The organism is Micromonospora sp. NPDC048905, from assembly GCF_040649655.1.
Taxonomy (GTDB): domain Bacteria; phylum Actinomycetota; class Actinomycetes; order Mycobacteriales; family Micromonosporaceae; genus Micromonospora.
Genome location: NZ_JBEZFV010000008.1, coordinates 70574 through 297287 on the forward strand (window position 1 = coordinate 70574; position 226714 = coordinate 297287).

Below are 226714 nucleotides of genomic sequence, written 5' to 3' on the forward strand. Positions count from 1 at the left end.
GGGCGAGGTGGGTGCTCAGGGTGCGACGGGTGCTCAGGGCGTGCAGGGCGAGGCCGGTGTCCAGGGCATCCAGGGCGCTCAGGGTGCGACTGGTGCGCAGGGCGCGGCCGGCACTCAGGGTGCTCAAGGTTTTCAGGGCGACGTAGGTGCTCAAGGCGAGGCCGGGGTTCAGGGCGCGGCGGGTGCTCAGGGCGCGCAGGGTGACGCTGGCGCTCAAGGCGAGGCGGGGGTTCAGGGCGCGACGGGCGCTCAGGGCGTCCAGGGCGAAGCCGGTGTTCAGGGTGCCCAAGGTTTTCAGGGTGCGCAGGGCGAGGTGGGTGCTCAGGGTGCGACGGGTGCTCAGGGCGTGCAGGGCGAGGCCGGTGTCCAGGGCATCCAGGGCGCTCAGGGTGCGACTGGTGCTCAGGGTGCGCAGGGCGCGGCCGGCACTCAGGGTGCTCAAGGTTTTCAGGGCGACATAGGCGCTCAAGGCGAGGCCGGGGTTCAAGGCGCTCAGGGCGCGACGGGCGCGACGGGCGCGACGGGCGCTCAGGGCGCGACGGGCGAAGCCGGTGTTCAGGGTGCTCAAGGTTTTCAGGGTGTGACGGGTGCTCAGGGCGCGCAGGGTGACGCTGGTGCTCAAGGCGAGGCGGGGGCTCAAGGCGCTCAAGGCCCTCAAGGCGTGACGGGCGCCCAGGGCGTTCAGGGCGCGGCCGGCACACAGGGTGCTCAAGGTTTCCAGGGCGACGTAGGCGCTCAAGGCGAGGCCGGTGTTCAGGGCGCTCAGGGCGCGCAGGGTGATGCGGGGGTTCAGGGCGCCCAGGGTGAGGCCGGTGTTCAGGGTGCTCAAGGTTTTCAGGGTGCGCAGGGCGAGGTCGGTGCTCAGGGTGCCCCGGGTGCTCAGGGCGCACAGGGTGACGCTGGCGCTCAAGGCGAGGCGGGGGTTCAAGGCGCTCAAGGTGCGACTGGTGCTCAGGGCGTTCAGGGCGACGTCGGCGTTCAGGGTGTTCAAGGTTTTCAGGGCGCGCAGGGCGTTGCGGGGGTTCAGGGCTCCCAAGGCGTTCAGGGCACGCAGGGTGTTCAGGGTGAGGCGGGGGTTCAGGGCGCGCAGGGCGACGCTGGCGTCCAGGGTGCTCAGGGTGCACAAGGCGATGGCGGGGCGCAGGGCGCTCAAGGCGCGCAGGGCGAGACCGGCGTCCAGGGTGCGCAAGGCGCGCAGGGTGGTCAAGGCTTCCAGGGGGTTCAAGGCTTTCAGGGCGCTCAGGGTGCGACTGGTGCGCAGGGCGCGCAGGGCGACGCCGGCGTTCAGGGTGCCCAAGGTTTCCAGGGCGCTCAGGGCGATGCCGGTGCTCAGGGTGCTCAGGGCGACGCCGGCCCTCAGGGCATTCCAGGTGAGCAGGGCGTGCCGGGCGTACAAGGACCTCAGGGAGACATCGGCGCCCAGGGATTTCAGGGCGCCCAGGGCTTTCAGGGTGCTCAGGGCGAGGCGGGCGCACAGGGCGCGGCCGGTGCTCAGGGTGCGCAGGGCGAGACCGGCACTCAGGGTGCCCAAGGTTTCCAGGGTGCCCAGGGCGACGTGGGCGCTCAGGGTACCCAGGGCGTACCAGGACCGCAGGGCGCCACTGGCGCCCAGGGCGTGCAGGGATTGGCGGGCAACGGAATCGAGGCTGCCTACATTCAGGGTCCGCTGACCGTGATTGCGGATACTCCTGTGAATTTCGGCTGCCAGGCCGGAGACATCGCCGTCGGAACCGGATACCAGCTCTCGGGTGCGGGCGTGAACCCGGTGCTGATCCAGCCACTCTCCACAAGTGGCTATCAGTTCACCTTCACCGGTGGGGGTGCGGATATCTGGGTGTCCTGCATTTCGCTCGGCACCCCTGTGGCGTTCGCGCCTGCCGGCACTACATCGGGCCGTACGTCGGCCAACAGCGGCAATTCCAACCGGCCGAACAGCGAGTCGGGCCGCCCCGCAACCGTCACGGAGGAGCAATGAACACGCGTCAGATATTCGGGTCACTTGCCTGTGGTGCGGTCCTGCTGACCGGAGTCGCGGGATGCAGTGACGAACCTGCTGAGAAGCCGCAGACGAGCAGCTCCGGCGACAGCGACAAGGCGAACGGCGACACCAACGCCGGGACCGCTCCGGCGGACCTGCTGAAGCTCGGAGTCGAGCAGGGGCAAGCCGGGAACCTCGACGCGGCGAAGACCACCTTCGAGAAGGTGCTGGCGGCAGAGGCCGACAACAAGTTCGCGTGGTTCAACTTGGGCTTCATCGCTCAGTCGCGCAACCAGCCCGACGAGGCGGTTACCAACTACGACAAGGCGTTGGCTGCCGACGGCAACTACAAGCCCGCCCTGTTCAACAAGGCGATTGCACTGGAAGGTAAGGCCCCGACGACGTCGATTGACATCTACCGCAAGGTGGTGTCGATCGACAACAAGTCGTCAACCGCCTACCTCCGGCTGGGCATACTGCTGTCCCAAACCGGCGACGACTCGAAGGCACGGGACGCCTTCAAGGCCGCGATCCGGCTGGACAAGGGGCTCACCTCTGCCGTTCCGGCGAAGTACCGCCCGACTCCGACCCCGACCACTCGATCCTCGGCTCCGGCGGGTAGGTGAGTGGTTCAATGCACGCCCCGCGGGTGACAGTCTTTACCGGAAGCAACCGCACTCGTTTCATCGACGAATGTTTCCGTTCGCTGGTCGCGCAAACTTTCACCGACTGGGAATGGGTGGTCATTCTCAATCAAGGGTCTCGTTGGCGGCCGGAGAGGCACGACGATCGGATCCGGCTCATTGTCGAGGACAACCTGGACGGCGTTGGTGCCGTGAAGGGGCGCGCCTGCGCCGAGGCCGTCGGGGAGATACTTGTCGAACTCGACGACGACGACCTGCTCAGCACCGACTGTCTGCAACAGATCGTGGACGCCTTCGACGGCAATCCGGAGGTGGGATTCGTCTACAGCGACACCGCGCAGATCCAGGAGGACGGCGGCCGCTGTGAAGACCGTTTCGCGACGTCGTTCGGCTGGCGGCACTACGACGAGAAAGTGGACGGCCGTGAGGTGTTGGTCTGCCGGGCGTTGCCCCCGACACCGCACAACGTGAGCTACATCTGGTATGCACCGAACCACGTGCGGGCCTTCCGCCGGGACATCTACGAGAAGGTCGGCGGATACGACGAGTCTCTCGACGTCGCGGACGACGCCGACCTCATGGCTCGGATGTACCAGGTGAGCGAGTTCCAGCACATTCAGAAATGCCTGTACCTGCAGCGCATGCATGCCAAGAACACGCAGCGCATTCCGGATGTCAACGCCCGCATCCAGCAGCGTACGGTGGAGATCTACGATCGAAACATTCAGCAGAACGCGTTGGCCTGGGCACGGCGGCAGGGCCTCCTGGCGCTGGATCTCGGTGCTGCACACAACAAGCCGGAAGGCTATCTCGGCCTGGATTACCACGATGGGTCGGGCGTCGACATGGTCTGCGACATAACCAAGGGAGTCGACCTCCCGGACAGTAGTGTCGGAGTCATTCGAGCCGCCGACTTCCTGGAGCACATCCCGGACAAGATCAAACTGTTCAACGAGCTTTACCGACTGCTCGCGCCGAACGGGATGCTGTTGTCGCTGACGCCCAGCACCGACGGTCGAGGTGCCTACCAGGATCCGACGCACGTTGCGTTCTACAACGAGAACTCGTTCTGGTATTTCACGGACGCCAACTATTCTCGGTTCGTGCCTGAAATAAAATGCCGTTTCCAGACGTCGCGTCTGGTCACGTATTTCCCGAGTGAGTGGCACCAGGCGCACAACATCCCGTACGTGTCCGCGAACCTCATCGCGATCAAGGATGACGTCCTGCGTAACGGCGGTCCGCTGAACATATGACTCTCGGACGGGCCGCGTCGCCTGTGGAAGCTGCGGAAGTGGATCCACATGCCGTTTCCCGTGCTGTCGAGGCGATCATCACTACCTCGGCGGGATGACGGCGTCGCCTACGCGTAAGACGTGGCGGTGCGGGAGCGTCCGTACCAGATGATCCTCGACGTCGGCTGGACCGACCAGCTTGGCCGACCGTCGACAGCGGGGCCGCTTCCGAAAGGAGCGGCCCCGTTGCCGTCTCGAGCAAGTCGTGCGGTGGCGGACAGGCCGCGCGCGTAGCAGATCAACTGTCTCGGCGGGCGTTGTCCACACCCCCCGAGGTTGTCCACAGGTGGGCGCGGTCGGGCGGCCTGCCGTGCGGTTTCCGAGCAGGGTCGGCGACATACCAGAGCCCGACCGCTGGAGGCCGCGATGCCATCCCGTACCTCGGTTCCGCCGATCCGCCCGCTCCCGCTGGTGGTCACCGGCGACGACGATCTGCTCGATGATCTGCTCCGGCTCGCCGCCGCTGGCGGGACCGAGGTGGAGTTGGCCCGCGACCCGGCCGCCGCCCGTACTCGTTGGCAGCCCGCTCCGTTGGTGTTGCTCGGCGCCGATCAGGCGCAGTCGTGTCTGCGTGCCCGGTTGCCGCAGCGGTCCCGGCTGGTGCTGGTCGGCCGGGTCGGTCAGCTCGACCCCGGCTGGCAGACCGCCGAGCTGATCGGGGCCGAGCACGTCGCCATGCTGCCCACCGCCGAGCCGTGGCTGGTGGATCGGTTCGCCGAACAGGGTCCGGACCGTCCGAACGGTGTCGACGCCCGGATCGTCGCGGTGTTCGGCGGCCGGGGCGGCGCCGGGGCGAGCGTGCTCGCTGGTGGCCTCGCCGTGACTGCCGCTCGGGCCCGGTTGCGCACGCTGCTTGTCGACGCGGACCCGCTCGGGGGTGGCCTCGACCTCGTGCTGGGCTGGGAGCAGTTGGAGGGGCTGCGCTGGCCGTCGCTCACCAGCGCCGACGGGCGCGTGGACGCCCCGGCGTTGGTGCGGGCCCTGCCCAACCGGGGTGACCTGGTGGTGCTCTCCTGGGACCGCGGCGAGATGCTGGCGCTGCCGGCGGCGGCGATGGCCGCGACCGTCGACGCCGCCCGGCGAGGTCGGGACTTCGTGGTGGCGGATGTGCCCCGACAGTTGGACGACGCCGCGGTGGTGGCGTTGCAGGCGGCGGACCAAGCGTTCGTCGTCGTCCCCGCCGAGTTGCGTGCCACCGCCGCGGCCGCTCGGGTGGTGGCCATCGCTGCCCCGCACTGCGCCGCGCTCTCGGTGGTGGTGCGCGGCCCCGCTCCGGGCCGACTACGTGCCACCGAGGTGGCACGGGCTCTGGGCCTGCCGTTGGCTGGCGCGCTGCGCCCCGAGCCAGGGCTGTGCCGCGGACTGGAACGAGGCGAGGCGCCGGCCGCTGCGGGGAAGGGCCCGCTGGCCGCACTCTGCCAGCGGATCGTCACCGACCTCACCGGTGTCCCGGCGACGGGTGCGGCATGACCGGCCGGTCGCAGGACGGCACCCTAGCCGCCCGGGTGCGGCAACGGATCGCTGCCGCCACCACCCCGGTCACAGCGGCGGCGATCGTCTCCGCCGTACGGGCCGAGCCAACCGCTGCGGTGCTCGGCGACAACGCCGTGCTGCGGATAGCCGACCGGGTGCACGACGATCTCGTGGGTGCCGGGCCGTTGGCTCCACTGCTCGCCGACCCGGAGGTCACCGACGTCCTCGTCAACGGGACCCGGGTCTGGGTCGATCGTGGTTCGGGGTTGCAGCAGGTCGCGGTCCCGTTCGGCTCGATCGAGGACGTCCGCCGGTTGGCGCAGCGCCTGATCGCGAGCGCCGGCCGTCGGCTCGATGACGGCTCCCCGTACGCGGACGCCCGGCTCCCCGACGGCACCCGGCTGCACGCCGTGCTGCCGCCGGTGGCGACCGAGGGCCCCTACCTGTCCCTGCGGACCTTCCGGCACCGGCCGTTCAGTCTCGACGAACTGGTCCGCCACGGGACCGTCCCACGACCGGTGGCGCCGCTGCTCGCCGCCGTCGTGGCTGCCCGCCTGGCGTACCTGGTCAGCGGTGGAACCGGGTCGGGCAAGACGACCCTGCTCAACACGCTGTTGGGGATGGTGCCAGCCACCGAGCGGATCGTGCTTGTGGAAGACGCCGCCGAGCTGCGTCCAGGGCACCCGCACGTGATCGGGCTCCAGGCGCGCACGGCCAATGTGGAGGGCTCGGGCACGGTCAGCCTCGGGGACCTGGTCCGGCAGGCGTTGCGGATGCGTCCAGACCGCCTGGTGGTCGGGGAGTGCCGGGGCGGTGAGGTGGTCGACCTGCTGGCGGCGCTCAACACCGGCCACGACGGGGGAGCTGGCACCTTGCACGCCAACTCCCCGTCCGACGTACCCGCCCGGCTGGAGGCGCTGGGCATGCTGGGTGGGCTGCCGCGCGCCGCGCTGCACGCCCAGGTGGCCGCCGCGTTGCAGGTGCTGTTCCAGGTGCGGCGCGGTGATCAGGGACGCGTTCTGGAGTCGATCTGCCTGCTCCTGCCCGACGGACCGGAACGGTTGGTGACCGTGGTGCCTGCCTGGGTACGCGGCAGTGGTCTCGGGTTGGCTGCCCGCGCGCTGGGGGCGCTGCTCCGCGAGCGCGGGGTGGCGGTGCCGCCGATCCTCAGCGAGCCGTGGCCTGGTTCGGCAGGCCCGGCATGACCGGCATGACCGGCGCGACGATGCTGGCGGCGACGTTGCTGCTGGTCGCCGCGGTCCTGGTGGCATGGCCCGTGCACAGCATCCGGGCCCGCCGACGTCGGGTGTTGGCGACGGGACGGCGAGGCGGCGGCACCGATCCCAACGACGCGCTCGTGGAGTGGATCCGGGAACTCGGCCGCACGCCGGACGGCCCGGTCGACGGGCCGGGCGACCCGCTGACCCCGGGTGGCCCGGTCAGCGTTCCGTGCCGGCCACGGACCAGTGCGAATCGGAGCGGGAGGCCTACCGCGCTCGGCTGGCCCAGCCTGGACGTCACCGGCAGCGCGGTCCGGCCCGGGGCGACGGGCGGGTCGTTGGGGAGCGCCCGTCCCGTAGGCCCGACACGTCCCCCAACCCGTCGGGACCCCCGACGTCCGGCCGGCGCCGCTGGGCACGAGGCCAGGATTCCGGACGCCGAAGGGCGGGGTGGCACATCCGTGGCCGAGATGACGATCGGCGGCGGCGATGTGGGGGCGCACCGGACGGACGGCGCTTCGGCCGCGGTGACGACCGCTGGGTGCGGCGACATGGCGGACGTCCCGCCCGGCGGGTCCAGCCCGGCGACGGCCGAGGGACGCGGGGGTGTCGTCCGCCGGGCCGACCGGTTCGTCGGGTCGGCCGATGTCCCGACCGTGGCGGCGCGGGGACGGGTTCGGCGGTCGTCCAGGCGGATGCTTCCGCTGGTCGGGCTGCTGGCTGGTGGTGTCGGTGCGGTGGTCGGCGGCCCGGTCGCAGCGGTCGCGTTGGGTGGATACGCCGCGCTGACCGGGCGGGCGATGCTGCGCTGGCGAGTGAACCGGGGCGCCGAGCGACGGCGGAGACGTGGGCTGGACCAACTGTGTGGCCTCGCGGCGGACCTCCGGGCCGGTCTGCCCGTGCAGCAGGCGATCGAGGCCGCCACCGATGGGTGGGACGGGTCCGACCGGCTGCGTCAGTTGACGGCGGCTGCGGTGCGGCTGGCCGATCGGACCGGCGCGCCGCTGGCGGACCTCGTCGAGCGGATCGAGGCCGACGCTCGGGCGACCGACCGAGGGCTGGCTGCCGCGGCGGCCCAGGCGGCCGGTGCCCGGGCCACGGCCTGGTTGTTGGCCGCGTTGCCGGTGGGTGGGATTCTGCTCGGGTACGGGATCGGCGTCGACCCGGTGGCGGTGCTGCTGCACAGCAGTGTCGGCGGGGTCTGTGCGGTCGTCGCGGTCGCCCTGCAGGTCGTGGGCCTCCTCTGGACGGAACGGCTGGGTGCGACGCCGGGGCGGGCCGGATGATGTCGCGAAGTCTGACAAGCCGTCGCAGTCGAAGCGGTGGGCTGCGGCCGGACGCGATCCGCCTCGCCGCGGCGCTGGGTGGGCTGGCCGTCGCCGTGGTCGCCGAGGGCTGGCTGGGACTGCTCGGTGCGGTCCCGACCGCGTGGCTGTTGGATTTTCTGCTGCGGCGGATCGAGTCACCGGGTGTGCGCACGCGGCGGCTTCAGGAGGCCGCTGACCTACCGCTCGCGGTGGACCTGCTGGCAGCCGCGATGCGGGCGGGCGCTCCGGTGGATCGCTCGGTGCTGGCCGTCGCCGAGGCTCTGGACGGACCGCTCGCGGCGCGCCTGGCCCGGGCCGGCCGCACGTTGCTGCTCGGTGGTGGCCCGGCGGAGGCGTGGTCCGCGCTGAACGGAGTGCCCGGCGCGGAGCGGTTGACCGCAGCGGCGTTGCGCTCGGCCAACAGCGGCGCGGCCCTGGCCGGCGCACTGACCCGACTCGCCGACGACCTTCGTGCCGACCGGGCGAGCGCCGCCGAGGCGTCAGCCCGTCGGGCGGGCGTGCTCATCGTCCTGCCGCTGGGGCTCTGCTTCCTGCCGGCGTTCATTCTCGCCGGCCTGGTGCCGGTGATCGTCGCCGTTCTCGGCGACGTGCTCTGACCCATCGAGAAGGGAAACAGCAATGCGCAAACTCATCGCCCGGCTGCGCGGCGACGCCGGAATGAACACGGCCGAGTACGCCGTCGGCACGCTCGCCGCGGTCGCCTTCGCCGGGATCCTGTTGAAGGTGCTGACGTCCGGCAACGTCCAGTCGGCGCTGACCGCCGTCATCGACCGGGCGCTGAAGTGATCGGGCGCCGGCAGGCTGGCCGCGATCGGAGGCCGGGCAATCCCGAGCGGGCGCTCGACCGGCGGAGAGTCCGCGCTGTCGAGCGGGCCGCCGACGGGGATCGAGGGTCGTTCACCGCCGAACTGGCGGCTGGCCTGCCGGCGCTGCTCCTGTTCCTGCTGGTCGGCCTCGCCGCCGTCAATGCCGTAAGCGCCCAGGCCGGCTGCCTGCACGCGGCCCGGGAAGCGGCGCTGGCCGCCGCCCGCGGCGCGGACGGCAGCGCCGAAGGTGAGCGTGCCGCACCGCCAGGGGCGGAGGTGTCGGTGTCCGTCGACGGCGACCGGGTGTGGGCGACGGTACGCGCGCCCGTCCGGGCGCTGGGCGGCCGGCTCCCTCGGATCACCGTGGTCGCCACCGCTGTCGCAGCCGTGGAGCCCGGCGCTGCCGAGAGGAGTTGATGGTGCGACGGACCCACGGCCCGGACTCCGAGCGACTCGAGCACGGTCCACCGGACGCGCAGCGCGGTGGTGCGACCGTCCTGGTGTTGGCGATCGGACTGGTCTTCCTGTTGGTCGGCACCTTCGGTGCCGCCGTCGCCGCGGCTCAGCTGGCGGGTCAGCGGGCGGCGGTGGCAGCCGATCTCGGCGCGCTGGCGGGAGCCGCCCGCCCACTCGACGGCGAGGCGATGGCCTGCCAGTTCGCGGGCGACACCGCCGGCCGCAACGCGGGTCGGATGGTCGGCTGTCGCCTTGACGGGCTCGACGTGCTGGTGACCGTCGAGGTGGCGTTCACGCCACTCCCCGGACTGAGCCGGGTCGCCACGTCAACGGCCCGCGCCGGCCCGGTGCGCGGTTGATCGACAGCGGCCTGCTGGCCGGGACCAGGGCGCAGAGCCGTGTCCCGGTCAGCGGCCGAGCAGCGGGTGGGGTCGAGGGTGTCAGCGAGCCTGGAGCGCGTCGAGGGCGACGGCCATGGCGATGACCAGGCGGCGGTCGATCTGCGGGTGCTGCACCTCGACGACGTACTTGTCGCGCAGGCCCCACTTCTTGACCACGGTGAAGACCGGCTGGCCGCCGGCGGTGAAGTCGAAGTGGTACGGCAGCCACGACAGGGAGTCGACGAACCGGCGCAGCAGTGCCACGGGCAGGCTGCGCTCCTGGCCCGTCACCTGCGGCAGGCCGGCCTGCTCGACGTGCCACGTCGACCTGAGCAGCGACTGGGCGAAGTCCTTGCGGAACAGGCCGATCGCGGTCCCGGCGGCGTCGGTCACGTCGTACGTGGCGCCGAGGTCGATGCGCTGGCGAGCCTTGAAACCGAGCAGGGGCTGCTGCTTCGAGTCGTCCGTGTAGATCGTCACCTGCTCCTTGAAGGCGAGCCGCTTCTGCTGCGCGAACGCGATCAGCTCACCCTCGGTGCCGTCCGGGGAGACCGAACGGACCTCGTACTGGTTGACCATCATGCGCAGCCGCTGACGGACATGGAACTGGTGCTGGCCCTGCAAATTGTCGTACTGCATCTGAGCTCCTCAGGGGGTTGGTCCGCCGGAGTCTCGCACAGCCCGACAACTGTCGCGCTCCTTGCCATCGACGATCGCAGAATGCTGGGTAGCCGTCGTGGGTCGTCGAACGACTACCCCAGCATCCCGGTGCCCGTGCGGTGAAAGGGGTGGGTCAGCGCCCGTCGGTGGTGGTCGCGGCGCGCACCGCCCAGGTGTTGAGGACCTGGTGGATGACGCGCAGGCGTTCGTTGATCTGGTCCAGGCGTTCGGCCTGAGCCAGGTTGGCCAGCGCGGACCCGAGCGCGATCTGCTGGTCGAGGGTGAGTTGATCCTGGTCGATGGTATAGAGCAGGTCGACGGTCTCGGCGATGGTGTCGGCCACGGCTTCTCCTCGGGCACGGGGGGCGATCAGCAACAGAGAGATCGATGGAAGCGCTCCCACACATTGTGCCCAGCGTCAGGCCGATTCATGCAAGTCGCTCATTCGGGCAGGTTCGCCAACACCACGTCGAGCACCCGGATCGCGTCCGGCTTGGAGAGCGGATTGTTGCCGTTGCCGCACTTCGGCGACTGCACGCAGGACGGGCACCCGGTCTCGCAACCGCACTCGGCGATCGCGTCCCGGGTGGCCCGCAGCCACGCCGACGCCGTGCCGTACGCCCGCTCGGCGAACCCCGCGCCACCCGGGTGCCCGTCGTAGACGAAGACGGTCGGCGCCTCGGTGTCCGGGTGCACGGCGGTGGAGAGCCCGCCGATGTCCCACCTGTCGCAGGTGGCCATCAGCGGCAGCAGGCCGATCGCGGCGTGTTCGGCGGCGTGCAGCGCACCTGGCACGTCGGCCGGCTGGACCCCGGCGAGGGTCAGCGACTGCGGCGACAGGGTGAACCAGACCGCCACCGTGCGCAGCTCCCGGGTGGGCAGGTCGAGTGGTCGGGTGTCGATCACCTCGCCGGTGGCGATCCGCCGGCGCTGGTACGACACGACCTGACTGGTCACGTCCACCTCGCCGAGGAACATGCCGACCGGCCCGGCGTCCACGTACGAGCGCACCGACACCACGGACACGTCGGTGACGTCGCGGGCGTGGGTGGACCAGTCCGGCTCCTCGGCGTGCACGAGCGCGCAACCGTCGGCGAGGTCGAGGTCGTCGACCACGTACGAGACGCCCTGGTGCAGATAGACCGCGCCGGAGTGCAGCAGGAAGTGCGAGGACCCACCGTCGACGGTCCCGAGCAGCCGGCCGGTCGACGACTCCACCACGCACACCGGGGCGCCGCCCTCACCGCGCAGATCCACCTCGGGCCGCTCCCGGTGCCGCCAGTACCAGCCGGTGGGCCGCTGCCGCAGCGCCCCGGCGGCCACCAGTTGGTCGACGGCCTCCTTCGCCCCGTCACCGAAGAGCACCAGGTCGGCGGGGGTGAGTGGCGCCTCGACCGCGGCGCAGGCGAGTTGCGGCGCCAGCACGTACGGGTTGGCCGGGTCGAGCACTGTCGCCTCCACCGGGGCGCCGAAGATCGCCTCGGGGTGGTGCACCAGGTAGGTGTCCAGTGGGTCGTCCCGGGCCACCAGCACGGCGAGGGCCTCCTGCCCGGAGCGCCCGGCGCGGCCCGCCTGCTGCCACAGCGACGCCCGGGTGCCGGGGTAGCCGCAGATCAGCACCGCGTCCAGCCCGACCAGGTCCACGCCCAGCTCCAACGCGTTTGTCGAGGCCAGGCCGAGCAGGTCGCCGTGCAGCAGGGCCCGTTCCAGCTCGCGCCGCTCCTCGCGCAGGTAGCCACCCCGGTAGGCGGCCACCCGGTCGCCGAGCCCCGGCACCGCGTCGTCCAGTGCTCGACGCGCGTTGGCCGCCACCACCTCGGCGCCCTTGCGGGAGCGGACGAACGCGAGGGTGCGTACCCCCTCGGCGACCGTGTCGGCGAGCAGGTCCGCGGTCTCGCGCAGCGCGGACCGGCGGACCTGGTGGAGGTCGTCGTGTTCACCTGTCGCCTGTGGTGGCACCGGAGAGGAGGAGCCGCTGTCGGGTGGCAGTAGCGGCGGCTCCCAGAGCGCGAAGGTCACGCCGCCGCGCGGCGACGCGTCCTCGGTGACCGCCGTCACCGGCAGTCCGGTCAGCCGCCCGGCGGCGGTCGCCGGGTCGCCGGAGGTCGCCGAGGCGAGGACGAAGACCGGGGTGGCCCCGAACCGGGCGCACTGCCGGCGCAGCCGACGCAGCACGTGCGCCACGTGCGAGCCGAACACCCCTCGGTAGGTGTGGCACTCGTCGATCACCACGTACGCGAGTCGGCGCAGGAAACCGGACCACTGGGCATGACCGGGCAGGATGCCGTGGTGCAGCATGTCGGGGTTGGTCAGCACGAACCGGGAGTGCCGGCGGATCCACTCCCGCTCGGCGCGCGGCGTGTCCCCGTCGTAGCAGGCGGGGCGTACCCCTTCCAGTTCCAGTGCGGCGACGGCCCGTAGCTGGTCGGCGGCGAGCGCCTTGGTCGGCGCGAGGTAGAGCACGGTGGCCCGAGGGTCGGCGAGCAGGGTGGCCAGCGCCGGGAGTTGGTACGCCAGTGACTTGCCGGACGCGGTGCCGGTGGCGACGATCACGTGCTGACCCTCGTACGCCAGGGTGGCTGCCTCGGCCTGGTGCTGCCACGGCGCGGTCACGCCGCGTCCGGCGAACGCCGCCCGCAGTTCCTCCGGTGCCCACGACGGCCAGGGCGCGGGCACCCCGGCGCGGGCCGGCACCCGCTCGACGTGGGTGACCGGGTCGCCGGCGCCCCGGGCGCGGAGCCGGCGCAGCAGGTCGACCGGCGCTGGCCCGGGGCCGGGACCAGCGGATACGGTGGCCGCGGACGACGACTCCAGGTCGCGGCGCGGCGTGCCGCGCGCGGAGCTGAAGTCGTCGGAGGTCACGCCCTGCACTCTCGCACTGGTGTTCGGAGATGAAAAGTCGGACACCGGGGTAAGGGGAAGCCTCCGCTGGTGTCCGCAGGCCGCCCCGGCGGTAGTGGTTAGATGCCCACGAGAGTTTACGGCTCTGGCGAGGAGGACCGATGGAGCTGTCGCTGGCGACCCGCACCGAGGGCGAGCACACGGTGCTCGAGGTCGGTGGTGAGGTGGACGTCTACACCGCGCCCCGGCTCCGTGAACGACTCCTCGAGTTGATCGATGGTGGCGCCCGGCACGTGGTGGTCGATCTCGACCGGGTGGACTTCCTCGACTCCACCGGCCTGGGTGTGCTGGTCGGCGCGCTCAAGCGGCTGCGGTCGGCCGGAGGTTCGTTCGCCCTGGTCTGTGACAAGGAGCCCCTGCTCAAGATCTTCCGGATCACCGCACTGGACCAGGTGTTCCCGTTGCACCCGACGGTCGACGCGGCGATCAGCGCCGACTCGGCGGGCGCCGGCGCGTGATGGCGACCGTCAAGCTCTCGTTCTCCCCCGCCCCGGTGCACGTGCGCACCGCCCGGCTGGTCGGCGTGGCCGTCGCGCGCCGCGCCGGGGTCCGGGAGGACCTGCTGGACGAGGTACGCCTGGCCATCGGTGAGGCGTGCACCCGCGCGGTGGCCCTGCACCGGCAGTACGGGCTGCCCGACCCGGTGCTCGTGGAGATGTCCGACGGCGGTTCGTACGCGGTGCGGGTGGTGGACCGGGCGCCGATCGAGGCGGGCATCGGCCTGACCGCGCTGCCGCCGGACGCGTTGGCCAACGAGTCGCTCACCGATGAGGCGCTGACCACCGGCGTCGGATTCGCGCTGCTCGCCGGTTTCGTCGAGGACCTGCAGGTGCGCCCGGTCGACGAGGGCATCGGCACCGAGGTGCGGATGGTGTGGCCGGTCGGCCGCTGACCCAGTTCCGCTGCGTAGGCCGTGTCCCCGGTTGGGGATGCGGCCTTCTTCGCATGGATCAAGCCCTATATCAGATTTCGTTTCATAACACAGCGATGAAGATCATCGCGACACGGTGGCACCTGCGTGTGACCTCCGACACTGCGGAGGGCTACAGTACCCGGGTTGTCAGCAAGTGATCCGTCCCGCAGCCAGCGGGTATGGGTGGTCATCGCTGGTCCGCTGGGGTTGACGCTCGCTTGCGAATTCCGCATCCAGGCGTCGGTCAGTGCGTCTCCACTCACCGGCGCGATTGTTCGGTAACAGGAGGACACAGATGTCCGAGACCTTGGCCGCCGACGGCGGGCTTTCCCTTACCGAAAGCAATGTCACCTACGTCGTCATCGCCGCGGTCGTCGCGCTGGTGGCACTCGGTTTCGCTGCCGCCCTGACGAAAACGGTGCTGGCCGCCGGTAAGGGCACCGAGAAAATGCAGGAGATCTCGGCGGCGGTCCAGGAGGGCGCCTCGGCCTACCTGCTCCGTCAATTCCGCACCCTGGCGATCTTCGTCGTCGTCGCCGTCGTGCTGCTCTTCCTGCTTCCGGTGCACGACACCGATGGCAGTGAGCTCGCGGTGAAGATCGGCCGCTCACTCTTCTTCGTGGTGGGCGCCCTGTTCAGCGCGTTCATCGGAGGCGCCGGCATGTGGTTGGCCACCCGCGCCAACCTGCGCGTGGCCGCCGCCGCGAGGGAGCGAGCAGGTGGCCGCGAAGCCGCCATGAAGATCGCCTTCCGGACCGGTGGCGTCGTCGGCTTCCTCACCGTCGGCCTCGGCCTCTTCGGCGCCGCGCTCGTCGTCCTCGTCTACCGGGGTGACGCGCCCACCGTGCTGGAGGGCTTCGGCTTCGGCGCCGCGCTGCTCGCGATGTTCATGCGGGTCGGCGGCGGCATCTTCACCAAGGCCGCCGACGTCGGCGCCGACCTGGTCGGCAAGGTCGAGCAGGGCATCCCCGAGGACGACCCGCGCAACGCCGCCACCATCGCCGACAACGTGGGCGACAACGTCGGTGACTGCGCCGGCATGGCCGCCGACCTGTTCGAGTCGTACGCGGTGACGCTCGTCGCCGCGCTGATCCTCGGCCGCGCCGCCTTCGGCGAGCAGGGTCTGGTCTTCCCGCTGATCATCTCCACCATCGGCGTGCTGATCGCGATCGTCGGCGTCTTCATCACCCGGCTGCGCGCGTCCGACCGCAACGCCCTGACCGCGATCAACCGGGCCTTCTACCTGTCGGCGGCGCTCTCCGCGGTGCTGGTGGCGATCGCCGCCTACGCGTACCTGCCGGCGACCTTCGGCGAGTTCGACAGCGGCCTCACCGACGCCCCGGGCAACCCGCGGCTGGTGGCCATCGGCGCGGTCGTGATCGGCATCGTGCTGGCCGGCGCGATCCAGGCGTTGACCGGCTACTTCACCGAGACCAACAGGCGGCCGGTGCAGGACATCGGCAAGAGCTCGCAGACCGGTGCGGCGACCGTGATCCTGGCCGGCATCAGCATCGGGCTGGAGTCGGCGGTCTACTCGGCGCTGCTGATCGGCGCCGGCGTCTTCGGCGCCTTCCTCCTCGGCGGCAGCTCCATCACGCTGTCGCTGTTCGCGGTGGCACTGGCCGGCACCGGCCTGCTCACCACGGTCGGCGTGATCGTCGCGATGGACACCTTCGGGCCGATCTCCGACAACGCCCAGGGCATCGCCGAGATGTCCGGCGACATCGACGAGCACGGCGCTCGCACGCTGACCGAGCTGGATGCGGTCGGCAACACCACCAAGGCGATCACCAAGGGCATCGCGATCGCCACGGCGGTGCTCGCCGCGACCGCGCTGTTCGGCTCGTACACCGACTCGCTCAGCAGCGCGTACGCGACGGCTGGCGTGGGCGACGTCGGCAACGAGATCCTCAACGCGCTGAACGTGGCGAACCCGCGCAACCTGGTCGGCCTGATCATCGGCGCGGCGGTGGTCTTCCTCTTCTCCGGGCTGGCCATCAACGCGGTGTCCCGCTCGGCCGGTGCCGTGGTGATGGAGGTCCGCCGGCAGTTCCGTGAGCTGCCCGGCATCATGGACGGCACCCAGCGCCCGGAGTACGGCAAGGTCGTCGACATCTGCACCCGGGACGCGCAGCGCGAGCTGATGACCCCCGGCCTGCTCGCCATCCTGGCGCCGATCGCGGTCGGCTTCGGCCTCGGGCCCGGTGCGCTCGCGGCGTACCTGGCCGGTGCGATCGGTGCCGGCACCCTGATGGCGGTGTTCCTGTCCAACTCCGGTGGGGCCTGGGACAACGCCAAGAAGCTGGTCGAGGACGGCGCCTACGGCGGCAAGGGCTCCGAGGCGCACGCCGCCACGGTCATCGGCGACACCGTCGGCGACCCGTTCAAGGACACCGCCGGCCCGGCGATCAACCCGCTGATCAAGGTGATGAACCTGGTCTCGCTGCTGATCGCGCCCGCCGTGGTGGCCTGGAGCGTCGGCGACGAGCGCAACGTCGGCCTGCGGGTCGGCATCGCGCTGGTCGCGACGCTGATCATCGTGGCGTCGGTGGTGTTCAGCAAGCGCAAGGGCATCGCGATGTCCGATTCGGACGCCGATGGCAACACCGGCGCGGGCAGCAGCGATCACCGCCCGGAGACGGTCAACGCCTGACCCAGGACCGGTCCGGGGTCTCCGGTCGACGTAGCCCGTCGACCGGGGACCCCGGCCGTCCGGCCCGATGCCACACCTGGCCAAAGGCCGTACGCTGCAACGCATGCGTACGTGCCGGGCGTCTGCCGCCGGAAAGTTCACGGTGGTCCTGGCCACGATCGTCGTCCTGGCCGGCTGCGGCGGGGGCCCCAGCCCACGGGCCTGGGCGGCCTCGGTCTGCGGCGCGCTCACCCCGTGGCGCTCCGAGATCAACAAGCTGACCAGCAGCACCGACGAGCAGATGACCGCGCAGACCACGCCGGCGCAGGCCAAGGAGAACCTGGTGCGGCTCTTCGACGGGGCGGAGCGGGCCAGCGAGGCCGCCCGCCGCAAGGTGGAGAAGGCGGGCGTACCGGAGGCCGAGAACGGCGAGGCCATCTCCGCCGGTTTCCGCAGCTCACTGGGGATGATGCGGGACGCGTACGGCCGCGCCCGGGACACCATCGACGGGTTGGGCACCGGCGAGCCGACCGCCTTCTACGACGGCGTGCGGGCCGCCGTGGCGACCCTCAACACGGAGTACGACGCCAGCGCGCTGGACACCAGCAAGCTCAACTCCGAGGAGCTGAAAAAAGCCTTCGACGAGGTGCCGGAGTGTCACTGAGCGGGCTCGACGACACCGCGGCGGAACCACCGGCGCTGTTCCCCGCCCCCGAGTCCGACGCGCCCGCACCCGCGCGACGGCGGCGTGGGCCGCCCCACAACGGCCCCACCGCAGGTGACGACGTGGATCGGCAACTTGTCTTCTTCGGCGCGGAGGCGGCCGAGCCGACGATCGCCGACCTGGCCGGGCTGCTCGCCGGGCCGGGCGAGGTGGTCCGCATGGGCGGCACCGCCCGGCTCTCGGTGCAGGTGGACGCCGCGTGGCGGGTGCACGTGCTCGTCGCCGAGTTGGCGTCGCGGGGGCTGGCGGCGAGCTGGGAGCCGACCGAGGGCGAGCGACACGCCGTGCGGACGTCGTACACCCGGGTCCTGAAGCCGCTCGCCGCGGCCTGGCTGCACGGTACGGCGAAACGCCCGCCGGCCACCTTCCACCTGACCGGCCGGCGGCTGCGGTTGTGGCTCGCCGCGGCCGGGACGCCGGAGCCGCCCGATGGCTTCCTGTTGCGGCTCGGCGTGGACGACCGGGAGTGCTGGGAACCGATCGGTGTCGTGCTCGCCGCGGCCGGGCTCGCTGGCACGCTGCTCAGCCCGGTTGCGGGCGGCCCGGCCTACCTGATCAGCGGCCGGCGACGGTTGGACCGCCTCGCCGAACTGGTCGGTGGCCCGCCCCCGACGGCACCCGCCAGCGCCTGGCCGACCCGACCCTGAACCCCACCCGGCCCTGAACCCCGCCCGGCCCGGGTCGATCATGCAGTTGCGGTGGTGGACGAACTGCTTGTTCGGGCCTATAACGCCCACCACAAGTCCATGATCGACGGGATTCGGCGGCGAGGCGGGGTGTCCGGTGCCGGACAGCCGACAGGCCCTATCCAGGCGGAAAACGGGCGGGTCGACCCTCGGTCGTAGGCCCGCCATCGTCACAGTGACCCTCTTCGAGCCCTACCCACGGTGTACGGTGGCGCCGTCCGGCAGTGCCGAGCGCGGCGGGGCGAGAGTTGACCGTCGCGCGGTGGCGGTTTGCCGCCCGCGAAACCCGAAACGCGGGCGGCGCGTTACGTTGGACATCCGGACCGCCGGTGCGACGGCGGGGTCGAAGGCGGTCGCTGTCCGGGCGCTGGCAGGCCACGAGCAGGAGTGAGGTCGGGGAGAGACGTGCCGAGCAAAGCTGGAACCACCCGTCTGGTCATCGTCGAGTCACCGGCGAAGGCCAAGACGATCTCGGGCTACCTCGGCCCGGGGTACGTCGTGGAGGCCAGCTTCGGTCACGTCCGCGACCTGCCGCGCAACGCCGCCGATGTGCCGGCCAAATACAAGAAGGAGCCCTGGGCCCGGCTCGGGGTGGACGTGGACAACGGCTTCCAGGCGCTCTACGTCGTCTCCGCCGACCGCAAGCAGCAGATCAGCAAGCTGGTGAAGCTGGCCAAGGAGGTCGACGAGATCTTCCTGGCTACGGATGAGGACCGCGAGGGCGAAGCCATCGCCTGGCACCTGGTCGAGACGCTCAAGCCCAAGGTCCCGGTCAAGCGGATGGTCTTCCACGAGATCACCAAGCCGGCGATCCAGGCGGCGGTGGCCAACCCCCGGGAGATCGACCGCGATCTGGTCGACGCCCAGGAGGCGCGCCGGATCCTCGACCGGCTGTACGGCTACGAGGTCTCCCCGGTGCTGTGGAAGAAGGTCATGCCGAGGCTCTCGGCCGGCCGGGTGCAGTCCGTGGCGACCCGCATCGTGGTTGAGCGGGAACGGCAGCGGATGGCCTTCCGCACCGCCGAGTACTGGGACATCCTGGCCACCCTCGCCGTGTCCAACGCCGGCGAGGGCCCGCGCGCGTTCAACGCCACCCTGATCGCCCTGAACGGCGACCGGATCGCCACCGGCAAGGACTTCGAGCCCACCACCGGCCGGGTGAAGCCCGGTGCCGGGGTCGTCCACCTGGACGAGAGTGGCGCCCGGGGTCTCGCGGCCCGCCTCGACGGGCGGCCGTTCACCGTCACCCGGGTCGAGGAGAAGCCCTACCGTCGCCGCCCCTACGCGCCGTTCATCACCTCGACCCTCCAGCAGGAGGCGGCCCGCAAGCTGCGCCTGTCCTCGCAGCAGACGATGCGCACCGCGCAGCGGCTCTACGAGAACGGCTACATCACCTATATGCGTACCGACTCGGTCAACCTGTCGGAGACCGCCATCTCGGCGGCTCGTCGGCAGATCGTCGAGCTGTACGGCGAGCGCAGCGTGCCGCCGGAGCCGCGTCGCTACACCGGCAAGGTGAAGAACGCGCAGGAGGCGCACGAGGCGATCCGCCCGGCGGGGGACAACTTCCGTACCCCGGGCGAGGTGGCCAAGGAGCTGTCCGCCGAGGAGTTCAAGCTCTACGAGCTGATCTGGCGGCGCACCATCGCCTCGCAGATGACCGATGCGGTCGGCTCCAGCGTGTCGGTGCGCATCCGGGCGGTCTCCACCTCGCAGGAGGAGGCCGACTTCGGCGCGACCGGCAAGACCATCACCGACCCGGGCTTCCTGCGGGCGTACGTGGAGTCCAGCGACGACGAGAACGCCGAGGCGGAGGACGCCGAGCGCCGGCTGCCCACCCTGGTCAAGGACCAGCCGCTGACCGCCGACGAGCTGGCCGCGCAGGGCCACCACACCCAGCCGCCGTCGCGCTACACCGAGGCGTCGCTGGTGAAGGCCCTGGAAGAGTTGGGCATCGGCCGCCCGTCCACCTACGCGTCGATCATGCAGACGATCCAGGACCGGGGGTACGTCACCAAGCGCGGGCAGGCGATGATCCCGACCTTCCTGGCGTTCGCGGTGATCGGGCTGCTGGAGCGGCACTACCCGCGCCTGATCGACTACGACTTCACCGCCACGATGGAAAACGAGCTGGACGAGATCGCCGGCGGTGACCACGCCGCTGTCGACTTCCTCACCGCGTTCTACTTCGGCAGCTCCAACGGTGCCGGTGACCAGGACATCGCCCGTTCCGGTGGGCTGAAGAAGCTGGTCACCGAAAACCTGAGCGACATCGACGCCCGCAGCGTCAACTCCATCCCGCTCTTCACCGACGACGAGGGCCGCGAGGTCGTCGTCCGGGTCGGCCGGTACGGGCCGTACCTGCAACGGGAGTTGCCCGGCGGCGAGCAGCCGGCACCGGCAGCCCCGGCTGAGGGCGAGGAGGGCGGCACCCAGGGCGGTGACCGTGCGCCGATCCCCGAGGGCCTGGCCCCGGACGAGCTGACCCCGGAGAAGGTGCACGAGCTGTTCCTCGGCGGCAGCGGCGAGCGCAAGCTCGGCGACGACCCCGGCACCGGCGAGCCGATCGTGCTCAAGTCCGGCCGGTTCGGCCCGTACGTGTCCAGCGGTGAGCGCAAGTCGTCGCTGCTGCGGACGCAGACCCCGGACTCGCTCACCCTGGAAGAGGCGCTCAAGCTGCTCAGCCTGCCCCGGCTGATCGGTGTCGCACCGGACGGCGTCGAGGTCTTCGCCAACAACGGCCGCTACGGCCCGTACGTGAAGCGGGGCGAGGAGTTCCGCTCGCTGGAGTCCGAAGACCAGATGTTCACGGTGGGCCTGGACGAGGCGCTGGCGCTGCTGGCCGCCCCGAAGGCCCGTGGACGGCGGGCAGCGGCGCCGCCCCTGCGGGAGATGGGCGTCGACCCGGCGACCGAGAAGCCAATGGTGATCAAGGACGGTCGGTTCGGCCCGTACGTCACCGACGGTGAGTTCAACGCGTCGCTGCGGCGCGGGCAGACTCCGGAGGCGCTGACCATCGAGGAAGCGTCCGAGATGCTGGCCGAGAAGCGTGCCAAGGGTCCGGCGCCGCGGAAGAAGGCGGCGGCGAAGAAGGCTCCCGCCAAGAAGGCCACGGCCACGAAGAAGGCCACGGCCACCAAGAAGACGGCTGCCGCCAGCAAGTCCACGGCCGCGAAGAAGACGACGACGGCCAAGGCCACCACCGCGGCGAAGAAGGCCCCGGCGAAGAAGGCCGCCCCGCGCAAGGCCGCGTCCAGCACGGAGTAGCCCCGCACGACAGGAGATCTTGGAAGGAAAGTGCCCCGGGAGGGGCGGTTTCCCTCCAAGATCTCGTCGTTGTCCACAGGGACTGCCGTTCGGGTCGGCCATCGGGAGACTTGACGGTCATGAGTCTCCGGAGGGCGTCGTCGCCGGCTGCCTGGGCTCGCCGGCTGCCGAGCGATGACGCGGACGAGCTGAGCTGGCTGCTCTTTCATCAGAAGGACGTGTTGAGCCTCGCCCAGGCGAGGCGGCACCTGTCGCCCAAGGCCATCCGGCACCGGCTGGCGACCAGCAGGTGGCGACAGGTCCATCGCGCCGTGCTGGTCGCGCACAACGGACCGGTCAACGCCGGCCAACTCCGCTGGGTGGCCGTCCTCGCCGCGGGACCACAGGCGATCCTCGGGGGTCTGACCGCTGCACAGGCCGGAGGAGTACGAGGGTTCCCCGGCCGCCCGATCCACATCCTGCTCCCCGCCTCCTGCCGGCGTGGGTCGCTGCCCGCCGGTGTGGTGGCGCACCGGACCACGACACTGACGGACCAGGATGTGCTGGCGGTAGGCCAACCTCGACGGACCATGCCGGCTCGCTCAATCGTCGACGCCGCGCAGTGGGCGGGCGATGACCAGCAGGCACGCGCGATTGTCGCCGCCGCATTCCAACAACGACTCGTGGCCGCCGACGACCTGCACCTGGTCGTCGAACGGCTGCCCCGGGTCCGCCGTCGCCAGCTGATCCTGGCCACGGCAGCGGACGCGGCGGGTGGGTCACACTCGTTGCCGGAGTTGGACTTCCTGTGCCTGATCCGTCGTGCGGGGCTACCCGAACCGACGCGCCAGAAGATCCGCTATGACGAGACCGGGCGACGCCGTTACCTGGACGCCTACTTCGAGCAGTGGCGGGTGCACATCGAGGTCGACGGCGGGCAGCACCTCGATCCGCGCGCCTGGTGGGCGGACATGCGCCGGCAGAACGATCTGTGGATCGAAGGCGACCGCGTGCTGCGCTTCCCGGCCTGGGCCATCCGTGCCAAACCGGACGAGGTCGTCACCCAACTCCGTGCCGCCCTGGGCGCCGCAGGCTGGCCGGGCTGACATTCACAGACCTTGGAAGCAAACCGCCCCTCCCCGGGCACTTTCCTTCCAAGATCTCCGGGCGGGGCGGCGGGGCCGGCGGGGCGGGGCCGGCGGGGGCCGTCAGGCGCCGAGGACGTGGGTCAGGTGGGGGCTGGTGAAGACGCGGTCGGGGTCGAGGCGGTCGCGGACGGCCTGGAAGTCGGCGAAGCGGGGGTACGCCGTGGCCAGCGAGGCGGCGTCGCGGTAGTGCAGCTTGCCCCAGTGCGGGCGGCCACCCAGCCCGGCGGTGACCTTCTCGAAGGCCCGGAAGTACGGCTCGTACGGCATGCCGACGTACTGGTGCACGGCGATGTAGGCGTTGTCCCGCCCGTAGCCGTGCGAGAGCCAGATGTCGTCGGCGGCGGTGAATCGCACCTCCACCGGAAAGAGCACCTTGAACGGCAGCCCGTCCACGATCCGCTGGAGCGCGGCGAGCGCCTCGGGTAACGCCTCGCGGGGCAGGCCGTACTCCATCTCCACGAAGCGGACCCGGCGCGGGGTGCAGAAGACCCGGTCGGAGCGGCCGGTGTACCGACGTTCGGTGAGGGCGCGGGCGGAGACCGCGCTGATGCCCGGGGCCAGCGCGGGCACGGCCCGGCCGAGTCGGCAGGCGCCGGCGAAGACCCGGTTGGCGAGGAAGTCGTCGTCCAGCCAGCCGCGCCAGCGGGGCAGTGGCCGGTCGTTGGCCGGTACCCGGTCGTTGGTCTTGACCTGCACTCGCGAGGTGTAGGGGAACCAGTAGAACTCGACGTGGTCGTGCGAGCCGATCAACGTGGGCAGGTCGCCGAGGACGTCGGCCAGTTCGGCGGGACGTTCGTGGGCGTGCAGTACGAAGGCGTCCACGCAGCGCAGGGTTACCTCGACCAGGACGCCGAGCGCGCCGAGTGACACCCGGGCGGCGGCGAACACGTCGGGATGCTCGTCGGCGGTGCAGCGCAGCACCTCACCGGTGCCGGTGACCAGGGTGATCGCCTCGACGAAGGTGGACAGGCACCCGTAGCCGGCTCCGGTGCCGTGGGTGCCCGTGGAGATCGCCCCGGCCACCGTCTGCGCGTCGATGTCGCCGAGGTTGGGCAGTGCGAGGCCGTGCCGGGCGAGCAGGCCGTTGAGTGCGTGCAGGGTCATTCCCGCCGGTACGGTGACCAGTCGGTGCGCGACGTCGACGCTGACGACCGTGTCCAGCTCGGACAGTTCCATCCGGCGGTCGTCGGCGAGCGCGACGGCGGTGAACGAGTGGCCGCTGCCGGTCACGCGGATCCGGGCACCGTCGGCCGCGGCCGATCGGACGGCTTCGGCGACAGCTGTCGGCGAGCCGGGGCGCAGGATCGCGGTGGCGCTGCCACGCTGGTTGCCGGCCCAGTTGGACCATTCAGCGGCGAGCGGTGCGGTGACGACCATGCGCACTCCTCATTCATGAATATGAAGTGACTTCATATCAGGAACGTTGTGCCTGGTAAATACCGCAATTGCGATCCGCTCGTTGTACCGGTAGTCACGGACTCGTGACGTGGAGATATGTTCATCCGTCGAAGGGGGGTGGCGCCGAGTGTCCACACCAGCCGCCACGACCGGGCCGCTGCGCCGCGTTCCGGTGCAGGGTCGAAGTGTCGCGCGGGTCCAGCGCATGTTGGATGCCTGCGCCGAGCTCGTCGACGAGGTGGGGTACGAGGGGCTGACCACGACCCTGCTCGCCGAGCGTGCCGAAGTGGCGATCGGGTCGGTCTACCAGTTCTTCCCGGACAAACGGGCGATCGTGCAGGCGCTGACCCTGCGGACGATGGAGTCCTATCTCCAACGCCTCGACGAGCGGTTCGCCTCCGACAAGATGACCCACTGGTGGGATGGCGTCGACGCGGGGATCGACGAGTACATCACGATGCACCGCACCGTCCCCGGCTTCCGTACCCTGCACTTCGGCGACGTGGTCGACCTGCACCTGCTCGACGAGCAGCGGGACAACAACGGCGTGATCGCCGACCAGTTGGCGCAGGTGCTCACCGAGCGGTTCGGGCTCACCGACGTACCGAAGCTCCGTTTCGTCCTGGAGATCGCGGTCGAGGCGGCGGACGCGCTGATCAAGCTCGCGTTCCGACGCAAGTCCGACGGCGACGAGCGGGTGCTGCTGGAGGCGAAGGCGCTGATCCGGGAATACCTGCACCGCCAGGTCGACGGCCCGGACAGCGACCGGTCCACCGTTGGGCAGACCGAGGTGGCCCAACCGGCGTGAGCCGGCGCGGGCCTCAGAGGAAGGCCTGCCCCTCACCCCGGTAGGTGGGGATGGTCGCCGCGACCACGTCCCCCTCGACCAGGTGCAGCTCGTTGACCCGTTCGCACAGCTCACCAGCCTTGGCGTGCCGGAACCACACCCGGTCGCCCACCCGCAGGGTGGCCGCCGCCGCGCCGGACAGCGGAGTCTGCACCTCACCGGCACCCTCGGTGCCGACCAGCTTGAGCCCGGCCGGCAGCCACGGCCGGGGCAGTCGGCTGTCGGCCGCCGGGCCGGAGGCGATCCAACCGCCGCCGAGCACGGTGGCCAGCTCCGGCGTCGGCCGGCGGACCACCGCACAGGCGAAGAAGGCCGCCGGGGTGGGTCGCCAGGCGCGGTACGCGTCGAACAGCGTCGGCCCGTACAGGCCCGATCCCGCGGTGACCTCGGTGACCGCGGGATCGGCGCTGGTCGCGGCCACGCTGCCGGTGCCGCCGCCGTTGACGAATTCCAGGTCGGCGTGCTCGCGTACCGCGGCCACCGCCGCGCCCCGGCGGGCCAGCAACTCGCGGTACGACCCGCGCTGGGCCAGCCTGATCGCGCCGGCCAGCAGCGTCTTCCCCGGCGGCGCGTCACCCAGGCCGGCGATCTGCGCCTCGTACGACATCAGCCCGACCAGCCGGAAGCCGGCCCGGTCGGCGACGGTGGCGGCGAGCGCGCCGGCCGCCCGGGCGCTGTGCACGGGCGAGCGGCGGACGCCGACGTGCACCCCGCGCAGCGGTCGCCAGGAGGCGTCCAGGTCCAGACAGAGCCGCAGCTCGGCGCGTTGCCCCGGGGCGCGGACGTCGTCGATGAGGTCGAGCTGCCCGGTGCCGTCGATCATCAGGGTGATCGCGGCGGCGAGCGTCGGGTCGGCGGCCAGCTCGGCGAGTGCGGCCCGGTCCACGCTCGGGTACGCGACTAGCACGTCGTCGCTCACTCCGGCCCGGACCAGCCAGATCGCCTCGGGCAGGGTGAACGCCATCACGCCCTGCCAACCCGGTCGGGCGAGGGCTCGGCTGATCAACTCGCGGGCACGGACCGACTTGCTCGCCAGTCGGACCGGTTTGCCGGCGGCGCGATCGGCCAGGGCGACCGAATTGGCGTCGAAGGCGGTGATGTCGACCACGGCGTAGGGCGGGTCGAGGTGGGCGGTCGCCCGATCCAGGCGCTCGCGAAGTTTGTCGCTTTCGATGGCCACGTGTGCACGCTAACTGTCCGGCGGTAAATGCGAAATACCCTCGCGTACGTCCGGGCTGCGGCCGGTGCCTCCGGCGGCCTAGGCTCAGCGAGCAGGAGAATGTCATCGGTGGGGCCGCCCCCACCCGGTCTAGAGTGTTCCACCGGAGGCGCCCAGCGATGGGCCGGCACGTGGAGGTACGGCCATCGAAAGCCAGAACGGCGGCGAGTCGCACGGCGTGTCGCGCTCGGGAGAGCAGTCGGAGAACGCCGCCAACCAGTCCAGCTCCGGCCAGGTGGATCCGTCCGGCTACGCCGCGATCCGCTCGGTCCTGCGGATCAGGCCGTTCCGGCGGCTCTGGATCGTGCTCGGCGCCGCCTCCTTCGGCGACTGGCTCGGCCTGCTGGCCACCGCCCTCTTCGCCGCCTCTCAGGTGCAGGGCAGCACCGCCCAGGGCGCCGCGTTCGGTGGGGTCACCGCGATCCGGCTGCTGCCCGCGCTGGTGCTCGGCCCGGTGGCCGGCGTCTTCGCCGACCGGTTCGACAGGCGCTGGACGATGGTCATCTGTGACCTGCTGCGCTTCGTGCTCTTCGCCTCCATCCCGCTCTACGCCCTCTCCGGCGCCGCGGGCGGTCTGGTGGTCGGCTGGGCGCTGATCGCCACCTTCCTGATCGAGTCGCTCACCCTGCTCTGGATCCCGGCCAAGGAGGCCGCGGTCCCCAACCTGATCCCGCGCGCCCGGCTGGAGGCGGCCAACCAGCTCACACTGATCACCACGTACGGCCTCACCCCGATCGCCGCCGCCGTCGGCCTGGCCGTGCTCGACAAGGGCGTCCGTGGAGCCGTCGGCGGCGACCTGCCGAACTGGGCCGAGCCCGCTCAGCTCGCGCTCTGGATCAACTCCCTGTCCCGGCTCGCCACCGCACTTGTGGTGGCGTTCGGGATCAAGGAGATCAGCGAGGCGCAACGCGGCGAGGTCGAACGTGCCGAGCAGAGCATGTTCCGGCAGTTTGCCGAGGGCTGGAAGTACATCGGCAAGACCCCGCTGGTGCGTGGTCTGGTGCTGGGCATCTTCGGCGCGTTCGCCGGTGGCGGCATCGTGGTCGGCACGGCCAAGTTCTTCGCCAACTCGCTCGGCGCTGGCGACGCCGCGTTCTCGCTGCTCTTCGGTGCCATGTTCGCCGGTCTGGCCCTCGGCATCGGGCTCGGTCCGATGGTCGTCAAGGACATGTCCCGGCGGCGGTGGTTCGGGATGAGCATCGTGCTGGCCAGCGCCGCGGTGATGACCCTCGCCTTCGCCATCCACCTGTCCATGGCGATCGTCGGCGCGGTCCTGGTCGGCGCGGGCGCCGGCATGGCGTTCCTGGCCGGCACCACGCTGCTGGGCGGCGAGGTGGCCGACGAGGTACGCGGCCGGGTGTTCGCGGTGGTGCAGATCGGCACCCGGTTGGTGCTGATCCTGGCCATCGGGCTGAGCAGCGTGTTGGTCGGCGTCGGCGGCTCCCGCGAGCTGACAATCGCCGACCTGGGCATCTCCATCTCGTCGACCCGGTTGCTGCTGCTCGCCGCCGGTGCCGCCGGCATCTTCGCCGGCATCAGCGCCTTCGGCCAGATGGACGACAAGAAGGGCGTGCCGGTCCTCGCCGACCTCTGGGGATCCATCCGGGGTCGTCCGCTGATGCCGGCCGAGCCGTTCGTCTCCGCCGGGCTCTTCGTGGTCTTCGAGGGCGGCGAGGGCGCGGGCAAGTCCACCCAGCTCACCGCGCTCGCCGAGCGGCTGCGCGGCCACGGACGTGAGGTCGTGGTCACCCGTGAGCCGGGGGCGACAGGTGTCGGTCGACGGATCCGGTCGCTCGTGCTGGACACCTCCGGCGACGACGCGCCGTCACCGCGCGCCGAGGCGCTGCTCTACGCCGCCGACCGGGCACACCACGTGGCCACCGTCGTCCGGCCCGCGCTGGTCCGCGGCGGCGTGGTGATCAGCGACAGGTACGTCGACTCGTCGCTGGCGTACCAGGGCGCCGGCCGGACACTCCCGGTCGACGAGGTGTCCTGGCTCTCCTCCTGGGCCACCGGCGGGCTCAAGCCCGACCTGGTGGTGCTGCTGGACGTCGAGCCGAAGACCGGTCTGTCCCGGGTGGTCTCCCGCAACACCGGCACCGACCGGCTGGAGGCCGAGTCGGTCGCCTTCCACGAGCGGGTCCGGTACGCCTTCCTCGACCTCGCCGCCGCCGACCCGAAGCGCTACCTGGTGCTCGACGCGTCCCGGTCGGTCGAGGAGATCAACCGGCAGGTGGTCCGCCGGGTCGAGGAGATGCTCGGCAAGCCGGGCGGCGTCGTGCACCCCCGGCCGGCGCAGGGCCCGGACACGTCGGTGCAGCCCGAGTTATCCGACGCGGAGTTGGTGACGATGGAGCACAAGACCTGATGCCGGACGTCTTCGCCGACCTGGTCGGTCAGGACGAGGCGGTCGTCGACCTGCGCCGGGCCGCCGCCGCCGCGGCTGCCGTTCTGCGCGCCGGCGCGGCCGACCGGGCACCCGCGCTGCTCACCGCCGGTGCCGCCGAGACGACCGGTGCCGCCGGCCCGGCCGGCGCTGCCGCCCCAGGCGGGATGGACCCGTCCGCCGGGATGACGCACGCCTGGATCTTCACCGGCCCGCCCGGCTCCGGTCGCTCGGTCGCCGCGCGGGCGTTCGCCGCCGCACTCCAGTGCGTGCACGGCACCGGCTGTGGCGAGTGCCCCGGCTGCCACACGACGATGGGCGGCACCCACGCCGACGTCCGGCTCGTGGTGCCGGAAGGGCTGTCCATCAGCGTCAACGAGATGCGGGCTCTGGTGCTCCGGGCGGCCAGCACCCCGTCCGGCGGGCGCTGGCAGGTGGTGGTCATCGAGGATGCCGACCGGCTCACCGAGGCCGCCGGCAACGCGCTGCTCAAGGCGATCGAGGAGCCTCCGCCGCGGACGGTCTTCCTGCTCTGCGCCCCGTCCACCCACCCGGACGACATCTCCGTGACCATCCGGTCCCGCTGTCGGGTCGTACCCCTGCGGCAGCCGCCGGCCGACGCGGTGGCCGAGGTGCTGGTCCGCCGGGACGGGATCGCGCCCGACGTGGCGCGGTGGGCGGCGGCGGCCGCGCAGGGGCACGTGGGTCGGGCCCGCAGGCTGGCCCGCGACCCGGAGGCCCGCAAGCGGCGCGAGGCGGTGCTCGCGGTGCCGCGCCGGTTGACAGGCGTCGGCGCGGCGTTCGACGCGGCGTCGGCGCTGATCGAGGCGGCCGAAGCGGAAGCCGGGGCGTCGGTCACCGAGGCCGACGCGACCGAGCGGGCGGCGCTGGAGACCGCGCTCGGCGCGGGCGGCACCGGTCGGGGTGCGGCCGGCGCGATCCGCGGCGCGGCCGGGCAGCTCAAGGAGCTGGAGAAACGGCAGAAGTCTCGCGCCACCCGCGCCCAGCGGGACGCACTGGACCGGGCGCTCGTCGACCTGGCCGGCTTCTACCGGGACGCGCTCACCATGGCGTTGCGCGCTCCCGTCGCCCCGGTGCACACCGACACCGCCGCACTGGCCGGCGCCGGCGCGCAGAAGTGGGACGCCGAGGGGTCGCTGCGCCGGCTGGAGGCCGTGCTCGCCTGCCGGGCGGCGATCGAGACGAACGTCAAGCCGCGGATCGCGGTCGAGGCGATGATGCTCGCCCTCTGGAAGGGCTGAACCGCAGCTTCCGGCGTTGTCCACAGGCATCGACAGGCCCGATTGTGGTGCGGTACGGTCCGGTGTGCCGAGGTGACGGCGGCGGCACGCTCAGTGATGGCTCATCCGGGAGGAGTCGGCCGATGCCACGGGGGGAGATCGACGAAGCCTGGATCGAGGAGGCGGTGCGGCGATACCGCCGGATCGAGCAGCTTCAGGCGGAGTTCGACCAGGCGGTGTCCACCGTCGAGGTGACCGTCCGGTCGCCTGACGGTCTGGTCGAGGTCGTCGTCACCGCCGGAGGGCGGATCACCCACGTCCGGTTCCTCGGCCCACTGCACACCCGCAACCCACGGGACGTCGCCGGCTCCGTGCAGGCGGCGGTCACCGCGGCCGCCGACGCCGCCGAGTGGGCGCGGGAGAAGCTGCACAACGAGACCTTCGCCGCCTACCGACCTCTCGCGGGGGCCTGAGATGGACACACTGGGCGCGCTCTCCGCCCGACTGGACGAGGCGAGCGCCACGCTCACCACGATCGCGCACACCGTCACCGCCAGCGACCCGGCTCAGGCCGCGTTCGGTGCCGACGCTCCGGGCCGCCCCGGCGAGATCGGTCGCGCGCTGCACCGGCAGTGGGTCACCGCCACCGACGACCGGGCCCGGGAGGCGCACACCGCCGCCGGTCGGCTGGCCGCCGCCGCCGCGGCGGTGCGGGAGGCCGCCGACCGCTACGCCGAGGTCGACCGGGCAGCCCGCCGCCGGCTCGCCGGGGAGCCCTGATGGACGCGCTGGACCGGCTCGCCGACCCCGGCCTCGACCTGCTGCGCCGGGTGGACCGGCTGATCGCCGCCGGCGTCCCGGAGGGGCACCGGGTCTGGCCGCTGCTGCGCCGGATGCAGGTGCTGCCCGGCGACGCGGTCCGCGGCTTCCTCGACCTGCACCCCGCGCCGCTCGCCGGCGCCGGGCACGCGGTGCGCCGGCTGGTCCGTGGGTACGACGACGTCTCCGCCGCGCTCACCGACTCGGTGCTCTGGTCCGGCCCGGCAGCCACCGCGTACGGGCAACAGCGGGCCGCGCTGCTGCGCCACCTCGACGAGGGGCCGGACAGCCTGGTCGGGCGGCTCGAATCCACAGCCGGTTACGCGGACGCGCTCGCCGACTGGGTGGAGGGCAGTCGTCTCGCGTTGGCCCGGACGTTGGCCGACGTGCTGCGCTCGGCCGAGGCGGTGGCCGTGGTCGCCGCCACCGCCCCGGGTCCGTCGACCCGCCCCGGGCCGGTCGGGCCGGGTGTGGCCGACGCGGCGGAGATCGCCGCGCGGGTGCTGGCGGTGCTCTGCGTCGCGTACGACGGTGCGGAGACACTGCTGCGTCAGTGGGCACCGAGCCTCGCCGAGACCGCGTGGCGTTCGCCGGTGGTCGGCCAGCCGCACTACGACCAGCCCACCCGCGTCGGCTGGTAGTCGCTCGCACGGGCCACGGCGTCGCTCGCGGGCGTCGGACCGGAGCCGGCGCCCACGGCGACGCCGTGGTCTTCCCCTGCACCCTCCGCAGGTCTGCCTTTCACTCAACGCCGCCGGGGGCGTGCTTGTCTGCTGTCCGGGTCCGGAATCAACCGTCCGGGCGAGGCGCAACGGCACGACGGGCCGCCCGGCAATCCGTCGAGTCGACGCTCATGGATGGCAGTTGGGGGATTGGCTGGTGCGTTCTTTGCGGTGATCCGTCGTAGGGTGGGGGGATGGGGATGCTCTGCGCGGTCAGCTTCAACAGGTACGGGCGCCTCTACTACCTCGATCCTGGCGAGTTGCGTCCGCAGGTGGGCGACAAGGTGCTGGTGCCCACCGACGACGGGCCCGAGGTGGCGGAGTGCGTGTGGGCTGCGCAGTGGGTCACCGAGGAGACCGACGGCTTTCCCCGGCTGGTGGGGGTCGCCGGCGACGACGACCTGCGCCGGGACGAGGAGTTACGGCGTCGTAAGGCCGAGGCGAAGGTGGCCGCGAAACGGCTGATCCGCTCGCACGGCCTGCCGATGAAGGTGGTGGCCGTCGACCACGTGCTCGGCTCCGCCGAGAGTGGCGGCGAGCGCAGCACCGTCTACTTCACCGCCCCGCACCGGGTGGACTTCCGTTCCCTGGTCCGTGATCTGGGCGCCACCCTGCACTGCCGGGTCGAGCTACGGCAGCTGTCCGCGCGCGACTCGGCGCGGGTGCAGGGCGGCATCGGCTCCTGCGGTCGCGACCTGTGCTGCGCGACGTTCCTCACCGACTTCGAGCCGGTGACCATCCGGATGGCCAAGGACCAGGACCTGCCCCTCAACCCGCTGCGCATCTCCGGCGCGTGTGGCCGGTTGATGTGCTGCCTCAAGTACGAGCACCCCCTGTACGCCAGGTTCCAGGAGACCGCCCCGGCGGTCGGCAGCCGGGTCTCCACGCCGGAGGGCGACGGCCGGGTCGTCGGCCACAGCGTCCCCCGGGACGCGGTGACGGTCCGTCTCGACGCGGACGGCTCCCGCTGCTCCTGCTCCCGCGCCTCCGTCTGCGCCCCCCGCCAAGCCCACGACCAGCACTACACCCCCTGACCCCGCCCCCTGCGCGGTGATCAAGAGGTTTGCGTCAGGGATCGTTCCCCGGATGACGCAAACCTCTTGATCAACCTGTGGGTGGTCACTCTCAGGGCAGGACTATCGGGGGTTCGGCCAGGTGGGCGGTCAGGCGTGACTTCGGGGTCAGCCAGCTCGCCGTGGGGGACTGGTCGGGGTTCACCTGCCAGTCGCGGGAAACCCGGTCCACCGCGACCGGGTAGATGGTCAGCGTGCCGTCCGGATCGATACGCAACCGCAGGAACGCCTTGGCGTCCTCGATGCCCTGCCCGGCGAACAGTTCGTTGACGTTCACCCCGCACGAGCCCGCCACCAGCAGGTACGCCGCCACCAACTGGCTGGCGACAAGGCCGATCACCGGTCCGTAGACCACGGTCGCGGCGACTGCCGGCAGCGGCCACGGCCATTCGTAGAACGGCAGCGCCAACCAGACCCAGGTGCCGCCAGCGGCCATCGCCACCTGAGCCACCCCGTGGCCGACGCCGAGAAGCCAGTGCCGGGCGTGCCGCTTACCGCTGGCGTTGGGCGGCTTCGCGAACAGCACCGCCGCCGCCACCGTCACGAGCACCATCAGCACCAGCGGGACGCTGAACAGTCGCTGATCGGTGCTGTCGGCCCAGTTCGCCGTCGCACCCGCCATGGCCAGCATCAGCAGGGTGTGCAGGATGCCGAGGAGGGTGGTGAAGCCAGGGTTACGGAACGGCAGCCGGGCGAAGATGCCCCAGCCGTAGCGACGGGAGCGGGCCGCGTCGGGATAGCGGGCCACCAGGTCGTACGGCTGTGTGCGGCTGGCCCGGCGGGCCAGCGTGTCGCGCGGCGGCACCTCGATGCGCTCCGGCAGCTTGTGGGTGGGGTACAGGTACGCCCCGCCGCCACCACAGGTGATCAACTGTCGGTCCGGGCTGGCGTAGCGGGCGTAGTGGTGCAGGTCGCCGGAGAGCAGCAGCCGCACCCGCGCCCCGGTCGGGTCGATGATCGTCCGGACGAAGTAGTCGATCGAGTCGTACGCCGCGGGGCTGTCGGCGGCCTTGACCCAGGTCGGCGACGGCGCGGCCAGGATCACCTTCGACTCCGGGCCGAGTCGTCGGGCCACCTCGTCGAAGTAGGCCAACTGCGGGTCGTCCAGGTACGAGCCGGACTGGTCGTCCAGACCGAGCAGCCACCAGCCGGCCGGCAACTCCACGGCGAAGTACGACCGCGACTGCCCGGTACGCCAGCCGGCGAAGTTGCGGTCCCGGGAGCGGACGAACAGCCGCAGGAAGGCGGTCAGTCCGTCGTACCAGTCGTGGTTGCCCGGCACCGCGAACAGCGTGGGGCGTTCGGGCGGGGTCAGCGGCAGCGCGGCCTGGTAGGGGCCCTTGCACCGGTTCTCGTACTCCTCGTAGGCCGCCGACGGGTACACCTGGTCGCCGCCCATCACCAGGGTCTGCGCCCGGGGCAGCCGGTGTCCGTCCACGGTCAGCTCCGGCTGCGCCAGCAGGTACGCGACCGAGTACGTGGCGTGGAAGCCGTCACCGAGGTCGGCCACGTAGTCGAGCCAGAGCCCGCCGTCCGGTCCCGCCTGGCGGAAGATGTCGTCGCCGAAGGCGTTCTGCAACTCGCGCTTGTCGAGGTAGGCGCCGAAGAGGATCGCCAGCAGCGTCCGGATGCCGGTGCTGATCAGCAGGAACGGCGCCAGCCACGGCACCGGCTTGCGCGGGGTGAAGCCCAGCTCCAGCGGATCGGTGGAGCGTGGCCGAGGCCGGACACGCTCGCCGTCGGGGTGATCGTCGGCCGCCGGAGCCCGGTCGTCGCGTTCGTCGCTCACCCGCCGCAGCGTAGTACCGGATCCGGCAAGGCGCTGTCCGGTAACGGCTCAGTTGGCAGTCGTTGTCCGGTTGCCGATGCTGGAAGCGCGGGGGTATCCCGTTCGGTGCGGGCCAACGGGGTGCCGTACACTTGCTGATCGTTGCCGCCTTAGCTCAGTCGGCTAGAGCGACGCACTCGTAATGCGTAGGTCGACGGTTCGATTCCGTCAGGCGGCTCAGTAGGAAAAGGGCCTCTGGCCTCGGGTGGAAGCCCGGGAGCCAGAGGCCCTTTTCTATGCCTTCAGGAGTCACAGCGGCGCGAGGATCATCAGGATCTCGTCTCGGTCATCGCCCTCGCCAAACCGCAGCGCCCCGGGCCACCGGCCGATCTCCTTCCAGCCGAGCCGACCGTAGAAGTCCTCCAGGCCGGCTCCACCTCGCGCGCACAGGCGCAGTTGTTCAAACCCCATCTCGTCACGGCCGATCTGCCGAACCCGATGCATCATCGCTGCGCCGATCCCGCGACCTCGGTGGTCGGGATGTGTTTGGACGCGGTTGACGGTGCCCCAGTGAGCCACGAGCGGATCCTCGTGACGGAACAGGTGCAGCCAACCTGCCAGTGTCCCGTCGACCACCGCCAGCAGGAGCCTGCTGCGCTGAGGATCAAGGCCGGCGATGAGGCGTTCGGCCACGGGAGCCACCTGTTCCGATCCGACGGGTGGGAACGCGAAGCCGACGGCACCGCCCAGGTTCGCTACCGCGATCCAGCATTCGACCAGCTCGCGTATCTGGCGGGCACTGATCTCGGACGGGTGACAGATCTGCTTGAACTCCACAAGGTCATGGCGGTTCATGACGGGAAGTATCGCGTATCGCGCCATCGGAAACATCAGCGCGCGAAAGTCACCGCGCTCTGGGCGCAGTCCCCCGCCACAGACCAGCACCCGGACCGGCGCCGACCCGCCGTGCGGACCACCGCGGCGGTGGCTTGATGCCAATATGGCCCACATGCAGCCTGCTCCGCGGGACGCCGCCACCACTGCGTCACCTGACGGCTCCACCATCCTGGCGTACGGCGAGCCACCCCGCGGCGGGCGAAGCACCCTGCTGATGGTCGGTGCTGCCGTCGCGGTCCTCCTGGGCTTCGATGCCGCGCCGTCGAATCGTTCGCCGGAGTCACGGCCGCCGCCCCAGCCAGCGGCCCCCACGGCTGCGGCGACGTCGGCTGGACCGGTGGCCTCCACCGCCGCGAGTCCAATCGCGACCCTGGAGCCGGCGAAGCGCTTCATCAAGAGCCGCGAGAAGCCATTCAACGGGGCATATCAGTCGGACATCAACGACAAGTTACTAGCTTCCACCTACCGCGGCGGTCGCTCCCTGAGTCTCTTCCGGGATCCCGCAATCACGACGCTGCCGGATCGCGTGGACGATGTCGCGCCGGAGTATCTGCGTGTCGACGGCGTTGAGGTTCGCGTCTACCGAACGGTCAGCGGCGAGGGAATTCAGCAGGCGGAGTGGATCCGCAACAGGATGTACTTCGTCCTGTTGTGGTGGCCTCCGCCAGATCCATACCAGATCTCCGAATCGGACATCCGGTGGATTGTCGGCGCCTCCATCAGCGGGCGTTTCTGAACACTTTCCGGCCTCGGCGCGACCGGCGCCGATCGCGCCCGGCTCGACGAATCATCGAGCCGGGCGCGTTGAACTAGTTATGCCACGAAGCGGGCACGGCGTCGGCGTCCGATCAGGTAGCCCGCGCCGCCGAGGAGCAGAAGCGCAGCGCCAATGCTGGCCACGATCATGGTGTTGGCACCGGTCACGGGCAGCCCGCCGCCGTCACCGCCGGCAGCGGCCTCGCTGGCGGAGGACGTCGGGGTCGGTGCAACGGTCGTCGTCGCGCTGGTCGTCGCGCTCGGCGTGGCGGTGGTCGTCGCGCTCGGCGTCGCGATCGGCGTGGCAGTCGACGTGGCGCTGGGCGTCGGCGTGGGCTGCGACGCGCAGTCAGCCGTACGTGCGGCGTACAGGTCGTTGTTCAGGTAAGCCAGGTAGGTGTCGACGGAGTCGGTTTTGAGCGTGTTCTGTGCGGCCTCCTTCACGTTGGTGCCAGCGCCCGTCATCGTCTGGTTCACCGCGATCCGCAGAGCCACTGACCAGGCCGTGTAAACGTCCGCCTTGAGGAAGGCCCGCAGCTCTGCCGAGGTGCCGTCCAGCGGCTTCTGGAGGGCGTCCTGCAGAGTGGGCAGCTTGTCCTTGCCTGCCGCTGCCAGGATCTGAGAGGCCAGCACCCGTACCTGGACAACGGTGGCGGTGTCCAGATCGATGGTGACAAGCTCGCGGATATCCTTGTACACCTTGCGCTCGACTGTCTGGCAGGCCGCGTTCAGCCCGGGCGATGGTGGTTGAGCCGCCGCCGGTGCGGCCGGAATCAGCAGCGCCAGCGCAATGAGGGCGCCGGCCGGGAACTTCAATTGCATGTTGGTTCTCTCCCCGTTATAGATCAAAACATGAAGATGTTACCGACGGCGAGCGAGAACGCAAGAAGCGGTGGCTGCTGTGGACCGTGCAATGAGGAAGGCCGCACCTATGGACCGCAAAAAGGCGGACCATGGTTACACTTCGCATTCATGCGCTGACCCAATGGGGCCAAGGGTTCGGTAGGAAAGGGCCAGAGGCTGATGTCCGTACCCTCGTGATCAACAGCGTTGGTTGGGGTGCGCTATGCCGGGAAGGTTTTGTCCGGGTCTTCGTGGCCGGTCAGCGGGACGCCCGTCTGATCCGTGGCCTCACGGGAACTGCGCAGCGTGCCGACGGCCGTCAACCCCGCCCCGGCGAGCGCGATCGCCGTCTCCACGGCCGACGACACCTCAAGGGAGTCTTCCCACGACGTGCTCACCACCATCCCCAAGACCAGGAAGACGCTCTGGTGAGGGTGGGCCATCTCCCACCACCCGGACCACACTCCGGCGAGATCCGAGTACGCGTTCGCCGTTGTGAGGGACAGCAGGAACAACCCCACCGGGAGCAGCCAACGGCGGTCGGCCCGCCATCCGGACAGCGCGAGTGCCCCGATGGACACGAGGGTGGCGAGCAGCGCCGGCCAGACCGTCCCGAGCAGGTCCGGCAGCGGATAGTCGACGAACTCCCGGGTCGAGTCCAGCCCGAACCAGGCGAGCAGCAGCAGCGCGACGGCCGCCGTCGCCACACCCCGCCGTCTGCCGCGGGACGGTAGTGCCACCACGGCGGCCGAGAGACAGACAACGCCGAGCGCCACGCCAAGCGCGGCGAGCCGTTGCCTGTCGATCGACTCGCGCCACGGCCCCAGGTTGGACGTCTCCGCTGCCGCTGGCCCGTAGGTCACCCAGCCCACGTCGACGACCTGCTCCTGATGCCAGAACAGTCTCTTGGCCGCCACCACGGCGAGGAGCACGACACCGGCGGCGACGGCCCACCGCACCCGGCGCGCGCCGCGATCCAGCAGGACGTAGCCGAGCAGTGCGAGCAGCATGACCAGGCCGAATTGCATCGATGCGGCTGGCATGGCGAGCAGCGCCGCCGCAGCCGAGAGCAGGCCGCCCGCGACGGATGCGACGAGCAGGCCGAACGGGAGACGCATGGCCGAGATCCTGACACGTGAGTCGGACGTGCGTGGCCCGGCGGCAGACCCACCCGTTTGACCGGGGCTACCTTCGGCGGGCCAGGTGTTGCAGCGTCGCTCGAATGACGGTCTTCTCCTCCGCCGAGACGTTGGGATCCATCAGGATGCGTGCGACCGCCCGCAGGTCGGGGTCGGTGCTCGGGTCGGGCGTGGGTGATGGCGGCGCGCCGTCCCAGCCCAGTATCTGCGAGGCCACCGAGCGCGGGATGCCGAGGCCGTCGCAGAACTGCTGGACCTGGGTGCGCTGCGGGTTGGCTATCTCGGCCCGGCGCCATCGGTAGATCGTCGAGCGGCCGATGCCGGTGCGCTGCTCGACGTCCTCGATGGACATGGCGCGTTCTCGGACGGCCTCGTCGAGGGCGCGTTTGATGAACCGCGCGAACGCGATGACCCGGGGATCTTGGCTGGCACTCGCTGACACAGGGTGATCGTAAGTGCCGCATGTGGGACTCCGTTGCCGGACCCGAGTGTAGTGCCAGATTCGGCTCCGGCTGCTGGCCAGCGAGGCGGCTTGAAGGGCCGCTTCCTGCTGCGATTACGGAGAGCAGCCCTGTCAACAAAGATCGACCACCATTAACCGAAAGTACGTGTCATTGCCACACTTGGCACTGAGTGGTGGACGCGGTACCGTCAGTGCCACGAATGGCATTACCAGTGCCAGGCCTGGTCCGTGGCGAGCGAGTCGCCGCGTGCGTACGGGGGAGAGTCGATGAAACTACGTCCTGTGTTGGTGAGTGCCGCCGCCCTTGTCCTCGTGGCGATCGGCCTGTCCATTCCGTCGGGGACACCCGTCGCCGCCCAGGCCGCGGCTGCCGCCGCCTGCCCGGAGCCGGCGCGACCCACGGTGAAGATTCTGACCGTGGGTGACTCGATCACCGCGGGCGCGACGATGACCGCATCGGAGACCGCCGGCTACCGCGAGGAGTTGGGGTGGCTGTTCGGTCAGTTCTGCCAACCGTACGAGTTTGTCGTCGCCGCCGCCGGAGGCACCACCTGCAACTACTGGTCGTCGCGGATGGCGGGTCTGGTCACCACGCACCGGCCCGACGTGATCCTGCTGAACTGCGGGACCAACAACAACCTGTCGAACGCCACCTCGGCGCAGATCACCGCCTTCGAGAGCACCTACCGCGCGCTCTTCGACACCGCGCTGGATCTGGACCCGGACGTGCTCATGTACCCGTCCTGGGTGCAGTACAGCTCCGGGCACGGCACCGACGGCTGCACGACCCCACCCGGTCCAAGTCCCGCCTGGCTCCCGGCGAGCGAAGCCAAGGTCAACGACGCGATCTACCGCAGCATCAAGGTGATCGACGAGTACGGCAGCCGCGTACCAAACTTCATCGACTACCAGCCCATCCCGGAAGGCTATCTGGACCAGTGCGGCGTGCACCCCACGCCGGGCGGTTACACCGTGATGGGCCGGCTGGCATTCAACACCATCGCACCCCGGCTGGGCCTCCCGACGGCACCGCTGCCGTGCGGGTTGGTGGGCCGGCGGCCGGGCTACCCGGTCGGCAACTGGGTTCCCTGCGCCAGGATGAACCTCAACTGAGGCGGGTCCGGTCACTGCGGTGACCCGACGCGCCACCGGGCAGCGACCACCTTCTGCCGGCTCTGCCCATCCTGGGTAGGGCCGGCTTCGTCGTTGGTCGATGAGCGCAACCAGCCCGCTGACCAAAGCGTGTGTCCGTGCAGTGGGCTCGCTTCGGCTGGACGGGTGCGAGATCATGTTTATCTGCCGAGCTTTCCTCCGGCCCAATCCCGGCAGGTCAGTGCGGCAGCTCCGTACCTCACGTGGATCGGGACGACGCCTACCGGGGGGAGGCTGCATGTGGCTCGAACAGGGTGGCAGCGCCCCTTCCGGTGTGGCATCGCCGCCGCGGCCTGGTGTGATCCCAGCCCTCGCGGTGCGCCGTCGTTCCAATGCCCGGGCGCCGGGGGTGGGCGGCACGGTGACCGCGCCGCGCACCCGCCGAGCATCCTGGTCGCTGCGTTCGTTCCGTCCCTCGCGCAGCGTCTCGGCCGACTGCTGCCCCGCTCCGACGTCCCGTAGGTGGCAGGACCGGACCTGGCCCCCGCCCGGCCTGATGTGGCTCACCCGCCGCGTGACGGGTGGCGTGACCGATGCCAGCCGCCCGGTGTGCGCCCGGCTGGAGGTGACCCGACCTCAGATCCCCTCGTACCGCCGCCCCAGCGCAGATCGGAGCCCCTCGTGGATACTCGCACTCAGTCAAAGGCCGCGAATGTCGTCATCGCCGTCGCCGGACTCTGCTGGCTGGCCACTGTGCTGGTCGCCGCGATCGACTGGGACGGCGCGGTGTCCGGCCGAGCCTTCGCCGTTGGGGCCATCGCCGCCGCCGCTTCGGTCGCCGCCGTCATCGTCAACAGCCGACAGTTGGCCGGAGGCATCAAGGTCGTGGTCATCTCGGTGGCCCGGGCACCCCAGCAGGCGTACTGGCGTGGTTATCAGGACCGGGGCACCGACACGCGGCCCGGTGGTGGTGACGACGACACTCCCGACCTGATGAGCATCGGCTACTGACCCGGGCGTACGACGCGCCGTCCTGACGCAGTCCCGGCGCTGGTCCAGCTCCTGGCCGACGTCCTATGGACAGCGGACGGACGGCGACCGGCGCTAGCATCCGACCATGATCACGGGGGTCGGTAGGCCAGGGGTGCACGTCGTCACCGCGTCCAGTGCGTTGTTGGGGCTGAGTGGGCTGGCCCGGCTCGCGCAGGTAGCCGCCGAGGCGGTGGATCAGAACACCTACCAGAGAGCGCACGAGCAGGCAGGCACGCCAAGCAGCTTCGCTGCCGTGGGGATGGTGTTCCAAGCGGGTGTCGGCCTGGTCGTGGCACTGACTGCCCTCGCCATCCTGGCGCTGGCGCTGGCCAACCTCGCCGGCCGGAACTGGACCCGGATCGTCACCTGGGTCCTGGGTGGCGTGACGGTGGCGTTTTCGGCCGCGTGGCTGATCCTGGGCCTCCTCCCGATTGACACCAGCGACGTCCCGGACAGCACCGACTGGGACCGGGTGGATGCAATCGCGGACCAACTGATGCCCGGGTGGGTCGAGCCGGTGAGCACCGTTTCGGGGCTCGTGGCGTCGCCCGCACTGCTGGTCGCCATCATCCTGCTCGCGCTCCCATCCGCCAACGCCTACTTTCGGTGGCGTCGTGCGGTGCCGGACCCGGCGTATCCGGAGCAGAGGCCGCCGCTGGTTCGTGCCGGTACGTAGTTCGGGCCAGCACCTGCGAACGACGCCAGAGCGACTCGTTCGTACGGAAGTGTCAGTCCTTGCCAATACGGTTCGACCGTGACCACCGATTCCCCGGGGACGCTGCCCACCCCCGCCGACGAGGCCCGGTTGTGGGCCCTCATCGAGGCGGCCTGGGCCGAGCTGGGCGCCGAACCCTTGGCGCTGCGGCAGGCCCTCATCGAGCGCGACCCCGCCGATGACGACGGCGACGACGGCACGTCCTACGCGATCGACGCCTGGCTGGACGCCTTCCTGGACCGCCTTCGGCAGTTGACGGTCGGGCTGACCGGGCAGGAGTTGACAGATCTCGACCGGGTGGTGGAGCGCAAGCTGTACGACATCGATCGGGAAGACATCCACGAGGTGACCGACGGGTCGGACGACGGCTTCCTCTACGCCCGAGGTTTCATCGTGGCCCTGGGGCAGGCGTATTACGAGGCGGTCCGCGCCAACCCGGCGATGGCGCTGCTGGATGCCGACTGCGAAGGCATGTGTTATCTCTTCGCGCATCTACACGACGATCGGTTCGGTTCGCGGCCGGAGACCGGCTCCGGCATCACCCGGGAGTCGTTCGGCAATCGGGCCGGCTGGTCGGCCTGACCGAAGCTCAGGCCTTCTCGAGCACGATCAGGCGATACTCCAGCCAACGCCGCGCCAATCCAGCCTGCAACGCGGACCCGCCAACCATGTTGGCCCACAGGGGAATCTCGACAAGACGGTCGCGAAGGCGGGGCACGACGGCTGTGGCGCCCACGGCCAGCTTGACCACGCGGTCGCGGGGCCGACCGAGGCGCAGATACGAGGTCAGATCCAGGTCCTCGACCACGCGCAACCCAGCGCGCTCAGACATGGCGTCCAGCTCGGCCACAGTGTGCAGACTCCCGATCCGCCAGCCGGCGCGGAACTGGTCGAGGCAGCGCTCGCGTGCGGCGAGCCCGCGATCCTTGTCGGTCAGCCAGTCGTCGCACAGGATCAGGCGGCCTCCGGGGCGCAGCCGATCCGCAAGGGACGGGAGGAGATCCTTCAGCGACGGCGAGTGGACCACCGCCTCCACGGCGACCATGGCGTCGTAGTGCGGTCCCGCGGGCAGTTCGGCGAAGTCGGCGCAGATCACCTGACAACGGTCGGTCAGTCCCTCGCGGGCGAACCGTTTCGCTGCGATCTCGGCCTGCACCCGGCTGATGGTCACGCCAGAGATCAAGCCATCCACCGCCCGGGCCAGGCGAACCATCGTCGCGCCGACGCCACAGCCAAGGTCGAGCACCCTCGCGTCTCCCGCAGGCACGTGGCCGCGCAAACGCTCGATCATCAGGCGGTTGACGGTGTCCATGGCATCTGCGGAGGTCACGGCATCCGGAGTCCACACGCCCCGGTGGATCGCGTCACTGCCTGGGCTCTCGGCAACCAGGAGGAACCGACGCGTGTTGTTGTCGTAGTAGTCAGCGACGCGGTCAACGTGGCCCGCCGCGCCTCGTTCAGTTGACGAGCTCATCGACGGAAGCTACCAGGCGAGCCTCATCACCGTGACCCTCGGTGAGCGTAGGTTGACGGGATCAGGTGTAGATGTTCTTGGCGTACTCCGGGCCGTAGTGCCGCTCCAAATCTTGCAGGCTCACCATGGGCGCCTCGACCTCCTTGATCAGGCGGGCGCGGGACGGCAGCAGGTCGGGCTGCCAGGTCTCCGGCTGCCACAGCGCGGACCGCAGGAACGCCTTCGCGCAGTGATAGAAGATCTGCTCGATCTCGACCACCACGGCGAGCACCGGCCGGTGCCCCTTGACCATCATGTCGTCGAACCAGGGAGCGTCGCTCACCAGGCGGGCGCGCCCGTTGATCCGCAGTGTGTCGGTGCGGCCCGGGATCAGGAAGAGCATCCCGACGTGCGGGTTGTCCAGGATGTTGCGGTAACCGTCGGCGCGCTTGTTGCCCGGCCGCTCGGGCACGGCGATCGTCGTGTCGTCCAGCACCAGGGCGAAGCCGGCCGGGTCGCCCTTGGGTGAGACGTCGCAGCTGCCGTCCGCGCCAGCGGTGGCCAGCAGGCAGAACGGCGAGGCGGCGAGCCACTCGCGGTCCCGCTCGTGCAGGCGACGGCGATCCTTGTTGGCGGCCCGTGCGCTCGGCACCCCGAGCAGGTCGCGAAGCTCCTCGTGCGAAGTGATCTCCACCGTCACGTGATCCTCCCTCAGGCGTTGACCCGTTGGCGGGCACCGCCGCTTGTCAGCCTAGGCCGCCGTGACCAGGGTGAGGTTTGTGCCCGGTCGCCGGGGGTAGGGCCTCACCCGACGCGCCCGCCGCACGAGAACCGTTCCGCAGGACGCCGACACGTGGAGGCCGGAGATGGAGAGCCGACTCAAGGTACTGGGTCACCCAGTCCATCCGATGCTCGTCATGTTCCCGGTCGCGCTGCTGGCCACGGCGGTGCTGTTCGACGTGGTCGACACCGTCGGTGGCCCCGACCTGCTCGGCGAGGTCGCGTACTGGAACATCACCGTCGGCCTGATCGGCGGTCTCCTCGCGGCGGCGGCCGGCTCGTTCGACCTGCTGGCCATCCCGACCGGCACCCGGGCCAAGCGGGTGGGTCTGCTGCACGCCGCCGCCAACGTCGCGGTGATCCTGCTCTTCGCCGCGGTGTGGGCCGTCCGGCTCAACGCCGACTCCCGGGCCGCGGGCGGTGCCCTCGTCGCCATCGAGGTGGTCGCGGTGGGGATCCTCGGCATCAGCGCCTGGCTGGGCGGCGAGTTGGTCGACCGGCTCGGTGTGGGCGTCGACCGGGACGCCGGCCTGGACGCGCCCAGCTCACTACGGCCGCCCACGGCCACGCAGCGGATCGGAGAGGTGTGATGAGTGAGCAGCAGAACAGCGGATTCGGTCGGGGCTGGCGGGGTGGTCGGCAGCAGGGCTGGGATCCGATGGGGGAACTGCAGTCACTGCGCGCCGAGCTGAGCCGCCTGGTCGGTGGCCGGGCCGGTGCGTCCGACGTCGAGCTGACCGAGACCGCCGACGGCTGGGAGGCCGTCGTCCGGCTGCCCGGGGTGGCGCCGGAGGAGGTGGCGGTGGAACTGGACGACCTCGAACTGTGCGTACGGGCCCGCTCCGAGGCGGAGGTCAACGCCGACCAGGGCATTCCCGGCGGCTTCGAGACGCGAGGCTTCGAATACCGCATCAACCTGCCGTCGCGGGTCGACCCGGAGGCCATCGACGCGGTCATGGACCATGGCCTGCTCCGGGTCCGGTTGCCCCGGGCGACCCGACCCGCGCCGCGCACCATCACCGTCGGTCGCACCGGGCCGCGCTCCGGCGACCTTTCCACTGGTACGCCGATGCCGGCCGACCCCGCCGCGGACCGGGAGCTGCACCGCCCGGACACCGCCGGCGAGGTCGACCGAACGTAGCTGCTGCGTGGTCACTCAGTCCCTGCTCGGCCCGACGGCCGGGCGCGTCGAAGACGTGCACCGCATCGCGGTGTTGCGCGCCAACGCCCTCGGCGACTTCATCTTCGCCCTGCCGGCGCTGGACGCGTTGCGTGCCGCGTACCCCGGGGCGGAGATCGTGTTGCTCGGAGCGCCGTGGCACGCGAAGCTCCTGCGCGACCGGCCGGGCCCGGTGGACCGGGTGCTCGTGGTGCCGCCCGCGCCCGGCATCCGTGCTGCCGAGCCCGGCGAGTCGGAGTCGTCGATCGACGACTTCCTGGCCGCCGCTACCGGGTTCGACCTGGCGGTGCAGATCCACGGCGGTGGCGCCAACTCGAACCCGCTGATCAGTCGCCTCGGTGCCCGGGTGACCGTCGGCCTGCGCGCCGACGACGCGCCGCCGCTGGACCGGTGGCTCCGCTACGTCTACTACCAGCACGAGGTGATCCGCTACCTGGAGGTGGTGGGGCTGGTGGGAGCGCCGGCCACCACCATCACCCCGACGCTCGCGGTGACCGACGCCGATCGGGCCGAGGCCGCCCGGGTGCTCGGCTCGGCGGACCGGCGCCGGGTGGCGCTGCACCCGGGCGCCACCGACAACCGCCGCCGCTGGCCCGCCGAGCACTTCGCCGAGGTGGCGCGTGCGCTGCACGAGGACGGCTACGAGGTGCTGGTCACCGGCACGCCCGCCGAGCAGGAGGTGGTGGACCGGGTCGTCGCCGCGGCTCGGGTGCCGGTGCGCCCACAGGTGGGTACGCTCAGCCTGGGTGGGCTGGTCGGTTGCTACGCCGACTGCGCGTTGGTCATCTCGAACGACACCGGCCCGCTGCACGTGGCCGCCGCGGTGGGCGCGCCCACGGTGGGCATCTTCTGGGTGGGTAACCTGATCAACGGGGCCAGCCCGCTGCGGGGCCGGCACCGGCCGATCAGCTCGTGGACGGTGCACTGCCCGGTCTGCGGGGTCGACTGCACACCGGGCATCTATCCGCACCGACCCGGCGACGGTGAGTGCCCGCATCGGGACTCCTTCGTCGCCGACGTTCCGGTGATCGAGGTGCTGGAAGCCGCCCGGGAGTTGCTCACCCGGTAGTTCAGGCCGGCTGCGGGCTGTCCTCGTCGGCGAGGACGACCTCCCACGCCTCCACGTCCCGGTCGGTGACGGTGGTGGGGGACTCCAGGTGGTACGCGCCGCTGGGCAGGATGCCCGCACCGCCGTAACGGGCCAGCACCGCGAGCTGCGCGGCCACGTCCTCACCCTGGTGCTTCTCCTGCACCCGACGCCAGAAGTCGAAGCCGCCGGCGTCGACGAGCTTGGCCCGGTCGTAGAGCACGCACCCGCCGATCCAGGAGACCTTGTACGCCCGCCACGCCCCCGGCGGCAGCGCCAGTCGATCGGTGATGTGCAGCAGGTTCGCCGCCGAGTGGATCCGCGCGCGGTTCCACTCCGGGGTGTCGGGTCGGATCCGCTCCGGCGTGGGCGGGCCGGCCCACTCCTCGTAGTGCCCGTGCGAGTCCGGCCGCACGTCATCGGCGTACGACAGCCCGTGCACTCCGTTGCCGACGAATCCGCAGCCCAGCTCCCCGATCGCCGTCACCAACCGGTGCAGCGTCCCCGGTTCCAGCCAGACATCGTCGTCGAGGCTGAGGACGTACCGGGCGGTCGAGGAAGCGAGCAGGTACGCCCGGTGTTCGGCCAACCCCCGGCGGGGCAACCGGCGGGTCAGCAGCACCGGGTGACCCCGGTGCCGCAGCGCCCGGACCATGGTGGCCGCGGCGGGATGCGCGTACGCCGGATCCCCGTCGGACTGGTCGCTGACCACCACCCCGAAGCCGGGTACCCCGTCCTGGGCGGCGAGTCCGCCCAGGGTGACCGCCAACTCGGCGGGTCGGTTCCGGGTCGGAATCAACACGTCGACCAGCCGGTCGGTGCGGAACTCCGCCGGGGTGCCGAGGTCGAGGGGGCGGTTCACGACGCCTGGGTACGGGAGCTGAGCGACGGGTCGGGCTCCCGCTCAGCGGTGGGCGGCGACGGGTCCTGGCTGTGTGACCGGATCCGCTCGATGATCGCCGAGGTGGACCGGTCCGGCACGTACCCCAGGGTGTGCACCTGGCCGCCCAGCCGGCGCACCAGCGGCGCCTCCGGCACCAGCTCCGGCGGGTAGTCCCCGCCCTTGACGTAGATGTCCGGCCGGACCGCCTCGATCAGCGCGGCGGGTGAGTCCTCCTCGAAGACCACCACATGGTCCACACAGGCGAGCGCGGCGAGCAGGGCACCCCGGTCCTCGACCGGGTTGACCGGCCGGTCCGGACCCTTCAGCCGGCGTACGCTGCCGTCCGAGTTGACCGCCACGATCAGCAGGTCACCCAGTGCGCGGGCCTGCTCCAGGTAGCGCACGTGCCCCCGGTGCAGCACGTCGAAGCAGCCGTTGGTGAAGACCACCGACCGTCCCGCCTCGCGGTACTCGGCGACGATCGCGTCCAACTCGTCGGTGCCGACCAGCGCGGGATGGCTCATCGTCTCGGTCGGCTGGCCGAGCGCGGTGAGCAGATCCTCCCGCCGGCACACGCAGGTGCCGGTGTCGGAGACGGTGATGGTGGCCGCCAACTGGGCGAGCTGGGCGGCGGTGGTCAGCGGCGCCTCGGCGGCCAGGGCCAACGTCATCGCCGCCAGGTACGCGTCGCCGGCGCCCACGGCGTGACTCGCCGGGACCGGCGTGCTGTGACTGCGCCGCGGCTCCCCGTCGGCGCCACCCACCACCGCCCCCTCGGTGTCCAGGGTCACCGCGACCACGTCGGCGCCGGTGTGCGCGCGCAACTCCGCGAGGCGCGACTCCGCCAGGACGGCCCGGTCGACGCCCTCCCCGGCCCGGGTGTTCACGGTGACGCCGGTGCCGGTGACGCTGAGCCCGTCGCCGGTGAGAGCCACCCGGTCCTCGCCCGGGGTGGGCTCACCGACCGGTCCCGGGTGGTTCTCGGTGACCTCGTCGGCGCGTACCCCGCCCGGGGCCGCGCCCACGCTCAGTTCGGACGGGCCGTCGGACGGGTCGCCGTGCGGGTGCTCCAGGTGCAGGTCGATGCCGGTGGTCGGTCGGGTCGTCGCGCCGGCTCGGGCCAGCAGCCGGGTCGCCTCGGCGAAGCTGGGCGTGACAACTGTCGGTGCGAGACCCCGCCAGTCGGCCAGGTCGTGGGCGTCCAACGCGACGGTGGCGTACCGCTCGCGTTGCTCGACCAGCCACGCGCGGACCGGCGCGGGCAGCGCACCCAGGCCGTAGTCGCAGACCACCAGGGTCGGCGCCTGCCCGCCGGCGGCGGCGCGCAGCTCCTCGGTGGCGCAGCTCAGGGCGGTGAGCAGTCGGGTCACGCCCTCCGGGTCGAGCGCGTCGTCCGGGTCTCCGGAGTCCTCGCGGAGCAGGATCTGGTTGCCGGCCAGCATCCGCCGCTTGACCGGGGTGGGCCGTCCGGGCTGGTTGACCGTGCGGTCCCAGACGCCCGCGCGGTCCAGACAGTCGTGCAACTCGTCACCGGCCACGTCGGCGCCGACCGGTGCCACCAGCACCGCCCGGCCGCCGAGGGCGGCGACGTTCACCGCGGTGTTCGCGGCCCCACCGGCGGCGGAGATCCGTCGGCGCAGGGTGAGGACCGGTGCGGGCGCCTCTCGGCAGAGCCGGTCGGAGTCGGCGAACCGCCACTCGTCCAACATGGCGTCACCGACGATCAGGACTGGGCGTTCGAGCCAGCTCTCCACGACGGTGGCGAGCCGGCGCTGTTCCGCTGCTGCTCCTGCCATGCCTCCCCGGGTCCCCAGCGCCCTCCTGGCCAAACCTGAGCCGCGCCTGACCTGCGGCTGTGTCCCCACCGTGCCCTTAGCGCCCGGCTGGGTCGTTTCGGACGTCCGGAGGCGGGAAGGGAATTGAGGTAACCCCGGAAAGGAGATGTACCGAGATGGCAGCGCAACTACAGGGCAAGCGGATCGCCTTCCTGGCCGCCGACGGCGTCGAGGAGGTCGAGTACGTCCAGCCGCGTGAGGCGGTCGAGAACGCCGGCGCGACCGTCGAGTTGGTCTCGCTCAAGCCCGGGTCCATCCAGTCCTTCAACCACCTGGACCAGTCGAAGACGTACGACGTGGATGTGACCGCGGACAAGGCGGACGCCGACGGCTACGACGCGCTCGTGCTCCCCGGAGGTGTCGCGAACCCGGACTTCCTGCGGAGCGACCCGGACGCGGTGCAGTTCGTGAAGGCGTTCTTCGAGGCGGGCAAGCCGGTCGGGGTGATCTGCCACGGTCCGTGGACCCTGATCGAGGCGGACGTGGTGCGCGGCCGACGGATCACGTCGTGGCCCAGCCTGCGTACCGACCTGACGAACGCCGGCGCCACCTGGGTCGACGAGGAGTGCGTCACCGACCGCAACCTGACCAGCAGCCGCAACCCCGACGACCTCCCCGCCTTCTGCGAAGAAATCACCAAAACCTTCGCCGCCTAACCCCCTTTGCCTCGGTGATCAAGAGGTTTGCGTCAGTCTGGGCCGCGAAAATGACGCAAATCTCTTGATCACCGGTGTGGAGGGCAGGGGAGGGGGTCCGGTGAGGGCTGGTGGGGTGGTTTTTTGCGGGGTTGGGCGCATGTTCTGCGGCTCGCGGGATAGAAGGGCACATGACCACCGAAGCCTCCGCCGCGCCGGTGCTGAATCGTCAGCAGATCCGGCTGCTCATGTTCGGCCTGATGACCGGCATGCTGTTGGCCGCACTCGACCAGACCATCGTCGGTACGGCCCTGCCGACAATCGTCGGGGAACTGGGCGGGATCAACCACTACTCGTGGGTGGTCACCGCGTACCTGCTCGCCTCGACGGCGTCGACGCCGCTCTACGGCAAGATGGCCGACCTGTACGGGCGCCGCCCGGTCTTCCTCTTCTCGATCGGCACGTTCCTGGTCGGGTCGCTGCTGGCCGGGCTGTCGCAGAACATGACCCAGTTGATCATCACCCGGGGCATCCAGGGCCTCGGCGCCGGCGGTCTGCTGACGCTCGCGTTCACCATCATCTCGGACGTGGTGTCACCCCGTGAGCGTGGGCGCTACCAGGGCCTCTTCGGTGCGGTCTTCGGGATCTCGTCGGTGGCCGGGCCGCTGGTCGGCGGGTACTTCGCGGAGACCGACTGGCGGTGGATCTTCTACATCAACGTGCCGCTGGCGATCCTGGCCATCGTGGTCTGCTACCACGTGATGCGGCTGATTCCGTTCGAACGGCGGGACCACTCGATCGACTGGCTCGGTGCCGGGCTGCTGGTCGCCGGGGTGAGTTCGCTGCTGCTCGCGCTGAGCTGGGGTGGCAACGAGTACGCCTGGGGATCGGGTGTGATCATCACGCTGTTCGTCGTCGGTGCGGTGCTGGGGGTGCTCTTCGTCCTCCAGGAGGCCCGGGTGGCCGAGCCGATCCTGCCGCTGCGGCTGTTCCGCAGCGCCACCTTCGCCCTGGCCAACTCGGCGCTTCTGGTCATCGGTCTGGTGATGTTCGGTTCGATCATCTTCATCCCGCTGTACCTGCAGATCGTCAAGGGCGCCTCGCCGACCCGCAGTGGTCTGCTGATGCTGCCGATGATGGCCGGCATCATCATCACCTCGATCCTGACCGGTCGCGCGATGACCCGGATCGGCCGGTACAAGTGGTTCCCGGTGGCCGGGTCGGTGACGCTGCTGGTCGGCATGTTCCTGTTCACCCGGCTGGAGGTGAGCACCTCCCTCTGGGTGGCGTTCGGGTTCATGGTGGTGATCGGCATCGGCCTGGGTCTGTGTATGCAGTCGCTGATCCTGGCGGTGCAGAACGCGGTGTCCGTCCGCGACCTGGGCGCCGGCACGTCCTCGGCGACCTTCTTCCGGTCGCTCGGCGGTTCGTTCGGAGTGGCGATCCTCGGCACGGTGCTCTCGTCCCGGCTGGCCAGCGGGCTCGGTGACCGGCTGCCCGGCGCGATCGCGCAACTGCCGCCGCAGGAGCAGGCCGCCGTGGCGGCCAGTGGCGGCACCAACATCTCGATCAACGATCCGGCCACCATCCTGGCCCTGCCGGGGCCGGTACGCGCGGCCATCCAGGGCGCCTTCGTCGACGCGCTGGACATGGTCTTCCTGACCGCCGGCCTGATCGCCATCGTGGCGGTGGTGGTCACCCTGACGTTGCCGAACACGCAACTGCGGGGTGCCGGCCCGCAGGGTGCCACCGGCGGCGCCGACCCGCTCGGCGGTGAGGCCCCGGCCCCGGGCGGCAAGCCGCTGACCCGCGAGTCCAAGGAGGAGGCCGCCGCCGACATGGAGGCCAAGTCCCAGACGATGATCTGACCGGTGCCGGCCGGCCAGTTGTCCCGACCGCGGCCTGAGGCAACCGGCCGACCGTCGTGATCGACTCGGGGTCAGTGAAGTCGGGGTGTCCAGGTGGTAGGGACGCCCCGACTTCCGTGAGTCGGAGTTGACCTGGAGGGCGAAAGGGTCAGGCGGGGCGGCGGTAGACGCCGTACCACCAGGTCGCGGCCAACTCCCGGGCGGCCGCCGCGTCGGTCTCGGGGTCGGCCGAGGTCGTGCTGACGTGGTCGGCCAGGAAGCGGTCGCCGCCGACCACGATCAGCCGGCTGGCCGTCGTCACGTCCAGGTCGGCGGGGGTACGCCCGGCCTGCTGCTCGATCCGGAGCACGTCGACGGTACGGGTGACGAACTGCTCCAACCCCGCCGCCCAGTACTCCCGGACCACCTCGTCGTACGCGGCGACCTCGCTGATCGCCGCCAGCACCGGGGCGTACGTCCGGTATATCCGGATCACGTCGGCGAAGATCTCGGTGAGCACCGCGAGCGGATCGCCCGGATCGCCGGGGTTCCACTCGCCGGTGCGGCCGAACGAACTCTCCCGCATGGTGCCGGCGAGGCGCATGAGCAGCTCGCTCTTGTCGCGGAAGTGGGTGTAGAAGGTCGACCGCGCCACCCCCGCCTCGGCGGCGATCCGCTGCACGCCGAGGTCGGTGAAGCGAGCCCCCTGCTGAAGCAGTCGCTCGGTGGCCGCCAGCACCCGGGCCTCGACGGCGGCTCGCCCGTCGGGGTTGCTCGGGCGGCGGCGGGTGATCGAGGGCATAGCCGGAATCCTAGGTGGCCAGGTGCTCGATCGGCGACGTACGCTCGTTGCCGGACACAGTGTCCGACATAGTGACCAGGGAGCGCCCGACCGTGGCCTCCGAACCCCGCCTCACGAGGAGCGACACGTGAAGTACCGACTGCTGGGCACCACCGGGGTGTACGTCTCGGAGATCTCGCTCGGCGCGATGACCTTCGGCGGCAGCGGGCACCCGCTCTGGGGCACCCTCGGCGGCCTGGCGCTGCCCGAGGTGCAGCGGCTGGTGGACACCGCGCTGGACGCCGGGGTCAACTTCGTCGACACCGCCGACGGCTACAGCGACGGCGAGAGCGAGGAACTGCTCGGCAAGGCGCTCGGCAAGCGGCGTCGCGACGTGGTGCTGGCCACCAAGGTCCACTCCCGGACCGGCCCTGGCCCGAACGACGTCGGCACCTCCCGGCTGCACATCATGCAGAACCTGGAGGACAGCCTGCGGCGGCTCGGCACCGACCACATCGACCTGTACCAGATCCACAACTTCGACCAGGTCACTCCCATGGAGGAGATGCTGCGCGCGCTCGACGACGCGGTCCGGCAGGGCAAGGTCCGCTACATCGGCGCCGCCAACTTCGCCGCCTGGCAGCTGTCCAAGGCGCTGGGCATCTCCGCCCGGGAGAAGCTGGCCGGCTTCGTCTCGGTGCAGGAGTACTACTCCCTGCTGGGTCGCGACGTCGAGCGCGACGTGGTGCCGATGGCACTCGACGCGGGCATCGGGCTGACCGTGTGGAGCCCGCTCGCCGGCGGTTTCCTCTCCGGCAAGGTCAGCCGGGACGGCGCCGTCGCCGACAGTGGTGCCCGTAGCGCCCAGCCTGGCTACGCCAGCTTCACGCCGTTCGACCCCGAGACCGCCTTCGGCGTGGTCGACGTGCTCAAGGGCGTCGCGGAGCGGCACGAGGTCAGCCCGGCCCGGGTGGCGGTCGCCTGGCTGCTGTCCCGGCCGGCCGTGACCAGCGTGATCGTCGGTGCCCGCAAGCACGAGCAGCTGGTGGACAACATCGCCGCCGCGGACCTCACGCTCACCGCGCAGGACCTCACCGAGCTGGACGAGGTCACCAGGCTGCCGGTCGCGTACCCGAACTGGATCCAGGAGGGGTTCTTCGCCGGCCTCCGTCACCCGCAGTGAGGCACGGCCCCCGGGGTCGCCCTACTTGAGGATGAGCCGGTTGGTCTGTTCGAAGACGTCCAGGTCGGCAAGGGTTTCGGTGACCGAGGTGGAGAGCGGGGCGGGGAAGCGGTCGCGGGGAAAGAAGCCGGCGTCGGTGGTCTCGTCGGTGACCCGGGCGAGCTGCCCGTCCCACTCCTCCACCTTGAACGCCGTGGTGAAGACCTGGTAGGTGTGCCCGTACATGTTGGTGCTCGTCCGGTCCGGGCCGGTGTAGAGGGCGAACGCGCAGACTCGCAGCGCACGGAGCCCGGTCTCCTCGCGGACCTCGCGGACCGCGCAGTCGGCGATCGACTCGCCCAACTCCATCGCCCCGGCCGGCATGGCCCACTGGCCGTTGTCCGAGCGTTGGATCAGCAGGATGCGTCCCGCGTTGTCGCTGACCACGGCGCGGGCACCGACGAACATCAGCGTCCGATCCCCGGCGAGCGCGCGCAACTGCCCCACGTACGAGTCGGCCCAGGAAATGCTCACCTGCGACAACTTACGGGGGTTCCCAACGTGTGACCGCCGACACTAGCTTGTTACCCATGCGTAGCACGATGATGGACGCCCCTCTGCAGGTCTCCCGGATCCTCGATCACGGCGCAGGAGTGCACGGCTCTGCCGAGGTGGTCACCTGGACGGGCGCCGAGCCCCGCCGGATGACGTACGCCGAGGTGGGTCGCACCGCCGCCCGGCTGGCACACGCGCTGCGCGACGAGTGTGGGGTGACCGGCGACGAGCGGGTCGCCACCTTCATGTGGAACAACAACGAGCACCTGGTCGCCTACTTCGCGGTGCCGAGCATGGGTGCGGTGCTGCACACGCTCAACATCCGGCTCTTTCCCGACCAGGTCGTCTACATCGCCAACCACGCCGAGGACCGGGTGGTGCTCGTCGACAGCACGCTCATCCCGCTGCTCGCCCGGGTGATCGGTGAGCTGACCACGGTGCGGCACGTCGTGGTGGTCGGTGGCGGTGACCCGGCTCCGCTGGTGGCGGCGGCCGGTGACCGGATCACCGTGCACCACTGGGACGCGCTGCTCGCCGACCGGCCCGAGGTGTACGACTGGCCCGAGGTGGACGAGCACGACGCCGCGGCGCTCTGCTACACCTCCGGCACCACCGGCAACCCGAAGGGCGTGGCCTACTCGCACCGGTCGATCTACCTGCACTCGTTGCAGGTCTGCATGCCGGAGGGCTTCGGTCTCGGGCCGACCGACCGCGAGTTGGCCATCGTGCCGATGTTCCACGCCATGTCGTGGGGTCTGCCCTACGCGGCCTTCCTCTCCGGCGCGTCGCTGATCATGCCGGACCGGTTCCTCCAGGCCGCGCCGATCGCCGAGATGATCGCCGCCGAGCGGCCCACCCTGGCCGGCGCGGTCCCGACGATCTGGACGGATCTGCTGGCCTACCTGGACACCCACGACGTGGACACGTCCTCGCTCACCGAGGTGATCGTCGGCGGCTCGGCGTGCCCGCCGGCGCTGATGCACGCGTTCGACGAGCGGCACGGAATCGACGTCATCCACGCCTGGGGGATGACCGAGATGTCCCCGCTGGGGTCGGTCTCCCGCCCGCCGGCCGGTGCGACCGGCGAAGAGGCCTGGCGTTACCGCTACACCCAGGGGCGGGTGCCGGCGGGCGTGCAGGCGCGGATCGTCGGCCCGTCCGGCGACCCGATGCCCGCCGACGGCACCGCCGTGGGCGAGTTGGAGGTCCGTGGGCCGTGGGTGACCGCCCGGTACGTCGGTGACGACGCCCCGGACGAGGAGAAGTTCCGCGACGGCTGGTTGCGCACCGGCGACGTGGGCACGCTCTCGCCGGACGGGTACATCACCCTGACCGACCGCGCCAAGGACGTGATCAAGTCCGGCGGTGAGTGGATTTCCTCGGTCGAGCTGGAAAACGCGCTGATGGGTCACCCGGCGGTGCTGGAGGCGTGCGTGGTGGGCGTGCCGGACGAGCGGTGGGACGAACGTCCGCTGGCCACCGTGGTGGTCCGGGAGGGCGCCTCGGTGACCGCCGAGGAGTTGCGGGACTTCCTGGCCGGCTCGGTGGCGCGCTGGCAGCTGCCCGAGCGCTGGGCGTTCATCGACACGGTGCCGAAGACCAGCGTGGGCAAGTTCGACAAGAAGGTCGTCCGTTCGCGGTACGCCGACGGCGAGCTGAGTGTCCGGGAGCTGACAGCGCCGTAACGTTTCCTCCGGCACTGTCGCCGCGCGGCGGGAAGTGTCACGCGACATTCCTCCGCAGGGGCGGCCCCGGCGTTCGCACCGCGCCGGGGCCGCCCGTTCCACGCGGGGTGACCCGCATAGTCATTGTTGCGAAACTTGTTCGCCTCTGTCCTGATGACGGGGAAATCGGGTGGTCAGCGACCCGATCAGGCGTCGCTCGTGGCGATGAGCACCTTGCCCACCGTCGAGTCCTCCACCGCCTGGTGCGCCGCGGCCGTCTCGGCCAGGGAGTAGGTGTGCAGCGGCAGGCCGGCATCGGCGCCGACCCGCAGACCGCCCTGGTCGGCCGCCGCCGCCACGTCCTTGACGCCCTGCGCCTTGGCCGCCTTCGGCTCGGTGTAGACCAGCACGAACTGCCACCTGGCGTTCGGCACCATCATCGCCCGGATCGGGATGCTCACCTCGTCGCCGCCGTCGTCGGCGTACATGCAGACCGCGCCGCCGTGCCGCAGGACCTGTGCGTCGATCGCGGCGTTGCGGGCAGGGGAGACCTCCACGATCGTGTGCACCCCGTCGGGAGCGATCTTGCGGACCTCCTTGACCACGTCCTGCTCCCGGTAGTTCACCACGTAGGAGGCACCGGCAGCCGCCGCGAGCTGGGCCTTCTCGGCGCTGCTCACCGTGGCGACCACCGTGGCGTCGGCCCAGCGGGCGAGCTGGATCGCGGCGTTGCCCACCGCGCCCGCCCCGCCCTGCACCAGCACCGTGTGGTCGGCCAGCGCACCGGCGCGCAGCGTGTCCGGCATGAACTCGCCGGCGGTCAGGCAGCGGTGCGCGGTGAGGAACGGAATGCCCAGGGCCGCCCCCAGCTCGAACGGGGCGTCGCCGAGGCGTACCGCCTGTCGGACCGGCACCAGCGTGTATTCCGCCGCCGTGCCCCACGGCCGCTGCCAGGCGGCCTCCCAGATCCAGACGCGCTCACCGATCAGGTCCGGGTCGACCCCGTCGCCGACCGCCTCCACCACTCCCGCGCCGTCCTGCCCGGGAATCTGCCAACCCTTCGGCGCGGAGGAGCGCCGGGACTTCCAGTCGGTCGGGTTGACCCCCGACACCGCCATCCGGACCAGAACCTCGCCGGCCCCCGGCTCGGGCACCGGCCGATCGACCAGCTCCAGCACCGAAGGGTCGCCGGTCTGCTCGTACACGATCGCTTTCATTGGTGGTCTCTACCCCTCTCGGCCGGCGTCAACCCAGGCTCTCCACCAGCTCCGGGGTCAGCTCCCCGATCGCCCCGAGCGTCACCACGGCGAGCCGGGCGGCATCCGGGTCGAGTGGGTAGGACCCGTGCGGCACGGCCACCACCCGCATCCCCGCCGCGGCGGCCGACCGCACCCCGTTCGACGAGTCCTCCACCGCCACACAGCGAGCCGGGTCGACGCCGAGGCGCTCAGCGACGCTCAGGTAGACGTCCGGTGCCGGCTTGCCCCGCTCGGTCTGCTCGGTGGAAAGGGTCGCCCCGAACGCGTCGGTCAGACCGGTGGCGGCCAGCGCCGCCTCGATCAGGCGGGTCGGCGACGAACTGGCCAACCCCAGCGGCCACCGTGCGGCCAATCGGCGGACCACCTGGTCGGCGCCGGCGATGAGGGGTACGTGGTCCCGGTAGCGTCGGGTCATCTCCTCGACCACCTCGACGGCGACCTGCTCGGCGGTGCGGCCGACGCCCAGCTCACCGCTGAGATAGTGGGCCCACTCGCCGGTGCTCATCCCCATCAGTCGACGTTGCGTGTCCGGCTGCCACGTCCCGCCGTGCGTCGCCACGTACGCCCGGCGGACCTCCTCCCACACCGGCTCGGAATCCACGATCACGCCGTCCAGGTCGAAGACCACCGCATCAGTCACGCGCCCATCCTGCCCGATCGGCGGGTGCCCGGTCAGCCGGGCAGCGCGGGCAGGGCGAGTGGGCTGCTCTCGGGGAGCAGGGTGTGGGCGGACCTGGCAATTGGCTCCAGCAACTCCCGGAGGCGGTCCGTGCCGTCCGGGCCGAGCGCCTGCCACGGGTGGGCAGCCGCCCGGTCGGTGGCGTCCTCGATGGCCTGGAACCCGGCCCGGGCGTGGTCGGTGGCCGCGCCGTCCCCGGTCAGCCAACCCCCCTCGGTGAGCCGCTTCCGGGCGGCGTGCCACTGCTCCTCGGACCAGCCCCGGCCCAGCAGGTACTGCGGCTGCGAACCGTCCAGAGCGACCCGCCCGGTCAGCGTCTCCACCGGGTCCAGTCCGGCGGCCACCAGCGCCGCCACGTGCCCGTCCCCCCGATGCTCGCGCAGCGTGGTGGCGGCCTGCCAGAGCCGCGCCAGCGGATATTCCCCGACCGGAAGCGCCGCGTTCGCCGCGCCGAGCACCCGGCCGGCGGTCTGCGCCGCCGAGGCGGCCCGTTCCAGCAGGTCGGCGGCCTCCGCCAGGTGCGACTCCGGCAGCTCGTAGGTCAGCTCGGCCAGCGCCTGCACGGCACCGGTCAGGCGGGCGCGCAAAGCCTCCGGCGGGGTGGCCAACCGCCACACCGCCGGCAGCGCGCGGGACACCATCGGCGGCGCGAAGGTAAAGAAGGCGGCGATCACCGGGGCCGCCTCGGTGGCGCCCAGCGGCGCGGCCCGGCCGGCGAAGTAACCACGCCAGTAGCCGCGCAAGCCGACCGCCTCGTACGCGGCGCGGGCCCGAGGGTGCAGGTAGGTGACCGCGTGCACCGGCTCGAAGTAGGCCCACATCGACCGGGCGGTCCGCCCAGGCTCGTCCAGCGCCGTCATCTGCACCTCCGCGTCGGAGTCCCGGATCACCCCGGACGGCGAACCGCCCGGGGTGACGCCGAACCTACTGCCGCTGGGTGACGGGCCGGAAGCCCCATGTGAACAACTCCATCGCGCCCCGGCGACAACCGGGGCGATCCGGACGGCGTCACTGGGCGGCGAGCACGTCCACCACGAAGCGCAGCGGGCCGGTCGGGCGTCCGCCGGCCTTGGCGGCGTCGTTGCCGTACGCCAGCTCGCCCGGGATGTCGAGCTGCACCCGGCTGCCCACGGTCACGCCGACCAGGCCCTGGTCCCAGCCGGGGATGACCTGGCCCACGCCGATCGGGAAGGTGGCCGGCTGCCCGGACTGCCAGGAGGAGTCGAACTCCTTGCCGTCCTTGAAGAACACCCCCACGTAGTTGGTGGTGATGTTCTGGCCCTTCTGCACGGCCGGGCCGGTCCCCTTGATCAGCGGGGTGACCGTGAGCTTCTTGAGCTCGCCCGTGCCCGGCTTCACCGTCGGCTTGCTGCCCAGCGCCGGGTCGGCGCCGGCCGGCAACTGCGGAGCGGGGGGCGCGGCGGCGTCAGGGCCGTCGGGGGCCGGGGCGGACGCGGACGGGGTCGCGTCGGCCTGGTTCTTGGGCTTGTCGTCGTCGCCACCGCCGCCGATCGTCACGAACACGCCGATCAGCACGCCGGCAACGGCGACGGCGGCCAGACCGCTCGCCCACGCGTTGCGCCTGCGCTTCCGGTCGGCAGCCTTCTTCGCCGCCAACTGGGCGGCCAGCCGGCGCCCCGACTTGGTCGCCGGGCTCTGGTCCTGGTCCGCCGGCCGGTTCTGCTGCGTCCGCTCGCTCACGTCGTCGACTCCCTGCTGCGAAGTGTGGCCGGCACCCGGTGCCGGGGGGAAAGCCGACGCACACGGTACCCGCACCACGGCCCACCGTGCCGGCCACGGACACCTCGGATCGCCCAGCGCGGCAGTTCCGGGCCGTTCCCGGGCGGTTATCCCGGGATGACCATGAAGTCGGTCACGAACGACGTGACCCGGCCGTCGGCGGTACGCCCGATCCAGGTGCCGTAGCAGCCGTCGCCCCAACCGGTGGCCACGGTGACGACGTTGGCCCCGCTGGCCTCGTCCAGGACGGCATTGATCAGCCTCGGGACCGGGGACGAGGGCAGCTCGCCGGAGAGGAAGACCTGCTCGACCCGGTCGTAGTCCCAGCCTTCCAGGACACCGAGCGCGGTCGGGTCGGCGAGGGTGCCGACACCGGCGTCCACCCCGTACCCGAAGTAGTCGTCCGCGCCGAGCGTGGACACGTCCTGGTCGCCCGCGACGGCCGGCTCCCACCGGGTCGTCGGCTCGGCGGAGACGACCAACTCCAGTGCGGCCACCCGCCGGTCGACCTCGGCGTCCTCCCGGAGCACCACGGCCACCCAGGCGCGGGCCGCATACCGCCCCGGCGGCACGGTGACCGTGAACGGCTCGGCGTCCGGGCAGACCAGCGGGTCGCACCCGACCACCTGGCCGGTGGGCAGCACCACGTCGTCCACCGGGTGGACCTCGATCAGGTACGCGCCGTGCTGGTCGGTGAAGCGGGCGCCGGGCGTCAACAACCGGTCCAGGTCAGGGGTGTACGGCATGGGGGCTCCTCCGGTGGCCAGCGGCCGGCGGAGCGTACCCGGCCCGCCGGACATCGCCGTCGCTGCCGTACCGGTCAGGCGCTCTTGCGGGGTGCGGTCTTGCGGGCGGCCGTCTTCTTCGCCGGCTCCGCCTTCTTCGCGGCGGTCTTCTTGGCCGGCTCGGCCTTCTTCGCGGCGGTCTTCTTCGCGGCCGTCTTCTTCGCCGCGGTCTTCTTCGCGGGGGCCTTGGCGGCCTTCTTCTCCGCCGCCTTCTGCGCCGACCGGGCCGACGAGATCGGTGTCGGCTCGCCGCCACCGCCACCACGGGCGGGTTGCTCGCCGCGGGCCGCCTTGGCCCGCTCCACCGACGCCTTCAACGCGGCCATCAGGTCCACCGCCGCGGCCGGGGCCTCCTCGACCTCCTCCGGCTGGACGACCTCCCGACCCTCCACCTTGGCGTCGATGACCTCCTGCAACGCGGCCCGGTAGTCGTCGGTGAAGACATCCGGCTCGAACTCGCCGGTCATCGAGTCGATCAGGGAACTGGCCATCGCCAACTCTGGTGGGCGCACCTTGAGGTCCTCGTCGAGGAAACCGAAGTCCGGGGTACGGATCTCGTCCGGCCAGAGCATGGTGTTGAGCAGCAGGACTCCCTCGCGGACCCGCAGGGTGGCCAGCTGCTCCCGCTGACGCAGCGCCACCTTGACGATGGCCACCCGCTCCGAGTCGATGAGCGCGTCGCGCAGCAGCACGTACGGCTTGGTGGCCGTGCCCTCCGGCTCGAGAAAATACGCCTTGTTGTAGAGGATCGGGTCGACCTGCTCGGCCGGCACGAACTCCAACACGTCGATCGCGCGGGAGCTGGTCAGCGGCAGGTCGGCGAAGTCCTCGTCGGTGAGGATCACCATCTCGCCGCCGCCGATGTCGTAGCCCTTGGCGATGTCGTCGTAGGTGACCTCCTCGCCGCAGACCGAGCAGGTGCGCTTGTAGCGGATCCGGCCACCGTCCTCACGGTGTACCTGGTGGAACCGAATGTCCTTCTCCTCGGTGGCGGAGTAGAGCTTCACCCCGATCGAGACGAGCCCGAACGACACGGCTCCCTTCCAGATGGCACGCATCCTGCGCTCCCTTCCCCGGTATCGACCATGCTCGCATCCCGATGAACCGGACGCGAGGTGTTCGGCCTGCTACTACAGTCGGGTCGTGCCCGGCGCGCCGCTCAAGCCGATGCTCGCGATGACCGGGCCGCTCCCGGCGGGTGACGGCTGGGCGTACGAGTTCAAGTGGGACGGGGTCCGCGCGCTCGCCGACATCTCCGGCGGCGACCAGCACCTGTACGCCCGCTCCGGCGTGGAGATCACCGCCGCGTACCCCGAGCTGGCCACCCTCTACGAGCAGGTCGACGACGCGCTGCTCGACGGCGAGGTGGTGCTGCTCGGTCAGGGCGGGCAGCCGTCGTTCACCGCGCTGGCCGAGCGGATGCACGTCCGGGACCGGGCCAAGGCGGCCCGGTTGGCGGCGGTCATGCCGGTGACGTACATGATCTTCGACCTGCTGCGGCTGAACGGGGACGACCTGACCGGCTGGCCGTACGAGCGCCGCCGGGAGGCGCTGGAGGCGCTCGCGCTCGGTGGCCTCCGGTGGGCGGTGCCGCCGATGTTCGCCGACGGGCCGGCCACCTACGAGGCGGCCGGTGAGCACGGCCTGGAGGGCGTGATGGCCAAGCGGGTCGGTGCCGTCTACCGCCCGGGGGTGCGCTCGCCGGACTGGGTGAAGGTCAAGCTGGAGGTGACCGGCGACTTCGTCATCGGTGGCTGGCGACCGGGCGCGCGTCGGATCGGCGGGCTGCTGGTCGGGGTGCCCGGTCCGGACGGCCGGCTGATCTACCGGGGTCGGGTCGGCGGCGGGATCGGGGCGGCCATCGAGCGGCAGCTCCTCGCCGAGTTGGAGCCGCTGCGCTCCGGCGTGTCACCGTTCGCACCGGGTGTGCCGCGCGAGGATGCCCGGGGTGCCATCTGGGTAGAACCTCGGGTGGTGGTGGAGGTGAAGTACGGCCAGCGCACCCCGGACGGCCGGCTGCGCTTCCCCCGGGTGCTGCGGTTGCGCCCGGACAAGCCGCCGGAGGAGGTCGACGATGCCGGCTGAGCGGCTACGGGTGGACGTCGAGGGCCGCCCGCTGGAGCTTTCCAACCTGGACAAGGTGCTCTACCCGGCGGTCGGTTTCACCAAGGGTGAGGTGATCGACTACTACACGCGGATCTCGCCGGTGCTGCTGCCGCACCTGCGCGACCGGCCGGTGACCCGGATCCGCTTCCCCAACGGCGTCGACGACAAGTCGTTCTTCGAGAAGAACACGCCGGCCGCCACCCCGGACTGGGTGCGGGTGGAAAATCTGCCCGCGCCCGGGTCGACGAAGGGCCGGGAGACCATCGACTACGTGGTTGCCGACGACCTGCCCACCCTGGTGTGGCTGGCCAACCTGGCCGCGTTGGAGCTGCACACGCCGCAGTGGAAGGTCGGCGAACACCCGGACATGATGGTCGTCGACCTGGACCCGGGGCCGCCGGCCGGGCTCGCCGAGTGTTGTCCGGTGGCGGTGTTGATGCGCGACCGGCTCGCCGACGACGGCATCGAGTCGTACCCCAAGACGTCCGGCAAGAAGGGCATGCAGCTCTGCTGCCCGATCGCGGGCACCCAGCCCTCCGACGACGTCTCCGCCTACGCGCGGCGGATCGCCCAGGAGTTGGAGAAGGCCCACCCGAAGCTGATCGTGTCGAAGATGGCGAAGAACCTGCGCCCCGGCAAGGTCTTCATCGACTGGAGTCAGAACAACGCGGCGAAGACCACTGTCGCGCCGTACTCGTTGCGGGCACAGTCGGTGCCGTCGGTGTCGACGCCGCTGACCTGGGACGAGGTCGAGGCCGGCGCCCGCGGCCGGAAGCCGGCCGTCCGCCAGTTCACCGCCGCCGAGGTCCTGGCCCGGGTCGAGGAGTACGACGACCTGCTCGCCCCCCTGCTCGACGGCGGCCCGGAACTGCCGGCCATCAGCCGGTCGAGCTAGCGCGGACCAAGGCTCCGGGAGGACGGGTTTGCACGGCTCGTGACAGTTGTTCCTGTCCGGTACCGTCCGAGCCGCAACTCCTAACAACACGGGGGAACCCTTGACCAAGTCCTTCACTTCCCGCCGCGTGCTGGCCTGGACCGCGCCCGTGGCGCTGGCGCTGACCGCGCTCGCCCCGGCCCTGCCGGCCCAGGCCGAGGCGAAGCCCACGCCCACCGTCACCGCCGGTCCGGTCGACAAGGACCTCAACGATGACGGCGTCGCGGACCTGGTCGCTGTCGGCGGCCCAGGCACTCGCCTCGCCTCCGGCGTCTGGTCGGCGCTCGGCCTGAAGTCTCGCAAGACCGGCGTCGGCACCGGCAAGGTGCAGACTCCGGCCATCAACATCGGCCTACTCGGCACTGGTGTCGGCGGAGACGAGTCCGGAGCGGACTTCGACGGCGCCCAGGTCATCACCGGCCGCTTTACCGGCAGCGAACGCCAGGACTTCCTCTATTACTACCCGACCGGCAACTCCGCCGGTGCCGCCATCCTTCTCCGCGGTGCCGGAGACGGCACGATGCCCAGCCCCTACAACAACCAGTTCTCCATCCCGTACGAGTTTCTGGCCGACGCCAACGGCAACAGCCCTCTGCAACTCGCGAACGCGTTCCAGGCTGACGGCGTCGACACCAGCATCCCGGATCTGTTCGGCATCGCCGGCGACGCCACCAACGGCTACCGGCTCGGCTACCACCCCAACTTCCACGCGCCGGGCCTCTACTACGGTGTCACCGACCTGACCAACCCCACGCCGACCGGTGCGGCGGACTGGCAGAACTGGACCATCGCCAGCACCGAGACCGCGTCGGGGGTGGCTCTCTTCCTGCGTAACGCCGGCACCGGGCACCTGTACCTGTGGACCGGGGTCACCATGGTCGACAACGGTGACGGCACCGGCACGTTGACGCACACCCAGTACCGGGTGGCGACGAACTGGAACACCGGCGTCGCGATCAGCGCGCTGCAGGCCGCCGACATCAACGCCGACGGCACGCCGGACCTGTGGACGGTGCTGCCGAATGGCACCTACCGGGCGTACCTGATCTCCGGCTTGTCGAGCAGTGGCACCGCGACGGTCACCGCCACCCGCGCCCGGCGGCTTGCCTGACCTTCCGGCGTGAAGGCGCGTGACCGGCCGGAGGCGTACCGGCCGGGATCGCGATCGTGGCACTGGCAAAGAGGGAGGCCCGGCGTCCACGTGGGTGGACGCCGGGCCGAGGTGGCTTCTCCGAGCGCTGCCGATCAGCGGTGCCCGAAGACCTTCCGGCTGGAGCCGAGGCGCAGGAGCACCGTCTCGCCGGTGGCGTCCTGCACCCCGTCGTTGTCGGTGATCGCGTACACCTCGCCGTTGCCCGCGACGGTCAGGCCCTCCAGCTTCTCCTGGGTCCAACCGTTCGTGGCGCGCAGCGCGGGCAGCACGTCGACGGCGAGCGTCTTCGGCAGCACGGTCAGCGGGCCGGTCGCCGCCGCGCCCGGCAGCGGCACCGTGTAGATCCGCTTGACCGTGGCGGCCGGCCCGTTCAGCTTGTCCCGCTCGATGACCGCGAGCCGGTCGCCGACCACGGTGATCTCGGAGAGGCCCATCCAGTCACCGGGCACGCTGGTGGCGTCCAACTGGTAGCCGTACCAACTCCAGGTGCCCGCGGTGACGTCGTAGCGACCCAGCCGGACGATCCCGGCCGGGTCGGTGCTCAGCTCCCGCTGCACGGCCACCCAGACGATCTCCCGACCCTGCCGGTCGGTGGTCGCGGTGACGCCCTCCAGGCCCTGCTTGCCCAGGCCGGCGGCGACCTCGGCGGGCAGCGCGACGGTCTGCCGGGTCACCCCGGCGGCGTCGAGCCGGACCAGCTTGTTCTCCGCGCCCTTGGCACCCTCGACGGCCAGCCAGAAGCCGCCCTGCGGGCGGGCGAAGATCCCCTCCGCGTCGTACCCGACCGGGGTGCCGGCCGCGTCCCGCACCGGCAGGGCGCCGGTGATCAGGGCCGGCGACCGCTTCGCGTCGATGGTGAGGATGCGGGTCTGGCTGTACGCCGCGTCGGTGACGCTGTAGAGCTGGTCCCGCTTGCCCGGCACCGCGCTCAACGCGCCGAGCGCGCCCCAACCGATCGGGGTGCCGGTGCGGTCCGCGCCGGAGACGATGCTCGGGAACTCCGGGGTGCGCCTGCCGAGCTGGAAGAGCGACACCGAGGCGCGAACGTTCACCGAGGCGTCGTCCTCCTCACTGGAGACGGCGAGCAGCCCGCGGGACGGGATGGGCAGCAGTCCCTCCGGTCCGTTGGTGGTCGGCAGCACCTGCCGGAAGACGGGCTTCGTGGGGTCGCCCAGGTCGTAGACGGCGACGAAGTTGCTGCGCTCCGAGCCGACGAACGCGTACCGCACGCCGTCGTACTCGGCGACGGCCACGCCCTCCGGCTCGGTGCCCTTCTTGGCGGCCCGGTCCTCGTTGTGCAGCCCATAGGTGACGGCGAGCCGCTCGAAGGTGTTGCCGGCGTCCCAGGCGACCCGGCCACTGCGGCTGTCGAAGATCGACCAGCCCCGGGTGCCTCCGTGCCAGTCACCCTCGTTGGCCGTGGCCAGGTAACGGTCGTCGACCCAGGCCACCGCGTCCGGCTCGCGGGGGACGTCGGTGATGCTGCCGGTCAGGTCGATGACACCGTCCTTCCTGGTGTCGATCCCGTTGATCGTGGCGGTGCCAGCGCTGAACACCGTGGTGATCCGACCGGTGGGCAGGTCGATGAGGGCAACACCGTTGTTCTCCTGGAGCGTCACGGCCAACTGGTTGCGGCTGTTGATCGAGACGTACTCCGGCTCCGGGTCGGTCGGCGCGGCGAGACCGGCCTGGACCAGGGCGGGCAGCGCGCTCCCGTCGGCGCCGGTCAGCGCGACCGGGCGCAGCCGCCAACCGGCCGGGGACTTCCCGGTCAGGTCGACGATCTGCACGAAACCGGCGGGCGCCTGGGGCAGGTCGCCCTCCTCGCCGCCGGGCGGGGTGGCCTCCTCGTCGCGCTCGTTCTCGATGGCGATCGCGGCGTACCGCTTGTCCTTGCTGATCGCGATCGAGTCGGGCTGACCGCCGAGGTCGAAGCTGGCCACCCGCTTCCGGCTGGCCAGCTCGATCACGTCGAGCCGACCTGACGGCCCGGTGTAGCTGCCGCTGGTGTTCACCACCACCAGCACGTACCGACCGACCACGGCGACCGAGGTGGGCTCGTCCTCGGCGTTGCCGAGCTGTGCCAGGGAGAGCGTGCCGAGGCCGCGCGGCCGGTCGGCGCGGGAGATGTCCAGGAAGCCGATGCGTCGGGCCAGCGCGTCGGTGTGGATCAGGGTGCGGCCGTCCTCGCTGACCGCCGAGATCTCGGCGACCGTCGCGGTCGCCGGGTCCTCCCCGGCCGGGCGGTTCTGGAACACCGGGAACGTGGCGACCCGGTCGAAGGCGAGCGACGGGTGGTGGTGTCCGCCGGCCGACGCGGGGGTGGCCCCGGTCAGGCTGGCGGCGGCGACACCGGCTGCGGTGAGCGCGGCGAATGCATTTCTGAGAGTCAAGGACTTCCTCCGTTAGGTCGTACCCGGACGGAGGCTGACAGTTGTCGGGGAGCGTCAGCTTGCGCCGACATGAACAGTCGGCGAACCCCGGCGCAGCCGCCACCAGGCACCGCCGAACAGGACGACCGTGACGACGGTGACCGCGATGTCGCCGGCCAGGGCAGCCGCCGGAGAGGCCGGGGAGTACGGCGGCACCACGTACGCGAACGCGGCGGCCATGACCAGGCCCGCGCTACCGGCGACAAGCACGTGCCGCTGCCCCCAATTGCTGCGCGACGACCAGTAGACGATCAGCCCTCCGGCGGCCGCCGCGAGCGCCAGCGCGATCGCCATCCCCGGCCAGCCGGGCATCAGGTCGGCGCCGAGGCGGACGAGGACGATCGGCAGACCCACCCAGAGCGGATGCGGCGCCCGACGGGCCCGGCGCGGGTGGGGGCGGCGCCAGCGGGGCAGCAGCGCCGTTCCGACGAGCGCGAGGACCACCACGGCGGTGAAGGCCAGTTGGAGTGGGCTGGCCAGGAAGCCCTTGTCCCCGCTGATGTTGGAGAAGATGAACAGACTGCCGAGCAGATAGATCAGACCGACGACGAGGAGACCGGGTCGGCCCAGCCACGGCCGGAGCCGGCGGTCCCGCCCGAGGAACGACTCGATCAGCACGATCGGCGCGCAGATCGTCAGCACGATGTGGTTGCCCACGTAGTCGAACGCCTGCCGGAGGCTGAATTCGAGCCCCGGCACCAGCGTCGCCTCGGCGGCGGCCCGGGTGTCGGCGTACTGGGTGTCGTCGAGGAAGTCGGGATTGAACAGCGACTGGTCGACCAGCCCGGCCTGGAGTACGCCGAACGCGGCGGCGAGCAGCACGATCGTCGGCCAGCTCGCGCCGAGGTGCCGAGCGGTCTCCCGGATCAGGATCGCCGCGCCGCCGTACATCGGACCCAGGAAGATCAGCACCGGGAGGAAGTCGTCGATGGCGAAGCCGCCCCACGAGCACTCCGCCGCCCAGGGCGCGAGCAGCAGCAACGCGATCACCGGCAGGAGCCGCCGGCGCAACGGCAGCCGCGTGGTGGCGACCGGGTGGTCGGTGGCGGCCGGCTGGTCGGTGGCGACCGGGTGGTCGGCGGCGGCCGGGTGGTCGGCGGCGGCGGGGTCGGGTCCGGTCGGCATGGGCGCTCCTCGGCGGTGGCGTTTCGCCTGTCACCTCGTACCGTGCGGAGGCCAAGCGGTCGTCCGATACGGCCATCGGGCGGCGATCGGAGCGACCAAAGTCGTTGCGTAGGGTGGGGCCGACGTCAACCCGGGGAGCGTGGAGATGCAGCCAACCGTCACGGCCGAACTGGCGGCCCAACCCGCCGACGCCGAGCAGCCCCTGCTCAGTTACCGCGACGAGGCGACCGGCGAGCGCGTCGACCTGACCGCACAGCAGGTCGGCGTCTGGGCGGCGCGCAGCGCGAGCCTGCTGCGGGACGGTTGCGGGCTCGGCCCCGGCAGCCGCGTAGCGGTGTTGCTGCCGCCGCACTGGCGTACCGCCGCGGTGTTGTTGGGCGCGTGGGCCTCGGGCCTGGCGGTGTCGTTCCGACCGCGCGCCACCGCGGGCCTGCCCGTGCTCGAACCGGGCGGTGACCGGCCGTTCGACGCGGTCCTGGTGACCCCGCAGCGGCAGGACGACTGGCTGGAGGACGTGCCGGACGCGCCACACCGCTACCTCGTCGGCACCGGCCCGGGGCGGTTGGCCGACGTGCCGCTGGGTTGGTTGGACTGGTCCGCCGAGGTGCTTCGCCACGGCGAGGCGACGCCCGAGCACACCGCCATCCGCCCGTCGGACCCGGCCACCGCGGACGGCACCACCTACGGCCAGTGGGGCGCGATCGCCCAGGAGTACGCGAAGATGCTGGGCCTGCGCGCCGGCGATCGTCTGCTGGTCGACGCCGCCGAGCACGAGGAGCCATTGAAGTGGCTGCTCGCGCCGCTCTCGGCCGGCGCGTCCGTGGTGATCAGCGCCAACCTCGACCCAGCCCGGCGGGACGCCGTCGCCGCCGCCGAGCGGGCGACGCGCATCCTTTGAATGGGTGGAGCGGTGGTACTGCGGGTAGTACCATTGCTGGGTGCCCTCGATAGCCAAGCTCGTGGAAGCGATGCGACAGCATCAGCAGAACATCGCCTACAACGATCTCTATCGGGTGTGCGAGCACTACTTCGGGAAGCCGCGGCAGGCGGGGACCTCGCATGCCGTGTTCAGGATGCCGTGGGTCGGTGACCCACGCGTCAACATCCAGGACGACAAGGGCAAGGCCAAGGCGTATCAGGTCCGGCAGGTCCTCAAGGCGATCGACAAGAAGGAGGCGATGTGATGCAACCCGACGCCCGTCCCGAAATCACGCACTACACATACCGCGTCACCTGGTCGGTCGATGACCAGGAGTTCGTCGCCACCTGCGCCGAGTTTCCGTCGCTCTCCTGGCTGGCCCCCGCACAGGTTGAGGCGCTGCAAGGTCTTCAGGGTCTCGTGCAGGAGGTGATCGCGGATATGGAGGAGCAGGGCGAGCCGGTGCCGCAGCCGTTCGCGGAACGAAGCTATTCGGGCAAGTTCAACCTCCGTGTCGGGGAGAGCCTCCATCGCGAACTCGCCATCGAGGCTGCCGAGGATGGGATGAGCCTCAACCAGTACGTCTTACGGAAACTGCGCGCCGCCTGAGCAGTCGGGCAGCGCTTGCTCTGACCGATTCGGCTTTGGTGAAACCGGGGTATCAACGTGTCCCGGACGCCGCGACCTCTTGAAAACCGAGTCGATCAGGGCCGCGTCACCCTGTTCGCCCTCGGGGTGGTCGCGCCGGGTCCGGCGGCGGCGCCGCTGCCCCGCGCGGCCCAGGCCGACGGCCCCACCACCCCCGACCCGCGCGAGCCGCGCCCGCCGCTGCTCCCCGCCGACTTCCAGGGCACCGGTCGGTACGTCGTGCGGGACCTCGGCATCGACGTGCCGTTCTCGTGGCAGGGCCGCGACGGCAACAGCCAGATGACCGCCGGCGGCCCGGACCATCCGATCTGGTTCACCAACCTGATCTACGAGAACACCCTCTACACGCTGACCTACAAGTGGCCGAACATTCCGCTCTTCCCGCCCCGCGCGTGCAGCAAGGTGCCGGGGTTCTTCAACCGGCAGATCTTCAACGACAAGCTGAAGACCGCGCGGTATGTGGGGCCGGAGGTCCTGCACGGTGACCAGGACCGGCACGTCGACCACTGGCGGGTCGGTGTGGTCGGGGGCTCCACCGTGCCGGGGGAGTTCTTCCGGTTCCCGCTCGCGCTCGGCGACATCTACGTCGACCAGCACGACCCGACCCGGTGGTGGCAGGTGTTGCAGTTCGGCCTGCAGAACCTCTTCGACCCGGAGCTGGACGAGTGGTTCACCATGGACACCTTCGACCACCGCCCCGGCGAGGTCACCCTCCCCGACCGCTGCCCACCACCCACGCCGTAGCCCATCCACTCCGTTGATCAAGAGGTTTACGTCATCGATCGGCCTGATGATGACGCAAACCTCTTGATCAACGCGGGCGGGGTCAGGGCCGGGTCTGGATTGGGCTTGGTTACCGGGCGAACAGCAGGGCGGCGTCCAGGAGGACGACGACGGCGGTGGCGAAGTGGATGCCGAAGGCTACGGCCTTCGTCCCACCGTTGCGGAGCACGATGACGGTGTCGCCCAGCGGGACGAGCGCGACGACCAGCATGAACCACGCGACCGCGTCGGCGGTGGTGAAGGCGATCAGGGCGAGGCCGAGTAGGCCATAGCTGAGATCGCGTACGCCCTTGACGGATAGGTAGGCGGGATCTCCCTCCGGCCGGGCCGGTACGCCGTACCCGGCAGCCGACGCGGTCGGCGCCAGCAGGAACCGCGCACCGATGAAGACGATGAAGAGGTTGAGTAGGACGGCGAGCCCGTAGGCGAGGGGTGACAACATGGTCCGCTCCGATTGCTAGCGCTGCTAGATGTGAGAGCGACGCTAGCAGAGCGTTGGCAGGATATCTAGCGGTGCTAGAGTTCAAGTCATGTCGACTCAGACGCGCCGGGAGCGCGAGCGGGCGGAACGGGAACGGGCCATCGTCGAGGCGGCGCGCGACCTGGCTCTGGCGGAAGGCTGGGACGCGGTCACCACCCGCCGACTCGCCGCCGAGATCGAATACAGCCAGCCCGTCCTCTACAGCCACTTCAAGGGCAAGGACGCCATCATGGCGGCGGTCGCCGTCGAGGGCTTCGCCGAGCTGGCCACCGCGCTCGCCTCGGCCCGCGCCTCGGCCGCCGACCCCCGGCAGGCGGTCGCCGACGTCGCGGCGGCGTACACCACCTTCGCCGAACAGCGGCCCGCGCTCTACGACGCGATGTTCACCCTCGCCGTGGACCTGCCGTTCGCCAGCCAGGACGTCCCGACCGATCTGGCCCGGGGCTTCGCCGAGCTGGCGGAGACGGTGCGCCCGGTCGCCGGGGACGACGACCTGGAGACGGTCACCGAGACGTTCTGGAGCGGCCTGCACGGGCTGGTCACGCTGATGCGCAGTGGCCGGCTCCGCCGCGCCGGCCACCAGCAGCGGCTGGCCGTGCTCGTGCGCAGCTTCTCCCGCTGAGCGGTCCGGCTGTGCGTCAGGTGCCTGCGTCGAAGCGGATCAGGGGGTGGAGGCGTTGCGGGAGCAGGTCGTGCTGGTCGGCCGGCCGGGGCGCGCAGGCGGCGACGGTTTCCCGCTTCTGCATCAATCCGGCCGCTGCGCCCGTGCTGGCGCTGTCGCCCGCAGCCTTCCTCGGTGCCAACTTCGAGACACGCTGTGGCGAGATGCCAAGAAGTGCACCCGCGTCGCGGACCGTGTAGCCCTTCGCCAGGAGTGCCTGTGCGGCGGTGGCAGTCGCCTCCTCGGCGGACTTTTCGGCCTTGCGCAGCGCGCTCCGGGCTTTGCGAACGCGGGTCACCTCTTGCGGCAGGTCGGGCTCCACCTCGACGTCGAAGCTGTGTGGGTCGACGTCGAGCATCAGCGCAATGGCCGCCCGTGCCGTCGCCTCCACCTGATCGAGGCGACGTGCCTGGGAGGCAACACCCTTGACCTCCGGCACGGTGATGGCCCACCAGTGACCTGAACGTACGCACTGCGCGGTGTACTTCATCGGCGAGCGACCCCTAACTCAAGCCCAGGCTGCGGAGGGTACCCCGCCTCGTCAATTCGTCGATCTCCTTGGGACGAGGTCGCCGCCCGCACGGCGCGAGGTGGTCGACCGGCAGGGCACACCGCGCGCCGCCGGGCAGTGGCCGGTCACAGAACACCCAATGTCGTACGCCCTGCTGGTCCTCCGCCGAGACGGTCACCCCGCCGGGCTCGACCCGCGCGCTGAGCCGGACCAGCACCCGAGCTGCGGTACGCGCGAAGATCCGGGCGCGCAGCAGATCCGGCGCGGTGATCGGCAGGTGGATCACCCAACGCTCGCTCATCGGTGTCTGCCCTTCGTCGGATGGGATCGACGTGCAGGGGCGGCCTCCGCCGGTTGCGGTCGACGGAGGCCGCCCCGCCCTGCGGCCGCTCCGGAGGTACGGCAGCAGGCCGCGCCGGGGGAGCGCGGCGGGAGGGGTCTCGGCGGCGATGCGGGACCAGTACGAGGCGCCAACCGACCGCAGCAGCACCGCATCACCGAGAGCGACGCTATTGCCACTGAGTCACCTATGTCAAGCACGTCAGTGAGTTATCTACCCGCTTATGTCACTCGCGCTACATGCGTTGCCTGCGTCGAAGCGGCTGATCAATACTGGGCGGGCCAACCGACTGCAAGGGGCTCCGCGTGCCTATCCCGCCCACAATGGACGAGCTGCTCGACGACCTGGTGAAGAAGATCAAGGACGGTACCTACGCGCCTGGGTCGCAGCTCCCGTCCGGGCGGGTGCTGGCAGACGAATACGACGTCTCCCAGTCCACGATCAGCCGGGCGGTGGCGAAGTTGCGGGAGCAGGGCGTGCTGGTGGGTCGTCCAGGGCGTGGCGTCTTCGTCGCGGAGTCCCGTCGACGTTGACCAGCCTGCACGGCCAGAGCTCGCGGCGCGGCTGCCGCGACTCGGCTTCCGTGTAGTCGGGGCATCAACCTGCCCTGCACACCCCGACTTCCGGAAAACCGAGTCGATCAAAGTTGCAAAGGTTCAGTCGAAGGTCGGGAGGGACGGGCCGAGGACGTCGTCGGCGTCGATGATCGTGTACGCGTACCCCTGCTCGGCGAGGAAGCGCTGCCGGTGCGCCGCGTACTCCGTGTCGATCGTGTCCCGGGACACCACCGTGTAGAAGTGCGCCTGCCGCCCGTCGGCCTTCGGCCGGAGCACCCGCCCCAACCGCTGCGCCTCCTCCTGCCGCGACCCGAACGTGCCGGACACCTGGATCGCCACCGCCGCCTCGGGCAGGTCGATGGAGAAGTTGCCGACCTTGGAGATCACCAACGTGCGGATCTCACCGGTGCGGAACGCGTCGAACAGCCGTTCCCGCTCCTTGTTCGTGGTCGAGCCCTGGATGATCGGCGCGTCGAGATATTCGCCGAGCTGGTGCAGTTGGTCGATGTACGCCCCGATCACCAACACCTGGTCGTCCGGGTGCCGGTCGACGAGCGCCTTGACCACCGGCAGCTTCGTGCGGGCGGTCGCCGCCATCCGGTAGCGCTCCTCGGCCTCCGCCGTCGCGTACGACATCCGCTCCGCGTCGGTCAGGGTCACCCGGACCTCGGTGCACTCGGCCGGAGCGATCCAGCCCTGCGACTCGATGTCCTTCCACGGCGCGTCGTACCGCTTCGGGCCGATCAGGCTGAACACGTCACCCTCGCGGCCGTCCTCGCGTACCAGGGTCGCGGTGAGGCCCAGCCGGCGGCGGGCCTGAAGGTCCGCGGTGAACCGGAAGATCGGCGCGGGCAGCAGGTGTACCTCGTCGTAGACGACCAGGCCCCAGTCGCGGGCCCCGAACAGGTCCAGGTGGGTGAACGCGCCGCCGCGCCGCGAGGTGAGCACCTGGTACGTGGCGATGGTGACCGGGCGGATCTCCTTGCGCTCCCCGGAGTACTCGCCGATCTCCTCCTCGGTCAGCGAGGTGCGGGCGATCAGCTCCCGCTTCCACTGCCGGCCCGCGACCGTGTTGGTGACCAGGATCAGCGTGGTGGCCTTCGCCTCGGCCATCGCCGCCGCGCCGACCAGGGTCTTACCGGCGCCGCAGGGCAGCACCACCACACCGGACCCGCCGGCCCAGAACGCCTCGACGGCCTCCCGCTGGTACGACCGCAGCGTCCACGGCTTGCGCCCGTCCTTGCCGGCCTCCGCCAGCTCGATGGGGTGCGCCTCACCGTCGACGTAGCCGGCCAGGTCCTCCGCCGGCCAGCCCAGCTTGAGCAGCGCCTGCTTGAGCCGGCCCCGCTCGGACGGGTGCACCCGGATCGTGTCGTCGTCGATCTTGTCGCCGAGCATCCCGGCGAGCTTCTTGCTCTTGGCCACCTCGATCAGCACCAGCCGGTCCAGTGCGCGCAGCACCAACCCGTACGCCGGGTCGTTGGCGAGCTGGAGTCGGCCGTACCGGTCCATCGTGTCGGCCACGTCGACCAGCAGTGCGTGCGGCACGGGATAACGGGAGTACTTCAGCAGGGAGTCGACCACACCCTCCGCGTCGTGCCCCGCCGCCCGGGCGTTCCAGAGGCCCAGCGGGGTCAGCCGATAGGTGTGCACGTGCTCGGGGGAGCGCTCCAGCTCGGCGAACGGCGCGATCGCCATCCGGCAGGCCTGCGCGTCGGGGTGGTCGATCTCCAGCAGCAGCGTCTTGTCCGACTGCACGATCAGTGGTCCACCGCTCACGCCAGCGTCCTCTCCTCGGTTGGTCGCCCGGCTGGAACGGGTGCATACCCGCCGCTGGCCGACCATCCAGTGTTGCACGATGTGGGATCCCCGAAGAAAGATGCTCACCGGCCGCAACCGTGACGGCACTCACGAACGTCTAGTAAGGGGACGATGTCAGGGGAGGTTCCAATGCAACGAGTCCGGATCACCTCCCGGCTGGTCGCCCTGGCGGTGGTTGTGCTGGTCGGCGCCGGTGCGTGCGCGTTCGATCCGCAGTCCGGTGGGAGTGGTGGCGGGGGAGCCGCCCCAGCCGGTGCGGCGGAACAGGCAACGGGGGCGAGCGCCACGCCCGGCCCGGACCAGCGCGGCCGACCCACACCGGCCGCACCCAGCCCCACGCCGAAGGCAACCCGGTCTCCGGCGCCGAAACCCACAGGCAGCGCGACGCCGAAGCCGACCACCGGCACCGGTACGCCGACGGTGGCCGGCTGCCCCCAGGGGCAGCACCAGCGCGAGGTGGAGACCTACCTGGCCCGGCTGGGCGGATTCGGGGCCGTGACCGTGGACGGGCGGCAGTCCGTTGCCGACTGCGCCGCGATCAAGAAGTTCCAGAAGAGGTACGGCATTCGCCCGGTCGAGGGTCGCGCCGGGCCAACCACGTACGACGTGGCCCAGCGCCTCGCCACCACCGACCCGGCGCGGTGCAGGGCCGGCACGGGCACCACGTTCTGCGTGGACCTGACCCGGCAGACCGTCTGGGCGGTCCGGGGCGGCAAGGTGATCATGCCGCCGACGGTGACCCGCACCGGGATGTCCGGCTACCGCACCCCGGCCGGCACGTTCACCATCAACTTCCGCAACCCGAAGGAGTGGTCCGACCCGTACGAGGTGTGGCTGCCGTACTGGCAGCACTTCACCCAGGGCATGGGCTTCCACGAAACCACCACCTACCTGCACGACAAGTCGATCGGCTCGCACGGCTGTCTCAACCTGCTGCACGCCGACGCCGTCCGGATGTGGGAGTTGGGCAGGGTCGGCACCCGGGTGGTGCTGATCGGCCGCCGGCCCGGCACCTGACCGACGCGGAGCGAATCGCGGGGATAACCCCCTGTCCGACCGGTCCAACGAGTGTCACGCTGGGAGGCCAGGGCCGGACCGGGCGGGGAGGCTGGGCATGACGGTCGACCGTGAGGTGATCCCGGAGCACGAACAAGCTCCACCCGACGAGGTGTCCCGTGCGACAGTGCTCGCCTATGCCGTCGCCGCGACGCTTCTCGTCGGGTGGTTCCTCTTCGGCTGGCTGGTGCTGCGCCAGGGCTTCGTCGACTCGGTCGGGGAGTCCGCCGGCGCCGGCTTCGCGCTGCTGCTGGTCATCTCGGTGGTCGGCACCGTACGCCGCAGCCGCCGCTGACCGACCAGCCCAACGGCCTCGCCCCGCTCAGTCCGCCAGCACCGCCGCGGTGATCCGGTGCAACGCGAACGTGTGCAGCATCTCGGTCCGTTCGTCCTCGGCGCGGAGGTAGCCCGCACCGATCGACACCGGTTTGACCAGCCGGGACGCGGTCGCCCCGTGCGCGTCGACGTAACCGACCCAGACCAGCGCCTTGTCGCGGACCGCCTGCTGGAGCACCGCCAGCGCCTCGCTGTGCGTGTGCGCCGGCACCGGGCCGCCACCCAACCCCGCCGCCCCGCCCCGCACCACAGCCGGTGCCCGCCGGGCCGCCCGCGCCGCCGCGTCACCCCGCCGGATGTGCTCCACCACCCCGAGCAGCCGGGGCATGGGCAGCTTCGGGACGGCCAGCGGATCGAGTGTCCGGGTGGTCATCGACACCCGGGCCGGGGCCCGCCGGATCCGCGGCCGGGCCAGCACGGTGCTGCCGGTGCCGTCCTCCTGCACCGGGGCGAACCCGGCGTCGCGCAGCGCGCCCAACAACCGACCAACCTGGTACGGCGTACACAGCACCGTCGGCGCGAGCCGGCGCAGCGCCAACGACTCCAACCGGCGGTCGGCCAGCACCTCACTGATCAGCGTCTCGTCGTCGCTGCGCAGGTACGCACCGGCCAGCCCCACCCGCAGCCCACCGTGCTTACGGGCCACGTCGTCCACCAGGTAGGTGAGTCCCTGCGGCACCGGGGTACGCGACCGTCGCCGGAACACGTCGTGCAGGTCGTCGGCCGTGTAGCCGGAATCCAGTGCACGCCGCACGCTCGCCGTGGTGACCCGGTGCACGCTGGCCCCGCCGGCCGACTCGAGTTCGGTCATCGCCTCCAACTCGGCGGCGAGCGCCGGCTCGGGTGGGCCGGGCACCACCACGGTCAGGTCGGCCTGCACCAGGAAGTGGTCGACCGGGGCGGGCAGCAGCGCGTCCAGGGCTCGGGCGGCACTCGACGGGTCACCGCTCTCCACGTCGGCGTGCACGCCCAGCGGGTCGTCGCCCCGCTCGTCGGCCGACGTCAGGTCACCGAGCAGCAGCCGACCGTACGACGTGAGCGCCCCCAGCCCGGTCACGCCGAGCTGCGCCGCCTCGGCCAGCACCTCCCGGTGGGCGGCGTCCCGGCCCCGGCTGCGCCGCGGCGCCCGCCAGTCCAACAGGTCCTGCACCTCTTCCGCGGTGGGCGCGGTCGCCGGTTCCAGGTCGGCGAGCACACCGAGCACCGCCCGACGGGTGGCCGGCGCGCTGGCCCGTTCGGCCTCGGCGGAGAGCGCGGTGATGGGCCGGTCCCGGTCGTCGCGGCGGCCGACCAGCCCGACCTGCCGGCTCATGCTCAGCCAGGCTCGGGCGAGCTGCTCCCATCGTTGGGCCAGCGAGGCGGCCCGCCACACCTCGTACCCGCCGGTCGGCAGCACCTGCTGGTCCGCCCCGTACCGGCTGGTGGTCGCACCGGGCATCTCCAGCTCACCCGCGAGCCCCGCCGCGTACGCCACCTCGAGCAGCAGCGCGGTCGTCGACTCGTCCAACCCGGCGGTACGCGCCAGCCGTCGCAGGTCCCGTACGCCGATGCCACCCGAGCGCAGCACCGGCGCGGGCTCGTCGGCGAGTTGCTCCAGCAGCCCCTCGGTGTGCCGGACCACCTCCATCGTCTGCCCCGCGCCGGCCGAGTCGACCGCCTTCGGCTCACGCGGCGCGGCGGTCACCGGCGGTGGGCTGGTGCGCAGCGGCCCGAGTGGCCCGCTGTCGCGGCGGAGCAGCAGGCCGACCTCTCGGGGCAGCTCCACCGTGCCGCTGGACGTCGGCGAGCCGGTCGTCACGGGGACCAGGAGCCGGTTGTCGACGAGCCACCGCACCGGGGAACCGGTCGGGGCGCCACCGTTTGTCGGGTCGGCGAGCACCGGGTCCTCCGCACCGAGCGGCGGCGCCTGTAGAGCGCCCGCGGGCACGCTGCCCACGGGCGGGCCAGCCGCCAACCGGTCCAGGATCGCCCGGGCCGAGGGCGGGGCGGCGAGCAGCGTCCGTCGTAGCTTCGCCGGGTCCGCGCAGAGCGCGGCCGTGCGCGGGTCCAGCTCCGCCGCTGGCCGGCCGAGCCCGGCGGGGTACGGGGAGACCTCGTCGACGGCGGGCACCACGTGCAGCGCGTGCTCCGGGCCGTACAGCAGGAAGAGCGCGCGTAGTCGGCCCACGGCGGCTCGGACGGCCGTCGGCGCGGGCGGGTGCGGCCCGGTGGTCGCCATGGCGAGTACGGCGTCGGTGGCCGTGGTGCCGTCGTCCGGGTCCCGGGTGAGGCGGGCGGCGTCGAGGATCTGCTGGGTGAACTGGTCCAGCCCGTCCAGCGCGCGGGCCACCGACACCCGGGACTGTGCCCGGATGGACAGGGCGGAGATGTCGGCTGGCACGGGCACGACGAGGTCGGGCCGCAGCTGGAGGAGCGCGGCCAGTGACTCGTCGGGCAGCGACCGCAGGTGGTCGGCGAGTGAGGTGGTCATCGTGTTTCCACGCTAGCCCGGCAGTGGGCTTCCGCGCCCCTCGGACGTCCGGCCGACCGGGGGTCGCCGGGTAGGTTTCTCGACATGCCCGCACTGACCGTCGGATTCGACCTCGACATGACCCTGGTGGACTCCCGCCCCGGCATCGCCGCGGCCTATCGGGCGCTGACGGCGAGGACCGGTGTGCCGGTGGACGCCGACCTGGCGGTGTCGCGGCTCGGGCCGCCGCTGCGTACCGAGATCGCGCACTGGTTCCCGCCGGAGCAGGTCGAGTCGGCCGTGCGGGTGTACCGCGAGCTGTACCCGGCGTACGCGATCACTCCTTCTGTCCTGTTGCCGGGCGCGCGGGAGGCCATCGACGCGATCCGCGCCCGAGGCGGACGTGTGCTTGTCGTCACGTCCAAGATCGGCCGGCTGGCCCGCCTGCACCTGGACCACCTGGGCCTCGCGGTCGACGAGTTGGCCGGTGACCTCTTCGCCGAGCAGAAGGCGACGGCCCTACGGGAACACCAGGCCACCCACTACGTCGGCGATCACGTCGCGGACATGGTCGCGGCGGCGACCGCCGGGGTGCCCGGCATCGGTGTCGCGACCGGCCCGTGCTCCCACGATGAGCTGCGCGCGGCCGGGGCGAATGTGGTGCTGGACGATCTCACCGAATTCCCGGCGGCGCTCGACGGCATGATCCAGCTAGCCTTGGAGCAGTAGCGGCTCAAGTGAAGCAGGGGTTTTCAGGTGCCTACGGGTCGAGTGAAGTGGTACGACACGGCCAAGGGATATGGCTTCGTCACCAGTGACGAGGGCGGCGACGTGTTCCTGCCCAAGGGTGCGCTGCCGGCGGGTGTCACCGACCTCAAGGGTGGCCAGCGGGTCGACTTCAGTGTGGTGGACAGTCGCCGGGGCGCGCAGGCCATGGGAGTCAAGCTGCTGGACGCGCCGCCGTCGATGGCGGAGTTGCGCCGTCGGCCGGCCGAGGAGCTGCACGGCCTCGTCGAAGACATGATCAAGGTGCTGGAGGCAAAGGTCCAGCCGGACCTGCGCCGCGGTCGGTACCCGGACAAGAAGGCGGCGCAGAAGATCGCTCAGCTCGTCCACGCGGTCGCCCGCGAGCTGGAGGTCTGAGGCACCAGGCCGGCGGTGGCGGCTCGGTCGAGCAGTGCCGCCACCGCGGCGAAACCGGCCTCGCCCAGGTCCGCGGTGAACTCGTTGACGTAGAGGCCGATGTGCCGGTCCACCACGTCGAGTTCCATCTCCTGGGCGTGCGCCAGCACGTACTCCCGGCTGGCCGCCGGGTCCGCCCAGGCCTGGCGGACCGACTCGCGGACCCAGCCGGCCGCGGCCTCCGGGTCCACCGCGCCGCGGCGGGCCAGGATCGCGCCGAGGGGAATGGGCAGCCCGGTGTCGGCCTCCCACCACTCGCCGAGGTCGACCAGGGCGGTCAGGCCGTGCCGGTGGTAGGTGAACCGGGCCTCGTGGATGACCAGCCCCGCGTCGTAGCGGCCCGCCGCGACGCCCGGCATGATCTCGTGGAACGGGACCACCTCGATCCGGGCCGGCGGCCGTCCGGCCGACCAGAGCCGGAACAGCAGGTACGCGGTGGTCCGGTCGCCCGGCACCGCCACCGTGGCACCGGTCAGGTCGGTGCGGTCGCCCTTGGTGAGCACCAGCGGGCCGCAGCCGCGACCGAGTGCGCCGCCGCAGGGCAGCAGGTGGTAGTCGTCGAGCAGCCAGGGCAGCGCCGCGAAGCTCACCTTCACCAGGTCGAACGCGCCCCGCTCGGCCGCCGTGTTGGTGACGTCCACGTCGGCGTACGTCACCTCGACCGGCGGTGCGCCGGGCACCCGCCCGTGGACCAGGGCGTGGAAGACGAACGTGTCGTTGGGGCAGGGCGAGATCGCCAGAGAGAGCGCCACGACCCCACGTTAGCCCCGCCCCCGCGCGTTCGGTCGGCGCGGTCTGGCGCCTGTGATCTGTCGGGCACTCGCCGTTTGTCCGCAAGGTGCGGTGCCGTGGCCATACCCGTGCCCGTGCCGTATCTCCATCGAGACTGATGCCGGTGAGTCATCAAGATGACTCACCGGCATCAGCGTGGTCCGGCCGTTCGCCCGTGCCGTGCCGTGCTGGCGAGGTGCACCTTCTTGCCCCATTGGCGGAGCGGCTCTACAGGTGCTGACGAAGGGATGTACACAGCGCCAGGGCCACTGTCCACAGGGTTATCCACAGGTGGGCTCAGCGCAGCGCCGGGGCCGCCGCCGTGAGGGCGGTGAGGGCTTCGCGCAGGCGCCAGCCGTCGCGATCGCGGGGGCCGATCGGGTTGGAGATGGTGCGCAGCTCGGCGAAGGGCACGCCGGCCTGCGCTGCGGCGACCGCCACGCCGTACCCCTCCATGGCCTCGGCGACTGCCTCCGGATGCCGGCGGCGCAGCCCTTCGGTGCTGGCGGCGCTGCCGGTGACCGTGCTGACCGTGAGCACCGGGCCAGCCGTGGCCCCCGGAAGGGCGGCCCGCAGTGCGGCCAGCAGGACCGGGTCGGCCGGCACGACGCTGCCGGTACCGAGCAGCGCGAGTGGCATGCCCAACTCGTCGACGGGGATGAAACCGTCAGGTGACTCCGCGCCCAGGTCGGCCGCGACGCTTGCGGTGCCGAGCACCGTGGCGCCGACCTCGGCCCGACCGGTGAAGCCACCGGCCACGCCGGCGCTGACCACCGCGCGGTACGGCCGTCCGGCGGCCTCGGCCAGCACCAGCAGGCGTGCGGTGGCGGCAGCGGCGGCGGCCGGACCCACACCGACCGGGGCGACGGTCACGGTCGGGTCGGTCAGCCCGGCGCGGACCGCGTCCGCCTCGGCCGGTACCGCCGTCACCACCAGCAGACCGGTCACGAGAGCGAGCCGGGGGACTCGCGGCGGGTCTCCTCGTCGGCGCCGCCACCCGGGCCGCCGACGGCGGAGGACGGCCGGTAGATGTGGTAGCCCGGCGGGGCCAGGCTCGGATCCTCGTACGACGGGGAGCTGCTCTGCGCCGGTGCGGGCGAGGTGGGCGTGGAGTCCCCGGGCTCGTCGGCCGGCTCGTCCTCGGTCAGCTCGTCCTCGGTCAGCTCGTCGTCGCCGAGTGGTCGGCCGGCCAGCTTCTCGCCGCGCAGTCGGGCGGCGACCAGCACACCCCGGATCGCGGCCAGGACGCCCACGCCGGCGGCCACCGCGATACCCACCCGACCGTCGAACGGCACCAGGCCGAGCCCGCCGCCGGCGACGAAGGCGAGCATCAGCGCCGTCTCGGAGTGGGCGAAGGAACTCGCTCGCAGCCGCTCCGGGATGCGCTCCTGGATCGAGGCGTCCACGGCCAGCTTCGAGATCCCGCTGACCAACGCCGCGACCAGGCAGAGCAGGGCGACCATCACCAGCGAGAACTGGATGACGGTGAGCACCGCCACTCCTGCCACGATGATCATGCTGCTGGACTGGATGGCGGTCGGTCGGTGGATGCGCAGCCGGGTGCCGACGGCGGTGGCCAGGAAGGTACCGACCGCGAGCGCGCCGCCGACCAGCCCCAACGCCCATTCGGCACCCAGATCCCGGCCGAACGCCACGGTGGTCAGGTCGCCCTTCTTGATCGCGAAGGCGAGGAAGAGCAGCAGGAAGCCGTACACCGCGCGTAGCGTCGCGGAACCGATCAGGGTGGCGATCACCAGCCGGCCGGCGGGCCGCCCCCGACCCAGTGGCCGGTCGCCGCGGTGTCCACCCAGCCGGCGCAGCGGCCGGGGGACCCGCTCCGGCGGCTCCGAGTCGGCCTTCGGCGGCAACCGGAGCGAGATCACCATGCCGATCAGGAAGATCACCGACGCGACGCGCAGCGGCCACTGCGGGCCGAACCAGAACGCGGCCAACCCGATCGGCGCCACCAGCGCACCCGCGACCGTGCCGTAGACACTGGCCCGGGCACCCACCTGGGACAGGCCGAGCCCCTCCGGCAACAACCGGGGCACCGCCGCGGAGCGGGCCACCCCGTACGCCCGGGACAGGGCGAGCACCCCGAACGCGGCCGGATAGAGCCCGAAGCCGTGGATGTAGTCGGAGATCAACCAGGCCAGGAACGCGCGGCCGAGCATCGTGGCGGCCAGCGCGTAGCGCCGACCGTGCCGGAAGTGGTCCAACAGCGGGCCCACCACGGGAGCGAGCATGGCGAACGGCACCATGGTCACCAGCAGGTAGAGCGCGACCTTGCTGCGGGCCTCGCCCAGCGGGACGTTGAAGAAGATCGTCCCGGCCAGGCCGATGGCGATCAGCGTGTCACCGGCACAGGAGACCGCGTGCAGGTCGAACAGGCGAACCATGCCGACCTCGCCGCCAGCACCCCGGGTCCGGGCCCGACCGGCCCGCCTGGTCACCCAGCGGCCGCTGCCCACCGAACCACGCAGCAGCAGGCGAATGGCGCGAATGCCGGTGCCGACGGTTCGCCCGAGGACGGATCGCCCGGAGCGGGAGTACGACGGCATGTGCACCATCCTCGCCCATCTGATCCGGGTACGCCGCACCACCGCGGGGAAAGGTTCCCCGGGAGTCACTGTCACCCCTGCGGGGCGCATGGGGAACAATGGTCAGGTGACCAGGCCCGCCTCCACCCGTGCCGCCCGTCTCGACCAGGTCTGCGCCGCCGCCGTCGAGGTGGCCCGCGCTGGCATCACCGAGGTGGACGCCGACGACGTCGGCGACCACCTGCAGGTCGTGGCCGAAGGCGAACGCCTGGTCACCCACTACTTCGAGTGCCTCCTCGCCGGCTATCGCGGCTGGCGGTGGGCGGTCACCGTCACCCGGGTGTCGCGCAGCAAGACCGTGACCATCTGCGAGACGGTGCTGCTGCCCGGCCCGGACGCGCTGCTCGCGCCCGGTTGGCTGCCCTGGCAGGAGCGGCTCAAGCCGGGCGACCTGGGTCCGGGCGACCTGCTGCCCAGCGCGCCGGATGACGATCGACTGGTCCCCGGCTACCTGCTCTCCGACGACCCGGCGGTCGAGGAGACGGCGTGGGAGCTGGGCCTCGGGCGGGCGCGCGTGCTCTCCCGCGAGGGCCGCATCGAGGCGGCGCAGCGCTGGTATGACGGCGACCACGGCCCCGCCGCGCCCATCTCCACCGCCGCGCCGGCCGCTGCCCGTTGCGGCACCTGCGGGTTCTACCTGCCGCTGGCTGGCGCGATGCGGCAGGCGTTCGGGGCGTGTGGCAACTTCTACGCACCGGACGACGGCCGGGTGGTGAGCGCCGACCACGGTTGCGGCGCCCACTCCGAGACGCTCATCGAGGCGGCCGAGACCGCCGTCGAAGAGCTACCGACGGTGTACGACGACAGCGCGGTGGAGGCCATGTCGGTCAGTCGCGCCCCGGGCTCGGTGGAGGCGACCGAGCCGGCGGAGCCGTACGGGCACTCCTGAGCGTTCGCGCCCGGGTGACCCGGGCGTGGTGGCCAGGTCAGTTCGCGCGACGGCGGCGGCGGTTGGCGTCGTGCCGCAGCATCACGGCGAGGCCCGGGAAGCCCCACAGGAAACCGGCGAGGCAGGTCCAGAGCCAGTTCTGATGACCGTGGTCGGTCAACCAGCCCCGAAAGAAGATCAGCAGGACCAGCCCGGCCACCGCCCAGGCGACCAACCCGGCGAGAGCGAACGGCACCATCGGCGGGTCCAGTGGTGCCGGCCGCGGCGGCTGCTCGTTCGGCATTCGGCAAGCGTACGCGATCCACTTCCCCTGCCCGCTGGTGATCTGGGACGATGCGCGCGACAACCGGAAGATCACCTGCGAGGACCTGATGGCAGTAGCGCCGCCCGAGACCGGCACACCTCCCAACCCCGCTCATCCGCGTAACAGTTTCGACCGGTTCTTTGAGATCTCCGCCCGTGGCTCGACGCTGAGCCGTGAGGTACGCGGCGGCCTGGCGACCTTCTTCACGATGGCGTACATCGTGGTGCTCAACCCGCTGATTCTGGGTGGTGCCGTCGACGGTGACGGCAAGACCCTGCCGATTGCCGCGCTGGCTGCCGGGACCGCGTTGGTCGCCGGCCTGATGACGATCCTGATGGGTGTGGTCGGCCGATTCCCGCTGGCGCTCGCCGCCGGTCTGGGTGTCAACGCGCTCGTCGCGTACGAGATCGCTCCCGAGATGACCTGGGCCGATGCGATGGGCCTGGTGGTGATCGAAGGTGTGATCATCGCGGTGTTGGTGCTGACCGGTCTGCGGACCGCCGTGTTCCGTGCGGTGCCGACACAGATGAAGACCGCGATCGGGGTCGGTATCGGGCTCTTCCTGACCATCATCGGTCTGGTGGACGCCGGCTTTGTCCGGCGGCTCCCGGACGCCGCCAACACCACGGTCCCGGTTGGCCTGGGCATCGGCGGCAAGCTGGTGAGCTGGCCGCTGCTGGTCTTCGTGGTGGGTCTGCTGATCACCCTGGTGCTCCTGGTACGCCGGGTGAAGGGCGCGATCCTGATCGGCATCCTCGCCTCCACCGTGCTCGCGGTGATCGTGGAGGCGATCGGCAACATCGGCCCGTCGTTCGTGGACGGGAAGCCCAACCCCAAGGGCTGGGCGTTGAACGTGCCGGAGTTGCCGAAGACGGTGGTCGACCTGCCGGACCTGTCGCTGCTCGGCAAGTTCAACGTGCTCGACTCGTGGGGGCGGGCCGGCTGGGTCGTCGTGCTGATGTTCGTCTTCACGCTGCTGATCACCGACTTCTTCGACACCATGGGCACGATGGTGGCGGTGGGCCAGGAGGGCGGCCTGCTCGACGAGCAGGGCACCCCGCCCCGGGCCAAGGAGATCCTGCTCGTCGACTCGATCGCGGCGGCGGCCGGTGGTGCGGCCAGCACCTCCAGCAACACGTCGTACATCGAGAGTGCCGCCGGTGTCGGGGAGGGTGCCCGGACCGGCGTGGCCAGCCTGGTCACCGGCGTGCTCTTCCTGCTGGCGATGTTCCTCGCGCCGCTGGTGGTGATCGTGCCGTTCGAGGCGGCCTCGACGGCCCTGGTGGTGGTCGGTTTCCTGATGATGACCGCGGTCCGGACGATCGACTGGTCCGACTACGAGATCGCCATCCCGGCGTTCCTCACGATCGTGCTGATGCCGTTCACCTACTCCATCTCCAACGGGATCGGTGCCGGCCTGATCACCTTCGTGGTGCTCAAGCTGGTGCGGGGCAAGGCCCGGGAGGTCCACCCGCTGCTGTACGGGGTGGCCGCGCTGTTCGTGCTGTACTTCCTGCGTGGACCCATCGAATCGCTCGTGCTCTGACGTGTGTCCGGGCGGGGAGTCGAACGGGATTCCCCGCCCGGAACAGCACTGACCTCCTCGTGAGCCTGGTCATAACCGATGTCGTTAGCCATGCTCATTAGTTAAGCTAACTACTGTGACGGAGCGGACGGTGACGGCGAAACGCGTGCCACCGGCGCAGCTGGCCCCCCAGTTGCGTGATGCGATCACCCGACTCAACCGGCGGGTCCGCCAGGCCCGACCGGTCGGGGACCTCACGGTCACCCAGGTCTCCGCGCTCACCAGCCTGCGGCTGGCGGGTGCGATGACCCCCCGGGAACTGGCCGACGTCGAGCGGGTGCAGCCACCGACGATGACCAAGATCGTCGGGAAGTTGGAGGACCGCGGCCTCGTGCGGCGGACACCCCATCCGACCGACGGTCGGCAGGTCATCCTCGCGGCGACCGAGGGAGGGCACGCCGTGCTCGACCAGTTCGAGCGGGCCCGCGACGAATGGTTGGCCCACCGGCTGGCCGCGCTGGACGAGGACGAACGGGAGACCCTGCAGAGGGCCGCCGAGATTCTCCAGCAGCTCGCTCGCGCCTGAGCCGCACTCAGCCCCACCGGGCCGTGCCGTCACCTGTCGATGACGCGTACGTCCGAGGAGGCGCACCAAGAGTGCAGGCCAAGCTGAGCACGATGTTCCAGTCCCTACAGGTTCGCAACTACCGGCTCTTCGCATCCGGGCAGCTGATCAAGTTGATCGGCGTCTGGATGATGTTCATCGCCCAGGACTGGCTCGTCCTCGACCTCTCCAACAATTCGGCCACCGCGCTCGGCGTGGTGACCGCCTGCCAGTTCACCCCGGTGCTGCTGCTCACCCTGCTCTCCGGCCGGCTGGCCGACCGTTACGACAAGCGGGTGCTGCTCTTCGTCGCCAACGCCTTCTGGAGCCTGCTGGCGCTCGGCATGTCCCTGCTGGTCCTCACCGACCTGGTGCAGCTCTGGCACGTCTTCGCCTTCGCGGCGCTGCTCGGCACGGCCAACGCCGTGGAGACCCCGGTCCGCCAGGCGTTCGTCTCCGAACTCGTCGGCACACCCCTGCTGCCGAACGCGCTGTCGCTGAACGCCGCAGTGTTCAACTCGGCCCGGATCGTCGGACCGGCCGTCGCCGGCCTGGCCATCGCCGCGTTCGACGTCGGCCCGGTCTTCCTCTTCACCGCCGTCAGCTCCATCGCGCCCCTGGTCAACGTCGTCCGGATGCGGACGGCCGAGCTAGAGCGCGACGCCCTGCTGCCGCGCGACGAACGGGCGTCCGCACGGGTCATCGACGGGCTGCGGTACGTCTGGCGTCGACCCGACCTGTTGTTGCCGATGGCGGTCATGTCGGTGATCGGCATGTCGCTCTTCAACTTCCAGCTCACCCTGGCCGCCCTGGCGAAGACGGTCTTCCACACCGGTGCCGCCTCCTTCGGCCTGTTCAGCACGGCGCTTGCCGTCGGCGCGCTCGGCGGTGCGCTCAGTGGCACCGGCCGGCGCAGTCGCCCGTCGGTCTGGCTGGTGCTCGGCGCCGCGATCGCCTGCGCCAGCTTCGGCACCCTGGTCGGCCTCGCGTCGGCGTACTGGCTGGTCGTGGTGCTGCTGGTGCCGACCGGCTTCTTCATGGTCTTCTTCGCCCAGGCCGCCAACCAGCGGGTTCAGTTGGGTGTGGATGCGGCCTTCCGGGGTCGGGTGATGTCCCTGTGGGTGCTCGTCTTCCTGGGCACCAACCCGGTCGGCGCGCCGCTCATCGGCTGGGTCGCGGAGCACTTCGGTGCCGGCGCCAGCATCTGGATGGGTGCGTTGATCTCGTTGGCCGCCGCGCTGATCGCCCTCACCTGGCAGCTGCGTCGCTCCGGCGCCCGGCTTCGCTTCCGGGTACTCCCGATGCCCCGCTTCTACGTGACCTCCGCCGACTGCTGAGGTTTACCGCCACTCGGACCGCGTCGTGTTGATCGGATTGTGCGGATGCGGCCAAATCGCTGGCGACTCGGCACGGCGGGGCTTAGCGTCGATACGTGGGAGTCGGACGCGCGCTGGTGCTGGCCTTGGCGTTCCTTGCCGTCGCCAGCCTGCCGGCGGCATTCGCCCTGCTCTTCTGCTATGACGAGATCCTCGACCGGGTCGTCTGCGGCTGGTCCGAGTGGCGGGAGGGCCGACGGGAGAAGCGCACCATCGCCCGACTGGACCGGGCTGTCGAGGCCGACGCGCTGACCCGCGACATCGACCTCAGCGCGTTCGACCGGGTCGACCGTCGCCCCCTGGAGCAGCTCGCCGCCGACCTGCGCCGCCTCGGCGGTCAGCGGCTCGGCGGCAGCGGGCGGTCGATGGTCTGGCATGGCGCGCTCCTACAGGCGTACGACGACCGGCTCCGGCTGGCCTGCCGCGCCCTCGGCATCGACGAACACCTCGCCGACCTGGAGGGCGTCGACCAGGAGATCGAGCGGGTCCGGGTGGAGGGTGTGCTGCACGCCGCCGGGCTGGCCCTCCCGGCGGCCCGAGCCGGGCACCGGCAACGGCACCGCTGAGCGACGGTTGCGGCTCTTCGTCGCGGTCTACCCGCCCTCCGAGTTGGTCGACCACCTCGGCGCGCAGGTCGCGCGGCTACGGGTCGGCGCGGCGTCCGCCGCCGGCACCAACGTCCGGCTCGCCGATCCGGCTCAGCTACACGTCACAGTGGCCTTCCTCGGCGACGTCGAGGCGGCCCGGTTGGTCGAGGTGGAGAGTGCGCTGGGGCTGGCCGCCGAGTGGTTCCGCGACGGCCGGCACTCCCTGCCCCGGCTCAGCCTCGGCGGCGGTGGCCGGTTCGGTCAGGGCCGGTCGACGGTGCTATGGGTGGGCCTGCGCGGCGAGGTCGAGGCGCTGCACGTGCTGGCCGGGCTGGTCCGGTCCAGATTGCGGCAGGTCCGGCTGCCGTACGACGCCAGGCCGTTACGCCCACACCTGACCGTGGCCCGGCCCGGTGATCGGATGGACCCGGCCGACGTCGAGGCCGACCGGGCCGACCTGGACGACTACCGGGGACCGGAGTGGCAGGTGAGCGAGCTGCTGCTGATGCGCAGCCAGCTCGACTCCCGAGGCTCGCGCTACGACCCGCTCGCCGCCTGGCCGCTCTGATCCGGTGCCGTCGGCGGGACGACCCGCACGGGCTCCTGCCCCTGCTCCGAGATCGGTTGGGCGGCGGCAGGCTCGGGTCCGCTGTGGAGGACTTCGCGGGCCTGTTCGGCGGCGCGGACGATGCTCTCGCTCATGAAGTCGAGGAAGCGGGCGATGTTCTCCAGGCGAGCGGCGGCCGGGGTGTGCGCACCGAGGAGGGCGACGCCCTGCCGCGCGGTGGCGACGAGCTGGTCGTTGGCTCGGGCGCTGGCGATCGTGGCCTGGTAGAAGAGCTCGTTGTCGACGACGTAGCGGTCGCGGCGGCGTTCGTCGCGTACGCGGCGGACCAGGCTCTGGCCCTCCAAAAAAGTTATCGCCTTGGAGATGGACGCCGGGCTGACCTGGAGGCGCTGGGCGAGCTCGGACGCGGTGAGGGTGCCCGCGTCGGTGGTGAACAGGCAGGTCAACACACGGGCCCCCATCTTGTTCAGACCCGACGCCATGAGAACGGCGGTGAACGTCTCCTCGTATTCGGCCACGGCCTCGGCGTCGCGTCCGTGCTGCGGGAGGGCCGCTCCCGTCGGGCGGGAGGAGGCAGGCCTGCGACGGTGGGCGCGGCGTTCGGTGGCGCGGTGAGCCAGGTCGGCGCGGTAGCCCAGCGGGCCGCCATTGCGCATCACCTCGCGGGTGATCGTCGAGGTGGGTCGGTCGAGACGTCGGGCGATCTCTGCGTAGGGGAGGCTGTCGGCCAGCCCCAGGGCGATCTGCTGGCGTTCCTGCTGGGTGAGTCGGCCTCCCGGCATCTGACCTCCCTGGTGATCCTTCGTGGCGGCCTTGTGGCCCCTTCACCATAGCGTTCACTTTCAGTCCATTGCAACATGAGCGCATCGCCCGTTGCATTATCCAGCAGGGTCAGTGCAATGATAAACGGGCTCTGAACTGCTGTTTCTTATCAACAACGCAACGATCTGGTTGTCTGACTTTGGAAAGCAACGTAGCGTTTCCGGTATCAGAAACAACGCGCGAGCACCGGAGACCATGATGAAGACGTTCGACACCCCCGCCCCGATCTCCGCCATCCTGAACATCCCCGCCGGGCGCATCCAGCTCATCGCCGCGGACCGCGTCGACACCACCGTCGAGATCCTGCCCACCGACCCGGCCAAGAGCCGCGACACCAGGGCGGCCGAACAGGCCACCGTCACGTACGCCGACGGCGTTCTGCGGATCACGGCAGCGGCCCCCAGCAACTCGCTCATCGGCCCATCCGGATCTCTGGAGGTCACCGTCCAGCTGCCCGCCGGCTCCCACGTCGAAGCCAGGACCGCCAGTGCCGAGCTGCGCGGCGTCGGACGACTCGGCGACATCGCCTTCGAGGGGGCGTACCGGCAAATCAAGATCGACGAGGCGGCGAGCGTCCGCCTCACCGCGATCGACGGCGACGTCGAGGTCGGCCGGCTCAACGGCCCCGCAGAGATCAGCACCGCGAGGGGCGACATCCGGATCGCCGAGGCCGTGCGCGGCAGCGTCGTGCTGACGACCCAGTCCGGCGACATCTCGGTCGCCGCCGCCGCCGGCGTCTCGGCGGCCCTGGATGCCGGCACCGGCCATGGTCGGGTCAGCAACGCCCTCAAGAACAACGGCACCACCGCCCTCGACATCCGCGCCACCACCCTGCACGGCGACATCGCCGCCCGCAGCCTCTGAACAGGACGGAACACGATGACGAACAACAGCATGTCCGCGACCAGTTCGGCGTGGACCGGCCTGGTGCCGGTCGACGACACCGCCCTGGCCGTCACCGACACCGGCGGTCCCGGTGTCCCCCTGCTCTACCTCAACGGTCAGTTCGCCACCCAGGGGTACTGGCGTCGGGTCATCGCCGACCTGGGTACCGGTTGGCGGCACATCACCTACGACGAACGGGCTCGCGGCAGACAGTCGAAGCGCTCGACGGACTACTCCTTCGAGGCCGCCGTCCGCGACGTCGATGCCGTCCTCGCCGCCAGGAAGGTAGACCGCGCACTGGTGGTGGGCTGGTCCTACGGGGCGGTGGTCGGGGCGCACTGGGCCAACCGGAACCCGGAGCGGGCTCTCGGTGCGGTCCTGGTCGACGGCGCGTTCCCGCACGACTGGCTCGACGACGCCATGGAGCAGCGGATCCGGAAGATGTTCCGACGGATGAACCTGTTCATGCCGCTGCTGCGCCCGACCGGTCTGACCCCGCGGATGAATGCCGAACAGATGGCGGACAGCAACATCGAGCTGGGCAAACTATCGCGTGAGCGGGAGTTGGGCCCCGTGCTGGACGGCATAACCGTGCCGGTGCGCTACGTCGTCGCCTCCGGCACGTCCCTAGGCAGTCGCGGTGACGAGCAGGAGAAGATCCGCGCCAGCCTCGACGCGGTGACCGTCCGCAACCCGAGCATCCAGATCGCCGCGAAGGTCGCCAGCAACCACGGTGCGATCCTCAAGAAGGACTTCTCGGCCATCGCCCAGGCCGTACGCGAGGTCGCCGCCCTCGACCAGGCGGCGGGGAGCTCGCGAGATGGTCTGCTGTAGTGGGCGAGGCCAGCACTTCCTGGGCGGCAGCTAGGCCAGCTAACGCCTATCGCTGTTTGGCCAAGATGTGCGACGGATCAGGTGACCCGACACCGCCCTGCCTTGCGTCGACGGGGGCCGTTCACCACCCGTCGACGCGCAGGGTCAGGAAGACTCGCGTGCCGCCGGCCCGCTGCCGAAGAGCACGTCGTCCCAGCTCGGCAGGCGCTTACGCGGCTTGCCGTTGGCGTCGGTCGACTCGCCACCGGCGGCTGCCGCCGCGCCCGTGCGGCGGGGCCGCAGCACCGCCAGCGACGGCACGGCCGGCACCTCCTTGGGCGCGTCCGAGTCGTCGTCGAAGGCCGACCCCTGGCCGCCGCCGAGCAGCGCGGCGGCACCCCCGCCGACCGGCCGCTGGCGAGGCGCGTCCGAACCGGCAAGAGCAGCCGGGGTACGCGGCTCAAGGCCACGACCCGACGAGGCACCGAGCGGACGGTCCAGTGAGGCGAGCAGCGCGTCCCGCCCGGCCCGGATCGGGTCCCGGCCAGGGCGCGGATGCTCGGACGCCGCCGGCAACCCGTGCCCACCACGGCTCGGCTCGCCGCGCGAGGGACCGGGCAGGCCGTGCCCGCTCCGCTCCGGTGCCGGCTCCTGGCCGAGGATCGGCACGGGCCGCTCGGCGCACAGATATTGCGCCATGTCGTCGTGCGGGGCGACCGACTGCCGGGTCTTGTCGAGATCCCAGATGGCCTGTGCGGTGGCCTTGCCCGACGGCCAGGTGGCGATGATCCGCCAGGTGCCGTCGTCCCGCCGGTACGCGTCCCAGGAGATCTTCTCGGTGTCGATGCCGTGCTGGCTCAGCCGACCGTTGACCACCTCGGCGAGCGGGGTGGGCTTCTCCGCTCCCTTGAGGCGGGTGCGGCGGGCGTGCTGGGCGAGCATCGCCCGCTCCTGGAGCACCGGGCCGGCATAGCGCAGCACCCGGTCGACCGGCACGCCGGCGATCCGGGCGACATCCTCGGCGGACTCACCGGAGCGGATGCGAGCCTGGATGTCCCGAGGGGACAGGGACGGAATCGGGTCGGCGGCGGCCGGTGCCGCCGGCAGCGGCGGCGCGCCGGGCTCGGCGTGCAGCGCACCCGAGATCCGGTCGTCGATCGGCAGGGCGAGCAACCGCCCGACCTCGTCGGCGAGAACCAGGGCATGGCCGTCCTCGGAGAGGGCGACGAAGCGTACTGGGCGCATAGCGTTGCCTCCGTCCCGCTTCGCTGGCCGCACGCCACGAGTCGGCCACCCAGGCGTCTCGGACCACCGTACGCGCATCTGTCTCGGGGTGGGGGAAGCGACACCCCGCATGTCGCGACTGAGCTGCAACGATGATCACGGTCGGTGTCCGTGAAGGCCCCCACGAACACCGACCGTGACGAACGTCAGAGTCGCTCGACGACGTAGTCGATGGACGCGGTCAACGCCTCGACATCCGAAGGCTCGATTGCCGGGAACAGCGCCATCCGCAGTTGGTTGCGGCCGAGCTTGCGGTACGGCTCGGTGTCCACGATGCCGTTGGCGCGCAGCGCCTTCGCGATCGCGGTGGCGTCCACCCCGTCGGCGAAGTCGATCGTGGCGACCACGTTGGAACGCAGTGCCGGGTCGGTGACGAACGGGGTGGCCACGCTGGACCGTTCCGCCCAGCCGTACACCGTGGCGGCGCTCTCGGCGGTGCGCTTGGCCGCCCAGGCCAGGCCACCCTGCGCGTTCATCCAGTCGGTCTGCTCGGCGGCCAGGAAGATGGTGGCCAGCGCCGGGGTGTTGTAGGTCTGCTCCAGCCGCGAGTTGTCGATCGCGGTGGCCAGGTCGAGGAAGGCGGGGATGTAGCGCCCGGACGCCTTGATCTCGGCGGCACGGTCCAGCGCGGCCGGTGACATCAGAGCCAGCCAGAGACCACCGTCGGAGCCGAAGCACTTCTGCGGAGCGAAGTAGTAGACGTCGGTCTCGCCGACGTTGACGTCCAGGCCACCCGCGCCGGAGGTCGCGTCGACGAGCAACAATGCGCCGTCGTCCGCCCCGGCAACCCGGCTGATCGGGACGGCCACGCCTGTCGACGTCTCGTTCTGCGGAGTCGCGTAGGTGTCCACGCCGGACTCGGCCAGCAGGGTCGGTGCGCTGCCGGCCTCGGCCTTGCGAACGGTCGGCTCACCGAGGAACGGCGCGTCCTTCACCGACTTGGCGAACTTGGCGCCGAACTCGCCGAAGCTGGCGAACTGGGCCCGGTCGCGAACCAGGCCGAAGGTGGCGACCTCCCAGAACGCGGTGGTGCCGCCGTTGCCGATCACGACCTCGTAACCCTCGGGCAGCGAGAAGAACTCCGCGATGCCGGAGCGCAGCCGGGCCACCTGGTCGCGGACCGTCTTCTGCCGGTGCGAGGTGCCCAGGTAGCTGGTCGCGACCTCGGTAAGTGCGGATACCGCCGCGGGGCGGACCTTGGACGGGCCGCAGCCGAAACGTCCGTCGGCGGGCTTGAGGTCATCGGGAATCCGGATGGTCGGTGCGTCAGCCACGGTCTTGAAGATCCTTCCGCAAGGGCGAGGGCGGGCCCGGCGACACTGCCGGCCCTCATCCTCGCACTCGGACCCATCGGTGGAAGCCGGGCCCCCGAGGGCGGGGCTGAGTCCTTCGCCACACCTCGACGGCGCCCACCGGTAGACGCACGGAAGGGCCCCTCCGCCACGCCAGACGTGGTGGAGGGACCCTTCGCGACCGGTCAGACGCCGTGCGGAATGGCGGCCCAGCCTTCGACGCCGGACGGCTTGCGCGGCTCCGCGCCGACGTAGCGGGCGGACGGGCGGACCAGCCGCTGCAGGCGCTTCTGCTCCAGGACGTGCGCGCTCCAACCGCCCATCCGCGCGCAGGTGAACATCGAGGTGAACATGTGCGCGGGCACCTCGGCGAAGTCCAGCACGACGGCCGACCAGAACTCGACGTTGGTGGCCAGCACCCGGTCCGGGCGGCGGGCCTGCAACTCGGCGAGCGCGGCCTTCTCCAGCGCCTCGGCGATCTCGAAGCGCGGCGCTCCCAGATCCTTGGCCGTGCGGCGGAGCACGCGGGCGCGCGGGTCCTCGGCCCGGTAGACCCGGTGGCCGAAGCCCATCAGCCGTTCGCCGCGATCGAGCACGCCCTTGACGTAGCCCTCCGCGTCGCCGCTGCGCTCCACGGCCTCCAGCATGCTGAGCACCCGGGACGGCGCGCCACCGTGCAGCGGGCCGGAGAGGGCGCCGATGCCCGACGAGATGCAGGCCGCCGCGTCCGCTCCCGTGGAGGCGACGATGCGGGCGGTGAAGGTGGAGGCGTTCAGGCCGTGCTCGGCGGCCGAGATGAAGTACGCGTCGACGGCCTTGACGTGCCGCGGGTCGGGCTCGCCGCGCCACCGCTTCATGAACCGCTCGACGATGGTCTGCGCCTTGTCGATCTCCTTCTGCGGCACCGCCGGCAGGCCGAGGCCCCGAGCCGACTGGGCGACGAAGGAGAGCGCGGTCACCGAAACCCGGGCGAGGTCCTCGCGGGCCTGCTCGTCGGAGATGTCCAACAGCTGGTTGAGACCCCAGTACGGGGCCAGCATGGCGACCGCGGACTGCACGTCGACGCGGATGTCACCGGAGTGCACCGGCACCGGGAACGGCTCCGCCGGCGGCAGGCCCGGCCCGAACCGGCCGTCGACCAGCAGTGCCCACACGTTGCCGAACGACACCTGGCCGATCAGATCCTCGATGTCGACTCCGCGATAGCGCAGCGCACCGCCCTCACGGTCAGGTTCGGCGATCTCGGTCTCGAAGGCGACGACGCCCTCCAGCCCGGGTTTGAAATCGGCCATGTCGCTCTCCTGGATCTGGTCGGTGCGCCCGGTCGGTTCATCCGGCCCGGTCGGCCGAGCGCCCTCTAGGCGACCATCAGGTATGTGTTCGCAACATCTTGCCTGCTGAGTGACCGGATACGCGACCCACGGCGACTGTGCTGCACGCGACATCCCCGGACGCGCATTCTCCGCCGGACTCGGTGAGACTGGGCGGTGCGGGCTGGCCAGCGCGGGAGGGCGCCGCCGGACCTGCCGATAAGGAGTGGGGACGTGACGGGCGACACACCAGCCCCGGCCGCGATGCGTAACGAGTACGCCGCGGACCTGGGCCTGACCGAAGCTGACCTGGCCGCCGACTGGCACACGCAGTTCGGCACCTGGTTCGCCGACGCGGTGGCCTTCGGGCTGCCCGAGGTGAACGCGATGGTGCTGGGCACCGCGGACCCGGCCGGCCGGCCGAGCGGTCGGACGGTGCTGCTCAAGGGGTACGACCCGGACGGCTTCGTCTTCTTCACCAACCACCTGTCCCGCAAGGGCGTCGAGGCGACCGCCAACCCGTACGCCAGCCTGGTCTTTCCGTGGTTTCCCATGCAGCGGCAGGTGGTGGTCGCCGGGCAGGTCGAGCCGGTCGACCGCGCGACGAGCGCGGCGTACTTCGCCAGCCGACCGCGCGGCTCCCAACTGGGCGCCTGGGCCAGCCCGCAGTCCCACGTGGTGCCGGACCGGGCGGCGCTGGAGGAGAGCTACCGGGAGGTGGCCGAGCGGTTCGCCGACGAGGCGGAGATCCCGATCCCGCCGCACTGGGGTGGGTTGCGGGTCCGACCCGAGTCGGTGGAGTTCTGGCAGGGCCGGGCCGGTCGGTTGCACGACCGGCTCCGCTTCCGCCTCGACGAGGGTGGCTGGACCGTCGAGCGGTTGGCGCCGTGACGGGTGTGCGGGAGGCCCGGCCGCGCGGGGCGCGCCGCTGGGCGATCGACGTACGTCCGCTGCGGGTGCCCGCGTACCGGCGGCTCTGGCTCGGCAACACCGTGGCGATGTTCGGGTTCCAGTTCACCGCCGTCGCGGTGCCGGTGGAGATGTACGCCCTGACCCGGGACTCGTTCTGGGTGGGCCTGCTGGGCGTGGCCGCCTTCGTACCGTTGCTGATCTTCGGGCTCTGGGGTGGCGCGGTCGCCGACGCCCACGACCGCCGTGCCGTGCTGCTCGGCGGGTCGGTCCTGCTCTGGGCGTCCACCCTCGGGCTGCTGGTCCAGGCCCTGCTGAACGTGGGCAGCCCGGTGCTGCTGCTGGCGTTGATGGCGTTGCAGTCGGTGGCGTTCGCGATCACCTCGCCGGCCCGCAGCGCGATGCTGCCCCGCCTGGTGCCGGATGACCTGGTGCCGGCCGCCAGCACCCTGAACTACACGACCTTCACGGCGGCCTCGGTCGCCGGCCCGCTCGCCGCCGGCCTGATCCTCTCCGCCTCGGCCGACACCACGGTCGTGCTGCCCATCGCGTACGGGGTGGACGCGGTGTTGTTCACCGCGATGCTCTGGGCGGCGCTGCGCCTGCCCGCGCTGCCGCCCGAGCCGACCGCCGACGGGGAGCGCCGCCGCGCCGGCCTGGCCAGTGTGGTCGACGGATTCCGCTACCTGGCCACGACGCCGGTGCTGCTGCTGTCCTTCGGGGTGGACCTGATCGCGATGATCCTCGCCATGCCCCGCGCGCTCTTCCCGGAGATCGCCCACGAGAGGTTCGGCGGCGGTGGAGCTGTCGGCCTGCTCTACAGCGCCATCGCGATCGGTTCGATGATCGGTGGGTTGACCTCCGGCTGGATCGGCCGGCTCCGCCGGCAGGGCCTCGGCCTGGTGGTCGCGGTGGTCGCCTGGGGAGTCGCGATCGCCGCGGCCGGGCTCGCCCACCAGCTCTGGCTGATGGTCCTCCTGCTCGCCGTGGCCGGGGCCGCGGACCTGGTCAGCGCGGTGCTGCGCCAGTCGATGATGCTCGTCTACGCACCGGACCGGATGCGCGGCCGGCTCCAGGGCGTCAACACGGTAGTGGTGGCCGGTGGTCCTCGGCTGGGCGATCTGCGGGCCGGAACGATGGCCGCCGGGTTCGGCGGCGGGGTGGCCTGGGTGGCCGGCGGACTCGCCTCGGCGGTGCTCGTCGTGGTGCTCGCGGTCGCGTTCCCGGCGCTGCTGCGCTACCGGGCGGCGGGGTCGAGCGGCGACCGGACGTGACCGGTTAGGGTCGCCGACATGGAAAGCCCCGAGCAGCGCGCGTTCTCCGGCGCCCAGTGGACCATCTCCGCCGCCGGCCACGAGGCCGTCATCGTGGAGGTGGGTGGTGGGCTGCGGACGTACCGGCACGACGGTGTCGACCTGGTCGACGGTTACCAGACCGACGAGGTCTGCCCCGGCTGCGCCGGACAGGTGTTGGCGCCCTGGCCGAACCGGATCCGCGATGGCCGCTACCCGTTCGGCGAGCGGACGCACCAGCTCCCGCTGACCGAGCCGGAGCGGCACGTCGCGATCCACGGGCTGGTCAACTGGGTGCCGTGGCAGTTGCTGGAGCAGTCGGCGGACGCCGTGACCCTCGGCTACGACCTGCCGCCGCAGCCCGGCTACCCGTGGCCGTTGCGGCTGGTCAGCCGGTGGAGCGTCGGCGCGGACGGGCTGCGCGCCGAGCACGAGGTGACGAACATCGGTGGCGAGTCGGCGCCGTTCGGCTTCTCCGTGCACCCGTACCTGCAACTGCCGGGTGTCGCGGTCGACGACCTGGTCATGCGGCTGCCGGCCCGTACCCGGATGCTCGTCGACGGCCGGCTGCTGCCGATCGGCGCGACGCCGGTGGCCAGCACCGAGTACGACTGGACCAGCCCGCGCCGGATCGGTGCCGCCGAGCTCGACCTGTGCTTCGGCGAGGTGATCCGCGACGCCGACGGCGGCTCGTCGGTGAGCCTGTCCGCCCCGGACTCCTCGGCCGGGGTGAGCATCTGGGCCGATGCGGAGTTCGGCTGGTGGCAGGTGTTCACCGGGGACGCGCTCACCGGTGTGCGGCACCGCCGTTCGGTGGCGATCGAGCCGATGACCTGCCCTCCGGACGCGTTCCGGTCGGGAAGGGACCTGCTCACGCTCAAGCCCGGCACGACCTGGCGGGGTGCCTGGGGCATCCGGCCCGGGGCCTGATGGAGTTCGCCGAGGTCGTCCGGCGTCGGCGGATGGTGCGCAACTACGACCCGGACCGTCCGGTCCCGCCCGACGTGGTGGACCGGCTGCTCGACCACGCGATCCGTGCCCCGTCGGCCGGCTTCGCCCAGGGCTGGGGCTTCCTGGTGCTGGAGGAGCCGGCCGACCGGGAGCGGTTCTGGGCGGCCACCACCCCGGACGGCGGTGGACGGGAGCGCTGGCTGGCCGGGATGCGCCGGGCACCGCTGATCGTGGTGCCGCACGCGAACGAGTCGGCCTACCTGCGACGGTACGCCGAGCCGGACAAGGGTTGGACGGACCGGTCCACCGATCGTTGGCCGGTGCCGTACTGGCACGTGGACACCGGCTTCGCGGCGTTGCTGATGCTGCTCACCGCCGTGGACGAGGGGTTGGGGGCCTGTTTCTTCGGCATCGCGCCGCAGCGGCTGGCCAGCTACCGGGACGCGTTCGGGGTGCCGACCGAGTACCAACCCATCGGTGCCGTCACAATCGGTTACCGGGCACCCGACCATCGGTCACCATCGCTGCGCCGTGGGCGTCGTGGCGTGGACGAGGTTGTCCGCCGCGGCAGGTGGAGCTGAGGGGGAGTGTCCCGTTCGTCCGGTTGAGGATCGGACGACCGGTAGCGAAACTGACATCAGGGAGCAGAACGCTGCGAGCAATGGGCGGCTAGGCTGGCACGGTCATCATCGGTGCCGCGCCGCGCGGTGCCCGCCGCGGCCCGGCTCGGCGCTGTCGGTCGGCCCGGCCACGGGGAGGGGAGCGTGCCGTCGTGATCTTCAGAGCGGTCCGGGACGGGCGTCCCTACCCGGAGCACAACCTGACCCTGAAGCAGTGGGCGGAGATCCCGCCCCGTCCGCTGCGCCTGGATCAGATGATCACCACCAAGCGCGAGTTGGCGCTGGACAAGCTTCTCGCCGAGGATTCCACCTTCTACGGCGACCTCTTTCCGCACGTCGTGCAGTGGAACGGCGGGCTCTACCTGGAAGACGGGCTGCACCGCGCGTTGCGCGCCGCCCTCCAGCAGCGCAACCAGATCCACGCTCGGGTGCTGGTGCTCGCGGAACCGATCGAGTGACGAGCCCTTCTTCCGCGCGCTGAACCTTCGTTAAGGTGGCGTCCATGACCGCTCCGCTCGATCTGCTCGACCTGGACCAGTCGCTCAGCGAGGAGGAGCGGCAGATCCGCGACGTCGTCCGCCAACTCGTCGACGACCGGGTGCGTCCGCACATCGCCGACTGGTACGAGGACGGTCAGGTGCCCGCCCGGGACCTGGCCCGCGAGTTCGGCGAGCTCGGCCTGCTCGGCATGCACCTGAGCGGCTACGGCTGCGCCGGCGCGTCCGCGGTCGCCTACGGACTCGCCTGCCAGGAGCTGGAAGCCGGGGACTCCGGCCTCCGTTCCCTGGTCAGCGTGCAGGGCTCGCTCGCCATGTACGCCATCTGGCGCTACGGCAGCGAGGAGCAGAAGCAGCGCTGGCTGCCGTCGATGGCCACCGGCGAGGCGATCGGCTGCTTCGGCCTGACCGAACCGGACCACGGCTCCGACCCCGCCTCGATGACCACCCGGGCCCGCCGCGACGGCGACGACTGGCTGCTCACCGGCGGGAAAATGTGGATCACCAACGCGCCGATCGCCGACGTCGCGGTGATCTGGGCGCGCACCGACGAGGGCGTGCGCGGGTTCGCCGTACCCATGGACACGCCAGGTGTCACGGCCCGGGAGATCCGCCGCAAGATGTCGCTGCGCGCGTCCGTGACCGGCGAGATCGTGCTCGACGACGTCCGCCTCCCGGCGGACGCCCAACTACCCGAGGCGGTCGGGCTCAAGGCGCCGCTGAGCTGCCTCACCGAAGCCCGCTACGGCATCGTCTGGGGCGCGATCGGCGCCGCCCGGGACTGCCTGGAAACCACCCTGACGTACGCCACCACCCGCACCCAGTTCGGCCGCCCGCTGGCCGGCTTCCAGCTCACCCAGGCCAAGCTCGCCGACATGGCCGTCGAGCTGATGAAGGGGCAACTGCTCGCGCTGCACCTGGGCCGGCTCGCCGACACCCACCGGCTGCGGCCCGAGCAGGTGAGCGTCGGCAAGCTGAACAACGTCCGCGAGGCCCTGGCCATCGCCCGGCAGTGCCGGACCATCCTCGGCGCCAACGGCGTCTCCGGCGAATACCCGATCATGCGGCACGCCAACAACCTGGAGAGCGTGCTGACGTACGAGGGCACCTCCGAGATCCACCAGCTCGTCGTCGGGCAACGGCTCACCGGCCTCTCCGCGTTCGCCTGACCTGCCCGAATCCGCAGTCCCGGCGCTCAACGCGCGACTGTCGCAGTGGGGCCGTACCGTCATCGGCAGACGACGTGTCTGACGAGGACGGTGAGCGTGATGACCCGCGACGCTGGCAACAACGAGCCCACGAGGGAGTTCCCCGGTTACCCGACCGGCGACGATCTCCGGGAGCGGTCGACCGCTACACCCGAGCCGACCACCGATACACCGGGCGGCTTTGGAAGTGCTGGCGGCCCGGGTGGGCCCGGTGGCCCTCCGGCCGGTCCTCCCGGTGGCCCTCCGGCCGGTCCTCCCGGTGGCCCGACGGCCGGTGGCGACGGCGGTGGTGGTGGGGCCGCTCGCGGCCTGCTCCTGCTGCTCGGCGCCGCCGCGCTGGCCGTGGTGGTGCTGCTCGGCATCCAGGCGACCGGCTTCCTGCCGGAGTTCCGCAACCCGTTCGCCAAGGAGCAGACCGACCGCAGCCAGCCACCGCTGCTGAAGTCGATCCAGGACCTCAGCCGCTACGTGGCCGCGGAGGGCAACTTCCAGGTCGTCGTCGACACCCAGAACGACAGGCGCAACGTGCCGGACTTCCTGCTCAACGAGCGCACCCTGTTCGTCGGCGCCGGGAGCATTGAGGCGTACGTCGACTTCACCAAGATCAGTGACGGTGCCATCGTCCGGTCCGCCGACGGCAAGTCCGTCGAGATCAAGCTGCCCGCGCCGCAGCTCGGCGAGACCAATCTCGACATGGAGAAGAGCTACGTCTTCGCGGAGCAGCGTGGTCTGCTCAACCGGCTCGGTGACCTGGTCGGCAACGACCCCAACCGGCAGCAGCAGATCTACCAGCTCGCCGAGGAACGGATCACCGCCGCCGCCCGGGACAGCGGGCTCTCCGCCCGCGCCGAGGAGAACACCCGCAAGATGCTGGAAGGGCTGCTGCGATCCCTCGGCTATGAGCAGGTCACCGTTACCTACACGGCCCCCTGACCTGGCAATTCCGTAGTGCCGAGCGCCCGCCCCGACGTCCGTCGGAGCGGGCGTCGCGCTTTGTTCCGTCACCGCCCGCCCTCGCCATGATCCACTCGACATCAGCAGAAGCGGGGTGTCCCGATGCCACGGACACCCCGCCATCAGCAATGTCGAGTGGATCTACAGGTGGGCCGCGACGGCATCCGTCGGGGAATGCCCTGTGCGCCGGGGCCGGGCATGGGGGCGTGGGTCGGGCAGGGGCGTGGGCCGGCGGGCGTGGCCGTGGGGCCGGGTGGGCGTGGGTGTGCCCGTGGGCGGGCGTGCCTCGTCTCCGCCTGTTCCCGACCCCCCATGCTCAAGATCCGCGCAACTTCAGGGATGGTGCTACCTCCGCCGCTCGTGAGGCAGCAACTTCACCGAAGTTGCTGCCGAACGGCCTGGATGAGGCGGGTTGGGGTGGCGTTTGGAGGGCGTCGGTGGGTCGGCGCGGCGCCAACCTTGGAGACCGGCGGGCTTCGGCTTCGCGGAAGGCCACCACAACGTGGTTGTGGTGGCCTTCCGAACGCGATGTGGGGCCGATGGGGCGGTGTGCGGCGAGCGTCAGTGCTGGGTGGAGGCCAGGTAGCGGTCCTCGTTCGGCATGAGCACCCACAGGACCAGGTAGACGATCACCTGGGTGCCGGGCAGCAGCAGGGACAGCAGGAACAGCAGCCGGACCATCCCGGCGGACATGCCGAACCGTCGACCGAGGCCGGCGCAGACACCGGCGAGCATGCGCCCCTCGCGGGGCCGGACCAGTTTGCGACTCATCGTCGTACTCCCACTCTGCGGCGGTGCGCCGCGTCTGCAATCCACGGTAGAAGGGGGTGGCCACCTCGCCCTCCGTCCCGAGGATGAGCGGCGACCCGTGGACCCGTAGGTGCTTTACCCGGGCAGCCCCTCGCTGACGCCTCTCCGAGCCCGCCCGCCGGCGCCCGCCGCGTCCGTCCGCCCCGGTGTCCGTGCAAGATCGCGCTCGATCCTGGTTGTAGGGGCATCGAGGACGGAGGGAGACCACTAGAACCAGGATCGAGCACGATCTTGCGGGGCGGCGGCGCGGTGCGGCCCTGCTGGGTTGGCCGGGCGGCGGCCGTGCGAGGCGGGCGGGTGGCGGTGGGATGGCGGGCAGGTGCACACTCCCGGTGGTCGGGTGGGGCGTTGAGCTGGGCGGGTAGGCTGGCAGATCGGCCACCCACACCCCGGGCGGCCGGAACTCATACCCCGGTGATCACGAGCAGGGCTGCCAGACCGGCGGTCCTGGGGCGGCCGGGTCCCGTACGCCGGGACGACGGCGAGGAAGCGCAGCCATGATCAGTGTTTTCGACCTCTTCAGCGTCGGTATCGGGCCGTCCAGCTCGCACACGGTGGGGCCGATGCGGGCCGCGCGGACGTTTGTTGCCGGGCTCAAGGCCGACGGGCTGCTCACCGAGGTCGCGCGGGTGCAGGCTGAGCTGTTCGGCTCGTTGGGTGCCACCGGGCACGGCCACGGCAGTGGTCCGGCGGTGCTGCTCGGGTTGGCGGGCGAGGCGCCGGAGACGGTCGACACGGACAGCATCGGCCCTCGGGTCGAGCGGATCCGGGCCGAGCGGCGGATCAGCATCCTGGCCGCGCACGAGATCGACTTCGACCTGGATCGGGACCTGACGTTGCACCGCCGCCGTTCGCTGCCGTACCACCCGAACGGGATGACCTTCGCGGCGTACGACGACAAGGGCGCCGAGGTGCGCAGCCGCACCTACTACTCCGTCGGTGGTGGGTTCGTGGTGGACGAGGCCGCGGCGGGCGCGGACCGGATCAAGCCGGACAGCACGCGGGTGCGGTATCCCTTCCTGACCGGCGGGCAGCTCCTCGACGTCACCACATCCACCGGCTTGTCGATCAGCGAGGTGATGTTGGCCAACGAGCGTTCCTGGCGCAGCGAGGCGGACATCCGGGCGGGCCTGCTGGAGATCTGGCGGGTGATGCGGGAGTGCGTGGAGCGCGGCTGTGAGCGCGACGGCGTACTCCCTGGTGGGTTGAAGGTTCGGCGGCGGGCGGCGGAGCTGCGGCGTGGCCTGGAGGCGGACGCCGGGACGCCCGACCCGCTGCACGCGATGGACTGGGTGACGCTGTTCGCCCTCGCGGTGAACGAGGAGAACGCGGCCGGCGGCCGGGTGGTCACGGCGCCGACGAACGGCGCGGCCGGGATCATTCCGGCGGTTTTGCACTATTACACCCGGTTCGTGCCGGGTGCCAATGACGATGGCGTGGTGCGGTTCCTGCTGACGGCCGGCGCGATCGGCGTGCTGTTCAAGGAGAACGCGTCGATCTCCGGCGCGGAGGTCGGCTGCCAGGGTGAGGTGGGTTCGGCGTGCTCGATGGCGGCGGCCGGGCTGGCCGAGGTGCTCGGCGGCACCCCGGAGCAGGTGGAGAACGCGGCCGAGATCGGGATGGAGCACAACCTCGGATTGACCTGTGACCCGGTGGGTGGCCTGGTGCAGATCCCCTGCATCGAGCGGAACGCGGTGGCTAGCATCAAGGCGATCACGGCCGCCCGGCTGGCGCTGCGCGGCGACGGTGTGCACAAGGTGTCGTTGGACAAGGTCATCAAGACCATGCGGGAGACGGGCGCCGACATGAAGGTCAAGTACAAGGAGACGGCGCGTGGCGGTCTGGCCGTCAACGTGATCGAGTGCTGAGTCCGGCGGATTCGGGGCATTCGTTCACCGACTGCTAACCTGTCGTCCGTTTCAGGAGGCGGGAGGCTCGCGGTGACCTCTGGCGTCGCGGCGTTGTGGTCGCACCGCAACTCGCTGCGCATCCTGGTCCGACGGGATCTGGCGGTCAAGTACCAGCAGTCGGTGCTCGGCTACTTCTGGTCGTTGATCGAGCCGCTCGGCATGGGCGCCATCTACTGGTTCGTGTTCGGGGTGCTCTACTCGCAGGACACCGGCCGGCATCTGGGTGAGGCGGCGGGGTCGTACCCGTTGTTCCTGATCACCGGGATCTTCGCCTGGATGTGGACGAGTTCGGCGTTGAGCGAGGCGACGAACGCGCTGACCGGCCAGTCCCGGTTGATCACCACGATGAACGTGCCGCGGCAGGTCTTCCCGATCGGCCGGGTCACCGGCCGGTTCGCCGAGTACGCTGCCGGCCTGCCGATCCTGATCGCCATCGCGGTGATCTACGCGGTGCACGGTCGGATCCACCCGGGCTGGTCGCTGCTCGCCCTGCCGCTCGCGGTGGCCGTCCAGGCCGTCCTGTTGACCGGGCTGGCCCTGCTGCTGTCCGCGTGGAACGTGTTGATGCGCGACGTGGAACGGTTCCTGCGGCTGATCATCCGGGTGCTCTTCTACGCCACGCCGATCATCTATCCGCTCAGCCTGGTCCGGGAGTCCGAGCTGCCCGGCTGGCTGAAGCTGGTGTACGAGCTGAACCCGCTGGTCGGGATCTTCCAGCTGCACCACGCGATCTGGTACCCGGACGAGTTCCCGAACGCCCGGCTGCTCGCCACGACTGTCGTCGGCAGCGTGCTGGTGCTGGCCGCCGGCTGGTGGTCGTTCCGCCGGTTGGAACCTGCCGTACTCAAGGAACTCTGACGTGGCCGCGCCGATCATCGAGGCCGACGGCCTGGGCATCCGGTTCGTCCGCAACCGGCGCCGGCAGCTACGGCTGCGGGAGTTGTTCATCCACCGGGGCGGGCGCGGCGCCCTGCCCGGCCAGTTCTGGCCGCTGCGCGACGTGTCGTTCACCGTCGAGCCGGGCGAGACGGTCGGGGTGATCGGCCGCAACGGCACCGGCAAGAGCACCCTGCTGCGGCTGATCGCCGGGGTGCTCATCCCGGACGAGGGCAGCATCCGGGTGCACGGCGCGGTGGCGCCGTTGCTGGAGCTGTCCGCCGGTTTCGCCAACGACCTGACCGGACGGGAGAACCTGCACCTGGTCGGTGGGCTGCACGGGCTGTCGACGGGCTACCTGAAGCGGCACTTCGACGAGATCGTCGAGTTCGCCGGTGAGCAGGTGCAGGGTGCCATCGACACGTCGGTGCGGCACTACTCGTCGGGAATGAAGGTGCGGCTGGGCTTCGCGATCATCTCGCACCTGCCGCACCCGATCCTGCTGATGGACGAGGTGACCGCGGTTGGAGACGCGGAGTTCCGCAAGAAGTGCTACGCGACGATTGATCGTCTGCTCGGGGAGGGGCGCACGCTGGTGCTGGTGTCACACAACGAAAAGGACCTGACCCGGTTCTGCCGTCGGGGGTTGTACCTCGACGCGGGCCGGTTGACGCTCGACGGCACCATCGCCGAGGCGCTCGACGCGTACCACGCCGCGGTTCCGCGGTGACGCTCGCGATCGTGCTCGCCGCCGGGACTCCCGCGGCGGGCCTGACCACGTCGACCGGCGAGCCCCTGACCGAGCGGCTGGCCGCCCAACTGCGCCGGGCCGGCGCGGACGAGGTGCGGTTCGCCGGCGACCTCGACGAGCTGGCCGCGCTTGTCGACGACGCCGACGGCCCGCTGCTGATCACCGGCGCCGACCTGGTCGCCCACACGGCCGTGCTGCGGCACCTGGCCACCAGCCCGGTCGGGCCGACGGTGGCGTTGGTGCTCACCGACCCGCCGGTGCCCGGTCGGACCGCCGTGCGTGAGGAACGCGGCCAGGTGGTGGACGCCGGCCCGCTGGAGGCACTCGACGGCGACGCCACCGGCGTGTTCGGTGGCGCGCTGCGGGTCGGTGTGGACGACCTGCCGACTCTTGCCGCCGCCGCCCGTGCCGCCGCGTCCGGGGTGCTCCCGGTCGCCGCCCCGATCGGTCCGGTCGGCGATGTGTCGCCGCTGCCGGCTGCCGGGGGAGCCGGGCACGGCGCCCCCGGGTCCGCCGTGGACCGGCTCGTCGCGGGTCTCGCGGCGCTCGGCACCCTGATCTTCGCCCAGCGGGTACGCCTGCTCGTCGCGCACCGGGTCACGGACGCGTCTGGGTTGGCGGCTGCCGAAGCCGCGGTGACAGCTGTCGACGAGGACCGGGCCGAGCTGCGGCTGTCGGTCAAGGAGAAGGACGACTTCTTCTCCACCTACTTCGTCAGCACCTGGTCGCCGTACGTGGTCCGGCTGTCGGCCCGGCTCCGGCTCACCCCGACCGGGGTGACGGCGATCTCGGTGCTGTTCGCGCTGGCCGCGGCGGTCCTGTTCGGGGTCGGCGGACGACCCGCCCTCGTCGGCGGCGCGGTACTGCTCTATCTCGGCTTCGTGCTGGACTGCGTGGACGGCCAGTTGGCCCGCTACACCCGGCACTTCAGCGCCTGGGGCGGCTGGCTGGACACCATGGCGGACCGCGCCAAGGAATACCTGGTCTACGCCGGCCTGGGCTTCGGGGTGAGTCACGCCGGGTTGGGCAACGGTTGGGCGTTGGCGATCGCCGCGATGACGTTGCAGACCGTCCGGCACATGACCGACACCTGGTACGGGGCGCTGCACGACGAGGCAGCCCGCCGACCGCGTACGGCAGCGGGTGCCAGCGGCGGCATCGGCGACCGGTTGAACGCGGCGTCGACCCGGGTGCAGGCGGACACCGGCTCGGTGTCGTACTGGCTCAAGCGCACGGTGGTCTTCCCGATCGGTGAGCGCTGGGCGTTGATCGCGGTGACCGTGGCGCTGTTCAATCCGCTGGTCAGCCTGATCGCGGTGCTGGTCTGGGGGGTGCTGGCGTTCGCGTACACCGGGGCTCTACGGACGCTGCGCGCCCGCTGGATGTGGGTGCCGGTGCTGGACACGGTCGATGCCACCCTGCACCGCGACGACGGGCCGTTGGCCCGGCGGCTGCCCGTGGTCCGCCCGATGGGGCCGCTCACCCTTGCGGTGCTCGCCGCGCTCGGCCCGGCGGTGCTGCTGGTCGTCGCGCTGCTGGGGGATGCACCGGGCGGGCTGCGCTGGGCGGTGCCGGTGGCGCTGCTGGTGCTGCTGGCCGGTGGTCTGGGTGCCGGGGCGGCGCACAACGGGCCGTTGGACTGGCTGGTGCCGGCGGCGCTGCGGGCGGCCGAGTACCTGTTCGCCATCGCGGTGGGCGTGGTCGGCGACGTGCCAGGTTGGCTGATCTTCGGGTACGTCTTCGTGCTCACCGTGCACCACTACGACCTGACCGCCCGGCTGGAGAAGCGGCAGGCGGCACCACCGCTGCACGCGGCCACGCTGGGCTGGGAGGGACGGTCGGTGCTGCTGGCCCTCGCGGCGATTGCCGGCATGGCGGGTATCGGGCTGGCTACACTCGGTGCGTACCTTCTCGTGCTTTTCGTGGTGAGCGTCGTCCTGGCCTGGTTCGTCCGACCGGCCCGTAGCGCGCGGGCGTTTGTCGCGCCGGTGAGCGCCGGAGGTGCCGCGCCACGCTGACGGAGGGACGGCCGGATGACCCTGATCAGCTTCGTGGTGCCGGCCTTCCGGGTGCAGGGATACCTGCGCGAGTGCCTGGACTCCATCCTCGGTCAGCCGGAGACCGACATCGAGGTGATCGCCGTCGACGACTGCTCGCCGGATGCCAGCGGCGACATCATCGACGAGTACGCGGCCCGCGACCGGCGGGTCCGGTCGGTCCGGCTGCCGGAGAACGTCGGCCTCGGTCCGGCCCGCAACATCGGGCTGGACCGGGCCGTCGGCGAGTACGTGTGGTTCCTCGACGGCGACGACTGGCTGGCGCCGGAGTGCCTGTCGGAGGTCGCCGAGCGGTTGCGGGTGACCCGACCGGACGTGCTGCTCGTCGACCACGTCCGGACCCACTGGAACGACACCGCCACCCGCAGCGCGATGGCCGAGGTGTTCCCCGAGTCGCCCGGCTCGGGCACCTTCCGGTTGCGGGACCGGCCGGCGGCGATGCGCCTGCTGCACACCGCGTGGAACCGGTTGGTCCGCCGGGAGTTCCTGACCGACCTGGGGCTGCGGTTCGCGCCCGGCTGGTACGAGGACGTCTCGTTCAGCTACCCGGTGCTGATGGCGGCGCAGCGGATCGGCGTACTCGATCGGGTCTGCGTCAACTATCGGCAACGCCGCGCCGGCGCGATCACCCGGACCCGGGGGGACCGGCACTTCGAGGTCTTCCCGCAGTGGCACCGGGTCTTCCACCTGATGGACGCGTGGGGCTCGGCGACGGACACCCTGCGACCGGCGGTCTTCGAGCGGATGATCTGGCACTACCTGACCGTGCTCGGCAACGGTCAGCGGATCGCCCCGGAGCTGCGGCCGGCGTTCTTCGCGCAGATCACCGCCGACTACGAACGCTGGTTGCCACCCGGCGGCTATCCGGTGCCGGACGGGGTGGAGGGGCTCAAGCACCGGCTTGTCGCTTCCGGTCGGTGGCACACCTTCAGCGCGTTGCGGGCCGCGAGCCGGGCCCGGGACGCCGCCCGCCGGAAGGCGCGCACCGCCCGGCGCCGGGTCGGCCCGGTCGCCCGGCGCGGTGCCCGGCTGACCCGCGACGGGTTGCTGCGCGAGTACTACCGGGCCGAGCTGCGACGACCTGTCGATCCGACGCTCGCCGTTTACGCCGCGTACTGGTACCGGGGTTACTCCTGCAACCCGGCGGCGATCTACGAGGTCGCCCGCCGGTTGGCGCCGGGGATCCGCGGGGTGTGGATCGTGCGCCGGGACCGGGTGGACGCCGTGCCGGCCGGGGTGGAGTACGTGGTCGCCGGCACCCCGGCGTACTACCGGGTGCTCGCCCGCGCCCGCTGGTTGGTCAACAACGTCAACTTTCCCGACTTCGTCCGTAAGCGACAGGAGCAGGTGCACCTGCAGACCCACCACGGCACTCCGGTGAAGGTGATGGGGCTGGATCAGCAGCGCTACCCGATCGGTGCGGGCCGGATGGACTTCGCCGGGTTGCTGCGCCGGGTGGACCGCTGGGACTACAGCGTCAGCGCGAACAGCTTCTCCACCCAGATGTGGGACCGCGCGTACCCGGCCACGTACACGACCCTTGAGGTGGGCTACCCGCGCAACGACCGGCTGGTCACCGCCGGCCCGGACGAGGTGCGCCGACTGCGCGCGGAGTTCGGCCTCGGCCCCGACGAGCAGGTCGTGCTGTACGCCCCGACGCACCGCGAGCACCTGCCCGGCTACCGGCCGCCGTTCGACCCGGACCGGTTCGTGCGGGCGCTCGGTGACTCGGGCCGGCTGCTGATGCGCAGTCACTACTTCCACGACCGTGATCGGCGTCCCGGTCGACCGGCGGACTGGGAGCGGGTCCGCGACGTCAGCGGCCACCAGCGGGTGGAGGATCTCTACCTGGTGGCGGACGTACTGGTCACCGACTATTCGTCGGCGATGTTCGACTACGCGGTGCTGGATCGGCCGATCGTGTTGTACGCCCCGGACTGGGAGGCGTACCGGCTGGCCCGTGGTGTCTACTTCGACGTGACGGCCGAACCGCCGGGTGCGGTGGCCACCACCTTCGACGATCTGCTCGACCTGTTCCGGACCGACGCGGTGCGGTCGGACGCGGCGGCCAGGGCGCGCGCGCATTTTCGGGGTCGGTTCTGCACATTGGACGACGGGCACGCGGCGGAGCGGGTGGTGCGTCAGGTGTTCCTCGGTGAGCCGGGTGAGCGGTCCGGAAGCTGCTGATCGGACTTTTGTCGCTTAATAGCAGCGTCACCCACTCAACATAGGACGTTTACCCGATGTCCTAAACCAATGATCCTGGTCACAGTCTTCAGGGGTTCGGCCGACCATTGGGGGGGACGACGGTGAGTACCGTCACGCTCAAGGATGTGACCAAGGTATTCAGAGATGGCACCATGGCCGTCGACAGCATCAATCTCGATGTCAACGACGGCGAGTTCATGGTGCTCCTCGGGCCGTCCGGTTGCGGAAAGTCCACCGTGCTGCGGATGATCGCCGGGTTGGAGGACCCGACCAGCGGTGCCGTCCTGCTCGACGGCGAGCTGGCGAACGACCTGCCCCCACGGGACCGCAAGATCGCCATGGTCTTCCAGGACTTCGCGCTCTACCCGCACATGACCGTCGGCGACAACATCGCCTTTCCGTTGCGGCTGGCCGGGGTGGAGCCGGAGCCGCGCGGTGAGCGGGTCGGCGACGTGGCCAGCGCGCTGGGCATCGGTGACGTGCTGGCCCGCAAGCCCGGCCAGCTCTCCGGTGGGCAGCGGCAGCGGGTGGCGATGGGCCGGGCGATCGTCCGCCGGCCCGGCCTGTTCCTCATGGACGAGCCCCTGTCGAACCTGGACAGCGGCCTGCGGGCGGAGCTGCGCGCGGAGATCTCGGGCCTGACCCGGGAGCTGGGCGTCACCACCGTCTACGTCACCCACGACCAGGCCGAGGCGCTCACCATGGCCGACCGGGTGGCCATCATGCGTAAGGGCGTCCTCCAGGACGTGGGCACACCCACCCAGGTGTACGGCCGGCCGGCGACGCTCTACGTGGCCGCCTTCCTGGGCAGCCCCCGGATGAACCTGTTGGAGGCGTCGGTCTACGTCCACCTCGACCGGTACGTCACGCTCAACCTCGGTGAGCAGTCGCTCTACCTGCCCTGGAACGACATCCGCAGTCGGGCGGTGGCGCACTACCACGGTGAGCGGATCGTGGTCGGCATGCGGGCCGAGGCGCTCACCCCGGTCGCACCGGACAGCCCGGGCGACGTGCTGCGCGGGCGGATCCGCTACCTGGAGCACCACGGGCACGAGTCGCTGGCGTTCCTCGACATCGGCGCCACCGCGATCATGGTCGACGAGATGGGTGCGCCGCTCGAGCCGCCGCCGGTGGGCCAGCGCGGCCTGCGTCGGTTCGGCTCGGTGATGCAGCGACTCACCGGTAAGCCGGTGGAGCCCCAGGAGGTGCCGAGCAGTGGCACCCAGACCAGCGTGCTTCCCGATCCGGGCCGGCACCACCGCCGCCCGGCGGAGCTGGCGGTGCGGTTGGCGCCGTACCCGGCGGTCAGCGCCGGTCACCCGCTCGCCGTCTCGGTTCGGATGGACGCGCTGCACTTCTTCGACGAGCGGGGCGCCCGGATCGACGTGGGTTGGCGCTGAGGACTCACCGGAGCAGGGTGGCGGCCCGGCCCGGGGTGCCCTACCGTCTGCCCACCAGTCCACAGTGAAAGACCACCGAAAGGGGTGCGCCCGTGTCGGGTGACCGTCCCAGCCCGCTCGTCATCGAGCGCATCCTGCGTGATCGCGAGGGCATCTGGCAGCAGATCGTGGCCGAGGGTGACCTCAACAAGCTGACCGGGCGGATGCTGACCAGCTCCGCCATCGCGTTGGCCTGCTACGGGGCGGTGCTGGGCTTCTTCCACAGCCCGCTGATGGCGCTGACCTCGGCGCTGAAGCTGCCGCTGCTGTTCCTGGTCACCCTGGTCATCTGCCTGCCCACGCTCTACCTGTTCAACCTGGTCTTCGGCGCCCGGCTCTCGGTGCGCCAGTCGCTGGCACTGGTGATGGTGGCGATCACGGTCACCTCGATGCTCGCGGTGGCGTTCGCGCCGATCAGTCTCTTCTTCCTGATCACCGCGAACGACTACGGATTCTTCAAGCTGCTCAACGTGGCGATCCTGGCCCTGTCGGCACTTGTCGGGCTGCGCTTCCTGACCAGCGGCATGCAGGTGCTCAACGACCACGGCCTGCTCGCCGCGCCGTCGACCGCCAACGCCCAGGTCAACGCGCACGCCACCGCCCCGGCTCCGGCGGCGCCGGCCCTGGTGCCCACCGTCTCGGCGCCGGCAGCCGCCCCGGCCGTCGGTGCGGGTGCCGCGCCGGCGACCGTACCGGCCGCGGTCGCGGTGGCCGAGCCCGCACCGAACGGCGCGACCGCCGCGCCGGCGCATGTTCCGGCGCAGGGGAGTGGCCAGGCCGCCGGTGCGCCTCAGGTGAGCACGCTGCCGCCCGGTTACCCGCACTCGTGGAACGACCGCTCGATTCGACGGGGCGAACCGACGCAGCGGCCGGCGAGCATGACCCTGCTCTACATCTGGATCCTGCTCTTCGGCTTCGTCGGCACCCAACTGGCGTGGACGCTGCGCCCCTTCTTCGGCGACCCGGGTCAGGATTTCGCCTTCTTCCGCAGCATCGACGGCAACTTCTACGCCGAGATCCTGCGCACGATCGCCAACCTCTGAGCCTTGCCGAAGGTGAGAAAAACGCCTGTTGCCGGCCTGGTTACCGGCTAGTAACGTCGGCTCATGACCATCGACTCCCGCCAGGTGGCGGCCGGCATGCTCGAAGCGGTGCCCTTCGCCCGTACGCTCGGGCTCGAATTCGTCGAGGTGGCGCCCGAGGCGGCGGGCGGGGTCCGGGCAGTCGTCCGGATGCCCGACTCGCCGGCCACCCACAACCACGTCGGCGGCCCGCACGCGGGCGCCCTCTTCACCCTCGGCGAGACGGCCTCCGGCGCGGTCGTGCTGGCGGCCTTCGGGCACCTGCTCGACCGGGCCGTGCCGCTCGCCGTCCGAGCCGAGATCGCCTACCGCAAGCTCGCCATGGGTCCGGTGCGGGCCACCGCGCGGCTCGGCCGGCCGGCCCTCGACGTGATCGAGGAGTTCGAGTCCGGCCGGCGGCCGGAGTTCGGGGTCGACGTGGAGATCGCGACCGAAGACGGCACGCCGACCTCGGCCCTGACGGTGATCTGGACGCTGCGACCCAACTGAAACCGTGCCAACGAGGCCGAAACGGGTTTGCGGGCCCAGCGGGGTGGATAGATTCGTACCGTGCTGGGCCTACCTGCTCACGTGACCGCCTGTCTCTTCGATCTGGACGGTGTGCTGACGCAGACCGCCCGCGTGCACAACGCCGCCTGGACGCAGACGTTCGACGAGTTTCTCCGGCAGCGCGCCACCGTCTCCGGCGAACCGTTCCAACCCTTCGATCCCGGGCCGGACTACAACCGCTACGTCGACGGCCGACCCCGCGCCGACGGCGTCCGGACGTTCCTCGCCTCCCGCGGCATCGTGCTCCCCGAGGGCAGCCCGGACGACCCCCCGGACGCCGACACCGTCAACGGCGTGGGCAACCGCAAGAACGTGCTGCTGCTTCAGCGCCTCCGCGACAGCGGCGTCGAGGTCTACCCGGGCTCGGTGCGCTACCTGCAGGCGGCGACCGCCGCCGGGCTGCGCCGGGCAGTGGTGACCGCGAGCGCCAACGGAGCCGAGGTGGTCGCCGCCGCCGGGTTCGAGCCGCTGCTGGAGGCCCGGGTCGACGGGCTGGTCGCTCGTGCGCAGGGGCTGCGCGGAAAACCCGAACCGGACACCTTCCTCGCCGGGGCCAGGCTGCTCGGCGTGGACCCGACACAGGCCGCCGTCTTCGAGGACGCGCTCTCCGGGGTGGCCGCCGGCCGAGCGGGCGGCTTCGGTTACGTGGTCGGCGTCGACCGGGTCGGGCAGGCCGACGAGTTGCTCGCGCACGGCGCGGACGTCGTGGTGCAGGACCTGGCCGACCTGCTCGACGCCGCCGATCCGCCGGCGCCGGCGCGCACCGCCGCCCCGCACCAGCCGAGCGCCACACGGGACCAGACGTGATCCGGGAGAGGGCCTATCCGGTCGAGCCGTGGCACGTCCGCGAGACCCGGCTCGACATGGACGTGCTGGCCCAGTCGGAGTCGGTCTTCGCGCTCTCCAACGGGCACGTCGGGCTGCGCGGCAACCTCGACGAGGGCGAGCCGCACGGCCTGCCCGGCACCTACCTCAACTCGTTCTACGAGTTGCGCCCGCTGCCGTATGCGGAGGCCGGCTACGGCTTCCCCGAGTCCGGGCAGACGATCGTCAACGTCACCAACGGCAAGCTGATGCGGCTGCTCGTCGACGACGAACCACTCGACGTGCGGTACGGGGAACTGCTGGCCCACGAGCGGATCCTCGACATGCGGGCCGGCACCCTGCACCGGGAGCTGCACTGGCGCTCGCCCGCCGGCCGGGAGGTCAAGGTCCGCAGCACCCGCCTGGTCTCGTTCACCCAGCGCTCGGTCGCCGCGATCAGCTACGAGGTGGAGGCCGTCGACGGCCCGCTTCGGCTGATCGTGCAGTCCGAGCTGGTGGCCAACGAGTCGCTGCCCGCGCAGAGCAAGGACCCCCGGGTCGCCGCGGTGTTGGAGTCACCCCTACAGGCGGAGGAGGAGCTGACCACCCCGGACGGGGGGCAGTTGATCCACCGCACCAAGGTCTCCGGGCTGCGGGTCGCCGCCGCGATGGAGCACGAGGTGCACGGCCCGGACCACACCACCATCGAGTCCGAGGGCTACCAGGACTGGGTGCGCACCACGATCGCCTGTGTGCTCAAACCCGGCGAGAAGCTGCGGGTGATCAAGTATCTGACGTACAGCTGGTCGAGTCGGCGGTCCCTGCCCGCACTGCGCGACCAGGTCGGCGCGGCACTGGCCGGCGCCCGCCTCGACGGCTGGGACGGCCTGCACCGGGAGCAACGCACCTACCTCGACGCGTTCTGGGACGCGTCCGACGTGCTGGTCGAGGGCGACCCGGAGGTGCAGCAGGCGGTCCGGTTCGGTCTCTTCCACGTGCTTCAGGCCGGCGCGCGGGCCGAGCAGCGGCCGATCTCGGCGAAGGGGCTCACCGGTCCCGGTTACGACGGGCACGCCTTCTGGGACACCGAGATGTTCGTGCTTCCGGTGCTCACGTACACCCAGCCGAGCGCGGTGCGCAGCGCGTTGCAGTGGCGGCACAGCACGCTGGACTCGGCGCGGGAGCGTGCCGAGACGCTCAACCTCAGGGGTGCCGCGTTCCCCTGGCGGACCATCGAGGGGCCGGAGTCCTCCGGCTACTGGCCGGCCGGCACGGCGGCCTTCCACATCGCCGCCGACATCGCCGACGCCGCGCGCCGCTACGTGATGGTCACCGGAGACACCCAGTTCGAGCGGGACATCGGGCTGGAGTTGCTGGTGGAGACCGCCCGGCTGTGGCGTTCGATCGGCCACCACGACCGGCACGGCCAGTTCCACATCGACGGTGTCACCGGCCCGGACGAGTACACCGCCGTGAAGAACGACAACATCTACACCAACCTGATGGCACAGCGGAACCTGCTCGCGGCCGCCGACGTGGTGATGCGCTACCGGGACGAGGCGTTCCACCTCGGGGTCACCGACGAGGAGGCGGCGAGCTGGCGGGATGCCGCCACCTCCATGCACGTCCCGTACGACGAGGAACTCGACGTGCACCAGCAGGTGGAGGGTTTCACCCGGCTACAGGAGTGGGACTTCCCGCACACCCCGGCGGAGAAGTATCCGCTGCTGCTGCACTACCCGTACTTCGAGCTGTACCGCAAGCAGGTGGTCAAGCAGGCCGACCTCGTCCTCGCCATGCACTGGCGAGGGGACGCGTTCACCCCCGAGCAGAAGGTCCGCAACTTCCTCTACTACGAGCGCCGCACCGTACGCGACTCGTCGTTGTCGGCCTGCACGCAGGCGGTGCTCGCCGCCGAGGTGGGCCACCCGGAACTCGCGCACAGCTACCTGCGTGAGGCCGCCCTCATGGACCTGCACGACCTCAACGAGAACACCCGCGACGGCGTGCACATGGCGTCGTTGGCCGGCGCCTGGCTCGCCCTGGTCAGTGGGCTCGGCGGGCTCCGGGACCACGATGGCGAGTTGTCCTTCGCGCCCCGGCTCTCCAGCCGACTCAGCCGACTGGAGTTCTCCCTGCAGTGGCGAGGACTGGCGCTGCGGGTGGATGTCCGCCCGCACCAGACCACGTACTCGCTGCGGCACGGCGGTCCGGACGACGTGGTGGAACTGCGCCACCACGACCAGGTGCTGCGGGTGACCTGCGACGAACCGGTGACGGTGCCGGTGCCGGAGGCCGAGCCGTCCGGGCCGCCACCCGAGCAGCCACCGGGCAGGTCACCACTGCTGCGGTTGCCCGAGCGTACGAACGAGCAGTGACGGCCGGGGCGGAGTGGTCCCGCCCCGACCGTCACCACCACGTCACGTCAGACGGGTTCGCCGGTCGCCGGCCGCCCGATCGCGTCTCGGGGCGCCGCGGCCTTCGGATCGTCGGGCAGGCGGGCCGAGGCGGCCTGGTCGCCGAAGTCCGGGTCGCGCTCGGCGTCCTGTTCACGCCGGGCCTGCTCGGTCGTCTGCTGCTGCTGCTGAGAAATCTGCTGCTTGGCCATGGCGATCCTCGCGATCCGTCGGGGCGCGGTTGCGCCGACACGGTCTGCGGTCGTTCGTCGCCTACCCGATGGTCCGTCTGGCAAACGGGGCCGACGGCGGCTGTCGCTCGGGTGCGTGCGGTGCGGTGGGTGGGGTATCCGGGGCGGCAGACGAGCGCTCCGGAGGTGGGCATGGACGAGCAGCGCGGCACGGTGACCATCCCGATCGGGGACGTTCAGCTCCCCGCCGACCTGATGCTGCCCGCCCAGCCGGTCGGCGTGGTGCTCTTCGCGCATGGCAGCGGCAGTTCCCGGCACAGCCCGCGCAACGTGGCGGTGGCCCGTACGCTGCACGGCCGCGGGCTCGGGACGGTGCTGGTGGACCTGCTCAGCCCCGCCGAGGACGAGGTGGACGCCCGTACCGCCGAGCTGCGGTTCGACATCGGGCTGCTGGCCAGCCGGCTGGCCGGGATCATCGACTGGTTGGCGGTCGAGCGTCCCGCCGGTGACGTTCCGATTGGTTTGTTCGGGGCCAGCACGGGAGCCGCCGCCGCCCTGGTCGCGGCGGCGTCCCGCGCGGATCGGGTGGGTGCCGTGGTCAGCCGGGGCGGCCGGCCGGACCTGGCCGGTGCCGCGCTGGCCCAGGTGCGTACCCCGACATTGCTGCTGGTGGGCGGTCTGGATGAGGAAGTGATCACGCTGAACGAGCGGGCGCTCGCGGAGTTGGGGAAGATCGGTGAGCTGCGGGTGATCCCCGGCGCCACCCACCTCTTCGAGGAGCCCGGCACCCTGGAGCAGGTCGCCGAGCAGGCTGGCGCGTGGTTCACCACGCGGCTGCGCTGACGATCACCCTCAGGACGTGAGGGCCGAGGCGGCGCGACGCTGTTGGACGGTGTCGATGACGCGCCAGAGGACCGCGGTGATCGGGACGCTGACGAACGCGCCAGCGATCCCCGCGATCAGCGTGCCGGCGGTGACCGCCACCAGGATCACCGCCGGGTGCAACCGGACCTGCCGCTTCATGACCAGCGGCTCCAGCAGGTTGCCCTCGATCTGCTGCACGGCGATCACGGCGGCCAGGGTGAGCAGGGCGGTGGTGGGGCCGTTCGCGGCGAGTGCCACCAGCACGGCGACTGCGCCGGCCACCGTCGCCCCGATGATCGGCACGAAACCGCCGAGGAAGGTGATCAGCGCCAGTGGCAGGGCGAGCGGCACCCGCAGCACCACGAGCGCCAACCCGATGCCCAGCGCGTCGATGGCGGCGATGAACATGGTGCCCCGGCTGTACGCGCCCAACGTGTGCCAACCGGCCCGACCGGCCTCCGCCAGCACCGGCTGGTTCGGGCCGGACACCCGGGACAGCACCCAGCGCCACATCGACCGGCCGTCCTTGAGCAGGAAGAAGAGCAGCACCAGGGCGAGCAGCGCGGAGCCGAACACCTCGGTGGCGGTCCGGGCACCGGCCACCGGGTCCGGCGAGCTGCCGCTGAGTCCCTGCCGGGCCTGGTCGACCAGCCGGTCCAGCTGTGCTTCGCTGACCGGCAACGTGGACGTCACGAAGTCCCGGCTGCGCTCGACCCCCTGCGTCAGTTCCTGGCTGAGCTGGTCGAACTGGCTGGCGGTCAGGTTCCAGACCAGGGCGCCGACACCGACCAGGATGCCGAGCAGCAGAAGTACGGTGCACAGCGCGGCCAGCGCCGCCGGCAGGCGTAGCCGACGGAGCAGGAGCAGCACGGGGTCGAGCAGCGCGGTGAGGAAGATGGTGGCGGCCAGCGCGATGGCCAGCGGTGCCAGCAGGACGGCGATGCGGCCCAACAGGTAGAGCCCGGCGATGATCACCACCAGGCAGGCGCTCCACAGCACGGCCGTCCGGACCAGCCAGGGCAGCGCCGCCCACGAGTGGCGTGGTCCGGCGCCGTCCGTTGTCTCCCCGGTGCCCGCCCCGGAATCCTCTGCCGCCATGTCGGTCCTCCTCGATCTCGGCGAGTCGGTACCCGCCCGGGCGCACGCCGACACCCCGCGTCAGGACTCGTTGGCCGTGATCGCGTACGGCTTGCTGGTGTTGCCCCGGTTGCCGTCGGCGTTTGTGCTGGCTGACCCAGGGAACGGGGGAGAAAGACGAATTCGAGGAGGATCGCCGTGGGTGACTTCATGGACAAGGCCAAAGACTTCACGGACAAGCACGACAAGCAGGTCGACCAGGGTGTGGAAAAGGCCGGTGACATGGCCGACAAGCGCACCGGTGGCAAGTACGACGACCAGATCGACAAGGGCGTCGACCAGGCTCAGGCACGTACCGGCGAGGGCGATCAGGTCCGCTGACGTACCCCACACCTCCCGGGCCGCCGACAGCTCGGCGACCCGGGAGTGTCCGTTCCGGACCGGGCGCGGTCAGCGCTGCTGCTTCTCGCGCAGCTCGCTCATCGAGGTCGGTCGGCCGCTCAGCGCGTCGCGTAACCGGTCGATCATCCCGGTGCCCGGGTTGAGCAGCTTGTTCGCCGGCGGGTGGTCCGGTGCGTCCGGGTGTGGCCGGGTGGGCGCGACCTTCTTGAACGCCGTCACCTTGCCGGCCAGCTCGACGAGCTCCTCTCGGGCCGTGGCGGCACGCAGCCGGGGGAACAACTCGTTCTCCTCGTCCTGCACGTGGTGCCGGATGGTGCTCGTCAGGTGGGCGAGCAACTCGTCGAAGCGAGGGTCGGACGGGTCGAGCGACTCCAGGTCCTTCATGGTCCTCTCGGCGTCGGCGTGTTCGGTGATCTCGTGATCGGCGATCTCGTCGCCGTCGGGGAGTGTCTTGCGTGCCGTCGGGTAGACGTACGCCTCCTCGGCGACGGCGTGTCGGACGAGCTCGGCGATCACCACGTCGACGAGTTGGCGGCGGTACTCCGGGGTGCCCTGCCGGGTTTCCAGCTCGACGAAGAGTGTCTCGACCTCACGGTGGTCGGCGACCAGGATGTCGACGACGTCCTGGTCGGTGGTCGGTGGGTTGGTCATGTCACGGCCCCTTACCGGTTGCGGATCGGTGGGAGGTGTGTGGCCCCTGGTACCCCCACGGGGCTGCGCAAACCTACGGATGCCGATGGGCTGCACGGTGCCGGTGGTGTCGGTGGGGCGCGACCGGCACGATTGCGTGGCCGATGCCGGGGTAACCGCCGCCATGACCGACGAGCGCCCACCCGCCGACCGCGAGCAGTCGCGGCTCGACGACGCCGCCAAGCGGAGCGGCCGGGCGGTCCGACGGGTGCGACACCGCAGCGGGCAGGCGGGCCGGATCCGGGCCCGACAGTGGGAGGTCACCCTGGTGATCTCACTCCAGGCCGGGTTGGCCGCCGCGATCGCCGCGCTGCTCGCCAAGAATCTGCTCGGCCCCGGATCGCACGTCTTCGCCCCCGCCGCCGCCGTCGGTACGATCGCCACCGCCATCGGGCAGCGGGCGAGGCGCACCTTCGCGCTGCTGGCCGGAGTGGCCCTCGGCATCGTCATCGGCGACACGCTGCGTTTCCTGCTCGGCTCCGGCCCGTGGCAGACCGGCGTGGTGGTCGCGCTGGCCATCGCCGCCGCGTTGCTGGTGGCCGGCAAGGGCGGCCCGCTCGTCGGTCAGGCCGGCGGTACGGCCGTGCTGATCGCCACGCTGGCCCCGATGGAGCGAGGGCTGGAGGTGCCCCGGATCTTCGACGCGCTCGTCGGCGGGGTGGTGGGTCTGGTGGTGGTGGCGCTGCTGTTGCCGATCAACCCGATGCGAGTGCTGGACCGGGCCGCGGCGCCGATCTACGCGACCCTCTGCGCGCAACTGGCCGATCTGGCGACGGCGTTGCGGGCGCGCGACGGCGACGGGACGTTGCGCGTCCTGGATCGGCTGCGTGGCACCGACGCCGACCTGGGGCGGCTCCACGACGCGCTCAGCGGCGCGGAGGAGGTGGTGACGATCGCGCCGGCCCGCTGGCACCGCCGCGAGCAGTACCACAGGTACGCCCGCAGCGCGGATCACCTGGAGCGGCTGCTGCTGGACACCCGCGCACTGGCTCGCTGGGCGTCGACCGCACTCCAGTACGACGAGCCGATCCCGCGCGAGTTGCCGGACGCGATGGGCCGCCTGGGTCAGGCGGTGGCAGAGATGCGCAGGGAGTACCGGGTGGGTGATGATCCCCGGCGCACCCGCCAGCTGGTCGAGGAGAGCGCCGAGTTGGCCGGGCGAGCCTCCGCGAGCGGGGTCAGGTCGTTCGGCGAAGCGCTCGTTACCGGGTTGCGGACGTCGGCGAGCGACCTGCTCCGGGCGTGCGGCTGCGAAGCCGACGACGCCAACCGGATCGTGCGCCGGGCGGCCGGCGTCGGCATGGCCGAAGTCCACCCGCCGGTGCGGCGACAACTGCGGCGGATCCGTCCGACCCGGGCCGCCCGGGTTCGTCGTCGTGCGCACCTGGCCGCCCGGATGCGCGACGACAGCCGGGCCGGCCGCCCCGCGAGGGAGCGACCGGCCCGGTGAGCGGTTCGGGTTGGTCAGGAGGAGTAGCCGCGCTCGGCGATCCAGTTGGCGACCTTCGGCAGGCTCATCCAGTACTCGCCGAGCGCCGGGTCGGCCGGGTCGGCGACCCGGATGGTGTCGCCACCGTCGCCGTAGCCGACGAGGGCCACGTAGTGGCCACCCTCGTACGAGTGCGGGTTGCCGGCGGTGTCCACGGTGGTGCCCTTGATGTTGGCGACCACCGGTCGGCCGGCGTCCACCGCGGCCCGCACGTCCCGGCGTAGCTGCTCGACCTGGTCCGGGCGGGCCACCGAGTCACGAATCTCGGTGGTCCGGTACTTACCGCCGGTCAGCTCGTTCAGCACCCGGGTGGTGTCCAGAGCCGACGGGGTGCCCGCCTCGGTGGTGCCGAGCAGCGTGGCCACCTCGTCCTGGGAGAGCGCCTTGCCCTGGGCGGACAGCGCGATCCGCGTCGCGGCCGGGCCGCAGTAGAAGAAGTTCGGCTGCGCCTGGTAGTCGACGCTCAGGACCCGCTCGGCGGACCGGTCGCTCTGGCTCGACGAGGTCGGCGCGGCCGGAGCCGGTGCGGCCTGGGCGGCCATCGCCGGGCCGAGGGCACAACCGCCGGCGACCAGCATGCCGACGACGGACAGCCCGCTCTTCTGGATGATCGGGTTCATGGTCGAGTCTCCGTTCGGGGGTTGGCGCCTCCAACTGGCGGAGGGCGCAGCACCGGGAATGGCGCTCGGCTCAGCACCGGGGGCGACGACCAGCGGCGGTCTGGGCCGCTGCCGTACCGGGGACGTAACGGCCCTGCTCCGGCGGGCATTCCGCCGGCCGCGGAGGTACGGGCGTCGCGAGAGGGTGCAACGACGGCCGGCCGGGCGGGATTCCTGCGTACCTCGGGGTCAGAGGCTCCCGAGCAGCCCGGTGACGGTGATCTCGATGACGACGCGTTCCGGATTAGGACGCGGGGTGCGATACCGCTCGGCGTAGCGTCGCTCCGCCTCCGCCACGGCGGCCCGATCCGATCGCAGCACCGCCCGGCCCTCGATGGTCAGCCAGCGGCGGCCGTCCACGTGGCAGACCGCCACCGCCGCGCCCGCCGCACCGGCGGCGGCCACCTGACGGGCCTTGCGGGAGCTGCCGGAGGTGATGACCCGGGCCAGCCCGGCCGCCGGGTCGAGGGTCACCCCGACCGGTACGACGTGTGGGGTCCCGTCCGCACGAATGGTGGTCAGGGTCGCGAGGTGCCGTTCCGCGCAGAAGGCGACGACACGCTCGTCGTGCACGTCCAACCGATGATCGCCCGCCATGCCCGTCCCCTGTTCACCGAACCGACCCCGATCATGGCACCTGACGGCGTGCCCGCTCCCGATCGGTCGACGAATCGGGCTGGCCGGGCAGTTGGTGGGCGGCCGCCCGGCGCTTGTGCACCAGCCGGGTGAGGTAGATCAGCGCGCCGGCCAGGACACCCATGTCGTCCAGGTAGATCGGGTCCGGAAGGACGTCGATCGGGAAGATCGTGTAGATCAGCGCGCCGTAGAAGGCGACCTTGCCGCCGGTGCCGAGCCCGGTCAACATCCGCCGCGTACGCACCACCCGTACCGCCAGCACCACGGCACCGACAAGTGTGGCGATGGCCAGGATGCCGGCGATCACCACGAGGACCCACGCCTCTCGGGACATGCCGTCACGCTAACCCACCGGGAACCGCGCGGCTCAGAACGCGGGCACCGCCGCGCGGCCGCGAGCGGTCACCGTGTTTTCCCGGGTCTGCTCGACCGACGGCTTGACCACCTCGCTCAGCGGCAGCACCGACGCCGACTCCGCGACCCGTCGCCCGGTGGCCGCGTGGGCCTCCTCGCGCAGACTGCGGGCCGCCGCGACGGCCAACTCGGCCGCCCGCCAGGCAACCTGCTCCTGCTCGCGGGCCGCGGCGTGCCGGGCCGCCAGGTTGTCGCGAATCGCCCGCCGCAGCACCAGCTCCTGTGCGACCGGGTGCAGCCGCGGGTCCCAGCCGTCGCGGTGCGCGAAGACGTCGCTGAGCTGCTCCACCGACAACTCCCGCCGCCAGTACGCGTCCAGCGCGGCACGGTGCAGGTAGCGCTCGCGGTCCGCGTACTCGGCGGGGGTGCGGGCGGTCTGCGGCAGGGGCATGGCGGCTGCCGCGTCGAGTCGCCGGACGGCCGCCTCGGCCGCCTCGTACGTCTGCCAGGCTGCCTCGACCGCCTCCTGCGCGGCCACCCACTCCGTTCGGCGGCGCTGAGCGGTGGTGGTCGCCCGCGTCGCGGCCACGGCTACCTCCTGCGCGTAGCGGCTCTGCTCCCGTTCCTCCTGCGCCTGTTCGAGTTGGCTCGGCATGGCCGCGCGGCGGATCCGGGCACCCGGGTCGAGGCGGAGCCGGCCGGGCCGTAGCAGAAGAGCGGCGACGGCGACGCCGACGAACCCGAGCAGGCTCAGCCAGATGACGGCGGCTCGGGACAGGTCGGGCAGGGCGGCGGAGAGAACGGTTTGCATGATCAGCACCTCGCGGTCGAAGGCGGGTATCGACGGGTGGCAGGAGGAGCCCGACGGCAGCGGGCGACGGGTCATCCCGTCGGGGCGACTCAGCTGCTGCGACGGACTACCCGGGGCCGGGCAAGGCCCCCGGGGATCACCGGGCCAGGCTCAGCGGACGGGTGGCCCGCGTCGCGCGGGGGTGCCACGGCCGGGATCGATGGCCGGGGCCTGACCCCGGCTCTCCGCGATCGGCGAGGTCAGCGCGGTGGTGCCCGCCGGGTCAGCCGGCCGGGCGGCAGCGGGCTGGGCCGTCCGCTCGGTGGCCGGCGCGGCATCGGGACGGACACTCGCCACCCGGCTGCTCACGGCACTGGGCCGTAGCTGCGTCGAGGCGGGCGGTGGGGTCGCGGCGAGGGCGCCGCCCAGGCCGACCGCGAGCACCAGCGCGGTGATCGCCAGTCGGGTCAGCTCACGCAGTGACCGCAGCACAGCCCAACGGGCCGGGCGGATCAACACTGCGGACGACACCCGACCAACCTAACGCCTGCTCTGCCGTGGCGCAGCACGGCGACGGCCCGGGTCGGCGTGACCGCCACCACCATGTGCACTGTGGAGGGTGGGTGTCGCGTGGGTCAGACCTCGGGGGCGACCTCCGTGGTGGGCGTTTCGGCGAACAGCGCGAGCAGGTCACCGACCTGGCGGTCGGCCTCGGCGGGGTGCCGGAACCGACCGGCCGGGTTGAGGGTGTACTCGTTGCGCCGTCCGACGCGGGTGCGGTGCAGGTAACCCTCCGCCTCCAGGTCGGCGACGATCGCCTGCGCGGCCCGTTCGGTCACCCCGACCTCCGCAGCGACGTCGCGTAGCCGGGCGGTGGGGTCGCGGGCGATGGCCAGCAGCACGTGCCCGTGGTTGGTGAGGAACGTCCAGTTCCGCCCGCCGCCGGTGGCACCCGTCGCCGTGCTCGCCATCGTGTGACCGCCTCTCCGGGCGTCCGCCCTGCCCCCGGGAGTCTCGCCCGTCGTGCGTCCGGTGCGGCACCCAGGGGTCGAACCGGTGTCAACGTATGAAATCTAAATCACGCATACCTTGACGCATCTTACGGTGCGTGTGACGGTGGAGCCCGAGCCAGCGCCGCCGCCGGCCCGCTGATAAGCCCTCTGACCAGGTCAGACGCATGAAGACGAGGTGCGGGGATGAGTCGTCCTGGAACTCCCGGCGGCCAGCCGGGTTCGCAGCGGATCGCCGACCAGGCGTCCGCACCCACCGAGCCGGCCCGGGCGTACGCCGAGCTGACCGCCGGCAACCAGCGCTTCGTCAGCGGGGTCCCGCGCCACCCCAACCAGGACGCCGGGCGCCGGTCCGCCGTGGCCGACGGGCAGCATCCGTTCGCGGTGATCGTCGGCTGCTCCGACTCCCGGCTGGCCGCCGAGATCATCTTCGACCGGGGGCTGGGTGACCTGTTCGTGGTCCGCACGGCCGGGCACACGGCCGGTCCGGAGGTGCTCGGCAGCGTGGAGTACGCGGTGACCGTCCTCGGCACCCCGCTGGTGGTGGTGCTCGGCCACGACTCGTGCGGGGCGGTGCAGGCGGCGCGGGAGACCGTCGCGACCGGCACCCAGCCCCCCGGGCACCTGGGCGCGGTCGTCGATGCCGTGCTGCCCAGCCTGCGCCGGGCCGAGACCGAGGGCGTGGACGACATCGACGGGATCGTCGACATCCACATCGCGCAGACCGTCGAGGCGCTGCTCGGGCAGTCGCCCGTGCTGGCCGCCGAGGTGGCGCAGGGACGGTGCGCGGTGGTGGGTGTGTCGTACCGGCTCGCCGCCGGGGTGGTGCGCCCGGTGGCCGCCGTGCCGGCCGGCTTCGCGGCGCTCGGCGTGCCGACCGCGTCAGCCGAACCGGTCGCGGCCGCCTGACGCGTCGAGGGCCGCCCCGCGCGACGCGGAACGGCCCTCGACGAAGGATGCTGCGGGTCAGAGCATCGACATGTGCACGTGGTCGGTGTGGTTCGACGGCCCGCTGTACGACTTCCAGCCGGTCGCCGGGAACCAGATCTGCCGGTTCCAGATCACGTAGTAGATGCCGAGCCGGTCCGCGTTGCGGATGAGGAACGCGGCGACGTTGTTGCCGTACGTCCGGGTGTCCTCGTTGTGCCAGGGTGAGAAGCCGCTCTTCTGGAGCGACCAGTCGCAGGCGCGGCCCTTCGGGTGCTCGTACGGTCCACCATTGCGGTGACAGCCGACGAACCGGGTGAAGCCGGCCCGCCTGACCTCCTTGTACGCGTGCAGTGTGCGCGGCGTGACGCAGCCGGACGTGGTGGGGTCCTTCTCGCTACAGGACTGCGCCTTCCAGTCGCCGTCGGCGGTGCGACCCGGGCCGATCTTGGCGACCGGCGAGGTGGCGTCCACCAGGCCGCCGGTGAAGCCCTTGCCGCCGACCAGGGCGAGCGCCTTGTCGGCCTCGCTCTTGCGCTTGGCCATCACGGCGGTCTGCTTCTGCTGCTCGCGGACCTCGGTGTCGAGGAGCAGTTTGGCCTGCTCGGCACGGGCCTTCACCGCGTTGACCTCGGCGAGCTTGTTCTCGTTCACCATGTTGATCTCGTCGAGCATCGCGGCGCGCTGCACGAACGTGTCCGGGGCGTTGCTCTCGAGCAGCATCGCCAGCGCACCGATCCGACCGGTCCGGTACGACTGGGAGGCGATCTGCCCGACCTGTGGCGCCAGCGCGTCCAGGTCGGCCTTGGCCCGGTCCACCTCCAGCGCCAACTCCAACTGCCGTTTCTTGGACTTGTCCAACTTGGACTTGGCGGCGGAGTAGTCGCGGTTCACCTGCTCGATGACGTCGTTGAGCAGCTTGGGCTCGTCGTCCTCCTCGTGCCCGGACGGTGTGGGGGTCGTCGGGGCGGCGTGGGCCGGGAGGGGGCCGGCGAGCACGGTCAGTGCGGCGATCACGGCCACCACGGGTGTCAGCCAGCGGCGTAGGGGTGCCGTCACAATGTTCCCTTCCGTCGACCGCCGACCGGGTTAGCTGACGGGTTCGGGGCGGAAGTGGCCCCTACCGCTGACGCGGATTCACCCCACACACCTGGGTCCCCGGCTCGCCGGTTGGCGATTGGGCGGTGGCACCGCAGGCGCCGCTTCGCGCCTTCATCGGTAACCGGCAGCGAGGTTACCCGAGAGTCGACTGGGTGAGCTACGCCTGGATGCCGACCAAAAGTGTCATTTCGCCATAGCGTTGGGTGACCAGTGACGCGGTTCTCAGGGGGGAGGCCCGATCTGGTCACGCTGAGGAGTGTCACCATGCCGTATCCGTGCTCCTGTTCGACTCCGGCCACCCGTCGGTGGCGGTGGATGGGGGCGGGGTCCGCGTCTGGTCCGGCTCGTCGGGTCGAGAGGTGCGCGGTGAGCTGAGGGCGGCCAGCGCCTCCGCCCGGTCGGCCTGGGGGCGCGGCCGAGCGACCTCGGCGGGCGGCGTGGTCTCGGTGCGCCCGGCGGCGGTCACGATCGCGGCCAGCCCGGTGGTCAGTGGCACGGCGGCGATCAGCCCGAGGGTGGCGACCGCGCTGCGGACGATCTCCTGCGCGAGGAACTCGCTGGTGAGCAACTGCCCGATCGGCCGCGCGTCGGCGGTGAGCAGGAGCAGCAGGGGCAGCGACGCGCCCGCGTACGCCAGCACGATGGTGTTGACAGTGGAGGCGATGTGCGCCCGGCCGACGCGGGTCGCCGCGCGGTACAGCTGCAAGCGGGTCAGCCCGGGATTGGCGTTCGACAGCTCGGTGACGGTGGCCGCCTGGGTGACCGTCACGTCGTCGAGCACCCCGAGCGAACCGATGATGATCCCGGCGAGCAGCAGGCCGTGCAGGTCCACGTCACCCTGGAACATCGACAGTGTCGTGGCGTCCTCACTGCCGAAGCCGGTGAGGTGGGTCGCCGCGGTGGCGACGGTGGCGAGCGCGCCGGTCAGCACCAGGCTGCCCAGGGTGCCGAGCACCGCGACCGAGGTCTGCGCGGTGACGCCGTGGGTCAGATAGAGCACCACGAACATGATCAGGGCGGCACCGACCACCGCCACCAGGAGCGGTGACCGGCCGGCGCCGATGCCCGGCAGCACGAAGGTGAGCAGGATGGCGAAGCTGGCCGCCAACCCGGCGAGCGCGGCCAACCCCCGCCACCGGCCGAACGCGACGATCGCGGCGGCGAAGACCACCGCCAGCCACACCAGCGGGGTGCCGCGCTGATGCTCGGCGATGTTCCAGTTGCTGACCGTGGGATCGGTCGGATCGGTCAACTCGACCAGGATGATCTCGTCGCCGACGTCGACACGTGGCGCGCCCGGCCCGTCGGGCACCGGTGTCTGCACCTGCTGGCCGGCGGCGGGTCCCTCGTCCACGCGGACGTCGACAGTGCCGCACGGCCCGGTGCCGACTCTGGGTGTGCCCTCGGGGCTCTCCGGCAGCGGCGGGCACGGCTCGGTCACCACCCGCGTCACCGTGCCGGCGTAGCGCGGCACGTCCGCTCCGCCGTCGGTCTGCGGTTCTCCTCCGCGCGGCCAGAGCAGCGCCGCGGCGACCACGGTGGCGACGAAGAGGGGCACCACGGTCATGACGAGGATCCGTCGCACCCGGGGCGGGGCGGACGGAGCGGGACGGGCATGGTCGGAACCCAAGTCGAGACTCCCAACGATCCGGTGCGGGATACGTGTCAGCGCGCCGCGCGGTTCAGTGTCCTCGCCGAAAGGCGGCGCGAGGCGCGGCGGATCGCGGACCGACGACCACGCGATCACGGACGGTCAGTGCCCGGCCCCGGTTGCCCGGACCTCGCGCCCGCGGGTGCCGGCACCCGCGGGCGTGTCGTCAACCGCGCTTCATCAGCCGGCCGACCGCCGCCATCATCTCGGTGGCCATCTCGTCGGCCCGACCCTCGGCGGCCCCCTCGTGCATGCAGTGCCGGGCGTGCCCGTCGAGCAGCCCCAGCGCCACCTTGTCCAGGGCGGCCTGGATCGCGGAGATCTGGGTGAGCACGTCGATGCAGTAACGGTCGTCGTCGACCATCTTCTCGATGCCGCGGACCTGACCCTCGACTCGGCGGAGGCGCGCGAGCAGCTGGTCCTTGCTGGCGGTGTACCCGCGGATCGGAGTGGGTGCGCTCATGCCGACCAGGATAGCCTACCCCTGGGGGGTATGGTACGGTGCAGTCCGGTGGTGATACCCCCACCGGGTACCGGTACGGCGAAGGAGACGATCCGATGGTCAACACGACGTTCCAGGTGCAGGGAATGACCTGTGGGCACTGCGTCAGCGCGGTGAGCGCCGAGGTCGGCGCCATCGCGGGAGTCCGCGACGTCCAGGTCGACCTCGCGACCGGGCAGGTCACCGTGAGCAGCGAGCAGCCGCTGGACGTTCAGGTCGTCCGGGCCGCTGTCGACGAGGCCGGCTACGACCTCGTCGACGCGTGAGCGGAGGGGCCGACATGCGTACCGGGACGAGACTTGTCGGATTCGCTGTCGGCCTCGCGGCGATCTTCGGAGCGGCGTACGGCATCGGCCGGGTGGCCGACCGCGCCCCGGTCGCCGAGAGCCGGCACGACGGGGGCACCGAGAGCCGGCACGACAGTGACGCCGTCCCGGCGACCGGAGAGGGTGGCGACCCGGCCGACCGGATTCCCGGTGGGCTGCTCGTCTCCGACCGCGGCTACACCCTCGACCCGGTCGACGCCCCGGCCGACGAGTTCGCCTTCCGGATCACCGGTCCGGACGGCCAACCGGTGACCCGGTACGACGTGGCGCACGACAAGAGGATGCACCTGATCGTGGTCCGACGGGACCTCTCCGGTTTCCGGCACGTGCACCCCGACCTGGCTCCGGACGGCACCTGGCGGGTCGGCACGCCGCTGGCCGGCCCCGGGCAGTGGCGGGCGTTCGCCGACTTCGCCCCGACCGGGGGTGAGCCGCTGACGCTCGGCGTCGACGTGACAGTCCCCGGTGAGCTGACCGAACGACAGCTGCCCGCCCCGGCGACCAGCACCACCGTCGACGGCTACACGGTAGCCCTGACCGGCTCGCCGCGGCCCGGCCGCACCGCCCCGCTCACGTTCACCGTCAGCCGGGACGGTCGACCGGTCACCGACCTGGAGCCCTACCTGGGCGCGTACGGGCACCTGGTGGCACTGCGCCGGGGTGACCTCGCGTACCTGCACGTGCATCCGGACGGGACGCCGGGCGACGGGCGGACCCGGCCCGGCCCGGCCGTCAGCTTCCTCGCCGAGGTGCCCTCGGCCGGCAGTTACCGGCTCTACCTCGACTTCCAGCACGGCGGGACGGTGCACACCGCCGAGTTCACCGTCGTCGCCGGCACCCCGCCGACCGACACCCCGCCGACCGGCACCAACCCGAGCGGACCCGCGCCGAGCGGGGGCGCCGACCACGGCACCCCCGGACACGGGCACAACTGACGGGACCACACGATGACCACCACCAGCAGACCGCTGCCCGCGGCGCCCAACCGGATCGAGTTGGCGATCGGCGGGATGACCTGCGCCGCCTGCGCCGCCCGGATCGAGAAGAAGCTCAACCGGATGGACGGCGTGAGCGCCGCCGTCAACTACGCCACCGAGAAGGCCACCGTCCGGTACGCCGACGGCGTCACGCCGGACGACCTGATCGAGACCGTGCGCAAGACCGGGTACACGGCCGCGCTGCCGGCCCCGCCGACGGCCGAGGAGCCCGCGGATCCGCTGCGCGGCCCGCGTACCCGGCTCTGGGTCTCGGTGGCGCTCAGCGTGCCGGTGGTCCTGCTGGCCATGGTCCCCGCCTGGCAGTTCGACTACTGGCAGTGGCTGTCGCTGACCCTCGCGGCCCCGGTGGTGGTCTGGGGTGGGCTGCCGTTCCACCGGGCCGCCTGGACCAACCTGCGCCATGGCGCGGCCACCATGGACACGCTTGTCTCACTCGGCACCCTGGCCGCGTTCGGCTGGTCGCTCTGGGCGCTCTTCCTGGGTGACGCCGGCATGCCCGGGATGACGCACCCGTTCCGCTTCGACATCACCCGCACCGACGGCGCCGGCACCATCTACCTGGAGGCGGCCGCCGGGGTGACGGTGTTCATCCTGGCCGGCCGCTACTTCGAGGCCCGGTCCAAGCGGACCGCCGGTGCGGCCCTGCGCGCCCTGCTCGACCTCGGCGCCAAGGAGGTGGCGGTGCTGCGCGACGGGGTGGAGACCCTGATCCCGGTGGACCGGCTCGCCGTCGGTGACCGGTTCGTGGTGCGTCCCGGGGAGAAGATCGCCACCGACGGGGTGGTCGACGAGGGCACCTCCGCCGTCGACGCCAGCATGCTCACCGGTGAGTCGGTGCCGGTCGAGGTCGGTCCCGGCGACGGCGTGGTCGGCGCCACCATCAACGCGGGCGGACGGCTGATCGTCAGCGCCACCCGGGTCGGCGCGGACACCCAACTCGCCCGCATGGCCGACCTGGTCGAGCAGGCGCAGAGCGGCAAGGCCGCCGTGCAGCGCCTCGCGGACCGGATCTCCGGTGTCTTCGTACCGATCGTCATCACCCTCGCCGTGGGCACGCTCGGCTGGTGGCTCGGCACCGGGGCCGGCCCGACCGCCGCGTTCACCGCCGCCGTCGCCGTGTTGATCATCGCCTGCCCCTGCGCGCTGGGCCTGGCCACCCCGACCGCGCTGCTGGTCGGCACCGGTCGGGGCGCCCAACTCGGTGTGCTGATCAAGGGTCCGGAGGCGCTGGAGTCGACCCGCCGGGTGGACACCGTCGTGCTGGACAAGACCGGCACCGTGACGACCGGCCGGATGACCCTGGTGGACGTGGTCCCGACGAGTGGCGCGGATCGGGGCGAGCTGCTCCGGCTCGCCGGTGCGGTGGAGGCCGCCTCCGAACATCCGATCGCCCGCGCGGTCGCGGCGGGCGCCGCCGAGGAGGGATCGCTGCCCCCGGTGACGGGCTTCGGCAACCTCGAAGGGCTGGGCGTGACCGGCACCGTCGACGGAAGGACCGTGCTCATCGGTCGGATCCGGCTGCTGCGGGAGCGGGAAATCGACGTACCGCCGGAGGTCGAGTGGGCCGTCCGCGACGCGGAGGCCGCCGGCCGTACGGCGATCGTCGCGGCCTGGGACGGGCGCGCCCGGGGCGTGCTCGCGGTCGCCGACGTGGTCCGGCCGACCAGCCGGGCGGCGGTGGCCCGGCTGCGGGCACTGGGGCTCACTCCGGTCCTGCTGACCGGGGACAACGCCACGGTGGCCCGCGCGATCGCCGCCGAGGTGGGCATCGACGAGGTGATCGCCGAGGTGCTGCCGGCCGGCAAGGTCGACGTGGTCAAGCGGCTGCAGGCGCAGGGGCGGTCGGTGGCGATGGTCGGTGACGGGGTCAACGACGCCCCGGCTCTGGCCCAGGCCGACCTGGGGTTGGCGATGGGCACCGGCACCGACGTGGCGATCGAGGCGTCCGACCTCACCCTCGTCCGGGGCGACCTGGACGCCGCCGTCGACGCCATCCGGTTGTCCCGCCGCACGCTGGGCATCATCCGGGGCAACCTGTTCTGGGCGTTCGGTTACAACGTGGCGGCCCTGCCGCTGGCGGCCGCCGGGCTGCTCAACCCGATGATCGCCGGCGCAACGATGGCGCTGTCCTCGGTCTTCGTGGTGGCGAACAGCCTGCGGCTGCGCCGGTTCCGCCCGGCCGCTGTCGGTCGCGGACTGTGACGGCGGCAATGGTTGGACCGGTGACGGTGGGGGTACTGGTGGTGTTGTAGCAGCGACGCTTGCAATGGAGGTTGGCAATGGGATTCGACGACAAGATCAACAACGCCACCGAGGACGCGACCGGCAAGCTGAAGGAAGGCGCTGGTCGCGCCACCGATAACGAGCAGCTCGAGGCCGAGGGTCGCGCGGACCAGTCCACGGCCAAGCTCAAGCAGGCCGGCGAGAAGATCAAGGACGCCTTCAAGAGCTGACGTACGACGTAACCCGCACGCCGGGCCGGTGATCACTCACCGGCCCGGCGTGTCTGTGTGTGTCCGGCCCCGTTCCGCGACCCTGAGAACCCCCTGATTCCGCCCTCGGTCCGTATCGCCGCGTCGGCATACCTGCTAACTTCTCTTTGCATGTGCGAGGGCCGGTTGTGAGCAGCGCTCCATCGCCGATCGGCGACGACCTGGTACGGGTGCTGGCCTCGTTGGCCAACCCGCACCGGCTGCGGATCATCGCCGCGCTGGCCCGCGAGCGTGCCTACGTCAGCGGGCTGGCCCGGCAACTGGGGATCAGCCGAGCGCTGTTGCAGGTCCACCTACGGAAGCTGGCGGCGGCCGGGCTGGTCACCGCGAGCCTGGAGTTGTCGGAGGACGGGAAAGCCATGAACTACTACGAGGTGCAGCCGTTCGTGCTCACCCTCACCCCCGAGATCATCGCGGCGGCGGCCGAGACGCTGACCGTGCCCGACTCGGTCGAGCAACCAGGAGGGAACCGATGACCGGAATGAGCGACCACGACTGGACCGAGGTGGTCGGCGCGATCGGCATCTTCGCCTTCCTGGTCAGCGTGGTCACGGTGACCATCGTGCAGCTCGCCAAGACCCGGCGGGCCCGGTACGAGGCGTCCCGCGCGGACGACTACCGCAGGCTCGCCGAGCAGGCCGCTCAGGCCCAGGCGGAGAACGCCCGGCTGCTCGCGGCGATGGACGGCCGGCTCGCCGGGATGGAGACCCGGATGACAACCGTCGAACGCGTCCTGGTCGAGGTCGACTGACCGCTGACGAAGGCCCCGGGCCGTCGAGCGGCTACTCGACGGCCCGGGTGGAAGCAGCATCACCTCGCCCGGTGGGCGAGTTTCACCGGCAACGCTCCTTCACGGAGAGGACAGCACCTCATGCCGCACGTCCGCAAATCCGCCGTCGCCTGGGCGGTCGCCCTGGCCCTCACGGCAGCCGGCCTGACCCCGGCGAGCCCGGCCGCCGCCCAGCCCACGATCGACTGGCAGCCCTGTGCCGCCGACGACTCCGCCGAGTGCGGCACCCTGTCACTGCCGGTCGACTGGGACCGGCCCCGGGGGGAGCGCTTCGACCTCGCGCTGGCCCGCCGGGTCGCCAAGCCGGCCACCCGCGAGGGCACGCTGGTCTTCGGCCCCGGCGGGCCGGGCGACAGTGGCGTCGACCGGGTGGTCGACGGCAGCTCCCGGTTCAGCGCCGACCTGCGCCGCCGGTTCGACATCGTCAGCTTCGACCCGCGCGGCACCGGCGGCAGCAACCCGGTGGTCTGCTCCCGGGCCCTGCTCGCCCAGCAGCCGCAACTGATCGCCGACCAGGCCCAGTTCGACGCCACGCTGGCCGGCAACGAGCTGCTGCGGGCCGACTGCCGGGCGCGCACCGGGCCGCTCTACGACCACGTGGACACGATCAGCGCCGCCCGCGACCTGGACGCGATCCGCGCCGCGCTCGGCGAGCGGCAGCTCACCTTCCACGGCAGCTCGTACGGCACCCTGCTCGGTGAGCAGTACGCCGAACTGTTCCCGCACCGCGTCCGGGCCATGGTGCTGGAGGCCGCGGTGGACCACAGCGTCGGCACCCGCGCCTTCCTGGACACCCAGGCCGTCACCTCGGAGGACGCGTTCGACGAGTTCGTCGCCTGGTGCGACAGGTCCGCCGCCTGCGCCCTGCACGGGCGGGACTTCCGGGCCCTCTGGGAGGGGCTGCGCGCCCGCGCCGAGGCCGGCACGCTCACCGACCCGAAACGGCCAGGTGTGGTGCTGACCCCGTTCGAGTTGAGCCGGCTCACCCACCGGGAGTTCTACGACACCTGGCGCTGGCCGGGGCTCGCCGAGTGGCTGGACGGGATGGAAGCCCCCGCCACGGTGCGAAGCGCCGCCCCGTCGACGGGTGACGCGGTGGCGCCGTACCCCTTCGCGGTCTTCTGCCAGGACTGGAGCCTGCCGGTCCGCGACTACCGGGAGTACGACGAACACCTGCGCCGGGTGGCCCGGCTCGCGCCCGACCTGCGGTACCCGACGGCGGTGTTCGCCCTCGCGACCTGCCTCGGCACCCCGACGCCGATCGCCAATCCGCAGCACCGGCTGCGGGTGCGCACCGACGTGCCGTTGCTGATCGCCGCCACCGTGCACGACCCGGCCAGCGGGTACAACTGGGCCACGAACGTGGCGCGGCAGTTGGGCAGGCACGGCGTGCTGCTCACCTACGCGGGCTGGGGGCACGGCAGCTACACCACCAGCCCGTGTGTCGAGCGGGCCGTCGACGCCTATTTGATCCACCAGGTGGTGCCGGTCCGGGGCGCCACCTGCCCGGCCGTCGACCCCGACGTGTGACCGCGCGCTGCCGGCCGCCGGGGTCAGACCTGCCCGGCGGCCGGCGGCCGTCGCACTCCCGCCAGTCGGGCGGCCCTCAGCTCCAGGTACCGCTGCTCGGGCCGACTCGTGGTGCCCCGGGCCGCCGCCAGGTACGCCTCCCGCGCCGCACCGGCGTCCCCGGCCAGCTCCAACAGGTGCGCCCGGACGGCGGCGAGCCGGTGGTGCCCGGCGGTGCGCTCGTCGGCGTCCAGGGCCGTGAGCAGGGCCAGCCCGGCCCGGGGCCCGTCCACCATGGCCACCGCCACCGCCTGGTTGAGGGTGACCAGCGGGTTCGGCGCGATCCGGGCCAGCAGCCGGTAGAGCGCGACGATCTGCCGCCAGTCCGTCTCGGCCGCTGTCCGGGCCTCGGCGTGCACCGCGGCGATCGCCGCCTGGAGTTGGTACGGCCCGGGTGGCGACCAGGTCAACGCGTCCGTGATCAGCGCGATCCCCTCGGTGCTGGCGGCGACGTCCCACCGGGTGCGGTCCTGCTCGGCGAGCGGCACCAACTCCCCGTCCGGGCCGAGCCGGGCCGCCCGGTGCGCGTCGGTGAGCAGCATCAACGCCAGCAGCCCGCTCACCTCGCCGTCGTCGGGCAGCAGTCCGTGCAGGATGCGCGCCAGCCGGATCGCCTCGCCGGTCAGCTCGGCCCGGTGCAGATCCGGGCCACTGGACGCGGTGTAGCCCTCGTTGAAGATCAGGTAGAGCACGCGGAGCACCGTGCGCAGCCGCTCGTCCCGTTCCGCCGGACCGGGCATGGTGAACCGGGCTCCGGCGGCCTCGATCCGCTGCTTGGCCCGGCGGATCCGTTGGCTCATCGTCGCCTCCGGCAGCAGGTGCGCCCGGGCGATCTGGGCGGTGCTGAGGCCGCCGACCGCGCGCAGGGTGAGCGCCACCTGCGCCGATCCGGTCAGCGCCGGATGGCAACAGAGAAACAGCAGGGTGAGGGTGTCGTCGGCGTCCGCCACCGCGGGCTCCGCGTCGGCCGCCGGTGCCACCCCGGCGTACGCCGGCTCGCGCAGCGTCACCGCCAGCTCGCGGTCCCGGCGGGCGTTCTCGCTGCGCCACTCGTCGGTGAGCCGGCGGGTGGCCACGGTGAGCAGCCACGCGCGCGGACTGTCCGGTACGCCCTGCGTGGGCCACTGCGTCGCGGCGGCGAGCAGCGCCTCCTGGACCGCGTCCTCGCACCTGTCGAACTGGCCGTGCCGGCGAACCAGCAGGCCGAGGACCTGCGGCGCGACCGTGCGCAGCAGATCCTCGACCGTCCGGTCGTCGGTCACATCTCCGCTCCGGACTCGTCCATGATCGGGCGAACCTCCATGGCGCCGCCGAAGCGCACGTCCGGCCAGCGGGCGGCGATCTCGGCGGCCCGTTGCGGGCTGTCGCAGTCGACCGCCAGGTAACCGGCGAACTGCTCCTTGCTCTCCATGAACGGCCCGTCGATGACCTCGGCCCGGCCGTCGACGGCCCGAACCGTCAACGTCTGCGACGGGTTGGCCAGCGCCTGGCCGCCGATCAGCTCGCCGGTCTCGGTCAACTCCTTCATGATCTCGTCGACCTCGCCGAACAGGGCGGTGCGGTCCTGCTCGGAAAGCTCCTCGGTGAAGCCGGGCCGGTTCCAGATCAGCAGCATGTACTTCATGGCGACGCTCCTCAGACTCGTGTCGCACCCCGGTCGGGGCGCGACTCACCGGAGGGTCGGAGCCGACAATCCGTTCCCTACGGCGTAGCGCAGAAAATCGCAGATATCGCCGCCGGTGGTGGTCCCACGCCGGGCGGTTCAGCGCCGATCAGGTCGGCCCGGCACCTGGCGGGGCTTCCGCCCGCCGCCGACGTCCAGCGACGCCCGGTCGGCGGCCGAGGTGCCCGACGACCAGCCCTCGGCGTCGCGCACGCTGAGTCGGTGGCGGGTGACGCCGGGAAAGAGCGTGTCCAGCCGCTCCCGGACCGCCTCGCCCCGGGCGGCGAGCACCGGCAACAGTCGCTCCGCCCCGGCCGTCTCGGCCGCCGCCTGGTCCGCCGCGTCGGTTGCCGCCTCGGTGGCCGCGCGCAGCCGTTCGCCGATCCGCAGCGCGAACGCGTTGAGGAACGACTCGTCCCAGACCTTTGTCCGCCGCCCCGACCCCTGCCGCCGCTCGACCCGCCCGCGCAGCATGGCGGCGGTGGCCTGGACCAGCAGCGAGGTGTAGAGCAACTCCACCGCCACCAGGTCGGCCGGCCAGCCCAGCACGGTGGCGAAGCCGAGATCGTCGGACCAGACCGCCTCGCACCTGTTCGCCGCCGCCACCTCCTGCACCAGCAGTGCCTTCGCGCCCGCGTACGGGGTGTCGGTGCTCAGGCGTACCCCGCCGGGCACGTCGCCGCGCTCCGCCCCGGCGGCCAGCAACGCCTCGTCGATGCTGTGCCGGGCGATCAGCTCCTGCGCCTTACCGGTAAGCGCCTCCGCCTCGGCCGGGAAGGTCGTCGACTCGGCCTTGGCCAGCAGCGCCCGGACCCGGTCCAGCATCGGCGACCCGCTGCGCGCCGGACCGGCCGACCGGGCGGTCGCCGCCCCGCTCGACCCGGGTGGCGGGCGCAGCACCGCGATCGGTGGCAGGCTCTCCACCAGCGCGAGGACGTCCACGGCCGTACGGAGCGCGTCGACCCGGTCCAGCGCCTCCCGGGCGGACCAGCCGGACAACACCCGGTCGTCGTCCGCCCGCACCTCGGCGGCCAACGCCCGCAACTGCTCGTCGAACCAGGCCGGGACCGGATCCGACTGCTCGCGCCGCTGCACGGCCATCGCGTCCCGGACCAGTCGCGCCGCGCGGCCGTCGAGCCGCCGCCCGGTGATCCGGTCCACGTCGACGGGCTGCCAGCCGCGCGGCCAGAGCCGCGCCAGGCCACGGACCAGGCGGCGCAGCAACGCCGCGTCCACCGCCGTGGTGCCGTCCGCGGCGCCGGTGCCGACCATCAGTTGGTCCAGCTGCCGTTCGGCCTTCCGTACGTCGGTGCCGCGCACCGCCGCGAGCGCGTTGGCGACGAGTTCGTCCGCGTCCGGCACTGGCACCTCCTTCTCGGGTTCCGCTGCGGGCGAGGCTGCCCGACCCGCCCCAGCTCCATGATCATGCCGCGCGAGGCCCCGAAGGCGCGAAACGGGGATGTTGCCGCCGTGCGCGGTGCCGGCCGTGCGCGGTGCCGGCCGTGCGCGGTGCCGGCCGTGCGCGGCGCCCGTCCGGCGGCCTTGCCCGCCCGGCGTGCCCGTTCGGCGGCCTTGCCCGCCCGGCGTGCCCGTTCGGCGGGCTTGACCGTCCGGCGTGCCCGTTCGGCGGCCTTGACCGCCGCGCCTGCGCTTGATCAACACGGGGTCCTTGATAGCGCGGCATCCCACCCGGTCGGACCCGCCGAGTTCGCCGATCTCGTGTTGACCTTGGGGGTGGGCGTGTCGCCACGCCGGCTTTGGTGGCCGGGATTCATTGTGTTTGGGGGTATTTTTGCCACGACCGGTGGATGCGAGGTGTGTGGTGGCCGAGTCGAGTCTGCCGAGGGCACGCACCGTCGACGTGCGGGCCTCCATCCTCGCCGGCGTCCTGATCGGCATCGCGATCATGGCCGCGGTGGACGAGATCGTCTTCCATCAGTTGCTGGCCTGGCACCACTTCTACGACAGGTCGACGCCGTCGGTGGCGCTGCTCTCCGACGGGCTGCTGCACGCGGCGGAGGTGATCGCCCTGGTCGGCGGGTTCTTCTGGTTCGCCGACCTGCGCCGGCGACACGCCCTGTCGGCCCGGCTCGCCTGGGGTGGCCTCCTGCTCGGCGCCGGGGGGTTCCAGCTCTTCGACGGGCTGGTCGACCACAAGGTCCTCCGGCTGCACCAGATCCGTTACGGGGTGCACCTCGTGCCGTACGACGTGGTGTGGAACGTGGCCGGCGCGGCCCTGCTGCTGGCCGGCGCCCTGCTGATCTGGCGTGCCCGGTCGCGCGACGGCCGTCGATGACGGTGCCGCTGCCGGCTCCGCCCGCCTGGTCCGTTCCGCCGATCGCGCACGGCGGGCAGGCGGCGGATGCGTCGTCCTGGCTGCCGCTGCTCCCGGTCGCGCTGCTGACCGGCGGCTATCTGCTGGCCGCCGCGCGCGACCCCCGGGGTTGGGATCATCGCCGGACCGCCGCCTGGCTGGTCGGGTGCGGAATGCTGGCGGTCGCCGTCGGGCCGTTGGCCCAGCTTCCCGGCGGTCCGCGCGGGCACCTGGCGCAGCATCTGCTGCTCGGCATGCTGGCCCCGCTCGGGCTGGTGCTCGGCGCCCCGGTCACCCTGCTGTTGCGGGTCGCGCCGCCACCGGTACGCCGGGCGGTGGGCCGGTTGCTGCGCGCCCGCCCGCTGCACCTGATCGCGCACCCGGTCACCGCCGCGCTGCTCAGCACGGGTGGGCTGGCGCTGGTGCTGCTCACCCCGCTGTACGCGGCGGCCGAGCGTCAGCCCGCGCTGCATCACGCCGTACACCTGCACTACCTGGCCGCCGGTTATCTCTTCGCCTGGTCCCTGGCCGGGCCGGACCCGGCGCCGCGCCGACCGGGCCTGGCGGTACGGGTCGGCGCGCTCCTGGGTGCGGCAGCCGGACACGCCGTACTGGCCAAGTACCTGTACGCCCAGGCCGAAACCCTCCCACCACGCCTCATCGACCGGGATCCGGAGGCGTTCCGTTCCGCGGCCCAGCTCATGTACTACGGCGGTGACCTGGCCGAGCTGCTGCTCGCGACGGCCCTCTTCGCCACCTGGTACCACTCCCGCCGCCCCCACCACTCCCGCCGCCGCCCCCACCCCGCTCACCCTCCTGCCTTGTTGATCAAGAGGTTTGCGTCAGAGGAGAGCGATTCCTTGACGCAAACCTCTTGATCAACGAGGTGAGGGCGGGGTCAGGGCGGCGGAGAGCTGGTGCAGGAACGAACGGATGCTTTCCTCACTGTGCCGCGTCTCAGCCTGGTCGTTCAGCGGACCCGGACAGCGCAGCGCCTGACCCAGCGCCTCCCGTGTCTCGGCGCGGTCCCCCGGGTAGAGCCCAGCGGTGACCCCGTCGGCCACCCGAGTCACCACCGCGTCGTCGAGCACCTGGTCGAACTGCACTCCATAGAGGATTCCGTTGACGTGGCTCTTCCACAGGTCCATGCTCGTTGGCTCCCTCATCGTCCGAGGTCAGGGCTCGACGCGATCCACCCGTTGGCGTCGAGGTACGCGGTGCTCTCCGGGAAACGGCGACGCGTCGCGTGCACGTCGCCAAGATCCGCCGGCACACCGACAGGATCCACCGGACCGGGTCGGTGAGACAACCGCCCCTGAGCCACCGCGTCGGGTCAGTTGCGCCGCGGCCAGTCGGCGAGAATCTCCGCTGCCGGTAGGCGGTCCTGCTCCGGGTCCGGTGCCGGGGTTGGCCGGTCGGTCGGCGTCCGACCGAAGCGGGGTGCCGGGGCCGGTTGGATCTCGCCGCCGACCTCGACGAAGGTGCCCCGCGCGGCGTTGTGCGGGTGTTGGTGCGCCTCACCGGGGGCGAGCACCGGCGCGACGCAGGCGTCCAGGTCGGTGAAGACCGCCGTCCACTCGTCCCGGGTCCGCTCGGCGAACCGTTCGGTGAAGCGCCGGCGCAGCTCATCCCAGCCGCTCGGGTCGTACTGCGCCGGCAGGTCCGGGTCGTCGGCCAGGTCGAGGCCGGTGAGGAGTACGTCGTAGAAGGCCGGTTCCATCGCGCCGACGGCCATGAATCCGCCGTCGGCGGTGGCGTACGTGTCGTAGAACGGCGCACCGCCGTCGAACATGTTGCGCCCGCGCGGCGCGGCCCACCGGCCACTGCCGAGCAGCCCGTGCAGGAACGACGTGAGCAGCGCCGACCCGTCGACCATCGCCGCGTCGACCACCTGGCCGACACCCGAGCGTTCCCGTTCCAGCAGCGCCGCCAACACGCCGACGGCGAGCAGCATGCCGCCCCCGCCGAAGTCGGCGAGCAGGTTCATCGGCGCGTACGGGCGCTCGCCGGTCCGACCCAGCGGCTCCAACGCCCCCGCCACCGCGATGTAGTCGATGTCGTGCCCGGCCCGGGACGCCAGCGGGCCGTCCTGGCCCCAGCCGGTCATCCGCGCGTACACCAGCCCGGGGTTTCGCCCCTGGCACACCTCCGGGCCGAAGCCGAGCCGCTCGGCGACCCCCGGCCGGTACGCCTCGACCAGCACGTCGGCCCGTTCGACGAGGCGCAGCAGGTCGGCCACCCCGGCCGGGGACTTCAGGTCCAGTGCGGTCACCCGTCGGCCGCGCTGCAACGGCCCGTCGGTCGGCGCGGCCAGCCGCCCCGCGCCCGGGGCACCCGGCCGGTCCACCCGCACCACGTCCGCCCCGAGGTCGGCGAGCACCATGCAGCCGAACGGGGCCGGCGCGAGGCTCGCCAACTCGACCACCCGCACCCCGGCCAGCGGCCCGCCGCGCGTCGAACCGCCCGGCGTGGCGCCCGGGTCGTCGTGCCGTGTGGCGCCCGGGTCGTCGCCCCGTGCGGTGTCTGGGTCGCTGGCCGCACCCGGTCTGCCGGGGCTCGGCCAGGAGGCCGTCATGCGACGCCAGCCGGTTCGGCGGGACGGGCGGCGAGCCTGTCGACCAGGTCGGCGGGGGGTGTGAACCGGTCGCCGTACCTGTCGGCCAGTTCGGCGGCACGGGTCGCGAACCCGGCCGGGCCGCCCGCGTACTGCCGGACGTAGCGGATCACCCCTCCGGTCCACGCGGGGAAGCCGATGCCGAAGATCGAGCCGATGTTGGCATCGGTCTCGGTGCGCAGCACCCCCTCGTCGAGGCAGCGCAGCGCGTCCAGTGCCTCGGCGAACAGCATCCGCTCCTGGAGGTCGGTGAACGGCACCGCCCGGCCGGCGTCGGTGACCAGGTCGGCGAGGCCGGTCCACAGCCGGCCCCGGGTGCCGTCGTCGTAGGAGTAGAAGCCGCGACCGATCGCTCGCCCCGGCCGGTCGTACGCGTCGACCAACTCGTCGACGAGCCGGTGCGCGGGCAGCGGCAGGTACTCCTCGCTGGCCGCCTCGAACTGGCGGCGGATCCGCTGGATCAGGGTGAGGCTGACCTCGTCGGCAAGTGCCAGCGGCCCGGTCGGGTAGCCGGCCTGCAACGCGGCCTGCTCCACCGACGCGGCGGGGACACCCTCGGCGACCATGCCGACCGCCTCGTCGAGGAACCGGCCGATCACCCGGCTGGTGAAGAAGCCCCGGCCGTCGTTGACCACGATCGGGGTCTTGCCGATCCGCCGGCCCAGGTCGAACGCCCGCGCCAGGGCCGTGTCGCTGGTCCGCTGGCCGACCACGATCTCCAGTAGTGGCATCCGGTCCACCGGGGAGAAGAAGTGCATGCCGATGAAGTCGCTCGGGCGGTCCACTCCCTCGGCCAGCCCGGTGATCGGCAGGGTGGAGGTGTTGGACGCGAGCAACGCGTCGGGTGCCAACACCGGCAGCACCTCGGCGAAGACGGCCTGCTTCAGCGCGGGGTCCTCGAAGACCGCCTCGATGACCGCGTCGCAGCCGGCGAGGGCGTCCACCTGGTCGGTGGTGGTGATCCGGTCCAGTACGGCACGGGCGTCCGCCTCCGTGGCGCGGCCCTTGCGCACCCTGCGGGCGAGCAGCCGTTCGGCGTGCTCCCGGGCACGGCCGGCGGCCTCCGGCGTGACGTCCCGGACCACGACGTCCAGGCCGGCGCTGGCGCAGGCGTACGCGATGCCCGCGCCCATCATGCCGGCGCCGAGCACGGCCACCCGGCGCACCGGCGGGGCGTCCACGCCGGACGGTCGGGCGGCGCCACCGTTGACGGCCTTCAGGTCGAAGAAGAAGGCGCCGATCATGTTCTTGGCGACCTGCCCGGTGAGCAGGCCGATCAGGTGCCGGGTCTCCACCGTCAGGGCGGTGTCCAGGTCGACCTGTGCGCCCTCGACGGCGGTCGCCAGGATCGCCTCGGGTGCGGGCAGCCGGGCACCCTTGAGCTGCTTGCGCAGGGTGGCCGGGAAGGCTGGCAACTGGGTGGCCAGGGAGCGGCTGGCGGGTGCGCCGCCGGGCATCCGGTAGTCCGGCCGGTCCCACGGCTGCGCCGGCTGCGGGTTCGCCGCGATCCAGGCGCGTGCGCGGTCCAGCATTTCGGTGGGTGTGGCGACCACCTCGTCCACGATGCCCGCGGCCAGGGCGTCGGCGGGGCGCATCCGCCGACCGGTGAGCAGCACCGTGGTCAGCGCACCGGCCAGGCCGAGCATTCGTACCGTCCGGGTGACGCCGCCGGCCCCGGGCAGCAGACCCAGGGTCACCTCGGGCAGCCCGAGCCGGCTGTCCGGCGCGTCCAGCGCGATCCGGTGGTGGCAGGCGAGCGCGATCTCCAGGCCACCGCCGAGCGCGGAGCCGTTGATTGCGGCGACCACCGGTCGGCCCAGCGTCTCCAGTCGCCGCAGGTCCCGTTTGATGGTGCCGAGCAGTTCGGCGAGGGCGGGCGCGTCGGCGCGGGTGGCCCGGATCATCTCGGGCAGGTCACCGCCGGCGAAGAACGTGGACTTCGCGCTGGTCACGATCACGCCGACGAGATCGCGCTCCGCCTCCAGCCGGTCCAGCGCGGCGCTCATCGAGGCGGCGTACGCCCGGTTCATGGTGTTGGCGGACTGCTCGGGGTCGTCCAGGGTGAGCGTGACGATGCCGTCGGCGGCGCGGTCGTACCGGATGGTGGTGGTCATGTGTCTTTCCCCCGGGTCAGCAGCGCTCGAGAACGGTGGCGACGCCCATGCCGCCGCCGATGCAGAGGGTCACGAGGGCACGGCGTAGGTCGCGGCGCTCCAACTCGTCCAACGCCGTGCCGAGCAACATGGCTCCGGTGGCGCCCAGCGGGTGCCCGAGCGCGATCGCGCCGCCGTTGACGTTCACCCGGTCGGGGTCGAGGCCCAGGTCGCGGACGTACTTGAGCACCACGGCCGCGAACGCCTCGTTGATCTCGAACAGGTCGATGTCGTCGACTGTCAGCCCGGCGACGGCGAGCGCCTTGTGGGTGGCCGGGATCGGGCCGGTGAGCATCAGCGTCGGGTCGGCGCCGGTGACCGCCGCGCCGGCGATCCTCGCGCGCGGGGTGAGGCCGAGGTCCTGCCCGACCTGCTCCGAGCCGATCAGCACCAGCGCGGCGCCGTCCACGATGCCGGACGAGTTGCCGGCGTGGTGGACGTGCTCGATGGCCTCCAGCCAGTGGAACTTCTGCAACGCGACCGCGTCGAAACCGGCCGCCTCGCCGATCGTGGCGAACGACGGGGTGAGCCGGGCCAGCGCCTCCCGGGTGGTCTCCGGGCGGGGATGCTCGTCGACGGTGAGGATGTCCAACCCGTTGCCGTCGCGGACCGGCACCACCGAGCGGGCGAAGTGCCCGCCGGCCCACGCCTTGGCGGCCCGCTCCTGCGACCGCAGCGCGTAGCCGTCCACGTCGTCGCGGGTGAACCCCTCCAGGGTGGCGATCAGGTCGGCGCTGACGCCCTGCGGCACGAACGACGTGGCGAGCGCGGTCTGCGGGTCGGTGGCCCAGGCCGCGCCGTCGGAGCCCATCGGCACCCGGGACATCGACTCCACCCCGCCGGCGAGCAGCAGGTGCTCCCAGCCGGAGCGGATCCGCGCGGCGGCGGAGTTGACCGCCTCCAGCCCGGAGGCGCAGAACCGGTTGAGCTGCACCCCGCCCACCACGTCGGGCAACCCGGCCAGCAACGCGGCGGCCCGCGCCAGATCGCCGCCCTGCTCCCCGACCGGGGTGACGATGCCGAGCAGCAGGTCCTCCAGCCGACCGACGTCCAGGCCGGGGTTGCGCTCGCGCAACGCGTCGATCAGGCCGACGACCAGCGAGATCGGCTTGACGCCGTGCAGCGCGCCGGTGTCCCGGCCGCGTCCGCGCGGGGTGCGGACCGCGTCATAGACGTACGCCTCAGAGGGCACGGGCGATCAGCTCCTTCATGATCTCGTTGGTGCCGCCGTAGATCTTCTGGACGCGGGCGTCGGCGTACATCCGGGCGATCGGGTACTCCGTCGTGTAGCCGTAGCCGCCGAAGATCTGGAGACAGCGGTCGATGACCTCGCACTGCCCGTCGGTGAGCCAGGACTTCGCCATCGCCGCGGTCGCCACGTCCAGGTCGCCGCGCGCGTGCCGGACGATGCAGTCGTCCAGGAAGACCCGGCTGACCCGGGTACGCGTGGCGCACTCGGCGAGCACCATCCGGGTGTTCTGGTGGCCCATCAGTGGCTTGCCGAAGGCGGTGCGCTGCTTGGCGTACGCGACGGTCAGCTCGACCGCCCGTTCCATGGCCGCGACCGCGCCGACGCCGATGACCAGCCGTTCCTGGGGGAGCTGCTGCATGAGCTGGACGAAGCCCAGCCCCTCGGCGTCGCCGAGCAGGTTGGCCGCCGGCACCCGGAACCCGTCGAAGAACAGCTCGGCGGTGTCGTTGGCGTGCAGCCCGATCTTGGACAGCAGTCGGCCCCGACGGAAGCCCTCCGGATCGCCGCCCACCTCGCACACCAGCAGCGAGACTCCGGCCGCCCGCTGCTCGGGATCGGTCTTCACGGCCACGATGACCAGGTCGGCCAGGCCGCCGTTGGTGATGAACGTCTTCGCGCCGGTGATCAGGTAGTCGTCTCCGTCGCGGACCGCCCGGGTGCGCATCGCCTGGAGATCGGAACCGCCGTCCGGCTCGGTCATCGCGATCGCGCCGACCAGCTCACCGCTGCACAGGCCGGGCAGCCACCGCCGCTTCTGTTCCTCGCTGCCGTACGCGACCAGGTAGCCGGTGACGATGCCACTGTGGACGGCCAACCCGAGGCTGCTCTCCCCGGTGTACGCCTGCTCGTGCAGCAGCACGGCCTCGTGGGTGAACCCGCCGCCCCCGCCGCCGTACTCCTCCGGGACGGACAGGCCCAACAGCCCCAGCTCGCCGGCGCGGCGGTAGTGCTCGCGGTCCGGGTGGCCCTGTGCCAGCAGGCGGTCGGTGTGCGGCAGCACCTCCTTGGTGAAGAAGGCGCGGGCCAGGTCGGCGAGGTCGTCGTGCTCCGGTTCGCGCCAGGGCGAGGGGGGACCGTCGGGCGTCGGCATGTGCACCACCCTCGCGCGCTGTTGGCAGCATGTCAATAAGTCGCGATCAGCGGCCCCGGAGGCGCCGCGGGCATGATGCGACGCCGCCCCCCACCAGCGCGGCGGGCGCGCTGACTGGAGGGCGGCGGGACAGGGCTGCGAACTAGCGCCTCGGCGGCCGCGGCGGCGGAGTCGGGCGCATGCCGGCCAGCGTGGCCACGTCCTGGCGTAGCTGGCCGAGGTACGGGTGGAAGTAGTCGCCGGGGCACTCGGTCGCACCGGCCCCGATGCTCGCCCAGTCCCGGTGGCCCGAGATGACTGCCACGTTGCCACCCACCCCGCTCACCGGATTGACGTATCCGGTCCGGCCGGTGGGGTTGAGTCGACTCGTGAGGCTGAGACCCGCCAGGACGAGAGCCAGCGACCGTTGTGCGGCGGGGCTGGGCAGGCGGGACGTGTACCGGCCCAGCAGGCAGACGCCGATGTTTCCCGCGTTGTAGCCGCTCACGTGCGCCGCGTTGACCATGAGCGGCCGACCGTCGCTGCCGAAACCCGGGCCGTAGACCGGCTGCGGCCCCGGGTCGGAATAGCGACCCTCGTAGACCCGCCCGGCCTCGTCGATCAACAGGTGGTAGCCGATGTCGCCGAACTCCTGCAGTACGCACTGGTCGTAGTAGATGGCGCGTACCGTGGCCGCCGGATCGGGGTCCTCGTTGTGCTGGTACACCCCACTGTGGTGGACCGTCAGCGTCTGCACCGGGAAGAACTCGGTCGGCCACAGCTGGCTGCCGTTCGGGGCGAGCCGGAGCGACTCGTCAGCTCCCCAACCGGACCGGGGCAGGTACGTCGGCTTCCGCCTGGTGCCGGGCGGCAGCGGAAGGTTGTTCGTCTCCGCGCTCGTGACCGTCCGCCGTGCCCCGTCGACCATGTTCAGCTCGACGACGGTGGCCGCCGAGCCATCGGCGACCTGGACCTCGTACCCGGTGGCGCCGTCGACGACCACGATGTCGGACTGGGCCGACACCGCCCGACCGTCGCGACCGCTCGGGCACGCGCTGATCTCCAGCCAGTCGCTCCACCCCTTGCCGGTGCGAAGGCGCACCGCCGCCGCCGGACCGCTGTGCGCCACGGACAGGTGGGTCAACGGGATGGCCGGGGACGTCACCACCGTTCGGCTCATCAGTCGACCACGGCGGGCCGCGAGCGGCGACGTCACGGTGGAGGTGGACGGTGCCGCCGTCGCGGACCCGGCGAACGTGCCGGCGGCCGAGAGGCCGACAGCCGCACCGGCCGCGCCAGACAACAATCGACGTCGAGAAACCAAGGCTTCGCTCCCTTACCCAGTTGATCCGGTCCGATGGCATGGACGTTTCGGCCGCACTGGTCGGACTGTCACTGATGCGTGGCAAGGGTAGAGCAGAAGGTGGATCACCGCAGGCCGCTCGAACGGCGTACCCCGTCCCGGGACTGTCCTGATCCGACCCGTGCCGGGCGCGTTACTCGGCCTCGTCGCCGTCCGTGGGGCGCGGCGGGCGATGCTCGGCGATCCACGCCTCCACGTCCGCGCGCAGCCACACCGTGGTGCCGTGCAGGCGCTGGAACGGTGCGGGGAAGGTTGGGTAGCGAATGAGCTGACGCATTCGGGTCCGGCTCACGCCGAGCAGATCCTGCAGCTCGTGCGGACCGACCAGCGGACCCGGGACCTCACCCATGACCTGACGGTAGGGCGATCAGGCATGGCTAATTGCGTCTACCTACTTGCGCAGTCCTTTCGAATGGGTGAGGGTGAAGGTGACGGTCCCGGCCAATGGGGTCCGGGCTGCCTGGCAGCGATCGCGAGTGATGGGAGAGCCCGATGGATCAGGCGACGGAGTTGGCGTGGCTGCGGGAGCGGGTCGGGGGACTGGAGACGGCGTTGCGCTGCGCACGGAGGGAGTTGTTCGATCTCCGTTGTCGCCTGACGTTGATCGGCCGGGTGGTTCAGGACGTGGACCGGGTGCAACGAGCGCCCGGGGTTGCCCTCGGCGCGATCAACGCGGCGCTCTACTCCGAGACGTCAAACCTGGGGCAGGTCGCCCGGCATCTGGTTCGGCGTCGACGACCGATCCGTTGATCAAGGTGAGGGCGGGTGGCCGAAGGCGGAGCGGTCGATAGGGTCGGGCAGATGAGTGTCGAGACGGCTCCGCGCCGCCGCCGTCTGGAGCCGGACGCCCGGCGCGGGCAGATCCTGGCCTGTGCGGTCCGGCTGTTCGGCGACCGCCCGTACGCGGACGTGTCGACCACCGACGTCGCCCGCGAGGCTGGTGTCGCGCGTGGTCTGGTCAACCACTACTTCGGTGCGAAGAAGGACCTCTACCTGGAGGTCGTCCGGGTCATGGTGACCATTCCGGAGGTGGCCCTCGAACGGTTGCCCAAGGGTGACCTGCGGACCCGGGTCGACGCCAGCGTCTCCTGGTTTCTCGACGTGGTGTCCCGGCACAGCACCTCCTGGCTGGCCGCGGTCACCGCCCGGGGGATGGGCGGCGACGCGGACGTGGAACAGGTGCTCGCCGAAGCCGAGGAGGTCGCCGCGGACCGCATGCTCGTCGCCGTCGGCCTGGCCGGCGAGGCCGAGCACCGGGAGGAGTTGCGTGCCATGGTTCGCGCGTACGGCGGGCTGGCCACGTCGACCGCCCGGGAGTGGCTCCAGCGCGGGGCGTTGACCCGCGCCCAGGTGCACCTGCTGCTCACCACCACACTGCTGACCATCGTCGAGCAGGTCATCCCGCAGGCCATCGCCGGCCCGACCCGGCCAGCGCCGCCGGCCTGAGCTGGCCGACCCCGCTCTGGTCGGGTTGGTCGGGCCACCCGCCGACGCAGCCGGTGCCGGGCTTCAGACTTGCGCGGCGGCGGGGGTCGACTCGCGGAGCTGGAGCACGATGACGACGGCCAGGATGACGATGGCGATCGGGTCGAACACCAGCGAGATGAGGTTCATGTCGGCTCGCATGCCGCCGTCGACGACGGTCAGGGCGAGAAACGCCGACTTGGTGACGATGGCGGTCGCCGCCGCCGGCACTCTGGCCGGCAGGTGGAAGGCTCCCCAGATGATGGCCGCGCCGAGAGCCGCCTGCAGGAGACCCCGGTGCTGGAGCAGCGCGGTGGTCATGGGGTCGGGGTGAGTCAGTCCGTAGCTGCTGGTCAGCAGTTGCGGCCACAGCAGGGCGAGTGCGGGCGTCGCCGTGATCACGCCGACGACGCAGAGGATGACGCGCATCTTCATGGGGCTCTCCAAGTACGACCGGATCGCTGATCGTCAGCGTAGCTGATAATCAGCGATCCGGAAGACTAGGCTGCGGTGATGCGCTCATCCGAAACCATCGCCTCCGCCACCGGGTACCTGTTGTTGAAGTTGGCCGGCCTCGCCGGCGCCCGGATGGAAGAGGCGCTGTTGCCCTTCCACCTGCGCGGTCGGGATCTGCGGGTGCTGGCCTTCGTCGCGGACGGGGAGTCGTCCCAGCGCGACCTGGGTCAGCGGACCGGACTCGACCGCACCACGATGGTCGCGGTCATCGACGAACTTGAGCGCAACGGATACGTCCGCCGCGAACGCAGCCCCAACGACCGCCGCAAGCAGCTCATCAGCGTCACCGCCGACGGCCGGGCCACCTTGTCGGAAGCCCTCACGGTGCTGCGCCGGACCGAGGACGATTTTCTTGCTCCCCTCGCCGAGGACGAACGGCGCCAGCTTCACCGGCAGTTGACCCTGCTCTACGCCGCCCACGACCCCGAATGTCAGCCCGACGAGGCGGGGGAGCCCGGGACCGGGATCTCGCTGGGGGGTGACGCGGAGCACCGAAGAATAGACCCGCTGAAATAGGCGTACGCGCTATGGTTATTTCAGTGGTCGCAAGGTGCGGCGACCCAGCTGAGGAGGAGACATGAGCACATCTGCCCTGTCCTACGACGTTCTCGTCTCGGAAGGCCCGGTTCGGGCGGGGGACCAGCGCATGCCGGACGGGTCGCGGATCCACTGGAACCCGATCTCGTCGACCTTGATCTACGGAGCCGAGGAGGCGCTCCTGGTGGACCCGCCGTTCACCCATGAGCAGATCGCGAAGGTGGGTGACTGGATCGCACGGTCGGGCCGGCGGCTGACCTACATCTACGCCACCCACGGCCACGGCGACCACTGGTTCGGCACCGGGGAGCTGCTCAAGCGCTTCCCCGACGCCGTCAGCTACGCGACGCCCGGCACCATCGAGGTCATGCACCAGCAGGCCACCGTCGGGCGGAGCGAGTTGTTCGACCGGGTCTTCCCCGGCCTGATCCCGGAAACGCCTGTCGTCGCCGTGCCCGTGCCGGCCGAGGGCTTCCTGCTGGAGGGCAATCTCGTCCAGCCGGTCGAGACCGGGCACACCGACACCGACCGGACCACCGTCCTGCACGTGCCGTCGATCGGCCTGGTGGTGGCCGGTGACGTCGTCTACAACGGCGTCCACCAGTACCTCCTGGAGACCGTCGACGGCGGCCTGCGGGAGTGGCTGAAGGCTCTCGATCGCGTGGAGGCGCTCGCACCTCGCGCGGTCGTCGCCGGCCACAAGAACCGGGACTTGCCCGACGATCCGGCAAGCATCGACCAGACCCGGCAGTACCTGCTCAACGTGGAGCGGCTGTTGGCCGAGAAGTCGACAGCCCGCGAGTTCTTCGACGAGCTGACGAGCCTCTATCCGGACTGGGTGAACCCGGGGCCCGCGTGGTACGGGGCGCTCGGCCTGATCGGCAAGTGATCCGATCATGTCCTCGGCACCGCACCCCGCGCTGTGGCCCGCCACCGCGAGATACGACCTGGACCAGGCCCCGGGTGGCCTCGGTCTGGTCCAGGATCTACTCAACACGATCTCGGCCGGTGCGCCGAGGCAGCCGGACCTTCTCGACGAGCTGACCAGCGCCACGGCGTGGGCACGCGACGCCGCCGATCGATGGTCGACGACCACCGGGCGTTCGGCGCCCGCAGTCGCCCTCGACGCGGCGGGACTCCGGGCGCTACGGACCTTTCGCGACGACCTACGGGACGAGATCCACTCCCGGGTCCACACCACGGCTGAAGCGGGGCTCCCCCCGGCCGAGGAGCCGGCCCCGACCGGGCTGCGTTCCGCCGGTGCCACACTGCGACTCGACCGGAACGGGTCCGTCCAGCTCGACCCCGCCGGGGTCGGGGCGGAACTGCTGATCTCGCTCGTGCTCGCGACGCTGTTCGAGGCGCAACTCGCCGACACCGGGCGTCGGATCAAGACCTGCCGCAATCCACGCTGCCAGGTGGCGTTCTACGACCGGTCCCGGAACAACAGCGGCGTCTGGCACTCCGTCCGCGTCTGCGGGTACCCGAGCAACCTGCGCGCCCACCGCGCGCGCCTACGGCAGGCGGACTGACCTGCCCGCGCCGGGCTGGCGACGCGCCGGTCGACGCCGCCGGCGATCAGGCGGCGCGGCGTCCGCCGGCCCGCCCACCGCGCTCGGCACGCGCCGCCGCAGCGGCATGATCAGCACGCGCCGCCGGGGCCGCGTACCGGTCGGCGGCCTGCGCCGGGTACGACCCGGGGCGGACCACCCGCAGCGGCCGGTCCACCTCGTCGGTGCCGAACCGCCAACGTGACGGTGCTGGCTGCCGCTGCGGCGAAGGTCCACCGGGGCGCAGGCCGGGCCGGGACAGCAACACGGTGATCAGGTAGCCGACCACCAGGAACCCGTGACTGACCAGCCGCTCCCCGCCCACCGATCCGGTGGCCAGGTCATTGACCGAGAGCAGCAGCAACGTGCCGACGAACGCGCTGAGCATCGGCAGCAGCCCGGCCGGCGGGCTGCGGCGGACCGCCACGAAGAGGAACCCGGCACCCACCGCCACGTTCCACGCGGCCGACTCGTGCCACAGGTGCTGGCCGGCCGGGTGCAGGTGATCGGCGGTCGCGCCCCGGCCCACCTGGGCCAGCCCGAGCACCAACTGCACCGCGCCGAGCAGCCCGAGCGCCGCGCGCAGCCCGGCGACCAACCCGGCGCGCCCGGAGGCCGCGCGTAGCCCGGCGACCAACCCGGCGCGCCCGAACGCCGCGCGTAGCCCGGCGACCCAGCCAGCGCGTCGCCACCACGACCGGCGGACCGGCTCAGCCGCGACGGCGGCCAGGATCGCCGCCGTCCGGTCGGGCACATCGGCCACCAATCGGGTACGAACCCGACGCGTCACCGCGGCCGCCGCCGTGAACCAGGCCCGACAATCGGCACACCCGTCCAGGTGTCCCTGCACCGCCGTCAGTTCGGCGGCGGTCTCCTCTCCGTCCAACTGCGCGGACAGGACCTCCCGCCACTGCTCACACCCCATGTACCGGTAGTCGCTCCGGCAGGCGCTCCGGTTCCCGGCGACCGGAGGCTGTTGTGGAATACTCGCCCGATCATGACGCGTTACGGCCTGCTGATCCTGCCCGCAACCAACCGGGTGTACGCCCGCTCCGCCATCGACCTCACCCGGGCCGAGCTGGAGATCTTCGGCCGTTCGGCCCTCGACGGCCAGATCGGCGAGCTGGACACCGAGGTGGTCGGTGGGGCGTCCTACGTCACCTTCACCGGTGACGGGTTGACCGAGCGGGACCTGGCCGCCCTGGGCAACCTCTCCGCCGGGTACGCGCTCTTCGAGATCGTCGGTGAGCTGCTGCGGCCGATCGAGTGGAGTCGACTGGACCGCTACGACGACGACCTGCTCACCATCCAGAAGTACCCGGGCAAGACCAACGAGCAGTTCACCAAACTGCTGCTCAACGTCACCCTGCTCGCCTCGGACTGGGCCGCCGAGCTGACCACCCGTCGGTTCCGGGTACTCGACCCGCTCTGCGGCCGGGGCACCACCCTCAACCAGGCCCTGATGTACGGGTTCGACGCCGCCGGCATCGAGCGCGACCAGAAGGACGTCGAGGCGTACCGGGCGTTCATCACCACCTGGCTGAAGCAGAAGCGGGTCAAGCACCGGGTGCTGGAGTCGGGACCGGTACGGCGGGAGCGCAAGGTGGTCGGCCGGCGGGTGCGGATCGAGTTGGCTCCGACCCGCGAGGAGCACAAGGCCGGCCAGACCCAACTGCTGGACGTGGTCAACGCCGACACCGCCCGCTCGGCGGAGTTCTTCCGCCCGGAGACCGTGGACCTGGTCGTCGCCGACGCGCCGTACGGCGTGCAGCACGGCAGCCGTACCGCCGACAAGGGCCTGACCCGCGATCCGCTGGCGTTGCTCGCGGACGCCGCGCCGGTCTGGGCGCGGCTGCTGCGTCCCGGCGGGGCGCTCGGGATCTCCTGGAACACCCACGTCGCCAGCCGCGAGGACGCGGCGGCGGCGTTGGCCGACGCCGGCCTGACCGTGGTCGACACCGAGCCCTACCGCGCGCTGCGGCACCGGGTCGACCAGTCGATCATGCGCGACGTGCTGGTGGCCCGCCGCCCGGCCTGACCCGGCCCCGCACCTCCGCCCGCCCGGGACCCCGCCCCGCGCCTCCGCCCGCGCTGCATCGCGCCGCCGCCCGCTCCGGGCCGCGGACGGTCCCGCAATGGCCTCCACCCCCGGACAAGCGCGGGGTCTGTGCCGCATTTCACCTGTTCAGTGGGCGGGTGTGAAAACCACGTCAAGAAAAGGTTCGGCTCCGTCATGGTCGCGTTATGACCCCTGCCGTCCGGCGGGTCTGGGGCTTTGATTGCCCGGCGCGACCGGAAGGCGGTCGCGACGAACCTTTCCGGTAAGAGGAGTCAGCGTGTCTGACGTGGTGTTCGTGGTCCTGACGGTGGTGCTGTTCGCAGTGCTCGCCCTGGTGGTCCGGGCGGTGGAGAAGCTGTGAACGCGGTAAACACCGTCGGTCTGGTGCTCGCGATCGTCCTGGGCGCGTTCCTGGTGTTCGCCCTGCTGTTTCCGGAGCGCTTCTGATGACCATGACAACAGCGGGCGTCATCTTCATCGTGACGCTGGTGGCGGCTCTCGTCGCCGTCTACAAGCCGTTCGGTGACTACATGTTCCGGGCGGTCGCCGGCACAAAGCAGTCCCGGGTCGAGCGGGGGATCTTCCGACTGGTCGGGGTCAACCCGGCCGCCGAGCAGACCTGGGGCGTGTACGCCCGCAGTGTGCTGGCGTTCTCCGCGGTCTCGATCCTGTTCCTGTACGTGTTCCAGCGGGTGCAGAACCACCTGTGGCTGTCCCTGGGCTTCGACCCGGTGGTGCCGCACGGCGCGTGGAACACGGCCGTGTCGTTCGTGACGAACACCAACTGGCAGTCGTACTCGGGTGAGTCGACGATGGGCCACCTGGTGCAGATGGCCGGTCTGGCCGTGCAGAACTTCGTGTCGGCGGCGGTCGGCATCGCGGTGGCGGTGGCGCTGGTCCGCGGCTTCGCCCGCAGTCGCACCGGGCAGCTCGGCAACTTCTGGGTCGACCTGACCCGGATCGTGCTGCGGATCCTGCTGCCGATCGCCGTGCTCGGCGCGATCGCGCTGATGATCGGCGGCGTGGTGCAGAACCTCTCCGGCGGCACCGACGTGAGCACGCTGACCGGCGGATCCCAGACCATCACCGGTGGTCCGGTCGCCAGCCAGGAAGTGATCAAGGAGTTGGGCACCAACGGTGGCGGCTTCTACAACGTCAACAGCGCGCACCCGTTCGAGAACCCGACCACCTGGACGAACTGGCTGGAGATCTTCCTGATCTTCCTGATCCCGTTCAGTCTGCCCCGGGTCTTCGGCCGGATGGTCGGGCAGAACCGGCAGGGCTACGCCATCGCCGCGGTGATGGGCATCCTCGCGTTCCTCAGCGTCGCCATCACCAACATCTTCGAGCTGGCCGGCCACGGCACGGTGCCGCAGGCGGTCGGCGCGGCGATGGAGGGCAAGGAGGTGCGGTTCGACGTGTCGAACTCGGCCACCTTCGCCGCCGCCACCACGCTCACCTCGACCGGCGCGGTGAACTCGTTCCACGACTCGTTCACCTCGCTCGGCGGCATGATGACGATGGTCAACATGATGCTCGGCGAGGTCGCGCCGGGGGGCACCGGTTCGGGTCTCTACGGCCTGCTCATCCTCGCGGTGATCACGGTCTTCGTGGCCGGCCTGATGGTGGGTCGCACCCCCGAGTACCTGGGCAAGAAGATCGGGTCGCGCGAGATCAAGTTCGCCTCGCTCTACTTCCTGATCACGCCGATCCTGGTGCTCGTCGGTACGGCGGCCGCGTTCGCCACCGGCAACAACTCCACGGCGCTCAACGTCGGCCCGCACGGCCTCTCCGAGGTGCTGTACGCGTTCACCTCGGCCAGCAACAACAACGGCTCCGCCTTCGGCGGCATCACCGTCAACACGACCTGGTGGGACACCGCGCTGGGGTTGTGCATGCTGCTGGGCCGCTTCCTGCCGCTCATCTTCGTGCTCGCGTTGGCCGGCTCGCTGGCCCGCCAGGCACCCACCCCCGCGTCCGAGGGCACCCTGCCGACCCACCGACCGCTGTTCATCGGCATGGTCGTCGGCGTCACGGTGGTCCTCGTCGCGCTGACCTTCCTGCCCGCGCTCGCGCTCGGTCCGCTGGCAGAGGGGCTCTGACCATCATGAGGAACGAGGACATGTCCGTCACGTCCGCCCCAACAGAGCAACTCCCCGGCACGCCCGCCACCCAGGGCAACCGGATCGGCGGGGGCCTGCTCGACCCCCAGCAGCTCGTCCGGTCCCTGCCGGACGCGGTACGCAAGCTCGACCCCCGCACGCTGTGGCGCAACCCGGTGATGCTGATCGTCGAGGTCGGCGCGGCCTTCACCACCGTCCTGGCGGTGCTCGACCCGTCGGTGTTCGCCTGGGCGATCACCGTCTGGCTCTGGCTGACGGTGGTCTTCGCCAACCTGGCCGAGGCGGTCGCCGAGGGTCGGGGCAAGGCCCAGGCCGCCACGCTGCGGCAGGCCAAGAAGGACACCATCGCCACCCGGCTGATCGACTGGAAGCCGGGCGCGCGGGCCAACACCTACCGCGACGAGGCGGTGCCCGCGCCGGAGCTGCGCCAGGGCGACGTGGTGCTCGTCGAGGCCGGCGGCATCATCCCCGGCGACGGCGACATCGTCGAGGGCATCGCCAGCGTTGACGAGTCGGCCATCACCGGCGAGTCGGCTCCGGTGATCCGGGAGTCCGGCGGTGACCGCAGCGCGGTCACCGGCGGCACCAAGGTGCTCTCCGACCAGATCATCGTCAAGATCACCCAGAAGCCGGGCGAGAGCTTCATCGACCGGATGATCGCCCTGGTCGAGGGCGCCAACCGGCAGAAGACACCGAACGAGATCGCGCTGAACATCCTGCTCGCCGCGCTCACGGTCATCTTCCTGCTGGCCGTGGTCACCCTCCAGCCGCTGGCGATCTTCAGCAAGGCGTACCAGGCGGCCGCACCGGACAGCGGTGCGATCACCGGCTCCGGCGTCACCGGGGTGGTGCTGATCTCGCTGCTGGTCTGCCTGATCCCCACCACCATCGGCGCGCTGCTCTCCGCCATCGGCATCGCCGGTATGGACCGGCTGGTGCAGCGCAACGTCCTGGCCATGAGCGGCCGGGCCGTCGAGGCCGCCGGTGACGTCAACACCCTGCTGCTGGACAAGACCGGCACCATCACGCTCGGCAACCGGCAGGCCGCCGAGTTCGTACCTGTCGAGGGGGTCGACCCCGCGGCGCTCGCCGACGCCGCGCAACTGTCCAGCCTGGCCGACGAGACCCCGGAGGGGCGCTCGGTGGTGGTGCTGGCGAAGAACGAGTTCGGGATGCGCGAGCGTGAGCCCGGTGTGATGCCGCACGCCACGTTCGTACCGTTCACCGCGCAGACCCGGATGAGCGGCGTCGACCTGACGCCGGACGGCAGCGTGGACGGCGGCGCGGTGGGCACGGCCCGCCGGGTCCGCAAGGGCGCCGCCGCAGCGGTGATGAAGTGGGTACGGGAGAACGGCGGCCACCCGACCGAGCAGGTCGGCGAGATCGTGGACGCGATCAGCGGCACCGGTGGCACTCCGCTCGTGGTCGCCGAGCACGTCGACGGTGCGCCCGCCCGCGCGCTGGGCGTCATCCACCTCAAGGACGTCGTCAAGTCCGGCATGCGGGAGCGGTTCGACGAGATGCGCCGGATGGGCATCCGGACCGTGATGATCACCGGCGACAACCCGCGCACCGCGAAGGCCATCGCCGACGAGGCCGGGGTGGACGACTTCCTGGCCGAGGCCACGCCGGAGGACAAGCTCGCGCTGATCAAGCGGGAGCAGGAGGGTGGTCGGCTGGTCGCGATGACAGGTGACGGCACCAACGACGCGCCGGCGCTCGCCCAGGCCGACGTCGGGGTGGCCATGAACACCGGTACGTCGGCCGCCAAGGAGGCCGGCAACATGGTCGACCTCGACTCCGACCCGACCAAGCTGATCGAGATCGTGGAGATCGGCAAGCAGTTGCTGATCACCCGGGGCGCGCTGACCACGTTCAGCATCGCCAACGACATCGCGAAGTACTTCGCGATCATCCCGGCCATGTTCGCCGGCCTCTACCCGAGCCTGGACGCGCTGAACATCATGCGGCTGTCCAGCCCGGAGTCGGCGATCCTGTCCGCGGTCATCTTCAACGCCCTGGTGATCATCGCGCTGATCCCGCTCGCCCTGCGGGGCGTGCGGTACCGGCCGGCCGCCGCGTCGAAGCTGCTCGGCCGCAACCTGCTGGTCTACGGCCTGGGCGGCATCATCGTGCCGTTCATCGGGATCAAACTCATCGACCTGCTCATCCAGTTCATCCCGGGGATTTCGTGATGCGTCTACCCACCTGGATCGCCCAACACCTCGCCGCGCTGCGCGCCGTACTCGTCTTCACCGTGCTGCTCGGCCTCGTCTACCCACTGGCCCTGGTAGCGGTCGGCAAGCTGCCCGGCCTCGACCACAAGGCCGACGGCTCGCTGATCACCACGGGCGGGAACACCGTCGGCAGCGCGTTGATCGGCCAGAACTTCACCGACGCGGACGGCAACCCCGTCGCCCGCTACTTCCAGTCCCGCCCCTCCGCGGCCGGTGCCGACGGCTACGACCCGACCTCCACCTCGGCCAGCAACCTGGGCCCGGAGAGCGTCGTCGACACCATCGCCACCGACCCGGAGGAGTCGAGCGAGAGCCTGCTCACCCAGGTGTGCGGGCGCAGCAAGGCCATCGGCGAGCTCGACGGTGTCGACGGTCGGCGCCCCTACTGCACCGACGACGGGGTGGGCGCGGTGCTCGCGGTCTTCCGCGCCGACGGTCTGACCGGCCGGGTCACCCGGGTGGTAAGCGTCAACCAGGCCGCCCCGGCCACCCCGTTCGTGACCGAGTACCAGGGGGTGACGGTGGAGCCGGCCCAGCCCGGTGAGGACTACGTGGCCGCCGGCGGGGTGGTCACCCCGATCCGCGGCGACGCGCCCGCCGACCCGGCCGTGCCTGCCGACGCGGTCACCGCCAGCGCCAGCGGCCTCGACCCGCAGATCAGCCCGGCGTACGCCGAATTGCAGGTGAACCGGGTCGCACGCGAGCGCGGCACGGACCCGGCGGCGGTCCGCAAGCTGGTCAAGGAGCACACCGGCGGGCGTGGGCTGGGCTTCATGGGTGAGCCCGGGGTCAACGTGTTGGAACTCAACATCGCCCTCGACAAGCAGTTCGCCGCGCGCTGAGCGCACTCGCGGGCGGGGCCGTGCCGACCGGGCGCGGCCCCGCCCGTCGATCTGACCAGGGAGGATGGTCCCCGTGCCACGCGGAGAACTGCGCATCTATCTCGGGGCCGCTCCCGGCGTCGGCAAGACGTACGCCATGTTGGAGGAGGCCCAGCGGCGGGCCGCGCGCGGCACCGACGTGGTGATCGGCTTCGTGGAGACCCACGGCCGCCAGCAGACCGCCGGGATGCTCGGCGACCTGGAACAGGTGCCCCGCCGCACCATGGACTACCGGGGCGCCGAGTTCACCGAGATGGACCTGGACGCGGTGCTGGCCCGCCGGCCCGAGATCGCGATCGTCGACGAGCTGGCGCACACGAACGTGCCCGGCTCCCGGCACGACAAGCGCTGGCAGGACGTCCAGGAGCTGCTGGACGCGGGCATCGACGTGCTGTCCACGGTCAACGTGCAGCACCTGGAGTCGGTGAACGACGTCGTCGCGCAGATCACCGGCACCACCCAGCGGGAGACCGTGCCGGACGAGATCGTCCGAGCCGCCGGGCAGGTCGAGCTCGTCGACATGACCCCGGAGGCGCTGCGCCGACGGATGGCGCACGGCAACATCTACCGACCCGACAAGATCGACGCCGCGTTGGGCAACTACTTCCGGGTCGGCAACCTCACCGCACTGCGCGAGCTGGCGCTGCTCTGGCTGGCCGACAAGGTCGACGAGCAGCTCGACCGCTACCGCAGCCAGCAGGGCATCGCCGCCACCTGGGAGGCCCGGGAACGCGTCGTGGTGGCGCTGACCGGTGGCCCGGAGGGCGAGACGCTGATCCGCCGGGCCGCCCGGGTCGCGGCCCGCAGCAAGGGCGCCGACCTGCTCGCCGTGCACGTGGCCCGCAGCGACGGCCTGGCCGGTGCCGACCCGGCCCAACTGGCCCGCCAGCGAGTGCTGGTGGAGAGCCTCGGTGGCACCTACCACCAGGTGCTCGGCACCGACGTGCCGGCCGCGCTGCTGGACTTCGCCCAGGGCGTGAACGCCACCCAACTGGTGCTCGGCGCCAGCCGACGGGGTCGCTTCGCACAGTTCTTCGCCCGGGGTGTCGGGGTGACCACCACCGCGCTGTCCGGCTCGATCGACGTGCACCTGGTCACCCACAAGCAGGCCGGCAAGGGCCGCCGGGCAATGGCCGTGCCGGCGGCGCTGTCCCGGCGTCGCCGGCTGCTCGGCTTCGGTCTGGCGGCGCTGGGTATGCCGCTGCTCACCCTGCTGCTGAAGACGCTGCCCGACCTGACGCTCACCAACGACATCCTGCTGTTCCTCGCCGGGGTGGTCGGGGTCGCGCTGGTCGGCGGCGTATGGCCGGCCCTGGTCGCCGCGCTCGGCGGCTCGCTTCTGCTCAACTGGTTCTTCACCCCGCCCTACCGCACGCTGACCATCGCCGAGGCCGACAACCTGCTCGCCCTGGCCGTCTTCGTCGGGGTGGCGTTGGCGGTGAGCTGGATCGTCGACAAGGCCGCCCGGCGGACGAGGGAGGCCGCCCGCGCCGCCGCCGACGCGCAGACCCTCGCCGCCCTCGCCGGTGGCGTGCTGCGCGGCGAACGCCCACTGCCCGCCCTGCTGGAACAGCTGCGGGAAACCTTCGGGCTGCGCGCGGTCAGCGTGCTGGAGCTGGCCGAGGACGCCAGCGGGCGCCCGGAGCGGGCCCGTGAGGAGCACGCCTGGTCTGTCGTGGCCAGCGTAGGTGATCAGCCGCCCTGCACGCCCGAGAGCGGTGAGACCGCGGTGCCGGTCGACGACCGGATCACAGTCGTGCTCTGCGGTCGACGTCTGGAGGCCGCCGACCGGCGGATCGTGGAGGCGTTCGCCGCCCAGGCCGCCGTCGCGCTGCGCCAGGAGCGGCTCGCCGAGGAGGCCGCCACCGCCCGGCCCCTCGCCGCCGCCGACCGGATGCGCACCGCGCTGCTCGCCGCGGTCAGCCACGACCTGCGTACGCCCCTCGCCTCGGCGAAGGCGGCGGTGACCAGCCTGCGCAGCCACGACATCGAGTTCGACGAGTCCGACCGCGAGGAGTTGCTGGAGACCGCCGAGGAGTCGCTGGACCGGCTCGCCCGGCTGGTCGGCAACCTGCTGGACATGAGCCGGCTCCAGGCCGGTGTCCTCGGCATCACGTCCACGGCGATCGGCCTGGAGGACGCCGTACCCCTGGCGTTGGACGAACTTGGCCCGGCGGCCGCGACGGTCGGCACGGACATCCCGGCCGACCTGCCCGCCGCCACCGCCGACCCGGGCCTGCTGGAACGGGTGCTGGTCAACATCGTGGCCAACGCCCTGCGCTACAGCCCGCCGGACCAGCCGCCGAGCATCACCGCCAGCGCGCACGCCGGCCAGGTGGAACTGCGGGTGATCGACCGGGGGCCGGGCATCCCGGAGGACCAGTGGGAGCACGTCTTCCTGCCGTTCCAACGCCTCGGTGACCGGGACAACCAGACCGGCGTCGGTCTCGGGCTTGCCCTGTCCCGGGGTTTGGCCGAGGCGATGGGTGGCAGCATCACCCCGGAGACCACCCCCGGCGGTGGGCTCACCATGGTGTTGCGGCTGCCGGCCGCCGCGCAGACCAGCTCGGAGGGGTCGCAGGAATGACGCGCATCCTGGTCGTCGACGACGAACCGCAGATCCTGCGCGCCCTGCGCATCAACCTGCGCGCCCGCCGGTACGACGTGGACGTCGCCGACACCGGGGCCGCCGCGTTGAAGGCCGCCGCCAGCCACCCGCCCGACCTGGTGGTGCTGGACCTCGGGCTGCCCGACATCGACGGGGTGGAGGTGATCCGCGGCCTGCGTGGGTGGACCACCGTGCCGATCATCGTGCTCTCCGGGCGGGCCGGCAGTGAGGACAAGGTCGCCGCCCTCGACGCCGGCGCCGACGACTACGTGACGAAGCCGTTCGGGGTGGAGGAGCTGCTGGCCCGCATCCGCGCCGTCACCCGCCGTCTCGGCGGCCCCAGTGAGGCGGTGCCGGCGCTGCGGATCGGCCAACACACCGTCGACCTGGCCGACCACCGCGTGCGGCGCGACGACGGCACCGAGATCAAGCTGACCCCCATCCAGTGGAGCGTGCTGGAGAAGCTGCTGCGCCACCCCGGCAAGCTGGTCAGCCAACGTCAGCTCCTCCAGGACGTGTGGGGGCCGGAATACCAGAACGAGACCAACTACCTGCGGCAGTACCTGGCCCAGTTGCGGCGCAAGCTGGAGGACGACCCGGCCCGCCCCCGCCACCTCATCACCGAGCCGGGAATGGGCTACCGCTACCGTCCCTGACCCGTTGACACCCGCCGGCAGACATTGAAGAATCTCGTTCGCAGCGGCAGCGGCGTGCTTCTGTAACCGTCCCCTCCACCGGTTACCCCTCGGGAGCCCCGCCGTGTCTGAGCCCCTGTCCCGTCGTCGGCTGCTGACCGCCGGCGGCGCCGGCCTCGTCCTGGCCGGTCTCACCGACCCGTTCCGCGCCGGCCCCGCCCGAGCCGCCGTCACCACCGCCGACCTGGTCGTCTACGGCGCCACCTCCGGCGGGCTGGCCGCCGCGATCACCATGCGCCGACTCGGTCGCACCGCCGTGGTGGTGGAACCCACCAGCCACGTCGGCGGGCTGAGCACCGCCGGGCTCGGTGCCACCGACACCGGCGTCCAGGCGTCCATCGGCGGCCTCGCCGCCGAGTTCTACCGCCGGGTGTACGTGAAGTACCACGGCGGGACCCTCTCACCGACGTCGCCGCTGCGGATGACCTTCGAACCGCGCGTCGCCGCCGCCGTCTTCGCCGAGATGCTGGCCGAGGCGGGCGTGCCGGTGATCGTCGACGCCCGGCTCAGCAGCCTCGGCCGCAGCGGTGACCGGATCACCGAGTTGCGCACCGAGGACGGCTCGATCTACCGGGGCGGGGTGTTCGTCGACGCCACCTACGAGGGCGATCTGCTGGCCCTGGCCGGGGTGGGGTTCACCGTCGGGCGGGAGTCCAACGACACCTACGGCGAGACGATCAACGGAGTGCAGTCGCGCAACACCCACCAGTTCGTCTACCCCGTCGACCCGTACGTGACGGCCGGCTCGCCCGCCAGCGGTCTGCTGCCGGGCATCTCCGCCACACCGCTCGCCCCGCAGGGCAGCGCCGACGACCGGATCCAGGCGTACTGCTTCCGGATGTGCCTGACCCAGGCGGCCAACCGGATCCCGTTCGGCAAACCGTCCGGCTACGACCCGATCCGCTACGAGCTGCTGCTGCGGCACATCCAGGCCGGTTACGCCGGGCCGTACTTCACCACGCACTCGGTCGGCGGCGGCAAGACCGACTCCAACAACAACGGCGCCGTGTCGACCGACCACATCGGCTTCAACCACGCGTACCCCACGGCGAGCTGGGCCGTACGGGAGAGCATCATCGCCGAGCACCGCACCTACCAGCAGGGGCTGATGTGGTTCCTGGCCAACGACCCCCGGCTGCCGGCGTCGGTCCGGGACTCGACGGCCCGCTGGGGGCTGCCGGTGGACGAGTTCACCAGCACCGGGGGCTGGCCGCCGCTGCTCTACATCCGCGAGGCCCGCCGGATGCTCGCCGCGTACGTGATGACCGAGGCCGACTGCCGGGGCCGGGTACGCGCCACCGATTCGGTGGGCCTGGCCAGCTACACGATGGACTCGCACAACTGTCAACGGGTGGTGGTCGACGGCAAGGTGCGCAACGAGGGGGACGTGCAGATCGGGGTGCCGGCGCCGTACCCGGTGAGCTACCGGGCGATCGTGCCGCACCGGGCGCAGTGCGCCAACCTGCTGGTGCCGGTCTGCCTCTCGGCGAGCCACATCGCGTACGGCTCGATCCGGATGGAACCCGTGTTCATGATCCTCGGGCAGGCGGCGGCCACCGCCGCGTCGCTGGCCCTCGCCGGGAACCTCGCCGTGCAGGAGGTGCCCGTGCCCACCCTCCAGTCTCTACTACGGCAGGACGGCGCGGTGTTGGAGTGGGGCTCGACGAGCGAGGTGATCCTGGACAACGCCGCGAGCAGCGGGATCACCCGGGCCGGCACGTGGCTGCGCAGCACGAGCGTCGGCGGCTTCTACGGCCCGGACTACGAGCACGACGGCAACACCGCCAAGGGCGTCAACCGGCTGCGGTTCCGCCCCACGCTGCCCGCCGCCGGGTCGTGGACGGTGCAGTTGCGCTGGACCGCCAACGCGAACCGGGCGACGAACGTGCCTGTCGACATCGAATACTCCGGCGGGCTGGTCACCCGCACGGTGGACCAGCGGCAGGCCGGCGGCCAGTGGGTGCCGCTGGGCACCTACCCGTTCACGGCGGGCACCGACGGGAGCGTACTGATCCGCACCGAGGACACCGACGGCCACGTGGTCGCGGACGCGGTGCGCTTCGTCCGCGCCTGAGCGGTGGCGGGTTCGGGGGCGGCCGGGACCGGAACGGCCTCGGACCATGGGCCGGCGGGTGCGACCGGTGCGCGGGCCGGCACGCTCGACGCGGCCCGGTCTCCGCTGTTCGGGTCGAGCGGCGGCGCCACCAGCAGGGGGTCGACCTGGATCACGTCGATGCCGAGCGGGCGCAGCATGTCGCGTAGCGCGGACTCGCACAGCTCCTCCCACTGCTGGTCAGCGCCCATCGCGGCACCCAAGAGATCCGGCCGGGTGAAGGCGATGCCCAGCCGCTGGCCCTGCGGCGAACGGCCGGTCCGCACCGTCCGCACCAGCCGTCCCGGCAGGTCGCGCACCGGAACGGCGTAAATCATCGGGGCCTCGTCCATGGTGGGGCTGGTCCTTTCGAAAGCGGTGGGGAGAAGAGGTCATCGGCTGAAACGTTCGAGGTCGTGCGCGAAGCGGCGGATCGTCGAGGCCCGCGCCCAGGACGGCGCGGGCACCGCGACGACCGGCACGGCCGCCCTCGTCACGCAGTACCGGGTGACGTGGCCACGAGACCGGCCGAACCGTCCGCGTTCCGGGCTGCCGACGACCAGCAGGTCGCTTTCCCGGTGCGCGTGGTCGACGAGCACCTGCCCGGCGTACCCCTGGGTCGCCACCAATCGGACGGTCACGTCCCGGGGCATGCCGCCGAGCGCCGCGTCGAAGACGCCACGCAGGTAGACCACCGCGGCCCGGTCGCACTCGTCCTGCCAACGCCACGTCAGGGTGCCGGGCCGCCACGTCGGCGCGAAGACCCAGGCGCGTACGGCGTCCAGGTGCGCGCCGTCGCGGCGGGCGAGCTGCATCGCGCGGCGCAGGGCCTGCATTCCGGCGAACGACCGGTCGACGCCCACCACGATCCGGCGGCCAACGGCGGGGCGGTTCACGCGGCGGACACCGCCCACGCCGGGGCGTCCTTCCCGGTACGCGGCTCCGCCTGCGTGCTCAGGTCGAGCGCGCGGAGGATGTAGTTGGCCGCGGCCACCTCCACCCCGGCCCGGCGGCGCAGGTCGGCCACGGCTCGGTGCAGAACGGTCCTGCTGTCGGCGGAGAGTCGCACCACGGCGTCGATGTCGGCGGCGATCCACCACGCGTCGACGGCGCAGGGCTCGTGCCGCAGGTACTCCACCAGGTGACTGCCGGGCGCGGACGGTCCCAGCCGAACGCTCACCAGCGCCTCGTGCCGGCGTGCCGGCTCGCTCGGACTGCCAGGCGCGTCCGGGCCGCTGTCGGTGTCGCTGCCGGGTGGGAGGTCCCCGCGTTCCCAGCGTGTCATCCGCCAAGGACTCATGGGTCCATCGTCACCGCCGAGAGGTGGCGGTGCGCCCGCCGATACGCCGTTTCGACGGGTCACCGCCAATTCTTGACGCCGCGTTCACGCCGACGCGTACGCCGGTCAGTCGCCGACGAACTCGACACCCACCAGCCGTTCCGAGACGGTCCACAGCCGTGCGGCGTCACTCGTGTCGTGCGCGGAGCGGTAGACGGCCAGCTCGGTCGGTCTGCCGGTGAACTGCCCCAGCCCGTCCGGGCCGTAGAACCGGCCGCCCCGCGCCTCTGGGCTGGTGGCGGCGTAGAGGGCGGGGAGCAGCCCGGCATCCACCGAGTGCACCAGGATGCCCCAGCGGGCCAGCCGGCTCATGATCGAGTGGTGCAGCGACGGCCGGCTGCGTCCCAGGTTGGGACCGGACGCGTACAGGTTGGTCATCGTGGTGCCCGGATGGGCGACGTTGCTGACGATGCCCCAGCCGCCGGTCCGACTCCGTCGGTCCAGCTCCAAGCCGAAGTGCAGGGTGGCCAGCTTGGACGCGTTGTACGCGCGGATCGCCGCGTACCGCTGGGTGCTCTGCAGGTCGTCCCAGTCGAGCCGGCCGGAGCGGGCGGCGCTGCTCGACATGGTGGTGACCCGGGCGTGGCCGGCCCGCAGCAGCGGCAGCAGCCGCCCGGTCAGCGCGAAGTGCCCGAGGTGGTTGGTGCCGAATTGCAGCTCGAAGCCCTCGGCGGTGGCGTGCCGGGTCGGCGGCGTCATCACGCCGGCATTGTTGATCATGATCTGGATCGGTCGACCCTCGCGGAGCAGCGTGTCGGCCAGCGCGGCCACCGAGTCCAGCGAGGCGAGGTCCAGCTTCCGGGTCGAGACGACCGCACCCGGCGCGGCGGCCCGAATGACGTCCAGCGCGGCGGCGCCCTTGGCCGGGTTGCGGACCGGCAGCACCACCTCGGCCCCGGCGCGCGCCAGCCGCGTGGCCAGGCCGAGGCCCAGGCCGTCGCTGCCGCCGGTCACGACGGCGAGTTTTCCAGTCAGGTCCGGAACGGTCAGGTCGAGCACAACAACTCCCAGGTCGGCGGTGTCCCTCATCGGTCGTGGACAAGCCTGGATCGGTCGCCGACCGCCACCCAGGGTCGTCCTATCCAGGGATCGACGGTCCCCGGCTGTCGCACGGGCCGGCTGTCCGGCGAGTAACGTCCTTGACGATCAAGGACTTTCGGACGAGGAGGCGCGGTGCAGACGACGACGGTGGACATCCCGACCAGCGACGGAGTGGCGGACGCGTCCCTGACCCGGCCGGACGGCAACGGCCCCTTCCCGGCGGTGCTGCTCTTCATGGACGCCTTCGGGCCGCGCCCGCGACTGGTCGAGATGGCGGAACGGATCGCCGCACGCGGTTACCTGGTGGTGACGCCCCACCTGTTCTACCGGGCCGGCCGGGCACCCCTGTTCGACCTGTCCCGACTCGGTGAGCCGGATCAGCGCGGCGCGCTCTTCGAGCAGATCATGCCGCTGGTCGGCGCGTTGACCCCGGAGGTGTTCGACCGGGACACCACCGCGTACCTCGACTTCCTGGCCGCCCGCGACGACGTCCGGCCGGGTCCGGTCGCCATCACCGGCTACTGCCTGGGCGGCACGAACGCGCTGCGGGCCATCGAGGCGCACCCGGACCGCATCGCCGCGATCGCCAGCTTCCACGGCGGGTACCTCGTCACCGACGCGCCGGACAGCCCCCACCTGGCCGTCGGCGCGATCACCGGCGAGGTGTACTTCGGGCACGCCGACGCGGACCGGTCGATGACGCCCGACCAGATCGCCGCGCTGGAGAAGGCACTCGACGCGGCCGGCGTGCGCTACCGCTCCGAGGTCTACGAGGGCGCGCACCACGGCTTCACCATGGCCGACACCCCGATGTACGACGAGCAGGCCACCGAGCGCCACTGGGCCGCCCTCTTCGACCTGCTGGACCGCGCCCTGCCGACGAGCTGACGGGAGACGTCCCCATCCGGTCAGCGGCGCAGCAGTACCGGGCCGGCGTCGATGCGGGTGCGGAACAGCGCGTACGGCTTGCGCCGCAGGTCCTTGCCCCGCTGGTACTGCGCCTGCCGGTGCAACTGGTTGGCCGTGACGTAGAGGTACCCGTCGGTGGCCACCGACATGGTGTCCGGCCAGAGCAGCCGCGGGTCGTGGACCAGTGTCTCGTACTCGCCGTCCGGCAGCCGGCGCAGCACCGCGTTGTGCTCGTACGCCGTGAGGTAGAGCCGCCCCGCGTCGTCGCTCTCCAACCCGTCCGAGGCGGTGCCCCGGTCCCCCTCGTCGACGACTGTCGCGGCGACCGCCTCCTGGGTGACGCCCGGGTCGGCCAGCGCCTCGGTGGAGACGCTGTGCAGTCGGCGCGATGCCAGCGGACAGTAGTAGAGCCGGCTGCCGTCGGCCGAGATGGCGATCCCGTCGGAGCCCATGCTCACCGGCTTCGGCGGGCCGTCCGCCGGCCGTTCGAGGAACGGCCGGCCCTCGACCACCGGCCGGAACGTCGCCAGCGGCTCCGCCTTCGTGGACGGGTGGTCGTGCAGCCGCCGCCAGGAAGCGCCACTGGCCAGGTCGACGACGATGATCCCGTTCGGCCCGGAGTCCGCCGAGTCGGTGATGTACGCGACCCCCGCCTCACCGCGCCGCAGGTCGAACCGGACGTCGTTGAGGTACGTCGTCGGCAGCGCCACGTCCGCCGGAAAGGTGATCACCTGGGCGACCGTGTCGGTGTCCAGGTCGACCCGGACCAACTTCGGGCCGCCCGGCTTCGTGGGCTGGAACATCGGGCTGCCGGTGTCCAGCACCCAGAGCCGGTCGGCCGGGTCCACCACGATGCTCTGCACCGATACGAACGCGCCCGCGTCGTCGTCGCCCGACGGGTCGTTCCACGCCTGGTCGGGGTAGGGCACCTCCCGGCCGTCACGCAGCTCCACGACGGTGGCCGGCACCTCGTCGCCCCACTTCGGGAAGTTGACGAAGATCCGGCCCCGGTGCGAGACGCTCACCCCGGTCGGCATCGGGCCCGTGAAGGTGTGCACCAACTCCAGCTCGCCCATCGGTTCGTCGCCCACCGGCCCGTTCATGACGCCCACCTCACGATGCCCATCGTCCCGCCTCCTGCCGGTCGGTAGCGCGCTCCGGTGCGGTTGTTCCCGCCCTGGCGTCCGATATTCCTCCGTCAGCTCACCGGCGCGGCGGCGTACGCGGCGGGCAGGCCGGGGACCTCGACGTCCACCGCGAGCAGCGCGCCGTCCTGCGGACCCGCGGGGCTCAGCCCGACCCGGGCGGTGCCGATGAAGAGTCTGCGCAGGTGGGGGCCGCCCAGACAGATGCCGGCGGGCTGCTTCGCCGGCAGCCGGATCTCCCGGTCCAGGGAGCCGTCGGGCCGGTAGCGGCGGACCGCCGAGCCACCCCAGAACGCGACCCAGAGGTGGCCCGCCGCGTCGACGGTCATGCCGTCCGGGCCGCCGTCGTCGGGGGAGAGCCGCAGGAACGGCTCCCGCCCGTGCAGGTCACCGGTGCCCGGGTCGACAGTGAACCTGTCGATCTCGCCGCGCGGTGTGTCGGCCAGGTACATGGTGGTGCCGGTGGCGTCGAACGCCGGCCCGTTCGGAATGGTCAGCCCGGTCACGGCGGGCACCGGTGCCGCGCCGGGGGCCAGCCGGTACAGCGTGCCCCCGCCGGGGACCGCGGCGTACGTCATGCTGCCGGCCCAGAATCGGCCGCGCGGGTCGGCGACCGCGTCGTTCATCCGGGTCGGCTCGGGCGCGTCGCCGACCAGGTCGGCGACCGGTCGGGGGTCGCTGCCGGCGGGCAGCACGGTGATGCCGGTCCCGGCGGCGGCGAGCCAGTCGCCGGGTCGGTCGGCCACCGGGGCGACCGCGCCGAGCGGAACGTCGAGGTGGCGTACCTCCCGCAGCGGGGTCGGTGCGTCGCCGTCGGTCTCCAACAGCCGCCCGACCAGCAGGTCGACGAGGACCAGCCGGTCGTCGACCCAGCGCAGCCCCTCGCCCAGCTCCAGCCGGTCGGTGCTCCAGACGGTCGGCTCGGTCAGCTCCATGGTGCTCCTCCAAGGGATCTCTGGTCGGCGGCGGCCGGTCCGCGTCGGTCGTCGGTGCGCCAGCGCGCGCCGGCCGCCGCACCCGTCAGCGGACCGTACCGCCCGGGCCGTGGTCGAGCAGCGTCAGCTCGGCTCGGTCGGGCAGGCCCTCCCAGTCGCCCCGGGTGGCGACCGCGAACGCGCCGGTGGTGACCGCCCGGTCGAGTCGGGTCGGCGCGTCGGCACCGTCGAGCCAGGCGGAGAGCAGCCCGGCCACGAAGGCGTCGCCCGCGCCGACGGTGTCCACCACCGGCACCGTCCGGGCTGGACGGTGTACCCGGCCGGTGGCGCGGTGGCTGGTCGCCCCGTCGGCGCCGTGCTTGACCACGACCTCGGTCACGCCGGCCGACAGCAGCGCCGCGACCGGGTCGGACGCGTCGGTCAGCACGGCCAACTCGTCGTCGGAGGCGACCACCAGATCGATCGAGGGCAGCAGCGGGCGCAGCGCGTCGGCGGCGTCGGCGACCGACCAGAGCCGTTGCCGGTGGTTGACGTCCAGGCAGACGGTGGTGCCGGCGGCACGGGCGCGCCGCACGGCCGCCACCACCGCCTGGTACGGCTCGACGCCCAGCGCGCAGGTGATGCCGGTGACGTGCAGCAGCCGGGGCGGCGACCCCGGCGCGTCGAAGGCACGTGTCACGTCGGCCGGGCGCAGCCGGGAGCCCGCGGAACCCGCGCGGTGGTAGGTGACCCGGTTGATGTCGGCGACCCGGTTCTCGACGAGGATCAGCCCGGTGGGCGCGGTCGGGTCGATCCGGGACCAGGTCAGGTCGACACCTTCGGCGCGCAGCGTACGGCGGACCAGCTCGCCGGGCTCGTCGGCGCCGGTGACCCCGACCCAGGCGGCCCGGTGGCCGAGCCGGGCCAGCCCGATGGCCACCGTCGACTCGGCCCCGGCGACGGAGATCCCGGCGGTGCCGCCCAGCCGCAGCGGGCCGCTGCTGCGGAAGGCCGCCATCGTCTCGCCGAGCGTGAGCAGGTCGGTCACCGCTGGACCGCCGTGCGGAAGGTGTCCGCGCGCTCGCGCAGCGCCGACAGGTCGCCGCCCCGGACGGCGTCACCCAGCAACGGGGAGCCGACACCCACCGCCACCGCGCCCCGGTCGAGGTACCGTCGCGCGCCGTCCGCGTCGACCCCGCCGACCGGTACGAACGCGGTGCCGGGGAACGGATCCCGCAGCGCGCCGAGGTAGTCGGGTCCGCCGAGGGAGGCCGGGAAGAGCTTGACGGCGGTGGCCCCGGCACTGCCGGCCTGCACCACCTCGGTGGGGGTGAGCGCTCCGGCGAGCACCGGCAGCCCGAGCCGGCCGCCCTCGGCGAGGCTCGGCGCGAGCGCCGGGGTGACCAGGAAACCGGCGCCCGCGTCGGCCGCGGCGCGGGCGTCCTCGGCGCTGAGCACGGTGCCCGCGCCCAGGGCGTAGTCCGCCCCGAGGGCGGTCCGGGCGCGACGGATGATGCCCAGCGCGTCGGCACTTGTCAGGGAGACCTCGACCAGGGCGACGCCGCTCTCGGCCAGGGTGAGTACGGCGGCCAGCGCGGCAGCCGGGTCCGGGCCGCGCACGATGGCCAGCAGCCGGTGGGTACGCAGCTCGTCGAGCAGGTTCATCGCGGTGTCCTCAGTGGATGCGGTGGGCGGAGATGGTGAGTCGCCAGGTGACCTCACCGGCGGGGGGAACGACCACGGCGTCGGCGGGGCCGGCTTCGGCCAGGTCGAAGGCCGCGCCGAGCATCGGTTCGACACCGACGCTGCTGTAGGGGCCGTCGGTCGGCCAGCCGCCCAGGTTGCGCCAGAGGGCGGTGCTGCGGGGCTGGCCCGCGCACTCCAGTTCCAGCGTCAGCCGGTCGTCGCCGTCGATCACCTGGACCCGTGGGCAGTCGAGCAGTACCGCGCCGAGCGCGGTCCCGTCGTCCGGGCCGAGGGTGTCGAGCGTCAGCCCGGCGGGGGACGGCCACTCCCCGGTGAGCCACGGTGAGTCGGCGGGCCAGGTGCCCGGCGGCAGGAGCGCGGCGGCCTCCGGGTACAGCCGGGTCGGTGTGCCGGCGGGCGCGTCGAGGCGGGCCGCGGGGGACAGGTCGAGCAGGGCGTGCGCGGCCCAGACGAACCGGTGACCGGGGTCGGCGGCCAGCCGGTAGTCGGCCACCACCACGCCGCCTTCGTCGGTGATCCGGCGGCTCAGGGTGAACGTCCGCCGCTGGATCACCAGCGTGTCGGGGCCGGCCCGGCGCCAGGGCCGCGACCAGACCTCGCCGTGGTCGGGCTCGCCGCGCACGGTGGGCAGGCACTCCTCCAGCCCGCCGGCGTCAACGAACGCGTCGTCGGCGCGTACCTCGTCTCGGCCGGGGCCGGGGCCGCGCCAGAGCCACTCCCGGCCGCCACCGTGCAGGCTGGTCCACCGGCCGCCGTGCGCCACGTCGTACGCCACGCGCAGCGGCACCGGAGTCGCGCCGGTCACCATTCCGCGAACGACCCGTCGGCGTGCTGCCAGACCGGGTTGCGCCAGGTGTGCGGTGTCTGCGCGGCCTTGCGGACCGCCGCCTCGTCCACGGTGATGCCCAGGCCGGGCCGGTCGAGGCGGGCGATGTGCCCGTCCACGAACCGGAACGGTTCCGGGTCGACCAGGTAGTCCAACAACTCGGAGCCGACGTTGTAGTGGATCCCGATGCTCTGCTCCTGGATCAGGAAGTTCGGCGTCGCGAAGGCCACCTGGAGGCTGGCCGCCAGCGAGATCGGGCCGAGCGGACAGTGCGGGGCGAGCAGCGCGCCGTACGTCTCGGCCAGCGCGGCGATCCGGCGGACCTCGGAGATCCCGCCGGCGTGCGACAGGTCGGGCTGGACCACGGCGACTCCGGCCTGCAACGGGCCGAGGAACTCGGAGCGGCCGTAGAGGCGTTCGCCGGTGGCCACCGGGATCGGTGTGCTGGCGACGATGTCGCGCAGGTGGTGGGCCTGGTCGGGCAGGACCGGCTCCTCCACGAAGAACGGGCGCAGGGGAGCCAGCTCGGGCAGGATCCGGCGTACGGCGGCCAGCCCGGCCCGGCCGTGGAAGTCCAGCGCGATGTCCCGGTCGGGGCCGAGCACCTCGCGGGCGGCGGCGACCCGATTGATGATCTCGTCCACCTCGGCGGCGGTGGGGATGGGGGAGAGCCGCCCGCACGCGTTCATCTTGACGCCGGTGAGACCGGCGGCGACCTGCGCGGCGGCGGCGTCGGCCACCTCGTCGGGCTCGTCCCCGCCGATCCAGGAGTAGATCCGCACCTTCTCCCGCACCGGGCCGCCGAGGAGCGCGTGCACCGGCGCGCCGTACGCCTGCCCGGCGATGTCCCAGAGCGCCTGGTCGAGGCCGGCGACCGCGCTGGAGAGGATCGGGCCGCCCCGGTAGAAGCCGCCCTTGGTGAGCACCTGCCAGTGCTGCTCGATCCGCAGCGGGTCGGCGCCGATCAGGTATTCGGCGAGCACCTCGACGGCACTGCGTACCACTTCGGCGCGCCCCTCCACCACCGGTTCACCCCACCCGACCAGCCCGTCGTCGGTCTCCACCCGGCAGAACAACCACCGTGGCGCGACCAGGAAGGTCTCGATGCGCTCGATCTTCACTGACTGCCCCTTCGTCCCCGTGCCTTCTCGACGTCGCGGACGGCCTTGTCCAGCAACTCACGCATGGCGGTCTCGGCCGCCGTCTCGTCGCGCTCGCGTAGCGCGTCGACGACGGCACGGTGGCTGGGCACGGGGTCGTCGTGCGCGGCGCCGCCGTGCACCAGGCGGTCGCGTTCGGCGAGCCCGGTCTCCATCACCACCTCCATCCGTTCCAGCAGCTCGTTGTGCGTGGCGGTGAGCAGCGCGCGGTGGAAGGCGAGGTCGGCGGCGACGGCGGCGGCGGGATCACCGTTGGCCTCGGCCATCTCGGCCAGCGCCCGGTCGAGGGCGGCCAGGTCGTCCTCGGTCGCCCGGGTGGCGGCCAGCCGCGCGGCGGCCGGCTCGATGATCGCGCGTACCTCGTGCAGCTTTTCGAGCAGACGCTCGTCGGGGCCCTCGGCGAACTGCCAGCGGATCACGTCGCCGTCGAGCAGGTTCCAGTCGGCGCGGGGCCGGACGAAGGTGCCGCGTTTCTGCCGGGCGTCGACGATGCCCTTGGCCGAGAGGACCTTCAGCGCCTCGCGCAGGGCCGTGAGGCTGACGTCGAACTCCTCCTGAAGGGCGACGATGTTCAGGGTCGCGCCGGCGGGGATCTCACCGTTGAGGATGCGACGGGCGATCGCTTCGACGGTCTGCCCGTGGACGCCGCGGCGTGCGTACTGTGCCAATGCTCCTGGCCTTTTCGCTGGTCGGTATCGATCTCTCAGGCCGAGGCTTTCACCGCTGTCCAGCCACCGTCCACCACGAGGCTCGCGCCGGTGACGTAGGCGGCGTCCGGTGAGGCGAGGAAGGCGACGGTCGCGGCCACCTCGTCCGGGGTGCCGAAGCGTTTCGCCACCGTCTCGGCGACGCTGCGCTCGCGGTCCTCTTCGGACACATCGGCCCAGGCCGCGGTGAGGATCGGGCCGGGCAGCACGGTGTTGACCCGCACCTGTGGGCCGTACTCCACGGCGAGTTGGCGGCCGAGCGCGACCAGGCCACCCTTGGCCGCGGCGTACGCGGGGCGGCCGGGCAGCCCGACGAGCGCGTGCACCGAGGAGATCAGCACCACCGCGCCGTTACGGGTCCGCAGGTCGTCCAGGCAGGCGCGCACACCGAGGAACGCGCCGGTGAGGCTGACGCCGAGCTGCTGGTCCCAGGACTGCCGACTGGTCTCGTGGGCCGGGGCGACCCGCACGGCGTACGCGGTGCTGACCAGGATGTCGATCGGGCCGAGGCCGGCGTGTACGGCCGACACCGCAGCCGCCCAGTCGTTCTCGTCGCTGACATCGGCCACTACGGACAGTGCTCGTCCGCCGCGACCGGTCAGTTCGTCGGCCAGCGGGGTCGGATCGTGCACGTCGAGCAGCGCGACCGCCGCACCCTCGGCGGCGAGCCGCCGGGCCGTGGCGGCGCCGATCCCGCCCATAGCGCCGGTGACCAGCGCGTTCATGCCTTCAAGTCGGCGCATAAGCTGATCTACCTGCCCTCGCCCTGATCTCATCTAATCATTAATTACGAAGATATCTTGACAGCCGGCGACGTCCGATGCAACCTTCTCGACACAGCATTCACATGGACGACACACTGCGCGGTGACGCTGCGTGTCGTAGAGGAAGGGATACCTCCGTGAGCGACTTCGACCCCGGTCGCCGGCGATTCCTTGGCCATCTCGGGCTCGCTGGCCTGGGTGCCCTCGGCGCCAGCTCGTTCCTCAGCGCGTGCGCCAGCTCCGCCAGCGGACCGACGACGAGCAACGGCTCGGGCGCGGTCACCATCCAGTCCAACCTCTCCTCGCCGCAGGCCAAGGCAGCGATGGAGAAGCTGATCGAGACCTTCAACGCGCAGGGCAAGGGCACGGCCAGCCTCAACACGATTGCCTCGGAGACCTTCCGGACCCAACTGCCGACGTATCTGACCTCGGCGAACCCGCCGGACCTCTACACCTGGTACGCGGGCTCGGTCGCCAACGACTACGCCAGCAAGGACCTGCTGCTGGACGTCTCCGACGTGTGGAAGTCGCTCGGCGACTACCCCCAGTCGCTGCGCACCCTCTCCACCGACGCCAGCGGCAAGCAGGTCTTCGTGCCGATGAACAACTACTGGTGGGGCTTCTTCTACCGCAAGTCCAACTTCGCCAAGTGGGGCGTGCAGGAGCCGAAGACCTGGACCGAGTTCCTGGCGCTGTGCGAGACGTTGAAGAGCAAGGGCGTCCCGCCGATCGGCATCGGTCTCGGCGACACCCCGTGGGTGGCCTCGGCCTGGTTCGACTACCTCAACATCCGGATCAACGGCGCGCCGTTCCACCGTGAACTGCTCGCCGGCAAGCAGCGCTTCGACGACCCGAAGGTCAAGGCGGTCTTCACCCGTTGGCGCGAGGCGCTGCCCTACTTCGACCCCAAGGGCAAGGCGTACCCGTTCCAGGAGGCGACCACCGCGCTTCTGGCGGGCAAGACCGGCATGTTCCTGATCGGCACGTTCTTCGCCGACGCCGCACCCAAGGATGCCCTCGGTGACCTGGACTTCTTCCGGTTCCCGATCATCGACCCGGCGGTGCCACTGGCCGAGGAGGCCCCCACGGACGGCTTCTTCGCCAGCGCGAAGACCGCCAACCCGACCGGCACCAGGGCGCTGCTCAGCTACCTCTCCGGGGTCGAGGCCCAGGAGGCGTACGTCAAGGCCAGCTCCGGGATCGTCCTGCCGGCCAACCCGAAGGCCAAGGCGTCCGACTCGCCGCTCGTGGTCAAGGGCAAGGCGATGCTCGACGAGGCCAAGGAACTGACCCAGTTCTTCAACCGCGACTCCAGCGACGCACTCCAGCCGACCGCGGACACCGCGCTCACCAAGTTCATCGACAAGCCGGACCAGATCGACGCGATCCTGCGGGAGTGGCAGGCCGGCGCCGAGAAGGTCTTCAAGGGCTGACGTGACAGCAACGATCTCCACGACCTCGGTCACCCCCACCCGGCGGCGGCGACGATCGGCGCGACTGTCGCCGCTGCTGGTGGCGTTCGTCCTGGTGCCGTTCGCGGTCGAGAGCATCTGGGTGTTCTGGCCGGCGCTCCAAGGCTTCTGGTTCTCGCTCACCCGCTGGGACGGAATGTCGTCGCCGGCCTTCGTCGGCACCGACAACTACGTCGAGCTGGCCGGTGACGCCACCTTCCGCGGCGCGCTGATCAACACGGTGATCTGGCTGGTGCTCTTCGGCGGCCTCTCCGTGCTCGGCGGCTTCGGCATGGCGCTGGTGTTGCAGAAGGAGCGACGCGGCGTCGGCTTCTACCGGGCCGCGCTGTTCACCCCGGTCGTGTTCTCGCTGGTGGTGACCGCGCTGGTCTGGCGGGTGTTCTACCAGCCCGACGGCATCGCCGACACGATCCTGCGGGCCGTCGGGCTGGAGAGCCTGATCCGGCCCTGGCTCGCCGACCCGCAGACCGCCCTGTACGCGGTGATCCTGCCCGCGCTGTGGCGGCAGATCGGGTACGTCATGGTGCTGTTCCTGGCCGGCCTGAAGGCCATCGACCCGGCGCTGCACGAGGCGGCCCGGATGGACGGTGCCAACTCCTGGCAGCGGCTGCGACACGTCACGATTCCCCAGCTCAAGGGGGTCAACGCCGTGGTGCTGTCGGTCATCGTGATCGACTCGCTGCGCTCGTTCGACATCGTCTGGTCGCTGACCAAGGGCGGCCCGTACCACTCGTCGGAGCTGCTCAGCACCTACATGTACTCGACCGCGTTCCAGAGCCTGCGGCTGGGCTACGCCTCGGCCATCGCCGTCGTGATCTTCGTGCTCGCGCTGGCCGTCATCCTCGGCTACCTGGTCCGCGCGTTCCGGGAGGAAGCCTGATGAACAAGCTCCGTACCGGGGCCTTCCACACCGGCATGATCCTGCTCTCGCTGCTGTGGCTCGGGCCGGTGATCTGGGTCGTGGTGATGTCCACCCGGTCGTTCGACGACATCGCCGCGCACGGCGTGGGCAGCCTGCCCCGCTCGTTCACGCTGGACACCTACCGGCAGGCCTGGACCGACGGCGGTGAGTTACGCGCGTTGATCAACAGCATGCTGGTCACCGTCCCGTCGGTGGCGTTGAGTCTCGCCCTCGCGGCGATGGCCGCGTTCGCGCTGAGCCGGTTCCGGATCCCGGGCCGGCGCACGATCCTGCTGCTGATGCTCGCCGGCAACCTGCTGCCACCGCAGATCCTGCTCATCCCCGTGGCCAAGTTCAGCGAGCTGACCGGCCTGTACGACACGCTCTGGGCACTGATCGCGGTGCAGGTCGGCTTCGGGCTCGGCTTCTACACCTTCGTCCTGCACGGCTTCATGCGGGACCTGCCGGGCGAGATCCAGGAGGCGGCCACCATCGACGGCGCCGGCACGGCGCAGATCTTCACGAAGGTGATGCTGCCGCTGACCCGCCCCGCGCTGGCCGCCCTCGGCGCGTTGTCCTTCACCTGGATCTTCAACGACCTGCTCTGGGCGATCACCGTGCTACGTACCGATGACCACATGCCGGTCACCCCGGCGCTGCTGGCCCTCCAGGGGCAGTTCGTCTCGTCCTGGAACGTCATTGCCGCCGGCACGGTCATCGCGGCCGTCCCCACCGTCGCGGTGTTCCTCCGCTTCCAACGGCACTTCGTCTCCGGCCTGGCGCTCGGAGCGGTCAAGTGACCGCCGCTACCGGGCGGCGCTGGACGCTGCGCGGCACGCACACCGAGTACACCGTCACCGTGCCCGCGCACGGCCGCTGGCTGGAACTTGTCGCCTGGGGGCCGCACGGCGTCTCCGACGGGCCGTCGCCGGTCGCCTACGACGGCCCGGTGCCGTTCCTCACCGCCGGGGACGCGGCCCCCATCGAGTACGCCACCGACGCCGACCGCCCGTTCACCGGGGCCGACCTGGTGATCGAGACCGTGGACGGGCAGCGCCGGGTGGGCTTCGTGCACACCGAGGCGCGGATCGACGACGACCAGCGGGAGCTGGCCGTCGAGTTCGCCGACCCGGTCACCGGGCTGCGCGCCACCGTGCACTACCGGGTGCCCGCCGGCACCGACGTGGTGCAGCGCTGGGTCAAGCTGACCAACGACGGCACCGACGCGCTGCGGGTGGTCCGGGCCGGATCGGGCGGGTTCTGCGTACCCACGCCGCACGGCGCACTGCTCAGCCACCAGTGGGGGCAGTGGGCGCAGGAGTTCCAGCTCTCCCACGTCGAGCTGGGCCACGGAGCGTTCAGCATCGGCAGCTCCCAGGGCGTACCCGGGCATCTGCACGTGCCCTGGCTGGCCGTGCGGGACACCGCCGACCCGGCCGGCCCGGCGTGGGGGATGGGGTTGGCCTGGACCGGTTCGTGGGAGATCAGCGCCGAGCGGGACACCGGCGGCCTGACCCGGGTACGAATCGGCCGTCAGCTGGTCGACGGCCCGCTGGACCTGGACCCCGGCGAGGTGCTGACCCTGCCGGTGGTCACCGGCGCGTACAGCCCGGACGGCCTGGACGGGCTGGCCCGCGTCTGGCACACCCACCAGCGGTTGCTGGCCGCCGACCGGCTCACCCCGCGCCCGGTGCTCTACAACTCCTGGGAGGCCACCTACTTCGCCGTCGAGGCGCAGAGCCAGTTGGCGCTCGCCCGGATCGCCGCCGAGTTGGGCGTGGAGACGTTCGTGGTGGACGACGGCTGGTTCGTCGGTCGGAACGACGACACCGCCGGGCTGGGTGACTGGACACCCGACCCGGCGAAGTTCCCGGCCGGGTTCGACACGTTCATCGCCGACGTCCGGGCGCTCGGGCTGAACTTCGGGCTCTGGGTCGAGCCGGAGTGCGTCAACCCGAAGTCGACCCTCTACGCCGAGCACCCCGAGTGGGTCTACTCCGTCGACGGTCGGCCGCTCACCCCGGTGCGCAACCAGTACCTGCTCGACCTGGGTCGGCCGGAGGTCGCCGAGTTCGTCCACTCCACGGTGGACGGTCTGCTGCGCCGGTACGACATCGACTACCTGAAGTGGGACTTCAACCGCCCACGTACCGAACCGGGCCGGCCCGGTGAGGTCGGCCCGCTCGACCTGGACGGCGCGCACGTCGCCAACCTGCACCGGATCTACGAGCGACTGCGCCGGGACCACCCCGGCGTGCTGATCGAGGCGTGTGCCGGTGGCGGCGGGCGCACCGACCTGGCGATGGCCGCCCGCGCCGACGTCTTCTGGCCCAGCGACAACACCGGCCCGATGGACCGGTTGGCCATCCAGTACGGCTTCCTGCACGCCAACGCCCCGCACCTGCTCAGCTCCTGGGTCACCGACGCGCCCGGCTTGTTCGATCCGCGACCGCGAACGCTTGCCTTCCGGTTCGTCCTCGCGATGGCCGGCGTGCTCGGCGTCGGCGCGGACATCCGGGCCTGGACCCCCGCCGAGCGGGCCGAGGCCGCCGGCTGGATCGCCCGCTACAAGGAGATCCGGGACGTCGTCACGTACGGCGAGGTGCACCTGATCGGCGGCCCCGACCAGGCCCGCTGCGCGGTGCAGTACACCTCCCCGGACCAGCGCCGAATCGTCGTCCTGGCCTGGCACACCGGCCGCCTCGACGGGACCGGCCTGCTCCCGTCCCGCCCGGTCCGGTTGCCCCTGCGCGGCCTCGACCCGAAGGCCCGTTACTCGCACGGCGACCGGCACTACTCCGGCAGTCACCTGACCGCCGTCGGCCTGCCCGTGCAGTGGAGCGCGACCCACGACGCCGACCTCATCGTGCTGACCCGCGACTGAGGCCGGAGCACCACCACCCCCACCCCCGAGGGACAGGAGTACCTCCATGCGCCTGAACCGACAGCTGACCGCCGCCCTGGCCGTACTCGGCCTGGGCCTGGCCAGCCCCACACCGGCCATGGCCGGCCCCCCACAGGCCGGCCCCCCACAGGCTGGCCCCTCGCAGGCCGGCCCTCCGCAGGCTGGTCACGGTCCCGGTCGTCCCGGCCACCCGCCGGCCAGCGCCGGGGCCGAGGACCAGGGCGCGCCCACCTTCTTCGACAGTGGGCTCGCCCCGACGCCCTACCAGGGCTGGAACACCTACTTCGGCCTCGGTGGCGATCCCACCGAGGCCGAAGTCAGGTCGGTCACCGACCACATGGTCCGCAGTGGCCTGCGCGACGCCGGCTACACCTACGTCTGGATCGACGGCAACTGGGCCGCGCCCACCCCGCGTAACGAGGCCGGCCAACTCGTCGCCGACCCGGCCCGCTTCCCGGGCGGGATGGCCGCGCTTGCCGCGTACATCCACAGCTTGGGCATGAAGGCCGGCATCTACACCGACGCCGGGCCGTACCTGCCCGGGCAGTGTGGGCTGGGCAGCAACGGCCACTACCAGGCCGACATCGCCCAGTTCGCGGGCTGGGGCTTCGACGCGCTCAAGGCCGACTGGCTCTGCGGCCGGGCCGCCGGTCTCGACCCGGAGGCCACCTTCCGTGAGCTGGCCGAGGCGGTACGCCAGTCGCCGCGGCCGATGTTGCTCAACATCTGCAACCCGGTCAGCTCCGACTGGGGTGGCGGCCCGTACACCCCGGAACAGCTCTCCACCTGGAGCTACACGTACGCGCCCACCATCGCCGACTCCTGGCGGACGTACACCGACGTGGGGCTCACCGACCCGAGCCCGCAGTGGGCGTACCCGTGGGTGCTGCGCAACATGGACGTCAACGCGTACCACCCGGCGGCCACCGGACCGGGGCACTACAACGACCCGGACTACCTGCTGCCGATGCGCCCGCTGCCCGACGGCGGGTACGAGCTGAGCCTGGAGGAGTCCAAGACGCAGCTCGGCATGTGGGCCATCATGGCCGCGCCGCTGGTGATCGGCTCCGACCCGCGTGGCCTGCCGAAGGAGATGATCTCGGCGCTGACCAACCCGGAGATCGTCGCGGTCGACCAGGACCCGCTGGTCCGGCAGGGCGTCAAGGTAGCCGACACCGGCACCGACGCGCAGGTCTGGAGCAAGGTGCTCACCGGCTCCGGCAAGCGGGCCGTCGCCCTGCTGAACCGGCACGACACCGCGCAGCAGATCACCGTGAAATTCGCCGACGTCGCGCTCGGCGGGTCGGTGCGCGTCCGTGACCTGTGGACCCGTGCCGACGTGGACGCCCAGCCGAACACCCCGGGCGTGCAGCCGTTCACCGGCTCGTACACCGTCGAGGTGCCGGCGCACGGGGTGGCCATGCTCGGTCTGACCGGCACCGACCAGGTCGCCGGTGCCAACCTCGGCGGGACCGCCAGCGCCAGCCCCGCGCTGGTCCGAGTGGATGACACCCACGCCACCGCCTTCGTCCGCGACGCTTCCGGCGCACTGGCGGTCAACACCCGCACCGGTACGACGTGGGGCACGCACTGGACGTCACTCGGCGGCCCGGTCGGCGGACGGATCCTCGGCCAACCGGCCGCGTACGCCTCCACTGGCGGGCGGCTCGACGTCTTCGTCCGGGGCACCGACAACGCGGCCTGGCAGCGCACTTTCACCGCCGGGACGTGGGGACCGTGGCGCAGCCTCGGTGGCACGCTCACCGACGCGCCCACGGTGGCCTGGACCAGCCCGACCCAGTGGACCCTCGTGGCGCGCGGAGCCGACGGCAAGATCTGGTCGCGTACGCCGAGCACCGGCTGGGTCGGCGTCGGCGCGCCGGAGAACCGGCCGTTCTACGGTCGGCCGAGCGCGGTCGTCGACGACGCGGGCGTGCTGCACGTGGCGGTCCGCAGCCGTACCGACGAGGTGTGGTGGACCAGCCGGACCGGCACCACCTGGTCGGCCTGGACCAGCCTGGGCGGCACCACCAGCGGCAGCCCCACGTTGCTCGCCACGGCTGACCGGGTCTACCTGTTCTCGTTGGCCGCCGACAACCGCCTCTGGCAGCGCAACCTGAGCGATGGTGCCTGGGGCGGCTGGTTCCAACGTGGTGAGTTCGCCACCGACGCCTTCCGGGGCGCACCGGGGGCCGCCGCCGGCGCCAACGGCAGCGCCTGGCTGGCGGTACGCGGCGTGGACGACCGGGTGCACCAGATCGTCCTCTGATCACGGTGCTGCGGCCTGGTCAGGTCACGCCAATCGTGCGGTTGCTGTCGCCGAGCCAGCGTCGATCATGGAGTTGTGGTGCCTGGTTCAAGGGGTTTAATGGCGTTTGTCCCCCACCACAACTCCATGATCGACGGGGAGAGGTGGGGCGGGGCGGGGGGCGGGGGGCGGGGTGGGGCAGGGGCGGTGGGGAGAGGTGGTGGGGAGAGGTGGGGTGGGGGGTTAGTTGTGGCGGATGAGGCCTGGGCCGGGGGCGATGTCGATGTCGCCGTCCTCCACCTCGTGGCCGGCCGCGCAGCGGAGCACCGCGCGGACCGGTTGGCCGCAGTCGTGGTGGGTGGCGACGATGGACGGGCCGGCGTCGTCGGCGGCCCAGGTGTCGCCCCAGTTGCGCAGAGCGGTGATCACTGGCAGCAGTTCGTGGCCCTTGCGGGTGAGCTGGTACTCGTGGCGGGTGCGCTGACCCGGCTCCCGATAGGGGATGCGTTCGAGCAGATCGGCGGCGACCATTTCCTTGAGCCGGGCGGCCATGGCGGGTTCGCCGACGCCGACCCGGCGGACGAAGTCGTCGAAGCGGCGCGTGCCGAGTAGCGCCTCGCGCATGATCAGGACCGTCGACCTGCTGCCGACGATGTCCATCGCCCGGGCTACCGAGCAGTTCTCGCTCGACCAGGAGTCGCGATCTTCTCGGAGGTCCTCCATGCCGTCCAGCGTACCTGACTTGCGTAAAAGCTAGCCAGGTGGTTCACTTGGCCGTCGCTGGCTTATGCGGACATAAGTCAGACCGACCAGCATCGAGGACACCAGTGACCACCAACACCACGGCCCCGACCGCAGCCGCACCCGGCCCGGCCACCGCCAGGTCCGTTCGCGGTTCCCGCCCGGTGACCCTGGTCGCCATGTGCCTGGGCGCGATGATCACGTTCCTCCAGATCACCGCGACGGTCTCCGCGCTGACCACGATCCAGCAGGATCTGCGGGTCGACCCGACCACCCTGATCTGGGTTCCGAGCGCCTACACGCTGATGGTGGCGAGCGTGGTGCTGTCCGCCGCCACCCTCGGCAACCGCTACGGACGCAAGCGAATGTTCGGCGCCGGGGTCCTCGCGATGATCGTTGGCGCCGCCGTCGTGGCCGGTGCCCCGACCGTGGCCTGGGTGATCGTCGGGCAATTGGTCGCCGGCCTCGGCGGAGCCCTGATCCTGCCGAACAGCCTGGCGATCCTCGGCGCGACGTTCACCGACCCGCACCGACGTACCGAGGTCATCACCGCGTGGTCGGCGGCCTCCGGCATCGGGCTCGCGATCGGCCCACTCATCGCCGGCACGCTGCTGAAGCACCACGCGTGGCACAGCGTCTACCTGTCGACGATCGTGCTGGGCGTGGTCACCCTCGTCGCCGCCATCGGAGTGGCCGAGTCCCGGCCGAGCGCGGGCCGACTCGACGTACCCGGCCTGCTGCTCGGCACCGTCGCCATCGCCGCGGCCGTCTACGCCCTGATCCAGGGCGGCAAGGACGGCTACACCAGCCCGGTGGTGACGGTGGCCTGGATCGCCGCGGCTGCCGCACTCGTCGTGTTCGTCCTGGTCGAGCTGCGTTCCGATGCGCCGATGCTCGACCTGCGGCTGTTCCGGTCCGCGTCGTTCAGCGCCGTCATGGTCGTCGCCGCGGTGTCGCTGTTCGGCTTCACCGGCGTGGCGATCCTGCTGGTCCTCTTCCACGAACGTGTCCAGGCCCTCAGCCCGCTGGACACCGGCTGGCGGATGCTCGTGCTCTTCGGCGCCTACGTGGTCGTCGCCTTCGGCGCCGGGCGGGCGATCCGTCGTACCGGCTTCAAGGCGCCACTCACCCTCGGCCTGGTCTTCGGTGCGGCGGCGAGCTTCGGTCTGGCGGCCCAGGGTCCCACCGCGTCCTTCGGTCACCGGTGGCCGCTGTTCGCCTTGTTCGGTGCCGCGGGCGGCCTGGTGGTGGCCCCGGCGACCGCCGCCGCGCTGGCCAGCGTCGCGCCCGCACAGGCCGGGATGGCCTCCGGCGCGGTGAACGCTGCCCGACAGGTCGGCTCCGTGCTCGGCACGTCCCTGCTGGGCACGCTCTTGACCACCACGATGCTGGCCGACCTGCCCGGCCGGTTGGCCGCGCACCAGGTCGGTGAACCCACCCGTGGCGCCGTGCAGGCGGCGGTGGCCACCGGTGTCACCGGCGACCAGCCGCTGCCCGACCCGGTCCGGGCGGCGATCGCCGAAGCCATGACCTCCGGCGTCCAGGCCGGGCTACGAATCAACGGCATCGTCTTCCTCGTCACCGCCGTGCTCACCCTCGCCCTCGTCCGCAACCGGCCGCACCAGCACTGAAGCCAGCGCTGCGCCGATCACCACGACGATCAGCCGGTGGCGGTCAACCAGTGGTCACGGCCGCGGTGACCTCGACCTCCAGCACCGCGCCGTCGAGAAAGAGCCGGCTCACCTCGACGGTGGTGCTGGCGGGCCTGGTCTGCCCGAAGAAGCGGTTGCGGACGTCCGCATAGCCGGCCAGGTCGCCGAGGTCGGTCAGGAACGTCCGGACGTGCAGCACGTCGGCGAAGGTGGCGCCGTGCGCGGCGAGCAGCGCGCCGATCAACTCGAAGATCCGTTCGGACTGCGTCCGCACGTCGCCGGGTGCGACGACCGCGCCGGCGTCGTCCACCCCGACCTGGCCGGAGAGCATCAGCAGTGCGCCCCCGGGCAGGTCGAGGCGGGCGACGTGCGCGAACCGGTCGCCGAACGGCGCGGCGACGGTCGCGGGGTTGTCCAGGGTCACGTTCACGACTTCTCCTCGGCTGCGGCGGGGTCGGTGAGACGGGCGATGTCGTCCTGCGGATGGCGCGCGGCCGCCAACGCCGACGCGGCGGCGCGCAGCAGGGGCGCCGGCGCGTCGCCGAGCACGTCGAGGGCGAGCCGGGCGTCCTTCGCGGCCAGGGTGGCGGCGAACGCGGCGTCCGTGGCGGTCGCCCGGGCGACCGCGCCGCCGAGCGGCCCGGTGCCAAGTGCGTCGATCGCGGTACGTCTGTCGACGCCGACGGCGTCCGCGACGGTGAGCGCGTCCGCGACCGCGGTGACCGCGGTGACCAGCGCGGTGTTGAGCACCAGCTTCAACGCGGCGCCCCGGCCGGAGCCGCCGCAGCGACGGACGGTGCCCAACGTCCCCAGCAGCGGGGCGACCCGCTCGACGACCGCCTCCTCCCCGCCGACCAACACCACGAGTCGGCCTGTCTCGGCAGCTCCGGCGCTGCCGGCGACCGGAGCGTCGACAAGCGGTACGCCCGCCGGCAGCAGCGTGGCCAGTTCGGCCACGGCCCGGGGACCGATGGTGGACATCTCGATCACGGGGGTGCCCGGCCGCAGCGCCAGTGCCGCACCGGAGTCGACAAGCGTGTGCCGGACGGCGACCGCATCGGTGAGCATGGTGATCACCACGTCGGCGTCGCGGACCGCCTCGGCCGGGCTGCCGGCGGCTCGCGCCCCGGCGTCGACGAGCGGCGCGGTGCGGGCGGACGTGCGATTCCAGACGGTGAGCCGATGCTCGGTGGCCAGCAGCCGACGGCCGATCGCGGTGCCCATCGTGCCCGTACCCAAGAGGGCGATCTCGTTCATCTCGCCAACGCTAGGGTGCGGGAAGCCATGCCACCAGCGACTGTTCCGCATCACTGCCATGCTGCGGGAGCATGTCACGATGCAGCTGAACGCGCTCCAGGTCTTCCGTGCCGTCGCCGAGCACGGCTCCCTCACGGCTGCGGCCCGCAGCCTGCGCTACACCCAGTCGGCGGTGTCCCGACAGATCGCCGCGCTGGAAGCCGAGACCGGGTCGCCGTTGCTGGACCGGCTGCCGCGCGGCGTCGCCCTGACCGAGCAGGGCCGTTGCCTGCTCGGGCACGCCGAGGCGGTGCTCGACCGGCTGGACACCGCCCGGCGGGACCTGGCGGCGCTGCGCGACCTGTCCGCCGGCCGGCTGCGGGTCGGCGCGTTCCCCACGGCGGTCGCCGCGCTTGTGCCACGTGCTCTGGCCAGCTTCAAGTCCGCGCATCCCGAGGTGACCCTGTCGCTTGTCGAAGGGCTCACGCCGGGGCTGCTGGAGCGCCTGGTCCACGGCGACGCCGACGTCGCCGTGGTGAGTGCCGCCGCGGACCAGCCGCTCGACGCCGACCAGTTCGACCTGCACCACCTCGTCGACGAGACGCTTCTGGTGGCCGTACCCCGGACGCATCGGCTCGCGGACCGGCGGACCATCCGCCTGCGTGACCTGGCCGACGAGTCGTTCATCGCCGGCTCGGCGACCGCCGAGGAGACTCTGCTGCGAGCGACCCTACCGGCGGGCTTTCGCCCGCGGATCGACATCGTCGCGGCCGAGTGGACCGGCAAGCTGGGCTGTGTTGCGGCCGGTCTGGGCGTCGCGCTGGTGCCGGCCCTGGCCGTACGTGCCGCTCCATCCGACCTGACCCTGCTCCGCCTGCACCCCGACGACGCCTCCGTCCGGCGGATCTTCGCCGCGACCGTCGCCGGGCGGAGCCGACCACCGGCGGTACGGCGGTTCCTCACCCACCTGGACCGGGCGGCGGGCCTGAGCGAAGCGGACGGGTGACGCGGACCGCCGTGTGGCGGTCCGCATCCGGGCGTCACCCGGCGATGGCGTCGAGTTCCTCGATCGCGTCGGCCGGCAGCTTCAGATCTGCCGCCGCGAGGTTCTCCCGCAGGTGTGCCAGCGTCGAGGTGCCCGGGATCAGCACGGTGGTGGGGGAGCGCTGGAGGAGCCAGGCGAGGGCGACCTGCTGCGGCGACGACCCCACCCGGGTGGCCACGTCGTTGAGCGTGTCCGACTGCAACGGCGTGAACCCGCCGAGCGGGAAGAACGCGGCGAACGCGATGTTCTCCGCCGCGCACCTGTCCACCAGGGCGTCGTCCTGCCGGTTCGCGACGTTGTAGAGGTTCTGGACGGTGACCACCGGGGCGATGGCCTGGGCCTCGGTGAGCTGGGTGAGCGTCACATTGCTGAGCCCGAGATGCCGGATCAGCCCCTCCTGCCGCAGGTCGGCGAGGGCGCCGAACTGCTCGGAGAGGGGATCGTCGCCGGTGCCCTCCGCCACACCGACCCGCAGGTTGACCACGTCGAGCACCTCCAGGCCGAGGTGCTGGAGGTTGTCCCGGACCTGGGCCTTCAACTCGTCCGGCTCGAGGGCCGGGATCCAGGAGCGGTCGGCGCCGCGCCGCGCGCCGACCTTGGTGACCAGGTGCAGATCATCGGGGTACGGGTGCAGCGCCTCGCGGATCAGCTCGTTCACCACCACCGGGCCGTAGAAGTCGCTGGTGTCGATGTGCCGGACACCGCTGTCGACGGCCTCGCGGAGCACGGCGAGCGCCTGCTCGCGGTCGCGGGGCGGGCCGAAGACACCGGGGCCGGCCAACTGCATCGCCCCGTAGCCCATCCGGCTGAGGGTGAGGCCGTCAGCCAGGGTCAGGGACCCGCCGGGAAGGTTCTCGCTCATGTCGTCCTCTATCCGTATTCGGAGTGGGTATGCGTCGACTGTGCGCCGACAGCCGGCCGGCCGGCAGGGCGAGCTGTTCCTGGTAGTGACACAGCCAGTCACCGGGCGCTCGGGCGATCTACCGTCGGTGGCATGGACGCGACGAACCCACTCGGCGACTTTCTGCGTGCCCGTCGGGAGCAGACCCGGCCCGAGGACGTCGGGCTCGGTCCGGGCGTGGGCCTGCGCCGGGTGCCGGGGCTGCGGCGTGAGGAGGTGGCGATGCTGGCCGGCATCAGCGCCGACTACTACCTGCGGCTGGAGCAGGGTCGCGAGCGGCATCCCTCGGTGCAGGTCCTCGATGCCCTCGCCGGGGTGCTGCGGTTGGATCCGGAGGCGACCGCGTACCTGATCGGGCTGAGCCGCACGCGGTCGCGACGGGCGGTCCGACCTGCCGTCGAGCGGGTGCCGGCCAGCATCCTGCACCTGCTGCGGCAGCTCGACATGCCGGCCTTCGTGCAGAACCGCTACCTCGACATCCTGGCCTCGAACCCGATGGCGAGGGCGCTGTCGCCGAATCTCGCCCCGGGCGCGAACCGACTCCGCGCGGTGTTCCTCGACCCGGCCGAACGGGAGCTGTTCCGCGACTGGCGGCAGGCGATGCAGAGCGTGGTGGGGCAGATGCGTGCCGACTCGGGCGGAGCCACCGACGATCCCCGGTTGACGGCGCTGGTGGGGGAGTTGTCGCTCAAGAGCGACTGCTTCCGCCAGTTGTGGGCGCGGCACGAGGTGCGTCGGCGGGAGGGCGTGGTCAGCCGGCTGCATCATCCGGAGGTGGGTGACCTCGACCTGTACTGCGACAAGCTCGCGGTCGCGGGAGCCGACGGGCAGTTGTTGGTGATCTACCACGCCGAGCCGGGTACGGAGTCCGCGCGTTCCCTGGGGCTGCTCGGCTCGATCGCCGCCAGTACCCGCGACGACATCCCGGACAGCCTCCGACCCGGTGACCCGGCCCGGCTCTACCCCCTGGAGTGAGCCCGTGCCCGGCGGGTTTGACAGCCGTTGTTTGTGAGTGCACACTTACAAACATGCGATCCACTGCCGAAGCCCGTCGGGTCACCGTGCTGAACGGCGCGGTCTCGGCGTTCGCCCGCACCGGCTTCCACGCCACCCCGGTCACCGCCGTGGCCGCCGCCGCCGGCATCTCCGAGGCGTACGTCTTCCGGCTCTTCGCCGGCAAGCTCGGGTTGTTCGTGGCGGCCGCCGAGACGTGTTTCGAGCGGATCGCCGTGGCGATCGAGGCCGGGGGCGAGCGTGCCGCCGGCGGCAGCCCGGAGGAGGTCCTCGACGCGATGGGTGGTGCCTACGCGGAGCTGATCGCCGACCGCGATCTGCTCCTCTTCCAGGTGCAGGCGCAGGCCGTCACGGACATCCCCGAGATCGCCGACGCGGTACGGGCCGGCTACCGGCGGATCGCGACCCTCGTGCAGGACCGGGCCGGCGCCGACGACGCGCAGGTGCAGCGGTTCTTCGCGTACGGCCAGCTCTGCCACCTGATCGTCACCGTCGGCCTGGAGCAGGTTCCGGAGCCGTGGGCCCGTGCCCTGACCGCCGGCATCCGGCACCCCTGACCCGACCACCGACCCCTGGGCCGCGACAGTGGCCCACTTTTTCACCCCGACAAGTGTGTGAGTGCACACTTACAAACGAGGAGGATCCGATGACCAGCAATGCGATGATCACCGAAGTGGTGCTGCCCGGCGTGGTGGAGCCCGACGGACTCCAACTGCACCGACGTGCCATGCCCGTCCCCGCCCGGGGCCAGGCGCTCGTCCAGGTCGAGGCCACCGGCATCTCGTTCGCCGAGCAGCAGATGCGCCACGACCGCTACCCCGGCCAGCCGAAGTTCCCGTTCGTGCCCGGCTACGACCTCGTCGGCACGGTCCGGGCGGTCGGTCCCGGCGCGGACGGCTCGCTTGTCGGCACCCGGGTCGCGGCGGTCACCAAGACCGGCGGCTGGGCCACCCACGCGCTTGTCGACATCGACGCCCTGACCCCCGTACCCGCCGAGCTGGACCCCGCCGCCGCCGAGACCGTCGTCGTCAACGGTGTGACGGCCTGGCAGATGCTGCGAAGTGCCGGCCTGCGGGCCGGGCAGACCATCCTCGTGCACGGCGCGAACGGTGGCGTCGGAACAGTGCTCGTCCAACTCGGACGCCACCTCGGCCTGCGGGTCATCGGCACCGCCGCCGCACGTCATCACACCGCGCTGCGCGAACTCGGCGTCGAACCGCTCGACTACCGTGACCCGGACCTGACCGCCCGCGTCCGTGAGCTGTCGCCGAACGGTGTCGACGCCGTCTTCGACCCGGTGGGCGGCCCGGGAGTGCGCACCTCGTACGGCCTGCTCGCCCCCGGCGGCACGCTCGTCGTCTACGGCAACGCCGGCGCCGTGGACTCCGGCCAGTCGGTCGCGTGGGTCTTCGTGAAGCTGCTGTCCCGCCTCTACACCTGGAACGCGCTGCCCAACGGCCACCGGGCCGGCTTCTACAACTTCTGGGCCGGAAACCTCACCCGCCGGGCCGCGTTCCGGCGTCGCCTGCGCACCGACCTGGGCACCGTGCTCGACCTCCTGCGACAAGGGGTGATCGTGCCGCAGATCGCCGCCCGTTACCCGCTCAGCGAGGTCTCCACCGCGCTGGTGTTCGCCGAGGCGCGCAGCCGGGCGGGCAAGGTGGTGTTGGAGCCCTGATCACCGGTGCGCCGGTGGCGCGTCCCGGCGGCCCGCCGGTCGGTGAAGGTGCGGTCGCGCACCGCGAGGGCGTACGGTGAACATGTCGCCCGGGATCCCGGTGGCCGCCGGACGCCGTCCGCCACCAGCCCAGACAGGGCGTAACCGATCGTCATCCCCATCGCCGCGACGGCTGGTCGTGTTGTTGATCGCCGACCCCGTCCCGGCTGTCCGGTTCGCTGGTCAGCACCGCCGGGACGGCGGTGTCCGGACCATCGTCCTCCGTGCGAATGATCGTTCCGAACGCCTAACAGGGGAGCACCAGATGAGGATCGCCAGGGATCGGATCGTCACCGCACTTCGCGACCGGGGTCAGCAGGCCCGGGCCGACTGGGTCGAGCGCGAGCTGCCGGAGCTGGTTGACCCGGCGAAGCACTCCGGGCTGCTCGCCACCCTGCACCTCAACCCAGCTGATCTCGCCGACGCGTCCTCCCCTTGAGGGTTGCGCTGCTCGGACCGGTCGCCTGGCGTACGCCTCCACAGCACTACGGCCCATGGGAGCAGGTGACCGGCCTGCTCGCGGAGGGGCTGGTCAGCCGCGGCGTCGACGTGACCCTCTTCGCGACACTGGACTCCGTCACCTCCGCCCAACTCGACGGAGTCTGCCCCCGGGGGTACGCGGACGACCCGGACCTGGACGGCCGGGTGTGGGAGGCGATGCACGTCTCGCACGCGCTGGCCCGCTCGGCCGAGTTCGATCTGGTGCACAGTCACCTCGACTGGCTTCCGTTGGCGTTCGCGGAGCACTGCCACGCTCCGCTGCTGACCACGGTGCACGGCTTCTCCGGCGCGGGAATCCTGCCCGCCTACGGCCGAGCCCGCTCGTCGTACGTGTCGATCTCCGACGCCGACCGGGCGCCGGAGCTCGACTACGTCGCCACGGTGTACCACGGCGTCGACGTCGGCGGCCTGCCGTTCACCGACAAGGCCGGCCCCGGGCTGGCCGCCTTCGGCCGGATCCACCCGGACAAGGGCACCCACACCGCGATCGAGATCGCCCGCCGCGCCGGCCGACCCCTGACCATCTGCGGCATCGTGCAGGACGAGCGGTACTTCGCCGAACAGGTGGCCCCGCACATCGACGGTGACCAGGTCGTGTTCCTCGGGTCGGTGGGTCCGCAACGGCGAGCCGAGGTGCTGGGAGACAGCACCGCACTGCTGCACCCGATCGCCTTCGACGAGCCATTCGGACTGTCGGTGGTGGAGTCGATGGTCTGTGGCACGCCTGTCGTCGCGTACCAGCGGGGGTCCATGTCCGAGGTCGTCGACGATGGGGTGACCGGACTCCTCGTCCACACCGTCGACCAGGCCGTCGAGGCGATCACCCGGGCCGCCGACCTCGATCGGGTCGAGTGTCGGGCGCAGGCTCTGCGGCGCTTCAGCGCGGAGCGGATGGTCGACGACTATCTCGTCGTCTACGACCAGCTCGTTCGTACCTGACTGGACCACACACCTCTCCGTTCCGCCGGTCACACACGCTGACCTGCGTACGCCGTTCCCGCGTGAGGCCCCGCCCGTACTCCAGGCGGGGCCGACAACCGGAAAGGCTCGACGTTCATGCCCAGCTACGGATTCCTCAGCACCCACCCACCGACCCGGTGTGGACTGGCCACCTTCAACTCCGCACTCGCCGCCCAGTTGACCGCCGACGGCACTCGCGGGGGCATCGTCCGGGTCACCGATCACGGCGACGACCAGCGCCCGGTGCCCGGGGTCGTGCACACCTGGTCGGCGCTCACCCCGGCCGGCTGGCGGGACGCGGCGGCCGTCCTGAACACCTTCGACGTGGCGATCGTCCAGCACGAGTACGGCATCTACCCCGGCGCCGACGGCGAGGACGTCCTGCCGCTGCTGCGGCGGCTCACCGTGCCGAGCATCGTGGTCCTGCACACCGTGCTCCGCCAGCCCACCGCCCGGCAGAAGTCCCTGTTGGAGCGGATCGTGGCCACCGCCGGCGCGGTGGTCACGATGACCGACACCGCTCGGGACCGGCTGCTCGTCGGGTACGCCGTCCCCGCCGACAAGGTGACGGTCATCCCGCACGGCGCCGCCGAGCTCGCCGACGTACCCGTCGAGCGGCGTACCCGCCCGCACCTGCTGACCTGGGGGCTGCTCGGCCCCGGCAAGGGAGTCGAGTGGTCGTTGCGTGCCCTCGCGCGGTTGCAGGATCTGGAACCGACACCTACCTACACGGTGGCCGGACGGACCCACCCGAAGGTGGTCGAGCACCAGGGTGAGGCGTACCGGGCGGGGCTGCACCAGCTCGGCGCCCAGTTGGGCGTCGCGCACGCCGTCGACTACCAGGACGTCTACCACGACCAGGAGGCGCTGGGCCGGTTGATCCGTTCCGCCGACGTGGTCGTCCTGCCCTACGACTCGCGCGAACAGGTCACCTCCGGCGTACTCATCGAGGCGGTGGCCGCCGGGGTGCCCGTCGTGGCCACGGCGTTCCCGCACGCGGTGGAACTGCTGACCGGTGGGCCGGGTCTGGTCGTACCCCATCAGAACCCGGCGGCGCTCGCCGCGGCGATCCGGCGGGTCCTGACCGAGCCGGGCCTGACCGCGCGGCTCGCCGGCCGGGTCCGGCCGCTGGCCGCGCACCTGCGCTGGCCGGCGGTGGCGGCCCGCTACGAGACGCTCGCCGACCAGCTCAGCGAGGCCCGCCCGCCGGCGGTCAGCGCGGTGCCGGCGTGACCGCGACCACCGGCCGACCCCGGACCTCCCCGCGGGGGCGCTGGGCGACGGCGCCCGCGCCGAGCTTCGCGCACCTGATCCGGATGAGCGACGACACCGGTCTCTTCGAGCACGCCCGGCACGCCATCGTCCGTCGGGAACACGGCTACTGCACCGACGACGTGGCCCGTGGTCTGGTCGTCGTCAGTCGCGAGCCGGACCCGGGCGAGGAGTTGCTGCGGCTCGCGGAGCGGTACCTCGCGTTCCTGACCCATGCGCAGGGCGCCGACGGGGCCTTCCACAACCGGCTCGGGCACGACCGGCGCTGGGCCGACGAACCAGGGCTCGGCGACTGGTGGGGTCGGGCGCTGTGGGGTCTGGGCACGGCCGTCGCCCGCAGCCCCGCACCCTGGGTACGGGAGGAGGCGCTCGTCGCCTTCAGCCGGGGCGCCGGCCGGCGTACCCGGGCACCACACGCGATGGCCTTCGCCGGCCTGGGCGCGGCCGAGGTCCTGCGCCGCCACCCCGGTCACGTCGCCGCGGCGTCCCTGCTGGCGGACGCGGCCAGCACTGTCGGACCGCCGGGCGCCGACCCGCGCTGGTCGTGGCCCCGGCAGGAGCTGACCTATGCCAACGCCGCCCTCGCCGAGGTGGTCATCGTCGCCAGCCAACTGCGCGAGGGTGGGCCACCCCTGGACGACGGCCTGCGGATGTTGGCCTGGTTGCGGGACGTCCAGCTGCGCGACGGACGACTGTCGGTCGTACCGGTCGGAGGTTGGCGGCACGGCGCCGTGCGGTTGCGCCACGACCAGCAGCCGATCGAGGTCGCCGCCTTCGCGGACGCCTGTGCCACGGCGGCCACGGTCACCGGTGACCCCGAGTGGGACACCGGGGTACGACAGGCGGTGGGGTGGTTCCTCGGCGACAACGACCTCGGTGCGCCGATGTGGGATCCGGCGACCGGTGGCGGCTTCGACGGGCTGACCGCACACGGACCCAACCTCAACCAGGGCGCGGAATCCACCCTCTCGCTCCTCGCCACCCTCCAGCACGCCCGGCGGTGGTCGTGACCCGGAGTCTGGCCGTCCGGCAGGACGCCACTCTCGCCCCGGATCCACGGCGGGTCATCGTCAAGCTCTTCGTCCCGGGGGAGGACGCCGCGGTGGTACGCACCCGCGCGCGGGCACTCATCGACCGGGTCGCGCGCCTCGACGACGAGGAGACCGGCCGGCTGCTGCGGGACACCTTCGACCGCTTCGGCGCCCGGCACCGTGACCTGGCCGGCACGTTCCACCACCACTACGACCTAGTCCGGCACCGGGCCGCCCGGGCGCGGGATCTCTCCCCGACCAGCCGGCTGCTGGTCGGCGCGTACTTCAGCCACGAGTACGCCGTGGAGGCCGCTGCCCTCTGCAATCCGTCCATGGTGGCCCACCCGGACCAGACCGGTCTGGGCGCCGGGCAGTTGCGCGTCGCGGTCAGCCTGCGTCAGATCGGCGAGGGTCACCTGTCGTCCATCGGGTTCGCCACAGCCGTCCTCGGACCGGGACGTCAGCTCACCGTCGCCGATCGGACCGGCCCGCTGGCCGTCGGGCAGCGGGTGGGCGTACGGCACCGCCGGGACCTGCTCGTCGCCGGCCTGGCCGAGGAGGGCTGCGACAACGAGGTCGCCGCGACCGTGCTGGACGCCCTGCCCGAGTGGTACGACGAGGCCACCTTCGAGCGGGCGCTCGCCAACCTGCCACCTGATCTGCTCTCCCGCAGCACCGGGTTGAGCACCCTCGAACAACTGCGTCGCACCAACGCCGGCAGCTACGCCACGGCCTTTCCCGCCGACACGGCCCTGCACCAACGGGTGCTCTGGCCGGCCACCCCGGCGGAGAGCAACGGCATGGAGGACGCGCGGTTCGTCCGGTTCGTCGACGAGTCCGGGCCGGTGTACCGGGCCACCTACACCGCCTACGACGGCCGGAGCATCGCCACGCGTGCGCTGGTCAGCAGCGACCTGCGCCGCTTCGAGATGACCCCGATGCGCGGGCCGGGTGCCCGGAACAAGGGGATCGCGCTGTTTCCGCGTACCGTCGGCGGCCGGCACCTGGCGCTGTGTCGGAGCGACGGCGAGACCATCGGCCTGACCGGCCTGGACGCTGACAACCGCTGGCAGGCCCCCATCCCACTGCACGCGCCGCGGGACAGTTGGGAGTTGATCCAGGTCGGCAACTGCGGATCCCCGATCGAGACCGACGCCGGCTGGCTCGTGCTCACCCACGGCGTCGGACCGATGCGCCGGTACGCGATCGGCGCGCTCCTGCTCGACCTGGACCGACCGGAGCGGGTCATCGCGCACCTTCCGGGTGCGCTCATGTCACCCGACGAGGACGACCGGGACGGGTACGTACCCAACGTCATCTACTCCTGTGGGGCGCTCATCCACGACGGCGAGGTGTGGCTGCCGTACGGGGCGAGTGACGCCCGGGTGGGTTTCGCCACCGTGCCGGTGGCCGCGCTCCGGGCCGCGATGGTGGACTCCCCACCACCGGCCGGGCGGAACGGCTGATCGTTGGTGGTGCTGCCCCGGCGGCCGGTTGGTCACCGCCCGCCGGGGCATCTCGGTCAGGAGTTCGTCGTCCGACGCCGGTAGAGGAGCAGCAGGGCTGCGCCGCTGGCGACGGCGACGCCGCCGATCCCGGTCAGGACGGGCACCAGGGCGCTGCCGCCGCTGCCGCCGGTGACGGGCAGCCTCGTGCGGGTGGGCGTTGCCGTGGGCTGGCCGGTGGGGTTACCGGTCGGTGTGCCCGTGGGCTGACCGGTGGGTGTGCCGGTCGGGGTCCCAGTCGGCGTCCCGGTCGGCGTGCCCGTGGGCGTGCCCGTGGGCGTACCGGTCGGTGTTCCGGTCGGCTGGGTGGGCGTACCCGTCGGCTGGAGGCAGACGGGGGCGTTGATGGTGTTGGTGTCGAGGGTGACGGCGCCGGTCCGGGCCATGGCGCGGCCCTGGAGGGTGGCGCCGGTGGTCATGGTGACCGATTCCTGGGCCAGGATGTTGCCCACGAACTGGCTGCCCGTGCCGATGGTGGCCGAGCTGCCCACCTGCCAGTAGACGTTGCAGGGCGAGGAGCCGTTGATGAAGACGACGCTGCTGCCCGACGCGGTGACGAGGGTGGAGTCGATCTGGAAGATGAACACGGCTCCCGGGTCGGCCTGGCTGTTGAGGGTCAGGGCTCCGGTCAGTTGGGCGGCGCCGATCCGGTACACCCCGGGGACCAGCGTGCTGCCACCCAGTTCCGCGGGCAGGATGGTGAACGGGGTCCGACCGGCCGCGTCGTTGTAGGCGGTGGTCAGGTCGTTCTGTGCCTGTAGCGCGACGGCGTCGGCGAGGTGCGTCTCGCCGCCCACGAGGCCGGGCGGGAAGCCGGTCGCGGCGCTGCCGGGGCTGACGCCGAGGTTCTGGGCGAGGAAGGTCGGCCCGGTGTTGGTGACCCTTGCGCCGGCCAGCACGGAGAAGCTCGCCGCCGTGCCGAGGTCGACAGGTGCCTCGGCGGCGCTCGCGCCGGTGCCGCTGAAGATGAGTACGGCGACGGCTGTGCCGCCGGCGGCGACGGCCGCCAGCGCGGACATGGCCGCGCGGCGCGGATGGCTCAATAGCTTGGTTGTCACGACGTGCCCTTTCGCGAAGGCGTCTCACCAGACGCCAGCGGTGCGGTGGTTGGGTGCCGCACCGGACCACAGGGGTTGCTTAAACGGACTTTTTCACACCTAATTCACAAAAGTAGTAAAACCCCAGGGATAGGTGGGGCCGGCGGGGTGCAGGGGCACGCGAGCGGCCGGTGTTGGTGATCGGCAGGTGAGGAACGCGGGCGGGGCAAGGTAGCGTCACCGCACGTCCTGCCGTGGCCGTACGGTTCGGGGAGGATCGGGGGAGGTGGGTCGTGGGCGACGTCGGCGAGATGGTGCGGTGGTTGCAGCTCAACGCACCCCGGAGCGGCCCGGACGAGCTGTCGCAGCTCGTCGCCCGGGCGGCGCCCGCCATCGACGCCACCGAGATCGTGATCTACCTGGCCGACTACACCCAGTCCCTGCTCGTGCCGCTGCTCGGGGCGGGTCTGGTCCGGGACGAGTTGTCGATCGAGACGACCCTCGCCGGCCGGGCCTTCACCAACCTCGACATCCAGCGCGCGCCGGACAACCCGGACCGGGTCTGGGTGCCGCTGCTGCTCGGGTGCGAACGGATGGGCGTGCTGGAGATCGTCTCGCCGGCGGCCGCCGACGCGACCATGGACGGGCCAGCCTGGGAGGTGGCGGTCAACATCGCCCAGATCCTGGTCAACCGGCGGCTCTACGGTGACGTGGTCGAGCGGATGCGGCGGCGACTGCCGATGCAGGTCGCGGCCGAGATCGTGTGGGGGCTGCTGCCGCCGCTGACCTTCGCCACCGACGACCTGGTGATCACCGCCATCCTCGAACCCTGTTACGACGTCGGCGGCGACATCTTCGACTACGCGTTGAACGGCGACGTGCTCAGTGTCGGGCTCTTCGACACCTGTGGGCACGGCATCAAGGCGAGCACGCTGGCCTCGCTCGTGGTCAGCGCGTACCGCAACGCGCGCCGGTGTGGCCTCGACCTGGTCGACACGGCGATCAGCATCGACAGGTGGGTGCGTTCCGAGCACCCGAACTTCTTCGCGACCGGGCTGCTCATGGAGTTGGACCATCGCACCGGCCGACTGAGCATGATCAACGCGGGTCACCCGGGTGCGATGTTGCTGCGCGACGGCAAGGCCATCCGGGAGCTGCCCGGGCCGACCGCGTTGCCGCTCGGGCTGGGCCACCTGTCGGCCCGCCGCCCGAGGGTGCACGTGGAGGAGTTGCACCCGGGCGACCGCATCCTCGCCTACACCGACGGCATCACCGACGCGCGGAGCGCGGACGGGGAACAGTTCGGGTTGGACCGGCTCGTCGACTTCGTCAACCGCGCCCTCAACGACGGGTTGCCCAGCCCGGAGACGATGCGTCGCCTGGTGCGCGCCGTCGTCGGCTACCAGGACGACCGGCTTGAGGACGACGCCACGGCCCTCTTCCTGGAGTGGCGACCGCCGCACCTGCCGCTCGCGCACCTCCGCGACCTCGCCGCGCCCCGCCCCTGACCGGAGACAGTGGGATTTTGCACTCCCAGTGCACTTGTCTGCGTCGGGAGGGGTGTCTAGCGTCACCTCATGGCCGACTCATGGACCTTCGCCGTGGCGCGTGACGACCTCGGAAAGACCACGCTCGTCGAGGGCGCCCCGCCCGCTGTGGCCGACGGCGAGGTGCTGCTGCGGGTGGACCGGGTCGGCCTCACCGCCAACAACGTGACCTACGCGGTGCTCGGCGACGCGATGCGCTACTGGGAGTTCTTCCCACCGGCCGGGCTCGGGCCGCAGTGGGGCCTGCCGCCGCTCTGGGGCTTCGCCGAGGTGGTCACCTCGACGGTCGCCGGCGTCGAGACGGGACAGCGGGTCTACGGCTATCTCCCACCCGCGGGTCACCTGCTGGTGCGCCCGGACCGGGTGGACGCGTCCGGGTTCCGGGACGCGAGCCCGCACCGGGCCGAGTTGCCGTCACCGTACAACGCGTACCGGTCGACCACCGGCGACCCGGCGTACCGGCCCGACCAGGAGGACCTGCTGATCCTGTTCCGGCCGCTGTTCTTCACCTCGTTCATGCTGGCCGACCAGGTCGCCGACAACGACTTCTACGGTGCCGAGTCGCTGCTGCTGTCGTCGGCGTCGAGCAAGACCGCGTACGCCGCCGCGTTCGAGCTGCACGGTCGCGGGCCACGCCTGGTCGGCCTCACCTCGCCCGGCAACCTGGCCTTCACCCGCGCACTCGGCTGCTACGACGAGGTCGTCTCGTACGACGACATCGACGCTCTGGACGCCGTCGCGTCCGTCTACCTCGACCTGTCCGGCGCACCCTCGACCCGGGCCGCCCTGCGTCGGCACCTCGGTGACCGGCTGGTCCGGGACATCGCGGTCGGCCTCACCAACCAGACGCCGAACGCCGACGCCGCCGAAGAGGTGTTCTTCGCGCCGGTCCAGATGCGCAAGCGCGGCCAGGACTGGGGTCGTGCGGGGCTCGACCAGCGGTTCACCGAGGCCTGGCAACGCTTCACCGCCATCGTCGGCGGGTGGCTCGACGTCCAGGTGGGCGCCGGGCCGGAGGCCCTCCAACGCGCCTGGCTCGACGTCCTCGGCGGCCGTACGCCGCCACGGGTGGGGCACGTCGTCCAACTCTGAGCCGTCGGGGTGCTGCCGGCCGTGGGTCGGCGGTGCCAGCCTCAGAACGCGCTGTGGTCGAGGTCGACGAGGTGATGACGCAGCGCCGCCAACGACCGGGAGATCAGTCGGGAGACGTGCATCTGCGAGACGCCGACCCGGTCGGCGATCTGCGCCTGGGTCAGGTTGCCGTAGAAGCGCAGGGTCAGGATCTGACGTTCGCGCTCCGGCAGCGTGGCGAGGGCCGGCTCCAGGGCGACGCGGATCTCGACGAGGTCGAATTCGTGGTCGTCGCCGCCGAGGGTGTCCCCGAGTTCCCGACTGCCGTCGACCCCGGCCGGCGTGGACAGCGACGTGGCCCGGTAGGCGCGTGCGCCCTCCAGCCCTTCCAGGACGGTCTCCTCGGACAGGTCGAGGTGGGACGCGATGTCCGCCACCGTCGGCGAGCGACCGAGGGTCTGGGTCAGCGCGCTGTTCGCCGCGCTGATCGACAGGCGCAACTCCTGGAGGCGACGGGGCACGCGCACCGACCAGGTGCGATCCCGGAAGTACCGCTTGATCTCGCCGATGATCGTGGGAATGGCGTACCCGCTGAAGTCGACACCCCGGGTGTGGTCGAAGTTGTCCACGGCCTTGATGAGCCCGACCGAGGCGGTCTGGGTCAGGTCCTCGTCGGGTGCGCCGCGTCCCGAGTAGCGGCGCGCCAGATGCCGGGCCAGCGGCAGCCACGCCTCGATCGCGCGATCCCGCAGTGCGTGGCGGTGTGGGTCGTCCGCCCCGGTCTCCGCCAGGGCGACCAGGAGTTCCTCGGGGGTCTGGTCGCTGCTGCGCTGGTCGACGCGGGTGCTGGGGGCCGTTCCGACGATGCTGGCCATGGGGGTGGTCCTTCCCAAACCTGCCCGTCGATCGGATCGACCGGAAGATCTCCGAACCGGCTTGCCGCCGGAGCGCACGTACGGGCGAAGATGCGCTGTCGCAAGGCCACGAGCACGGGCCTCGCCACCGCGTCATGTCGTGCACTTGATGACTCGTACGCTACCCGAAAGGAGTAGCTATTACTAGCCGAAAGTATGAGTGGGCGTGGTGGACCGAACCGCCGGATCAGCCGCGCGGGTCGTGCTCGTCGCCAGCGGTCGGGCTCTGCGGGGCGGGCTGCACCGCGAACGGATGGCGCAGCCGGCGCATGGCCTCCGCGCTGCCGTCGACGGTCACCGCCGACCCGTCGGCCGCGTCGGCGTTCGACGTGGCGAGAAACAGGGCCGGTCGGGCGTTGTCGTTCGATGTCATGCAGGATCCTGTCTTCGGTGAAGGAGGGGCGTCCGGGCCACGGGACGTGTCGTCCGGTGACCTCGTGACGGTTCGGCGCCTCGCAGCGGCGCCCGATCAGGGTGTCTCGTGCACGGGCATACGCCCGGCGACACCGACACCCCGCACCATACCCGGCGCTGTCGATCCGCACGCGCCGCCGACGGACCCCGGTCGGGCCAGCTCGCCGACGGCGGGAAATTCTGTAATCCCACCTGCCGGTGGCAGTCTCCGAACGTGAGGGCGGTCAGCGCACACAGCGCGGTCCGCGCGGATCAGCACCTGAGGAGTGACAGCCATGCCGTCAGCCGGTCGAGCGCTACCCGATGTCGGGTTGGTCGTCGCGGCCCGACAGGGCGAACAGCGTGCCCTCGACGACGTCGTCGCGGCCTCGCTCCCGTTGGTCTACAACATCGTCGGGCGTGCGCTGCGCGGTCACGCCGACGTCGACGACGTGGTCCAGGAGACGTTGGTACGGGTGATCCGGCACCTGCCCGCGCTCAACGACCCGGCGGCGTACCGGTCCTGGTTGGTAGCGATCACCATTCGCCAGGTGCGCGACTGGGAACAGCGCCGACGTGTCGCGCTCAACCGTGACGCCGGGCTCGACGTGATCCACAACGTGCCCGACCCCGCTTCCGACTTCGCCGGCATGACCATCCTCCGGCTCGGTCTCACCGACCAACGACGCGAGGTCGCCGAGGCGACCCGCTGGCTCGACCCGGACGACCAGGAGTTGCTCTCGCTCTGGTGGCTGGAGGAGACCGGCGAGATCACCCGGAACGAGGTCGCCGACGCGCTCAGCCTGTCGCCCGGACACGTCGCCGTGCGGATCCACCGGATGAAGGAGCAGATCCAGAGCGCCCGCGCCGTCGTCCGCGCACTGCGTGCCCGCCCTGGTTGTCCGGACCTGGAGGCCGTGACCGTCGACTGGGACGGCACCCCCAGCCCGTTGTGGCGCAAGCGCCTGGCCCGACACGTCCGCGACTGCGCGTTCTGCGGGCGGCTGGGATCCACCCTGCTGCCGATCGACCGGCTGCTCGCCGGACTGCCGATGCTGCCGTTGCCGACGGGTCTCAGCGCCCATCTGCCGAGCGCGGCGGTGCCGTCGGCCGGCGCGCCGGCCGTGCCGCCCCACCCGCCGACGGCTGGGCCGGGTCCAGCCGGTGGTGTGCCCACCGATGCGGGCGGCGGCCCGAGCGCCGTCGACCTCGCGGTGAACCGGCCCCGTGGCCTGCTGCCCTCCCTCGCCGCCGGGGTGGCCGCGGCGGTTCTCGCCATCACCACGGTGGTGGTGATCCTGCCGGAGGATCCACCCGCACCCTCGTGGGCCGCGCCGCCGTCCGCGGCGCCCACCGCCGTCGCCTCGCCGAGCGCCGCGCCGTCGCCGAGCGTCCGACCGCCGTCGAAGGCCCCGGTCGTCCCGGCGGTCAGCTCCGCCCGCAAGGGCGTCGGGGTGTGGAACTTCGCCGGGGCCAGTCAGGCGCTGGCGAACTCGAAGGCCGGCTGGTACTACACGTGGGGCACCCAGCACCCGGGGATCAGTACGCCGCGCGGCGTGACGTTCGTGCCCATGATCCGTGGCGCGGAGAACGTCACCGCCGCCGAGTTGGCGCGGGCGAAGGCGGCGGGGCCGGATCTGCTCACCTTCAACGAACCGGACCTGCCCGAGCAGGCGAACATGACAGTCGAGCAGGCGCTGGACCTGTGGCCGCAGCTGATGGCGACGGGCAGCAGGCTGGGCAGCCCGGCGGTGGCGTGGGGCGCGCCGGATCCGCAGGGTTGGCTGGACCGGTTCATGACCGGCGCCGAGGCCCGGGGCCACCGGGTTGATTTCATCACGCTGCACTGGTTCGGCGCCGACTTCGCGAGCGCCACCGCGGTCGACCAACTCCGGCAGTATCTGCAGGCTGTCCACCAGCGGTACCAGAAACCGATCTGGCTGACCGAGTTCGCCCTGATCCGCTTCGACGGGGGCCGTCAACAGTTCCCGAGTCAGGAGCAGCAGGCGGCCTTCCTCACCGCGGCCACCGCCATGCTCGGTCGACTGTCCTACGTGCAGCGGTACGCCTGGTTCGGCCTGCCCGCCACCGACCAGGACCGCTCCGGGTTGTTCAGCGACGGCACCCAGGCGACAGTCGTCGGCCGCGCGTTCCAAGCCGCCCGGTGAGCGAGGGCGAACGGATGGACGAGCACCAGATCGGCAGCGACCGCCCCCGGCCCACCGTCCCCGCCGGGCGGATCGTCGGCGTCGCCGTGGCTCTGGTCGCGACGGCGCTGGCCGTCGGTCTGACCCGTGGCTGGGGCAGCGCCGACCACCCTCCCACCACCCCGTCGGCCGCTCCGGTGGCGACCGCGCCCGTGCTGCTCAACGGCACCGATGACGCCTTCATCCAGCTGCTGATCCCGATGAACGAGGGCGCGCTCGCGTTGATCGACCACCTCGACAGCCGGCCGGCGGACGCGGACCCGTCGCTGCGGGCACTCCTCGACGACGTCCGGGAGGCGCATCGGGCGGAGTTGCGGGACCTCCGGGGGCTGCTGGCCGCGGGCAACGTTCCGGAACTGAACATCCACGAGGGGCATCAGATGCCCGGCATGGTCACCGACGTCAGTCTCGCCGAGGTGCGCGGCGCGCCCGACGCCGAGGTGTCGTCCCGGGCGGCTGCTCTGCTCCGGGCGCACCTCGCGCAGACCGTGGTGCTGTGCCGGGGTGAACAGACGGCCGGGGGGAGCCCCGAGTTGAAGGCGCTCGCCGGCCGGATTCAGCAGGCGCGGGCCGCCGAGCTGACCGCCCTGGACGGTCGGCCCGGTGCGGCCCAGGCCGCACCGGTCGACTGAGTGACGCCCACCGGGCCGGCCGATGCCGGCAGCTGACCTTCGGGCCGACATCCCCTCGTCGCGGGCGTCCCGTCCCGCTCACCGGGCCGGCACGTCGGACATCTCCCACCCGGCCCGGCGTGCGACGCACCGTACCCGGAGAACGTCGCCGCCCGTCGCGTCCGCCTCGACACCGACGGCGGGTTGGCGCGGTGGCCATCGTCGCGCGGCCGGGCGCGCCGCCGTCACCGCGTCGATCCTGACGGTGAGCGTCGGGTGGCTGCTCGCGGTCCTCGCCGCGCCACACGTCACCCTCTCCCCGGGTTGGCGGATGGTTGCCCTCTTCTGCCACCTGTCCTGTCTCGTGGTGGGCTTCGGGGCGGTGCTGACGGTGGACTGGTTCAGCCTCCGGTGGCTGCTGCGCCGGGAACCGCTCGGCACCGTGCTGACCGCCGCACGCGGTGCGCACCTGCTCATCTGGTTGGGCCTGGTGGGTCTGCTCGCCAGCGGCGCCGCCCTGGGTCCGGACACGTCGTCCGGGCTGGTCTGGGTCAAGCTGCTCGCGGTGCTGGTGGTCAGCGTCAACGGGCTGTTCCTCGGCCGGGTCCGGGACCGGCTCGCCGCCGTGGACGGTCGCCCACCCTGGTCCGCCCTGCTTCCCGGCGTCGTCGCCGCCACCCTCTCCCAGATCGGCTGGTGGACCGCTACCCTCGTCGGCTTCTGGAACGCCAACAGCTGACGCCGCCGCCGGCGTGGTGATCAGGCCGGCGTCGGGTGCCTCGCCGCGAACCGGTCGCGGGTCAGGAACGCGAGCTGGGCACGCTTGTCCGGCATGTCGATCTCCGAGTCGAAGGTGAAGCCCTCGATCTCCAGCCGGCGCAGGGCGAGGTGGTTACGGACGTCCGGCTCGACGACGATCCGCTGGGCTGCCGGGTCGCGGAACAGGAAGCGGGCAAGGGCCGGCCCGACGGCGTTGGTGAGGCCCCGGACGATCCGCCGGTCGGGACTGAGCAGCAGGTGCATGCCGATGTCACCGGGCTGCACGCGGTAGCGCTCGCCGACCGGGTCCGCCTCGGGCTGGTAGGTCTGGAAGAGACCGACCGGCTCCACGTCGACCGTGATCAGGTACGCGTGGTGCGTCGGCAGGCTGTCCACGAAGGCGTAGATGTCGCGGACCTCGTCGAGGGTGTGTGCGCCCATGCCCCAGAAGGAGTTGCGGGGTCGGGTGACCCAGTCGTGCAGAAGAGGGGCGTGCCGGTCGGGGTCCACGGCCAGCAACGACAACTCACCAAGACCGGCGACTTTTCCCAGGTGTGTCATCGGGCGCTGTCCTCTGTTCCATCCGGGGCGCGACTTAGGTTAACCTCCCCTAACCAAGGATGACCTTACCTGGAGGGGTGCGTGAAACGGAACTGGGAGGCCCTGGTCCTCAAGGCCATGGGCGGCCGGGACTTTCGGTTGACCGTGCTGGGCACCGAGTCGGTCGACGGGCACTATCAGCGGCTGCTCCTCGACGGGGGTGGCCTGCTGGAGGCGTGCGGGGTGCACCCCACGATGTGGGTCCGGCTGTGGTTCGACAACGACGGGCGGGCTCACCAGCGTGCGTACACGCTTGTCGACCCCGACCCGGCCACCGGTCGGTTCACGCTCGAATTCGCCATCCACGACGGCTGCGCCGCCCGCTGGGCCACCACGGCCCAGGTCGGCGACACCATCACCGCGACCGTCCAGGGCAGCGCGTTCGAACTGCCCGACCCCGCGCCGGACCACCTCTACCTGGTCGGCGACGCCGCGTCGCTGCCCGCGGTGAACAGCCTGCTCGACGCCGGCGCCGACATCCCGGCCACGGTCTGGCTCGAGTACGCCCACGAGGGCGAGAAGGCGCTCGCGCTGCGGACCCGCGAGCACCACGACGTCACCTGGGTGCCGCGGCGCGACGATGGTCAACACCTCGTCGAAACGGTGTGCGCGGCTCTGCCGGCCAGCGGCGCGGCGCACTACTGGGTGGCCTGCGAGGCCGCCAGCACCCGTGGCATCACCCGGCACATCCGGCGGACGCTGGGCGTCGACAAGGACCGGTTGACCTCCCTCGGCTACTGGAAAGCCGCATGAAGGGCCGGCTCGGCACGCTGACCGCGCTGTACGTCACCCAGTACCTGGGCGTCGGCTTCATCACCGTCGGCCTGACCGCCATCCTGCGCGACGGCGGCACCTCACTCGACACCCTGGCGCTGTTGCAGATCGTCGGTCTGATCTGGCCCATCAAGTTCCTCTGGGCGCCGATCCTCGACCGGTACGGTTCGCGGCACCGTGGCCACTACCGGTCCTGGTTGCTGGTGCTCCAGAGCGCCCTGGTGCTCGCCCTGCTGGCGCTGCTGCCGTTCACCGATCCGGCCGACGCGCTCGGGCCGATCGTCGCGATCTGCGCCGCGTACGTCTTCTTCTCCGCCACACAGGACATCGCGGTGGACGCCGTGGCCGTCCGGATGCTCGCCGAGTCGGCTCGGGGCACCGGCAACGGCATCCAGGTCGCGGCCAGCTACCTCGGCAACCTGCTCGGCGGCGGCGCCTGCGTCCTGGTCTACGACCAGTTCGGCTGGGCACCGGCGATCGGCCTGCTGGTCGCGATGACGGCGGTCGGCCTGCTGGTGGTGTGGCGGTTCCGGGAGCCGCCGCGGACCGACCGGGTGGCCCGGGTGGGCACGGCCTACCGGGCGTTGCTGTCGGTGTTCAGCCAGCCGGGCTGCCGGTGGTGGACCTTCGGCGTGGTGCCGCTGGTCTACGTCGGCGCGGGAATGGCGTACTCCCTGGTGACGCCGGCCCTGGTCGACGCGGGCTGGTCGTTGGGTCGGATCGGCGTCGTCACGGGCGTGGTGACGAGCGCTCCGGCCATCGTGGCGGGCCTGGTCGCGGGGTTCGGGGTCAGTCGCTTCGGGCGCAGCGGGGTGCTGGTGGTCGGCGGTGTGACCCTCACGGTGTCGACGTTGCTGCTGTTGCCGCTGATGAACGGCCGTGCGCCGTTGGTGGGCACGGTGGCCGCGCTCTGCTGCTTCATGGTGGCCTACACCGTCGCCAACGTCGTGCTCTACACGGTCAACATGGACTACTCGCGACCCGACACCGGCGGCACCGACTTCACCGTCCTGTCGTCGTTCGGCCTGGTCTGCTCGTTCGTGGCGGGGTCCGTCGGTCTCGCGGCCGCCGCGCGGGTCGGCTACCCGGCGGTCGCGGTCGCGGCCATCGTGCTGGTGGCCGCCGGCGTCGCCCTGGGCCTCGCCCACCAGCGGCGCTTCCCGCAGCAGCCGGGTCCCGTCGCCGATCCGGCAACGGAGCAGCCGGCGGCGGAGGCGGTGCGGGCGGTGGCGTGACCGCAGTTCGTGGTGCATCTCGACCAGGTTGGACAGACCGCACCATATCCGTCTAATAAGGGTAGGCTACCCTAATCATGGCATCGGGTAGTCCACGGAGGCGGTATGAGGATCTGTCTGACCGCGCTCAACCCCACCGACGCCGTCCTGGAAGGGTTCCTCCCGGCGGCGGCGTCGCTGGGGCTGTCGGCCACGGTGCTGACCGACCGGCCCGCGGAATGGCCCGCGGACGCGCCGGTGACGCGCTGCGCGGTCCGGGACGCGGCAGCGGTGGTCGCGGCGACGGCACCGATCCGGCCGGTGGCGCTACTGTCCAACAGCGACCATCTCCAGGAGGCCACCGCGATCGCCGCCCGAAAGCTCGGCCTGCCCGGCAAGGACCCGGACGCCGCCCGTCTCTGCAAGGACAAGGCCGCGGCCCGACGGGCGATCGCGGCCGCCGGCCTTGATCTGGTCCGTACCATCACCGTCGACCCCGGAACCGCGCCGGAGGTGCCGGCCGGGATGTTCCCCGCGGTGGTCAAACCCCGCGAGGGGGTGGCCAGCGAGGACGCGTACCTGGTGGTCGACCGGACCGAGCTGGTCGCCCGGGTCGCCGAGATCCGGGGCCGGCGGCCGGAGGTGGCCCTGGTGGTGGAGGAGTATCTCGCCGGGGAACTGCGGACATTCGAAACCCTCGGTGACGACACGGATCTCGCCTCCCTCGGCGGGTGGGCGACCGGCCTCGGCCCGCCGCCCACCTTCACCGAGGAGAGCCTTTCCTGGTCACCCCCGACCGAGCCGGCGAGCACCCAACTGCGGGCGTGCCTCGACGCGCTCGGGGTCGGCTTCGGCGCCTGCCACACCGAGTACGTCGTCGCCGGCGACGGCCGGGTCCGCCTCATCGAGGTGAACTACCGCCTCATCGGCGACCGGATGGACCTGATCCTCGCCGAACTGCTCGGCGTGCCGCTGTTCGAACAGGTCATCCGGCTGCACCTCGGCGAGCCGGTGGCCGCCCTGGGTCTGCCCGCCACCGTCGACAGGTACGCCCAGGTCGAGTACGTCTGCGCGGCCCGGACGGGCCGGCTCACCGCCGCACCGGGCCCGCTGGACACCGGGGACGGCGAGGTCCGGCTGGGCTGCCGACCGCTGCGCCCGGTGGGCCGCTTCGCCGAGCACACCGGCACAAATCGCGACTATCTGGCCGTGCTGCACGCGATCGGCCCGGACCGGGACAGCGTCCAGACGTCGTTGGCCGCCTTCCGCAGCGAGCTCCAGTGGACCATCGTCGAGTGAGCGACGACTGCGAGCGGGAGGTGTTCACCCGGGTGCTCGACGCCCTGCTGCGCGAGGACCACCTCGGCCTGCTCAGCACCGGCAGCCCGGACGGGCCGGACTGGTGGCAGGTGCCGCACCCCGCCGGCCTGCTGCGCATCCCGGTGCGGGTGGACGGCTTCCAGCAGGCCCTGCGCAGCGCCGCTCCGACCGTGCTGGTGCTGGCCGACGGCACCACCCACCGGACGGACACCCTGGCCGGGCTGTTGACGTTGCTCGCCCCCCGGGACGACGCCGAGGCGGCGACCGGCTGGCGGGACTTCAGCGCCGAGTGCCGCGCCGACCTGCGGGCCCGCCGGCTCGCGGCCCGGCACCGACCACGGGTCTTCGCCGAGGTGGCCGCCGCGCGCCCGAGCACCCCGACCGGTCTGCCGGCGGCCCTCCTGGACGACGTACTCGCCGCCCACCACGGGCACCCCGTCTACCCCACGGACCGGTGCCGGCACGGTCTCGGCGACGACGACCTTCTCCGGTACGCCCCGGAGCACGCCCCGCGTTTCGCGCTGCGCTGGTACGCCGTCCCCACCGAGGACGTCCGGCTCACCGGTGAACTCCCGTCCTGGTGGCCGCGCGCCCGACGACCGGACCAGCTGTTGCTGCCGGCGCACCCGATCACCGCGGAACGCGACGCGTTACCGGTCACGGACCTGCCGGCGATCACCGTACGGCCCACCCTCTCCATGCGGACGGTGGCGCTCGACCTCGACCCGTACCTGCACCTCAAGCTGCCGCTGCCGACCGCGAGCCTCGGCGCCCGCAACCGCCGTACGCTGCGCCCGGACTCACTCGCCGACGGCGCGGCCGTCGCCGCGTTACTCGGCCGGATCGCCAACGCCGAACCCACCTTCGCCGGACGGATCCGGCACGTCGACGAGAGCACCTGGGCGCACGTCGGGGGCGACGAGCGGCGCAGCTTCCTGCTCCGCAGATTCCCGGGTGACCTGGCCGGCGTCTACGTGGTGCCGGTCGCGGCCCTCGCCGCACCCGACCCGAGCGCGGGCACGGTCCTCGAACGGATCAGCCCCGATCGGCCCGGGGCACTGCTGGAGTCCTACCTGGACCTGCTGCTCGACTGGCACGTCTTCCTCTGGCTCCGGCACGGAATCGCGCTGGAGGCGCACCCGCAGAACATCCACCTGCTGGTGCACCCCGACGGCACGGTCGGCCTGCTCTACAAGGACAACGACGGTGCCCGCCTCGACGCGCGGCACGGCGGCCCGGGTGGGCTGACCCTCGACGACGACCGGATGTGGGCGCGCGACCCGCAGGAACTGGCGGACGTGTTCATCACCATCACCCTGCACCTGGCCGCCGCCGCACCCCTGCTCGCGCTGGCCGCGCGCGGGCTGCCCGTGCCGTCACCCGCCGAGGCGCTGGCACCCCGGCTCGCCGCCGCCCGCGACCGGTGGGGTGACGGACCAGCGGCGCGAACCTTCACCGACCGGGTCCTGCGGGCCGCCCACCTGCCCATCAAGGCGATGCTGACCGCCGGCACCCTGCTGCCCAAACAGCGGCTGGGCTGCGCCGACATCAACAAGTACTACCGGCGTACCGGCCCGAACTACCTCCGGGAGACACGATGACGAGCGCCCAGTTGCGCTCCCGCCCGGCCACCGAGACCGGTCAGCTCGCCGACCTGGCCACCGCCCATGCCGTCTTCGGTTGTCTGGTCCGCGAACTCGCCACGCCGGACGGTGGCCCGACAATTGTCGACGGTGCCGCGCATCAGCTGCTGCGGCACCTCGACGTCACGCTGCGCTGCGGGGTCGCGCGACACTCGCCGCTCGGGGCGCACCGCTACGCCGGTCCGGTGCAGCGGCGCACCGACAGCGGACGGTGGGTCGACCTGGACGCGGACGGGCTCGCCAGCCTGGTCGCCGCCGAACTCACCACCCGCACCGGCCTGACCAACGACGAGTTCGTCGAGCAGGTCCAGGCCAGCCGGGACACCGTGGCCCGGCTGCTGGCCGACCGCCCGGCCGAGAACCCCACGCCGACCGGCGACCCGGCCATCGACGCGTACGTCGACTCCGAACAGTCACTGGTCTTCGGCCACCCGCACCATCCCACCCCGAAGTGGCGCAGCGGTGACCCGGAGAGCTGGCGGGCGTACGCCCCGGAGCTGCGCACCTCGTTCCGGCTGCACTGGCTCGCCGTACCGGATGATTTGGCCGTCGGCGCCGGGCCGTTCGACGCGCTCGTGGCCGCCCTCGACCCGCCCCGACCCCCGCGCGGGCACCGCGTCCTGCCGGTGCATCCCTGGCAGCTCGCACTGCTCCCGCCGACCCACCCACGGCTGCGCGACCTGGGCGAGGCCGGCGTGCCGGTGCGGCCGACGGCGAGCGTGCGAACCCTCTACGCCCCGGCGGCCGACCTGTTCGTCAAGACCAGCCTGCACGTACGGATCACCAACTGCCTGCGCAAGAACGCCCGCTACGAACTCACCGGCGCGGTGGCCCTGACCGACCTGCTGGCGCGGGTGCCGATGCCGGACGGGGTGGGGCTGCTCACCGAACCCGCCTACCGCACGGTCGACGTACCCGGTCCGGACGAGGCGTACGGGACGATCCTGCGCACCGGCCTGCGCCCGCACCTGCGTCCGGGGGACACCCCGGTGCTGGCGGCGGCGCTGGCCGCCACGCCACTGGTGACACCCGATCCGATGGCCTGGTGGCGGGCGTACCTCGGGCTGTTGGTGCCGGCGGTGCTGCGCTGCTGGCTCAACCACGGCGTCGTGCACGAGGCACACCTGCAGAACGTGGTCGTCGTGCTCGACCGCGACCGCCACCCGGTACGCATGCTGCTGCGCGACCTGGAGGGGGTGAAACTCGACGCCGACCGGTGGGCGACCTGGCCGGACGGCGTTCCCGCGCAGGTCCGCTACGGTCGGGTGGACGCCCGCCGACGGATCGTCTACTGCCTGTTCGTCAATCACCTCGGTGGCATCTGCGGGGCGCTCGCCGACGCGCGACCGGGCATCGAACGGCGGCTGTGGCAGGAGCTGCGGGCCGTCGTCGAGGCCGTCGCCGCCGACCTCGACGATCCACCCGAACTGCGCGCGCTGCTGAACGGTGAGCCGCTGCTGGCCAAGGCGAACCTGCTGGTCCGGTGGCGGCGCGACGCGGACCGGGCCGCGCCGTTCGTGCCGGTGCCCAACCCGCTGGGCGGGCCACGGTGACCCGACCCGTCTACGTCCACGACCTCGACGCGCTGGCCACGCAGGCCCGGGCCATCCGGGCGGCGCTGCCCCGGCCGGTGGAGCTGCTCTACGCGGTCAAGGCCAACCCGGACCCCGGTGTGCTGCGTACCCTCGCCCCGGTCGTCGACGGGTTCGAGGCCGCGAGCCGCGGCGAGCTGCGCAGACTGGCCGAGGTGCTGCCGGGACGGGCGCCCGCCGCGTACGCCGGGCCGGGCAAGACCGACGCGGACCTGGTCGCCGCCCTCGCCGCCGGGGTGCACCGCATCCACGTCGAATCGCCCGCCGAGCTTCGGCGACTCGGCGCGCTGGCCACCGCCGCGGGCACCTCGGCACAGGTGCTGCTGCGGGTGAACCTGCCGGTCGACGCGCCCGGCGCGAGCCTGGTGATGGGCGGCGGACCCAGCCCGTTCGGCATGGACCCGGCCGACGCGGTCGAGTGCGCCCGCCACCCGCCCGCCGGCATCGACGTACGCGGGATCCACGCCCACCTGGCCAGCGGGTTGGACGCGTCCCTCGCCGGTGCGGTCGCCGCCGCCGTGGTCGAGTGGGCGGTCACCGAGGTCGGTGCCGCCGAGGTCGACGTCGGCGGGGGCATGGCCGTCGACTACACCGACCCGGCGACGCGATTCGACTGGGTGGGTTACGGCCGGGCACTGACCGACGTCCTCGACGCGTACCCGGGGGTGCGGCTGCGCATCGAGCCGGGCCGGTCGGTCACCGCGTACTGCGGGGCGTACCTCACCGAGGTCATCGACGTGAAGCGCTCCTACGGCGAGTGGTTCGTGGTGGTGGCCGGGGGCACCCACCACCTGCGGACACCGGCGGCGAAGGGGCACTCGCAGCCCTTCACCGTGCACCCGCGGCACGGCCTCGACGGCCCGCGCACCGACGGAGGACCGGTCACCGTGGTCGGGCAGCTCTGCACCCCGAAGGACGTGCTGTCCCGGTCGGCCACCGCCGGGCCGATCGGCGTGGGTGACGTGTTGGCCTTCGCCATGGCCGGGGCGTACGCCTGGAACATCAGCCACCGCGACTTCCTGCTGCACGAGCCACCGCTGTTCCGTACCGGTGACCCGCAGAAACTGGCCGCCGAGTGGGCGGCCCGACCGCTGCGGGAACGACACCAGGGGCCGGCCGACGGCTGAGGGTGGCGGCCGGACGATCAGCCGGTGCGGGCGACGGGACCGATCAACTGGTGTTCGGTGGGAGTCATGCTGAGCATGACCCACTGCACCTTGCCCTTGGTGATCAGGCCGATCATCTCCGGGTGCAGCTGGGCGAACCAGCTTTGTACGCTCACCAGCCCCAACGCGTTCGCCGCCGTCGCTGCCTCCGCCCCCGTCAGCCGCTGGAGCACCACGATGTCACTGCGGACCAGCACATCGACGTCGTAGCCACTCAGATCGTCGCGCACCACCAGGGTGGCCCGCCACGGCGCGCTGAGGCCCGTGTCGGTGGCGGTCACCGGGCCGGTGTCGATCACGACGAGCTGCGGCTCGGTCGGCGTGGCCGCGGTCGGCGGAGGGACCCCCGGCGGAAGGAACGAGGCGATCTCCCGGCCGATGACGCAGCGCCGCAGGAAGGCGTCCCACTCCTGCTCGCGGGCGGTCTGGATGAACAGCCGGGCGCCGATCCCGAGGGCACGGAAGGCGAGCAGCTCGGCGCAGCGTACGCCGCCGGTCAGCATCAACCGCGTCGGTTCGGCGCGGAACAGACGCAGCCCCACCGGCTCCTGCTGCCGGTTGCGACCGACGACGAGGCCGCCGCCCCCGGCGACCACGTGCAGGCCACCGACCGAGGCGGTGTCCGTGCGGTGCAACCCCATCCGGCTGCCGGGGAAGGCGACGCTCTTCACCGCAGGAAACCTCCGAGCGGTAGCGTGGCGGCCACGCCGTGCGCGTGCTCGCCATCAAGTCGTTGCAGACGGCCGCCATGGCGGCGGATCGCCTCGTGCAGGGCCTGGTCGGCGGCGGCCAGTGCGGCCGGATCGGCGCCCAGCAGGCGGAAGGCCACCTCCACGGCGAGGTCGTCGCCGTCGGGCCGGGTGGCGGCGATCGACACCACGCTGGCGGCGGCGGGGAGCCCCCGCAGCAACGAATCGACCTCCCACGGCTCGCGGGGCCAGTCCAGCAGCCGGTGGCAGCTCTGCTGCGCGCCCCGGGTCGACCAGGCCCGCCAGGTCTCCCGGGCCAGCATCTGGTCACCCGTCCCGCTGGGTGCCCCACCGGTCAGGTGGGTGAGGGTGGTGACGGCGACGAGCACCTCGTCCCGGTTCAGCATCCGCGCGGCCACCCGCTCCTGCCGCAACTGCCGCCGGGTCCGCCGGATCACCGCGAGGAGCGTCGGGCGCAGGTCGTGGTCGGCGTGGAAATCGGGGGTCCGCGCGGCCTGGAGCACCACCCACGCCTGCCGGCTGGCGGGCACCTCACCGTTCGTCAGTTCCCGGTACGCCCGGTTGACCGCCGCCGCGCCGGAGCGGGCACGTGGTGCCGGCGTCACCTGGATCAGCAACTGCACCACCACCGGCGGTGCCTTCTCGTCGACCGCCGGTAGGAGTGCCGCGGGAGACGGCAGCGCCTGCGGAGCGCTCATCAGCAGGGCACCCTCGGTCGGGTCGACCTCGAAGATGGCGCTCAGCCCACCCCCGTGGGTCAGCAGCACGGCCGGCTGGTCGTCGATCTCGACGATCTCCAACTCGACACCACGCTCCAGGTGGGTCAACAGGCGCAGGGCCGGCTCCGCGTCGGTGCCGGTGAGCTGCCGGCGCCGCCCCCGGAAGCCCCACCAGATCGGAAGCCACTCGTGCAGCCACCGGCCCCGGAACCGGATCACCGTCGGAGCGAGCAGCAGCACCGCCACGACGGCCACCGCGGCGGTGAGCGGCACGCCGTGCGGGGTGGCGGTGAGCACCGCCGCCGCCCCTACCTGCCACGCCAGCAGTTGGGCGACGTTCACGCCACCGACCCGGAGCCCGCGCTGGAACGGTCGCACCCTCCGGGTGGCTGCGGCTTCGGCCGTGGCTTCGCCCGCGGCGGTGGCCGGGACGTCAGCGGCGGCGGAGGGAGCCGCGGCAGTCCTCGCGGCCGGCGCGACGCTCGTCGTCTGCGCGGCCGTCGCGGCCCGTGCGCCGGCGGCCACCTGAGTGGTGTACGTGGTCCCGCTCGCCGCCCGGCCCTGCCCGCGCTGCGCAGCCTGGGTCTGCCCCGGGCCGCCGCCCGCCCAGCTCACCGTCGGCGGGGGCGCTGGTACGCCGGTCTGCTGCGGTGCTGCCACCCGTTGCCCGGGTGGCATCTGCTGCGCCGGTGGGGCACCCGGATGGTGCTGCCAACCCGGTTCACCCGGCCGTGCCGCACCCGGATGCGTCACCGCACGTCCCTCCTCACCTGGGCCGGCACCGCTCAGCGACCGATCGCGGCACGGATGTCGGCCGCCGTCACGGTCCGCAGCTCGTCGAGGCTGGGGCGCTGACCGGACTGGCGCAGCCGCTGCGCCTGCGCCTTACGTACACCCTCGAAGAGCTTGCGGGCCTCACGGGCGTTGCCGAAGTTCTGGTCCCGTTCGATGGTGGCGAAATGCGCCTGAAGCAGATCGGAGACCCCGTCGCCGAGCAGGTACTCGTCGCCGCCGGCCATCCGCTCCACGATGATGACCAGTTGCTCGGGGCTGTAGTTGCCGAACTCGATGGTCTTGGCGAAGCGGGAGGCGAGACCCGGGTTCGCGTCGAGGAACTGGAGCATCTCCCCGGTATAGCCGGCGGCGATGACAGCGATCTCGTCGCGATGGTCCTCCATCAGCTTGACAAGCGTGTCGATGGCCTCCTGGCCGAAGTCGCCGCCACTGCCGAAGGAGCGGGAGAGGGTGTACGCCTCGTCGATGAAGAGCACCCCACCTCGGGCCGTGTCGAACGCCGCGGCCGTCTTCTCCGCCGTGTGGCCGAGATACTGGCCGACGAGGTCGCGCCGGGACACCTCCCGGAAGGCCCCGCCGGGCAGCGCACCGAGCGCCGCGAGCAGCTCGCCGTAGATGCGGGCCACTGTGGTCTTACCGGTGCCGGGGGCACCCGCGAAGATCAGGTGATGGCTGACCGTGCCGACCGGCAGCCCGGCGCTGCGCCGCCACTCGTTCACCTGGATCTCGTCGATGACCCCACGCACCTCCTCCTTCACCGACTCGAGGCCGACCATGGCCGCAAGGTCGGCGAGCAGCTTCTCGGTGCGTTTGGTGTCCTGCTGGGTGCTGGCCTGGGCCGCCTCGGCCCCGAAGGTGGCCCGCCGGCTGGTGGTGCCCTCCACGATGGTCGGTGTGGCGCCCTCGGCCACGTCGATCGCCGGCTGCGCGGTGTTCTCGGTGGTGCACTCCTCGACCGTGCCGTGGCAGCCACGGGCAAAGGAGACGGCCGGGCCGCGGGTGTCGCGGATCCGGCACCGACGCAGCACCGGGGCGCTCTGCTGCACCACCGCGACGCCAGCGTGCCCGGTATGGGAGATGTCGCAGGCCTCGATGGTGGGCCGGGCGTACTGGTAGATGTAGATGCCCCGGCTGCCGCAACGGGTGATCGTGCTGGTGCGGATCGTCGGGGCGGCGCCGATCCGGAGGATGATGCCGTCCTCGCTGAGGTCGCTGAACTCGCACCCGTCCACGGTGCCGTCGGAATCCTCGACGACGAGCCCGTAGCGGGCGCCGGTGACCCGGCAGCGGGTCAACGTGAACTCAGACCGGCTGGCCACCGAGACGGCCGGGCCGAAGCCGGCGCTCAGCTCGCACCCGGTCATGCTGAGCGTCGCCCGGTCCACGGCCACGACAGGTGCGTCGCCGGCCTTGAGGACCAGATCACGCAGCTCCAGGCGGCCCGAGTTGCAGGACACCGTGGGGTACGCCCCGGACGAGGCGTCGATGGTGACGGTGCCGGCGCCCTGTGCGGCGACGATGGTTATCGCGCGGTCGTTGACGAACAACGCCTCGTAGTAGGTGCCGGGGTTGACCGAGACGACGGCGTCGTCGTCCGCCACCGTGAGCGCGTCACCGATGGTGGGGTACGCGCCGGGCTGGTCCGGGGAGACGAGAAGGGTGCGCGTCATGGCTCCGGCTTCATACGGCAGCGGAAGGGTTAGGCCGACGATATCCCAGGCGGTCGACACGGGGGGAGCCCCCGTGGTCGCGACCGGCGATCGTGCACGATGGCGGGGCCGATCGATGCGGCGGTGGGCCGTTAGGCTCGGGTTCACACGCAGTGCCGGAACCAGGAGCGGGAGGACGGATGGCGGAAACCCGGATGTTGCCGCTCGCCGCGGGTGCGTTGCTGGTCGACGGAACCGTCCACACGCACACGTCGGTCCGCGGTGACCTGGCACCCGACCTGCACCCGGTGATCCGGCGGTTCCTGCACGAACTGCCGACCGGGCAGCGGGAGCGGTTCGCCGGCTGGTGCGCCGAGGTCGTGCTGCTCTCCGACCGCCTCTACGCGGCCGAGGCCGACGGCGGGCCGATCAGCTCGGCCCGGGCCCGCGCGCTGTTGTGGGGGGCGAAGGTGCGGGTGACCCGGGTCCGGGAGGAGGGCGACCCCCGCCACGGTGAGGTGCAGCCGCCCTGCCGCTCGTGCGCGGCGCTGCTGGACTGGTGTGGCGTGGAGGCGCTGGGATGAACGACCGCTTCCCATCCCTGGTGGCCGAGACGCTTGAGGTTGCCGGCTGGGTTCCGGGCCGCCGCGACGACGACCGGGCGCGACAGTGGGCGCTGCGGCTGGCGGCCAGCGCCGCGCCGGACGGACGGCAGCACACCGTCGTCCGGGCCGCGGTGGAGACGTACGCCGAGTTCGGCGGCCTGCTGGTGCGCCCGCAGGGCGACGGCGAACAGATCGCGCCCAGCCCCTTCCACCTGGATCCGTTCCTGGTAGGCCAGTCGGTGGACACCCTCGCCGCGCTCGCCGCGGCAATCGGGGCGCCGCTCACACCGATCGGCGAGGAGGGCGACGGCACCGGCATCCTCGCGATCGACGATCAGGGTCGGGTGTTCGTGCTGGACCACGGCGGTGACTGGTTCCTCGGCGAGCACGTCGACGAGGCGATCACCGCGCTGGTGCTGGGCCGGCAACCCCGCCGGGTACGCCAGGACGGCACGTGGTGATCGACTGGCGGCCGGCGACGCCGACGGAGGGTGCGCTGCTGGCCGCCGCCGAGGCCGCGGACCGGGACACGCTCCTGGCGACGCTGGCCGGCGCTCCGCTGCTGCTGCCGGTGTCACCGGAGGCGGCGGCCGGTCGCGCGCCGATGGCCTGGCCGACGGGCCGGCACGACGGGCGGACCCACGTCATCGCGTTCACCTCACCCGAGGCGATCGCCGCCTGCCTGCCCGGCCAGTCGGTCAGCTACCGCGCCCTCAGCGTCCAGGACCTGGCAAGCGGCTGGCCGGACGACGACTGGCTGCTCGCGGTCGACGCCGGGCTGCCGATCGGCGTGCAGGTCACCGCCGGTGAGCTGCACGTGATCGCCGGTCCCGCTCTCGAGGCCGAGCGAGACCTGCGCGACGCGATCGCCGGGCAGGAACCGGACGCCCTGATGGCGGCGCTGCTCCGCACGGAGCTGCTGGTGCCGCTGCGGCCCGGGGGGTCCGAGTCGAGGGACCTGTCCGATCCGGACTTTCCGTGGCTGTGCCTCTCCGACGAGCAGGGGCAGCCCTGCCTGCCGGTCTTCACCGCCGAGGTGCGGCTGCGACAGGCCCTCGGCGACCTCGACCTGGTCGCGGTCAGCAGCCTCCACCTGGCCGAGCAGTGGCCGGACCCGTCGTGGCAGCTCCTGCTCAACCCCGACACCCCGCTGGCGGCGACGCTGCCCGGCGAGGCCGTCCGAACCCTCCGGGACTGGCTTGGTCAGCTACGGCGGGTGGTCACCGACGCCGCCGAGGGGGAGCGCCAGCACCTGGAGACGGCCGCGTACGCCGAGCCGGCCACGGTGGGCGTACCGGCGCAGCGGACGCCGCCGGACGAGGACGACGAGCCCGATCCGGACCCGGACCTGCCGATCCGGCTGCAACTGGTGATCCCGCACCGGTACCTGCCGTCCTACCTTGACGACGGTTACCAGCGGGCCGCCGGGCTGGTGCACGCCTGGGCCGGCCCGGGCCGGGACACCCCCGCCCGGCTCTACCGGCGCCTCGGCCTGCTCGGCGAGGGCTCGCCGTTCGCGGAGTCCGACGAGTGGACGGCCGTGCTGCGGTGGGAGCCCAACCATGACACGCCCGAGGACTGGGGGCGCGGCCAGCCGCGAATGGAGTCGCTTGTCGTGCCGGACGGGACGGGCCTGCACTGCCTCCACCACGACGGCCGGGACGAGTTGCTGGCCCGCTTCGACGCGGCCACCGGGCGCTGGCTGCCGACCTGACCGCGGAGCGGCTTCCACGCCGGTTGTCAGCGTCGATTGCCGGCGAACCAGTCCTTGGCCTGCCGACTCTTCAGCAGGACGAGCGCCACCCCGGCGAGCCCGCCCACGACCAGGGGCGTGACCATCGTCGGCTGGAAGTCGAGTTTGCCCGTCACGAGTAGGCCGACCAGGAAGACGGCGAAGAGCCCGAAAGTGAAACTGGCCGGCACCCGCAAACCCTCGGGACCCAGCCCGCGCCAGGTGAAGACCATCCCCACCACCGTCATGAACACCAGCAGCAGGCAGAGCGCGAGGACCACCACGGCGAGGATGATGATCAAGAACACGCCGTCGCCCTCGGCCCTCATCATCGCCACGAAGAAGGCGATGCCCGCGACGAGCCAGGTGACGGCCACGGGGACCATCAGCAGGATCGCCGCGATCACCGCCGCCGGCCGCCGCCCGGCTGTGGGCGGCACCGGCACACCGGACGGTCCGGCAGGCGGGGATACGGCCCCCATCTGCGGCGGCGGTACGGGGTTGGGCGGCGGCACGGCGCCGGGAGGAGGTACGGCACCGGGCGGGAGGGTCGACATCTCGTCTCCGTTGGTCGTCAGGTGCCCGGCCGACGCCAGCCGGCCTCACCGGTCGGCTCCGTCGGGTGGGTCGACTGCCCGCCCTGCGGGGGCACGCCCGGGGCTGGTGCCGGGGGCTGCGGTGCGGGCGGGTACGCCGATCCGCTGGATGGCAGGTGCGGTGCCGGCGGGTACGGCGTTCCGGGGGCTGGCAGGTGCGGCGCAGGCGGGTACGGCGTACCGCTGGCTGGCAGGTGCGGTGCCGGCGGGTACGGCGTTCCGCTGGATGGCAGGTGTGGGGCGGGCGGGTACGGCGTACCGGTGGCGGTGGCTGCCCCGACCGGGGTGGGAACCTCTGCCGAGGATGCCAGGGTCCGCTTGCGGCGCCGCCGCCGCAAGATCAGTACCACCGCCGTCGCCACGAGGCCGAGGACGGCGAGTATGACTGCCAACTGGAGCACCAAGGTGCCGTATCTGTTATTCGACTCCCTTGAGGACGGGCGGGCCAGGGTCGGGTCGGCCTCGGGCTCCTCGGCCGCCTGGCTACGACTGTTACGGCCGTCCGGCTCACCGGTCAGCGCCTGGCGCAGGTTGAGCAGCCCCCAACCGTAGTCGGGGTCATGACCCGGCTTGCCGGCGTCCTTGCTTGTCTCCATCATCCGCTTGAACAGGTCGTACGACTTGAGGTCCGGGTACTTCGCCTTGACCAGGGCGACCGCGCCGGAGACGAGCGCGGTGGCGGAACTGCTCCCGCCGGCCATCTTGTACCCCCCGTTGCGCTCCGCGGCGTACAGGTCGTCAGCGGGCGCGGCGAGGTCGGTCTCCTCGGCCGGGATGTGGGCGATTTTGCTCAGTTGCCCGTTGCGGTCGGTGCCGGTCACCGCGATCGCGCCGGGGTGGTTGGCCGGGCTGCCGATGATCACGTCCTTCTCGTTGCCGACGCCGGCGACGACGATCACCCTCTTCTGGTACGCCCGCTTGACCGCTCTGTCGAGGTCGACGTTGTTGGAGCTGCTCAGCGAGACGTTGATGACGTCGGCGCCGTGATCCACCGCCCAGTCGATCCCGGCTGCGATCGCGACCGGCTCGATGATCGACACACCCTCGCGACCCTGCACGGTCACCGGCAGGATCTTGGCCTTCGGTGCGACGCCGAGCACGCCTTCGCTGCCACCCGAGCCGTGCCCGTGCCCGGCGATCAGGGACGCCATCGCGGTGCCGTGCCCGTGCCGGTCCTCATGTCCCTTGCTCTTGTCGTCGTAGAAGTCCACGCCGGGAAGCACGTTGTTCTTCAGGTCCGGGTGGCTGGCGTCCACACCGGTGTCGACGACGGCGACCGTGATGCCCTCACCCTGGGTGATCTTGTGCATCTCGGTCAGCTCAAGGGCGTCGATGTACCAGGCGTCCTTGCGGTCGATGGCGTGTGCCGGCGCGACCGGGACGACCAGGGCAGCCAGGACGCTCAGCGTCAGTGCGGCCACTGCGGACGCCGGACGGGGAACGAGGCGCATCTGCGCGTACCTTCCTCTGTGGGCCGTCGAGCGGCCGGTTGGACGGTCACCGCATGGTACGGGCCGGCCACCCATGGTGTGGTGACCGGCCCGTCCGTGTGTCAACCCTGACCGAGCGCCTTACCCTGCTGCTGCGGTCGGTGCTCCGTTGGTGCCTCGATGGTGCCAACCGCGGCCGAGTCGGTGGTCCAGAGCTCGTCGTCGCCCTCGCCGTACTCCCAGGTCTCCTGCTCGTCCTCCGCCCGGCGCGCTCCGGGGCGGGGGCCGGGGACAGCCGGGCCGCCCCGGCGACCGCCGAGCGACGGCGCCGGCCCGGTGGTGGGAGCCGGACGCGCCGCGCCGCGACCGGTGAGATCCGGACGGGCGCCCTTGCCGGGGGTGAGCGGGCCACCACCGGCACGAGTGCCGCCGGTGCTCGGCGTGGCCGGACGAGCCGCACCCGGAGAGCCGCCGCGCTGGCCGCCGAGGCTCGGCGGTGGCGACGCCGGTCGGCCCGGAGTGCCTCCTGTGCGCTGGGGACCGGCGGTGCTGCCCGGCAGGCGCGGACTGGCCGGCGGGGCCGACCGGTTACCGAGCCCCGGCGCGCCGGGACGGGATCCGCCCGGCCGGCCGGCACCGGTGTTGCCAGGCAGGGTGGGTCGGTTCGGCGCGGCGCCCTTCCCCGGGCTCCCGCCCGGGCTGCCACCACCGCCGGGCAGGGTGGGCCGCCCAGGCGCGGCACCGCGCCTGGGCGGGCTTCCGCCGGGGTTGCTCGCGCCGGGCAGGGTGGGTCGGCTCGGTGCCGGGCCACGGGTGCCCGGGGTGGGACCGCCGGCTCCCGGCAGCGTGGTGCGGGGGGTGCCGGGCCGACCGCCGGTGTTCGGCGCGTTCGGACGCGGACCGCCCAGGCCGCCCGGCAGCACCGGCGTCGGAGGGGGCGGAACTCCTGGCGTGCCGGTGACCGGCGGCGCCACGGGCGGCGGCCCCGGCGGCGGGGGAGGGGCGGTAATGGTGCCGGCGAGCCCCACACCGTCGGGCAGGCCGTCCGGCGGAGGCGTTGGGGTGGGCAGGGCTGTCACGTCGGGCCGGTTCGGCGCGTCGGGCCGGTTGGGCGCGTCGGGCCGGTTGGGCGGGTCCTGGCGGATCCGCCCGTCAGCGGTCATGTTGACTGCCGCCGGGCCCGGCCCGACCGGTCCTTTCGGGCGAGACGGACGCGGGATCTGGGACGGGTTGATGACGACTGCGTTCGTCGGCCCCTTGTAGGTGCCGCCGCGGGAGATGTTCGAGATGTAGACGTCGATGTAGAGGTCCGCGAGCGGCTTGACGATGTTCTTCGCCCGCTCGTGGAATTCTTTCTGCACATCGGAGACCGTTTTGGGGTTGTTCAATCCAAAGATGTCGCCCAGCGAGGTGCTTTCGGCATCCTCCTTACGCTGCCGGGCTTGGTTCTCCTGCTCTGCCTTGTATTCCAGCCAGAGCTTGCGCATCTCGGTCTGCGTCGTCTGGATCTTGCTGGCGATCTGCTCCAGACCGCTGGCCGTCTTGTCGGCGACGTCCTTCCACTCGTCAAGCGAGTGGAGGGCAGCGCCGACCTTGCCCATGAAGACCCGGCCCGCCGGTGACCGCCACTTGGCGTCCAGCGAGTCGGCGTGCCGCTTGAGGTTTTCCCGTGTCGTCTGCAACAGAACGCTTGTCCGCCGCCAGGTCTCGGCCAGGGCGACGGTGCGCTCGTCGCTCTCCTTGCGGGCCTGCTCCCACATGGTCTCGATCGTGAGCCCGTCCCAGGCTGTGGGTTCGTACGGTGCGGCCCCGGCGGCCCGATCCGCGGCATAGTCGTCCGGGACGCCGGTGTAACCCGGGGTGTAGCTCGGCGTCCATCCGTAGTATTTGTCGCTCATCCCCGCTCCTCCGCGTCCCGTTCCCCGCCCACCATCAGGACCGCAGGTCCGGGCGGGCCACCTGGTCGCCGTACATCTGCTCGTTGTCGCCCTGGACCGTATAGGCGCCGGTGCCCTCGCCGATGGTCTCCGACTTGTCGATTTCCGGCGTCGCCTCCGGATCCTGACTGTTATTGGCTTCCGGGGCGAAGTAAGCCTCCGGATCCAGGACCTCCGGCGGGATCGCCTTCGCCGGGTCCGAGGTCTTCTTGTCGTCGCCCTGCCGCCAGAGGTCGTCGAGCGTCTTCTGACCATCGACGGCGGTGAAGGCGTTGTAGATGTCGTCCGTGTCGGCCTGGGCCAACGCGTCTCCGGTGCGGTATTCGCTGGCGATTGACATGGCAGCCATCTGCAGCGACACCAGACCCTTCATCGCGTCACCGAGCATCTTCCCCACCGCCACGCGACTGTCGTCGTGCCGGACACGGAAGAACGCGCCCTCCTTCATCCCACCCGCGCCGAACGGCGCCTGCACGGTGAGCATGGGGCGTACACCGTTCTCGAAGCTGGGCTTGAAATGCTCGTTCAGCTCTTTCTCAATGGCCTTGGCAAAGTCGATCAGCTGCTGGATGTCGACGTCGATGTCCTCGCCGACGAGCCACTCGTCGCCCATCTGTCTCCCCGTTTCGTCCACATGCCGACACCGCGGCTGTGTCCCGAGCCGCGACATTCACAGTCCACTCTGGCCGAGGGTAGCGTCATCGGGCAACCCCGTAGTGTGGTCAGGCTCGCGACGGAAGGTTCACCAACTGCACGAGCCGGGTGCCCTCCCGCCGCGTGACCAGCCAACCTCGGCCGGGTGGCAGCGGCCCGGGGCGGACGGTGCCGAGCAGAACGCCCTCGTCCCGGTTACCGGACATCACGATGCCCGGCGTGCTGATTTCCCGCATCCGCATCAGCACCGGCTCGTACAGCGCCCGGCTCGCACCGCCGGTGCGGCGGGCGATGACCAGGTGCAGGCCGATGTCCCGGGCCTGGGGCAGGAATTCGAGCAGCGGCGTCAGCGGGTTGCTGCCCGCGCTCGACACCAGGTCGTAGTCGTCGACCAGGACGTAGAGGTCCGGTCCCTTCCACCAACTGCGTGCCCGCAGCTGGTCCGGCGTCACGTCGTTGGGAGGGATCCGGTCCCGCATCACCGCGGCGACCTCGGTGATGATCTTCTCGGTGAGCTGGGCCGACGAGCCGTACCCGATCAGGTGCGGGCTGGTGATGTCGCCGAGCATGCTGCGCCGGTAGTCGACGATGACCAGCCGGGCCTCGGTCAGCTCGTGGCGGTCGACGATCGTTTGTGCCAGCGCCCGCAGGAAGGTGCTCTTGCCGGACTCGCTGTCGCCGAAGAGCAGGAAGTGCGGGTCGGCGGCGAAGTCCAGGTGCACCGGTTGCAGGTCCACCTCGGCGATGCCGACCGGCACCCCGGGGCGACCGGTGGCCGGCAGACTGCCGTGCGGGACCACCGGCGGGAGCTGGCGGATCGGCGGCGCGCCCGGCCCCTGCCAGGCGCCGGCCAGGTCGTTCACCAGCTTGCGGGACCCCTCGGGCAGGGTGTCCGCCTCCTGCGCGCCGTCGGTGCGGGGCAGGGCGGCGAGGAACTGGTGCCCATCGGCGGTGATGCCTCGGCCGGGTGATTTCTCCGGCACGTTCATCGCGGCCCGACGGTCCAGGGCGGAGTCGCCCGCGTCAGACAGCCAGAGCTCCAGCCGGGTGCCGAAGACGTCCCGAACGGCGGGACGCAGGTCCATCCAGCGACCCGCGGTGACGATCAGGTGGACGCCGAAGGAGAGACCGCGGTTGGCGATGTCGTTGATGGTCGGCTCAAGATCTTCGAACTCGGACCGGATGCTGGACCAGCCGTCGATGACAAGGAAGACGTCGCCGAACGGGTCGTCGTTGTGCTGGCCGTGCCGACGGGCCCGCCGGTACGCGGCCATCGAGTCGACCCCGCGCTCGCCGAACCGCCGCTCCCGTTCGCCCATCAGCAGTTGCAGCTCGGCGACGGTCCGGCGGACCAGACTGGCATCGAGACGGGTCGCCACCGCGCCGACCTGCGGCAGGTCGCGTAGCGAGGAGAGCGCGTTGCTGGTCAGGTCGAGGCAGTAGACCTGCGCCTCCCGCGGTGTGTGGGTCAGCGCCAGCGACGTCACGATCGTGCGCAGCACGGTGCTCTTGCCACTCTGCGGACCGCCCACGATCACCGCGTGGCCGGCCGAACCAGCCAGGTCGAACCAGAGCACGTCCCGCCGCTGCTCGAACGGCTTGTCGACGATGCCGACGGCCACCTGCAACTCGCCCACCAGGCCGGCGTGCGCCACCGTCACACCCCGGGCGGGGTCGGCGGTCAGTGGCGGCAGCAGCTGATCCAGCGTCGGCGGATCCGACAGCGGGGGCAGCCACACCTGGTGGGCCGGCGCGCCCCGTCCGGTGAGTCGGCCGACCAGGATGTCCAGCACACTGTCGCCGCCCGTGTCGACCGGCTCCGGCGTCGTCTCCTGGGCCTTACGGGTAACCGGCGGCGCGACGTAGGCGGTGCTGTATTCCCGCACCCGCTCCTCGCCGTCACCGGCGGCGACCGCCTCGGCCGTCTTGCTGCGGTAGGTGCCGGAGACGTACGCGGCCTTGAAGCGGATCAGTGGTTCCATGCCGAAGCGCAGGTAGCCGTGGCCCGGTGAACGGGGCAACTCGTACGCGTCGGTGGCACCGAGCACCACCCGGCTCTCCATCGCCGAGAAGGTCCGCAGACCGATCCGGTACGACAGGTGGGTGTCCAGGCCGCGCAGCCGGCCCTCCTCCAACCGCTGCGAGGCCAACAACAGGTGTACGCCGAGCGACCGGCCGACCCGACCGATCTGCACGAACATGTCGATGAAGTCCGGTTTGGCGGTGAGCAGCTCGGAGAACTCGTCGCAGATGATGAGCAGGCTCGGCAGTGGCGCCAGCGGAGCACCCGCGGCCCGGGCCTTCTCGTAGTCGCGCTGCGAGGCGTAGTTGCCGGCCGAGCGGAGCAGCTCCTGCCGACGCACCAACTCGCCGTTGATCGAGTCGGTCATCCGGTCGACGAGCGGCAGCTCGTCGGCCAGGTTGGTGATCACCGCGCTGGTGTGCGGCAGGGCGTCCAGCCGGGTGAAGGTCGCGCCGCCCTTGAAGTCGATCAGGACGAGGTTCAGGTTCTCCGAGCTGTGCGTGACGGCGAGCGCCAGCACCAGCGTGCGCAGCAGCTCGGACTTGCCGGAACCGGTGGCACCGATGAGCAGGCCGTGCGGCCCCATGCCGTCCTGCGCGGACTCCTTGAGGTCCAACTCGACCGGGATCCCGTCGACGCCCACCCCGATCGGCACCCGCAGCCGGTCCCGGTTGGGCCGGGGCTGCCAGGCCAGTTCCATGTCGAACTCGTACGGGTCGCCGATGTTGAGCAGTTCGGCCAGGCCCAGCTCGCTGGTGAGCGGGGCGTCGCCGCCGCGGGACGCGGCCGAGAGACGCAGCGGGGCCAGCTGCATGGCCAGCGCCTCGATCTCCGCGACCCGGCACCCGTCGGCCCGCCCGATCTCCGCCTGACCATCCACGGTGGTGCTGTGCAACTGGCCGTCGGTGCCCACCTCCAGCACGAGCCGAGCCCGGTCCAGCACCCGCGGCGCCGGGTTGGAGAGGTCGAGCAGGGTGACGCCCTCCACGCCACCCTCGGTCATCAGGTGGTCCGACCCGGCGGTGTCGCCGCCGTCGATGACGACCAGGAGATGCGGCCCGCCCGACTGGGGGGACCCACCGGACGAGTTGAACCGGGGCCGGCTGGCCAGCACGTCGTCGAGCATCGCCTCCAGCCCGGTGACCGAGGGCGCGACCAGCCGGAGCTGACCGAGCGCGTCGGTGCGGCTCGGGTGCAGCGCGTGCGGCAGCCACTTCGTCCACTCCCACGCGCCCCGCCGGTCGGCGGCGACGCAGACCGCGACGAGCATGTCGTCCGGCGCGTGGAACGCGGTGGCCTGGGCGAGCACCGCCCGGACGAGCCCTCGGACCGCCTCGTCGTCACCGCGCAGGTGGACCCGGGCGAACCCGTTGAGCGCCATCGTCACCGGCAGATCCGGCACCTCGCCGTACGTGGTGAGGAAGCGGCGCAGCGCCAGCGCGCACATCGGCTCCAGCTTCTCCAGCGACGTCGCGGGCGGCGGAACCAGCGGCGTGGCCAGCTCCTGCGGGCCAAGACCGATGCGTACGGTGGCGAAGTCCACGTCGCCGCGCCGGCGCTCCCACAGCCGTGGCCCGAGCGGGACCGACCACAGCGCGTCCGGGTCCGGATGCCGGTAGAACGCCGCCTCGCGCTGCTTCTGGACCGTCTTGAGCACTCGCCGGCGCTGCCGCGACAGGTGCGTCATGTACTCGCGTCGCTTCTGCAGCATCTCCTGCTTGCTCGGGCCGCCGGAGTTGTTGGTGAGCTGGGAGCCGAGCATGCCGATCGCGGAGAGGCCGAAGAGGCCTCCGGTGACGTAACCGAGGGTGCTGCCGCCTCGGCCGGCGAACATCAGCGCCATCGCGAACGAACCAGCGAGCATCGGCAGCATCATCATCATCTGGCCCCAGGCACGCCCGCTGGGCGCGGGCACCTCGGGTGGCGCCTCCAGCAGGACCTCGCCGGACGGGTACTCCGGCTCCGGCTGTCGGGCCGGGCGTTTCACGACGACCGTGCTCACCTATCAGACCTCCCCGCTGGGGTCCGGACCC

General features: G+C 71.7%; 220 protein-coding genes, 1 tRNA gene, 1 pseudogene and 1 riboswitch. Of the genes and pseudogenes, 131 read left to right on the forward strand and 91 right to left on the reverse strand.

Annotated elements, in window-relative coordinates; genetic code table 11:
- On the reverse strand, window positions 1-1531 hold a 1531-nt coding region (locus tag AB0C01_RS21585), incomplete at its 3' end, for a hypothetical protein (RefSeq protein ID WP_357571932.1).
- A 24-nt stretch (window positions 1532-1555) separates the two neighbouring features.
- Here AB0C01_RS21585 and AB0C01_RS21590 point away from each other — a divergent pair.
- From AB0C01_RS21590 to AB0C01_RS21635, 10 genes are all read left to right on the forward strand, one after another.
- Entirely contained in the window at window positions 1556-1975 is a 420-nt protein-coding gene (locus AB0C01_RS21590) for a hypothetical protein (protein ID WP_357251669.1), read from the forward strand.
- Window positions 1972-2604: a tetratricopeptide repeat protein gene (locus AB0C01_RS21595; RefSeq protein WP_357571933.1), complete on the forward strand. Its 633-nt coding sequence runs from the start codon at window positions 1972-1974 to the stop codon at window positions 2602-2604. The genes AB0C01_RS21590 and AB0C01_RS21595 overlap by 4 nt, the downstream gene beginning before the upstream one ends.
- Window positions 2605-2627: 23 nt before the next feature.
- On the forward strand, window positions 2628-3878 hold the full coding sequence (locus AB0C01_RS21600) for a glycosyltransferase (protein WP_357251675.1): 1251 nt from the start codon (window positions 2628-2630) through the stop codon (window positions 3876-3878).
- A 405-nt stretch (window positions 3879-4283) separates the two neighbouring features.
- On the forward strand, window positions 4284-5387 hold the full coding sequence (ssd, locus tag AB0C01_RS21605) for a septum site-determining protein Ssd (protein WP_357571934.1): 1104 nt from the start codon (window positions 4284-4286) through the stop codon (window positions 5385-5387).
- Entirely contained in the window at window positions 5384-6595 is a 1212-nt protein-coding gene (locus AB0C01_RS21610; protein WP_357251680.1) for a TadA family conjugal transfer-associated ATPase, read from the forward strand. Before ssd ends, AB0C01_RS21610 begins: the two co-directional genes overlap by 4 nt.
- Window positions 6592-7896: a hypothetical protein gene (locus AB0C01_RS21615; RefSeq protein ID WP_357571935.1), complete on the forward strand. Its 1305-nt coding sequence runs from the start codon at window positions 6592-6594 to the stop codon at window positions 7894-7896. The genes AB0C01_RS21610 and AB0C01_RS21615 overlap by 4 nt, the downstream gene beginning before the upstream one ends.
- A complete protein-coding gene (locus tag AB0C01_RS21620; protein ID WP_357251686.1) occupies window positions 7893-8534 on the forward strand; it encodes a type II secretion system F family protein in 642 nt (213 codons plus the stop codon). Before AB0C01_RS21615 ends, AB0C01_RS21620 begins: the two co-directional genes overlap by 4 nt.
- 22 nt (window positions 8535-8556) lie before the next feature.
- Complete coding sequence (locus AB0C01_RS21625) at window positions 8557-8724, forward strand: DUF4244 domain-containing protein (protein WP_081883916.1); 168 nt, start codon at window positions 8557-8559, stop codon at window positions 8722-8724.
- A gap of 122 nt (window positions 8725-8846) precedes the next feature.
- Entirely contained in the window at window positions 8847-9161 is a 315-nt protein-coding gene (locus AB0C01_RS21630; protein WP_357252039.1) for a TadE family type IV pilus minor pilin, read from the forward strand.
- A 2-nt stretch (window positions 9162-9163) separates the two neighbouring features.
- Window positions 9164-9559 (forward strand): Rv3654c family TadE-like protein, encoded by a 396-nt coding sequence (locus AB0C01_RS21635; protein WP_357571936.1) that lies wholly within the window; start codon window positions 9164-9166, stop codon window positions 9557-9559.
- 81 nt (window positions 9560-9640) lie between these two features.
- Here the strand turns inward: AB0C01_RS21635 and AB0C01_RS21640 are convergent, their stop codons facing one another.
- The 3 genes from AB0C01_RS21640 to AB0C01_RS21650 all read right to left on the reverse strand — a co-directional run bounded on the left by AB0C01_RS21640 (window position 9641) and on the right by AB0C01_RS21650 (window position 13054).
- Window positions 9641-10219 carry a hypothetical protein gene (locus AB0C01_RS21640; protein WP_357251691.1) on the reverse strand — a complete coding sequence of 193 codons (579 nt, stop codon included), beginning with the start codon at window positions 10217-10219 and terminating at the stop codon, window positions 9641-9643.
- A gap of 154 nt (window positions 10220-10373) precedes the next feature.
- Window positions 10374-10583: a hypothetical protein gene (locus AB0C01_RS21645; protein WP_357251693.1), complete on the reverse strand. Its 210-nt coding sequence runs from the start codon at window positions 10581-10583 to the stop codon at window positions 10374-10376.
- A 98-nt stretch (window positions 10584-10681) separates the two neighbouring features.
- Window positions 10682-13054: a DEAD/DEAH box helicase gene (locus tag AB0C01_RS21650; protein ID WP_357252042.1), complete on the reverse strand. Its 2373-nt coding sequence runs from the start codon at window positions 13052-13054 to the stop codon at window positions 10682-10684.
- Between the two features lie 188 nt (window positions 13055-13242).
- Between AB0C01_RS21650 and AB0C01_RS21655 the strand changes: the two genes are divergently transcribed.
- From AB0C01_RS21655 to AB0C01_RS21685, 7 genes are all read left to right on the forward strand, one after another.
- A complete protein-coding gene (locus AB0C01_RS21655; RefSeq protein ID WP_357251696.1) occupies window positions 13243-13599 on the forward strand; it encodes an STAS domain-containing protein in 357 nt (118 codons plus the stop codon).
- Window positions 13596-14033 (forward strand): ATP-binding protein, encoded by a 438-nt coding sequence (locus tag AB0C01_RS21660; protein ID WP_357571937.1) that lies wholly within the window; start codon window positions 13596-13598, stop codon window positions 14031-14033. The genes AB0C01_RS21655 and AB0C01_RS21660 overlap by 4 nt, the downstream gene beginning before the upstream one ends.
- A 316-nt stretch (window positions 14034-14349) precedes the next feature.
- Entirely contained in the window at window positions 14350-16707 is a 2358-nt protein-coding gene (locus AB0C01_RS21665) for a sodium-translocating pyrophosphatase (protein WP_357571938.1), read from the forward strand.
- A gap of 103 nt (window positions 16708-16810) precedes the next feature.
- Window positions 16811-17350, forward strand: a complete 540-nt coding sequence (locus AB0C01_RS21670; protein ID WP_357251705.1) for a hypothetical protein — start codon at window positions 16811-16813, stop codon at window positions 17348-17350.
- Window positions 17341-18057, forward strand: coding sequence for a hypothetical protein (locus tag AB0C01_RS21675; RefSeq protein ID WP_357571939.1), 717 nt, complete (start codon window positions 17341-17343; stop codon window positions 18055-18057). The genes AB0C01_RS21670 and AB0C01_RS21675 overlap by 10 nt, the downstream gene beginning before the upstream one ends.
- A 444-nt stretch (window positions 18058-18501) precedes the next feature.
- Entirely contained in the window at window positions 18502-21363 is a 2862-nt protein-coding gene (gene topA, locus AB0C01_RS21680; protein ID WP_357571940.1) for a type I DNA topoisomerase, read from the forward strand.
- A gap of 119 nt (window positions 21364-21482) precedes the next feature.
- Window positions 21483-22448 (forward strand): DUF559 domain-containing protein, encoded by a 966-nt coding sequence (locus tag AB0C01_RS21685; RefSeq protein ID WP_357571941.1) that lies wholly within the window; start codon window positions 21483-21485, stop codon window positions 22446-22448.
- A gap of 102 nt (window positions 22449-22550) precedes the next feature.
- Here the strand turns inward: AB0C01_RS21685 and AB0C01_RS21690 are convergent, their stop codons facing one another.
- Window positions 22551-23867 (reverse strand): D-arabinono-1,4-lactone oxidase, encoded by a 1317-nt coding sequence (locus tag AB0C01_RS21690; protein ID WP_357571943.1) that lies wholly within the window; start codon window positions 23865-23867, stop codon window positions 22551-22553.
- Between the two features lie 226 nt (window positions 23868-24093).
- Between AB0C01_RS21690 and AB0C01_RS21695 the strand changes: the two genes are divergently transcribed.
- Window positions 24094-24696, forward strand: coding sequence for a TetR family transcriptional regulator (locus tag AB0C01_RS21695; RefSeq protein ID WP_357252045.1), 603 nt, complete (start codon window positions 24094-24096; stop codon window positions 24694-24696).
- 13 nt (window positions 24697-24709) lie between these two features.
- Here AB0C01_RS21695 and AB0C01_RS21700 read toward each other — a convergent pair whose 3' ends face one another.
- Window positions 24710-25915 carry an amino acid deaminase/aldolase gene (locus tag AB0C01_RS21700; protein ID WP_357251721.1) on the reverse strand — a complete coding sequence of 402 codons (1206 nt, stop codon included), beginning with the start codon at window positions 25913-25915 and terminating at the stop codon, window positions 24710-24712.
- Window positions 25916-26231: 316 nt separating this feature from the next.
- On the opposite strand from AB0C01_RS21700, the gene tmk reads away from it, so the two are divergent.
- The 6 genes from tmk (at window position 26232) to ricT (ending at window position 32156) form a co-directional block, all read left to right on the forward strand.
- Complete coding sequence (tmk, locus tag AB0C01_RS21705) at window positions 26232-28322, forward strand: dTMP kinase (protein ID WP_357252048.1); 2091 nt, start codon at window positions 26232-26234, stop codon at window positions 28320-28322.
- Window positions 28322-29602: a DNA polymerase III subunit delta' gene (locus AB0C01_RS21710; protein WP_357251723.1), complete on the forward strand. Its 1281-nt coding sequence runs from the start codon at window positions 28322-28324 to the stop codon at window positions 29600-29602. Before tmk ends, AB0C01_RS21710 begins: the two co-directional genes overlap by 1 nt.
- Window positions 29603-29724: 122 nt before the next feature.
- Entirely contained in the window at window positions 29725-30054 is a 330-nt protein-coding gene (locus AB0C01_RS21715; RefSeq protein ID WP_355027350.1) for a YbaB/EbfC family nucleoid-associated protein, read from the forward strand.
- A 1-nt stretch (window position 30055) separates the two neighbouring features.
- Entirely contained in the window at window positions 30056-30361 is a 306-nt protein-coding gene (locus AB0C01_RS21720) for a hypothetical protein (RefSeq protein WP_357251728.1), read from the forward strand.
- The gene (locus tag AB0C01_RS21725) at window positions 30361-31041 is read left to right on the forward strand and encodes a hypothetical protein (protein ID WP_357251731.1); all 681 of its coding nucleotides are present in this window, start codon (window positions 30361-30363) and stop codon (window positions 31039-31041) included. The genes AB0C01_RS21720 and AB0C01_RS21725 overlap by 1 nt, the downstream gene beginning before the upstream one ends.
- A 275-nt stretch (window positions 31042-31316) precedes the next feature.
- Window positions 31317-32156, forward strand: a complete 840-nt coding sequence (gene ricT / locus AB0C01_RS21730; RefSeq protein ID WP_357251733.1) for a regulatory iron-sulfur-containing complex subunit RicT — start codon at window positions 31317-31319, stop codon at window positions 32154-32156.
- A 91-nt stretch (window positions 32157-32247) separates the two neighbouring features.
- Here the strand turns inward: ricT and AB0C01_RS21735 are convergent, their stop codons facing one another.
- Window positions 32248-33984, reverse strand: a complete 1737-nt coding sequence (locus AB0C01_RS21735) for a metallophosphoesterase (protein WP_357571945.1) — start codon at window positions 33982-33984, stop codon at window positions 32248-32250.
- A gap of 143 nt (window positions 33985-34127) precedes the next feature.
- On the opposite strand from AB0C01_RS21735, the gene AB0C01_RS21740 reads away from it, so the two are divergent.
- A tRNA-Thr gene (locus AB0C01_RS21740) sits at window positions 34128-34201 on the forward strand.
- A gap of 71 nt (window positions 34202-34272) precedes the next feature.
- Here AB0C01_RS21740 and AB0C01_RS21745 read toward each other — a convergent pair.
- Complete coding sequence (locus AB0C01_RS21745) at window positions 34273-34818, reverse strand: GNAT family N-acetyltransferase (protein WP_357251738.1); 546 nt, start codon at window positions 34816-34818, stop codon at window positions 34273-34275.
- A 145-nt stretch (window positions 34819-34963) separates the two neighbouring features.
- Between AB0C01_RS21745 and AB0C01_RS21750 the strand changes: the two genes are divergently transcribed.
- Window positions 34964-35596 carry a hypothetical protein gene (locus AB0C01_RS21750; RefSeq protein ID WP_357251741.1) on the forward strand — a complete coding sequence of 211 codons (633 nt, stop codon included), beginning with the start codon at window positions 34964-34966 and terminating at the stop codon, window positions 35594-35596.
- A 77-nt stretch (window positions 35597-35673) separates the two neighbouring features.
- On the opposite strand, the gene AB0C01_RS21755 is transcribed toward AB0C01_RS21750, so the two are convergent.
- From AB0C01_RS21755 to AB0C01_RS21765, 3 genes are all read right to left on the reverse strand, one after another.
- Window positions 35674-36438 carry an LPXTG cell wall anchor domain-containing protein gene (locus tag AB0C01_RS21755; protein ID WP_357571946.1) on the reverse strand — a complete coding sequence of 255 codons (765 nt, stop codon included), beginning with the start codon at window positions 36436-36438 and terminating at the stop codon, window positions 35674-35676.
- 242 nt (window positions 36439-36680) lie between these two features.
- Window positions 36681-37577, reverse strand: a complete 897-nt coding sequence (locus AB0C01_RS21760) for an aminopeptidase (RefSeq protein ID WP_357251747.1) — start codon at window positions 37575-37577, stop codon at window positions 36681-36683.
- 67 nt (window positions 37578-37644) lie between these two features.
- A complete protein-coding gene (locus tag AB0C01_RS21765; protein WP_355027340.1) occupies window positions 37645-38040 on the reverse strand; it encodes a helix-turn-helix transcriptional regulator in 396 nt (131 codons plus the stop codon).
- 288 nt (window positions 38041-38328) lie between these two features.
- Here AB0C01_RS21765 and AB0C01_RS21770 point away from each other — a divergent pair, with 288 nt between their 5' ends.
- The 4 genes from AB0C01_RS21770 (at window position 38329) to AB0C01_RS21785 (ending at window position 41482) form a co-directional block, all read left to right on the forward strand.
- The gene (locus AB0C01_RS21770) at window positions 38329-39174 is read left to right on the forward strand and encodes an SGNH/GDSL hydrolase family protein (protein ID WP_357571947.1); all 846 of its coding nucleotides are present in this window, start codon (window positions 38329-38331) and stop codon (window positions 39172-39174) included.
- Between the two features lie 660 nt (window positions 39175-39834).
- Entirely contained in the window at window positions 39835-40164 is a 330-nt protein-coding gene (locus AB0C01_RS21775) for a hypothetical protein (protein WP_357251751.1), read from the forward strand.
- Window positions 40165-40297: 133 nt separating this feature from the next.
- Entirely contained in the window at window positions 40298-40861 is a 564-nt protein-coding gene (locus AB0C01_RS21780) for a hypothetical protein (RefSeq protein ID WP_357571948.1), read from the forward strand.
- Window positions 40862-40939: 78 nt separating this feature from the next.
- Entirely contained in the window at window positions 40940-41482 is a 543-nt protein-coding gene (locus tag AB0C01_RS21785) for a DUF4240 domain-containing protein (protein WP_357251757.1), read from the forward strand.
- Window positions 41483-41489: 7 nt separating this feature from the next.
- On the opposite strand, the gene AB0C01_RS21790 is transcribed toward AB0C01_RS21785, so the two are convergent.
- Together AB0C01_RS21790 and AB0C01_RS21795 are read right to left on the reverse strand one after the other, a co-directional pair.
- Window positions 41490-42374, reverse strand: a complete 885-nt coding sequence (locus tag AB0C01_RS21790; protein ID WP_357251760.1) for a methyltransferase domain-containing protein — start codon at window positions 42372-42374, stop codon at window positions 41490-41492.
- Between the two features lie 61 nt (window positions 42375-42435).
- A complete protein-coding gene (locus tag AB0C01_RS21795) occupies window positions 42436-43053 on the reverse strand; it encodes a pyridoxamine 5'-phosphate oxidase family protein (RefSeq protein ID WP_357251763.1) in 618 nt (205 codons plus the stop codon).
- 166 nt (window positions 43054-43219) lie between these two features.
- On the opposite strand from AB0C01_RS21795, the gene AB0C01_RS21800 reads away from it, so the two are divergent.
- The 3 genes from AB0C01_RS21800 to AB0C01_RS21810 are packed head-to-tail and all read left to right on the forward strand — an operon-like array spanning window position 43220 to window position 45382.
- Window positions 43220-43723 carry a DUF2231 domain-containing protein gene (locus AB0C01_RS21800; protein WP_357251767.1) on the forward strand — a complete coding sequence of 168 codons (504 nt, stop codon included), beginning with the start codon at window positions 43220-43222 and terminating at the stop codon, window positions 43721-43723.
- Window positions 43723-44274, forward strand: a complete 552-nt coding sequence (locus tag AB0C01_RS21805; protein ID WP_357251768.1) for an Hsp20/alpha crystallin family protein — start codon at window positions 43723-43725, stop codon at window positions 44272-44274. Before AB0C01_RS21800 ends, AB0C01_RS21805 begins: the two co-directional genes overlap by 1 nt.
- 7 nt (window positions 44275-44281) lie before the next feature.
- Window positions 44282-45382: a glycosyltransferase family 9 protein gene (locus AB0C01_RS21810; protein ID WP_357251771.1), complete on the forward strand. Its 1101-nt coding sequence runs from the start codon at window positions 44282-44284 to the stop codon at window positions 45380-45382.
- A gap of 1 nt (window position 45383) precedes the next feature.
- Here the strand turns inward: AB0C01_RS21810 and AB0C01_RS21815 are convergent, their stop codons facing one another.
- Both AB0C01_RS21815 and rfaE2 read right to left on the reverse strand, forming a co-directional pair.
- Window positions 45384-46262 (reverse strand): glycosyltransferase family A protein, encoded by an 879-nt coding sequence (locus AB0C01_RS21815; RefSeq protein WP_357251774.1) that lies wholly within the window; start codon window positions 46260-46262, stop codon window positions 45384-45386.
- Window positions 46259-48079, reverse strand: a complete 1821-nt coding sequence (gene rfaE2, locus AB0C01_RS21820; RefSeq protein ID WP_357571949.1) for a D-glycero-beta-D-manno-heptose 1-phosphate adenylyltransferase — start codon at window positions 48077-48079, stop codon at window positions 46259-46261. The genes AB0C01_RS21815 and rfaE2 overlap by 4 nt, the downstream gene beginning before the upstream one ends.
- A 155-nt stretch (window positions 48080-48234) precedes the next feature.
- Here rfaE2 and AB0C01_RS21825 point away from each other — a divergent pair, with 155 nt between their 5' ends.
- Entirely contained in the window at window positions 48235-48774 is a 540-nt protein-coding gene (locus AB0C01_RS21825) for a type 1 glutamine amidotransferase domain-containing protein (protein ID WP_357571951.1), read from the forward strand.
- A gap of 170 nt (window positions 48775-48944) precedes the next feature.
- A complete protein-coding gene (locus tag AB0C01_RS21830) occupies window positions 48945-50621 on the forward strand; it encodes an MDR family MFS transporter (RefSeq protein WP_357251784.1) in 1677 nt (558 codons plus the stop codon).
- Window positions 50622-50769: 148 nt separating this feature from the next.
- Here the strand turns inward: AB0C01_RS21830 and AB0C01_RS21835 are convergent, their stop codons facing one another.
- A complete protein-coding gene (locus tag AB0C01_RS21835; RefSeq protein ID WP_357571952.1) occupies window positions 50770-51402 on the reverse strand; it encodes a TetR/AcrR family transcriptional regulator in 633 nt (210 codons plus the stop codon).
- A gap of 127 nt (window positions 51403-51529) precedes the next feature.
- Here AB0C01_RS21835 and AB0C01_RS21840 point away from each other — a divergent pair, with 127 nt between their 5' ends.
- Window positions 51530-52564, forward strand: a complete 1035-nt coding sequence (locus AB0C01_RS21840) for an aldo/keto reductase (RefSeq protein WP_357571954.1) — start codon at window positions 51530-51532, stop codon at window positions 52562-52564.
- A 21-nt stretch (window positions 52565-52585) separates the two neighbouring features.
- Here the strand turns inward: AB0C01_RS21840 and AB0C01_RS21845 are convergent, their stop codons facing one another.
- On the reverse strand, window positions 52586-53077 hold the full coding sequence (locus AB0C01_RS21845) for an NUDIX domain-containing protein (protein ID WP_357251793.1): 492 nt from the start codon (window positions 53075-53077) through the stop codon (window positions 52586-52588).
- Window positions 53078-53148: 71 nt separating this feature from the next.
- Between AB0C01_RS21845 and AB0C01_RS21850 the strand changes: the two genes are divergently transcribed.
- Window positions 53149-54783 carry a fatty acid--CoA ligase gene (locus AB0C01_RS21850; protein ID WP_357252051.1) on the forward strand — a complete coding sequence of 545 codons (1635 nt, stop codon included), beginning with the start codon at window positions 53149-53151 and terminating at the stop codon, window positions 54781-54783.
- A gap of 185 nt (window positions 54784-54968) precedes the next feature.
- Here the strand turns inward: AB0C01_RS21850 and AB0C01_RS21855 are convergent, their stop codons facing one another.
- The 6 genes from AB0C01_RS21855 to AB0C01_RS21880 all read right to left on the reverse strand — a co-directional run bounded on the left by AB0C01_RS21855 (window position 54969) and on the right by AB0C01_RS21880 (window position 60283).
- Entirely contained in the window at window positions 54969-55979 is a 1011-nt protein-coding gene (locus AB0C01_RS21855) for an NADPH:quinone reductase (RefSeq protein ID WP_357571955.1), read from the reverse strand.
- Between the two features lie 28 nt (window positions 55980-56007).
- On the reverse strand, window positions 56008-56661 hold the full coding sequence (locus AB0C01_RS21860) for an HAD family phosphatase (protein WP_357251799.1): 654 nt from the start codon (window positions 56659-56661) through the stop codon (window positions 56008-56010).
- A gap of 32 nt (window positions 56662-56693) precedes the next feature.
- Complete coding sequence (locus tag AB0C01_RS21865) at window positions 56694-57521, reverse strand: hypothetical protein (RefSeq protein WP_357252053.1); 828 nt, start codon at window positions 57519-57521, stop codon at window positions 56694-56696.
- A gap of 187 nt (window positions 57522-57708) precedes the next feature.
- A complete protein-coding gene (locus tag AB0C01_RS21870) occupies window positions 57709-58401 on the reverse strand; it encodes an FKBP-type peptidyl-prolyl cis-trans isomerase (protein ID WP_357571956.1) in 693 nt (230 codons plus the stop codon).
- Between the two features lie 146 nt (window positions 58402-58547).
- Window positions 58548-59186, reverse strand: coding sequence for a DUF4241 domain-containing protein (locus tag AB0C01_RS21875; protein WP_357251805.1), 639 nt, complete (start codon window positions 59184-59186; stop codon window positions 58548-58550).
- Between the two features lie 74 nt (window positions 59187-59260).
- Window positions 59261-60283, reverse strand: a complete 1023-nt coding sequence (locus tag AB0C01_RS21880; protein ID WP_357571957.1) for a Ku protein — start codon at window positions 60281-60283, stop codon at window positions 59261-59263.
- Between the two features lie 85 nt (window positions 60284-60368).
- Between AB0C01_RS21880 and ligD (AB0C01_RS21885) the strand changes: the two genes are divergently transcribed.
- From ligD (AB0C01_RS21885) to AB0C01_RS21895, 3 genes are all read left to right on the forward strand, one after another.
- On the forward strand, window positions 60369-61310 hold the full coding sequence (gene ligD, locus AB0C01_RS21885) for a non-homologous end-joining DNA ligase (RefSeq protein WP_357571959.1): 942 nt from the start codon (window positions 60369-60371) through the stop codon (window positions 61308-61310).
- Window positions 61300-62226 carry a non-homologous end-joining DNA ligase gene (gene ligD / locus AB0C01_RS21890; RefSeq protein ID WP_357571960.1) on the forward strand — a complete coding sequence of 309 codons (927 nt, stop codon included), beginning with the start codon at window positions 61300-61302 and terminating at the stop codon, window positions 62224-62226. The genes ligD (AB0C01_RS21885) and ligD (AB0C01_RS21890) overlap by 11 nt, the downstream gene beginning before the upstream one ends.
- 100 nt (window positions 62227-62326) lie before the next feature.
- Complete coding sequence (locus AB0C01_RS21895) at window positions 62327-63376, forward strand: hypothetical protein (protein WP_357571961.1); 1050 nt, start codon at window positions 62327-62329, stop codon at window positions 63374-63376.
- Between the two features lie 134 nt (window positions 63377-63510).
- Here the strand turns inward: AB0C01_RS21895 and AB0C01_RS21900 are convergent, their stop codons facing one another.
- Both AB0C01_RS21900 and AB0C01_RS21905 read right to left on the reverse strand, forming a co-directional pair.
- Window positions 63511-65811 carry an esterase-like activity of phytase family protein gene (locus AB0C01_RS21900; protein ID WP_357571962.1) on the reverse strand — a complete coding sequence of 767 codons (2301 nt, stop codon included), beginning with the start codon at window positions 65809-65811 and terminating at the stop codon, window positions 63511-63513.
- A gap of 54 nt (window positions 65812-65865) precedes the next feature.
- Window positions 65866-66975, reverse strand: coding sequence for a hypothetical protein (locus tag AB0C01_RS21905; RefSeq protein ID WP_357571964.1), 1110 nt, complete (start codon window positions 66973-66975; stop codon window positions 65866-65868).
- Between the two features lie 145 nt (window positions 66976-67120).
- On the opposite strand from AB0C01_RS21905, the gene AB0C01_RS21910 reads away from it, so the two are divergent.
- Genes AB0C01_RS21910 through AB0C01_RS21925 form a run of 4 tightly spaced genes read left to right on the forward strand, consistent with a single transcriptional unit; the run spans window position 67121 to window position 69286 of the window.
- Window positions 67121-67873 (forward strand): TIGR03089 family protein, encoded by a 753-nt coding sequence (locus AB0C01_RS21910; RefSeq protein ID WP_357251826.1) that lies wholly within the window; start codon window positions 67121-67123, stop codon window positions 67871-67873.
- A 40-nt stretch (window positions 67874-67913) separates the two neighbouring features.
- Window positions 67914-68159 carry a toxin HicA gene (locus AB0C01_RS21915; protein ID WP_357251828.1) on the forward strand — a complete coding sequence of 82 codons (246 nt, stop codon included), beginning with the start codon at window positions 67914-67916 and terminating at the stop codon, window positions 68157-68159.
- Window positions 68159-68503, forward strand: coding sequence for a toxin-antitoxin system HicB family antitoxin (locus AB0C01_RS21920; RefSeq protein WP_357251831.1), 345 nt, complete (start codon window positions 68159-68161; stop codon window positions 68501-68503). The genes AB0C01_RS21915 and AB0C01_RS21920 overlap by 1 nt, the downstream gene beginning before the upstream one ends.
- Before the next feature lie 57 nt (window positions 68504-68560).
- Window positions 68561-69286, forward strand: coding sequence for a hypothetical protein (locus AB0C01_RS21925; protein ID WP_357571965.1), 726 nt, complete (start codon window positions 68561-68563; stop codon window positions 69284-69286).
- 109 nt (window positions 69287-69395) lie between these two features.
- On the opposite strand, the gene AB0C01_RS21930 is transcribed toward AB0C01_RS21925, so the two are convergent.
- Window positions 69396-69767, reverse strand: coding sequence for a DUF4267 domain-containing protein (locus AB0C01_RS21930; RefSeq protein WP_357571966.1), 372 nt, complete (start codon window positions 69765-69767; stop codon window positions 69396-69398).
- Between the two features lie 88 nt (window positions 69768-69855).
- Between AB0C01_RS21930 and AB0C01_RS21935 the strand changes: the two genes are divergently transcribed.
- Window positions 69856-70428 carry a TetR/AcrR family transcriptional regulator gene (locus AB0C01_RS21935; RefSeq protein WP_357251839.1) on the forward strand — a complete coding sequence of 191 codons (573 nt, stop codon included), beginning with the start codon at window positions 69856-69858 and terminating at the stop codon, window positions 70426-70428.
- Between the two features lie 16 nt (window positions 70429-70444).
- Here AB0C01_RS21935 and AB0C01_RS21940 read toward each other — a convergent pair whose 3' ends face one another.
- Window positions 70445-70957 carry a hypothetical protein gene (locus tag AB0C01_RS21940; protein WP_357571968.1) on the reverse strand — a complete coding sequence of 171 codons (513 nt, stop codon included), beginning with the start codon at window positions 70955-70957 and terminating at the stop codon, window positions 70445-70447.
- Window positions 70958-70970: 13 nt separating this feature from the next.
- On the reverse strand, window positions 70971-71279 hold the full coding sequence (locus AB0C01_RS21945) for a hypothetical protein (protein ID WP_357571969.1): 309 nt from the start codon (window positions 71277-71279) through the stop codon (window positions 70971-70973).
- Window positions 71280-71641: 362 nt separating this feature from the next.
- Between AB0C01_RS21945 and AB0C01_RS21950 the strand changes: the two genes are divergently transcribed.
- Entirely contained in the window at window positions 71642-71851 is a 210-nt protein-coding gene (locus tag AB0C01_RS21950; RefSeq protein WP_357251847.1) for a winged helix-turn-helix domain-containing protein, read from the forward strand.
- Between the two features lie 123 nt (window positions 71852-71974).
- On the opposite strand, the gene AB0C01_RS21955 is transcribed toward AB0C01_RS21950, so the two are convergent.
- Window positions 71975-73654, reverse strand: a complete 1680-nt coding sequence (locus AB0C01_RS21955; RefSeq protein ID WP_357251850.1) for a DNA repair helicase XPB — start codon at window positions 73652-73654, stop codon at window positions 71975-71977.
- 171 nt (window positions 73655-73825) lie between these two features.
- Here AB0C01_RS21955 and AB0C01_RS21960 point away from each other — a divergent pair, with 171 nt between their 5' ends.
- Complete coding sequence (locus tag AB0C01_RS21960; protein ID WP_357251852.1) at window positions 73826-74713, forward strand: L,D-transpeptidase family protein; 888 nt, start codon at window positions 73826-73828, stop codon at window positions 74711-74713.
- A 97-nt stretch (window positions 74714-74810) separates the two neighbouring features.
- Entirely contained in the window at window positions 74811-75047 is a 237-nt protein-coding gene (locus tag AB0C01_RS21965) for a hypothetical protein (protein WP_357251855.1), read from the forward strand.
- A gap of 27 nt (window positions 75048-75074) precedes the next feature.
- On the opposite strand, the gene AB0C01_RS21970 is transcribed toward AB0C01_RS21965, so the two are convergent.
- Window positions 75075-77558 (reverse strand): helicase-associated domain-containing protein, encoded by a 2484-nt coding sequence (locus AB0C01_RS21970; protein ID WP_357571971.1) that lies wholly within the window; start codon window positions 77556-77558, stop codon window positions 75075-75077.
- Between the two features lie 84 nt (window positions 77559-77642).
- Here AB0C01_RS21970 and AB0C01_RS21975 point away from each other — a divergent pair, with 84 nt between their 5' ends.
- Together AB0C01_RS21975 and AB0C01_RS21980 are read left to right on the forward strand one after the other, a co-directional pair.
- Window positions 77643-78266 carry an HAD hydrolase-like protein gene (locus AB0C01_RS21975; RefSeq protein WP_357571972.1) on the forward strand — a complete coding sequence of 208 codons (624 nt, stop codon included), beginning with the start codon at window positions 77643-77645 and terminating at the stop codon, window positions 78264-78266.
- A 27-nt stretch (window positions 78267-78293) separates the two neighbouring features.
- Window positions 78294-78680 carry a cold shock domain-containing protein gene (locus AB0C01_RS21980; protein ID WP_074316242.1) on the forward strand — a complete coding sequence of 129 codons (387 nt, stop codon included), beginning with the start codon at window positions 78294-78296 and terminating at the stop codon, window positions 78678-78680.
- On the opposite strand, the gene AB0C01_RS21985 is transcribed toward AB0C01_RS21980, so the two are convergent.
- The 3 genes from AB0C01_RS21985 to AB0C01_RS21995 form a co-directional block, all read right to left on the reverse strand.
- Window positions 78641-79471, reverse strand: coding sequence for a 1,4-dihydroxy-6-naphthoate synthase (locus AB0C01_RS21985; RefSeq protein WP_357251864.1), 831 nt, complete (start codon window positions 79469-79471; stop codon window positions 78641-78643). The two genes, AB0C01_RS21980 and AB0C01_RS21985, sit on opposite strands and share 40 nt — an antisense overlap.
- Before the next feature lie 316 nt (window positions 79472-79787).
- Window positions 79788-80438 carry a futalosine hydrolase gene (locus AB0C01_RS21990; protein ID WP_357571973.1) on the reverse strand — a complete coding sequence of 217 codons (651 nt, stop codon included), beginning with the start codon at window positions 80436-80438 and terminating at the stop codon, window positions 79788-79790.
- Window positions 80435-82051, reverse strand: coding sequence for an MFS transporter (locus AB0C01_RS21995; protein ID WP_357251870.1), 1617 nt, complete (start codon window positions 82049-82051; stop codon window positions 80435-80437). The genes AB0C01_RS21990 and AB0C01_RS21995 overlap by 4 nt, the downstream gene beginning before the upstream one ends.
- Here AB0C01_RS21995 and AB0C01_RS22000 point away from each other — a divergent pair.
- Window positions 82050-82979 (forward strand): DUF3027 domain-containing protein, encoded by a 930-nt coding sequence (locus AB0C01_RS22000; protein WP_357571975.1) that lies wholly within the window; start codon window positions 82050-82052, stop codon window positions 82977-82979. The two genes, AB0C01_RS21995 and AB0C01_RS22000, sit on opposite strands and share 2 nt — an antisense overlap.
- A gap of 37 nt (window positions 82980-83016) precedes the next feature.
- On the opposite strand, the gene AB0C01_RS22005 is transcribed toward AB0C01_RS22000, so the two are convergent.
- Window positions 83017-83262, reverse strand: coding sequence for a DUF2530 domain-containing protein (locus AB0C01_RS22005; protein ID WP_357251875.1), 246 nt, complete (start codon window positions 83260-83262; stop codon window positions 83017-83019).
- An 88-nt stretch (window positions 83263-83350) separates the two neighbouring features.
- On the opposite strand from AB0C01_RS22005, the gene AB0C01_RS22010 reads away from it, so the two are divergent.
- The 5 genes from AB0C01_RS22010 to thpR all read left to right on the forward strand — a co-directional run bounded on the left by AB0C01_RS22010 (window position 83351) and on the right by thpR (window position 87943).
- Window positions 83351-84829: an NCS2 family permease gene (locus tag AB0C01_RS22010; RefSeq protein ID WP_357252056.1), complete on the forward strand. Its 1479-nt coding sequence runs from the start codon at window positions 83351-83353 to the stop codon at window positions 84827-84829.
- A 115-nt stretch (window positions 84830-84944) separates the two neighbouring features.
- Window positions 84945-85394 carry a MarR family transcriptional regulator gene (locus AB0C01_RS22015; protein ID WP_357251878.1) on the forward strand — a complete coding sequence of 150 codons (450 nt, stop codon included), beginning with the start codon at window positions 84945-84947 and terminating at the stop codon, window positions 85392-85394.
- Window positions 85395-85465: 71 nt separating this feature from the next.
- The gene (locus AB0C01_RS22020) at window positions 85466-86749 is read left to right on the forward strand and encodes an MFS transporter (RefSeq protein ID WP_357251880.1); all 1284 of its coding nucleotides are present in this window, start codon (window positions 85466-85468) and stop codon (window positions 86747-86749) included.
- Between the two features lie 95 nt (window positions 86750-86844).
- Window positions 86845-87354 (forward strand): hypothetical protein, encoded by a 510-nt coding sequence (locus AB0C01_RS22025; protein WP_357251883.1) that lies wholly within the window; start codon window positions 86845-86847, stop codon window positions 87352-87354.
- A 7-nt stretch (window positions 87355-87361) separates the two neighbouring features.
- Entirely contained in the window at window positions 87362-87943 is a 582-nt protein-coding gene (gene thpR / locus AB0C01_RS22030; RefSeq protein WP_357571976.1) for an RNA 2',3'-cyclic phosphodiesterase, read from the forward strand.
- On the opposite strand, the gene AB0C01_RS22035 is transcribed toward thpR, so the two are convergent.
- Complete coding sequence (locus tag AB0C01_RS22035) at window positions 87913-88725, reverse strand: helix-turn-helix domain-containing protein (protein ID WP_357571977.1); 813 nt, start codon at window positions 88723-88725, stop codon at window positions 87913-87915. The genes thpR and AB0C01_RS22035 overlap by 31 nt on opposite strands.
- 238 nt (window positions 88726-88963) lie before the next feature.
- Here AB0C01_RS22035 and AB0C01_RS22040 point away from each other — a divergent pair, with 238 nt between their 5' ends.
- Together AB0C01_RS22040 and AB0C01_RS22045 are read left to right on the forward strand one after the other, a co-directional pair.
- Window positions 88964-89629, forward strand: coding sequence for a DUF4097 family beta strand repeat-containing protein (locus tag AB0C01_RS22040; protein WP_357571979.1), 666 nt, complete (start codon window positions 88964-88966; stop codon window positions 89627-89629).
- 15 nt (window positions 89630-89644) lie between these two features.
- The gene (locus tag AB0C01_RS22045) at window positions 89645-90484 is read left to right on the forward strand and encodes an alpha/beta hydrolase (RefSeq protein WP_357571980.1); all 840 of its coding nucleotides are present in this window, start codon (window positions 89645-89647) and stop codon (window positions 90482-90484) included.
- Between the two features lie 144 nt (window positions 90485-90628).
- Here the strand turns inward: AB0C01_RS22045 and sepH are convergent, their stop codons facing one another.
- From sepH to AB0C01_RS22060, 3 genes are all read right to left on the reverse strand, one after another.
- Complete coding sequence (sepH, locus tag AB0C01_RS22050) at window positions 90629-91708, reverse strand: septation protein SepH (protein WP_357251899.1); 1080 nt, start codon at window positions 91706-91708, stop codon at window positions 90629-90631.
- A gap of 185 nt (window positions 91709-91893) precedes the next feature.
- Entirely contained in the window at window positions 91894-93021 is a 1128-nt protein-coding gene (gene serC, locus AB0C01_RS22055; RefSeq protein WP_357251902.1) for a phosphoserine transaminase, read from the reverse strand.
- A gap of 203 nt (window positions 93022-93224) precedes the next feature.
- Window positions 93225-94331 carry a citrate synthase 2 gene (locus AB0C01_RS22060; protein ID WP_357251905.1) on the reverse strand — a complete coding sequence of 369 codons (1107 nt, stop codon included), beginning with the start codon at window positions 94329-94331 and terminating at the stop codon, window positions 93225-93227.
- A 282-nt stretch (window positions 94332-94613) separates the two neighbouring features.
- Between AB0C01_RS22060 and pdxH the strand changes: the two genes are divergently transcribed.
- The 7 genes from pdxH (at window position 94614) to AB0C01_RS22095 (ending at window position 100759) form a co-directional block, all read left to right on the forward strand.
- Entirely contained in the window at window positions 94614-95240 is a 627-nt protein-coding gene (pdxH, locus tag AB0C01_RS22065; protein ID WP_357252059.1) for a pyridoxamine 5'-phosphate oxidase, read from the forward strand.
- A complete protein-coding gene (locus tag AB0C01_RS22070; RefSeq protein WP_357251908.1) occupies window positions 95237-96532 on the forward strand; it encodes an MFS transporter in 1296 nt (431 codons plus the stop codon). The genes pdxH and AB0C01_RS22070 overlap by 4 nt, the downstream gene beginning before the upstream one ends.
- 18 nt (window positions 96533-96550) lie before the next feature.
- Entirely contained in the window at window positions 96551-97480 is a 930-nt protein-coding gene (locus AB0C01_RS22075; RefSeq protein ID WP_357251911.1) for an aldose 1-epimerase family protein, read from the forward strand.
- On the forward strand, window positions 97480-98082 hold the full coding sequence (locus AB0C01_RS22080; RefSeq protein ID WP_357251914.1) for a nitroreductase family protein: 603 nt from the start codon (window positions 97480-97482) through the stop codon (window positions 98080-98082). Before AB0C01_RS22075 ends, AB0C01_RS22080 begins: the two co-directional genes overlap by 1 nt.
- Before the next feature lie 191 nt (window positions 98083-98273).
- Complete coding sequence (locus tag AB0C01_RS22085) at window positions 98274-98579, forward strand: type II toxin-antitoxin system VapB family antitoxin (protein ID WP_357251917.1); 306 nt, start codon at window positions 98274-98276, stop codon at window positions 98577-98579.
- A gap of 44 nt (window positions 98580-98623) precedes the next feature.
- Entirely contained in the window at window positions 98624-99787 is a 1164-nt protein-coding gene (locus AB0C01_RS22090; RefSeq protein WP_357571981.1) for an acyl-CoA dehydrogenase family protein, read from the forward strand.
- 99 nt (window positions 99788-99886) lie between these two features.
- Complete coding sequence (locus tag AB0C01_RS22095) at window positions 99887-100759, forward strand: DUF4230 domain-containing protein (protein WP_357571982.1); 873 nt, start codon at window positions 99887-99889, stop codon at window positions 100757-100759.
- Between the two features lie 582 nt (window positions 100760-101341).
- Here the strand turns inward: AB0C01_RS22095 and AB0C01_RS22100 are convergent.
- On the reverse strand, window positions 101342-101551 hold the full coding sequence (locus AB0C01_RS22100; RefSeq protein ID WP_088951236.1) for a PspC domain-containing protein: 210 nt from the start codon (window positions 101549-101551) through the stop codon (window positions 101342-101344).
- Window positions 101552-102087: 536 nt separating this feature from the next.
- Here AB0C01_RS22100 and AB0C01_RS22105 point away from each other — a divergent pair.
- From AB0C01_RS22105 to AB0C01_RS22150, 10 genes are all read left to right on the forward strand, one after another.
- A complete protein-coding gene (locus AB0C01_RS22105) occupies window positions 102088-103458 on the forward strand; it encodes an L-serine ammonia-lyase (protein ID WP_357571983.1) in 1371 nt (456 codons plus the stop codon).
- A 72-nt stretch (window positions 103459-103530) separates the two neighbouring features.
- Complete coding sequence (locus tag AB0C01_RS22110; protein WP_357251929.1) at window positions 103531-104358, forward strand: ABC transporter permease; 828 nt, start codon at window positions 103531-103533, stop codon at window positions 104356-104358.
- A gap of 1 nt (window position 104359) precedes the next feature.
- Window positions 104360-105106, forward strand: a complete 747-nt coding sequence (locus AB0C01_RS22115; protein ID WP_357251932.1) for an ABC transporter ATP-binding protein — start codon at window positions 104360-104362, stop codon at window positions 105104-105106.
- 41 nt (window positions 105107-105147) lie between these two features.
- Window positions 105148-107145, forward strand: coding sequence for a DUF5941 domain-containing protein (locus AB0C01_RS22120; protein ID WP_357252062.1), 1998 nt, complete (start codon window positions 105148-105150; stop codon window positions 107143-107145).
- Between the two features lie 15 nt (window positions 107146-107160).
- Window positions 107161-109371, forward strand: coding sequence for a bifunctional glycosyltransferase family 2 protein/CDP-glycerol:glycerophosphate glycerophosphotransferase (locus tag AB0C01_RS22125; RefSeq protein ID WP_357251935.1), 2211 nt, complete (start codon window positions 107161-107163; stop codon window positions 109369-109371).
- Between the two features lie 122 nt (window positions 109372-109493).
- Window positions 109494-110792 carry an ABC transporter ATP-binding protein gene (locus AB0C01_RS22130; RefSeq protein WP_357571984.1) on the forward strand — a complete coding sequence of 433 codons (1299 nt, stop codon included), beginning with the start codon at window positions 109494-109496 and terminating at the stop codon, window positions 110790-110792.
- Window positions 110793-110884: 92 nt separating this feature from the next.
- Complete coding sequence (locus AB0C01_RS22135; protein WP_357571985.1) at window positions 110885-111874, forward strand: hypothetical protein; 990 nt, start codon at window positions 110885-110887, stop codon at window positions 111872-111874.
- A gap of 63 nt (window positions 111875-111937) precedes the next feature.
- Window positions 111938-112402 carry a DUF4442 domain-containing protein gene (locus tag AB0C01_RS22140; protein ID WP_357251944.1) on the forward strand — a complete coding sequence of 155 codons (465 nt, stop codon included), beginning with the start codon at window positions 111938-111940 and terminating at the stop codon, window positions 112400-112402.
- A gap of 60 nt (window positions 112403-112462) precedes the next feature.
- On the forward strand, window positions 112463-113269 hold the full coding sequence (locus AB0C01_RS22145) for a beta-phosphoglucomutase family hydrolase (protein WP_357571986.1): 807 nt from the start codon (window positions 112463-112465) through the stop codon (window positions 113267-113269).
- Complete coding sequence (locus tag AB0C01_RS22150) at window positions 113266-115644, forward strand: glycosyl hydrolase family 65 protein (protein ID WP_357251950.1); 2379 nt, start codon at window positions 113266-113268, stop codon at window positions 115642-115644. The genes AB0C01_RS22145 and AB0C01_RS22150 overlap by 4 nt, the downstream gene beginning before the upstream one ends.
- 47 nt (window positions 115645-115691) lie before the next feature.
- On the opposite strand, the gene AB0C01_RS22155 is transcribed toward AB0C01_RS22150, so the two are convergent.
- Window positions 115692-115874 (reverse strand): hypothetical protein, encoded by a 183-nt coding sequence (locus AB0C01_RS22155; RefSeq protein WP_357571987.1) that lies wholly within the window; start codon window positions 115872-115874, stop codon window positions 115692-115694.
- Between the two features lie 171 nt (window positions 115875-116045).
- Here AB0C01_RS22155 and AB0C01_RS22160 point away from each other — a divergent pair, with 171 nt between their 5' ends.
- Window positions 116046-116696, forward strand: a complete 651-nt coding sequence (locus tag AB0C01_RS22160) for a dienelactone hydrolase family protein (RefSeq protein ID WP_357571988.1) — start codon at window positions 116046-116048, stop codon at window positions 116694-116696.
- Between the two features lie 9 nt (window positions 116697-116705).
- Here AB0C01_RS22160 and AB0C01_RS22165 read toward each other — a convergent pair whose 3' ends face one another.
- Entirely contained in the window at window positions 116706-117815 is a 1110-nt protein-coding gene (locus AB0C01_RS22165) for an AI-2E family transporter (RefSeq protein ID WP_357571989.1), read from the reverse strand.
- 177 nt (window positions 117816-117992) lie between these two features.
- Between AB0C01_RS22165 and AB0C01_RS22170 the strand changes: the two genes are divergently transcribed.
- Window positions 117993-118175 carry an antitoxin gene (locus tag AB0C01_RS22170; RefSeq protein WP_357251962.1) on the forward strand — a complete coding sequence of 61 codons (183 nt, stop codon included), beginning with the start codon at window positions 117993-117995 and terminating at the stop codon, window positions 118173-118175.
- A 69-nt stretch (window positions 118176-118244) separates the two neighbouring features.
- Here the strand turns inward: AB0C01_RS22170 and AB0C01_RS22175 are convergent, their stop codons facing one another.
- A complete protein-coding gene (locus AB0C01_RS22175) occupies window positions 118245-118847 on the reverse strand; it encodes a hemerythrin domain-containing protein (protein WP_357571990.1) in 603 nt (200 codons plus the stop codon).
- A 163-nt stretch (window positions 118848-119010) separates the two neighbouring features.
- Between AB0C01_RS22175 and AB0C01_RS22180 the strand changes: the two genes are divergently transcribed.
- On the forward strand, window positions 119011-120336 hold the full coding sequence (locus AB0C01_RS22180; protein ID WP_357571991.1) for an FUSC family protein: 1326 nt from the start codon (window positions 119011-119013) through the stop codon (window positions 120334-120336).
- A gap of 14 nt (window positions 120337-120350) precedes the next feature.
- On the opposite strand, the gene AB0C01_RS22185 is transcribed toward AB0C01_RS22180, so the two are convergent.
- The 6 genes from AB0C01_RS22185 to AB0C01_RS22210 all read right to left on the reverse strand — a co-directional run bounded on the left by AB0C01_RS22185 (window position 120351) and on the right by AB0C01_RS22210 (window position 123785).
- Window positions 120351-120995, reverse strand: a complete 645-nt coding sequence (locus tag AB0C01_RS22185; protein ID WP_357251971.1) for a C39 family peptidase — start codon at window positions 120993-120995, stop codon at window positions 120351-120353.
- A 228-nt stretch (window positions 120996-121223) separates the two neighbouring features.
- A complete protein-coding gene (locus tag AB0C01_RS22190; protein ID WP_357251974.1) occupies window positions 121224-121631 on the reverse strand; it encodes a TIGR03618 family F420-dependent PPOX class oxidoreductase in 408 nt (135 codons plus the stop codon).
- Between the two features lie 31 nt (window positions 121632-121662).
- Window positions 121663-122004 carry a YkvA family protein gene (locus AB0C01_RS22195; protein ID WP_357251977.1) on the reverse strand — a complete coding sequence of 114 codons (342 nt, stop codon included), beginning with the start codon at window positions 122002-122004 and terminating at the stop codon, window positions 121663-121665.
- 33 nt (window positions 122005-122037) lie between these two features.
- Window positions 122038-122835, reverse strand: a complete 798-nt coding sequence (locus tag AB0C01_RS22200) for a hypothetical protein (RefSeq protein WP_357251980.1) — start codon at window positions 122833-122835, stop codon at window positions 122038-122040.
- A 150-nt stretch (window positions 122836-122985) separates the two neighbouring features.
- Window positions 122986-123345, reverse strand: a complete 360-nt coding sequence (locus AB0C01_RS22205; RefSeq protein ID WP_357251983.1) for a hypothetical protein — start codon at window positions 123343-123345, stop codon at window positions 122986-122988.
- A gap of 104 nt (window positions 123346-123449) precedes the next feature.
- Window positions 123450-123785, reverse strand: coding sequence for a MarR family winged helix-turn-helix transcriptional regulator (locus tag AB0C01_RS22210; protein WP_357571992.1), 336 nt, complete (start codon window positions 123783-123785; stop codon window positions 123450-123452).
- A 225-nt stretch (window positions 123786-124010) separates the two neighbouring features.
- Between AB0C01_RS22210 and AB0C01_RS22215 the strand changes: the two genes are divergently transcribed.
- Window positions 124011-124733 carry a carbonic anhydrase gene (locus AB0C01_RS22215; RefSeq protein ID WP_357251990.1) on the forward strand — a complete coding sequence of 241 codons (723 nt, stop codon included), beginning with the start codon at window positions 124011-124013 and terminating at the stop codon, window positions 124731-124733.
- A gap of 57 nt (window positions 124734-124790) precedes the next feature.
- On the opposite strand, the gene AB0C01_RS22220 is transcribed toward AB0C01_RS22215, so the two are convergent.
- From AB0C01_RS22220 to AB0C01_RS22230, 3 genes are all read right to left on the reverse strand, one after another.
- Window positions 124791-125810 (reverse strand): hypothetical protein, encoded by a 1020-nt coding sequence (locus AB0C01_RS22220; protein WP_357251993.1) that lies wholly within the window; start codon window positions 125808-125810, stop codon window positions 124791-124793.
- Window positions 125811-125814: 4 nt separating this feature from the next.
- Window positions 125815-125945, reverse strand: a riboswitch (cyclic di-AMP (ydaO/yuaA leader).
- Window positions 125946-126111: 166 nt separating this feature from the next.
- Window positions 126112-127482 (reverse strand): YibE/F family protein, encoded by a 1371-nt coding sequence (locus tag AB0C01_RS22225; RefSeq protein WP_357571993.1) that lies wholly within the window; start codon window positions 127480-127482, stop codon window positions 126112-126114.
- Window positions 127483-127669: 187 nt separating this feature from the next.
- Window positions 127670-127966: a metal-sensitive transcriptional regulator gene (locus AB0C01_RS22230; protein ID WP_355027247.1), complete on the reverse strand. Its 297-nt coding sequence runs from the start codon at window positions 127964-127966 to the stop codon at window positions 127670-127672.
- A gap of 95 nt (window positions 127967-128061) precedes the next feature.
- Here AB0C01_RS22230 and AB0C01_RS22235 point away from each other — a divergent pair, with 95 nt between their 5' ends.
- The 7 genes from AB0C01_RS22235 to AB0C01_RS22265 all read left to right on the forward strand — a co-directional run bounded on the left by AB0C01_RS22235 (window position 128062) and on the right by AB0C01_RS22265 (window position 134141).
- A complete protein-coding gene (locus AB0C01_RS22235; RefSeq protein WP_355027246.1) occupies window positions 128062-128271 on the forward strand; it encodes a copper ion binding protein in 210 nt (69 codons plus the stop codon).
- A 14-nt stretch (window positions 128272-128285) separates the two neighbouring features.
- The gene (locus tag AB0C01_RS22240) at window positions 128286-129266 is read left to right on the forward strand and encodes a hypothetical protein (protein ID WP_357571994.1); all 981 of its coding nucleotides are present in this window, start codon (window positions 128286-128288) and stop codon (window positions 129264-129266) included.
- Between the two features lie 12 nt (window positions 129267-129278).
- Complete coding sequence (locus AB0C01_RS22245) at window positions 129279-131531, forward strand: heavy metal translocating P-type ATPase (RefSeq protein ID WP_357252003.1); 2253 nt, start codon at window positions 129279-129281, stop codon at window positions 131529-131531.
- 77 nt (window positions 131532-131608) lie between these two features.
- A complete protein-coding gene (locus AB0C01_RS22250; protein ID WP_036410891.1) occupies window positions 131609-131782 on the forward strand; it encodes a CsbD family protein in 174 nt (57 codons plus the stop codon).
- A 167-nt stretch (window positions 131783-131949) separates the two neighbouring features.
- On the forward strand, window positions 131950-132297 hold the full coding sequence (locus AB0C01_RS22255; RefSeq protein ID WP_357252006.1) for an ArsR family transcriptional regulator: 348 nt from the start codon (window positions 131950-131952) through the stop codon (window positions 132295-132297).
- The gene (locus tag AB0C01_RS22260) at window positions 132294-132572 is read left to right on the forward strand and encodes a hypothetical protein (protein ID WP_357571995.1); all 279 of its coding nucleotides are present in this window, start codon (window positions 132294-132296) and stop codon (window positions 132570-132572) included. The genes AB0C01_RS22255 and AB0C01_RS22260 overlap by 4 nt, the downstream gene beginning before the upstream one ends.
- Before the next feature lie 120 nt (window positions 132573-132692).
- Window positions 132693-134141: an alpha/beta hydrolase gene (locus AB0C01_RS22265; RefSeq protein ID WP_357571996.1), complete on the forward strand. Its 1449-nt coding sequence runs from the start codon at window positions 132693-132695 to the stop codon at window positions 134139-134141.
- A gap of 23 nt (window positions 134142-134164) precedes the next feature.
- Here the strand turns inward: AB0C01_RS22265 and AB0C01_RS22270 are convergent, their stop codons facing one another.
- The 3 genes from AB0C01_RS22270 to AB0C01_RS22280 all read right to left on the reverse strand — a co-directional run bounded on the left by AB0C01_RS22270 (window position 134165) and on the right by AB0C01_RS22280 (window position 137205).
- Window positions 134165-135442, reverse strand: a complete 1278-nt coding sequence (locus AB0C01_RS22270) for a DUF6596 domain-containing protein (RefSeq protein WP_357571997.1) — start codon at window positions 135440-135442, stop codon at window positions 134165-134167.
- Window positions 135439-135804 (reverse strand): YciI family protein, encoded by a 366-nt coding sequence (locus tag AB0C01_RS22275; RefSeq protein ID WP_357252017.1) that lies wholly within the window; start codon window positions 135802-135804, stop codon window positions 135439-135441. Before AB0C01_RS22275 ends, AB0C01_RS22270 begins: the two co-directional genes overlap by 4 nt.
- Before the next feature lie 138 nt (window positions 135805-135942).
- Entirely contained in the window at window positions 135943-137205 is a 1263-nt protein-coding gene (locus AB0C01_RS22280; protein ID WP_357252020.1) for a DUF2786 domain-containing protein, read from the reverse strand.
- Window positions 137206-137665: 460 nt separating this feature from the next.
- Between AB0C01_RS22280 and AB0C01_RS22285 the strand changes: the two genes are divergently transcribed.
- Both AB0C01_RS22285 and AB0C01_RS22290 read left to right on the forward strand, forming a co-directional pair.
- Window positions 137666-138139, forward strand: coding sequence for a DUF2243 domain-containing protein (locus AB0C01_RS22285; protein WP_357571998.1), 474 nt, complete (start codon window positions 137666-137668; stop codon window positions 138137-138139).
- Window positions 138136-139035: a cytochrome c oxidase assembly protein gene (locus AB0C01_RS22290; protein WP_357571999.1), complete on the forward strand. Its 900-nt coding sequence runs from the start codon at window positions 138136-138138 to the stop codon at window positions 139033-139035. The genes AB0C01_RS22285 and AB0C01_RS22290 overlap by 4 nt, the downstream gene beginning before the upstream one ends.
- Here the strand turns inward: AB0C01_RS22290 and AB0C01_RS22295 are convergent, their stop codons facing one another.
- From AB0C01_RS22295 to AB0C01_RS22325, 7 genes are all read right to left on the reverse strand, one after another.
- Entirely contained in the window at window positions 139036-139305 is a 270-nt protein-coding gene (locus tag AB0C01_RS22295) for a hypothetical protein (protein WP_357240695.1), read from the reverse strand.
- Between the two features lie 185 nt (window positions 139306-139490).
- Entirely contained in the window at window positions 139491-140732 is a 1242-nt protein-coding gene (locus AB0C01_RS22300; RefSeq protein WP_357240698.1) for a CaiB/BaiF CoA-transferase family protein, read from the reverse strand.
- A complete protein-coding gene (locus AB0C01_RS22305) occupies window positions 140729-142885 on the reverse strand; it encodes a 3-hydroxyacyl-CoA dehydrogenase NAD-binding domain-containing protein (RefSeq protein WP_357572000.1) in 2157 nt (718 codons plus the stop codon). The genes AB0C01_RS22300 and AB0C01_RS22305 overlap by 4 nt, the downstream gene beginning before the upstream one ends.
- A gap of 16 nt (window positions 142886-142901) precedes the next feature.
- A complete protein-coding gene (locus AB0C01_RS22310; protein ID WP_357572001.1) occupies window positions 142902-144116 on the reverse strand; it encodes an acetyl-CoA C-acetyltransferase in 1215 nt (404 codons plus the stop codon).
- The gene (locus AB0C01_RS22315; protein ID WP_357240707.1) at window positions 144106-145266 is read right to left on the reverse strand and encodes an acyl-CoA dehydrogenase family protein; all 1161 of its coding nucleotides are present in this window, start codon (window positions 145264-145266) and stop codon (window positions 144106-144108) included. Before AB0C01_RS22315 ends, AB0C01_RS22310 begins: the two co-directional genes overlap by 11 nt.
- Before the next feature lie 142 nt (window positions 145267-145408).
- Window positions 145409-146425: a peptidoglycan recognition family protein gene (locus AB0C01_RS22320; RefSeq protein ID WP_357572002.1), complete on the reverse strand. Its 1017-nt coding sequence runs from the start codon at window positions 146423-146425 to the stop codon at window positions 145409-145411.
- Window positions 146426-146741: 316 nt separating this feature from the next.
- Window positions 146742-146957 (reverse strand): helix-turn-helix domain-containing protein, encoded by a 216-nt coding sequence (locus AB0C01_RS22325; RefSeq protein ID WP_112621205.1) that lies wholly within the window; start codon window positions 146955-146957, stop codon window positions 146742-146744.
- Between the two features lie 143 nt (window positions 146958-147100).
- Between AB0C01_RS22325 and AB0C01_RS22330 the strand changes: the two genes are divergently transcribed.
- Window positions 147101-147358, forward strand: a complete 258-nt coding sequence (locus AB0C01_RS22330) for a hypothetical protein (protein ID WP_357240714.1) — start codon at window positions 147101-147103, stop codon at window positions 147356-147358.
- 51 nt (window positions 147359-147409) lie between these two features.
- The gene (locus AB0C01_RS22335) at window positions 147410-148054 is read left to right on the forward strand and encodes a TetR/AcrR family transcriptional regulator (protein ID WP_357572003.1); all 645 of its coding nucleotides are present in this window, start codon (window positions 147410-147412) and stop codon (window positions 148052-148054) included.
- Between the two features lie 63 nt (window positions 148055-148117).
- Here AB0C01_RS22335 and AB0C01_RS22340 read toward each other — a convergent pair whose 3' ends face one another.
- Entirely contained in the window at window positions 148118-148507 is a 390-nt protein-coding gene (locus tag AB0C01_RS22340; RefSeq protein ID WP_357572004.1) for a hypothetical protein, read from the reverse strand.
- Between the two features lie 78 nt (window positions 148508-148585).
- Between AB0C01_RS22340 and AB0C01_RS22345 the strand changes: the two genes are divergently transcribed.
- The 3 genes from AB0C01_RS22345 (at window position 148586) to AB0C01_RS22355 (ending at window position 150657) form a co-directional block, all read left to right on the forward strand.
- Window positions 148586-149104 (forward strand): MarR family transcriptional regulator, encoded by a 519-nt coding sequence (locus AB0C01_RS22345; RefSeq protein WP_357572005.1) that lies wholly within the window; start codon window positions 148586-148588, stop codon window positions 149102-149104.
- Between the two features lie 61 nt (window positions 149105-149165).
- The gene (locus tag AB0C01_RS22350) at window positions 149166-150014 is read left to right on the forward strand and encodes an MBL fold metallo-hydrolase (protein ID WP_357240726.1); all 849 of its coding nucleotides are present in this window, start codon (window positions 149166-149168) and stop codon (window positions 150012-150014) included.
- 7 nt (window positions 150015-150021) lie between these two features.
- Window positions 150022-150657 (forward strand): CGNR zinc finger domain-containing protein, encoded by a 636-nt coding sequence (locus AB0C01_RS22355; RefSeq protein WP_357572006.1) that lies wholly within the window; start codon window positions 150022-150024, stop codon window positions 150655-150657.
- Window positions 150658-150703: 46 nt separating this feature from the next.
- On the opposite strand, the gene AB0C01_RS22360 is transcribed toward AB0C01_RS22355, so the two are convergent.
- Complete coding sequence (locus AB0C01_RS22360) at window positions 150704-151600, reverse strand: zf-HC2 domain-containing protein (protein WP_357572007.1); 897 nt, start codon at window positions 151598-151600, stop codon at window positions 150704-150706.
- A gap of 72 nt (window positions 151601-151672) precedes the next feature.
- Between AB0C01_RS22360 and AB0C01_RS22365 the strand changes: the two genes are divergently transcribed.
- From AB0C01_RS22365 to AB0C01_RS22400, 8 genes are all read left to right on the forward strand, one after another.
- Entirely contained in the window at window positions 151673-152713 is a 1041-nt protein-coding gene (locus AB0C01_RS22365) for an SAM-dependent methyltransferase (RefSeq protein ID WP_357572008.1), read from the forward strand.
- Window positions 152714-153091: 378 nt separating this feature from the next.
- Window positions 153092-153181 (forward strand): K(+)-transporting ATPase subunit F, encoded by a 90-nt coding sequence (kdpF, locus tag AB0C01_RS22370; RefSeq protein ID WP_357572009.1) that lies wholly within the window; start codon window positions 153092-153094, stop codon window positions 153179-153181.
- Window positions 153181-154836 (forward strand): potassium-transporting ATPase subunit KdpA, encoded by a 1656-nt coding sequence (gene kdpA / locus AB0C01_RS22375; RefSeq protein ID WP_357240738.1) that lies wholly within the window; start codon window positions 153181-153183, stop codon window positions 154834-154836. The genes kdpF and kdpA overlap by 1 nt, the downstream gene beginning before the upstream one ends.
- Before the next feature lie 20 nt (window positions 154837-154856).
- Window positions 154857-157052, forward strand: coding sequence for a potassium-transporting ATPase subunit KdpB (kdpB, locus tag AB0C01_RS22380; RefSeq protein WP_357240741.1), 2196 nt, complete (start codon window positions 154857-154859; stop codon window positions 157050-157052).
- On the forward strand, window positions 157052-157936 hold the full coding sequence (locus tag AB0C01_RS22385) for a potassium-transporting ATPase subunit C (RefSeq protein WP_357572010.1): 885 nt from the start codon (window positions 157052-157054) through the stop codon (window positions 157934-157936). Before kdpB ends, AB0C01_RS22385 begins: the two co-directional genes overlap by 1 nt.
- 73 nt (window positions 157937-158009) lie before the next feature.
- Entirely contained in the window at window positions 158010-160562 is a 2553-nt protein-coding gene (locus AB0C01_RS22390) for a DUF4118 domain-containing protein (RefSeq protein ID WP_357572011.1), read from the forward strand.
- The gene (locus AB0C01_RS22395; RefSeq protein ID WP_357572012.1) at window positions 160559-161239 is read left to right on the forward strand and encodes a response regulator; all 681 of its coding nucleotides are present in this window, start codon (window positions 160559-160561) and stop codon (window positions 161237-161239) included. Before AB0C01_RS22390 ends, AB0C01_RS22395 begins: the two co-directional genes overlap by 4 nt.
- A gap of 103 nt (window positions 161240-161342) precedes the next feature.
- A complete protein-coding gene (locus tag AB0C01_RS22400) occupies window positions 161343-163352 on the forward strand; it encodes an FAD-dependent oxidoreductase (RefSeq protein ID WP_357572013.1) in 2010 nt (669 codons plus the stop codon).
- On the opposite strand, the gene AB0C01_RS22405 is transcribed toward AB0C01_RS22400, so the two are convergent.
- The 4 genes from AB0C01_RS22405 to AB0C01_RS22420 form a co-directional block, all read right to left on the reverse strand.
- On the reverse strand, window positions 163253-163708 hold the full coding sequence (locus AB0C01_RS22405; protein ID WP_357572014.1) for an SAV_915 family protein: 456 nt from the start codon (window positions 163706-163708) through the stop codon (window positions 163253-163255). The genes AB0C01_RS22400 and AB0C01_RS22405 overlap by 100 nt on opposite strands.
- Before the next feature lie 54 nt (window positions 163709-163762).
- Window positions 163763-164266, reverse strand: coding sequence for a universal stress protein (locus AB0C01_RS22410; RefSeq protein WP_357572015.1), 504 nt, complete (start codon window positions 164264-164266; stop codon window positions 163763-163765).
- The gene (locus tag AB0C01_RS22415) at window positions 164263-164670 is read right to left on the reverse strand and encodes a hypothetical protein (protein WP_357572016.1); all 408 of its coding nucleotides are present in this window, start codon (window positions 164668-164670) and stop codon (window positions 164263-164265) included. The genes AB0C01_RS22410 and AB0C01_RS22415 overlap by 4 nt, the downstream gene beginning before the upstream one ends.
- 105 nt (window positions 164671-164775) lie before the next feature.
- Complete coding sequence (locus AB0C01_RS22420) at window positions 164776-165738, reverse strand: SDR family oxidoreductase (protein WP_357572017.1); 963 nt, start codon at window positions 165736-165738, stop codon at window positions 164776-164778.
- Between the two features lie 144 nt (window positions 165739-165882).
- Here AB0C01_RS22420 and AB0C01_RS22425 point away from each other — a divergent pair, with 144 nt between their 5' ends.
- A complete protein-coding gene (locus tag AB0C01_RS22425) occupies window positions 165883-166638 on the forward strand; it encodes a dienelactone hydrolase family protein (RefSeq protein WP_357572018.1) in 756 nt (251 codons plus the stop codon).
- A gap of 20 nt (window positions 166639-166658) precedes the next feature.
- On the opposite strand, the gene AB0C01_RS22430 is transcribed toward AB0C01_RS22425, so the two are convergent.
- The 8 genes from AB0C01_RS22430 to AB0C01_RS22465 form a co-directional block, all read right to left on the reverse strand.
- The gene (locus AB0C01_RS22430; RefSeq protein WP_357572019.1) at window positions 166659-167762 is read right to left on the reverse strand and encodes an L-dopachrome tautomerase-related protein; all 1104 of its coding nucleotides are present in this window, start codon (window positions 167760-167762) and stop codon (window positions 166659-166661) included.
- 95 nt (window positions 167763-167857) lie between these two features.
- Window positions 167858-168739 carry an SMP-30/gluconolactonase/LRE family protein gene (locus tag AB0C01_RS22435; protein ID WP_357572020.1) on the reverse strand — a complete coding sequence of 294 codons (882 nt, stop codon included), beginning with the start codon at window positions 168737-168739 and terminating at the stop codon, window positions 167858-167860.
- Between the two features lie 85 nt (window positions 168740-168824).
- Complete coding sequence (locus AB0C01_RS22440) at window positions 168825-169766, reverse strand: sugar kinase (RefSeq protein ID WP_357572021.1); 942 nt, start codon at window positions 169764-169766, stop codon at window positions 168825-168827.
- Window positions 169763-170383, reverse strand: a complete 621-nt coding sequence (locus AB0C01_RS22445; protein WP_357240780.1) for a bifunctional 4-hydroxy-2-oxoglutarate aldolase/2-dehydro-3-deoxy-phosphogluconate aldolase — start codon at window positions 170381-170383, stop codon at window positions 169763-169765. The genes AB0C01_RS22440 and AB0C01_RS22445 overlap by 4 nt, the downstream gene beginning before the upstream one ends.
- 10 nt (window positions 170384-170393) lie before the next feature.
- Entirely contained in the window at window positions 170394-171233 is an 840-nt protein-coding gene (locus AB0C01_RS22450; protein ID WP_357572022.1) for a hypothetical protein, read from the reverse strand.
- Window positions 171227-172372 (reverse strand): galactonate dehydratase, encoded by a 1146-nt coding sequence (dgoD, locus tag AB0C01_RS22455; RefSeq protein WP_357572023.1) that lies wholly within the window; start codon window positions 172370-172372, stop codon window positions 171227-171229. The genes AB0C01_RS22450 and dgoD overlap by 7 nt, the downstream gene beginning before the upstream one ends.
- Complete coding sequence (locus AB0C01_RS22460; protein WP_357572024.1) at window positions 172369-173079, reverse strand: FadR/GntR family transcriptional regulator; 711 nt, start codon at window positions 173077-173079, stop codon at window positions 172369-172371. Before AB0C01_RS22460 ends, dgoD begins: the two co-directional genes overlap by 4 nt.
- 35 nt (window positions 173080-173114) lie before the next feature.
- Window positions 173115-173843: an SDR family oxidoreductase gene (locus AB0C01_RS22465; RefSeq protein WP_357572025.1), complete on the reverse strand. Its 729-nt coding sequence runs from the start codon at window positions 173841-173843 to the stop codon at window positions 173115-173117.
- Window positions 173844-174019: 176 nt separating this feature from the next.
- On the opposite strand from AB0C01_RS22465, the gene AB0C01_RS22470 reads away from it, so the two are divergent.
- The 5 genes from AB0C01_RS22470 to AB0C01_RS22490 are packed head-to-tail and all read left to right on the forward strand — an operon-like array spanning window position 174020 to window position 181429.
- A complete protein-coding gene (locus AB0C01_RS22470; protein WP_357572026.1) occupies window positions 174020-175315 on the forward strand; it encodes an extracellular solute-binding protein in 1296 nt (431 codons plus the stop codon).
- Between the two features lies 1 nt (window position 175316).
- Window positions 175317-176234: a sugar ABC transporter permease gene (locus AB0C01_RS22475; RefSeq protein WP_357240798.1), complete on the forward strand. Its 918-nt coding sequence runs from the start codon at window positions 175317-175319 to the stop codon at window positions 176232-176234.
- A complete protein-coding gene (locus tag AB0C01_RS22480) occupies window positions 176234-177055 on the forward strand; it encodes a carbohydrate ABC transporter permease (protein WP_357240802.1) in 822 nt (273 codons plus the stop codon). Before AB0C01_RS22475 ends, AB0C01_RS22480 begins: the two co-directional genes overlap by 1 nt.
- A complete protein-coding gene (locus tag AB0C01_RS22485) occupies window positions 177052-179139 on the forward strand; it encodes an alpha-galactosidase (RefSeq protein ID WP_357572027.1) in 2088 nt (695 codons plus the stop codon). The genes AB0C01_RS22480 and AB0C01_RS22485 overlap by 4 nt, the downstream gene beginning before the upstream one ends.
- A 46-nt stretch (window positions 179140-179185) precedes the next feature.
- Entirely contained in the window at window positions 179186-181429 is a 2244-nt protein-coding gene (locus AB0C01_RS22490; protein ID WP_357572028.1) for a glycoside hydrolase family 27 protein, read from the forward strand.
- Window positions 181430-181651: 222 nt separating this feature from the next.
- On the opposite strand, the gene AB0C01_RS22495 is transcribed toward AB0C01_RS22490, so the two are convergent.
- Window positions 181652-182131 carry a helix-turn-helix domain-containing protein gene (locus tag AB0C01_RS22495; RefSeq protein ID WP_357240811.1) on the reverse strand — a complete coding sequence of 160 codons (480 nt, stop codon included), beginning with the start codon at window positions 182129-182131 and terminating at the stop codon, window positions 181652-181654.
- Between the two features lie 104 nt (window positions 182132-182235).
- Here AB0C01_RS22495 and AB0C01_RS22500 point away from each other — a divergent pair, with 104 nt between their 5' ends.
- Complete coding sequence (locus AB0C01_RS22500) at window positions 182236-183780, forward strand: MFS transporter (protein WP_357240814.1); 1545 nt, start codon at window positions 182236-182238, stop codon at window positions 183778-183780.
- Window positions 183781-183823: 43 nt separating this feature from the next.
- Here the strand turns inward: AB0C01_RS22500 and AB0C01_RS22505 are convergent, their stop codons facing one another.
- Together AB0C01_RS22505 and AB0C01_RS22510 are read right to left on the reverse strand one after the other, a co-directional pair.
- A complete protein-coding gene (locus AB0C01_RS22505; RefSeq protein WP_357572029.1) occupies window positions 183824-184231 on the reverse strand; it encodes a RidA family protein in 408 nt (135 codons plus the stop codon).
- Window positions 184228-185118 (reverse strand): NAD(P)-dependent oxidoreductase, encoded by an 891-nt coding sequence (locus AB0C01_RS22510; protein ID WP_357572030.1) that lies wholly within the window; start codon window positions 185116-185118, stop codon window positions 184228-184230. The genes AB0C01_RS22505 and AB0C01_RS22510 overlap by 4 nt, the downstream gene beginning before the upstream one ends.
- A gap of 19 nt (window positions 185119-185137) precedes the next feature.
- On the opposite strand from AB0C01_RS22510, the gene AB0C01_RS22515 reads away from it, so the two are divergent.
- Window positions 185138-186043 carry a LysR substrate-binding domain-containing protein gene (locus AB0C01_RS22515; RefSeq protein ID WP_357572031.1) on the forward strand — a complete coding sequence of 302 codons (906 nt, stop codon included), beginning with the start codon at window positions 185138-185140 and terminating at the stop codon, window positions 186041-186043.
- 34 nt (window positions 186044-186077) lie between these two features.
- Here AB0C01_RS22515 and AB0C01_RS22520 read toward each other — a convergent pair whose 3' ends face one another.
- Entirely contained in the window at window positions 186078-186944 is an 867-nt protein-coding gene (locus AB0C01_RS22520) for an oxidoreductase (RefSeq protein WP_357572032.1), read from the reverse strand.
- 132 nt (window positions 186945-187076) lie between these two features.
- Here AB0C01_RS22520 and AB0C01_RS22525 point away from each other — a divergent pair, with 132 nt between their 5' ends.
- The 8 genes from AB0C01_RS22525 to AB0C01_RS22560 all read left to right on the forward strand — a co-directional run bounded on the left by AB0C01_RS22525 (window position 187077) and on the right by AB0C01_RS22560 (window position 194944).
- Window positions 187077-187958, forward strand: a complete 882-nt coding sequence (locus AB0C01_RS22525) for a helix-turn-helix transcriptional regulator (protein WP_357240831.1) — start codon at window positions 187077-187079, stop codon at window positions 187956-187958.
- Between the two features lie 53 nt (window positions 187959-188011).
- Window positions 188012-188554 carry a TetR family transcriptional regulator gene (locus tag AB0C01_RS22530; RefSeq protein ID WP_357240834.1) on the forward strand — a complete coding sequence of 181 codons (543 nt, stop codon included), beginning with the start codon at window positions 188012-188014 and terminating at the stop codon, window positions 188552-188554.
- 89 nt (window positions 188555-188643) lie between these two features.
- On the forward strand, window positions 188644-189675 hold the full coding sequence (locus tag AB0C01_RS22535) for a medium chain dehydrogenase/reductase family protein (RefSeq protein WP_357572033.1): 1032 nt from the start codon (window positions 188644-188646) through the stop codon (window positions 189673-189675).
- A 304-nt stretch (window positions 189676-189979) separates the two neighbouring features.
- A complete protein-coding gene (locus tag AB0C01_RS22540) occupies window positions 189980-190153 on the forward strand; it encodes a hypothetical protein (RefSeq protein ID WP_357240840.1) in 174 nt (57 codons plus the stop codon).
- Window positions 190150-191154, forward strand: a complete 1005-nt coding sequence (locus AB0C01_RS22545; protein WP_357572034.1) for a glycosyltransferase family 4 protein — start codon at window positions 190150-190152, stop codon at window positions 191152-191154. Before AB0C01_RS22540 ends, AB0C01_RS22545 begins: the two co-directional genes overlap by 4 nt.
- 117 nt (window positions 191155-191271) lie before the next feature.
- The gene (locus AB0C01_RS22550; RefSeq protein ID WP_357240846.1) at window positions 191272-192408 is read left to right on the forward strand and encodes a glycosyltransferase; all 1137 of its coding nucleotides are present in this window, start codon (window positions 191272-191274) and stop codon (window positions 192406-192408) included.
- Window positions 192405-193457 carry a glycosyltransferase gene (locus tag AB0C01_RS22555; protein ID WP_357240848.1) on the forward strand — a complete coding sequence of 351 codons (1053 nt, stop codon included), beginning with the start codon at window positions 192405-192407 and terminating at the stop codon, window positions 193455-193457. Before AB0C01_RS22550 ends, AB0C01_RS22555 begins: the two co-directional genes overlap by 4 nt.
- Window positions 193454-194944: a glycoside hydrolase family 130 protein gene (locus AB0C01_RS22560; protein WP_357572035.1), complete on the forward strand. Its 1491-nt coding sequence runs from the start codon at window positions 193454-193456 to the stop codon at window positions 194942-194944. The genes AB0C01_RS22555 and AB0C01_RS22560 overlap by 4 nt, the downstream gene beginning before the upstream one ends.
- Before the next feature lie 56 nt (window positions 194945-195000).
- Here the strand turns inward: AB0C01_RS22560 and AB0C01_RS22565 are convergent, their stop codons facing one another.
- Window positions 195001-196041, reverse strand: coding sequence for an ice-binding family protein (locus AB0C01_RS22565; RefSeq protein ID WP_357572036.1), 1041 nt, complete (start codon window positions 196039-196041; stop codon window positions 195001-195003).
- Between the two features lie 272 nt (window positions 196042-196313).
- Here AB0C01_RS22565 and AB0C01_RS22570 point away from each other — a divergent pair, with 272 nt between their 5' ends.
- Together AB0C01_RS22570 and AB0C01_RS22575 are read left to right on the forward strand one after the other, a co-directional pair.
- A complete protein-coding gene (locus tag AB0C01_RS22570; RefSeq protein ID WP_357240857.1) occupies window positions 196314-197528 on the forward strand; it encodes a PP2C family protein-serine/threonine phosphatase in 1215 nt (404 codons plus the stop codon).
- Between the two features lie 69 nt (window positions 197529-197597).
- Window positions 197598-198659, forward strand: coding sequence for a DUF2855 family protein (locus AB0C01_RS22575; protein WP_357572037.1), 1062 nt, complete (start codon window positions 197598-197600; stop codon window positions 198657-198659).
- A gap of 41 nt (window positions 198660-198700) precedes the next feature.
- On the opposite strand, the gene AB0C01_RS22580 is transcribed toward AB0C01_RS22575, so the two are convergent.
- Entirely contained in the window at window positions 198701-199513 is an 813-nt protein-coding gene (locus AB0C01_RS22580) for an RNA polymerase sigma factor SigF (protein ID WP_357572038.1), read from the reverse strand.
- Window positions 199514-199739: 226 nt separating this feature from the next.
- The gene (locus tag AB0C01_RS22585) at window positions 199740-199925 is read right to left on the reverse strand and encodes a hypothetical protein (protein ID WP_357240865.1); all 186 of its coding nucleotides are present in this window, start codon (window positions 199923-199925) and stop codon (window positions 199740-199742) included.
- A gap of 316 nt (window positions 199926-200241) precedes the next feature.
- Here AB0C01_RS22585 and AB0C01_RS22590 point away from each other — a divergent pair, with 316 nt between their 5' ends.
- The 3 genes from AB0C01_RS22590 (at window position 200242) to AB0C01_RS22600 (ending at window position 203502) form a co-directional block, all read left to right on the forward strand.
- On the forward strand, window positions 200242-202113 hold the full coding sequence (locus AB0C01_RS22590; RefSeq protein WP_357572039.1) for a sigma-70 family RNA polymerase sigma factor: 1872 nt from the start codon (window positions 200242-200244) through the stop codon (window positions 202111-202113).
- Window positions 202114-202127: 14 nt separating this feature from the next.
- Window positions 202128-202784, forward strand: coding sequence for a DUF305 domain-containing protein (locus AB0C01_RS22595; RefSeq protein ID WP_357572040.1), 657 nt, complete (start codon window positions 202128-202130; stop codon window positions 202782-202784).
- Between the two features lie 244 nt (window positions 202785-203028).
- Window positions 203029-203502 (forward strand): hypothetical protein, encoded by a 474-nt coding sequence (locus tag AB0C01_RS22600; protein ID WP_357572041.1) that lies wholly within the window; start codon window positions 203029-203031, stop codon window positions 203500-203502.
- Between the two features lie 20 nt (window positions 203503-203522).
- On the opposite strand, the gene AB0C01_RS22605 is transcribed toward AB0C01_RS22600, so the two are convergent.
- Entirely contained in the window at window positions 203523-204083 is a 561-nt protein-coding gene (locus AB0C01_RS22605) for a GNAT family N-acetyltransferase (protein ID WP_357572042.1), read from the reverse strand.
- A gap of 81 nt (window positions 204084-204164) precedes the next feature.
- On the opposite strand from AB0C01_RS22605, the gene AB0C01_RS22610 reads away from it, so the two are divergent.
- From AB0C01_RS22610 to AB0C01_RS22635, 6 genes are all read left to right on the forward strand, one after another.
- Window positions 204165-204875, forward strand: coding sequence for a siderophore-interacting protein (locus AB0C01_RS22610; protein WP_357572043.1), 711 nt, complete (start codon window positions 204165-204167; stop codon window positions 204873-204875).
- Entirely contained in the window at window positions 204872-206131 is a 1260-nt protein-coding gene (locus AB0C01_RS22615) for an MFS transporter (protein ID WP_357572044.1), read from the forward strand. The genes AB0C01_RS22610 and AB0C01_RS22615 overlap by 4 nt, the downstream gene beginning before the upstream one ends.
- Before the next feature lie 105 nt (window positions 206132-206236).
- On the forward strand, window positions 206237-207409 hold the full coding sequence (locus tag AB0C01_RS22620) for a siderophore biosynthesis protein (protein WP_357572045.1): 1173 nt from the start codon (window positions 206237-206239) through the stop codon (window positions 207407-207409).
- Entirely contained in the window at window positions 207406-209031 is a 1626-nt protein-coding gene (locus tag AB0C01_RS22625) for an IucA/IucC family siderophore biosynthesis protein (protein ID WP_357572046.1), read from the forward strand. The genes AB0C01_RS22620 and AB0C01_RS22625 overlap by 4 nt, the downstream gene beginning before the upstream one ends.
- On the forward strand, window positions 209028-210626 hold the full coding sequence (locus AB0C01_RS22630; RefSeq protein ID WP_357572047.1) for an IucA/IucC family protein: 1599 nt from the start codon (window positions 209028-209030) through the stop codon (window positions 210624-210626). Before AB0C01_RS22625 ends, AB0C01_RS22630 begins: the two co-directional genes overlap by 4 nt.
- Entirely contained in the window at window positions 210623-211792 is a 1170-nt protein-coding gene (locus AB0C01_RS22635; RefSeq protein WP_357572048.1) for an alanine racemase, read from the forward strand. Before AB0C01_RS22630 ends, AB0C01_RS22635 begins: the two co-directional genes overlap by 4 nt.
- A 17-nt stretch (window positions 211793-211809) precedes the next feature.
- Here AB0C01_RS22635 and AB0C01_RS22640 read toward each other — a convergent pair whose 3' ends face one another.
- The 3 genes from AB0C01_RS22640 to AB0C01_RS22650 are packed head-to-tail and all read right to left on the reverse strand — an operon-like array spanning window position 211810 to window position 215725.
- A complete protein-coding gene (locus AB0C01_RS22640) occupies window positions 211810-212502 on the reverse strand; it encodes a hypothetical protein (RefSeq protein ID WP_357240899.1) in 693 nt (230 codons plus the stop codon).
- Complete coding sequence (eccE, locus tag AB0C01_RS22645) at window positions 212499-214013, reverse strand: type VII secretion protein EccE (protein ID WP_357572049.1); 1515 nt, start codon at window positions 214011-214013, stop codon at window positions 212499-212501. Before eccE ends, AB0C01_RS22640 begins: the two co-directional genes overlap by 4 nt.
- Window positions 214014-214045: 32 nt before the next feature.
- The gene (locus AB0C01_RS22650) at window positions 214046-215725 is read right to left on the reverse strand and encodes a right-handed parallel beta-helix repeat-containing protein (protein ID WP_357240905.1); all 1680 of its coding nucleotides are present in this window, start codon (window positions 215723-215725) and stop codon (window positions 214046-214048) included.
- A 152-nt stretch (window positions 215726-215877) separates the two neighbouring features.
- On the opposite strand from AB0C01_RS22650, the gene AB0C01_RS22655 reads away from it, so the two are divergent.
- Genes AB0C01_RS22655 through AB0C01_RS22665 form a run of 3 tightly spaced genes read left to right on the forward strand, consistent with a single transcriptional unit; the run spans window position 215878 to window position 218023 of the window.
- Window positions 215878-216288 carry a YwqJ-related putative deaminase gene (locus AB0C01_RS22655; protein WP_357240908.1) on the forward strand — a complete coding sequence of 137 codons (411 nt, stop codon included), beginning with the start codon at window positions 215878-215880 and terminating at the stop codon, window positions 216286-216288.
- Complete coding sequence (locus AB0C01_RS22660; protein ID WP_357572050.1) at window positions 216285-216770, forward strand: SUKH-3 domain-containing protein; 486 nt, start codon at window positions 216285-216287, stop codon at window positions 216768-216770. Before AB0C01_RS22655 ends, AB0C01_RS22660 begins: the two co-directional genes overlap by 4 nt.
- The gene (locus AB0C01_RS22665) at window positions 216764-218023 is read left to right on the forward strand and encodes an SseB family protein (RefSeq protein ID WP_357572051.1); all 1260 of its coding nucleotides are present in this window, start codon (window positions 216764-216766) and stop codon (window positions 218021-218023) included. The genes AB0C01_RS22660 and AB0C01_RS22665 overlap by 7 nt, the downstream gene beginning before the upstream one ends.
- Before the next feature lie 26 nt (window positions 218024-218049).
- Here AB0C01_RS22665 and AB0C01_RS22670 read toward each other — a convergent pair whose 3' ends face one another.
- From AB0C01_RS22670 to eccCa, 5 genes and pseudogenes are all read right to left on the reverse strand, one after another.
- A complete protein-coding gene (locus AB0C01_RS22670) occupies window positions 218050-218598 on the reverse strand; it encodes a hypothetical protein (RefSeq protein ID WP_357572052.1) in 549 nt (182 codons plus the stop codon).
- Window positions 218599-218951: 353 nt separating this feature from the next.
- Window positions 218952-220088 (reverse strand): annotated as a pseudogene (mycP, locus tag AB0C01_RS22675) (type VII secretion-associated serine protease mycosin); the annotation flags it as partial.
- Between the two features lie 101 nt (window positions 220089-220189).
- Window positions 220190-221965 (reverse strand): hypothetical protein, encoded by a 1776-nt coding sequence (locus AB0C01_RS22680; protein ID WP_357240920.1) that lies wholly within the window; start codon window positions 221963-221965, stop codon window positions 220190-220192.
- 34 nt (window positions 221966-221999) lie between these two features.
- Window positions 222000-222617, reverse strand: coding sequence for a hypothetical protein (locus tag AB0C01_RS22685; RefSeq protein ID WP_357240923.1), 618 nt, complete (start codon window positions 222615-222617; stop codon window positions 222000-222002).
- A 109-nt stretch (window positions 222618-222726) separates the two neighbouring features.
- A complete protein-coding gene (gene eccCa / locus AB0C01_RS22690) occupies window positions 222727-226683 on the reverse strand; it encodes a type VII secretion protein EccCa (RefSeq protein WP_357240926.1) in 3957 nt (1318 codons plus the stop codon).
- Window positions 226684-226714: the final 31 nt, after the last annotated feature.

Coding starts and splice junctions, on each gene's coding strand:
- AB0C01_RS21595 (WP_357571933.1), top strand. CDS start 1,972: ATGAACACGCGTCAGATATTCGGGTCACTTGCCTGTGGTGCGGTCCTG.
- ssd (WP_357571934.1), top strand. CDS start 4,284: ATGCCATCCCGTACCTCGGTTCCGCCGATCCGCCCGCTCCCGCTGGTG.
- AB0C01_RS21610 (WP_357251680.1), top strand. CDS start 5,384: ATGACCGGCCGGTCGCAGGACGGCACCCTAGCCGCCCGGGTGCGGCAA.
- AB0C01_RS21615 (WP_357571935.1), top strand. CDS start 6,592: ATGACCGGCATGACCGGCGCGACGATGCTGGCGGCGACGTTGCTGCTG.
- AB0C01_RS21620 (WP_357251686.1), top strand. CDS start 7,893: ATGATGTCGCGAAGTCTGACAAGCCGTCGCAGTCGAAGCGGTGGGCTG.
- AB0C01_RS21625 (WP_081883916.1), top strand. CDS start 8,557: ATGCGCAAACTCATCGCCCGGCTGCGCGGCGACGCCGGAATGAACACG.
- AB0C01_RS21640 (WP_357251691.1), bottom strand. CDS start 10,219: ATGCAGTACGACAATTTGCAGGGCCAGCACCAGTTCCATGTCCGTCAG.
- AB0C01_RS21655 (WP_357251696.1), top strand. CDS start 13,243: ATGGAGCTGTCGCTGGCGACCCGCACCGAGGGCGAGCACACGGTGCTC.
- AB0C01_RS21665 (WP_357571938.1), top strand. CDS start 14,350: ATGTCCGAGACCTTGGCCGCCGACGGCGGGCTTTCCCTTACCGAAAGC.
- AB0C01_RS21670 (WP_357251705.1), top strand. CDS start 16,811: ATGCGTACGTGCCGGGCGTCTGCCGCCGGAAAGTTCACGGTGGTCCTG.
- AB0C01_RS21685 (WP_357571941.1), top strand. CDS start 21,483: ATGAGTCTCCGGAGGGCGTCGTCGCCGGCTGCCTGGGCTCGCCGGCTG.
- AB0C01_RS21690 (WP_357571943.1), bottom strand. CDS start 23,867: ATGGTCGTCACCGCACCGCTCGCCGCTGAATGGTCCAACTGGGCCGGC.
- AB0C01_RS21695 (WP_357252045.1), top strand. CDS start 24,094: ATGTTGGATGCCTGCGCCGAGCTCGTCGACGAGGTGGGGTACGAGGGG.
- AB0C01_RS21710 (WP_357251723.1), top strand. CDS start 28,322: ATGCCGGACGTCTTCGCCGACCTGGTCGGTCAGGACGAGGCGGTCGTC.
- AB0C01_RS21715 (WP_355027350.1), top strand. CDS start 29,725: ATGCCACGGGGGGAGATCGACGAAGCCTGGATCGAGGAGGCGGTGCGG.
- AB0C01_RS21720 (WP_357251728.1), top strand. CDS start 30,056: ATGGACACACTGGGCGCGCTCTCCGCCCGACTGGACGAGGCGAGCGCC.
- AB0C01_RS21725 (WP_357251731.1), top strand. CDS start 30,361: ATGGACGCGCTGGACCGGCTCGCCGACCCCGGCCTCGACCTGCTGCGC.
- ricT (WP_357251733.1), top strand. CDS start 31,317: ATGGGGATGCTCTGCGCGGTCAGCTTCAACAGGTACGGGCGCCTCTAC.
- AB0C01_RS21745 (WP_357251738.1), bottom strand. CDS start 34,818: ATGAACCGCCATGACCTTGTGGAGTTCAAGCAGATCTGTCACCCGTCC.
- AB0C01_RS21750 (WP_357251741.1), top strand. CDS start 34,964: ATGGCCCACATGCAGCCTGCTCCGCGGGACGCCGCCACCACTGCGTCA.
- AB0C01_RS21755 (WP_357571946.1), bottom strand. CDS start 36,438: ATGCAATTGAAGTTCCCGGCCGGCGCCCTCATTGCGCTGGCGCTGCTG.
- AB0C01_RS21760 (WP_357251747.1), bottom strand. CDS start 37,577: ATGCGTCTCCCGTTCGGCCTGCTCGTCGCATCCGTCGCGGGCGGCCTG.
- AB0C01_RS21770 (WP_357571947.1), top strand. CDS start 38,329: ATGAAACTACGTCCTGTGTTGGTGAGTGCCGCCGCCCTTGTCCTCGTG.
- AB0C01_RS21790 (WP_357251760.1), bottom strand. CDS start 42,374: ATGAGCTCGTCAACTGAACGAGGCGCGGCGGGCCACGTTGACCGCGTC.
- AB0C01_RS21800 (WP_357251767.1), top strand. CDS start 43,220: ATGGAGAGCCGACTCAAGGTACTGGGTCACCCAGTCCATCCGATGCTC.
- AB0C01_RS21805 (WP_357251768.1), top strand. CDS start 43,723: ATGAGTGAGCAGCAGAACAGCGGATTCGGTCGGGGCTGGCGGGGTGGT.
- rfaE2 (WP_357571949.1), bottom strand. CDS start 48,079: ATGGCAGGAGCAGCAGCGGAACAGCGCCGGCTCGCCACCGTCGTGGAG.
- AB0C01_RS21825 (WP_357571951.1), top strand. CDS start 48,235: ATGGCAGCGCAACTACAGGGCAAGCGGATCGCCTTCCTGGCCGCCGAC.
- AB0C01_RS21830 (WP_357251784.1), top strand. CDS start 48,945: ATGACCACCGAAGCCTCCGCCGCGCCGGTGCTGAATCGTCAGCAGATC.
- AB0C01_RS21835 (WP_357571952.1), bottom strand. CDS start 51,402: ATGCCCTCGATCACCCGCCGCCGCCCGAGCAACCCCGACGGGCGAGCC.
- AB0C01_RS21850 (WP_357252051.1), top strand. CDS start 53,149: ATGGACGCCCCTCTGCAGGTCTCCCGGATCCTCGATCACGGCGCAGGA.
- AB0C01_RS21855 (WP_357571955.1), bottom strand. CDS start 55,979: ATGAAAGCGATCGTGTACGAGCAGACCGGCGACCCTTCGGTGCTGGAG.
- AB0C01_RS21865 (WP_357252053.1), bottom strand. CDS start 57,521: ATGTGGGCCTACTTCGAGCCGGTGCACGCGGTCACCTACCTGCACCCT.
- AB0C01_RS21875 (WP_357251805.1), bottom strand. CDS start 59,186: ATGCCGTACACCCCTGACCTGGACCGGTTGTTGACGCCCGGCGCCCGC.
- AB0C01_RS21880 (WP_357571957.1), bottom strand. CDS start 60,283: ATGCGTGCCATCTGGAAGGGAGCCGTGTCGTTCGGGCTCGTCTCGATC.
- ligD (WP_357571960.1), top strand. CDS start 61,300: ATGCCGGCTGAGCGGCTACGGGTGGACGTCGAGGGCCGCCCGCTGGAG.
- AB0C01_RS21905 (WP_357571964.1), bottom strand. CDS start 66,975: ATGCCGACCGGACCCGACCCCGCCGCCGCCGACCACCCGGCCGCCGCC.
- AB0C01_RS21910 (WP_357251826.1), top strand. CDS start 67,121: ATGCAGCCAACCGTCACGGCCGAACTGGCGGCCCAACCCGCCGACGCC.
- AB0C01_RS21920 (WP_357251831.1), top strand. CDS start 68,159: ATGCAACCCGACGCCCGTCCCGAAATCACGCACTACACATACCGCGTC.
- AB0C01_RS21930 (WP_357571966.1), bottom strand. CDS start 69,767: ATGTTGTCACCCCTCGCCTACGGGCTCGCCGTCCTACTCAACCTCTTC.
- AB0C01_RS21935 (WP_357251839.1), top strand. CDS start 69,856: ATGTCGACTCAGACGCGCCGGGAGCGCGAGCGGGCGGAACGGGAACGG.
- AB0C01_RS21940 (WP_357571968.1), bottom strand. CDS start 70,957: ATGAAGTACACCGCGCAGTGCGTACGTTCAGGTCACTGGTGGGCCATC.
- AB0C01_RS21945 (WP_357571969.1), bottom strand. CDS start 71,279: ATGAGCGAGCGTTGGGTGATCCACCTGCCGATCACCGCGCCGGATCTG.
- AB0C01_RS21950 (WP_357251847.1), top strand. CDS start 71,642: ATGGACGAGCTGCTCGACGACCTGGTGAAGAAGATCAAGGACGGTACC.
- AB0C01_RS21960 (WP_357251852.1), top strand. CDS start 73,826: ATGCAACGAGTCCGGATCACCTCCCGGCTGGTCGCCCTGGCGGTGGTT.
- AB0C01_RS21965 (WP_357251855.1), top strand. CDS start 74,811: ATGACGGTCGACCGTGAGGTGATCCCGGAGCACGAACAAGCTCCACCC.
- AB0C01_RS21970 (WP_357571971.1), bottom strand. CDS start 77,558: ATGACCACCTCACTCGCCGACCACCTGCGGTCGCTGCCCGACGAGTCA.
- AB0C01_RS21975 (WP_357571972.1), top strand. CDS start 77,643: ATGCCCGCACTGACCGTCGGATTCGACCTCGACATGACCCTGGTGGAC.
- AB0C01_RS22000 (WP_357571975.1), top strand. CDS start 82,050: ATGTGCACCATCCTCGCCCATCTGATCCGGGTACGCCGCACCACCGCG.
- AB0C01_RS21995 (WP_357251870.1), bottom strand. CDS start 82,051: ATGCCGTCGTACTCCCGCTCCGGGCGATCCGTCCTCGGGCGAACCGTC.
- AB0C01_RS22005 (WP_357251875.1), bottom strand. CDS start 83,262: ATGCCGAACGAGCAGCCGCCGCGGCCGGCACCACTGGACCCGCCGATG.
- AB0C01_RS22010 (WP_357252056.1), top strand. CDS start 83,351: ATGGCAGTAGCGCCGCCCGAGACCGGCACACCTCCCAACCCCGCTCAT.
- AB0C01_RS22035 (WP_357571977.1), bottom strand. CDS start 88,725: ATGCCGGGAGGCCGACTCACCCAGCAGGAACGCCAGCAGATCGCCCTG.
- AB0C01_RS22040 (WP_357571979.1), top strand. CDS start 88,964: ATGAAGACGTTCGACACCCCCGCCCCGATCTCCGCCATCCTGAACATC.
- AB0C01_RS22045 (WP_357571980.1), top strand. CDS start 89,645: ATGACGAACAACAGCATGTCCGCGACCAGTTCGGCGTGGACCGGCCTG.
- sepH (WP_357251899.1), bottom strand. CDS start 91,708: ATGCGCCCAGTACGCTTCGTCGCCCTCTCCGAGGACGGCCATGCCCTG.
- AB0C01_RS22060 (WP_357251905.1), bottom strand. CDS start 94,331: ATGGCCGATTTCAAACCCGGGCTGGAGGGCGTCGTCGCCTTCGAGACC.
- pdxH (WP_357252059.1), top strand. CDS start 94,614: ATGCGTAACGAGTACGCCGCGGACCTGGGCCTGACCGAAGCTGACCTG.
- AB0C01_RS22075 (WP_357251911.1), top strand. CDS start 96,551: ATGGAAAGCCCCGAGCAGCGCGCGTTCTCCGGCGCCCAGTGGACCATC.
- AB0C01_RS22080 (WP_357251914.1), top strand. CDS start 97,480: ATGGAGTTCGCCGAGGTCGTCCGGCGTCGGCGGATGGTGCGCAACTAC.
- AB0C01_RS22090 (WP_357571981.1), top strand. CDS start 98,624: ATGACCGCTCCGCTCGATCTGCTCGACCTGGACCAGTCGCTCAGCGAG.
- AB0C01_RS22095 (WP_357571982.1), top strand. CDS start 99,887: ATGACCCGCGACGCTGGCAACAACGAGCCCACGAGGGAGTTCCCCGGT.
- AB0C01_RS22100 (WP_088951236.1), bottom strand. CDS start 101,551: ATGAGTCGCAAACTGGTCCGGCCCCGCGAGGGGCGCATGCTCGCCGGT.
- AB0C01_RS22105 (WP_357571983.1), top strand. CDS start 102,088: ATGATCAGTGTTTTCGACCTCTTCAGCGTCGGTATCGGGCCGTCCAGC.
- AB0C01_RS22125 (WP_357251935.1), top strand. CDS start 107,161: ATGACCCTGATCAGCTTCGTGGTGCCGGCCTTCCGGGTGCAGGGATAC.
- AB0C01_RS22140 (WP_357251944.1), top strand. CDS start 111,938: ATGACCATCGACTCCCGCCAGGTGGCGGCCGGCATGCTCGAAGCGGTG.
- AB0C01_RS22155 (WP_357571987.1), bottom strand. CDS start 115,874: ATGGCCAAGCAGCAGATTTCTCAGCAGCAGCAGCAGACGACCGAGCAG.
- AB0C01_RS22160 (WP_357571988.1), top strand. CDS start 116,046: ATGGACGAGCAGCGCGGCACGGTGACCATCCCGATCGGGGACGTTCAG.
- AB0C01_RS22165 (WP_357571989.1), bottom strand. CDS start 117,815: ATGGCGGCAGAGGATTCCGGGGCGGGCACCGGGGAGACAACGGACGGC.
- AB0C01_RS22175 (WP_357571990.1), bottom strand. CDS start 118,847: ATGACCAACCCACCGACCACCGACCAGGACGTCGTCGACATCCTGGTC.
- AB0C01_RS22180 (WP_357571991.1), top strand. CDS start 119,011: ATGACCGACGAGCGCCCACCCGCCGACCGCGAGCAGTCGCGGCTCGAC.
- AB0C01_RS22185 (WP_357251971.1), bottom strand. CDS start 120,995: ATGAACCCGATCATCCAGAAGAGCGGGCTGTCCGTCGTCGGCATGCTG.
- AB0C01_RS22190 (WP_357251974.1), bottom strand. CDS start 121,631: ATGGCGGGCGATCATCGGTTGGACGTGCACGACGAGCGTGTCGTCGCC.
- AB0C01_RS22195 (WP_357251977.1), bottom strand. CDS start 122,004: ATGTCCCGAGAGGCGTGGGTCCTCGTGGTGATCGCCGGCATCCTGGCC.
- AB0C01_RS22200 (WP_357251980.1), bottom strand. CDS start 122,835: ATGCAAACCGTTCTCTCCGCCGCCCTGCCCGACCTGTCCCGAGCCGCC.
- AB0C01_RS22210 (WP_357571992.1), bottom strand. CDS start 123,785: ATGGCGAGCACGGCGACGGGTGCCACCGGCGGCGGGCGGAACTGGACG.
- AB0C01_RS22215 (WP_357251990.1), top strand. CDS start 124,011: ATGAGTCGTCCTGGAACTCCCGGCGGCCAGCCGGGTTCGCAGCGGATC.
- AB0C01_RS22230 (WP_355027247.1), bottom strand. CDS start 127,966: ATGAGCGCACCCACTCCGATCCGCGGGTACACCGCCAGCAAGGACCAG.
- AB0C01_RS22235 (WP_355027246.1), top strand. CDS start 128,062: ATGGTCAACACGACGTTCCAGGTGCAGGGAATGACCTGTGGGCACTGC.
- AB0C01_RS22240 (WP_357571994.1), top strand. CDS start 128,286: ATGCGTACCGGGACGAGACTTGTCGGATTCGCTGTCGGCCTCGCGGCG.
- AB0C01_RS22245 (WP_357252003.1), top strand. CDS start 129,279: ATGACCACCACCAGCAGACCGCTGCCCGCGGCGCCCAACCGGATCGAG.
- AB0C01_RS22250 (WP_036410891.1), top strand. CDS start 131,609: ATGGGATTCGACGACAAGATCAACAACGCCACCGAGGACGCGACCGGC.
- AB0C01_RS22260 (WP_357571995.1), top strand. CDS start 132,294: ATGACCGGAATGAGCGACCACGACTGGACCGAGGTGGTCGGCGCGATC.
- AB0C01_RS22265 (WP_357571996.1), top strand. CDS start 132,693: ATGCCGCACGTCCGCAAATCCGCCGTCGCCTGGGCGGTCGCCCTGGCC.
- AB0C01_RS22275 (WP_357252017.1), bottom strand. CDS start 135,804: ATGAAGTACATGCTGCTGATCTGGAACCGGCCCGGCTTCACCGAGGAG.
- AB0C01_RS22290 (WP_357571999.1), top strand. CDS start 138,136: ATGACGGTGCCGCTGCCGGCTCCGCCCGCCTGGTCCGTTCCGCCGATC.
- AB0C01_RS22295 (WP_357240695.1), bottom strand. CDS start 139,305: ATGGACCTGTGGAAGAGCCACGTCAACGGAATCCTCTATGGAGTGCAG.
- AB0C01_RS22300 (WP_357240698.1), bottom strand. CDS start 140,732: ATGACGGCCTCCTGGCCGAGCCCCGGCAGACCGGGTGCGGCCAGCGAC.
- AB0C01_RS22305 (WP_357572000.1), bottom strand. CDS start 142,885: ATGACCACCACCATCCGGTACGACCGCGCCGCCGACGGCATCGTCACG.
- AB0C01_RS22315 (WP_357240707.1), bottom strand. CDS start 145,266: ATGCCGACGCCCGACGGTCCCCCCTCGCCCTGGCGCGAACCGGAGCAC.
- AB0C01_RS22320 (WP_357572002.1), bottom strand. CDS start 146,425: ATGAGCCGAACGGTGGTGACGTCCCCGGCCATCCCGTTGACCCACCTG.
- AB0C01_RS22325 (WP_112621205.1), bottom strand. CDS start 146,957: ATGGGTGAGGTCCCGGGTCCGCTGGTCGGTCCGCACGAGCTGCAGGAT.
- AB0C01_RS22330 (WP_357240714.1), top strand. CDS start 147,101: ATGGATCAGGCGACGGAGTTGGCGTGGCTGCGGGAGCGGGTCGGGGGA.
- AB0C01_RS22335 (WP_357572003.1), top strand. CDS start 147,410: ATGAGTGTCGAGACGGCTCCGCGCCGCCGCCGTCTGGAGCCGGACGCC.
- AB0C01_RS22340 (WP_357572004.1), bottom strand. CDS start 148,507: ATGAAGATGCGCGTCATCCTCTGCGTCGTCGGCGTGATCACGGCGACG.
- AB0C01_RS22345 (WP_357572005.1), top strand. CDS start 148,586: ATGCGCTCATCCGAAACCATCGCCTCCGCCACCGGGTACCTGTTGTTG.
- AB0C01_RS22350 (WP_357240726.1), top strand. CDS start 149,166: ATGAGCACATCTGCCCTGTCCTACGACGTTCTCGTCTCGGAAGGCCCG.
- AB0C01_RS22355 (WP_357572006.1), top strand. CDS start 150,022: ATGTCCTCGGCACCGCACCCCGCGCTGTGGCCCGCCACCGCGAGATAC.
- AB0C01_RS22360 (WP_357572007.1), bottom strand. CDS start 151,600: ATGGGGTGTGAGCAGTGGCGGGAGGTCCTGTCCGCGCAGTTGGACGGA.
- AB0C01_RS22365 (WP_357572008.1), top strand. CDS start 151,673: ATGACGCGTTACGGCCTGCTGATCCTGCCCGCAACCAACCGGGTGTAC.
- kdpA (WP_357240738.1), top strand. CDS start 153,181: ATGACCATGACAACAGCGGGCGTCATCTTCATCGTGACGCTGGTGGCG.
- kdpB (WP_357240741.1), top strand. CDS start 154,857: ATGTCCGTCACGTCCGCCCCAACAGAGCAACTCCCCGGCACGCCCGCC.
- AB0C01_RS22385 (WP_357572010.1), top strand. CDS start 157,052: ATGCGTCTACCCACCTGGATCGCCCAACACCTCGCCGCGCTGCGCGCC.
- AB0C01_RS22395 (WP_357572012.1), top strand. CDS start 160,559: ATGACGCGCATCCTGGTCGTCGACGACGAACCGCAGATCCTGCGCGCC.
- AB0C01_RS22405 (WP_357572014.1), bottom strand. CDS start 163,708: ATGATTTACGCCGTTCCGGTGCGCGACCTGCCGGGACGGCTGGTGCGG.
- AB0C01_RS22415 (WP_357572016.1), bottom strand. CDS start 164,670: ATGAGTCCTTGGCGGATGACACGCTGGGAACGCGGGGACCTCCCACCC.
- AB0C01_RS22420 (WP_357572017.1), bottom strand. CDS start 165,738: ATGAGGGACACCGCCGACCTGGGAGTTGTTGTGCTCGACCTGACCGTT.
- AB0C01_RS22430 (WP_357572019.1), bottom strand. CDS start 167,762: ATGAACGGGCCGGTGGGCGACGAACCGATGGGCGAGCTGGAGTTGGTG.
- AB0C01_RS22435 (WP_357572020.1), bottom strand. CDS start 168,739: ATGGAGCTGACCGAGCCGACCGTCTGGAGCACCGACCGGCTGGAGCTG.
- AB0C01_RS22445 (WP_357240780.1), bottom strand. CDS start 170,383: ATGAACCTGCTCGACGAGCTGCGTACCCACCGGCTGCTGGCCATCGTG.
- AB0C01_RS22450 (WP_357572022.1), bottom strand. CDS start 171,233: ATGGTGACCGGCGCGACTCCGGTGCCGCTGCGCGTGGCGTACGACGTG.
- AB0C01_RS22465 (WP_357572025.1), bottom strand. CDS start 173,843: ATGAACGCGCTGGTCACCGGCGCTATGGGCGGGATCGGCGCCGCCACG.
- AB0C01_RS22480 (WP_357240802.1), top strand. CDS start 176,234: ATGAACAAGCTCCGTACCGGGGCCTTCCACACCGGCATGATCCTGCTC.
- AB0C01_RS22490 (WP_357572028.1), top strand. CDS start 179,186: ATGCGCCTGAACCGACAGCTGACCGCCGCCCTGGCCGTACTCGGCCTG.
- AB0C01_RS22495 (WP_357240811.1), bottom strand. CDS start 182,131: ATGGAGGACCTCCGAGAAGATCGCGACTCCTGGTCGAGCGAGAACTGC.
- AB0C01_RS22510 (WP_357572030.1), bottom strand. CDS start 185,118: ATGGCAGTGATGCGGAACAGTCGCTGGTGGCATGGCTTCCCGCACCCT.
- AB0C01_RS22515 (WP_357572031.1), top strand. CDS start 185,138: ATGCAGCTGAACGCGCTCCAGGTCTTCCGTGCCGTCGCCGAGCACGGC.
- AB0C01_RS22520 (WP_357572032.1), bottom strand. CDS start 186,944: ATGAGCGAGAACCTTCCCGGCGGGTCCCTGACCCTGGCTGACGGCCTC.
- AB0C01_RS22525 (WP_357240831.1), top strand. CDS start 187,077: ATGGACGCGACGAACCCACTCGGCGACTTTCTGCGTGCCCGTCGGGAG.
- AB0C01_RS22530 (WP_357240834.1), top strand. CDS start 188,012: ATGCGATCCACTGCCGAAGCCCGTCGGGTCACCGTGCTGAACGGCGCG.
- AB0C01_RS22535 (WP_357572033.1), top strand. CDS start 188,644: ATGACCAGCAATGCGATGATCACCGAAGTGGTGCTGCCCGGCGTGGTG.
- AB0C01_RS22540 (WP_357240840.1), top strand. CDS start 189,980: ATGAGGATCGCCAGGGATCGGATCGTCACCGCACTTCGCGACCGGGGT.
- AB0C01_RS22550 (WP_357240846.1), top strand. CDS start 191,272: ATGCCCAGCTACGGATTCCTCAGCACCCACCCACCGACCCGGTGTGGA.
- AB0C01_RS22575 (WP_357572037.1), top strand. CDS start 197,598: ATGGCCGACTCATGGACCTTCGCCGTGGCGCGTGACGACCTCGGAAAG.
- AB0C01_RS22580 (WP_357572038.1), bottom strand. CDS start 199,513: ATGGCCAGCATCGTCGGAACGGCCCCCAGCACCCGCGTCGACCAGCGC.
- AB0C01_RS22585 (WP_357240865.1), bottom strand. CDS start 199,925: ATGACATCGAACGACAACGCCCGACCGGCCCTGTTTCTCGCCACGTCG.
- AB0C01_RS22590 (WP_357572039.1), top strand. CDS start 200,242: ATGCCGTCAGCCGGTCGAGCGCTACCCGATGTCGGGTTGGTCGTCGCG.
- AB0C01_RS22595 (WP_357572040.1), top strand. CDS start 202,128: ATGGACGAGCACCAGATCGGCAGCGACCGCCCCCGGCCCACCGTCCCC.
- AB0C01_RS22605 (WP_357572042.1), bottom strand. CDS start 204,083: ATGACACACCTGGGAAAAGTCGCCGGTCTTGGTGAGTTGTCGTTGCTG.
- AB0C01_RS22615 (WP_357572044.1), top strand. CDS start 204,872: ATGAAGGGCCGGCTCGGCACGCTGACCGCGCTGTACGTCACCCAGTAC.
- AB0C01_RS22620 (WP_357572045.1), top strand. CDS start 206,237: ATGAGGATCTGTCTGACCGCGCTCAACCCCACCGACGCCGTCCTGGAA.
- AB0C01_RS22630 (WP_357572047.1), top strand. CDS start 209,028: ATGACGAGCGCCCAGTTGCGCTCCCGCCCGGCCACCGAGACCGGTCAG.
- AB0C01_RS22650 (WP_357240905.1), bottom strand. CDS start 215,725: ATGACGCGCACCCTTCTCGTCTCCCCGGACCAGCCCGGCGCGTACCCC.
- AB0C01_RS22660 (WP_357572050.1), top strand. CDS start 216,285: ATGAACGACCGCTTCCCATCCCTGGTGGCCGAGACGCTTGAGGTTGCC.
- AB0C01_RS22670 (WP_357572052.1), bottom strand. CDS start 218,598: ATGTCGACCCTCCCGCCCGGTGCCGTACCTCCTCCCGGCGCCGTGCCG.
- AB0C01_RS22680 (WP_357240920.1), bottom strand. CDS start 221,965: ATGAGCGACAAATACTACGGATGGACGCCGAGCTACACCCCGGGTTAC.
- AB0C01_RS22685 (WP_357240923.1), bottom strand. CDS start 222,617: ATGGGCGACGAGTGGCTCGTCGGCGAGGACATCGACGTCGACATCCAG.